At 59.0% G+C, this 230,686-nt stretch carries 206 protein-coding genes, 3 tRNA genes and 1 pseudogene (2 of these 210 cut by a window edge); 100 read left to right on the top strand and 110 right to left on the bottom strand.

Features of this window, described 5'->3' with window-relative positions; genetic code table 11:
• The 5 genes from BTN45_RS20110 to BTN45_RS20090 all read left to right on the top strand — a co-directional run.
• On the top strand, positions 1–734 hold the 3' portion of the coding sequence (locus BTN45_RS20110) for a glycosyltransferase family 2 protein (RefSeq protein ID WP_006698114.1). The gene continues 211 nt to the left of window position 1, outside the view; the window shows 734 of its 945 coding nt (coding positions 212–945); its start codon lies off the left edge, out of view; it ends in the stop codon at positions 732–734.
• The gene (locus tag BTN45_RS20105) at positions 734–1,729 is read left to right on the top strand and encodes a glycosyltransferase family 2 protein (protein ID WP_207590724.1); all 996 of its coding nucleotides are present in this window, start codon (positions 734–736) and stop codon (positions 1,727–1,729) included. Before BTN45_RS20110 ends, BTN45_RS20105 begins: the two co-directional genes overlap by 1 nt.
• 65 nt (positions 1,730–1,794) lie before the next feature.
• The gene (locus BTN45_RS20100; protein ID WP_004437677.1) at positions 1,795–2,700 is read left to right on the top strand and encodes a UTP--glucose-1-phosphate uridylyltransferase; all 906 of its coding nucleotides are present in this window, start codon (positions 1,795–1,797) and stop codon (positions 2,698–2,700) included.
• 108 nt (positions 2,701–2,808) lie between these two features.
• A complete protein-coding gene (locus BTN45_RS20095; RefSeq protein WP_004437674.1) occupies positions 2,809–5,157 on the top strand; it encodes a polysaccharide biosynthesis tyrosine autokinase in 2,349 nt (782 codons plus the stop codon).
• Positions 5,158–5,403: 246 nt separating this feature from the next.
• Positions 5,404–6,348: a glyoxylate/hydroxypyruvate reductase A gene (locus tag BTN45_RS20090; protein ID WP_207590723.1), complete on the top strand. Its 945-nt coding sequence runs from the start codon at positions 5,404–5,406 to the stop codon at positions 6,346–6,348.
• A gap of 17 nt (positions 6,349–6,365) precedes the next feature.
• Here the strand turns inward: BTN45_RS20090 and BTN45_RS20085 are convergent, their stop codons facing one another.
• The gene (locus BTN45_RS20085; protein WP_108081716.1) at positions 6,366–9,329 is read right to left on the bottom strand and encodes a PAS domain-containing protein; all 2,964 of its coding nucleotides are present in this window, start codon (positions 9,327–9,329) and stop codon (positions 6,366–6,368) included.
• 364 nt (positions 9,330–9,693) lie between these two features.
• Here BTN45_RS20085 and BTN45_RS20080 point away from each other — a divergent pair, with 364 nt between their 5' ends.
• The 3 genes from BTN45_RS20080 to BTN45_RS20070 all read left to right on the top strand — a co-directional run bounded on the left by BTN45_RS20080 (position 9,694) and on the right by BTN45_RS20070 (position 12,846).
• The gene (locus tag BTN45_RS20080) at positions 9,694–10,692 is read left to right on the top strand and encodes an ABC transporter substrate-binding protein (RefSeq protein WP_100911604.1); all 999 of its coding nucleotides are present in this window, start codon (positions 9,694–9,696) and stop codon (positions 10,690–10,692) included.
• Positions 10,693–10,904: 212 nt separating this feature from the next.
• Positions 10,905–11,792, top strand: a complete 888-nt coding sequence (locus BTN45_RS20075; protein WP_207590722.1) for a proline/glycine betaine ABC transporter permease — start codon at positions 10,905–10,907, stop codon at positions 11,790–11,792.
• On the top strand, positions 11,785–12,846 hold the full coding sequence (locus BTN45_RS20070; protein ID WP_004437660.1) for a glycine betaine/L-proline ABC transporter ATP-binding protein: 1,062 nt from the start codon (positions 11,785–11,787) through the stop codon (positions 12,844–12,846). Before BTN45_RS20075 ends, BTN45_RS20070 begins: the two co-directional genes overlap by 8 nt.
• Here BTN45_RS20070 and BTN45_RS20065 read toward each other — a convergent pair.
• The gene (locus tag BTN45_RS20065) at positions 12,838–14,067 is read right to left on the bottom strand and encodes a TIGR03862 family flavoprotein (protein ID WP_207590721.1); all 1,230 of its coding nucleotides are present in this window, start codon (positions 14,065–14,067) and stop codon (positions 12,838–12,840) included. The two genes, BTN45_RS20070 and BTN45_RS20065, sit on opposite strands and share 9 nt — an antisense overlap.
• A 68-nt stretch (positions 14,068–14,135) precedes the next feature.
• Between BTN45_RS20065 and BTN45_RS20060 the strand changes: the two genes are divergently transcribed.
• The 3 genes from BTN45_RS20060 (at position 14,136) to BTN45_RS20050 (ending at position 16,163) form a co-directional block, all read left to right on the top strand.
• On the top strand, positions 14,136–14,723 hold the full coding sequence (locus BTN45_RS20060; protein WP_207590720.1) for a YigZ family protein: 588 nt from the start codon (positions 14,136–14,138) through the stop codon (positions 14,721–14,723).
• A 137-nt stretch (positions 14,724–14,860) separates the two neighbouring features.
• Complete coding sequence (locus BTN45_RS20055; protein WP_207590718.1) at positions 14,861–15,529, top strand: pseudouridine synthase; 669 nt, start codon at positions 14,861–14,863, stop codon at positions 15,527–15,529.
• A 7-nt stretch (positions 15,530–15,536) separates the two neighbouring features.
• On the top strand, positions 15,537–16,163 hold the full coding sequence (locus BTN45_RS20050) for a class I SAM-dependent methyltransferase (RefSeq protein ID WP_207590716.1): 627 nt from the start codon (positions 15,537–15,539) through the stop codon (positions 16,161–16,163).
• On the opposite strand, the gene BTN45_RS20045 is transcribed toward BTN45_RS20050, so the two are convergent.
• Positions 16,164–16,349, bottom strand: coding sequence for a hypothetical protein (locus BTN45_RS20045; RefSeq protein WP_004437649.1), 186 nt, complete (start codon positions 16,347–16,349; stop codon positions 16,164–16,166).
• 184 nt (positions 16,350–16,533) lie between these two features.
• Between BTN45_RS20045 and BTN45_RS20040 the strand changes: the two genes are divergently transcribed.
• Together BTN45_RS20040 and BTN45_RS20035 are read left to right on the top strand one after the other, a co-directional pair.
• Entirely contained in the window at positions 16,534–17,763 is a 1,230-nt protein-coding gene (locus BTN45_RS20040; RefSeq protein WP_207590715.1) for a PQQ-dependent sugar dehydrogenase, read from the top strand.
• 86 nt (positions 17,764–17,849) lie between these two features.
• A complete protein-coding gene (locus tag BTN45_RS20035) occupies positions 17,850–18,866 on the top strand; it encodes a DNA topoisomerase IB (RefSeq protein ID WP_004437641.1) in 1,017 nt (338 codons plus the stop codon).
• A 4-nt stretch (positions 18,867–18,870) separates the two neighbouring features.
• On the opposite strand, the gene BTN45_RS20030 is transcribed toward BTN45_RS20035, so the two are convergent.
• Both BTN45_RS20030 and BTN45_RS20025 read right to left on the bottom strand, forming a co-directional pair.
• On the bottom strand, positions 18,871–19,593 hold the full coding sequence (locus tag BTN45_RS20030) for a response regulator transcription factor (protein WP_004437639.1): 723 nt from the start codon (positions 19,591–19,593) through the stop codon (positions 18,871–18,873).
• 1 nt (position 19,594) lies between these two features.
• Positions 19,595–20,830, bottom strand: coding sequence for a sensor histidine kinase (locus BTN45_RS20025; RefSeq protein ID WP_112765952.1), 1,236 nt, complete (start codon positions 20,828–20,830; stop codon positions 19,595–19,597).
• 303 nt (positions 20,831–21,133) lie between these two features.
• Between BTN45_RS20025 and BTN45_RS20020 the strand changes: the two genes are divergently transcribed.
• From BTN45_RS20020 to recX, 6 genes are all read left to right on the top strand, one after another.
• Positions 21,134–22,150: an ABC transporter substrate-binding protein gene (locus BTN45_RS20020; protein WP_004437634.1), complete on the top strand. Its 1,017-nt coding sequence runs from the start codon at positions 21,134–21,136 to the stop codon at positions 22,148–22,150.
• A gap of 89 nt (positions 22,151–22,239) precedes the next feature.
• Entirely contained in the window at positions 22,240–23,703 is a 1,464-nt protein-coding gene (locus BTN45_RS20015) for a sugar ABC transporter ATP-binding protein (RefSeq protein WP_207590713.1), read from the top strand.
• Entirely contained in the window at positions 23,700–24,641 is a 942-nt protein-coding gene (locus BTN45_RS20010) for an ABC transporter permease (protein ID WP_004437626.1), read from the top strand. The genes BTN45_RS20015 and BTN45_RS20010 overlap by 4 nt, the downstream gene beginning before the upstream one ends.
• Positions 24,638–25,585 carry an ABC transporter permease gene (locus BTN45_RS20005; RefSeq protein WP_004437622.1) on the top strand — a complete coding sequence of 316 codons (948 nt, stop codon included), beginning with the start codon at positions 24,638–24,640 and terminating at the stop codon, positions 25,583–25,585. The genes BTN45_RS20010 and BTN45_RS20005 overlap by 4 nt, the downstream gene beginning before the upstream one ends.
• A 32-nt stretch (positions 25,586–25,617) precedes the next feature.
• Positions 25,618–26,538 carry an SMP-30/gluconolactonase/LRE family protein gene (locus BTN45_RS20000; protein WP_207590710.1) on the top strand — a complete coding sequence of 307 codons (921 nt, stop codon included), beginning with the start codon at positions 25,618–25,620 and terminating at the stop codon, positions 26,536–26,538.
• A gap of 62 nt (positions 26,539–26,600) precedes the next feature.
• Positions 26,601–27,191, top strand: a complete 591-nt coding sequence (recX, locus tag BTN45_RS19995; RefSeq protein ID WP_135856801.1) for a recombination regulator RecX — start codon at positions 26,601–26,603, stop codon at positions 27,189–27,191.
• A gap of 2 nt (positions 27,192–27,193) precedes the next feature.
• Here the strand turns inward: recX and BTN45_RS19990 are convergent, their stop codons facing one another.
• From BTN45_RS19990 to BTN45_RS19965, 6 genes are all read right to left on the bottom strand, one after another.
• Complete coding sequence (locus tag BTN45_RS19990; protein WP_100911337.1) at positions 27,194–27,601, bottom strand: cytochrome c family protein; 408 nt, start codon at positions 27,599–27,601, stop codon at positions 27,194–27,196.
• A gap of 89 nt (positions 27,602–27,690) precedes the next feature.
• Complete coding sequence (locus BTN45_RS19985; RefSeq protein ID WP_004437608.1) at positions 27,691–28,218, bottom strand: DUF992 domain-containing protein; 528 nt, start codon at positions 28,216–28,218, stop codon at positions 27,691–27,693.
• A 248-nt stretch (positions 28,219–28,466) separates the two neighbouring features.
• Positions 28,467–29,276: an ATP-binding cassette domain-containing protein gene (locus tag BTN45_RS19980; protein ID WP_100911603.1), complete on the bottom strand. Its 810-nt coding sequence runs from the start codon at positions 29,274–29,276 to the stop codon at positions 28,467–28,469.
• A 34-nt stretch (positions 29,277–29,310) separates the two neighbouring features.
• The gene (gene fhuB, locus BTN45_RS19975; protein WP_207590709.1) at positions 29,311–31,275 is read right to left on the bottom strand and encodes a Fe(3+)-hydroxamate ABC transporter permease FhuB; all 1,965 of its coding nucleotides are present in this window, start codon (positions 31,273–31,275) and stop codon (positions 29,311–29,313) included.
• Positions 31,272–32,174 (bottom strand): iron-siderophore ABC transporter substrate-binding protein, encoded by a 903-nt coding sequence (locus BTN45_RS19970; protein ID WP_162696227.1) that lies wholly within the window; start codon positions 32,172–32,174, stop codon positions 31,272–31,274. Before BTN45_RS19970 ends, fhuB begins: the two co-directional genes overlap by 4 nt.
• A 28-nt stretch (positions 32,175–32,202) precedes the next feature.
• Positions 32,203–34,335, bottom strand: a complete 2,133-nt coding sequence (locus BTN45_RS19965) for a TonB-dependent siderophore receptor (protein WP_207590708.1) — start codon at positions 34,333–34,335, stop codon at positions 32,203–32,205.
• Between the two features lie 188 nt (positions 34,336–34,523).
• On the opposite strand from BTN45_RS19965, the gene BTN45_RS19960 reads away from it, so the two are divergent.
• From BTN45_RS19960 to BTN45_RS19940, 5 genes are all read left to right on the top strand, one after another.
• Positions 34,524–35,435, top strand: coding sequence for a LysR family transcriptional regulator (locus BTN45_RS19960; RefSeq protein WP_207590707.1), 912 nt, complete (start codon positions 34,524–34,526; stop codon positions 35,433–35,435).
• Positions 35,436–35,676: 241 nt separating this feature from the next.
• The gene (locus BTN45_RS19955; RefSeq protein WP_207590706.1) at positions 35,677–35,940 is read left to right on the top strand and encodes a hypothetical protein; all 264 of its coding nucleotides are present in this window, start codon (positions 35,677–35,679) and stop codon (positions 35,938–35,940) included.
• A gap of 186 nt (positions 35,941–36,126) precedes the next feature.
• A complete protein-coding gene (locus BTN45_RS19950; protein ID WP_207590705.1) occupies positions 36,127–37,794 on the top strand; it encodes a phosphoethanolamine--lipid A transferase in 1,668 nt (555 codons plus the stop codon).
• Positions 37,795–37,860: 66 nt separating this feature from the next.
• Positions 37,861–38,514 carry a response regulator transcription factor gene (locus BTN45_RS19945; RefSeq protein WP_004437591.1) on the top strand — a complete coding sequence of 218 codons (654 nt, stop codon included), beginning with the start codon at positions 37,861–37,863 and terminating at the stop codon, positions 38,512–38,514.
• 21 nt (positions 38,515–38,535) lie between these two features.
• Positions 38,536–39,873 (top strand): HAMP domain-containing sensor histidine kinase, encoded by a 1,338-nt coding sequence (locus tag BTN45_RS19940; RefSeq protein WP_022563406.1) that lies wholly within the window; start codon positions 38,536–38,538, stop codon positions 39,871–39,873.
• A 62-nt stretch (positions 39,874–39,935) separates the two neighbouring features.
• Here the strand turns inward: BTN45_RS19940 and BTN45_RS19935 are convergent, their stop codons facing one another.
• Entirely contained in the window at positions 39,936–41,240 is a 1,305-nt protein-coding gene (locus BTN45_RS19935; RefSeq protein WP_006698138.1) for an MFS transporter, read from the bottom strand.
• Positions 41,241–41,532: 292 nt separating this feature from the next.
• Between BTN45_RS19935 and BTN45_RS19930 the strand changes: the two genes are divergently transcribed.
• From BTN45_RS19930 to BTN45_RS19910, 5 genes are all read left to right on the top strand, one after another.
• Positions 41,533–42,642, top strand: coding sequence for an RHE_PE00001 family protein (locus BTN45_RS19930; protein WP_207590704.1), 1,110 nt, complete (start codon positions 41,533–41,535; stop codon positions 42,640–42,642).
• 248 nt (positions 42,643–42,890) lie between these two features.
• Positions 42,891–43,121 carry a helix-turn-helix transcriptional regulator gene (locus tag BTN45_RS19925; protein WP_004437583.1) on the top strand — a complete coding sequence of 77 codons (231 nt, stop codon included), beginning with the start codon at positions 42,891–42,893 and terminating at the stop codon, positions 43,119–43,121.
• Positions 43,122–43,352: 231 nt separating this feature from the next.
• A complete protein-coding gene (locus BTN45_RS19920; RefSeq protein ID WP_060942213.1) occupies positions 43,353–44,603 on the top strand; it encodes an adenylate/guanylate cyclase domain-containing protein in 1,251 nt (416 codons plus the stop codon).
• Between the two features lie 234 nt (positions 44,604–44,837).
• Complete coding sequence (gene iolG / locus BTN45_RS19915) at positions 44,838–45,830, top strand: inositol 2-dehydrogenase (RefSeq protein WP_207590701.1); 993 nt, start codon at positions 44,838–44,840, stop codon at positions 45,828–45,830.
• Between the two features lie 293 nt (positions 45,831–46,123).
• A complete protein-coding gene (locus BTN45_RS19910; protein WP_044459498.1) occupies positions 46,124–47,005 on the top strand; it encodes a DMT family transporter in 882 nt (293 codons plus the stop codon).
• A 23-nt stretch (positions 47,006–47,028) separates the two neighbouring features.
• On the opposite strand, the gene BTN45_RS19905 is transcribed toward BTN45_RS19910, so the two are convergent.
• Both BTN45_RS19905 and rocF read right to left on the bottom strand, forming a co-directional pair.
• The gene (locus tag BTN45_RS19905; RefSeq protein WP_207590699.1) at positions 47,029–48,084 is read right to left on the bottom strand and encodes an ornithine cyclodeaminase; all 1,056 of its coding nucleotides are present in this window, start codon (positions 48,082–48,084) and stop codon (positions 47,029–47,031) included.
• Positions 48,085–48,097: 13 nt separating this feature from the next.
• Positions 48,098–49,018 carry an arginase gene (gene rocF / locus BTN45_RS19900; RefSeq protein WP_072495012.1) on the bottom strand — a complete coding sequence of 307 codons (921 nt, stop codon included), beginning with the start codon at positions 49,016–49,018 and terminating at the stop codon, positions 48,098–48,100.
• Between the two features lie 130 nt (positions 49,019–49,148).
• Here rocF and BTN45_RS19895 point away from each other — a divergent pair, with 130 nt between their 5' ends.
• The 3 genes from BTN45_RS19895 (at position 49,149) to BTN45_RS19885 (ending at position 51,215) form a co-directional block, all read left to right on the top strand.
• Positions 49,149–49,586 carry an Lrp/AsnC family transcriptional regulator gene (locus tag BTN45_RS19895; RefSeq protein ID WP_137069749.1) on the top strand — a complete coding sequence of 146 codons (438 nt, stop codon included), beginning with the start codon at positions 49,149–49,151 and terminating at the stop codon, positions 49,584–49,586.
• A gap of 122 nt (positions 49,587–49,708) precedes the next feature.
• A tRNA-Gln gene (locus BTN45_RS19890) sits at positions 49,709–49,782 on the top strand.
• Between the two features lie 263 nt (positions 49,783–50,045).
• Complete coding sequence (locus BTN45_RS19885) at positions 50,046–51,215, top strand: SH3 domain-containing protein (protein ID WP_207590697.1); 1,170 nt, start codon at positions 50,046–50,048, stop codon at positions 51,213–51,215.
• Between the two features lie 215 nt (positions 51,216–51,430).
• Here the strand turns inward: BTN45_RS19885 and BTN45_RS19880 are convergent, their stop codons facing one another.
• Positions 51,431–51,925 (bottom strand): BRO family protein, encoded by a 495-nt coding sequence (locus BTN45_RS19880; protein WP_207590695.1) that lies wholly within the window; start codon positions 51,923–51,925, stop codon positions 51,431–51,433.
• A gap of 579 nt (positions 51,926–52,504) precedes the next feature.
• Here BTN45_RS19880 and BTN45_RS19875 point away from each other — a divergent pair.
• The 6 genes from BTN45_RS19875 to BTN45_RS19845 all read left to right on the top strand — a co-directional run bounded on the left by BTN45_RS19875 (position 52,505) and on the right by BTN45_RS19845 (position 56,995).
• A complete protein-coding gene (locus tag BTN45_RS19875; RefSeq protein ID WP_207590694.1) occupies positions 52,505–52,951 on the top strand; it encodes a hypothetical protein in 447 nt (148 codons plus the stop codon).
• Between the two features lie 264 nt (positions 52,952–53,215).
• The gene (locus tag BTN45_RS19870) at positions 53,216–53,680 is read left to right on the top strand and encodes a hypothetical protein (RefSeq protein WP_207590693.1); all 465 of its coding nucleotides are present in this window, start codon (positions 53,216–53,218) and stop codon (positions 53,678–53,680) included.
• A gap of 1,265 nt (positions 53,681–54,945) precedes the next feature.
• Entirely contained in the window at positions 54,946–55,527 is a 582-nt protein-coding gene (locus tag BTN45_RS19860) for a hypothetical protein (RefSeq protein WP_207590691.1), read from the top strand.
• 38 nt (positions 55,528–55,565) lie between these two features.
• Positions 55,566–55,865 carry a hypothetical protein gene (locus BTN45_RS19855; protein WP_207590690.1) on the top strand — a complete coding sequence of 100 codons (300 nt, stop codon included), beginning with the start codon at positions 55,566–55,568 and terminating at the stop codon, positions 55,863–55,865.
• Positions 55,866–55,887: 22 nt separating this feature from the next.
• Entirely contained in the window at positions 55,888–56,316 is a 429-nt protein-coding gene (locus BTN45_RS19850; RefSeq protein ID WP_207590689.1) for a hypothetical protein, read from the top strand.
• 331 nt (positions 56,317–56,647) lie between these two features.
• A complete protein-coding gene (locus BTN45_RS19845; RefSeq protein ID WP_207590687.1) occupies positions 56,648–56,995 on the top strand; it encodes a MarR family winged helix-turn-helix transcriptional regulator in 348 nt (115 codons plus the stop codon).
• Here the strand turns inward: BTN45_RS19845 and BTN45_RS19840 are convergent.
• Positions 56,992–57,267, bottom strand: coding sequence for a hypothetical protein (locus BTN45_RS19840; RefSeq protein ID WP_207590685.1), 276 nt, complete (start codon positions 57,265–57,267; stop codon positions 56,992–56,994). The genes BTN45_RS19845 and BTN45_RS19840 overlap by 4 nt on opposite strands.
• Before the next feature lie 265 nt (positions 57,268–57,532).
• Between BTN45_RS19840 and BTN45_RS19835 the strand changes: the two genes are divergently transcribed.
• A complete protein-coding gene (locus BTN45_RS19835; RefSeq protein WP_207590683.1) occupies positions 57,533–58,156 on the top strand; it encodes a recombinase family protein in 624 nt (207 codons plus the stop codon).
• A gap of 54 nt (positions 58,157–58,210) precedes the next feature.
• Here the strand turns inward: BTN45_RS19835 and BTN45_RS19830 are convergent, their stop codons facing one another.
• The 5 genes from BTN45_RS19830 to BTN45_RS19810 all read right to left on the bottom strand — a co-directional run bounded on the left by BTN45_RS19830 (position 58,211) and on the right by BTN45_RS19810 (position 63,573).
• Complete coding sequence (locus BTN45_RS19830) at positions 58,211–59,176, bottom strand: DUF4238 domain-containing protein (RefSeq protein ID WP_207590681.1); 966 nt, start codon at positions 59,174–59,176, stop codon at positions 58,211–58,213.
• 217 nt (positions 59,177–59,393) lie between these two features.
• Positions 59,394–60,533, bottom strand: a complete 1,140-nt coding sequence (locus tag BTN45_RS19825) for a hypothetical protein (RefSeq protein WP_207590679.1) — start codon at positions 60,531–60,533, stop codon at positions 59,394–59,396.
• Entirely contained in the window at positions 60,530–61,075 is a 546-nt protein-coding gene (locus BTN45_RS19820; RefSeq protein ID WP_207590677.1) for a DUF4365 domain-containing protein, read from the bottom strand. The genes BTN45_RS19825 and BTN45_RS19820 overlap by 4 nt, the downstream gene beginning before the upstream one ends.
• Positions 61,076–61,102: 27 nt before the next feature.
• The gene (locus BTN45_RS19815; RefSeq protein WP_348649834.1) at positions 61,103–62,521 is read right to left on the bottom strand and encodes a DUF6538 domain-containing protein; all 1,419 of its coding nucleotides are present in this window, start codon (positions 62,519–62,521) and stop codon (positions 61,103–61,105) included.
• 209 nt (positions 62,522–62,730) lie between these two features.
• The gene (locus tag BTN45_RS19810; RefSeq protein WP_044459501.1) at positions 62,731–63,573 is read right to left on the bottom strand and encodes a LysR family transcriptional regulator; all 843 of its coding nucleotides are present in this window, start codon (positions 63,571–63,573) and stop codon (positions 62,731–62,733) included.
• A gap of 90 nt (positions 63,574–63,663) precedes the next feature.
• Between BTN45_RS19810 and BTN45_RS19805 the strand changes: the two genes are divergently transcribed.
• Complete coding sequence (locus BTN45_RS19805) at positions 63,664–64,065, top strand: 4-oxalocrotonate tautomerase family protein (RefSeq protein ID WP_207590672.1); 402 nt, start codon at positions 63,664–63,666, stop codon at positions 64,063–64,065.
• Between the two features lie 44 nt (positions 64,066–64,109).
• Complete coding sequence (locus BTN45_RS19800; RefSeq protein WP_207590670.1) at positions 64,110–65,003, top strand: DMT family transporter; 894 nt, start codon at positions 64,110–64,112, stop codon at positions 65,001–65,003.
• A gap of 14 nt (positions 65,004–65,017) precedes the next feature.
• Here the strand turns inward: BTN45_RS19800 and BTN45_RS19795 are convergent, their stop codons facing one another.
• The 5 genes from BTN45_RS19795 to bioB are packed head-to-tail and all read right to left on the bottom strand — an operon-like array spanning position 65,018 to position 70,127.
• The gene (locus BTN45_RS19795; RefSeq protein WP_034500254.1) at positions 65,018–66,004 is read right to left on the bottom strand and encodes a beta-ketoacyl-ACP synthase III; all 987 of its coding nucleotides are present in this window, start codon (positions 66,002–66,004) and stop codon (positions 65,018–65,020) included.
• A 37-nt stretch (positions 66,005–66,041) separates the two neighbouring features.
• On the bottom strand, positions 66,042–67,334 hold the full coding sequence (locus BTN45_RS19790) for an adenosylmethionine--8-amino-7-oxononanoate transaminase (protein WP_113380694.1): 1,293 nt from the start codon (positions 67,332–67,334) through the stop codon (positions 66,042–66,044).
• The gene (gene bioD, locus BTN45_RS19785) at positions 67,331–67,969 is read right to left on the bottom strand and encodes a dethiobiotin synthase (protein WP_207590668.1); all 639 of its coding nucleotides are present in this window, start codon (positions 67,967–67,969) and stop codon (positions 67,331–67,333) included. The genes BTN45_RS19790 and bioD overlap by 4 nt, the downstream gene beginning before the upstream one ends.
• Positions 67,966–69,111 carry an 8-amino-7-oxononanoate synthase gene (locus BTN45_RS19780; protein WP_207590667.1) on the bottom strand — a complete coding sequence of 382 codons (1,146 nt, stop codon included), beginning with the start codon at positions 69,109–69,111 and terminating at the stop codon, positions 67,966–67,968. The genes bioD and BTN45_RS19780 overlap by 4 nt, the downstream gene beginning before the upstream one ends.
• Positions 69,108–70,127, bottom strand: a complete 1,020-nt coding sequence (gene bioB, locus BTN45_RS19775) for a biotin synthase BioB (protein ID WP_004437548.1) — start codon at positions 70,125–70,127, stop codon at positions 69,108–69,110. The genes BTN45_RS19780 and bioB overlap by 4 nt, the downstream gene beginning before the upstream one ends.
• 230 nt (positions 70,128–70,357) lie before the next feature.
• On the opposite strand from bioB, the gene BTN45_RS19770 reads away from it, so the two are divergent.
• The 7 genes from BTN45_RS19770 (at position 70,358) to BTN45_RS19740 (ending at position 75,477) form a co-directional block, all read left to right on the top strand.
• The gene (locus tag BTN45_RS19770; protein ID WP_035207483.1) at positions 70,358–70,804 is read left to right on the top strand and encodes an acetyltransferase; all 447 of its coding nucleotides are present in this window, start codon (positions 70,358–70,360) and stop codon (positions 70,802–70,804) included.
• A gap of 268 nt (positions 70,805–71,072) precedes the next feature.
• Entirely contained in the window at positions 71,073–71,501 is a 429-nt protein-coding gene (locus BTN45_RS19765; protein ID WP_207591683.1) for a hypothetical protein, read from the top strand.
• An 86-nt stretch (positions 71,502–71,587) separates the two neighbouring features.
• Positions 71,588–71,818 carry a hypothetical protein gene (locus BTN45_RS19760; RefSeq protein ID WP_004437539.1) on the top strand — a complete coding sequence of 77 codons (231 nt, stop codon included), beginning with the start codon at positions 71,588–71,590 and terminating at the stop codon, positions 71,816–71,818.
• Positions 71,815–73,293: a TolC family protein gene (locus tag BTN45_RS19755; protein WP_207590665.1), complete on the top strand. Its 1,479-nt coding sequence runs from the start codon at positions 71,815–71,817 to the stop codon at positions 73,291–73,293. Before BTN45_RS19760 ends, BTN45_RS19755 begins: the two co-directional genes overlap by 4 nt.
• A gap of 14 nt (positions 73,294–73,307) precedes the next feature.
• The gene (locus BTN45_RS19750; protein WP_112555318.1) at positions 73,308–74,657 is read left to right on the top strand and encodes a copper oxidase; all 1,350 of its coding nucleotides are present in this window, start codon (positions 73,308–73,310) and stop codon (positions 74,655–74,657) included.
• Between the two features lie 35 nt (positions 74,658–74,692).
• The gene (locus BTN45_RS19745; protein ID WP_207590664.1) at positions 74,693–75,169 is read left to right on the top strand and encodes a plastocyanin/azurin family copper-binding protein; all 477 of its coding nucleotides are present in this window, start codon (positions 74,693–74,695) and stop codon (positions 75,167–75,169) included.
• A gap of 23 nt (positions 75,170–75,192) precedes the next feature.
• Positions 75,193–75,477, top strand: coding sequence for a copper-binding protein (locus BTN45_RS19740; RefSeq protein ID WP_006698154.1), 285 nt, complete (start codon positions 75,193–75,195; stop codon positions 75,475–75,477).
• An 86-nt stretch (positions 75,478–75,563) separates the two neighbouring features.
• On the opposite strand, the gene BTN45_RS19735 is transcribed toward BTN45_RS19740, so the two are convergent.
• The gene (locus BTN45_RS19735; RefSeq protein WP_246751712.1) at positions 75,564–76,274 is read right to left on the bottom strand and encodes a phosphatase PAP2 family protein; all 711 of its coding nucleotides are present in this window, start codon (positions 76,272–76,274) and stop codon (positions 75,564–75,566) included.
• Positions 76,275–76,572: 298 nt separating this feature from the next.
• Between BTN45_RS19735 and BTN45_RS19730 the strand changes: the two genes are divergently transcribed.
• Positions 76,573–77,271, top strand: a complete 699-nt coding sequence (locus BTN45_RS19730) for a response regulator (RefSeq protein WP_004437520.1) — start codon at positions 76,573–76,575, stop codon at positions 77,269–77,271.
• Positions 77,268–78,425, top strand: a complete 1,158-nt coding sequence (locus BTN45_RS19725) for an ATP-binding protein (protein WP_153776535.1) — start codon at positions 77,268–77,270, stop codon at positions 78,423–78,425. Before BTN45_RS19730 ends, BTN45_RS19725 begins: the two co-directional genes overlap by 4 nt.
• A gap of 8 nt (positions 78,426–78,433) precedes the next feature.
• On the opposite strand, the gene BTN45_RS19720 is transcribed toward BTN45_RS19725, so the two are convergent.
• On the bottom strand, positions 78,434–79,954 hold the full coding sequence (locus BTN45_RS19720; protein WP_207590659.1) for an MFS transporter: 1,521 nt from the start codon (positions 79,952–79,954) through the stop codon (positions 78,434–78,436).
• A 128-nt stretch (positions 79,955–80,082) separates the two neighbouring features.
• Here BTN45_RS19720 and BTN45_RS19715 point away from each other — a divergent pair, with 128 nt between their 5' ends.
• Both BTN45_RS19715 and BTN45_RS19710 read left to right on the top strand, forming a co-directional pair.
• Positions 80,083–80,934, top strand: coding sequence for a LysR substrate-binding domain-containing protein (locus BTN45_RS19715; protein ID WP_207590657.1), 852 nt, complete (start codon positions 80,083–80,085; stop codon positions 80,932–80,934).
• A gap of 119 nt (positions 80,935–81,053) precedes the next feature.
• Positions 81,054–81,836, top strand: a complete 783-nt coding sequence (locus BTN45_RS19710; RefSeq protein ID WP_112765973.1) for a pyrroline-5-carboxylate reductase — start codon at positions 81,054–81,056, stop codon at positions 81,834–81,836.
• A gap of 48 nt (positions 81,837–81,884) precedes the next feature.
• Here BTN45_RS19710 and BTN45_RS19705 read toward each other — a convergent pair whose 3' ends face one another.
• The 6 genes from BTN45_RS19705 to BTN45_RS19680 form a co-directional block, all read right to left on the bottom strand.
• Positions 81,885–83,483, bottom strand: coding sequence for an MFS transporter (locus BTN45_RS19705; protein ID WP_006700134.1), 1,599 nt, complete (start codon positions 83,481–83,483; stop codon positions 81,885–81,887).
• Positions 83,480–83,920: a DoxX family protein gene (locus tag BTN45_RS19700; protein WP_006700135.1), complete on the bottom strand. Its 441-nt coding sequence runs from the start codon at positions 83,918–83,920 to the stop codon at positions 83,480–83,482. The genes BTN45_RS19705 and BTN45_RS19700 overlap by 4 nt, the downstream gene beginning before the upstream one ends.
• A 203-nt stretch (positions 83,921–84,123) precedes the next feature.
• Positions 84,124–86,106, bottom strand: a complete 1,983-nt coding sequence (locus BTN45_RS19695) for an amidohydrolase (RefSeq protein ID WP_004437500.1) — start codon at positions 86,104–86,106, stop codon at positions 84,124–84,126.
• Positions 86,106–86,396, bottom strand: coding sequence for a XapX domain-containing protein (locus tag BTN45_RS19690; RefSeq protein ID WP_108081747.1), 291 nt, complete (start codon positions 86,394–86,396; stop codon positions 86,106–86,108). The genes BTN45_RS19695 and BTN45_RS19690 overlap by 1 nt, the downstream gene beginning before the upstream one ends.
• A gap of 73 nt (positions 86,397–86,469) precedes the next feature.
• A complete protein-coding gene (locus tag BTN45_RS19685) occupies positions 86,470–87,159 on the bottom strand; it encodes a hydrolase (protein ID WP_207590656.1) in 690 nt (229 codons plus the stop codon).
• A 140-nt stretch (positions 87,160–87,299) separates the two neighbouring features.
• Positions 87,300–88,232 carry a ring-cleaving dioxygenase gene (locus tag BTN45_RS19680; RefSeq protein ID WP_006699975.1) on the bottom strand — a complete coding sequence of 311 codons (933 nt, stop codon included), beginning with the start codon at positions 88,230–88,232 and terminating at the stop codon, positions 87,300–87,302.
• Positions 88,233–88,351: 119 nt separating this feature from the next.
• Here BTN45_RS19680 and BTN45_RS19675 point away from each other — a divergent pair, with 119 nt between their 5' ends.
• The 3 genes from BTN45_RS19675 (at position 88,352) to BTN45_RS19665 (ending at position 90,537) form a co-directional block, all read left to right on the top strand.
• The gene (locus BTN45_RS19675; RefSeq protein WP_004437488.1) at positions 88,352–89,251 is read left to right on the top strand and encodes a LysR family transcriptional regulator; all 900 of its coding nucleotides are present in this window, start codon (positions 88,352–88,354) and stop codon (positions 89,249–89,251) included.
• A gap of 195 nt (positions 89,252–89,446) precedes the next feature.
• Complete coding sequence (locus BTN45_RS19670; RefSeq protein ID WP_060942217.1) at positions 89,447–90,070, top strand: TetR/AcrR family transcriptional regulator; 624 nt, start codon at positions 89,447–89,449, stop codon at positions 90,068–90,070.
• Between the two features lie 23 nt (positions 90,071–90,093).
• Positions 90,094–90,537, top strand: coding sequence for an SRPBCC family protein (locus BTN45_RS19665; RefSeq protein WP_022563373.1), 444 nt, complete (start codon positions 90,094–90,096; stop codon positions 90,535–90,537).
• Between the two features lie 218 nt (positions 90,538–90,755).
• Here the strand turns inward: BTN45_RS19665 and BTN45_RS19660 are convergent, their stop codons facing one another.
• Complete coding sequence (locus BTN45_RS19660; protein ID WP_004437479.1) at positions 90,756–91,223, bottom strand: Lrp/AsnC family transcriptional regulator; 468 nt, start codon at positions 91,221–91,223, stop codon at positions 90,756–90,758.
• A 120-nt stretch (positions 91,224–91,343) separates the two neighbouring features.
• On the opposite strand from BTN45_RS19660, the gene BTN45_RS19655 reads away from it, so the two are divergent.
• The 11 genes from BTN45_RS19655 to ehuA all read left to right on the top strand — a co-directional run bounded on the left by BTN45_RS19655 (position 91,344) and on the right by ehuA (position 103,267).
• The gene (locus BTN45_RS19655; protein ID WP_207590655.1) at positions 91,344–92,822 is read left to right on the top strand and encodes an NAD-dependent succinate-semialdehyde dehydrogenase; all 1,479 of its coding nucleotides are present in this window, start codon (positions 91,344–91,346) and stop codon (positions 92,820–92,822) included.
• A 13-nt stretch (positions 92,823–92,835) separates the two neighbouring features.
• The gene (locus BTN45_RS19650; protein ID WP_207590654.1) at positions 92,836–94,239 is read left to right on the top strand and encodes an aspartate aminotransferase family protein; all 1,404 of its coding nucleotides are present in this window, start codon (positions 92,836–92,838) and stop codon (positions 94,237–94,239) included.
• Positions 94,240–94,408: 169 nt separating this feature from the next.
• Positions 94,409–95,857 carry a PLP-dependent aminotransferase family protein gene (locus BTN45_RS19645; RefSeq protein ID WP_207590653.1) on the top strand — a complete coding sequence of 483 codons (1,449 nt, stop codon included), beginning with the start codon at positions 94,409–94,411 and terminating at the stop codon, positions 95,855–95,857.
• 68 nt (positions 95,858–95,925) lie between these two features.
• Positions 95,926–96,945 carry a hydroxyectoine utilization dehydratase EutB gene (eutB, locus tag BTN45_RS19640; RefSeq protein ID WP_207590652.1) on the top strand — a complete coding sequence of 340 codons (1,020 nt, stop codon included), beginning with the start codon at positions 95,926–95,928 and terminating at the stop codon, positions 96,943–96,945.
• Positions 96,942–97,955, top strand: coding sequence for an ectoine utilization protein EutC (gene eutC, locus BTN45_RS19635; protein WP_207590651.1), 1,014 nt, complete (start codon positions 96,942–96,944; stop codon positions 97,953–97,955). The genes eutB and eutC overlap by 4 nt, the downstream gene beginning before the upstream one ends.
• Positions 97,952–99,130 (top strand): ectoine hydrolase DoeA, encoded by a 1,179-nt coding sequence (gene doeA, locus BTN45_RS19630; RefSeq protein WP_113380679.1) that lies wholly within the window; start codon positions 97,952–97,954, stop codon positions 99,128–99,130. Before eutC ends, doeA begins: the two co-directional genes overlap by 4 nt.
• 4 nt (positions 99,131–99,134) lie before the next feature.
• Complete coding sequence (doeB, locus tag BTN45_RS19625; protein ID WP_044459527.1) at positions 99,135–100,148, top strand: N(2)-acetyl-L-2,4-diaminobutanoate deacetylase DoeB; 1,014 nt, start codon at positions 99,135–99,137, stop codon at positions 100,146–100,148.
• 60 nt (positions 100,149–100,208) lie between these two features.
• Positions 100,209–101,060, top strand: a complete 852-nt coding sequence (ehuB, locus tag BTN45_RS19620) for an ectoine/hydroxyectoine ABC transporter substrate-binding protein EhuB (RefSeq protein WP_004437452.1) — start codon at positions 100,209–100,211, stop codon at positions 101,058–101,060.
• A 60-nt stretch (positions 101,061–101,120) separates the two neighbouring features.
• Entirely contained in the window at positions 101,121–101,786 is a 666-nt protein-coding gene (gene ehuC, locus BTN45_RS19615; RefSeq protein ID WP_044459529.1) for an ectoine/hydroxyectoine ABC transporter permease subunit EhuC, read from the top strand.
• A 12-nt stretch (positions 101,787–101,798) separates the two neighbouring features.
• Complete coding sequence (ehuD, locus tag BTN45_RS19610; protein WP_004437448.1) at positions 101,799–102,491, top strand: ectoine/hydroxyectoine ABC transporter permease subunit EhuD; 693 nt, start codon at positions 101,799–101,801, stop codon at positions 102,489–102,491.
• Entirely contained in the window at positions 102,488–103,267 is a 780-nt protein-coding gene (gene ehuA, locus BTN45_RS19605) for an ectoine/hydroxyectoine ABC transporter ATP-binding protein EhuA (protein WP_207590650.1), read from the top strand. The genes ehuD and ehuA overlap by 4 nt, the downstream gene beginning before the upstream one ends.
• 185 nt (positions 103,268–103,452) lie before the next feature.
• Here ehuA and BTN45_RS19600 read toward each other — a convergent pair whose 3' ends face one another.
• Together BTN45_RS19600 and BTN45_RS19595 are read right to left on the bottom strand one after the other, a co-directional pair.
• A complete protein-coding gene (locus tag BTN45_RS19600) occupies positions 103,453–104,493 on the bottom strand; it encodes a LacI family DNA-binding transcriptional regulator (protein ID WP_207590646.1) in 1,041 nt (346 codons plus the stop codon).
• Positions 104,490–104,771 (bottom strand): hypothetical protein, encoded by a 282-nt coding sequence (locus tag BTN45_RS19595; RefSeq protein WP_142187065.1) that lies wholly within the window; start codon positions 104,769–104,771, stop codon positions 104,490–104,492. Before BTN45_RS19595 ends, BTN45_RS19600 begins: the two co-directional genes overlap by 4 nt.
• Between BTN45_RS19595 and BTN45_RS19590 the strand changes: the two genes are divergently transcribed.
• From BTN45_RS19590 to BTN45_RS19580, 3 genes are all read left to right on the top strand, one after another.
• Complete coding sequence (locus tag BTN45_RS19590; protein ID WP_112765987.1) at positions 104,758–105,660, top strand: sugar phosphate isomerase/epimerase; 903 nt, start codon at positions 104,758–104,760, stop codon at positions 105,658–105,660. The genes BTN45_RS19595 and BTN45_RS19590 overlap by 14 nt on opposite strands.
• 81 nt (positions 105,661–105,741) lie before the next feature.
• The gene (locus tag BTN45_RS19585; RefSeq protein WP_112766011.1) at positions 105,742–106,914 is read left to right on the top strand and encodes a Gfo/Idh/MocA family oxidoreductase; all 1,173 of its coding nucleotides are present in this window, start codon (positions 105,742–105,744) and stop codon (positions 106,912–106,914) included.
• Between the two features lie 182 nt (positions 106,915–107,096).
• Positions 107,097–108,026 carry a TIM barrel protein gene (locus BTN45_RS19580; protein WP_207590645.1) on the top strand — a complete coding sequence of 310 codons (930 nt, stop codon included), beginning with the start codon at positions 107,097–107,099 and terminating at the stop codon, positions 108,024–108,026.
• A gap of 179 nt (positions 108,027–108,205) precedes the next feature.
• Here BTN45_RS19580 and BTN45_RS19575 read toward each other — a convergent pair whose 3' ends face one another.
• The 9 genes from BTN45_RS19575 to BTN45_RS19535 all read right to left on the bottom strand — a co-directional run bounded on the left by BTN45_RS19575 (position 108,206) and on the right by BTN45_RS19535 (position 119,366).
• Positions 108,206–108,568, bottom strand: coding sequence for a hypothetical protein (locus BTN45_RS19575; protein ID WP_207591681.1), 363 nt, complete (start codon positions 108,566–108,568; stop codon positions 108,206–108,208).
• Between the two features lie 259 nt (positions 108,569–108,827).
• The gene (locus tag BTN45_RS19570; protein WP_112765990.1) at positions 108,828–110,252 is read right to left on the bottom strand and encodes an amidase; all 1,425 of its coding nucleotides are present in this window, start codon (positions 110,250–110,252) and stop codon (positions 108,828–108,830) included.
• 10 nt (positions 110,253–110,262) lie between these two features.
• Complete coding sequence (locus BTN45_RS19565) at positions 110,263–111,393, bottom strand: M20/M25/M40 family metallo-hydrolase (protein WP_112765991.1); 1,131 nt, start codon at positions 111,391–111,393, stop codon at positions 110,263–110,265.
• A gap of 80 nt (positions 111,394–111,473) precedes the next feature.
• Entirely contained in the window at positions 111,474–112,634 is a 1,161-nt protein-coding gene (locus tag BTN45_RS19560; protein WP_112765992.1) for a M20 aminoacylase family protein, read from the bottom strand.
• A gap of 32 nt (positions 112,635–112,666) precedes the next feature.
• Positions 112,667–114,169, bottom strand: a complete 1,503-nt coding sequence (locus tag BTN45_RS19555) for a M81 family metallopeptidase (RefSeq protein ID WP_207590644.1) — start codon at positions 114,167–114,169, stop codon at positions 112,667–112,669.
• Positions 114,170–114,187: 18 nt separating this feature from the next.
• Positions 114,188–115,858, bottom strand: coding sequence for an ABC transporter ATP-binding protein (locus tag BTN45_RS19550; RefSeq protein WP_207590643.1), 1,671 nt, complete (start codon positions 115,856–115,858; stop codon positions 114,188–114,190).
• Positions 115,855–116,712: an ABC transporter permease gene (locus BTN45_RS19545; protein ID WP_223215483.1), complete on the bottom strand. Its 858-nt coding sequence runs from the start codon at positions 116,710–116,712 to the stop codon at positions 115,855–115,857. The genes BTN45_RS19550 and BTN45_RS19545 overlap by 4 nt, the downstream gene beginning before the upstream one ends.
• A gap of 29 nt (positions 116,713–116,741) precedes the next feature.
• Positions 116,742–117,683, bottom strand: a complete 942-nt coding sequence (locus BTN45_RS19540; protein WP_004437414.1) for an ABC transporter permease — start codon at positions 117,681–117,683, stop codon at positions 116,742–116,744.
• 72 nt (positions 117,684–117,755) lie between these two features.
• Complete coding sequence (locus tag BTN45_RS19535) at positions 117,756–119,366, bottom strand: ABC transporter substrate-binding protein (RefSeq protein ID WP_004437412.1); 1,611 nt, start codon at positions 119,364–119,366, stop codon at positions 117,756–117,758.
• A 304-nt stretch (positions 119,367–119,670) separates the two neighbouring features.
• On the opposite strand from BTN45_RS19535, the gene BTN45_RS19530 reads away from it, so the two are divergent.
• Positions 119,671–121,341: a helix-turn-helix domain-containing protein gene (locus BTN45_RS19530; RefSeq protein WP_152625438.1), complete on the top strand. Its 1,671-nt coding sequence runs from the start codon at positions 119,671–119,673 to the stop codon at positions 121,339–121,341.
• Positions 121,342–121,609: 268 nt separating this feature from the next.
• Here the strand turns inward: BTN45_RS19530 and BTN45_RS19525 are convergent, their stop codons facing one another.
• From BTN45_RS19525 to BTN45_RS19510, 4 genes are all read right to left on the bottom strand, one after another.
• Positions 121,610–122,209 (bottom strand): hypothetical protein, encoded by a 600-nt coding sequence (locus BTN45_RS19525; protein ID WP_004437405.1) that lies wholly within the window; start codon positions 122,207–122,209, stop codon positions 121,610–121,612.
• Between the two features lie 125 nt (positions 122,210–122,334).
• Positions 122,335–122,541 (bottom strand): hypothetical protein, encoded by a 207-nt coding sequence (locus tag BTN45_RS19520; protein ID WP_207590641.1) that lies wholly within the window; start codon positions 122,539–122,541, stop codon positions 122,335–122,337.
• A 361-nt stretch (positions 122,542–122,902) separates the two neighbouring features.
• Complete coding sequence (locus BTN45_RS19515; RefSeq protein ID WP_207590640.1) at positions 122,903–123,661, bottom strand: MOSC N-terminal beta barrel domain-containing protein; 759 nt, start codon at positions 123,659–123,661, stop codon at positions 122,903–122,905.
• A gap of 19 nt (positions 123,662–123,680) precedes the next feature.
• Positions 123,681–125,366: an FAD/NAD(P)-binding protein gene (locus BTN45_RS19510; protein ID WP_207590639.1), complete on the bottom strand. Its 1,686-nt coding sequence runs from the start codon at positions 125,364–125,366 to the stop codon at positions 123,681–123,683.
• Between the two features lie 224 nt (positions 125,367–125,590).
• Here BTN45_RS19510 and BTN45_RS19505 point away from each other — a divergent pair, with 224 nt between their 5' ends.
• Positions 125,591–126,556, top strand: coding sequence for a magnesium and cobalt transport protein CorA (locus BTN45_RS19505; RefSeq protein ID WP_022563344.1), 966 nt, complete (start codon positions 125,591–125,593; stop codon positions 126,554–126,556).
• A 79-nt stretch (positions 126,557–126,635) separates the two neighbouring features.
• A pseudogene (locus tag BTN45_RS19500) lies at positions 126,636–126,986 on the top strand (DUF808 family protein); the annotation flags it as partial.
• Between the two features lie 60 nt (positions 126,987–127,046).
• Here the strand turns inward: BTN45_RS19500 and BTN45_RS19495 are convergent.
• The 7 genes from BTN45_RS19495 to BTN45_RS19465 all read right to left on the bottom strand — a co-directional run bounded on the left by BTN45_RS19495 (position 127,047) and on the right by BTN45_RS19465 (position 134,939).
• Positions 127,047–128,398 (bottom strand): IS3 family transposase gene (locus tag BTN45_RS19495; protein ID WP_111794956.1). Its coding sequence is split into 2 segments (ribosomal slippage): positions 127,047–128,062 and positions 128,062–128,398, totalling 1,353 coding nucleotides; the frame shifts between segments, so codons are not numbered across the junction.
• Between the two features lie 301 nt (positions 128,399–128,699).
• Positions 128,700–128,789: transfer RNA gene (locus BTN45_RS19490), tRNA-Ser, on the bottom strand.
• Positions 128,790–128,986: 197 nt separating this feature from the next.
• A complete protein-coding gene (locus tag BTN45_RS19485) occupies positions 128,987–129,868 on the bottom strand; it encodes a dihydrodipicolinate synthase family protein (RefSeq protein WP_207590637.1) in 882 nt (293 codons plus the stop codon).
• Positions 129,865–131,508, bottom strand: a complete 1,644-nt coding sequence (locus BTN45_RS19480) for an ABC transporter ATP-binding protein (RefSeq protein WP_207590636.1) — start codon at positions 131,506–131,508, stop codon at positions 129,865–129,867. The genes BTN45_RS19485 and BTN45_RS19480 overlap by 4 nt, the downstream gene beginning before the upstream one ends.
• Positions 131,501–132,424 carry an ABC transporter permease gene (locus BTN45_RS19475; RefSeq protein ID WP_207590635.1) on the bottom strand — a complete coding sequence of 308 codons (924 nt, stop codon included), beginning with the start codon at positions 132,422–132,424 and terminating at the stop codon, positions 131,501–131,503. The genes BTN45_RS19480 and BTN45_RS19475 overlap by 8 nt, the downstream gene beginning before the upstream one ends.
• A gap of 15 nt (positions 132,425–132,439) precedes the next feature.
• Positions 132,440–133,354 carry an ABC transporter permease gene (locus BTN45_RS19470; protein ID WP_044459550.1) on the bottom strand — a complete coding sequence of 305 codons (915 nt, stop codon included), beginning with the start codon at positions 133,352–133,354 and terminating at the stop codon, positions 132,440–132,442.
• Between the two features lie 76 nt (positions 133,355–133,430).
• Entirely contained in the window at positions 133,431–134,939 is a 1,509-nt protein-coding gene (locus BTN45_RS19465) for an ABC transporter substrate-binding protein (protein WP_207590634.1), read from the bottom strand.
• Positions 134,940–135,259: 320 nt separating this feature from the next.
• On the opposite strand from BTN45_RS19465, the gene BTN45_RS19460 reads away from it, so the two are divergent.
• From BTN45_RS19460 to BTN45_RS19450, 3 genes are read left to right on the top strand one after another with little or no spacing between them, the layout of a single operon-like run.
• Positions 135,260–136,456: an exo-alpha-sialidase gene (locus BTN45_RS19460; RefSeq protein WP_207590633.1), complete on the top strand. Its 1,197-nt coding sequence runs from the start codon at positions 135,260–135,262 to the stop codon at positions 136,454–136,456.
• Positions 136,453–137,409: a 4-hydroxythreonine-4-phosphate dehydrogenase PdxA gene (gene pdxA / locus BTN45_RS19455; RefSeq protein WP_207590632.1), complete on the top strand. Its 957-nt coding sequence runs from the start codon at positions 136,453–136,455 to the stop codon at positions 137,407–137,409. The genes BTN45_RS19460 and pdxA overlap by 4 nt, the downstream gene beginning before the upstream one ends.
• Entirely contained in the window at positions 137,406–138,533 is a 1,128-nt protein-coding gene (locus tag BTN45_RS19450; protein ID WP_207590631.1) for an iron-containing alcohol dehydrogenase, read from the top strand. Before pdxA ends, BTN45_RS19450 begins: the two co-directional genes overlap by 4 nt.
• A 56-nt stretch (positions 138,534–138,589) precedes the next feature.
• On the opposite strand, the gene BTN45_RS19445 is transcribed toward BTN45_RS19450, so the two are convergent.
• The 4 genes from BTN45_RS19445 to BTN45_RS19430 form a co-directional block, all read right to left on the bottom strand.
• The gene (locus tag BTN45_RS19445) at positions 138,590–139,297 is read right to left on the bottom strand and encodes a FadR/GntR family transcriptional regulator (RefSeq protein WP_004437348.1); all 708 of its coding nucleotides are present in this window, start codon (positions 139,295–139,297) and stop codon (positions 138,590–138,592) included.
• Between the two features lie 4 nt (positions 139,298–139,301).
• Positions 139,302–140,342, bottom strand: a complete 1,041-nt coding sequence (locus BTN45_RS19440; RefSeq protein WP_207590629.1) for a four-carbon acid sugar kinase family protein — start codon at positions 140,340–140,342, stop codon at positions 139,302–139,304.
• A gap of 185 nt (positions 140,343–140,527) precedes the next feature.
• On the bottom strand, positions 140,528–142,771 hold the full coding sequence (locus BTN45_RS19435) for a polysaccharide deacetylase family protein (RefSeq protein ID WP_207590627.1): 2,244 nt from the start codon (positions 142,769–142,771) through the stop codon (positions 140,528–140,530).
• Between the two features lie 156 nt (positions 142,772–142,927).
• Complete coding sequence (locus BTN45_RS19430; RefSeq protein WP_004437343.1) at positions 142,928–143,317, bottom strand: acyl-CoA thioesterase; 390 nt, start codon at positions 143,315–143,317, stop codon at positions 142,928–142,930.
• A 174-nt stretch (positions 143,318–143,491) separates the two neighbouring features.
• Between BTN45_RS19430 and BTN45_RS19425 the strand changes: the two genes are divergently transcribed.
• Positions 143,492–143,686 (top strand): hypothetical protein, encoded by a 195-nt coding sequence (locus tag BTN45_RS19425; protein ID WP_022563322.1) that lies wholly within the window; start codon positions 143,492–143,494, stop codon positions 143,684–143,686.
• Positions 143,687–143,725: 39 nt separating this feature from the next.
• Here the strand turns inward: BTN45_RS19425 and BTN45_RS19420 are convergent, their stop codons facing one another.
• Together BTN45_RS19420 and BTN45_RS19415 are read right to left on the bottom strand one after the other, a co-directional pair.
• Entirely contained in the window at positions 143,726–145,537 is a 1,812-nt protein-coding gene (locus BTN45_RS19420) for an ABC transporter ATP-binding protein/permease (RefSeq protein ID WP_207590621.1), read from the bottom strand.
• Positions 145,494–145,757: a hypothetical protein gene (locus BTN45_RS19415; protein WP_034500309.1), complete on the bottom strand. Its 264-nt coding sequence runs from the start codon at positions 145,755–145,757 to the stop codon at positions 145,494–145,496. Before BTN45_RS19415 ends, BTN45_RS19420 begins: the two co-directional genes overlap by 44 nt.
• Before the next feature lie 71 nt (positions 145,758–145,828).
• Here BTN45_RS19415 and BTN45_RS19410 point away from each other — a divergent pair, with 71 nt between their 5' ends.
• The 7 genes from BTN45_RS19410 (at position 145,829) to BTN45_RS19380 (ending at position 157,929) form a co-directional block, all read left to right on the top strand.
• Entirely contained in the window at positions 145,829–149,155 is a 3,327-nt protein-coding gene (locus BTN45_RS19410; protein WP_207590620.1) for a transglutaminase family protein, read from the top strand.
• A 1-nt stretch (position 149,156) separates the two neighbouring features.
• Positions 149,157–151,562, top strand: a complete 2,406-nt coding sequence (locus BTN45_RS19405) for a circularly permuted type 2 ATP-grasp protein (protein ID WP_207590619.1) — start codon at positions 149,157–149,159, stop codon at positions 151,560–151,562.
• Between the two features lie 4 nt (positions 151,563–151,566).
• A complete protein-coding gene (locus BTN45_RS19400) occupies positions 151,567–152,448 on the top strand; it encodes a transglutaminase family protein (protein WP_207590618.1) in 882 nt (293 codons plus the stop codon).
• Positions 152,449–152,614: 166 nt separating this feature from the next.
• A complete protein-coding gene (locus tag BTN45_RS19395; protein WP_207590617.1) occupies positions 152,615–153,853 on the top strand; it encodes a TadE/TadG family type IV pilus assembly protein in 1,239 nt (412 codons plus the stop codon).
• 124 nt (positions 153,854–153,977) lie between these two features.
• On the top strand, positions 153,978–155,600 hold the full coding sequence (locus tag BTN45_RS19390) for an ABC-F family ATP-binding cassette domain-containing protein (protein WP_022563316.1): 1,623 nt from the start codon (positions 153,978–153,980) through the stop codon (positions 155,598–155,600).
• Positions 155,601–155,660: 60 nt separating this feature from the next.
• Complete coding sequence (locus BTN45_RS19385) at positions 155,661–156,653, top strand: 2-hydroxyacid dehydrogenase (protein ID WP_207590615.1); 993 nt, start codon at positions 155,661–155,663, stop codon at positions 156,651–156,653.
• A gap of 127 nt (positions 156,654–156,780) precedes the next feature.
• Complete coding sequence (locus BTN45_RS19380) at positions 156,781–157,929, top strand: alpha-hydroxy acid oxidase (RefSeq protein ID WP_022563314.1); 1,149 nt, start codon at positions 156,781–156,783, stop codon at positions 157,927–157,929.
• 27 nt (positions 157,930–157,956) lie between these two features.
• Here BTN45_RS19380 and BTN45_RS19375 read toward each other — a convergent pair whose 3' ends face one another.
• Complete coding sequence (locus tag BTN45_RS19375; protein WP_207590613.1) at positions 157,957–158,301, bottom strand: hypothetical protein; 345 nt, start codon at positions 158,299–158,301, stop codon at positions 157,957–157,959.
• A gap of 176 nt (positions 158,302–158,477) precedes the next feature.
• Between BTN45_RS19375 and BTN45_RS19370 the strand changes: the two genes are divergently transcribed.
• Entirely contained in the window at positions 158,478–159,419 is a 942-nt protein-coding gene (locus tag BTN45_RS19370; RefSeq protein WP_207590611.1) for a bifunctional helix-turn-helix transcriptional regulator/GNAT family N-acetyltransferase, read from the top strand.
• 21 nt (positions 159,420–159,440) lie between these two features.
• On the opposite strand, the gene BTN45_RS19365 is transcribed toward BTN45_RS19370, so the two are convergent.
• From BTN45_RS19365 to BTN45_RS19320, 10 genes are all read right to left on the bottom strand, one after another.
• Entirely contained in the window at positions 159,441–160,943 is a 1,503-nt protein-coding gene (locus tag BTN45_RS19365) for an FGGY-family carbohydrate kinase (RefSeq protein ID WP_207590609.1), read from the bottom strand.
• On the bottom strand, positions 160,936–161,778 hold the full coding sequence (locus BTN45_RS19360; protein WP_207591680.1) for a class I fructose-bisphosphate aldolase: 843 nt from the start codon (positions 161,776–161,778) through the stop codon (positions 160,936–160,938). Before BTN45_RS19360 ends, BTN45_RS19365 begins: the two co-directional genes overlap by 8 nt.
• Positions 161,779–161,780: 2 nt before the next feature.
• A complete protein-coding gene (locus BTN45_RS19355; protein ID WP_207590607.1) occupies positions 161,781–163,505 on the bottom strand; it encodes a glycerol-3-phosphate dehydrogenase/oxidase in 1,725 nt (574 codons plus the stop codon).
• 115 nt (positions 163,506–163,620) lie between these two features.
• Positions 163,621–164,619 (bottom strand): aldo/keto reductase, encoded by a 999-nt coding sequence (locus BTN45_RS19350; RefSeq protein ID WP_207590606.1) that lies wholly within the window; start codon positions 164,617–164,619, stop codon positions 163,621–163,623.
• Positions 164,616–165,590 carry a sugar-binding transcriptional regulator gene (locus BTN45_RS19345; protein WP_004437314.1) on the bottom strand — a complete coding sequence of 325 codons (975 nt, stop codon included), beginning with the start codon at positions 165,588–165,590 and terminating at the stop codon, positions 164,616–164,618. Before BTN45_RS19345 ends, BTN45_RS19350 begins: the two co-directional genes overlap by 4 nt.
• 41 nt (positions 165,591–165,631) lie before the next feature.
• A complete protein-coding gene (locus tag BTN45_RS19340; RefSeq protein ID WP_004437313.1) occupies positions 165,632–166,633 on the bottom strand; it encodes an ABC transporter permease in 1,002 nt (333 codons plus the stop codon).
• 12 nt (positions 166,634–166,645) lie between these two features.
• Complete coding sequence (locus BTN45_RS19335; RefSeq protein ID WP_207590604.1) at positions 166,646–168,166, bottom strand: sugar ABC transporter ATP-binding protein; 1,521 nt, start codon at positions 168,164–168,166, stop codon at positions 166,646–166,648.
• Between the two features lie 70 nt (positions 168,167–168,236).
• Complete coding sequence (locus BTN45_RS19330) at positions 168,237–169,250, bottom strand: substrate-binding domain-containing protein (RefSeq protein ID WP_004437310.1); 1,014 nt, start codon at positions 169,248–169,250, stop codon at positions 168,237–168,239.
• Positions 169,251–169,535: 285 nt separating this feature from the next.
• A tRNA-Val gene (locus tag BTN45_RS19325) sits at positions 169,536–169,610 on the bottom strand.
• Between the two features lie 81 nt (positions 169,611–169,691).
• Positions 169,692–170,054, bottom strand: a complete 363-nt coding sequence (locus tag BTN45_RS19320; RefSeq protein ID WP_003497910.1) for a response regulator — start codon at positions 170,052–170,054, stop codon at positions 169,692–169,694.
• Positions 170,055–170,235: 181 nt separating this feature from the next.
• On the opposite strand from BTN45_RS19320, the gene BTN45_RS19315 reads away from it, so the two are divergent.
• Both BTN45_RS19315 and hisN read left to right on the top strand, forming a co-directional pair.
• A complete protein-coding gene (locus BTN45_RS19315) occupies positions 170,236–171,120 on the top strand; it encodes an N-formylglutamate amidohydrolase (RefSeq protein ID WP_022563305.1) in 885 nt (294 codons plus the stop codon).
• A gap of 314 nt (positions 171,121–171,434) precedes the next feature.
• Complete coding sequence (gene hisN, locus BTN45_RS19310; protein ID WP_207590603.1) at positions 171,435–172,211, top strand: histidinol-phosphatase; 777 nt, start codon at positions 171,435–171,437, stop codon at positions 172,209–172,211.
• Between the two features lie 21 nt (positions 172,212–172,232).
• On the opposite strand, the gene BTN45_RS19305 is transcribed toward hisN, so the two are convergent.
• Both BTN45_RS19305 and BTN45_RS19300 read right to left on the bottom strand, forming a co-directional pair.
• Positions 172,233–173,174, bottom strand: coding sequence for an alpha/beta hydrolase (locus tag BTN45_RS19305; RefSeq protein ID WP_207590601.1), 942 nt, complete (start codon positions 173,172–173,174; stop codon positions 172,233–172,235).
• Complete coding sequence (locus tag BTN45_RS19300; protein ID WP_162471999.1) at positions 173,171–173,320, bottom strand: hypothetical protein; 150 nt, start codon at positions 173,318–173,320, stop codon at positions 173,171–173,173. The genes BTN45_RS19305 and BTN45_RS19300 overlap by 4 nt, the downstream gene beginning before the upstream one ends.
• A 223-nt stretch (positions 173,321–173,543) precedes the next feature.
• Here BTN45_RS19300 and hspL point away from each other — a divergent pair, with 223 nt between their 5' ends.
• Positions 173,544–174,026, top strand: coding sequence for a heat shock protein HspL (hspL, locus tag BTN45_RS19295; protein ID WP_004437287.1), 483 nt, complete (start codon positions 173,544–173,546; stop codon positions 174,024–174,026).
• Positions 174,027–174,088: 62 nt separating this feature from the next.
• On the opposite strand, the gene BTN45_RS19290 is transcribed toward hspL, so the two are convergent.
• Positions 174,089–175,108 (bottom strand): bile acid:sodium symporter family protein, encoded by a 1,020-nt coding sequence (locus tag BTN45_RS19290; RefSeq protein WP_022563300.1) that lies wholly within the window; start codon positions 175,106–175,108, stop codon positions 174,089–174,091.
• Positions 175,109–175,206: 98 nt separating this feature from the next.
• Here BTN45_RS19290 and BTN45_RS19285 point away from each other — a divergent pair, with 98 nt between their 5' ends.
• Positions 175,207–176,067, top strand: a complete 861-nt coding sequence (locus BTN45_RS19285) for a LysR family transcriptional regulator (protein ID WP_044459571.1) — start codon at positions 175,207–175,209, stop codon at positions 176,065–176,067.
• Positions 176,068–176,073: 6 nt separating this feature from the next.
• On the opposite strand, the gene glpK is transcribed toward BTN45_RS19285, so the two are convergent.
• The 19 genes from glpK to BTN45_RS19190 all read right to left on the bottom strand — a co-directional run bounded on the left by glpK (position 176,074) and on the right by BTN45_RS19190 (position 199,556).
• The gene (gene glpK / locus BTN45_RS19280) at positions 176,074–177,573 is read right to left on the bottom strand and encodes a glycerol kinase GlpK (protein ID WP_207590600.1); all 1,500 of its coding nucleotides are present in this window, start codon (positions 177,571–177,573) and stop codon (positions 176,074–176,076) included.
• A gap of 69 nt (positions 177,574–177,642) precedes the next feature.
• Positions 177,643–179,364, bottom strand: a complete 1,722-nt coding sequence (locus tag BTN45_RS19275; protein WP_004437278.1) for an ABC transporter substrate-binding protein — start codon at positions 179,362–179,364, stop codon at positions 177,643–177,645.
• 75 nt (positions 179,365–179,439) lie between these two features.
• The gene (locus BTN45_RS19270; protein WP_004437276.1) at positions 179,440–179,733 is read right to left on the bottom strand and encodes a DUF2160 domain-containing protein; all 294 of its coding nucleotides are present in this window, start codon (positions 179,731–179,733) and stop codon (positions 179,440–179,442) included.
• Positions 179,734–179,735: 2 nt separating this feature from the next.
• Positions 179,736–180,659: a carbohydrate ABC transporter permease gene (locus BTN45_RS19265; protein WP_207590595.1), complete on the bottom strand. Its 924-nt coding sequence runs from the start codon at positions 180,657–180,659 to the stop codon at positions 179,736–179,738.
• A gap of 3 nt (positions 180,660–180,662) precedes the next feature.
• Positions 180,663–181,529 carry a sugar ABC transporter permease gene (locus BTN45_RS19260; protein ID WP_065117167.1) on the bottom strand — a complete coding sequence of 289 codons (867 nt, stop codon included), beginning with the start codon at positions 181,527–181,529 and terminating at the stop codon, positions 180,663–180,665.
• Positions 181,530–181,531: 2 nt separating this feature from the next.
• Complete coding sequence (locus tag BTN45_RS19255; protein WP_035207356.1) at positions 181,532–182,602, bottom strand: ABC transporter ATP-binding protein; 1,071 nt, start codon at positions 182,600–182,602, stop codon at positions 181,532–181,534.
• 12 nt (positions 182,603–182,614) lie between these two features.
• Positions 182,615–183,685 carry an ABC transporter ATP-binding protein gene (locus tag BTN45_RS19250; protein WP_006699929.1) on the bottom strand — a complete coding sequence of 357 codons (1,071 nt, stop codon included), beginning with the start codon at positions 183,683–183,685 and terminating at the stop codon, positions 182,615–182,617.
• A 36-nt stretch (positions 183,686–183,721) separates the two neighbouring features.
• Positions 183,722–185,245 carry a glycerol-3-phosphate dehydrogenase gene (locus BTN45_RS19245; RefSeq protein ID WP_207590594.1) on the bottom strand — a complete coding sequence of 508 codons (1,524 nt, stop codon included), beginning with the start codon at positions 185,243–185,245 and terminating at the stop codon, positions 183,722–183,724.
• 108 nt (positions 185,246–185,353) lie between these two features.
• Complete coding sequence (locus tag BTN45_RS19240) at positions 185,354–186,127, bottom strand: DeoR/GlpR family DNA-binding transcription regulator (RefSeq protein WP_006699927.1); 774 nt, start codon at positions 186,125–186,127, stop codon at positions 185,354–185,356.
• A 141-nt stretch (positions 186,128–186,268) separates the two neighbouring features.
• Complete coding sequence (cysG, locus tag BTN45_RS19235; protein WP_207590593.1) at positions 186,269–187,735, bottom strand: siroheme synthase CysG; 1,467 nt, start codon at positions 187,733–187,735, stop codon at positions 186,269–186,271.
• On the bottom strand, positions 187,707–190,355 hold the full coding sequence (locus BTN45_RS19230; protein WP_207590592.1) for a nitrate reductase: 2,649 nt from the start codon (positions 190,353–190,355) through the stop codon (positions 187,707–187,709). The genes cysG and BTN45_RS19230 overlap by 29 nt, the downstream gene beginning before the upstream one ends.
• Before the next feature lie 238 nt (positions 190,356–190,593).
• Complete coding sequence (gene nirD, locus BTN45_RS19225; protein ID WP_207590588.1) at positions 190,594–190,929, bottom strand: nitrite reductase small subunit NirD; 336 nt, start codon at positions 190,927–190,929, stop codon at positions 190,594–190,596.
• Positions 190,930–190,934: 5 nt separating this feature from the next.
• A complete protein-coding gene (gene nirB, locus BTN45_RS19220) occupies positions 190,935–193,382 on the bottom strand; it encodes a nitrite reductase large subunit NirB (RefSeq protein WP_022563290.1) in 2,448 nt (815 codons plus the stop codon).
• A gap of 5 nt (positions 193,383–193,387) precedes the next feature.
• Positions 193,388–194,185, bottom strand: a complete 798-nt coding sequence (locus BTN45_RS19215; protein ID WP_207590587.1) for an ABC transporter ATP-binding protein — start codon at positions 194,183–194,185, stop codon at positions 193,388–193,390.
• A gap of 13 nt (positions 194,186–194,198) precedes the next feature.
• The gene (ntrB, locus tag BTN45_RS19210) at positions 194,199–195,092 is read right to left on the bottom strand and encodes a nitrate ABC transporter permease (RefSeq protein ID WP_207590585.1); all 894 of its coding nucleotides are present in this window, start codon (positions 195,090–195,092) and stop codon (positions 194,199–194,201) included.
• A 113-nt stretch (positions 195,093–195,205) separates the two neighbouring features.
• Positions 195,206–196,498, bottom strand: a complete 1,293-nt coding sequence (locus BTN45_RS19205; RefSeq protein ID WP_207590583.1) for a CmpA/NrtA family ABC transporter substrate-binding protein — start codon at positions 196,496–196,498, stop codon at positions 195,206–195,208.
• Positions 196,499–196,874: 376 nt separating this feature from the next.
• Positions 196,875–198,170 (bottom strand): CmpA/NrtA family ABC transporter substrate-binding protein, encoded by a 1,296-nt coding sequence (locus BTN45_RS19200; protein ID WP_207590581.1) that lies wholly within the window; start codon positions 198,168–198,170, stop codon positions 196,875–196,877.
• A 33-nt stretch (positions 198,171–198,203) separates the two neighbouring features.
• On the bottom strand, positions 198,204–198,791 hold the full coding sequence (locus BTN45_RS19195) for an ANTAR domain-containing response regulator (protein WP_207590579.1): 588 nt from the start codon (positions 198,789–198,791) through the stop codon (positions 198,204–198,206).
• Positions 198,792–198,890: 99 nt separating this feature from the next.
• A complete protein-coding gene (locus tag BTN45_RS19190) occupies positions 198,891–199,556 on the bottom strand; it encodes a GntR family transcriptional regulator (protein WP_004437233.1) in 666 nt (221 codons plus the stop codon).
• 266 nt (positions 199,557–199,822) lie between these two features.
• On the opposite strand from BTN45_RS19190, the gene BTN45_RS19185 reads away from it, so the two are divergent.
• The 6 genes from BTN45_RS19185 (at position 199,823) to amyA (ending at position 207,619) form a co-directional block, all read left to right on the top strand.
• Positions 199,823–201,064: an NRAMP family divalent metal transporter gene (locus BTN45_RS19185; RefSeq protein WP_006699920.1), complete on the top strand. Its 1,242-nt coding sequence runs from the start codon at positions 199,823–199,825 to the stop codon at positions 201,062–201,064.
• 22 nt (positions 201,065–201,086) lie between these two features.
• Positions 201,087–201,854, top strand: coding sequence for a 5-oxoprolinase subunit PxpA (locus tag BTN45_RS19180; RefSeq protein ID WP_207590578.1), 768 nt, complete (start codon positions 201,087–201,089; stop codon positions 201,852–201,854).
• An 11-nt stretch (positions 201,855–201,865) separates the two neighbouring features.
• A complete protein-coding gene (locus tag BTN45_RS19175; protein WP_207590577.1) occupies positions 201,866–202,675 on the top strand; it encodes a putative hydro-lyase in 810 nt (269 codons plus the stop codon).
• 7 nt (positions 202,676–202,682) lie between these two features.
• Positions 202,683–204,293, top strand: coding sequence for a 5-oxoprolinase/urea amidolyase family protein (locus tag BTN45_RS19170; RefSeq protein WP_207591679.1), 1,611 nt, complete (start codon positions 202,683–202,685; stop codon positions 204,291–204,293).
• Entirely contained in the window at positions 204,290–206,020 is a 1,731-nt protein-coding gene (locus BTN45_RS19165; RefSeq protein ID WP_207590576.1) for a biotin carboxylase N-terminal domain-containing protein, read from the top strand. Before BTN45_RS19170 ends, BTN45_RS19165 begins: the two co-directional genes overlap by 4 nt.
• Positions 206,021–206,131: 111 nt before the next feature.
• Entirely contained in the window at positions 206,132–207,619 is a 1,488-nt protein-coding gene (amyA, locus tag BTN45_RS19160) for an alpha-amylase (RefSeq protein ID WP_060942235.1), read from the top strand.
• Between the two features lie 30 nt (positions 207,620–207,649).
• Here amyA and soxR read toward each other — a convergent pair whose 3' ends face one another.
• Positions 207,650–208,105, bottom strand: coding sequence for a redox-sensitive transcriptional activator SoxR (soxR, locus tag BTN45_RS19155; protein ID WP_003584914.1), 456 nt, complete (start codon positions 208,103–208,105; stop codon positions 207,650–207,652).
• 156 nt (positions 208,106–208,261) lie between these two features.
• On the bottom strand, positions 208,262–210,367 hold the full coding sequence (locus BTN45_RS19150) for a TonB-dependent siderophore receptor (RefSeq protein ID WP_207590575.1): 2,106 nt from the start codon (positions 210,365–210,367) through the stop codon (positions 208,262–208,264).
• Between the two features lie 148 nt (positions 210,368–210,515).
• On the opposite strand from BTN45_RS19150, the gene BTN45_RS19145 reads away from it, so the two are divergent.
• Positions 210,516–211,985 (top strand): glycosyl transferase family protein, encoded by a 1,470-nt coding sequence (locus BTN45_RS19145; RefSeq protein ID WP_207590574.1) that lies wholly within the window; start codon positions 210,516–210,518, stop codon positions 211,983–211,985.
• A 10-nt stretch (positions 211,986–211,995) separates the two neighbouring features.
• Here the strand turns inward: BTN45_RS19145 and BTN45_RS19140 are convergent, their stop codons facing one another.
• From BTN45_RS19140 to repA, 6 genes are all read right to left on the bottom strand, one after another.
• Entirely contained in the window at positions 211,996–213,195 is a 1,200-nt protein-coding gene (locus BTN45_RS19140) for a low temperature requirement protein A (protein WP_207590573.1), read from the bottom strand.
• A gap of 38 nt (positions 213,196–213,233) precedes the next feature.
• Positions 213,234–213,518 (bottom strand): hypothetical protein, encoded by a 285-nt coding sequence (locus BTN45_RS19135; protein ID WP_207590571.1) that lies wholly within the window; start codon positions 213,516–213,518, stop codon positions 213,234–213,236.
• 65 nt (positions 213,519–213,583) lie between these two features.
• On the bottom strand, positions 213,584–213,796 hold the full coding sequence (locus tag BTN45_RS19130; RefSeq protein WP_207590569.1) for a hypothetical protein: 213 nt from the start codon (positions 213,794–213,796) through the stop codon (positions 213,584–213,586).
• Between the two features lie 470 nt (positions 213,797–214,266).
• A complete protein-coding gene (gene repC, locus BTN45_RS19125) occupies positions 214,267–215,523 on the bottom strand; it encodes a plasmid replication protein RepC (RefSeq protein ID WP_207590568.1) in 1,257 nt (418 codons plus the stop codon).
• A gap of 185 nt (positions 215,524–215,708) precedes the next feature.
• Entirely contained in the window at positions 215,709–216,722 is a 1,014-nt protein-coding gene (repB, locus tag BTN45_RS19120) for a plasmid partitioning protein RepB (protein WP_207590567.1), read from the bottom strand.
• Positions 216,719–217,933 carry a plasmid partitioning protein RepA gene (repA, locus tag BTN45_RS19115; RefSeq protein ID WP_022563274.1) on the bottom strand — a complete coding sequence of 405 codons (1,215 nt, stop codon included), beginning with the start codon at positions 217,931–217,933 and terminating at the stop codon, positions 216,719–216,721. Before repA ends, repB begins: the two co-directional genes overlap by 4 nt.
• Before the next feature lie 430 nt (positions 217,934–218,363).
• Between repA and BTN45_RS19110 the strand changes: the two genes are divergently transcribed.
• From BTN45_RS19110 to BTN45_RS19095, 4 genes are all read left to right on the top strand, one after another.
• On the top strand, positions 218,364–219,749 hold the full coding sequence (locus tag BTN45_RS19110) for an FAD/NAD(P)-binding protein (RefSeq protein WP_207590566.1): 1,386 nt from the start codon (positions 218,364–218,366) through the stop codon (positions 219,747–219,749).
• A 323-nt stretch (positions 219,750–220,072) separates the two neighbouring features.
• Positions 220,073–220,468 (top strand): RidA family protein, encoded by a 396-nt coding sequence (locus BTN45_RS19105; RefSeq protein ID WP_207590565.1) that lies wholly within the window; start codon positions 220,073–220,075, stop codon positions 220,466–220,468.
• Between the two features lie 32 nt (positions 220,469–220,500).
• The gene (locus BTN45_RS19100; RefSeq protein WP_006698886.1) at positions 220,501–221,589 is read left to right on the top strand and encodes a D-TA family PLP-dependent enzyme; all 1,089 of its coding nucleotides are present in this window, start codon (positions 220,501–220,503) and stop codon (positions 221,587–221,589) included.
• A 70-nt stretch (positions 221,590–221,659) separates the two neighbouring features.
• Positions 221,660–223,138 carry a M81 family metallopeptidase gene (locus BTN45_RS19095; protein ID WP_207590564.1) on the top strand — a complete coding sequence of 493 codons (1,479 nt, stop codon included), beginning with the start codon at positions 221,660–221,662 and terminating at the stop codon, positions 223,136–223,138.
• A gap of 10 nt (positions 223,139–223,148) precedes the next feature.
• Here the strand turns inward: BTN45_RS19095 and BTN45_RS19090 are convergent, their stop codons facing one another.
• The 6 genes from BTN45_RS19090 to hutI form a co-directional block, all read right to left on the bottom strand.
• The gene (locus BTN45_RS19090; RefSeq protein ID WP_348649830.1) at positions 223,149–223,820 is read right to left on the bottom strand and encodes a HutD family protein; all 672 of its coding nucleotides are present in this window, start codon (positions 223,818–223,820) and stop codon (positions 223,149–223,151) included.
• The gene (locus BTN45_RS19085) at positions 223,759–224,769 is read right to left on the bottom strand and encodes an alpha/beta hydrolase (protein ID WP_207590562.1); all 1,011 of its coding nucleotides are present in this window, start codon (positions 224,767–224,769) and stop codon (positions 223,759–223,761) included. The genes BTN45_RS19090 and BTN45_RS19085 overlap by 62 nt, the downstream gene beginning before the upstream one ends.
• A gap of 194 nt (positions 224,770–224,963) precedes the next feature.
• Positions 224,964–226,637, bottom strand: a complete 1,674-nt coding sequence (gene hutU / locus BTN45_RS19080; RefSeq protein ID WP_003584890.1) for a urocanate hydratase — start codon at positions 226,635–226,637, stop codon at positions 224,964–224,966.
• Positions 226,638–226,648: 11 nt separating this feature from the next.
• Positions 226,649–227,452 carry an N-formylglutamate deformylase gene (hutG, locus tag BTN45_RS19075; RefSeq protein WP_207590561.1) on the bottom strand — a complete coding sequence of 268 codons (804 nt, stop codon included), beginning with the start codon at positions 227,450–227,452 and terminating at the stop codon, positions 226,649–226,651.
• Positions 227,453–227,524: 72 nt separating this feature from the next.
• The gene (gene hutH, locus BTN45_RS19070) at positions 227,525–229,069 is read right to left on the bottom strand and encodes a histidine ammonia-lyase (RefSeq protein ID WP_207590560.1); all 1,545 of its coding nucleotides are present in this window, start codon (positions 229,067–229,069) and stop codon (positions 227,525–227,527) included.
• Positions 229,066–230,325 (bottom strand): imidazolonepropionase, encoded by a 1,260-nt coding sequence (gene hutI / locus BTN45_RS19065; RefSeq protein ID WP_207590559.1) that lies wholly within the window; start codon positions 230,323–230,325, stop codon positions 229,066–229,068. The genes hutH and hutI overlap by 4 nt, the downstream gene beginning before the upstream one ends.
• A gap of 115 nt (positions 230,326–230,440) precedes the next feature.
• Between hutI and BTN45_RS19060 the strand changes: the two genes are divergently transcribed.
• Positions 230,441–230,686 carry the 5' end (the start) of a formimidoylglutamate deiminase gene (locus BTN45_RS19060; protein WP_207590557.1) on the top strand. 1,101 nt of this gene lie beyond the right edge of the window, so the window shows 246 of its 1,347 coding nt (coding positions 1–246); the start codon lies at positions 230,441–230,443; its stop codon lies off the right edge, out of view.

Genomic DNA, 230,686 nt, shown 5'->3' with positions numbered 1-230,686 from the left:
TCGAGATCACCTATGTGCATTGCCCGAAATCTAATATTTCGATTGCCCGCAATGCCTGCCTGTCGGAATGCAAGGCGGACTATCTCGCCTTTATCGATGACGACGAAACGGCGCCGCCACACTGGCTGGCCGCGCTTCTGGAAAAGGCAGACGAGACCGGTGCAGAAACAGTTCTCGGCCCCGTCACTGCGGTTTACCGGGACAACGCGCCGGGCTGGATGAAACGCGGAGATTTCCACTCGACCGTTCCGGTCTGGGTCAATGGCGAGATCATCACCGGTTATACATGCAACACGCTGCTCAGGATGGAAGCGCCATCGGTAAAGGGCCGGCGCTTCGCGCTGGCGCTTGGCCAGAGCGGCGGCGAAGACACACATTTCTTCTCGCATCTCCACGCCGCCGGCGGCCGTATCGTCTTTGCGGAAGACGCTGTCTTGTCGGAGCCGGTTCCGGAAAATCGGGCAAGCTTTCTATGGCTTGCCAAGCGCCGGTTCCGTTCCGGCCAGACCCATGGACGGGTGCTGGCTGAAAAGAAACCCGGTGCGCGCCGCGTCGTCCAGGTGGTGAAAGCTGGTTCGAAAGTGCTTTATTGCGCTCTTTTTGCCGCCTTGAGCGGTTTCAATGCCGTACGCCGCAACCGTTATGCGTTGCGAGGCGCGCTGCATATGGGTTCGATGAGCGGCGCCTTCGGTGTGCGCGAAATCCGGCAATATGGTGCCGTGGAGGCGACCTGATGGAAAACCTCACCTCTCCGCCAGACATCAGCTTCGTTATCGCCGCCTATAATGCCGCCGATACGATTGAGGCCGCGGTTCAAAGCGCGCTCGATCAGCAGGGCGTGACGCTGGAAGTAATCGTCGTCGACGACCGCTCCGCAGACGATACCATTCCCTTCGTTGAAGCGATCGCCGCAATCGATCCGCGCGTGCGGCTGCTTGCGCTCGAAGAAAACCGCGGTCCAGGCGGCGCCCGCAACGCCGGCATCGAGGCCGCGACGGGGCGCTGGATCGCCGTGCTCGACTCCGACGATGTCATCCGCCCGGAGCGCTCCGCCTGCATGATGTGCCGGGCGGAAGCCGCCAACGCTGACATCGCTGTCGATAATCTCGATGTCGTCTACACCGATGGCCGGCCGATGGAGACGATGTTTCCCGAAGAGTTTCTGGAGGAACGGCCTGTTCTCACGCTGGAGGACTTCATTTCCTCCAACATCCTGTTCCGCTCCACCTTTAACTTCGGCTACATGAAACCGATGTTCCGGCGCGATTTCCTTAATAACGAAGCACTGCGCTTCCGTGAGGATATCCGCATCGGCGAAGACTATATTCTTCTCGCCTCGGCGCTTGCCGCTGGCGGCCTCTGCGTCATCGAACCGAAGCCGGGTTACATCTACAATATCCGCGAAGGTTCGATTTCCCGTGTCCTCGAACTTCATCACGTCGAAGCGATGATGCGGGCGGACGAAGAATTCCTGAGCCACTACACCTTGCTGCCGGCCGCCATGGACGCGCAGCAGGCGAGAGCCCGCAGCCTGCGGCTGGCGCATAATTTTTTGACTTTGGTGGAAAACATCAAGCGCCGCTCGGTACTCGGCGCCTTGAAGACCACAATCCGAGATCCTGCCGTGCTGGGGCACCTGAGAATGCCGATTGCAGTGCGGCTGAGGAGGCTGCGGGACGCCGTGTTTGCGCCCGCGGCGAATACAGGGGTGAAAAGGCAGATTTCATAAAATTTGCGCGCGGACCATGTCCGCGGGGACTGGGGACAGATCAAACCTTGATGAAGGAGAACGCGATGGACCTGAAGAGAACTGTCAGAAAAGCCGTCATTCCGGTAGCCGGCAACGGCACGCGGTTTTTGCCCGCCACCAAGGCGATGCCAAAGGAAATGCTGACGATCGTTGACCGGCCGGTCGTTCAATATGCCGTGGATGAAGCCATGCAGGCCGGCATTGAGCACATTATTTTCGTCACGAGCCGCAACAAGACCGCCATCGAAGACTATTTCGACAGCGCACCTGAACTCATCAACACGCTGACCCGCTCCGGCAAGACCGTGCAGGTGCTGCAGCTGGAAAAGATGCTGCCGGTTGCCGGCACCGTCAGCTATACCCGCCAGCAGGTGCCGCTTGGCCTCGGCCATGCCGTCTGGTGTGCGCGTGAACTGGTGGGCAAGGAGCCTTTTGCGCTGCTGCTGCCTGACATGGTCTCCTATGGCGCGCGAGGCTGCATTGCCGGTCTGATGGAGCTTTACGATGAAGTCGGCGGCAATATTCTCGGTGTCGAGGAATGCCTGCCGGAAGAAGTTTCGTCCTATGGCGTCGTCGGCGTCGGCCAGAAGGTCAATCACGGCTTCGCCGTGACCGAAATGGTCGAAAAGCCGGAACCATCCAGGGCGCCTTCGAATTATTACCTGAATGGCCGTTATATTCTGCAGCCGGAAATCTTCGATATTCTCGCCAAGCAGGAGCGCGGCGCGGGCAACGAAATCCAGCTGACCGACGGCATGAAGCGGCTCGCCGAAAAGCAGGCCTTCCATGCGCAGAAATATAGCGGCCGCACCTTTGACTGTGGCAGCAAGCAGGGCTTCATCGCCGCCAACGTCGCCTTCTCGCTGCTGCGCGCCGACATGGAAGCGCAGGTTCTCGCTTCGGTGAAAGAACTGGTGGCAAACCACGAAAGCCGCGTGCAGGCGGCCTGACTTTCATCGCGCCGCCGGGGGAGGCGGCCGGCGCACCAATAACGGGAGGCGGGAAGGCGAGAGTTGCTCGGCTTCCCGCGTACCATTTTTAATTCACAAGGTAGGTCCATGCACCACAAGACCTTTAAATCCAATATCGGTTTTCCGGAATCCGGCAAGGATTCCGACACGTTCATCGACCTCGACCGCCTGTGGGCCGCCGTGGTGCGCCGTGCCAACGTCATTGCCGCCTCCGTCATTGCCGCCGTAGTTTTGGCCGGACTTTACCTGGTGCTTGCGACCCCTGTTTATACGGCGATGACGCAGGTGCTGCTCGATGAAAGCCTCTCCCGTTATGCGGAAGAGGAATCGCCTGTGCCCGCTGCCCAGATCGTCGACAACCGCATCGCCAGCGCCGTGGAAATCCTGAAATCCAAGGAAATGGCGCTGACCGTGGTGGACAAGGCCAAGCTTGACGAGAACGACACCATCGTCAATCCGCCGATGTCGCCGGTCGAGCTCGTCAAATCCTCCGTGCGCGGTATCCTCGATCTCGTCCTGCCGGGCGATCCGCCGGTCTCCGAAGCCGCAATCCGTGCCGGGCGCCGCGAAAAGGCTGCCGCCGTGCTGCAGCAGTCGCTGACTGTGGAGCGGGTCGGTCGCAGTTCCGTCATCGCAATCTCCACCCGTTCGACTGACCGCCAGCTGGCCGCACACATCGCCAAGACCTACGCGCAGGCCTATCTCACCGAGCAGCTGAACGCCAATTTCGACGCCAGCGAGCGGGCCTCTGTCTGGTTGCAGGAACGCCTGACCGACCTTAACCAGCGCGCCCAGGCGGCAGAGCTTGCGGTGCAGAAATTCAGGTCCGACAACAATATCGTGTCCTCGCGCGGCGAACTGATGTCGGAAGGCCAGCTTGCCGATCTCAATGGCCAGCTGATTGCGGCACAGGCGGATGCCGCGACGGCCTCCGCCCGTTACAATCAGTATAAATCCATCATCGACCGCGGCCCGGAAACGGCCGTCGACAACGCCGTCGTCTCGGCCCGTGATACCGACAATTCCGTTATTCAGGATCTGCGCAAGCGCTACATCACCATTTCCGACCGGCAACGGGGCATTGTGCAGCAGTTCGGAGCAGACCATCCGCAGGCAGCCGCGCTGGACGCCGAGAAGAAAGAAGTGGCGCAGCAGATCTTCCAGGAACTGCAGCAGCTGACCGGCAGCTTCAAGAACGAATACGACGTCGCAAATTCGCGCGTACAGTCGTTGCGCGACAGTATCGACAAGGTGGCTGGCCGTAATTCGGAAGCCAATATCACCATGGTGCAGCTGCGCGAGCTCGAGCAGCGGGCGACGGCCCTGCGCACCCTCTACCAGTCCTATCTCGGACGCTTCGAAGAGGCTTCGCAGAAGCAGTCGCTGCCGATCGCCAAAGCCCGCATCATCTCCGAGGCCGGTCTTCCCACATCGCCTTCCAGCCCGAAAAAGACCATGACAATGGCGCTTTCGGTCGTATTAGGCCTGATGCTGGGTGGGGGCATTGCGGCACTTCTCGAATTCCGCGACCGCTTCTTCCACACCGGCAACGATGTGCGTGATAACCTGCGCATGCGCTTTCTCGGCTACCTTCCCTTCATCGGCGAAAGGGGTGTGGAAAACGCCAAGACCGGAAACAGCGCCGCAACCCCCGGCGGCGAAAACGCCACGCTTGAGGACAGCGGACAGGTTTCGTTCCAGAAAATGCTGCGCCTCGCCGTTGACAGTCCGCGCTCCAGTTTTGCGGAAACGCTGCGCAACGTGAAACTGACGGCGGATGTCGTTATTCAGGAGCGCCAGTGCCGGGTCATCGGCGTCATTTCCTGCCTGCCGAATGAGGGCAAATCGGTCGTTGCGCTCAACCTCGCGGGCCTGATCGCCTCCACCGGCAAGCGCACGCTTGTGGTGGATGCCGACATCCGCAACCCGGGTCTCAGCCGCATGCTGACCACGCGCCAATCCGCCGGTCTGGTGGAGGTCGTGCTTGATGAGGTGCCATGGACGCAGGCGGTGAAAGTGGACACGCGCACCAAGATGGGCATTCTGCCGGTTTCGACCAGCAACCAGTTCGCCCATTCAAGCGAATTGCTCTCCTCTTCCGGCATGCGCAAGTTTATCGACTCGGCTCGCGAGGCCTGCGACTACATCATCGTTGACCTTGCACCCGTTGTGCCCGTCATCGACGCCAAGGCCTTTGCGCCGCAGGTGGACGGCTTCGTCTTCGTCACCGAATGGGGCAAGACACCGATCCAGATGGTGCAGAACCTGATGGCCAACGAACCGCAGATCGCCAACAAGACGCTCGGCATCGTGCTCAACAAGACCGACATGACGGAACTGCAGCGTTATGCTGGACCTGGCGGTTCGGAGCATTACCACGAGTCGTTCTCGGCCTATTACGGCGATGCAAAGCCGCCGGTGAAAGAAGATGCGTAGTGGCAGAGATTTAACAGGCCGGTTGCATCCACACTCCGTCACCCCGGCCCCCGAGCCGGGGTCCAGCCAGCCCAAGTCCTTGAGCTGAAAGAAGTCCTGGCGCCGCGCAGACGCGCGGCGGCTGGATACCGGATCTAGTCCGGCATGACGGAAGAATCACAAATTCCCCTATTCCACCCATGGCATTACCCGCCGAAATTGCGCATTGATGGCGTCACGCAAAAAATCGCAAGCAGGACCAATGCCATGTCTTCACCAATCGCCTTTGTTTCACGGATGAATGCAGAGACGGAGGCCGTTTGGAAACAGGCGTTGCGCGCCGCCATGCCGGAGGAGGAGATCCTCTCCTTTTCCGAATTGACGGACGAGCAGCGGCGGGCAGTGGAATTTGCCATTGTCGCCAATCCCGATCCGGCCGATATCGCCGCTCTTCCGGGCCTCTCATGGATCCACAGCCTGTGGGCGGGCGTGGAGCGGCTGGTGCTGGAACTGGGCAGCAAGGCTCCCCCCATCGTTCGGCTGAAGGACCCGGAACTTTCCCGCGTCATGGCCGAAGCGGTGCTGGCATGGACCTATTATCTGCAGCGTGACATGCCCGCCTATCGCGAAAATCAGCGAAAGGCGCTCTGGCAGGAACTGGATTACCGCCACCCCGGCGAGATGACCATCGGTCTCCTGGGGCTCGGAGCACTCGGCGCGGCCGCGGCGGAGCGCCTTATCCATGCCGGCTTCAACGTCGCAGGATGGAGCCGTTCGGCCAAAACAATCGAAGGCGTGGAAACGTTGACCGGCGATGCAGGGCTGCAGGCATTGCTGGAAAAAAGCGACATTCTCATCTGCCTTGTGCCGCTTACCGATGCGACGCGCGGTCTTCTCGATGCCCGCCGTCTCGCCGCAATGAAACAGGGCGCATCAGTCATCAATTTCGCCCGCGGCGCCGTCATCGTCGCCGATGCGTTGATCGTGGCGCTCGATTCCGGCAAGCTCTCGCATGCCGTCCTCGATGTCTTCGAACACGAGCCACTCCCTGCGGCTTCGCCATTTTGGCAGCACCCCAAAGTTACCGCCCTGCCGCATATTTCCGCGCCGACAAGCCAGGAGAGTTCGGCGCGGATCGTGGCTGGCAACGTCCGCACATGGCGGGAAACAGGCAAGCTGCCGGAAACCGTCGACATGGACCGCGGTTACTGAGCCGGCGCCAAGGCGGCCTATTCGGCCGCCGCCGGCCTCGCCGTATGGGCCTTTTCTACGGCGGCAATGATCTGCTGTTCATCGTAGGGCTTGGTGAGCAGGACTGCGCTTTCCGGCGCCCCCTCCGGCAGATGGCTGTCGCCCGTCGCAAAGACGATGGCAAGACCCGGCCTGCGGCGCAAGGCCTCCACCGCCAGTTCACCGCCCTTCATGTCCGGCAGGCCGATATCTGTAACGAGAACGTCGATCTGCTCCGACTCGATAACCTTCAGCGCCTGCGCCGCGTTGCCAGCCTCAACAACGGCAAAGCCGCTCTCCGAAAGCATCTCCATGGAATTCATCCGGATCAGCTCGTCATCCTCGACCAGAAGAACCCGGATTGACCGCTCCCGGTTGTCGACCGCCATGGCGGGTTCGGGGATTTTCGAAGAACCAGGCCGCGCCCTCGACAGCGAAACCTGCTTGCGGTTGGCTATGACGTGGCGGATGCGCCGCGCCAGCGCTTCACGCGTATAGGGTTTGGATAGCAGTTCCACACCTGCATCCAGCTTGCCGCCATGCACGATGGAGTTTTCGGTGTAACCCGAGGTGAAAAGAACGGCGAGATTGGGCAACCGCTCCTGTGCGCGACGCGCCATTTCCCGGCTTTTCAAGGGGCCTGGCATCACGACGTCGGTGAAGATGACATCGATCGGAATGCCGCTTTCCACCACCGTCAAACCCGCCTGTGCGTCGCGTGCGGTCAGCACCCTGTAACCGAGATCGCTCAGAGTTTCGACGACAGTACCGCGCACTTCTTCATCGTCCTCAACCACGAGGATCGTCTCCGTACCACCTTCGACAGGGCCGTTATGCACCACGACCTCCCTGTCCTCATCGGCTGCGGAACGCGGCAGATACATTTTCACCGTGGTGCCCTGCCCCACCTCGCTATAGATGTTCACATGCCCGCTGGACTGTTTGGCGAAACCATAGACCATGGAAAGGCCAAGGCCCGTGCCCTTGCCCTCGGGCTTGGTCGAGAAGAACGGTTCGAAGACCTTTTCGAGTATCTCCGGCGACATGCCCGAACCCGTATCGGTGACCGCGAGCATCACATATTGCCCGGCCGTGACCTCGGAATGTTTGCGGGCGTAATCGCGGTCGAGAACAGCATTGGCTACCTCGATGGTGAGCTTTCCGTGCCCTTCCATGGCATCGCGCGCGTTGATCGCGAGATTGAGAAGCGCGTTTTCCACCTGGTTGGGGTCGGCGTAGGTGTTCCAGAGGCCGCCTGACGTGATGACCTCCACCTCGATCGCCTCACCAAGCGAGCGGCGAAGCAGGTCATCCATGCCGGTTACGAAACGGGCAATATTGATGACCCGCGGCTCCAGCGCCTGACGGCGGCCGAAGGCCAGAAGCTGGCTCGCGAGCTTCGCACCACGTTGGACGCCCGCGAGCGCATTCTCCAGCCGGCGCTCCGCACGTTCATTGCCGATCACATCTTTCGCCAGCAATTGCAGATTGCCGGCGATCACCTGCAGTAGATTGTTGAAATCATGCGCCACGCCACCGGTCAGCTGACCGATCGATTCCATTTTCTGCGCCTGCTGAAGGGCCTTTTCGGTCTGACGGCGCTCCGCCATTTCAGCTTCGACCCGGGCTTCCAACCCCTCATTCAGTTGCCGGAGCTGCTCTTCCGCCCGGATGCGATGGCGAATTTCACGCTCAAGGTTGCTCGCATGTTCCTTGAGGGTATCTTCGGCACGGCGCTGCTCGGTGATATCGGTGTGAACGCCGACCCATTCGGCAATAGCACCTGACTTGTCGAAAATCGGCACGCCGCGGATCGCGAAAGTACGATAGACACCGTCATGTCTGCGCACGCGATGTTCCCAGATATAGGTCGATTTTTCCGCGACCGCCTTGTTCCAGCTATCGACTGAACCCTGCCTGTCTTCCGGATGAACGGCGTCCGCCCACCCGAAGCCCTGATATTCTTCGGGCGTCTGGCCCGTCAACGCCGCCCATGCCGGTTGCTCACCCAGCATCCTGCCTTCGGCACTGTTGGTCCACAGCACACCGTGCACGGCCTCCACCGCCGCGCGGAAACGGTTGTTGCTGATGAGGATTTCCTGCTCCGAGCGCTTCCGCTCCTCGATATCGATGATCAGGACATAGATGCCGTCGACGGAGCCGTCGGCAATGTAGCGCGGAACATACCGGATTTCAGCGGCGCGCTTGGTGCCATCCGGTCTGCTGATGACGGTATCCGAAACGATCTTCTCACCGGCAAGCGCCCGGTCGAGATAGGCCTTGCGCGCATCGAAAAATGCCTCGCCGACAATCTCGGGAACGCTGCGCCCGATGACGTCTTCACCACTTCGGCCGAACCATTCTAGATAACCGTCATTGGCAAATTTATAGATGTAATCGCGATCGACATATCCGACCAGAATGGGCAGGGCGTTGGTGAGCCGGCTCAATTCCTTGCGGCTCTGCTCCATAGCCTCAACGGCTTTCACCTTGTCGGTATTTTCGAGCACGGTGCACAATACGCCATCAACCGTGCCACCTTCATTATAGATAGGCGTGTAAAACAGGTCGAAGATCACCTCTTCCGGTATGCCATGTCGCATAAGCGTCATTGGCTGGTCGCGATATGCCAACACTTCACCGCGAAAACCGGCTTCGAGAATGCGGCTGTTCCAGTCCCAGATTTCCGGCCAGATGCCGGGCACCGTGCCGCCCAGCGCCTGCGGATGGTAATTACCGGCGATCTCCGCATAACCGTCATTGTAGATCATCACATGATCGCGGCCCCACATCAGCACCTGCGGAATAGGTGAATTGACGACGGAATTGGCTTTTTGCCTCAGATTTTGCGGCCAGTCGCAAATCGAACCAAGCGATGTCTTCGACCAGTCGAAGCGGCGCACAAGCTCACCCGTTTCACCGCCGCCGATGGGCCATACCGGGGCAGCACGAAGATTGGTCATTCAAAATCACCACAAAAATCGAGAAGAAATCTCCCGTAATACAGAACGGGATAAAAGTCCAAGAGAACAGAAACTTCGCCTGATTGTTCCCGGACTTTTCAAAAAAATGAAAAAGTTCCCTCGCTTGTGAAATATCGTTGATGCGCCGCTAAACAACTATATGTTTCAATATCTTAATTCCGAAATTTTCGCTAATATGGCCCTGCGATCGCGCCTTCGTCCGGCGAATGGCATCCTCAATACGCCAGAAATTGCCGCAAACGGGATGGCGACAAAAGATTTATTAAGCCTCAATAAGGGTGCTGGCGGTCGCGGTGCCGTCAGCGCCCGGGTCATCGCCACACCGCGACCAGAGGGAACAACAATGAAAATACTTTTGGGTGCCACAATTCTTTCCGCCGGCTTCGCCTTTTCAGGCAGCGCAGCCCATGCCGCCGACTGTGGAAACGTAACAATCGCCAGCATGAACTGGCAATCCGCTGAAGTTGCCGCCAACCTGGACAAATTCATTCTCGAAAAAGGCTATGGCTGCTCCGCCGAAATCGTTACCGGCGATACGGTGCCGACACTGACCTCCATGGCCGAAAAAGGCCAGCCGGATATCGCACCTGAGGCCTGGGTCAGCCTGCAGCCGGAAATCGTCAAGCAGGGTCTGGAAGGCGGCAAAGTGGTCGCGGCCGCAAAAATCCTTTCCGATGGCGCTGTTCAGGGCTGGTGGATTCCGAAATACGTCGCTGACGCCAACCCCGATCTCAAAACAATTCCTGATCTTTTCAAGCATCCCGAGCTCTTCCCATCGCCTGAAGACAAGTCCAAGGGTGCTGTGTTCAACGGCCCGCAGGGCTGGGGCGGCACAGTCGTCACCGCGCAGCTGTTCAAGGCGTTTGGCGGCGAGAAGGCCGGCTTCACCCTCGTGGACACCGGCTCTGCCGCAGGTCTCGACGGCTCCATCGCCAAGGCCTATGAAGCCAAGCAGCCCTGGGTCGGCTATTACTGGGCGCCCACCTCCCTGCTCGGCAAATACGAAATGGTGAAACTTGGATTCGGCACTGAGTACGACGCGGCCGAATGGAAACGCTGCACATCCGTTGCCGATTGCGCCGATCCGAAGCCGAACGCCTGGCCGATCGATGACGTACAGACGCTGGTCAGCAAATCCTTTGCCGATCGTGCCGGTCCGGCAATGGATTATCTCAACAAGCGTGCCTGGACCAACGCCACCGTCAACAAGCTGATCGCCTGGATGACGGATAATCAGGCCACCGGCGAAGACGGCGCCAAGCAGTTCCTGAAGGAAAACGAAGCCCTGTGGAAGGGCTGGGTCTCGCCCGAGGTCGCGGAAAAGGTCAAGGCCGCCCTTTAAAAAGCGCGTCCTGACATATCTGCCCGGCAACCGGCGTCTCCCGCGGCGACGCCGAACCGCATCGGCTACCCGGCTTTGGCTGATAACGATGCGCCGGTTCAACAGAGCGTTCCGCCCATGCGTCCAGTTGGCCGCGCGGCGCTCTGGCGATTTTACTCCCGGAGTGCGGAGGACATCGATCCCCGCCTCCGGTTCGTCATGGAGAACAGGATATGGAATGGCTTTTCAAATTTCCGACCATGAATGACGATGCTCTGCGCGCGCTGAAAAAAGTCGTCGACGAGGGGTTCCGGGCGTTCACCCGAACCTATGGCGGCGCAATCGAGGGGTTGTTCACCCCACTCCAGAGCTTCCTCATCTGGGCGGAAAGGCTTTTGATCGGCGCCCCCTGGCCGGTCGTTATTCTTATTGTCGGCGCTCTTGCCTGGTTCGGCAGCCGCAGCGCCACCATTGTTTCGCTCTGTTGCGGCATTCTCTTCGCCATCGGCTGGTTCGGCATGTGGGAAGACACGATGAAGACGGTTTCGATGATCTTCGTCTGCGCCGTGCTGTCCATCATCGTCGGCCTGCCCATCGGCATCGCCATGGCACGGTCCAACCGCCTGCAGAACGTGATCAACCCCGTTCTCGATGTGATGCAGACGATGCCGAGTTTCGTCTATCTTATTCCCGTCGTCATGCTGCTCGGCATCGGCCGTGTGCCAGGTGTCATCGCCGTCGTCATCTATGCCATTCCGCCGATGATCCGGCTCACCAATCTCGGCATCCGCATGGTCGATCGTGACGTTCTGGAGGCGGCCGATGCCTTCGGCTCCTCCAAACGCCAGAAACTTTTTAAAGTTCAGCTGCCGCTCGCGCTGCCCACCATCATGGCCGGCATCAACCAGACCATCATGATGGCGCTTGCCATGGTCGTCATCGCCTCCATGATCGGCGTGCAGGGCCTCGGCCAGCCGGTGCTGAAGGCCATCGCCAACCAATATTTCACGCTCGGCGTGTTCAACGGGCTTGCCATCGTCGGCATCGCCATCATTTTCGACCGCATCAGCCAGGCCTATGGCCTTCGCCTGCAAAAACACCGGGAAGTGGCGCATGGCTAGTCAATCGATCGAAATTCGCAGTCTTTACAAGATTTTCGGCTCCAAAGCGGGTGATCATGTCGAAGCCGTCAAAGCCGGCATGTCCAAATCGGAACTCAACGCCAAGCACGGCCATGTGCTCGGCCTGCGTGACATCAACATCACCATGCCGGGCGGGCAGATCACCGTTATCATGGGTCTTTCCGGCTCCGGCAAATCCACGCTGATCCGCCATGTCAACCGGCTGATCGACCCGACCGCCGGCGAAATCCTCTATGGCGGCACAGACGTGTGCAGCCTCAACGAAGCGGATCTTCTGGAATTCCGCCGCCACAAGACGGCGATGGTGTTCCAGAAATTCGGTCTCCTGCCCCACCGCAACGTGCTACAGAATGTCGTCTACGGCCTTGAGGTGCAGGGCGTCGACAAGCGCGAGCGCGAAGAAAGGGCAGAGGTCTGGATCAGGCGGGTCGGCCTGGAGGGCTTCTCCAACCATTACCCCAACCAGCTCTCCGGCGGTATGCAGCAACGTGTGGGTCTCGCCCGGGCGCTCACCAACAATGCCGAAATCCTGCTCATGGACGAGGCCTATTCTGCCCTCGATCCGCTCATCCGCGTCGACATGCAGACGGTGCTGCTGGAACTTCAAAAGGAGCTGAAGAAGACCGTGGTCTTCATCACCCACGATCTCGACGAAGCGCTGCGGCTGGGTGACAAGATCGCCATTCTGCGCGACGGCGAAATCATCCAGCAGGGAACGGCCGCCGAAATCGTCATGTCGCCGGCGGACAGTTATATCGAGGCCTTCGTGGAAGAGGTCAATCGCGGCCGCGTCATTCGCCTTGGCGCCGTGGTGCAGCCGGAATTTGCCGGCCAGTCCCGCCTTCAGCTCGATGCGGATATGACGGTTGAAGAGGGCCTGCGCGCGCTGGTCCGGGAAAATGTCAGCAGCGCCACGGTCGTCGGAGAAAACGGCAAGGCGCTTGGTGCAATCACCACCGATGCCATCATGCGCTGCCTCGTCCGAACCGCACATGGTGAGGAAGCAGGCATGGCTGAACGTTTGTCAGGCTGAGCCTTCGAGCCACGCGGCCATGCCCTTTGCGGCCGCCTTGCCGCTGGCGAAACAGGCGGTCAGGAGATAACCGCCGGTGGGCGCTTCCCAATCCAGCATTTCCCCGGCAGCAAATATGCCGGGGAGCTTTTCCAGCATGTAGTTTTCATCAAGGCCGCTCCACGCGATACCACCGGCGGACGAAATTGCCTCGGCAATCGGCCTCGTCCGCAAAAGCGGAATCTCTGCATGCTTTATTCTCGCGGCGACGAACTCGTCCGGCATGGCCGCTATATCGGGAAATATTTCCCGCAGAAGCCCGACCTTCACGGCCGATAAGCCTGCCGCCTTGCGCATGCGGTTTGCAAAGCTCTCTTTCCGTCCGAGTTTCGCCAGATCGCCGCTGAGGCGTTCCACCGTACGTCCCGGCGCAAGATCGATTGCGAGCGACGCTTTGCCGGCCTCGTCCAGCCGGTCGCGCAGCGCGGCGGAATGGGCGTAGATCACGCTGCCCTCAATACCATGCTTCGTGATGACGAATTCGCCCTGAAAGGCTCCGGCTGGCGAAATGGTGATGGTGGATTTCACCGCTTCCCCCGCAAAACGCGAGCGGAAGACATCGCTCCAGTCAACGTCGAAACCGCAATTGGCGGGGCGGAACGGGGAAAGCGCCACGCCTCTCTCCGCCAGCGCCGGAACCCATACGGCGTCCGAACCGAGACGCGGCCAGCTTGCGCCACCGAGCGCCAGAAGAACGGCATCGGCCTTGATGATGATCTCGCCCTCCGGTGTCGCGAAAACCAGGTGCTCGCCGGAAAAACCCGTCCAGCGATGCCGCGTCCTGATGGTGACACCCTGCGCCTCCAGCCGGGCGAGCCATGCCCGGAGCAACGGCGAAGCCTTCATGACGGTGGGAAACACCCGGCCCGAAGTGCCGGCGAAAGTTTCCTGCCCCAGCCCCTGCGCCCAGTCGCGCAGCATATCAGGCGTGAAATCATCGAGAGCGGCGCGCAGCCTCGGTTCCGCATCGCCGAACCGGTGGCGGAAACTGTCGTAGTCTTCGGCGTGGGTGATGTTGAGACCGGATTTTCCGGCCATCAGCAATTTGCGCGCCACTGTCGGCATCGCCTCGAACACCGTCACGGCATGGCCTGCAGCCGAGAGCATCTCTGCCGCCATCAGCCCCGCCGGTCCGCCGCCGATAATTGCGACCTGCCTCGCCTCGCCCAAAACCCTCTCCATTGCCATCTTCACCGTTGAAAGCCTTATAGCGATTTCCGCAGGCGAATATATGCGATATTGAAGCGCCCATGTTCACGCTCGACCGCCCCGTCACCTTTTCGCAGGATATCAAGAAAAGCCGCTTCATCGCCTTTGCCGCGCCGGTGACGGGTGAAGAGGATGCGAAAACATTCCTCGCGGCACATTCCGATCCCGATGCAAACCATAATTGCTGGGCATGGCGAGCGGGTCAGACCTATCGTTTTAGCGATGACGGCGAACCCTCGGGAACGGCCGGTAAACCGATCCTTCAGGCTATCGACGGTCAGTCACTCGACAATGTCGCGGTTCTCGTCATCCGCTGGTTTGGCGGCATTCTGCTCGGTAGCGGCGGGCTGATGCGCGCTTATGGCGGCACGGCGGCCGCCTGTCTTCGCCTCGGCGAGACGTCACCGGTCATCGCTTATGTCAGCGCCACGCTGAGTTGCCCTTTCTCAGACCTGGCACTGGTGAAATCACGCCTTTCCGCCACGCTGAACCTGCGGCTTGAGAGGGAGGACTTTACCGGCACCGGCGCGGATATGCTGCTCTCGGTTCCGGCCGTGGAAGCCGAACGACTGACCCGGCTGCTTAGCGACCTGACCAGCGGACGCGTCAATCTCCATATTCCCGACTAGAGTTTTCGCTTTTCTTCGAATCGCGGAAACCCTCTAACTCTTTATTTCGGCGCATTTCCGGTCGGAAAACCGGGGCCACCTTTCCTGGAAATGCTCTACCGCCTGTCCGAATGCGCAATTCGTGCTAAGGAAGCGACATGTCATCCGAGCTTTCCAACCTCATCTATAATCCGCCACTCGACCCTTGGCTCACCATCGTGCACCGCGATGACGATCTGCTGGTGCTTGATAAGCCGAGCGGGCTGTTATCGGTGCCGGGGCGCGATCCGGCGCTTTCCGACAGCCTCATGACGCGTGTGCAGAAGCAGTTCCCGAAAGCGCTGATGATCAACCGGCTGGACAAGGACACCTCGGGCATCGTGCTGATGTCGCTGAACCGCAAGGCGCACGCGGCAATTGCGTCGCAGTTTGAAAACCGCCAGACGCGCAAATCCTATGTCGCCATTGTCTGGGGAGAGGTTGCCGGAGAGGCCGGAGAAGTGGACCTGCCGCTCGCCATCGATCCCGACAACAAGCCCCGCCACCGGGTCGACCACGAAAATGGCAAGTCCGCGCAGAGCCTGTGGCAGGTGCTGCAACGACTGCCGCTTCCAGCGACGCGACTGGCGCTCACTCCCCTCACAGGGCGCACCCATCAATTGCGGGTGCATATGAAGGCGCTTGGCCATCCCATTCTCGGCGATGAATTTTATGCCGAAGGTGAGGCGCTCTCCGCCGCGCCCCGCCTGATGCTGCATGCGCAGGAAGTGGCATTCCGTCATCCGGACGGCCGGGATGTCATCTATACCGTGCCCTCTCCGTTCTGAGGTCGATATGAAGGAACAAGACGATAGTTTCGTGGTGGATTTTGTCGGCGGCGCGGTGGGGCACCGTTTTCGTTCCGGCGAGGGGCGCGGACAGGCACTGCCCAAGGCCGCAGGTTTCACCAAAGGCCGCACGCCAAAAATCGTCGATGCCACGGCTGGCCTCGGGCGGGACGCCTTCCTGCTCGCATCGCTCGGGGCTGACGTCACCCTCATCGAGCGCTCGCCGGAAATGCACGCACACCTCGCTGACGGCATTCGTCGTGCACTGGAAGCCGGCGGCGCTTATGCCGAGGCGGCAGCGCGCATGACGTTGCTCCACGGCGACTCCCGGCATTTGCTGAAAGAACTGTTACCGGAGGTGGTGATTGTCGACCCCATGCATCCGCCGCGCCACAACACGGCGTTGGTGAAAAAAGAGATGCGGGTGCTGAGAGAACTGGTCGGCGCCGACCCGGACCAGGTTGAGCTGATGGAGGCTGCGCTGGAGAATGCGACGAAGCGGGTGGTTCTGAAGTGGCCGCTCCGCGCCGACCCGATGCCGGGTGTTCGCAAGCCATCGCATCAGATACTGGGTAAGAACACCCGCTATGATGTCTTCATGATCTTCGGAAAATCCCACGACGAGGATGAATGATCAGCGGAAGTTCGGCTTTCGCTGCGCGTTCATCAGAAGCTCATGCCGCGAGGCGAACTCACCGAACAGCTTTCTGAGCCTGACTTCCTCAGCCTTGTCGAGCCGATAACGGCGGCAGAACTCCGCCACGTTGAGGATCGGCTTGGTTCTGTTCGCGTCTATGGTCTTGTTGTCGATGATCTGCATGGCGCCCTCCGTATAACAGAGGCCAAACGCAGCGCACGGCTCACGGTTCCCTATGAATTCGCATGGATGAGAAAAGAGCGTGACGCCTGCACACGCAATGATCAAGTTTTCTTGAAACTGTCGAAGGAAACGAAATCCTCCCCAAATGGTTTCCTGCGTGACCTAAACGACGGAAGGGAGACCCATGTTCCACAACAACCGATTTCTGAATTCGACGATCCTGTGCGCGATGCTTGCCGTTCCTTTGGCCGGCGCAGCCAACGCACAGACCGCCCCGGCTGCCGAAACGAAACGGCCCAATGCGCCGGATCAGAAACCGGCTTTTGAGGGCCAGACGCGCGCGCCGCAGGCTGCTGCCCAGCCGAGCATCGAAAAAACCGTCGTCGCCGATGGTCTGCCGCATCTGTGGTCCATGGAATTCCTGCCCGATGGTCGCATGATCGTCGCTGCCAAGGAGGGCGCCATGCATATCGTCTCTGACGGCAAGGCCGGGCCGGCGATAGAAGGCGTGCCGGAGGTGGCTTCCGATGGACAGGGCGGGCTTCTCGACATAGCGCTGGCGCCCGATTTCGAAACCTCCCGTAAAATCTTCTTCTCCTTTTCCGAGCCGCGTGAGGGCGGTAACGGCACCTCCGTCGCATCGGCCAAACTGACAGAAGACGGTGGAGCGGCGAAACTGGAAGACGTCTCGGTGATCTTCCGCCAGATGCCGACCTATGATGGCGACAAGCATTTCGGATCACGGCTGGTTTTCGGACCGGACAACGAACTTTACGTCACCGTCGGGGAGCGTTCGGATGCCACGCCGCGCGTGCAGGCGCAGGATCTGTCGAGCGGTCTCGGAAAAGTCTTCCGGATTGATGCCGATGGCAAGGCCTTCGAGGGAAATCCCTTCGCCGGACAGCAGAATGCTCTTCCGGAAATCTGGAGCTACGGCCACCGCAATCTTCAAGCCGCGGCTTTGGATGGTCAGGGCCGGCTCTGGACCGTCGAGCATGGGCCGAAGGGCGGCGACGAGCTGAACCTGCCGAAAGCCGGCCTTAACTATGGCTGGCCGGTGATTACCTACGGGGTGGAATATAGCGGCCGGGCGGTTGGCGAGGGTGCAACAGCCAAGGAAGGCATGGAACAGCCGGTTTATTATTGGGATCCCGTCATCGGCCCGTCCGGCATGGCCTTTTACGACGGTGACGGGATTCCCGAGTGGAAGGGAGCCTTCATCGTCGGCGGTCTGGTAAGTCAGGGCCTCGTCATTCTGCACATAGACGGCGACAGGGTTGCGACGGAAAGCCGATTGCCGCTGGAAGCGCGCATTCGTGATGTGAAAGTGGGTCCGGATGGCGCTGTTTATGCCGTGACTGAAGAACGCGGCGGCGGCAACTCGCAAATTTTACGGATCGCCAAGGCCACCTGAGAAAGCCATGACAGGAACAGCAGGCCGCCGGAACGAAGGCGGCCTGTTTTTCGTTTGCCGCAGCGTGAAACCTGCCGGGAAAAACAATGCCACAGCCGCCAACCCGCCTTCTTGCCAAAATCGGACTTGCCTATGTCAGTGATCAGGAACCGGGTATTTCCCGCGAGAAACGCGGGCGCGGTTTCTGTTATCGGCTGCCGGGCGGCGAACTCCTCTGCGATAGTGATGAGCTGAAGCGCATCAAATCGCTCGGTGTACCGCCCGCGTATAAGGATGTCTGGATCTGCATCGACCCGTCGGGGCATCTGCAGGCCACCGGGTTTGATGCCCGCGGCCGAAAGCAATATCGTTATCATCCCGACTGGCATACGCTCAGGGGAGAAACGAAGTTCTTCCAGCTCAAAAGCTTCGGAAGGGCGCTCCCTGCCATCCGCCGTCGCGCCATGGCCGACGTCGGTAAACAGGACCACGGGCAGGAAATGACGCTTGCAGCCCTCACCCTGTTGCTTGATGCCGCCTATTTGCGCGTCGGAAATCGCTCCTATCTTGAGAGTAACGGCACCTATGGCGCAACGACATTGCTCAAGCGGCACGTTTCCTTCGGTGAAACCATCGAATTGCGCTTCGCCGCCAAAGGCGGGCAGAAGGTGAAACGGCAATTACGCCACCCCCGCCTCCAGAAAATTCTTGAAGAGATCGCCGATCTGCCCGGCAAGGAACTCTTCGTCTGGCAGGATAGTGAAAACAGGGTTCACTCCGTCGATTCCAGCGATCTCAACGCATATCTCTCACGCATCGGCGGCCAGGGCATTTCCGCCAAGACCTTCCGCACCTGGGGCGGAACGCTCGCGGCCTTCTGCAACGCCATGGAGCATGTGGCAGCCGGTGAAAAACCGAGCATAAAGGGCATGTGCCAGGCTGCGGCGACCGAGCTTTCCAATACGCCTGCCATCTGCCGCAAGAGCTATGTGCACCCCGCTGTTCTCGATATCGCCACGGAGGAAAAGGCCCAGAAAAAGCTCAGCCGCATCTTGAAGGTCGGGGCAAAACCCGTCTCCGGCCTCAGGGCGGATGAACGACGTCTGCTGGCCTTTTTACCCTGACAGGTCAGCGGCCTCCCACCCATTCCGCCAGTTCGCGTTCGGCCTTTTCCAGCGCGCTGTAATTCAAAAGCTTGCGCAGGAATGCGACGGTAACGGCGCGGGTTCTAAGATTATACCGGCCTTCCGCCTCGTCATCGCCGGCCGCCTGATGCACGTTCAGCTTCTCGTAGAGACTTTGCAGACGGTTCTGCACGCTGCGAAGCGACAGGTTCCGCCGGCGCGCAATCGCCTTATCGGTAAGTCCAAGCGCGACATCGACAAGAATTTCATATTCGGAATCGGTAAAGCCATGCGCCTTGCCGAGGCTCTTCTCCTGCAGGCCGCGCACTTCCCGGTCGATCACACATTGCGCCTCGATGAAGATGCTGCGAAGGGCCAGCCGCAGGCGATCATCGGAGGCGGATTTCAGCACATAGCCATAGGCGGCACCCTCAGGCACGATGCGGGAAACGCCACGTACATAGGCCTCGTCGGAATAATTGGACCAGAACAGGATGCGGGTATCCGGCCTTTCCTTCCAGATGGTGCGGGCCGCCTCGATGCCGTTGCGCTCGTTCATCTGCAAGTCCATGACGATATGGGCGGCGCGATTTTCCCGCGCCAGCTTTTCGCCGGTTCTGCCGTTTGCCGCCTCCAGCACCTTGTCGCATTCCGGCAGGGCGGCTCTTACCGCCTCGTTCAGATAGGCCCGGTGCAGGGCATCATCCTCAACGATGAGCACGTCCATGTCACATCTCCTCCCGAAAATTGAAAGCGCCCGCAGGCAGGGTGACGGTGATGCAGGTACCCGCCCCATCACGGTTGCCGCCTCTGTCGAACCGGGCAGAGATCAGCCGCGCCCGCGTCTTCATGTTGCCCATGCCTAGACCGCCGGGGGCACCACTGTCACCGCCGCCATTGCCGTCATCGCTCACGGTCACCCGCAACCCGCCGTCGATTGCGGCCAGTCTCACGGCAATCGTTTCGGGCTGGGCATGGCGAATGGCATTGTTCACGGCCTCCTGCACGATGCGGAAGAGCGATATGGCCACCGTCTTGTCCAGCCTTTCAACCAGCCCCTCCGTCTCGTCCCTCACTGACCAGTCGATAGCGCATCCGCTGTCGCGCACGGAGCGGTCCACATAGGTCTCGATGGCTTCAACGACGCCGAACAATTGCAGGATCGAGGGTTTCGCCTCCTCGATAATCTCGCGTAGATCCTGCATGCAATGCTGCAGGCTGCGCACCACCGGCTCCAGCATCTCGCCGGAAATATCGGGAGTGTGGCTCATTCGCTCGATACGCCGCGCAAGCCGCGTCAGGTCGGCCAGAGTCTGGTCATGCAGGTCCATGCCGATGCGCTGCCGCTCGGCCTCCAGCGCTTCCGTCAATTGCAGCGCGCCGAGGCGCAGGCCTTCTTCGCGGGCATTGGCGCGCGCCTCCTCGATGGCCGAGCGCTTGGCCTGTTCAGCGGCACGAATGGCGTAGAAATAGGGCGCCAGCAAATCCGCAACGGCGCGCGCATTGGTGACATCTTCCATCGCATAGGCGTTCGACTGGTGCGAGGAGCAACTGAGCGCACCGATGATGTCGCCATGCACCTTCATGGGGACATGCAGGCGGCTGTGCAGGCCAAGTTCGATGATGGGGCTGGAAAATGACCCTTCGAAATGAAAGCGCGGATCGGAGCAGGCGTCGCCGCTTAAAAGATATTCGACCGAGCCTGACAACAGCGACCGGATCGGGCTTCCGGTGAGAAGTGCGGGCGGCTGTCGGCTCCAGGCGCTGACCAGACCGCTCTCATAGGCAATGTGATACTTGTCATCCAGCTGCTTGATGCAGACATCCATGTGATCATGCGGGATGATATGGCTGATCTCGGTTGCGACCGCCTGAATGATGGCATTAAACTCCAGCTGCCCGGCGAGCAGCCTCGAAATGCCCATATAGTGATGAAAAAGAGCGCTTTTCGGCGTATCCAGCATGTGCGGACGCCCTCCCAAGCGTCTGCCTCCAATCCCTGCGGCGAAGATTTAACCCATCGGGTCCGCATTCTTCATTCTGCGCCCGGCAGTGGCCTTTCGTCCTGCGGGTTCCCGCAAGCTTTATGCGGAAACCCGCAGGAAGATTGCCGCGATCCGCCTATACAAGCCAAATCTTCTTGGTCATTCTCGCTTCTACTGGGGAAAGGAGCTCCAGTGCAAAGGAATTCCGCCTGCCGCCGAGGAGATTTGCGGCGTGCGAGAATTCCGGGCTCGAAAAGGGCAAGCCACGAGGGAGGAAATCAAATGGCTTTCAGGAAGATGCTTCTGGCATCGGCCGCTGTCGCATGTGCAGCGCTGCCGATCACCGCTCATGCCGATACGTCGGCAAAAAAGATTGCGCTTTCAAACAATTACGCAGGCAATTCCTGGCGTCAGGCGATGCTGACCAGCTGGGACAAGATTACCAAGCAGGCGGTTGCCGACAAGCAGGTGGCCGCAGCTGACGCCTTCACGACAGCCGAAAACCAGGCGACCGAACAGGCGGCGCAGATCCAGAACCTGATCCTGCAGGGTTACGACGCCATCGTCATCAACGCCGCTTCGCCGACTGCACTAAACGGCGCGGTTAAGGAAGCCTGCGATGCCGGCATCACCGTCGTATCCTTCGACGGCATCGTCACCGAGCCTTGCGCATGGCGCATTGCGGTCGACTTCAAGGCCATGGGCGCAAGCCAGATCGACTACCTTGCCAAAGCCATGCCGAAGGGCGGCAACCTGCTCGAAATTCGCGGCCTGGCCGGTGTTTCCGTGGATGACGAAATCCATGCTGGTATTGTCGACGCCGTCGCCAAGAACCCGCAGTTCAAGATCGTTGGTTCGGTCAATGGCGACTGGGCACAGGATGTCGCCCAGCGCGCCGTTGCCGGCATTTTGCCAAGCCTTCCCGAGATCGCGGCCGTCGTAACGCAGGGTGGTGACGGTTACGGTGCGGCCCAGGCTTTTGCCGCCGCCAAGCGCCCGACGCCGACCATCGTCATGGGCAACCGCGAAGACGAGCTGCAATGGTGGAAACAGCAGAAGGATGCGAGCGGCTATGAGACCATGTCCGTCTCCATCGCACCCGGTGTTTCGACGCTGGCTTTCTGGGTGGCGCAGCAAATTCTCGACGGCAAGGATGTGAAGAAGGACCTGACGGTGCCCTTCCTGCGCATCGACCAGGCCAATCTCGAGGACAACCTCAAGAACACCCAGAAGGGTGGCGTGGCGAATGTGGAATATTCGCTTGAGGATGCCCAGAAGGTGATTTCCGCGGCGAAGTAACCCGCGGTTCCTACCTGATCCTGCGGCGCTTTCGAAGGAAGCGCCGCAGTGATCCCACATTCAATTTCAGATCACTGGCGTAATTGCTCATGAATGACATCATCGAGGCGGAAGAAGTCGTCGCCGCGCGCGGCGTGAAGGTCGTGTTCGGCGCGGTCAGGGCGCTGGATGGGGCCGATCTCGTCATCCGCGCCGGGGAATGCCTCGGGCTCGTTGGCCACAACGGCGCAGGCAAATCCACCATCGTCAATGTCATCAATGGCGGGCTCACACCGCATGAAGGCTCCATTTCCTATCGTGGGAACCAGAACCGCCACGGCATAGCCGCTGCGCGTGCGAGCGGCGTGCGCTGCGTCTTTCAGGAACTCTCGCTCTGCCCCAACCTGACAATCAGCGAAAACGTCCGCATCATGCATGCCGCCATGAACGGGCGGAACTGGCGCGGGCGCGCTCTTTCCATGATCCGCCAGACGCTCGACGAGATTTTTCCCGACCACGGCATCGATTGCGAACTGACGATTGCCGAGCTTTCGATTGCAGAGAGGCAGATGGTGGAAATCGCCATCAATTTCTGCCGCACGCCTGAAGCCCCGAGGCTGGTCATTCTCGACGAGCCGACATCCTCGTTAGACGCGGGCTTGGCCGAACAATTGATGGATTATGTCCGGCGTTTTGTGCGCAACGGCGGTTCGGTGCTGCTGATCTCGCATATTCTCGGTGAAATTCTTTCAACCGCCACCCGCATCGTTGTCATGAAGGATGGCCGCGTGGTGGCCAACCGGGCGGCGGGCGATTTTACGACACGAACACTGGTGGAAGCCATGGGCAGCGTCGTCAAGCAACAGGACCGTCAGAAAAGCGAAAAGCGCAAGGCGGGCGAAAAGGTGCTTTCGATGCCGGCGCGGCGCGGCGAAGGCCTCGCCTTCGAGGCCTTTCGTGGCGAGATCATCGGCCTTGCCGGCCTCGGCGGCCATGGCCAGACCGAAGCGCTTCTCGACCTCTATCTTGCCCGCAACAGCAGCTGGCTGCCGACGCGCAAGACCGATATCGCTTTCGTCGCGGGCGACCGCAGCCTCAACGGCACCTTCCCGCTGTGGAGCATCCTGAAGAACCTCTCCATCGCGTCGCTGCGGGATATTTCATCCGCGGGCATTGTGGACAGGAGCAAGGAGAGCGAACTGGGCGCGCAGTGGAAAAAGCGTATCGAAATTCGCACGCCCGACATGGGCAACAAGATCCTGTCTCTCTCCGGCGGCAACCAGCAGAAAGTGCTTTTTGCCCGTGCGCTCGCCACCACCGCCGGCACCGTTTTGATGGACGATCCGATGCGCGGCGTCGATATCGGCACCAAACAGGAGGTCTACGATATCTTGAGAACTGAAGCCTCTCACGGCCGCACCTTCATCTGGTACTCGACCGAGATGGATGAAATCCGTCTCTGTGACCGGGTTTATGTCTTCCGCGACGGCGCCATTCAGGCCGAACTGGTGGGCGAGGACATCACTGAACAGAATGTACTGGCCGCTTCCTTTGCCGGAGAAGACCACGCATGAAACTTTCGGCAAACGCGCTCCGCCTCATCATTCCCGCCGCCTCGCTCGCCTTCCTGCTCGCCGCGGTCTTCTACATGCAGCCGCGTGCCATGAGCTACACCGGCTTGAACCTGCTGTTCAATCTGGCAGTGCCGATTGCACTCGCCACCATTGCGCAGATGCTGATCATGTCGGTCAACGATCTCGACCTGTCGATGGGCACCTTCGTCAGTTTCTGCGCCTGCGTCACCGCGACCTTCCTGCAAACGACGCCATTGCTCGGTATTGCGATCTTTGCCGGGGCGATCGCGGTTTATGCACTGCTCGGCGCCATCATCCATATCCGCGCCCTGCCCTCCATCGTCGTCACACTCGGCATGAGTTTCGTCTGGGGCGGCCTCGCCGTGCTCATTCTCCCCTCGCCCGGCGGCCAGGCGCCTGCCTTCATCCGCACGCTGATGACGGCGAAACCGCCTTTCGTGCCGATCGCGATCGTCGCCAGTATCCTGATTGCGGTCATCGCCCACTACATCGTCATGCGCTCCTCGTTCGGCGTGTTGATGCGCGGCGTCGGCGGAAATTTCCGTTCTGTCGAGCGTTCCGGCTGGTCAGTCATCGGCATCCGCGCCGCTACCTTTGCGCTGGCCGGTTTCTTCGCGGTGCTCTCCGGTATCGCCCTCGTGGGCCTGACGACATCGGCCGACGCCAATATCGCGCTGCGCTACACGCTGCTGTCGATTGCCGGCGTCATCCTCGGCGGCGGCGAATTCGTCGGCGGAAGAGTATCGCCCATCGGTGCCGTCATCGGCGCGCTGACGCTGACGCTTGCAGGCTCCTTCCTCTCCTTCATGCGCATCTCGCCGGACTGGCAGATTGGCGCGCAAGGTGCAATCCTCATCATTGTGCTGGCATTGCGCATCCTGCTCAACCGTCTCGAAAAGCGGGAGAAAAACCAATGAACGGGCTCTCTTCCCTCACCAGAAAACCGTGGATCTGGTCCTTTGCCGCAACCATTGCGGTTTGGATCATCACCGTGCTCTTCACTGGCGGCGCAAGCTCATTCGGCCTGTCGCACGCAGCACTCACCTTCGCGGCCTTTTCTGTCATCGTCGGCATCGGCCAGATGTTCGTCATCACGCTCGGGCCCGGAAATATCGACCTCTGCGTTCCCGCGACGATGACGCTGTCGGGGACGCTTGCCTTGAAGTTCATGGATGTATCGGACAGCCTCATTCTGCCGGGATTGCTGATCGCCATCCTCATCGGTATCGCCATCGGCATCGGCAATTATGCCCTGATCAAGCTCCTGCGCATCCCGCCGATCATCGCGACGCTCTCCATGAGCTTCATCGTGCAGTCCATCGCCATCTGGTCGAACCGCGGCCTGCGCATCAAGCCGCCGGAAACATTGGCCACATTCGCCACATCGAGTTTTCTCGGCATTCCCAATGTCGCCCTGGTCGCCCTGCTGCTTTCCGTCATTGCATGGCTGCTGCTGGACCGCTCCTTCTACGGACGCTGGATTGCCGCCATCGGCCAGAGCACCTTCGCTGCCCGCATGACCGGCATTCCCGTGGATGGCGCACGCTTCGTCACCTATGTGCTCTGCGCGGTGCTGGCGGCAATTGCCGGTTATCTGCTCGCCAGCTTCTCCGGCGGTGCGGCGCTCAACATGGGCTCCGAATATCTGCTGATGTCCATCGCCGTCGTTGTCATTGGCGGCACGGCGGTGGCGGGAGGGGATTCCAACGTGCCCGGCATATGGGGCGCATCGCTCTTCATGTTCCTGGTGGTCTCGATGCTGAATACCTATGGTTTCGGCGCGGGCATCCGCCTCATCCTCACCGGTCTCATCATCATCTCCGTCATTCTTCTGGCGAGCGGCCCGAAGGCCACGCGCTGACCCCGAACGACAAGCCAAAGCGGACCACGCTCATGACCACAGACCAGACTTCACCTTACGAAATTCACGACGACCGTTTCCGCCATCTGATCGTCGGCAATGCCGAGCTGGAAGAGCTTTATTCGGGCTGCCGCTGGGCAGAGGGACCCGTGTGGTTCGCCGACCTGAACTGCCTACTTTTCAGCGATATTCCCAATGAGCGCATGCTTCGCTGGGTGCCGGATGGCGGAATCTCGGTTTATCGCCAGCCCTCCAACTTCACCAACGGCAACACCCGCGACCGGCAGGGACGTCTTGTATCCTGCGAACATGGGGGCCGCCGCGTCACCCGCACCGAGGTCGACGGCTCGATCACCGTCCTTGCCGATAGCTACGACGGCAAGCGGCTGAACTCGCCCAATGACGTGGTGGTGAAATCAGATGGCAGCGTCTGGTTCACCGACCCGACCTACGGCATTCTGTCCGATTACGAGGGCTACAAGGCCGAGCCGGAGCAGAAGACCCGCAATGTCTACCGGCTCGATCCCGCTACCGGAAAGATCGACATCGCCATCGACGACTTCGTGCAGCCGAACGGCCTCGCATTTTCGCCTGACGAAACGAAGCTCTACATTGCCGACAGTTCCTACAGCCACGATGTCACCCGACCCCGCCATATCCGCGTCTTCGACGTCGTGGATGGCGTAAAACTCGCCAACGGCCGGGAATTCTGCAATATCGACAATGGCCTGCCAGATGGCTTTCGCCTCGACACGGCCGGCAATCTGTGGACGAGCGCCGGTGACGGCGTGCACTGCTTTGCGCCTGACGGTACACTCATCGGCAAGATCAAGGTGCCGCAGACAGTGGCGAACCTCACCTTCGGCGGGCCGAAAAAGAACCGCCTGTTCATCACCGCGACAAAATCGCTCTATTCGGTCTATGTCGCCGCAACCGGTGCACAGACACCCTGAAATCCGAAAACGCTGGTCTGGCAGGAAGTGGCAAGATCGCTTCAGAGCGCTATAATTGGCCCATGAGTGACGATTCCAACCTCTTCCTGACTGACAATATGGAGTTCGACGGCAAAGCCCCGGCCGTTGAACCCACCAGCCGCATGCTCTCCTGGGCACGCAATTCCGCTCTATACCGGCTAGAACAGCGCATGATGACGGAAAAGCAGCTGCGCGACGCCATCATGCGCAAGGCACGGGAAAAATTCGAGGATATCGGCGCCGCGCAGATAAAGGCGCTTGGCGATTTCGCGGTGCGTTTCGCTTATGAGATCAAGGCGCTTGACGATACAGCCTTTGCGGAAATCACCGTGCGAAGCGGGCAGCGCAGCGGCAAATCGAAACGGGGGCTGGCGCAAAAGCTTCAGCTTAAGGGGATAGACCGGGAGACCGCAGCCGTCGCCCTCCAGGAAACCAACGATCTGGTCGCAGCCATCAATTTTGCGCGAAAACGCGCTTTTGGCCCTTACCGTCGGGTCGAGCTTGATGAGAAGCGCAAAGCAAAGGAGTTTTCGGCATTTGCCCGCAATGGTTTTGGTTTCGAAATCGGGTCGAAGGTTATGTCGATGACGACGGAAGAAGCGGAAGATATTTTGTCGGAAGCACCGCTCTGACGTTATTGCGGCAGCGGACGGGTTTTCAGATAAGCAATGAGATCGGCGATATCACTCTCGCTCCAGAGGCCGAAAAAGCGCATTGCATTTCCCGGGAGCGCCTTCTTCGGACTGGACAGAAATTTCTGCAACTCCTCCTCCGACCAAACCCTGCCTGCCGCTCCAGCATCCTTCAGAGCCTGTGAATAGTGGCTGTAGTCAGCGATAGATGCGATGGGTCTTCCGACCACGCCCATCAGATGTGGCCCCATGCGGGTGCGCGGCGCGTCGATGCTGTGGCAGGTGGAGCAGCGGCTGAAAACCTTCTCGCCATGCGCAGCATCGCCTTCGGAGAAAGCGCTGGACGCCGGGAGGAGGATGAACGCGACCGCGGCCGCGACTTTTTTGATCGGGGACATCATACCCCTCATAATACAACGCCCTCTGCGTCTGACAACGAAGAGGGCGTGTTTTGTCATGCGACCTAATGCCCGGCTCTAGCCTCCGGGCATCAGCCGGATCAGTTCATGGCCGTCAGCGTCACCGAGGTGCCGGTGGCGGCGAGATTGAGGCCAACCTGGCCGGTCACGCTCACTGTCTGCAGCTGGATCGAGCCGGAAGTACCGCCGACGAGAACGTTCGTGCCAACGCCGAGACCGACGGTGACTTCAGCCGTTGCGCCCTGATAGAGGCCGCCGAGCGAACCGCGGTGGTAACCGGCGGTCGGGGCGAAAACGGCCCAGACCAGACGGCCCTGCGTGGTGAAACCAAGGTCAACGCCCATCTTGCGGATAGCGCCGCTATAGTGGTCGGTACGACGTGCGCCGATCGTGGACTGGAAGGTGCAATCCAGTTCCTTGGCCGAGCCGAGAACGTAACCGACGCCGCCGCCGATATCGCAGGTGAGGTAACCGATCTTGACGCCGTTGCGATCATCCTGCTCCTGCGGAGCCGGCTCGTATCGTGCAAGGTCGGCAGCGAGGGCGGATGCGGTTCCGCCAAGGCCCATCGTCAATGCGGCAAAAGTTACGGCAACAGCCTTTTTCATCTGATTATCTCCTGTTTTATTCCTACCCGCAGCAGCCCTTCTTGCCCTCTCCGGATATTGAATTCCGCACTGTTAACGTTTGTTCCCTGAAATCGATCCAAAACAACTTAATTGGAGGCGATGAAAGCCGAACGGTTAACAATGTCTGATGGCGGTAGGATGCCATTAAGACATTGTTAGGGCGGGAAATGCGTGCGGAATCACCATCAACAGCAAGCGTTGGCGGGCGTGGTTCTGCAGCAACAACATCAGAGCGGCAGGGCCACGGGAAGGCCGGTGGCGGCGTGGGTCATCACGTCCATTCGCACGCCATAGATGCGCTCCAGCGTCTCCGACGTCATGATCTCTTCCGGCGTTCCCCGGGCAATCAACCGGCCGGAATGCAGCGCGACGATCTCGTCGCAGAAGCGTGCCGCCATGTTGACGTCGTGCAGCACGACGATGACGCCAAGGCCTTTTTCACGCGACAGTCTCTGCACCAGCGAAAGCACCTCGATCTGGTGCGCTAGGTCAAGTGCGGAGATGGGTTCATCGAGAAGCAGGCTTTCGGCATTCTGGGCCACCAGCATGGCAAGCCAGACGCGCTGACGCTCGCCACCCGAAAGCGTATCCACCAGCCGGTCGCGGAAGGCAACGGTATCGGTAAGCTCGATCGCCTCGTCCACTTTTTCCTGATCCGCCTTCGTAAACTGGCCCAGCGCGCCGTGCCAGGGATAACGGCCAAGTGCAACCAGTTCCTTGGCCAGCATGCCGGAAGCGGCCGGCGTGTATTGCGGCAGATAGGCGAGCTTTCGCGCAAATTCCCGATTGCCCCAGGCGGCAAGCGCCTTCCCTTCGAAGGACACCCCGCCCGCCGTCGGCTCCTGTATCCGTGCGAGAATCTTCAGCAGCGTGGATTTTCCCGAACCGTTATGGCCGATCAGGCCGATGGTCTTGCCGGTCGCAAAACTGGCCGTCAGCGGCTGCAGCAATGTCCTGCCCGGCACTTCCATGGTGACGCCATCCAGAGAAAAAAGCGGCATATCATCGTAACCGGCCGCGGGCACTGCCTGACCCATGCTTCTCATCTCCATACATCTTTCAAAAAATTCATCATCGCCTGCCTGAAAGCCAGATCAGATAGGGCGCGCCGGCAAGCGCCGCAAAAAGTCCGAGCGGCAGTTCATAGGGAAAGGTCACCGTCCGCGCGCCAAGATCGGAAAGCGCCATCAGCACCGCGCCGAACAGGAAGGAGGCGAAGAGATGGTCACGTGGCGTTGTGAAACCGGAGCGCAGCGCAATATGGGGCGCCATCAACCCGACGAAACTCAAGGGACCAACCAGCAGCGAGGCGGCACCGGTGACAATGCCGGCCACGGCGATGACGGCGGTTCGCGCAGCGCCGAGCGGCAGGCCGAGGGAGAGCGGCACATCCCGCCCAAGCGGCAGGATCGTCAGCCAGCGCGTGACCGATAACGCTCCCGCCAGAAGCACGATGGAAAGAACGGCGAGAAAGATCGCCGAAGCCGGCGTTGCCGTCGAACCCGAGCCGCTGAGCCAGGCGAGGATCTGCCATGCCCGCTGGTCGCCAATGGCAAGCAGCGCCGAAAGCACCGCCGAGCAGAGCGAACTGACGGCAATGCCCGCGAGCAGTATCTTTTCCGGCGGGAGGTGTCTGCGCACGGCGAAGAAGAGCACAAGGATCATGACGACCGCCGAGCCGATGCCGGCGCCGCAAAACAGTTCCAGCAGGCCTGCTGCCGGAAAAATGGTGATGGCGACGGCAAAACCGAGGCCCGCACCGCCGCTGACGCCGATCACCTCCGGGCTCGCCATCGGATTGCCTGTCAGTCGCTGCAAAAGAGCACCCGCCATCGCGAGAAGACCGCCAGCGGCCATGGCGGCCAGCAGCCGGGGCCAGCGGAACGGCAACAGGCTTTGCAGATCGTCCGCCTTCAGCATTTCCCAGCCATCCGGTCCCTTGCCAACGGCGAGTGCGGCAGACACCAGCACCGCCATGATGGCCAGTGCAGGCAGCAGGGACGTAAGCCGGCGTCTTGTCGCAAGCTCGACGCCTTCACCGCGCTGCACGTCTGTCGGCCGGATTTTCGGCAGGAGCCACAGAAGCAGCGGACCGCCGATCAGGGCCGTCACCGCTCCCGTTGGAAAAACTTCCGCCGTCGTGCTTGCCAGAAGCTGGACCAGACTATCGCAGAACCATAGAAGCAGACCGCCGAGCAGCGGCGAAACGAACAGAACGGAAGACGAGCGCCGCACGCCCAGCGCCCGGGTGAGTGCCGGTGCGGCAAGACCGATAAAGCTGACGAGACCGACCGCAGAAGCAACGAAGGCGGCCAGCATGACCGCGACGGCCGCAACCGCGAGCCTGATCGAAAACAGCGATACGCCGAGCGATCGAGCACCGGAATCGCCGAGACCGAGAACCGTCAAAGGCCTTATCAGCAGGCCGGTCAGAACGAGCCCTGCCAGAAGCTGGCAGGTGAGAGACAGGGCGTTCGACCAGTCCTGCTGGCTGAGCGAGCCGCCGTTCCAGACCACCAGAGACATCAGATATTCGCCCTGCGCGAGCGTCAGCGCCGCGGAAACGGAAGCGGCGGTGATGCCGACCAGCAATCCTGACACCACCATGGTCACCGGCTCGAAGGAGCGCCGCCAGCCAAGCAGGAAGACAATACCCGCGGCCGCAGCGGCCCCGGCAAGCGCCACCAGGGCGCGGTTGCCGTCCAGAACAGACGGAAAAAACAGGGTGGCGATGACGATGGCCAGTTGCGCGCCGGCCGAGATGCCGAGCGTCGAAGGATCGGCAATCGGATTGCGCAGCAATTGCTGGAAAAGCGCCCCGGACAGACCGAGCATCGCGCCCGCCAGAACGGAAACCGCCACGCGGGGCATCAGGCTGAAGGCGAAAATCACCTGATCCATCGACAGGCTGGCAGCATCGAACGGTGGACTGGGCCATGCGCTGAACGGCAGCCGGAGCAGCCCTGCATGCAAGGAGAGCCCGCAGGCGAGAGCGAACAGCAGCCCCAGGACAATCTGGAGAGGGCGCGCCGTCACAGGGCTTCCCCCCGCACCGAAAGCGCTTCGGTCAGAAGCCGCGCAAAACGCATGCCGGCGGTGATGCCGCCATAGGGGGCGACATTGGCAAGCGTCACAACGCGGTTTTCCCGCACGGCAGGCAGTGCCCGCCAGATTGCGCTGTTGCGCAACGTTTCCCGTGCCTCGACCGGAATATCGGAGACGACGACGATGCGGGCATCCGGCGAGGCCGCGAGGTTTTCAATCGGGACCGGAGCCGCGAAAGTGAATTGCGAACGATCCACCCAGGCATTGGCGAGCCCCAGCCGGCCAAGAACATCCCCGAACATGCTGTCCGCACCGAAAGCGCGAAAATGCCGCGCGTCGCCGATATTGATCACATAGGTCGGCCGCGCCGCAAATCCGGCGAGGCGGGTCCGCATGGCGTGCAGCGCCGCTTCCGTTTCACCCAGAACCCTGCGCGCCTCTTCGGCCCGCCCGAGCTTTTCACCAAGCGCCGTGACTGCCGCCAGCGCCTTTGCGAAAGGCGGCTCGCCCTTTACGTAAAAGGGCAACGAGAAGACCGGCGCGATAGCTTCAAGCCTGCCGGTGTAGCGGGTGTAGAAGGGCGAGATCAGAATGAGATCGGGTCGGGTCAGTTGCAGGAGCTCGAAATTCGGAGCGCCGCGCAGGCCGAGATCGGCGACGGTTTCCGGGATTTCGGGCTCCACCGCACCCGCCCGGAACTGGATAAGCTCGGTCGCCGCCACCGGCATGACGCCAAGGGCCACGGCTGTTTCGAGCATCGCCCAGTCAATGGCGGCAATGCGCGGGGTCGACTGTGCCCGCGTCGCGCCAGCAAAGGCCGCAGCAGCGAGCAGGGCCAAAAACTCCCGCCGTCCCCAAACGGGAGACATCCATCGATCCTTGCGCGTCATGCCCCTGCTGTTTCACTTAGATGTGGCGTTACCAACGATAGGTCAGCTTGCCCATGACCGTTCTTCCGTCACCGTAATAGCATCCGAAAGTGGAGCAACTAGAAATATATTCTTTATCAGTCAAGTTTTGCACCATAAGCGAGGCGCGGTAGCCGTTCTTCTCGTAATGCACGCCGAGATCGAGCAGGGCGAGCCCCTTCATCTCAAAGGTATTGGCGGCATCGCCATAACGTTTTCCAACGTAACGAACACCGCCGCCGATGCCGAAACCTTCGAGCGCGGTATCTTCCGGGAAGGTGTAATCGAGCCAGAGGCTGGCGGCGTGCCGGGGGGTGCTATCAAGCTCGTTCCCATTATTCACACGGCCGGAGACCTCGCTGTCCATGTAGGTATAGGCCGCGCGCAGGTCGAGCCCGTCGACAAGGCTTGCAACGCCTTCAAGCTCTAGGCCTTTCACGTGCGCCTCATCCATCTGCTGCGTCACGCCACCCACCGTCGTTGTGACGTTCTTCTGTTTCAGATCGTAGATCGCCGCCGAAAAGAAACCGTCGAAACTTTCCGGCTGGTATTTGACACCCGCTTCCCATTGTTCGCCGGTGGTCGGTTTCGGCGCATCGCCGACAGCCGGCTGCGGCACCGGCTCGAAAGAGGTCGCGTAGCTGACATAGGGCGCGATTCCGCCATCGAACAGATAGCTGACGCCGACACGACCGGTCAGCTTGTGGTCATCCTTGTCGAGCGTGCGATAGGTGGTGCCATTGAAGGTCGTGCCGCTGGTGCTTGCCCAGTCCTGCCGCAGTCCGGCAGTGATGCGCCAGTTCTCGATCGCCATCTCGTCCTGCGCATAAAGGCCAATCTGGGAAATATCGGTCTTCACATCGGCATAAAGCGTGCGCGAGGTAAGGCTGATCGGCCCGCCATAAACAGGATTGACGGGATTGAGCGGCGTTGCGGCCCAGAACTCGGTTTTGACGTTATTGTCGAAATAGCGGTAATCCAGCCCGACAAGCAGGGTATGATCGATCGGCCCCGTGGAAAAATCCGCCTGGAGGCTGTTGTCGATGTTGAAGGTGTTCAGCAGCTCGTCCTGGAACGTCGCATTGCGACGGATGAGATTGCCTATCATGCCACCGCTGGTCGAAGACATGCCGAGCGCGCGGTAGGACCAGTCGAAATTGGAATAACGCGCATTCTGACGGAAGGTGAAGGTCTCATCGAAGCGGTGTTCGAATTCATAACCGATATTGGTGAACTTGCGGTTTGATGTATCGAAGGACGGATCACCGACATAAAAGCTGCGGTCCAGCATATTGCCGGGTCTGAAATAGGTCAGCGCCGGCGGCAGGCCGGAGGGCGAACTCGGATTGTCGTGCTGATAGGAGGCAAGAACAGTCAGCTTCGTATCCTCGTCCGGCTGCCATGTGAGAGCCGGCGCGATGAAATAACGGTCGTTCTGCAAATTGTCCGTCTGGGCATGGGCATTGCGCGCAAGGCCGGTCAGGCGATAGGCGAAACTGTCGCTATCCGCCCCCGGGCCGCCAATATCGAACATCGACTGATAATAATCGAAGCTGCCGATCTGCGCACCGACTTCACCGAACCGTTCGAAGGTCGGCCGTTTGCTGCTGAGATTGATAAGGCCGCCGGGATTGCCCTGCCCGTAGAGAACGGAAGCGGGCCCGCGAATGACCTCCACGCGCTCCAGACCGTAGACCTCAAAAGAAGGCGCACCGGCCGTCCGCATCAACCGCAGACCATTGAGGAACTGCAGCTGATTCCCCTGAAAGCCGCGAATGCGCGGCGCATCGAAACGCGGATCGGCGCCGAACGGCTGCGCAACCACCCCCGGGACGTAATTCAGCGCCTCGCCGAGATTGCGGACATCCTGCGCATCCATCTGATCTCTGGTGATGACGGATACCGATTGCGGCGTCTCGATCAGGGATCGCCCTGTCTTGGTGGCGCTGGCGCTGGTTTTTGCCACATAACCCTTCACGGGCGCCTTGGGGTCCTGATTTTTCGCGCCGTCAACGGTGATGGTCTGCAGCACCGTGGTTCCGGCGTCCTGAGCAAGGGCGGAAGCCGGGGCCAGGAACGCCACATAAGCAATGGCGGCGCAGCCACCAGCCAGAATGGAAATGTGTTTGATTTTTCCCTGCACGCCAAAATCCCTCGTCACCCGCACCAGCCATAGGCGGTCATTTACTGGAGAATTAAAGTCATCTTATTACGCAAGGTGTGGATTTCGATCCAATAAGTGAAACTGGATTTTTTCATAATTTTTGATTATGAAATCTCTCTCCATAATAGTTTGGAATTATTCAAAACCTGCCAAAAAAGGCGCTGACAATGGGCAGAAAACCGGCGAACCGGGCTGACGCGTTCGAGCTGCGGCATCTGCGCTATTTCACCACGCTGGTAGACGAGCGCAACTTCGAGCGCGCCGCTACCCGCCTCGGCATTGCCCAGCCGGGTTTGAGCCAGCAGATCATGGCGCTTGAACAGATCGTCGGCATGCCGTTGCTTGATCGCACAAGGCGGTCGGTGAAGCTCACCATGCCCGGCCAGCTTCTTTACGAGGATGCCCGGAAAATCCTTTCGAATGCCGAGGCGACGCTTGCAACGCTGAAGCGTGTCGGCCGCGGCGAAACCGGGCGCATCTCCATCGGTTATGTCGCCTCCGCCGCCTATTCCGGGTTGATGATACAGTCGATCGCCAGTTTCCGCGCCTCCCATCCCGATGTGGAGCTGCAATTGATCGAGATGGAAATGCGGCTACAACTGGCCAGGATTGCCGACGGCAATCTGGATTTCGCCTTTATCCGCCCGCCCGCCCCTGTTCCGGAAGGTGTGACAACCCACGTGGTGTTGCGGGAGCCCTTGATGGCAGCGCTGCCGGAAAACCATCCTTTGGCTTTTGCCCCGCAGGTCGATCTGAAAAATCTTTCCGGTGAAACCTTCATCACGCCGAGGCAGCCGCCGGATGTCGGCTTTCATTACAACACCATCGAGGCCTGCAACGAAGCCGGGTTCCAGCCGGCAATCAGCCCGGAAGGCAGGGACTACACGACCATTGTCAGCATGGTGGCCATTGGCCTTGGCATTGCGCTGGTGCCGCGCTCGCTTGATTGCCTGCGGTTGCCCGGCGTGCGCTACGTACCGCTTGCGGCAAGCGCCACGACGTCGGACCTCGCCATCGCCCACCGGAAAACCGAAGCCTCCCCCGCCGTCAGGGCCTTCATTCTCCACGCCCGCAATTGAGCCGCGTGGAAGGAAATATCCGTGTCGCACCTTATTCGCCGGGGACGAAAAATCCGCCGCCCTCCGTCGCGCGGCATTGATCGAGCGACGACGGTGCGCCGCAATGCCCGGAATTGCCGGGCAGATGGCTGCCTGCCGGACGTCGTTCCGGTGACCGGGGTAAAAATCTCCTTCCCCGCATCTCCCCGCCGCCCCGGCCCACTGCATAATCGCGACAGATTTCGATTTATGGGAGACAGCAATGGCTGAGATTTACGACCACTACGCCGCCGGCCTCGAATCACCGGCTTCCCACGCTTTTGACGTCGTTCCGGACGATGCAAAGCCGCTTCCTTCCGCCACACGCGCGATCTATGTGGGCAATGGCGGACATCTTTGCCTGACTGTGATTTCCGGGGCAACCGTGACCTTCCAGAACCTGCCCGCCGGCAGCCTGCTGCCGGTCCGCGCAACGCGGATATTTTCGACGCGCACCACCGCAACCGGCATTGTCGGGCTCAACTGATGCCCTTTCCGCGGCAACAGCGTCACACACACTATGGAGGCAATGCCATGCAACATGACACTTTCATGACAAGCTTTCAGGTTGATGTCAGCAAAATCCTGCATGCGCCATTGACCGGCCCATGCGGCAAACCGGAAAGGGGCGTTTGCGCTCGCTTGTCATTGCCGCCGGCCTATCGAAAATTTGGTGGATCTGGCAGTGGCTCTTTTTACCGCGAAAGCGACGGGAACAACAACTTATCGTCCGGAAATCGGCAGCGTGGCGCTGAGCCTGCTAACGGCGGCTTATCTTCTGTTTTTCACGAACCGGACATTCTGGTCGAAGGTTCATACCTATCTTTCCGCCTATCCGGTCGCCATCGTCGCGCTCTATGTTGCCATGATCGCCTTTTTCGGCGCGCTCATCACGATTTTCTCCGCCAAATATCTCCTCAGGCCGTTTCTGATCGTCCTGATCTTCGCGGCGGCGGCGGCGTCCTGGTTCATGGATCGCTACGGTATCGTCATCGACAGCGACATGATCCGCAACGCCATGGAGACGACGCAGGCGGAAGCGGGCAATCTGATCACGCCCGGCTTTCTCTGGCATATGGCGATTTACGGGCTGGTGCCGTCTCTCTTCGTCGTCGCCGTCCGCATCCGGCACCGGCCGATCCTCGACAAGCTTCTGTGGAACACGATCAGCATCCTGGTCTGCCTTGCCATAACCGGCATCATCAGCTTCGCCAACTCCAAGACCTTCACCACCGCCATTCGCCAGCACAAGGATATCGTCAAGAGCGTCAATCCGTTGTCACCGATCATGTCGACGGTGCATTATTTCACGCAGGCCGGCAAGGAAGTCGATATTCAAGTCAGCCCAATCGGCAAGGACGCCAAAGTCCTGCCCGCATTGGGTAACGTGCATAAGCCACGCATTACCGTCATCGTTGCGGGCGAAACTGCCCGCGCGGCGAATTTTTCGCTGAATGGCTACGGGCGGGAAACCAATCCGGAGCTCAAGAAGCGCGATGTGGTCTATTTCCCCAGCACAACGAGCTGTGGCACCGCGACGGCGATTTCCATTCCCTGCATGTTCTCGCAATTCACACGCTCGCAATATAGCCACAAGAAGGCGCTTGCGAATGAAAATGTCATGGATGTCCTCGTCCATGCAGGGGTCAGCGCGACCTGGCTGGACAATAATACCGGCAGCAAGGACGTCGCCGACCGTATCCCCTATTTCGACCTGCCTTCCACCAATGACAGCCGCTTCTGCACCGGCGGGGAATGCCGCGACGACATCTTTTTCGACAAGCTCGATGCCTGGCTCGATAACGTCAAGAAGGATAGTGTCATCGTGCTGCACCAGATGGGCAGCCATGGTCCGACCTACTACCTGCGTTACACCGACGAGTTCCGCAAGTTCACGCCGGACTGCCGCACCGCCGAGCTTGGCAATTGCAGCGACGCCGAAATCGTCAACTCCTACGACAACACGCTTCTTTATACCGACCACTTCCTCTCGACCGTGATCGACAAGCTGAAGGCGCGTTCCGACAAGCTGGCAACAGGCATGATCTACGCCTCGGACCACGGCGAGTCACTTGGGGAAAACGGCGTCTACCTGCATGGCGCGCCCTATCTCCTCGCGCCCGACCAGCAGACCCATGTGCCGTTTCTCGTGTGGTTCGATGACGATTTTGCCAAATCCATGGGACTGGACAAGGCCTGCCTTGCGAAAAGCGCGGCAGAGGGCGGGCGCTCGCACGACAATTATTTCCACAGCATCCTTGGAATGATGAACGTCTCCACCTCGGTCTACGATCCCTCGCTCGATGTCTTCAGCGGCTGTACCCAACGCCGGACGAGCTGAACAGACAGTGCTTGACGCTTATCCGGAGAACAAGATACGCAAGACGACGCGATAGAGGGAGCTGTCTTGCGGGTTCTGCTTGTTGAAGACGATCATGTGCTGGGGGAGGCGCTGCGGGACCATGTGGCCGCGGCGGGTCACGCTGTCGACTGGTTCAAGACGCTGGGCGACGCCATGGCGGCGACGCTGACGATGGGTTACGGCCTGATCCTGCTCGACATGCGACTGCCTGACGGCGAGGGCATCACCCTTCTGCAAAGCCTGCGCAAGCGCGACGACGCCACGCCGGTCATCATTCTGACGGCGCATGACCAGGTCTCCGACCGGATTGCCGGGCTCAATGCCGGCGCGGACGATTATCTGGTCAAGCCTTTCGATCTCAACGAACTTTCAGCACGCATGCTGGCGGTCTCGCGTCGTTACGAGGGGCGTTCCGCCCCCGTCATCCGCCTGCCCGGCATCGAGATCAACCAGGTAGCGCGCAACATCACGGTCGATGGCACGGCGCAGACGCTCAGCGCCCGCGAATGGGCCGTGCTGGAGAAACTGGTCGAGCATCCCGGCGCAGTCGTCTCGAAAGCGCAGCTGCACGATACCCTGTACGAATTCGGCGCGGAAATAGAGAGCAACACGGTCGAAGTCTATATCAGCCGGCTGCGCAAGAAAATCGGCCATGACCGCGTCGAGACGGTGCGTGGCGTTGGCTACACGATCAAATAGACGAACCCCAGGCAGATACAGATGGCCAGACCGACCAGCATGACCCGCAAACTCGTGATGGCGCTGACCAGCGTTGTCGCCATATCATGGCTTCTCGCCTGCGGTTTGGGCGTCATGGTGATGCAGGACGAGTTCGCTGAGATTTTCGATGCCGGTCTCGAGGAAACCGCGGAAAGACTGCTGCCGCTTCTGCTCGACGACCTGCGTGAGAACAATACCGCCCCGGCCTCGCAGAAACTCAACCAGTCGGCGGAGGGAGCGGAATATCTGACCTATCAGGTTCGCGACCGAGAAGGCCAGGTTGTGCTGCATTCACATGACAGTTCGACGGAGCCTTTCGAAGTCTCTCTCGACCCCGGTTTTTCAGAAACATCGTCGCAGCGCATCTTCACGGTCGCCTCACCCGACGGCAACTATTTCCTGCAGGTCGCCGATGCATTCGCAAATCGCCGCGAAGCGATCGTGGAGGCAGGCACCGCGCTGGTGTTGCCCGTGCTCATTCTCATTCCTGCCAGCATTTTTGCGGTCATCCTCGTCGTGCGGCGAACGCTTCAGCCGGTGCAAACCTTACGCGACGAAATCGGCAAGAAGGACGGCGGCAATCTCGCGCCGCTTGCAACTCAACCCTTCCCGCCGGAACTGCACCCCATTGCGCGATCGGTCAACCTGCTGCTTGGGCGGCTGCGCTCGACAATCGAGGCGGAGCGGGAATTCACCGCCAATAGCGCCCATGAATTGCGAACCCCGATTGCCGGTGCGCTGGCGCAGGCGCAGCGGCTGCACGCCGATATCCCCCCGGAGCTTGCGCCACGCGTTGAAAACATCGAAAAATCCCTGCAGCACCTCGCCCACCTCGCCGAGAAACTGCTTCAGATGTCCCGGGCTGAAGCCAGGATCGGGCTCACGGATAAGACAAGCGATCTCATCCCCGTGCTCGAACTCGTTATCGACGATATGAGCAGGACGGCGATAGGGGCGTCTCGCATCCGCTTCACCAATCGCTGTGAAGGCGCCCTGTCCGGCAGGATCGGTCCGGATGCCTTCGGTATCATCATCCGCAACCTTCTCGAAAATGCGTTGATTCACAGCCCGCCGAAAAGCCCCGTGCAGGTGATTGCGGAAACAGATGGCGCGATCCGCGTCGTAAATGCCGGGCCGACCGTCGATCCGGTGTTGTTGCCCAAGCTGACGACACGTTTCACCAGAGGCCATTCTACGGCTGACGGCACCGGGCTCGGTCTGGCTATCGTCAAAAGCCTGGTGGAACAGACCGGCGGAAAACTGGTGCTTTCCTCTCCCGCAGAAGGTCAGCAGGACGGTTTTGAAGCCCGCGTGATCATTCCCAGCGAAGCCGCCTGAACGCAAAAAAGAAAAAGCCCCGCCGGGAGGACGGGGCTTTGCTGGTTTTTGGTGTAAGCCGATCAGTCTTCGTGGATATGGCTGTGGTCGCGCGTGTCGCGCATCTTCACGTAAACCACCAGCGACAACGCGATCATGATCGTCACATACCAGAAGAACCAGTTCTCGTGGCCGATCTGCTTGAACTTCAAGGCTACGAATTCCGCCGTTCCGCCGAATATGGTGTTTGCCAGCGCATAAGGTAACGCCACGCCGAGCGCGCGAATATGGGCCGGGAACATTTCCGCCTTCACCACCGCATTGATCGAGGTATAGCCGGTGACGATCAGCAGGCCGATCAGCACGAGGCCGAAAGCCATGATCGGATCGGTTGTGGTCGAAAGCGTGCTGAAAATGACATAGGTGAACAGCGTTCCCAGGATGCCGAAGCCCACCATCAGCGGTTTACGGCCGATCTTGTCCGACAGCGCACCGGCAAGCGGCTGACACAGCATGAAGACAAAAAGCGCCGCCGTGGTAATTTCCGTGGCGCTTTCCTTGCTGAAGCCCGAGGTGTTGACGAGGAACTTCTGCAGATAGGTGGTGTAGGCGTAAAAGGCGAGCGTGCCGCCTGATGTGAGCGCCATGACCATCAGCGCTTCCCTTGGATAGTGCTTGAACAGCGCCCATCCGCTGGACTTCGGTTTGTCGGCAGCGCCGGTCTTGGCATTTTCGAAGGACTGCGTCTCGACAAGGCCGCGGCGGATATAAAACACCGCAATCGCCAGAAGGCCGCCAATGAAGAAGGGAATGCGCCAGCCCCAGGAGCCGAGCTGTTCCGGCGTCAGGACCCGCTGCAGCACCAGAAGCACCGCCAGCGCCAGAAGCTGGCCGGAAATCAGCGTCACATACTGGAAGCTGGAGAAAAAACCACGGCGGTTCTTGCCGGCCATTTCGCTGAGGTAAGTCGCGCTTGCGCCATATTCGCCGCCGACGCTGATGCCCTGCAGCAGCCTTGCAAATACCAGAATGGCGGGGGCGGCAATGCCAATCGTTTCGTGGCCGGGCGTAATCGCGATCAGCAGCGAACCGAGACACATCAAGGTGACGGACAGGGTCAGACCCGCCTTGCGGCCCTTGCGGTCTGCATAGGTGCCCATGAACCAGGCCCCGATGGGCCGCATCAGAAATCCGACGGCAAAAACGGCAGCGGCACTCAAGAGTTCGGCCGTCTGATTGCCCGAGGGGAAGAACACCGGCGCGAAATAAAGGGTGAAAGCCGAATAGACATACCAGTCGTACCATTCGACGAGATTACCCGCCGATCCGCCGATAATGGATTTCAAACGGGTTTTCTGGTCCGGCGCGGCGGCGGGACCATTTGCCATAATATTCACGGGTTGACTCCAATTCATCTTCGTCTGGAGATGGAAGGGCGAACGGAAGGTGTGATAATTTGTCGCTCCTGTCGAGGGTATATACCCGCCATGCTGCGATGCGCAAGTTTATACCGCGTTGCAATATTGCCGAAAAAGCAGCCGTGGCGTCTGAAAGACTTCCTCCTCCCCGGCATTTTCGCCACCCGTTTTTATCACGATTGCTGGGCAGAAACCATCAAAGGAAAACTGGACGACCTTGAAGCGCCTTGTAAGCCGCGCTTGCTCAAACTAAAATATATCAATGATTTACGACATATCCGACATCCAGCTCGAAAAGCTCCTCATCGCCGCCGCCCGCGCGGGCGAAGCGCTGGCGCGGCTGGACGAGCGGATAAGCAGATCGCCGATGAAACAGGGCTTCATCGAAAGGCAGGATTTCACCGACGTCATCTCCTCCATGTGGGTGGACGGCGAACTCGTGCACATGGAAGACCTCGTGTTGCATGACGCCCATATGGATGTGCGTGCGCCAAGCCATGAAATGACGGCGGCACACCGAATCCTCCGCTCGCGGCGGCTGATCTTTGCCAATGCGGCCGGCTGGGCTTTCACTGCACCGGGTCTTTCCCGGCTGCGCGGCAGGGCGTCGCCCGCCGCCGAAGAGATGCTGCCCGCACGGCAGACCGTCGATCAGCCTGCGGGTGAGGAGGCACATGAGGCTGAGACATCGCTGGACGGCGCTTTTTCCGAACTCGACGCCCTTCTGGCGCGAAGCGCAGCCACGCTCGATGCGATCACCACGGGAAACGCGCTTCCGTCGATGCACAGGGAGGAAAGCCATGCGCTCATCAACGAGCCTGACTGGGACGAAGACGAACGGCTGAAAGAATGGTGGGACGTGCAGTCGCGGACGGAGGAACTGCCGGCAATTCTGCGCACCGCCATCCTGCTTGATTCCTGGAACATGATAGAGGTGCTCCAGCGCAGCCCCTGGCTTGGGCGGCTTCTGGCCTCGGCTTTTCTGCGCGATGGCGCCGTCACGCCCGATCACCTGCCGGCCCTGAGCGCCGGTCTTCGTGCCATCCCAAGGGAGCGGCGGCACGCCAGAAACCAGACACAGCGCATCCTCGCGCTTCTCGACAGTTTTTATGAGGCGGCGCTGGCAAGCATGAAGGAACACGACCGGCTGAGCCACGCGCGGGAGCGGATGATGCGCAAGTTGGTCGGCCGCCGTTCCTCATCGCGATTGCCCGAACTCGTCGAGCTGGTCGTCTCCCGCCCCGTGGTCTCGGCAGCCATGATCGTGAAGGAACTCGGCACCACGCCACAGGGCGCAATCGGCCTCGCCAACCAGCTGGAATTGCGGGAGGTCACCGGTCGCGGCCGTTTCCGCGCCTGGGGCATGCTGTAGCAGCCCTTTGCAGACGATCCGGAAAGTAAAAAGGATCGTTTCCCAGCCGCTTTCGCATGGAAACGTGCCTCATCAATTCGGCGATCACGAATCTTAACAAAATTTAACTATTGCGTAGGTCAACGAAGCGGCTATGTTCCTCGCTGCGTTGCAACACCGATTTCTTCTCCGGCAACGCGGTCGCATTCGGCCCGGCAACTTTTCTCTGCCGCCCGCATTTAAGTGTCCATCATCAGGGAGATGCAATAATGACAATTTCAGTTTCACAACCCGATTCCGATCACGAAACCGATGCTCCTTTCGCCAAAAAGGTCCTGGCAGCGCGTAATCTTGCCGGCTATACGATCGAGCAGCTTGCCGTGACCTGTGGCCTCACCACGAGCGAAATACGTGCCCTGGAAGACGGCACGGACAGCGATCCCCTGCGCATCCGGCGTGTTGCCGCCGCGCTGCATATTCCGGTCGAAACCGTTATCTGATCTTTCATATCGATCACGAAAAATCTCAGCGCCGCCGGGAAGATGTTCCCGGGAACATCGAGGCGGCGCGCGCAGCCCGGAGGCTGCCGATTCTTTCGGAACATTTTCCGCATCCGCTCCCTTAACATTTTCGTTATCCGGCACCACATGCAATTCGCGAGCGGGGACGTTCAGCGACATTCGACATGTATCCCGCCCGCCGAGAGCAGCAACAACCTCCGGAATCCTGCCATGACATTTACGCTCGACACCGAAGAACGGGTTTCTTCAGCATTGGCTGAATTGTGGCCGGCGGAGAAAACCGAGACTCTCGACTGGCTGGTCACCGGCACCAAGGACGAACGCTTCATCGACGAAATCTTCGTGGAGCTTTGCAACCGCTTGCGGGCAAGCGGAATTTCGGTGGCGCGCGGCGTTCTGGCTTTCCGTATCCGCCATCCGCAATGGCTGGGCGCGCGGATTTTATGGAAAGCCGGCATGTCCGAAGCCGAGATCGTCACTTATGGCTACGGCTCGGAAAACACCCCCGAATATCTCAACAGCCCGATCAGGGACATTCACCAGGGCGCCAGCGAAATCCGTCATCGCCTGAACGTCGACGCCATCGACGAAGCAGGTTACACGATCTATGAGGAGCTGCGGTCGGAAGGGCTGACGGATTATTGCGCCTGGCCTATTGAGCACACGTTCGGCAAACGCCACGTCGCATCGTTTTCCAGCGATCGCCCCGGCGGCTTTTCCGACGAAGAGATCGTCGCGCTGAAAAACCTCCTGCCCGCGCTCGCGCTGGTGAGCGAGATACGCCTGAAGAACAGGATGACACGCACCCTTCTGGAAACCTATGTGGGACCACATGCGGGCGAAAAGATCCTCAACGGCGCCACGACACGCGGCAGCGGCATGACGGTGGGAGCAGCAATCCTGATCTGCGACCTGCGCAATTTCACCCATATTTCCGATCTATGGCCGCGTGACGATGTGATCGAGCTTCTGAACGGTTATTTCGACGCCATGTGTGATCCGATCGAGGAATTTGGCGGGGAAATCCTGAAATTCATGGGCGACGGGCTGCTGGCGATCTTCCCGCTCAGCAACCCGGATGCTTGCGGAAACCTCCTGAAGGCCATTGCCAGGGCGCAACGGAGCCTGATCGCACTTAACGAGATCAACCGGCAAAAAGGCCATGACCCCTTGGGTTATGGCATCGGCGTTCACGTCGGCGATGTCATGTACGGCAATATCGGCTCGAAAACCCGGCTCGATTTCACCGTCATCGGACCCGCCGTCAACATCGCATCGCGGCTTGAGACGCTGACCAAGGAAACAGGGCGCAACGTTCTCTTCTCCGAAGAATTCGTGCGCATGGCTGGCAACGGGACCGGGTTCGAAAGTCTGGGCCCTTGGCTGTTGCGCGGCCTCGAAACCCCGGTCGAAGTTTACGCTCTTCCGCAAAATCCCGCATCGGCGCCCGTCGCCGCCTGATGGGTTGCGCCTGCTGCCCGGCTTGTAACGGCGCATTTTAAGCCGAACGGCATCTCCCCGACACCCTCCGTAGCCGTGATTTCGGCTGCCCTGCGTGACGCGTCAAATCGCTTGACACGCCATGCCTGTCGATCTAGCAAAATGGAACATATATTCTATATCGAAACATTGTTTGCATTCATATTCTGCCTCTCCGGGAGTGACGGGCGGACGTGTGAAGGAACCGGAGGAAAAATGGTTACGAAATTGGCCCTGCTTGGCGCCGGGCGGATCGGCAAGGTCCATGCAAAGGCGATCACCACCGACAGCCGCGCGCAGCTGGTGGCTGTCGTGGACGCCATGGCCGGCGCTGCGGAAGCAATCGCGCGGGAGGCCCACTGCAAGGTCAGCACGATCGGGGAGGTTCTGGCCGACGAAACCATCGACGCGGTCATCATCTGCACGCCGACCAACACCCATGCGGATCTGATCGAGCGTTTCGCCCGCGCCGGCAAGGCGATCTTCTGCGAAAAGCCCGTTGATCTCGATGTTGCCCGCGCGGAAGCCTGCGCCAAGGTGGTGGAAGAGACCGGTGCGAAGGTCATGCTCGGTTTCAACAGGCGTTTCGACCCGCATTTTCAGGCTGTTCACAAGGCGATCGACGACGGCCGCATCGGCAAGGTCGAAATGGTGACAATCACCAGTCGCGATCCCGGCCCGCCCCCGGCCGAATATATCAAGGTTTCCGGCGGCATTTTCCGCGACATGACCATTCATGATTTCGACATGGCCCGTTTCCTGCTCGGTGAGGAAGTGGAAAGTGTGTTCGCCACCGGCTCCGTTCTGGTCAATCCGGAGATCGGCGCACTCGGTGATTTCGACAGCGCCAGCATCATTCTGACGACGAAAAGAGGCAGGCAGGCGATTATTTCAAACTCTCGCCGCGCGACCTATGGTTACGACCAGCGCATCGAGGTACACGGTTCGCTCGGTTCGGCAGCGGCAGAAAACCAGCGCCCGGTTTCCATCGAAATCGCCAATGCGGATGGTTACACCCGGCCACCGCTGCATGATTTCTTCATGACGCGTTACACGGCAGCCTATGCTGCGGAAATCACTGCTTTCATTGACAGCATTGAAAATAACACCGCGCCCTCTCCTTCCATCAAGGACGGTTTGATCGCGCTGAAGCTCGCCGATGCGGCGCTGAAATCCGCAACGTCGAAAACGGTCGTGACGATCGCCTGAGGTAGCGGCCGTAGCGCCGCGCGTCTTGCCGAACTCTCTGTCCGCCGCGCAATTGTCGACGGCGGACAGCCGTGCCTTTCCCAAGGCCTCGCCAGCGGGCATATCGGGCACATCGTCCAGATCCCACATTGATCCGCGGCGCTCAAATCCACAACAGGCTGCTTCCGGGCTTGCATGGCTGCTATTCGGAAAATAAGGTTGTCTGACAAGGTGCGGCCATAACATATGGCCATATCCATCTCATTCACGCCGAATCCTTTTTTTGCCGGCAAACTCCGGACAGCGGTTTTTCCATGCCATCAGCCAAGACCGGTTTTCTTTATGCGCTTGTCGCCTTCACGATCTTTGCGGCGCAGGATGGCATATCGAAACATCTGGGCAGCGCCTACCCACCGGTCTTCGTCGCCATGTTGCGCTATTGGGCCTTTGCCGTTTTCGTTCTGCTGATGGCGGCAAAGTCTTCAGGCGGCATTCGCGGTGCCGCCATCGCCAATCGCCCCTGGCTGCAGATCAGCCGTGGTGTCCTCCTTGCCGTACAGATCGTCTTTTCGATTTTCTCCTTCGCAATCGTCGGCCTTGCCCACAGCCATTCCATCATCGCTTCCGCCCCGCTCATCGTCGCGGCGCTTTCCGTACCGCTGCTGGGAGAAAAAGTGGGCTGGCGGCGTTGGTGCGCTATTTTTGTCGGTTTCATCGGCGTTCTCGTTATTCTCAAACCCGATGGCGAAGGTTTCGACAAGAGCCTGCTGATCACCTTCGTCGCCGCATTCATGCTGGCGCTTTATGGTGTGCTGACGCGGCTCGGCAGCCGGAGCGATACGGCCATGACAAGCTTCTTTTATACCGGCGTGGCGGGCGCGGCCGCCCTGACGCTGGTTGGCCCGTTTTATTGGGTCAGTCTGGCGCCCCATGACTGGGGATGGATGCTGGCCCTGTGCATTACCGGCATGAGCGGCCATTACTGCCTGATTAAAGCCTTCGAACTGTCGGACGCGGCTTCCGTGCAGCCTTTTTCCTATTACCAGCTCGTGCTCGTCTCCATCATCGGCGTCACCATCTATGGCGAGGTCGTGACTTCCAATATGGTGATCGGCGCGGCCATCGTCATAGCAGCAGGTCTTTTCACCATCTGGCGGGAACACATGACCGCAAGGAAGGGTCGCCGGCAAGGCTGATATGCTTGCCGGCCGGAGCCGGCCTAGACGAGAGCCGCCTCGCAGCGCAGCAGCATCCCGAAAAGATCCCGCGGCTCATCCGGGTCCGCCAGCAGGTCCAACTCCGTATAGAGCCCGGTGGACGGCAGTTTTGAGCGTACATAACGCAGCGCCGAAAAATCCTCAGTCGCGAAACCCACGCTGTCGAACAATGTGATCTGCCTGTCGTTTGCCCGGCCTTGCTGTTCACCCGTTATGACCCGCCACAGCTCGGTAACGGGGTAATCCGGCGGCAATTGCTGAATTTCGCCCTCAATACGCGTCTGCGGCGGATATTCGACAAAAATGTCGGATCGCAACAGAATATCCCGGTGCAATTCCGTCTTGCCGGGACAATCCCCGCCAACAGCGTTGATGTGGATGCCGGGGCCGACCATGTTGTCAGTCAGGATCGTCGCATATTGCTTGTCGGCAGTGACCGTCGTGACGATATCCGCGCCTTCCACCACTTCTTCCGCGCTGTCGCAGATCTTGATGGCAAAGCCCTGCCCGGCGAGATTGCGGGCGCATTTCTCGCTGGCGGAGCGGTCGATGTCAAACAGCCGCAACGTATCGATGCCGAGAATGGCCTTGAACGCCCGCGCCTGGAATTCGCTCTGTGCGCCATTGCCGATAATGGCCATGGAACGGGCGTTTTGGCGGGCGAGATATTTCGCCGCGACGGCGGAGGTGGCGGCAGTGCGCAGCGCGGTCAGGATCGTCATTTCGGTCAGAAGCAGCGGATAACCATTGCCCACATCGGAAAGCACGCCGAAGGCCGTCACGGTCTGGCGGCCCTCCTTCATGTTCTTCGGGTGGCCGTTGACATATTTGAAGCCGTAAAGCGTGCCGTCGCTGGTCGGCATCAGCTCGATGACACCCTCCATCGAATGGGAGGCGATGCGCGGGGTCTTGTCGAAGCTTTGCCAGCGACGGAAATCCTCCTCCACCACATCGGCGAGCTCACGCAGGAACGTGTCGATGCCCACCTTGAGCACCAGCTTCATCATGTGATCGACGCTGACGAAAGGCACGATATTGAGGTTTGGTATCACGGTCATCACATCACCCCTTTCAGCCGGCCCGCGTCGGGCGGTCCATGACCCGCTTGCCCATCAGGCTGGTGGCAAGATCCACCATCAGCGTCGCGGTCCTGCCGCGCTCATCGAGAAACGGATTGAGTTCCACGAGATCGAGGCTGCAGACCAGCCCGCTGTCATGCAGCATCTCCATGACAAGATGGGCTTCGCGGAATGTCGCGCCGCCCGGAACCGTGGTGCCGACAGCCGGCGCGATGGACGGCTCCAGAAAATCGACATCGAGGCTGACATGCAAAAGCCCGTTTGCCGCCTGAACCCGCGCCAGGAATTCACGCAGCAGCACGGCAACGCCATGCTCGTCAATCGAACGCATGTCGTGAACGGTGATGCCGCTTTTTTCCAGAGCGGCCCTCTCGGCAGGGTCGACGCTGCGGATGCCGATCATGCCGATATTCTCTTCGGGAACAGCATGGGAAAGCGGCGGGAAATAACCGGAAAAACCGTCACGCCCGCTGAAATAGGCGACCGGCGTGCCATGCAAATTGCCGCTGCGTGTGGTTTCAAGGGTATGATAATCTGTATGAGCATCGAGCCAGAGGACGAAGAATGGCCGACCCGTCTCAGCCACGCGGCGCGCCATGCCGGCAACCGTCCCCGCCGAAATCGCATGGTCGCCGCCGAGGAAGATCGGCACGGCGTCCGCGCTTTCGCGATAGGCCGCTTCCGTCAGCGCCTCTGTCCAGGCCACTGTTTCGGAAAGATGGTGTACGGCAGGATTCGGATGGCAAAATTCCCGAAGCGGCGCGGGCATCACATTGCCCGTATCCACCACCCGATGCCCCAGCTCTTCGAGGGCATGGGCAAGCCCCGCGACGCGATAGGCGCTCGGCCCCATTTCGCATCCCAATTGCCCGGCCCCGATCTGCAACGGCGCACCAACAAGCCTGATATCCATTCCCGTCCTCATTTTCCCTACCGATAACTCCACTAGACCACGGAGACATGGCAGAACGAACATCAAAGATTGGCAATATTATCGAAATAAGCTACCGTTTTGGTAAAATCATTTTATCGAAATGGCAGGTATGGACAAACTCGACGAACGCCTCATCACCCTTCTGCGGCATAATGGCCGGCGCAGCATCTCCGACCTGGCCGTGGAGACTGAAACCTCGCGCGCGACGGTTCGCTCGCGCATCGAAAGAATGGAAAATGACGGTACGATCATCGGTTATACCGTTATCCTGCGCGCCGACGCCGTGGAGGCCGCAATCCGCGGCATCATGATGATCGAGATTGAAGGCTATGTGACGGACCGCGTTATCCGCACGCTCGGCGGCTTTCCGGAAATCTCCGAAATCCACACCACCAACGGCCGCTGGGATCTGATCGTGGAACTGAATGCAGCAACACTTAGCGATTTCGACGCCGTGCTCCGCCGCATCCGCCTCGTGCCCGGGATTACCGGCAGCGAGACCAGCCTGCTGCTCTCCACCCCGCGCTCCACCCGCGCAAGGCTTTGACACAGAGACGAAAGGCAAAAGCAGGATAAAACGCATTTTTCGATTTTTTCGACTTGCGCCCCGGAATAAATCATCTATATGACGACCCACCAAAGCGAACGCGACAACGCGTTTCAGGCTTTTGGGGAATAGTTCAATGGTAGAACAGCGGACTCTGACTCCGTCGATCTTGGTTCGAATCCAGGTTCCCCAGCCAACCTTTTTTCAGCCAGAAAAAACAGTGATTTAGGCATAGCCGCGTACCTCGGGATGTACCACGTTATGTACCTCAGCGTTTAGGTCTCCACTTAACGCCGAATCGCCATGCTCACACTCTTCACCATCTGCTTTTGAAATGGCCGGTAGAGGTGAATTTTCTCGAACCTAGCGATATCCAAACTCATGAATTTGGGTTTCGCCACTAGCTCAACAGGCAAGGTTGAATATACTGAGCGGGGTATCTTGAGGGTAGTGCAGCACATGAAGACGGCGCCTTGTTTCGCGGCAACTTTTGCGTTCGTTTGTTTCTTGCTGAGCAACCCCGCCTCAGCTCTCACATTTTCTGTCGAGCCCGTGGACGCTGGAAAATCTATCATCCTTGTATCGGGGGTGTTCGAGCCTTCTGAGAATTTCGGCCAATTTTTGCAACTAGCTAAAAGTGTTGGCGACAAAGCAGCGATAGTCAGCTTCAATTCTCCCGGAGGAAACCCGTCTAAAGCGATAGAACTCGGCCGCCTCATCCGAACCCTTGGCCTGCCCACATTTCAATCGCGGGGCCTTGAGTGCGCGTCCGCGTGCGCTCTAGCATTCATGGGCGGCGTAGTAAGGGCGGCAGAAACTGGGTCGATAGGTGTACATAAGTCATCGTTCTCCGACGCTGCCGCCATTTCGGTCGATGACGCAGTGTCATACATTCAGCATCAAACAGCCGAGACCATAAGCTATTTGTCTGAGATGGGAGTCGATCCAGCTCTGCTGCAATTGTCTCTCCGGTACGAAAAAGACGATATGCGCTATCTCTCGAAGAGTGAAATGGCTCAGTATCGCGTCACGAACTTAGATTTGGGCAGCGGAGCGCCTTCTGACCAAAAGTTGGCGGCTGTCGATAAAGGCGACACGCGAGAAAGCAAGGCGCTGCCAAGCTTAAGGATTGCAGACGACGATGCACGTTTTCAAATCCCCTTGGCGAGAAGCGGCCTTCTACGCGTTCCTAAAGGCAAAGAGTTCTTGAGGTCAGGAGAGGATCAATCCTCGGAAAAGCTTTTAGGTTTGCAGAACCGGGACCGCGTAGAGATTTTGTCGGTTGGTGAGCGTTGGTACAGGGTAAGGGCGAAAGGCAAGGAGGGATATCTGCACCACAACTGGGTGAAGGTGGATCAATTTTTGGCCCAGCCCTTTGAGAACCGATACATCCAAATCAAGAGCTTCGACAACTACGCAGAGGCCGCTGCCTTTGTCGCTGCATCTCGCCTCCCTCTAACGGCTTATCTCGCCACGAATAAGTGGTACGCAGTTGCCCTTCAAAAGACCTTACCGCCAGAGAAGGCTTCGGAACTCCTCAAGCAGTTGAAAGAGCAGCAGGCCGTTCCAAATGACGCATTCATGACGGTCGGGAACACGTATGTTAAGAGCGTGTGCTGCGCAGACTAAGTCAACCTCGACAAACAGTGCAGTCGCCGCTTTACCGTCAAGGAAAAGGCCACGGTATCGCTCTACCGTGACCCTTTATCTAACCCTCTAGCAAAGGGGCCTCACAGCCTACGGCGTGGGTTTGTCGAAGATAGATGCTTGCGCTCTATTGTACAAGATGCTCGTTGTGAGCACTGTCATGGACTAGGCTGGAAACTCCATCGATCTAAAACGGATTAGCCCATCGTGCGACGGGCAAAGCCGTCACGGGCCATCTCGAAGTCAGGAGGGGCCTTTCGTTCATCGAACCCAGCCTTCTGTGCGACCGTGACCAGGGTGAACCATACTCCCGAAATTTCGGGACTAAGCTCGGCAGCTTCCTTCTCGGCACGTTGGCGTTCCACCATCCTCTGAAGGATGGCCGGTAGGACCTCACGAGTGACCCAGTGCTTCATTTCCTGAGCATACGGAAGAGTTGAGCCGAAGATCAGGTCGTAGAGGCCAGCCTCAGTCACGAACGTCATTCCCCTGTTGGGGAAACCCTGATCTCTAACCTCGCGTTTCGCTAGGTTTCGAACCTGTGATGGACCAACGTGCCGACGAATTGCATCGGTGGGGTTAGCGTAGCGGAGAGCTGCGCAGGCATCGGAAGCTGCGAAGAGAGCGAGACCATCGATCTCGACTACGCGGATGTTTGACGAGAGATAGTTAAAGGTGGTGAGGCTGTTCATCTTTTTAGACCTGCTAAGCGCCCTCTCAGGGTGCGCGTTCTTGATTTGCTTAGGCGGCGGGCGCTGTCTCAAACAATGGGTTCTCATCATCATGGGGGCAGAAAACGTATCCACACGTCACGCTGATTTTCTGAGTCCTTTCAACCACCTACAGTCAACCTACTTACATGTGAGTTAAATTACTGAAAAATAATGATTTTATTCTATTGACGGCATAATTTCCTTGGAGTCTAAGCGTCATCGTTCTGGCCGGAACAGCGCAAATCAACTCCACTTTCGAGACACCATCACATGAAAATCAAGCTTCCTCTAATCGGCCTTTCCATCGAAATCGTCTGCCGCCTTCCCGGTGCTTTCTACATCTTCACTCCGGACCACGAATTCGCTTGGGGCCGGGAAGATTGGTACGAGTGGCCGTCTGGGAAGTGGAGGCACTGGGTAATCGAGCGTCGGGCGCGGCCTGTTCAAGCGGTAGCGCCAATTGAGAGCGCAACGCCTCCCGCCGCTGTGTGACCACCAACAGCCCCGTTAGCGACCATGCGCGGGGCCTTCTTTCTGCCGTTCATGGGAACATGCACCATGTCTGAAATCCCCCTTCACATCATCGCGGGAGAGCCGCGTATTCTTGACCTCGATCTGGCCTTCGTTCTTGGGATGCGCCGCCCTATCAATATTCGAACCGGCACCGTAAAGTTGCTCGGCAACGTTCTTGCGAATTGCGGCCTTATGCATCGGCACGGCGATGTGTATTATTTCAACGAAGGTCAGGCCCGGGCTATCTGCCATTTCTCGACAGGTCGTAGAGCTGCGATGGCGGACCGGCTGATGGTCGTCACCTTTCGCAAGTATCACCAAGAGACACAGCCTCAGATCGCCGTTGTCGAAGCCCTTAAGCGTGGCCTCGCGCCATTTGATGGACGCATTGTAGCAGGCAGAGAAGCGCTCATCGTTGACGCCTTAAGGTTGAAACTCAGGCAGACGGTTCGGCCGCGCAAGTACCTTTCGAGGCGTAGACGGCAGCGATAAGGCAACTTGGTAAAAGCATTAGATCTAGCTTATATTTGAGAAAAGGTACTCAGAAGCCGTTTTGCACGGAGATAATTTTATTCACTTAGGCCCCTAAGTAAAACTTCAAAGCTGCGCCAGTGCCCTTTTATCCGGCAATTAAGCCCTGTCGATTACCACACCCTAATGTATAAATCGGCGCCGTTCGGATAGACAGCGGCGCTCCCGAGACTCCACCCAAAACTCACCACGAAAGCACGCGCCAAAGTTGCGCGGAGGATTAGCATGTCCAACATAAACTCCGTACTGACCACATACACCGTTGCCCAGAAGGCTGCCCTGTTTGACGAGCTGGTAGCTGGCGGGTGGATTGACCTCGCGGGAGTACACGGGCCAAGCTTCGTTGAGGTTCTAGAGGATGTGGTCACAGCAGTCGCCGCGGAAACAGGATATACGGAAGCGCTGTGGGTAAACCCTGTTACTGGGAAGAAGGCCACGACAATACACCTAGCCTTCATCGCTCTGGCGTTCTGGCACACACGTTTTCACCTTGTCCGCGAAGCCGCAAAGACACTGCCTTCGTACCATGAGCGGACAGACCTCAAAGCGGTCCTCAACGTGTTCGCCCGTCGCTGGCCGTCGCCCTGCATCGACCTCGGCGATGTTGAGGCTTTGGTCCTCTCCACGTCACCCGTAAAGGGCCGCGCGGCTCTAGATAAGTTCAAGGCGTTCCACGGCATCACTCGCTGAGGTAGACACCTGTTTTTTCTCATGCGGTAACGGCCATATATACACGTCCTCACGTTGGCCGGTACTAGCGCCCCGCAAACCATGAAACCGAGAATTTGCGACTTCCCGCCGAGCGGAAGCCGTCAACAGAAAGCCCGCCCAGATGAACGAGACCACCACCCCGACATTCTTCACCTACACAATAGCCAATGCTACCATCCGGTGCGCACTCATTGACGGTCAACGCTGGTTTCCTGTTGCCGATGTCTGTAAGGCGCTTGGCATCCACGACAAGAGGCGCGGATATACGAGGTATGTTCGTCCCGTGAAGCCCCCGCACAAAGCGGTGATCAGGTTTCCACAGCCGAAATGGGGGCGGCCTAGCTTGTCTGTAGTTTCTGAAGCCGGCTTGCACCATTTGCTTTGTCTTCGAGACGGTGAGGCCGCAGCTCCAATCAGGCAGGCGCTTCTACAGGCGTGAACCTCGTTTGCGAGGTTGTGTATAACGGCAATACGCAATCCCAGATTTACACCCGGACTACCACCTCCTTTAGGATAGACCCGAACGGCGGAAGACCAATGAAAGGAAGTAGAGGGTGGATTGATGAAATCAGGATGACCCTACATTTCCTTCATGATGGATGATGCTGGAATGACACCCTCAACCCACCCCCCAAAAAACCTCAGAGACCTTTCTATATATCCTTCAGGTCTCCTTTAATATCCGCGCACAGTCTCTTTAGACACTCAACATCTGAGAGTGCGTTGACCGGCTAATAGCTCGTCTATGTCTCGTGGTCGTGGTGGACCCTAGGCCCTCTTGTCGCCTCGTTGCTGACGGGAGGGCCTTTCTGTTTCTACCGCCCACAAAACCCAGTCTCCACCACACAATGAGAAATATTTATGCACGATAACGACCTTGACCAAGGCGGCAGCGAAGCTACGCCAACTCCCCCCGCGAATGGTCCACACCGCATCAACATCCGGCCCTGCAAACGTGGAATGCGGGGGCAATTTTATACCGTCTCTTATGACGGTGCCACGATTATTCCGGCGACCTTGAACCCGACAGGGGCGGCCTGCCGTCATCTGGCTTCCCTCGGTCTGAATGGCCCGCTTGAGGTTTGGGGTGGTGAGCGGCCATATCCTCGCCTGCTCATTCGCGACCTTGTGAAAGCGGCGGCTATTACAGTTGCCGAAGGAGAAGCGCACGGTCCTCGGTTTGTCCGCTACCGCGAGTGGTGCGGGATTTCTCGGGAGGCCGCGTAGTGTGCGACCCGCTATCGATGATCGGCTTCACTATTGGCGCAGCTTCGCAGGTCGTCAGTTACCAAGGGCAAGCCGCAGCCGCCGAGCAACAGAACCAGCTCTACCGCGACAACGCGGCTAGGGCGAACCAGAATGCCCGTGATCAGATGTTCCAAACGCAACAGCGCATGTTGCAGGAACAGGAGGCAGCAGCCGCCGAGAAAATCGACAACACCCGCGAGGCGAGGGCAGCTAAAGCAACAGCGTCAGCAGCAGCCGGTGAGGCGGGCGTAACCGGCCTGTCGGTCGATGCCCTCCTGAGGGAGTTTGACGGCCGAGCCGCTGAGGCCAACGACCGCATCGACCAAAACACCGAATGGAGCATGACGCAGCTCAACAACGAAATGAAGGGCATCCGCGCCAACACTGAGGACCGCATCAACTCGGTTCAACGAGCCGCTAAGCCGTCCTTCTGGGATGCTGGCTTGAGGATCGCGGGGGCGGGGCTGGATTGGCGAAATACGGCAGCGGAATCGCAGCGCAATAACCGTGTCCTTCCACGTCTCCCAGAGTCATCCTTCAGCAAATTTCTGAGCCGTCCGCTTTGGCGGGTCGGTTGATCACCTCGCGTAACACCATCACAACCAAGAGACAAAAAATGACCTATCCCCGCATTAAAACTCTCACGATTGATTCACATGATGAAAATCCGCCGATGAGATGGCGAATGATCGAACTTGAGGGAAGAGCGCATTATCTGGCTCTGGATGTCTGCCCCTTCTACGGTCTTGAAGCAGACGCTGACGGAGACTTCCGCACCGCACTTGCCGCTGAAGAAATCCCTTTCATTGAAAGCCGCGTTGACAATGTAGGCGAGATCATCGGCCCCGTGGCGCTGATTACCCAGGCCGATCACGAGCGGCTGGCAGCTTCGGCTGTGAAGCGTTTGGCGGCCTAACAATCAATCGACAGGAAAGCTAATGACCTCTTTCGGAGACGCCTTCAAAGCTGCCCGCGCTGCCGGGAAGACGACATTCAAATGGCAGGGAAAGTCCTACCACACGAAAACCAAGGAAGAGATGGAGAAGACCAAGAAGACTTACTCCGCGCCGACACCCGCGCCTCGACCGTCAAGTGAGACCACTTCCACCGCAGAGCTACCAGCCTCAAAGTCCACATCAGCGGCTAAAGCTACGATGTTCCGGCAGGCTGCCGAGTCTTCTTCCAGCTCGCGCATTCCCTCATTGGCGATCTCCGCCCAGCGGGAAGCTGCGAAGGAAGCTCAGACAACCAGCGATAGCCCGGAAAAGAAGCGGTCGCAGGGCTATTCGACCGCTATCGGCCAGCGACAGGCGAAGCCCTATGAGTGGCCTAAGCCAATGCGTTCGCGTGCGTGGGCCAATAAATAGCGGCTTTCTGTTTCGGTGGTTGCGCTCTGGCGGCGTTCTCGGTTTTCGGGTGCTCTTATCCATCCCGACCGAGAACACCGCTCAAAGGGCCTCGCCGCTTCGGAATGCAATCTACTTCCTTCCCGCTGTCGTGTCTCATCGAGTTGTCCAGCATGGCAGCGTGGAGAGGAGGAATGTTTGGTGAAAAAATCTGAGACCCCAAATCAGATATAAGGCACCCGGCATTCCCCCCTCGGCCCCCGGGCTTCAACAAACAGATAAGGCGACTCTTGACCGCGCCGCAGATGGTTGCATTCTAGCCGGAAATTCAACTGAGGGGACTAAGTGCCAGATGGAAATGGCCGATAAAGCAGACGCCTTCAACGTTTTCCAATTGATTGAGACGTTCCGGGAAATACATCCAGAAATGCCCATGCAGATGGCGGGGGTCTTCCTGCTCATTGCAATGAAGCCGGGAATTTCGCAGGCCGAATTATTGCGCTTCATGGATATCAGCCAGTCTGGCATGTCTCGCAATATAGTGGCGCTGACAGCCATCAACCGACACGGCGCTCCCGGTCTTGATTTGGTTGAGCAACTGCCAGCATCACATGATGCCCGCATAACGGTCCTTCAGTTGACCGTGAAGGGGCGCACCTTCCTTGAACGCCTCCTGAGTGTTTGGCGTAGAGGCGACTAGCCGAAGCTGAAGGTGAACTTGCGGCTGCCGATTGATCCCGAACCAGTGCCTCGCGTCCCGGTCGAGACGAAGCTGAATGAACCACTCTGGCCGTTACTGCATGTGAACGTCCCCTCACCATTGCGATGTGTGACGTAGACAAATGTACCCGAGCATTTCAGTCCTTTGTTACTGGTAAGGTCGAGCGTCCCACCGCCATCAACATAGCCGGTTGCCTTGCCTGTAAACGTTTCGTCCCCGCTTTCCGTCTGGCCTTTCAATGGCAGCGTCATTCCGCACCCCGACAAGATCAACGCGCCCAATATCAGCGCATATAGCCGCTTCATTTCGATACCCCCATAAGATGATTTACACCGCAACCTAATCTCATGATTGAGTTGGGTGCTATGATTTAGATTGATTGTCCACTAGCAATCTCTGGTGTCATTTAAGTACACCTCACGGGAACCAAACTTTCAATGGTTCGATAAATTCCTTTGACAACTCAAAACGAACCGATAATAAGAGAACCACTTAAAACGAACTTAGGTGGTTTTCATGCATATCCGCGCATACCTTCGAGCCAGCACCAAGGATCAAAACGCCAGCCGCGCAAAGGACGATTTGCTTCGCTTCGTAGAAGAGCGCGGGCTTAAAATCGCAGCGACCTATCTTGAGAATGAAAGTGGGGCATCGCTTAAGCGCCCCGAGCTTTTCCGGCTGTTGGGTGATTGTCATCCCGGTGACGTATTGCTGGTGGAACAGGTTGACCGCTTGAGCCGCTTGAACGCCGAGGACTGGGATAGGCTAAAGACTGAGATACGAACTCGCCGTGTTAGGGTCGTGGCGCTCGATCTGCCTACCTCGTGGATGCTCGCTGATGGAGACAAAGATGACATTCAAAGCCGTATGCTAGATGCCATAAACGGAATGATGCTCGACATGCTCGCGGCTATTGCCCGTAAAGACTACGAAGACCGTAGACGGCGACAGGCTCAGGGCATCGCTAAGGCGAAAGAAGACGGTCTCTATAGGGGAAGACCCGAAGACACTGAACGCAATGCTGCGATTCGGAAGATGCTGGCTAGCGGCATGAGCTGGAACAGTATTGTGGCCGCTACGGGTTGTTCGCGGTCCACACTGTCTCGGCTTGCAAAAAAATCTTCGCCATCTTCCTTGTAATCTCATCGTCTCTTTGTAATGGCATGTATTATGTTTTTTCGCCCTATCCCCTAATCACCTCACGGAGGCGGTTAGTTGCTCTTGAGTTTCTGGCTCCACGGAAACCCGGGAAAATGCTTCAAGAAACGTAGGATGCCTCTCCCGAAGCAATGCAATCATTCGTTTGACCAATTGCGGAGATCTAGATTGTCCCATTCGGTTCTGAACGAACCGCAATTGCTCGTCATCCGAACCAAACACGTATCTGTGAGCCTGTTCTACAGCAGCTCTATTTGCTAACGCGACCAATTCGTTCGTTTTCATCTGCCGAAGTCTCCTGACGAAAGATACATCAGATGCAGCCACGAACAGGGAACGGGGGCCTACAGGTAGCACTACGTGGCTGTCTACGTGACCGAGAACGCTCGTATAGGTAACTGGTCGGTCAGAAGTAAGCAGATGTCGGTTGCCCTCAAGAGTAAGAATTTCCCACGACATTGCCTCTATCCCACTGAGCAGCTTCTCATGAGATATCATGCGCTTAAGATGGCGAAGCGCACGATTCGGCGACGCTGCCTCAAACGAGGCACTAAGCTCTTCAAACCGATCGTTTTCCTCGTGGTTTCTAGAGGCATCATAGAACGGTCGGAGCAAAGGGGAAATCGAGCGCGCCAATTCTACGACCATCTCCTTACTCAAGCGAACGTCTTCGGGCATTCGGCACATCAAGGAAACGACGAATTTCGCCCAAGCTGTTCTCTGGGATTGTGAAACCTCGCCCCTGCTCAGCATAACCCAAAGCGCGTCAGCAGCTTGGCTGTCGACTGGGGAAAAAAAATCTCTTTCCATCTCATTAGCGAGGTTATCGGGCAGCCCTTCAGCAGCGTACAACCGAGTGATGTACCCGGTAGCCTCGGGATGCTTGCGTCTTGCCTTCACCAGATTGCCATAGGGCTTGCTGTACTCAGTCAACAACCCATTGGAATCGTTTACCCATTGCTTCAGATAAAAAACGGGCAAAAAATGATGTTTCAGAGGCACTTGCATTCTGGCAAGGTAGCAAGGGCTAGAGAAGATGCATAGTGCCAATAGGCTAGGACAACTATTCTTTCTCGTCGAGAGAAACTAATGCTCTCAATAATTATGCTGCTCTAATTCATGAGTCCTCGCGCCCCCTAACCTGACCATCCGAGGCTGCGCACGTTCGCACCATTGAATGGCAAAGGAGGCTTCGCGAATGAAGATGACAGTGTCGAAATCAAAGGCTGCTAACGGCCGAGAGAAGTTCGAAACTTTTTGCATCAGTAAGTGTACGAGGCTGCCTACCTTGCCTCAGAACGCCAGTAACCCGCACATACATCCCCGCTGACATATGAGCTTTATCAGCTTTAACATAGTCCTCAGCATCCAGAACAGTGCGCGCGCGCACGATCTCTCCTTCTGGAAGCAGAAGTGCAAGAACTATCGGCCCCGATCTTCTCCCATCGACGCCCATTTCCCCCTCAAGCCGCTCTACTGTACCAATAAACGAGTCGGCTTCGTCTTTCTCTTGAGCTTTAAGCTCCCTCCGAACATCTTCGACTCGCGAGAAATAATCACGCTGGAATCGTAGTTTCGGTAGATTATGTGTCTTTGGCGCGCCGCGCAGCGATGACCATTCAAATCCGATATCCAGAGAGTTATCGACCTGCTCATCATGCATTCCCAACAGGGCGTCACACAGATTTGATGAAATTAGTGGAGCGTCCGAGCCTTTGAGGTCATCTACTAGGCTTTCGAGCGTGTCACCTTCGATAGCAGTCAACAGTTCCCCGAGAGCTTTTTGCAGAGAAAATGTTACCTTTCTTACGAATGGTGCATCATCGGCATCGAACTCAATCTTAGTTTGCGCGTCCATGGCGTTAACTGGACAGGAGACACTGAGAATGAAACTACCTTCCTCCGTCTGATTAAACCGGGACTTCTCCACAAACTGATTAGCTTCATTGAGGTTTAATCGTGGGTGGTTAGTGCGAGGTATGACAACCGTACACGCTGACGACTTGAGCAGTTTCTCTGTGCTGGCAACGAGTGTTGAAGCAAACGACAGGGGGAGCGACCGGTCATTACCATCGAAGAATATTCGGAAGCGCAGAACGTCGTCACGCATAGTTGCGAGTTGAGACCAAAGAGCCTGCCATTTGGTTGACGTTATATCAGCGAATTTCTCAAGAACTCGACTTAGCGTCTCGTCATAATCCGAAGTAATATCCATCGGAAAAACAAGCTGACGTTCTGGAAACTGAGCACTGGACATCGCATAGAAGCGATGTGCTAATGCTTCCTTGTTAAGTGACCAACCTTTAGCTTTCAGGAAGTCGCGAAGGTCCATTGGCGTCACGACAGGTTTTTCGCTCACGGCACGTTTCCCTTGTAGGTCGGCACGTCAAATCTCGACAGCGAACTCATTAGTTTAGTCAATCCGGCTGGATCAAACTTCTGGAATTGCGGCAAATACACCGTCTGAGAGGTTGCGTTAGATGAAGCAGCCGCACCACGCAGACTTACCCAGTACGCGCAATTTTTTAGTGTCAACGCATCATCCGAGTGAACGAGCCAATCCTCGGAGCTGGCGGGCAAGAAAAGCACCACCAAGATTCGCGGAGTCGCAACGTCAGGTAACCTGAGGTCATTATATCGCGAAATTCCGGCAAAACTATAGGAAAGGCAATTCGTGGCTATCGAAGGCGGCTTAACCGTGGCCTTTAGTTGAACCTTTAAATCGACCTCTTGGAGCACACCACCTTCGAACGGTCCCCAAGCTGTTATCTTCGCGTCGACACCTGCACCATCGTCATGTCTGCCTGCAACCTCGCACCCCATGCCCGCGCTCGCCGCCACGGCATGAACATACGCATAACTCAGTTCTGACTCGACGTTCTGAGAGGTAAGTGGACGCATCGATATTCCTGAATTCAAGCTAAAACGCTAATCGCAAACGTTAAAGGATTTGCTAACTTCGTCCATACTTGCTTCGACGCTCAAGGGCAATTTAACGGCCTCAACGCAGGACTTGAGTTGGCCGATAGTAAGGCCGCCCAAATATACCTTCGCTGCAATGCTTTGGGGCTTCTGACCCACCACCATTTGAACGGCGATCTCCGGTTGACCTGCCTGAAAGGCCTTGGTGATGAACCAGCGACGGAACGAATGGAAATTCACGAGACTACGGCGTTTCCCTTCGACGGCCTCGTGCACGCCGACTTTCTTTCGATAGTAATTAAATGCCTTGACGGCGGGCATGGACCGTTCCTGAATCGTGTCGTCATCGACAGGGGGGCAGTCAGGGAATAGGTCGTGGTCAGCTTCCTTCCCCTCCGTTAGGCGCTCCATCGTTGCCTTCAGAGCGCTATGAATAGGAACTAGGCGGGAGTGATCTTCACGCTTCTGAGCCTTAAAGCGCATATTACCATCACCGGTGATGTCCTTCCGCTTTAAGCTGACGATTGCGTCGATACGCGCACCTGTCAGCGCAGCGATTAGCATGAGGTCTTTGATATATGGTTGGTTAGGTTTGCCGGTTAGGAGCGCTTTTATTTCCTCGTCTGTGAAGGGGCGCTCTTTCTCACCTTCCTTTGGCCTTTCCTTGGGAAGGGACTGACCCGCCCATGGTGATTTGGCTTCATCTACGAAGCCGCGAGCTTCCAGCCACTTCCAGTACTTCGACAGACAGGACAGATATTTGTTGATCGTCCGATTGGTCAGCGGGCGGTCAGTATCAGCGGCAAGATCACTGATGAACTTTCCAGCACGCTTACGGGTAATGGCCTCGATCACGAACGGGACGCTGTTTTCAGCACACCAAGTCTTCAAAAGAGAGATTGCTCGTTCACTGTCCGACTTTGTTCTTGGCTTCCATAGAACCTGAGAATGGAAGGTCTCCAGCGGTTCGCTCACTGGGGTCTCCTTGCCAAGCGCCACCTTCAGGAAGCTAGCTGCCTTGCTCGCCTTATGAGGGTCAAAGACAGGTGTGTCCGTCTCCTCGTCGACGGCGACCTCAGAACCGCGAATGTGTTCAGCGACCTGATAGATGCCCTCCCGCTCCAGCTCGTATTCTTCGGTCCCCTCCTCGTGCGCTTCGAGAATCGCCCGCAAATCGAGCGCCTTGCTCACCAAATCTTGACGAGATGAACCCGTCACATTGGCCCCCACAACGGCAGCAGCAGAAACTTTCCCTGACCGTGCGGCTTCGATCATGGCGAGAAACTCGGCCACCACGGCGTGCTTCCGCCTGCCTGCCTCAGCCTCACTATGAGTGTCTAGTGACCGTTTTAATCTTGTTTTGCCAATGGCCTTTACGAGGTCGCGGGGTACCGGGACAGAAACCCGCCATCCGCCATTGTTCATGCGTTCTAGGTAGTTGGGAAGCTTTACACGCGGCACTGAATGTACCTCAAATTGACCTGCTGAATGTACCGCATCCATATGAAATCAAATTAGTTTTTTCAATATCAAATAGTTGGTTGCGTACCCTCTTAGGGTCCAGGTTCCCCAGCCAACACCTTAACTCCCTTTACATCCTCGATTTTGGTCTCGTAGCAGATATCATTCCGACGCTACTCGCCCGCGGCCGATATCGCGGCGGCGAGCGCCCTGATGGCTGAGGCATGGGCCGGTGTACGCGCGCGGGAAAGAAGCACGATGTCAGAGATTGGCAACGGTGGCAGGCCTAGCTCGGGGCCGCGATCCGGCAAGCCTCGCGCGCTGATCTCGCCGAGGGCTGCGATGCCTGCACCGGCAAGCACTCCTTCCAGAAGCGCAGAACAGCTTCCAGCGGTGAATGCATCGCGCCAGGCGACGCCAGCCTTTCCGAGCTCGGCTATCGCAATATCCCGGACACCACACCCCGCCCCAAGAGAGACAAGCGGAACGGCGCTGTTGGTGCGCGGTCGCCAGTCCGGGGCCACACGCCATCCCAGCCTGTCGGTGCGTAGCACTTCGCCATCGGACCCGCCGCCATTGCGACGGATGATGGCGGCATCGGCCAGTCCGGAAGCGAAGTTTTCCTTCACCTGCCGGGAAAAACCCAAGGTCACATCAATCACAGCATTGGCCGGCAGCGATGCGCGCATTGCTCTTATCGCTGCCGAAAGGCGGGTCCCGATCGCGTGATCGCTGGCCGCCAGTGCAAAGTGCAACGGTGGCTCGTCACTGAAGTTCAGCGCATCCTCATGTTTGGCCAGCAGCTCGCGGGCCTTCGGCAGAAACACCTGCCCATCCTCCGTCAGCCGAAGGTGGCGTGGCGAGCGGTCGATCAACCGTCTGCCGAGACGCTGCTCCAGCATCTTCAGCTTCTGGCTGACGACGGGCTGCACGGTTCCCGCAGCCTCGGCCGCCCTAGTCAGGCTGCCCAGTTCAACGGCGAGAATGAAGAGGCGGACGCTTTCAAGGTCAATCATATAAAATCGCTATGAATAGAATAGTATTCATTATCTTATCATTATGATGAAATTTACGCAAGGTGGTTTTCGGCAACAAGGAGAAACACCATGCCCATGATCAAAACCCGCTACACCAAACCTCAAGACGCTGACGATCCGAAGCTGGAAATCGCCGCTCTCCTGTCCCGGTTGACTGCGGACATCCTGCACAAAGACCCGGCGGTTACCGCCGTTCTCGTCGAAAGTGCCGATCCCGCCGACTGGATCGTCGCCGGATCGAGCGTCGCCGAACAGAAGGTCGGCACATTTTATGTCGAGGTTTCGATTACCGATCACACAAACAGCAAGGACGAGACGACCGAATGGGTACGCCGTGTTTATGAAGAGATGAACAGGCTGCTTGGCCCCGTGCACGAAGCAAGCTATGTGCTGGTTCACGCCGTGGATGGCGACACCTATGGTTATGGCGGGCAAACGCAGAACCTGCGGTGGGCGCGCAAGCACGCATGATGGGGGCGGGTTAATAAGAAAAGCCCGCGGAGCAGTGGAACGAGATGGTACTCTATGAACTGGCCGCCGTGGGCGCTGCAACTTGCTGGGCGATAACGGGGCTGCTTGCCGCCCGCCCGGCGGGGCATCTTGGTGCGCTTGCCTTCAACAGGACAAGGCAGCTTTTTGTCGCCTCGGTGCTCGGTCTTTACGTCATCGCATCAGGAACCTGGCGGGACCTGCAACCGGATGCGCTGTGGGCGCTGTTGCTTTCCGGCTTCATCGGCATCTTCGTTGGCGACACGCTGCTTTTCACCTGCCTCAACCGGCTGGGGCCACGCCGCTCGGGAATCCTGTTTGCGCTCAACGCTCCCATCTCCGCCGTGCTTGGCTGGGCTGTCCTCGGGGAACAGCTTTCCGTGACAGCCATAGGCGGTATAGGACTCACCCTTGCGGGCGTTCTGCTGGCCATCCTTTTCGGCAAGCGCAAGTCGCAGCTGCACGCATGGGAAAGCGTGAAGGGACCGCTCTGGCTCGGCGTCCTCGTCGGCCTTCTCGCAGCTCTCAGCCAAGCCGTTGGCTCGCTGATCGCGAGGCCTGTGATGGCAGCAGGTATCGATCCCATCGCCGCATCCATGCTGCGGGTGGGCGTCGCCGCAATCTGCCTTACGATGTTGACAATGCTCCCCATCAAGGCCGTAAAACCCAAGGGGCCATTGACGGGCAGCATTTTCCTCCAGACGGCGCTGACCGGCACGATCGCGCTCGGCTTCGGCATGACGCTGCTGCTGTTTGCGCTTTCTGGCGGAAAGGTCGGCATTGTCTCCACACTTTCGGCCACCACGCCGGTCATCATCCTGCCATTGCTCTGGCTTAGAACCGGGGAGCGGCCCGCATCTGGTGCGTGGGTGGGAGCCGCTCTTGTCGTTATCGGCATGGCGCTCGTGTTCTGGCGCTGAAGGCCGCCGCGGGGTTAGATGCGATAAACAACCGCTCCGCCCGTCATGCCCGCGCCGGCTGCCGTCAGAAGCAGATTTTCGCCGCTCGCGAAAGGTCGCCCGCTGTTGGTCATGGACAGCGAAAGCGGGATGGTGGCGGCGGACGAATTGCCGAAGCTTTCTATGGTGCGAACCGTCTTTCCCCGCTCGATACCAAGATTGCCACAGACGGCATCAAACATGCGGGCATTGGCCTGATGCGGTACGAAACGGCCGATATCGGCTGCGGTCAGTTCCGCCTCTTCCAGCACGCGCTGTGAGGTCTCGCTCATCAGCGCCACGGCGCGGGAGAAAACCTCCCGGCCATCGCGCATCGTCATCAGGGCATCTTCGGCGGACATATCAGCGCAAAAGGGCCGGCTGCTGCCGCCTGCCGCAATCTGGATGAGATCGTAACCGCTTCCATCGGCAACGAGATCGGCCGACAACAGCCCGCGTTTCGCCTCAGGGCAAGGGGTGAGCACCACAGCGCCGGCGGCATCGGCAAACAGGACGGCGCTCGCCCTTTCCGCCGGATTGATGCGACGGCTGAGAATATTGGCCGCGACAACAAGGACGGCGCGGCCATGGGTACGGACAAAACCATCCGCGAGGGTGAGCGCATAAAGAAAACCGGAACAGGCGCCAGCAAGATCGATCGCACCGGAGCGCGTCAAACCGAGCCTGCGTGCCAGCAGCGGCGCGGAAGGCGGCAGAAGATGGTCCGGCGTGGAGGTCGCAAGCAGCGTAAGCGCAATGTTATCGGGATCGATCTTGGCATCCGCCAGCGCCATCCGGCCCGCCTTTTCCGCAAGGCCACTCAGCGTGTCGTCCTTCTCTGCCCAATAACGGGAGCGAATGCCAGTGCGCCGTTCGATCCAGCCGGCCTCCAACCCGAGGTTGGCCTCTATTTCGGCATTGCCGACGCAACGGGCAGGAACGGCATGGCCGAAACCAGCCATACGGGAAGAGCGTGTCTGCATTGTCATGACTTTCGCAACGGTCCTGGCATCTCCATTTCTAGCTCCCGGCGGCGCGCGAATTTACCGGTGCAGCCTGAGTAACGATCCCGGCAACCTCACCGATGACGTCAAAGGCGCGTGTCAGGTCGTCAGGCGTCGAACAATACGGCGGCATCAGGTAAAGTACGTTGCCGAGCGGGCGGATGAGGAAACCGCGCTCGCGGAACAACTGGCGCATGCGTGGCCCCGCTGCGGAAAGATACCCCCCAGCAGGCACCACGAGATCAAGCGCGGCGATGGTGCCTGCCTGCCGGATATTGGCGAAACGGCCATCATCTGCAAATCGCCTGATATTATCGCCCAGCGCCTGTTGCACCTGCCCGATACGCTGGAGAACCGGTTCATCCCGCCAGACCTGGAGATTGGCGACGGCAGCGGCGCAGGCGATCGGATTGGCCGTATAGGAGCTCGAATGGAAAAAGGTTTTGCGACGGTCGGTCGAAAAATGCGCATCGAAAATCTTTGCGCTGCACAGCGTTGCCGCCAGCGGCAGGGAACCGCCTGTGAGCCCCTTGGAGGTGCAGAGAATATCCGGCGAAATTGCCGCCTGCTCACAGGCAAACAGGGTTCCGGTCCTGCCCCAGCCGGTCATCACCTCATCGGCGATGACGAGGCAGCCGTGGCGTTCGGCTATCTGTTTCAGCCCGGCAAGAACATGGGCGCCATAGATCTTCATGCCGCCGGCCCCCAGCACCAATGGCTCGATCAGCAGGGCGGCAATGCGGCCCGAGCGGCAATAGACCTCGAACATATCCAGTGTGCGCTGCTCGCTGCCCGCCTCCGGGAAGGCCAGACGGTCGACGCCGAAAAGCAGCGGCTCATAGGCGGCATTGAACACACCGCGCTCGCCTGTCGACATGGTGCCGATCGTATCGCCATGATAGCCATGCTCCATCACCACGATACGGTCGCGCTTTTCACCGCGATTGTGGAAATAACCGAGCGCCATTTTCAGCGCCACCTCCACCGCCGTCGAGCCGCTGTCAGAATAAAACACATGGCTTAGTCCGGCAGGTGCAAGCTCGATCAACCCCCGGGCGAGCGTCTCAGCGGGCTCATGGGAAAATTCGGCAAAAATAACCTGGTCCAATGTCTCGGTGGCGGCGCGGATGGCCGCCATGATCGCCGGATGCCGGTGCCCGTGGGTGGTGACCCACCAGGATGAAATGGCGTCGAACAGGCGATTGCCATCCTCATCCACCAGAAACGCCCCTTGCGCCGAGACCACACGCTTCATCGGCGGTTCCAGCCCATGCTGGGTGAAGGGATGCCAGACCGGGGAACGGCTCATGCCGGCACCTCCAGAAAATCAGCGAGATTGAAGTGTTGGGCGAAGGCCTGATGCAGCGCGTCGCTGGTCAGATTCGGCAGGCGTGGCAACCGGCCGAGCGGGCGCACCGCGCCGATATTCGAAATAACGCGCTGGTTTTCCCTGTCTTCATCACCGATGAAAACCACGCCCTGCACCGAAATGGCGCGTCGCCGCAGCGCCTCGAGCGACAGCAGCGTGTGGTTGATGGTGCCGAGCGCGGTTCCGGCGCACAGAATGAGCGGAATTTGCCAGCGGGCGAAGATATCGGCGAAGAGCACGCTCTCCGTCAGCGGCACCAGAAGCCCGCCTGCGCCTTCGATGACAAGCGGTCCATCCAGTCGCGGCGGCTGTAAAAATGTGGGATCGATCGTGACATTGTCGAGACGCGCGGAAAGATGCGGCGAGGCCGGCGTCTTCAGACGATAGGCTTCCGGCAGGATGTGCGTGTGCGGCACGCCGGCAAGCCTTGCCACCGTCTCGCTGTCGGTTTCTTCCTCAAGCCCTGACTGCACGGGCTTCCAGTAATGAGCCTTGAGGGCATGGGTGAGCGCTGCGGCAAAAACCGTCTTGCCGATGCCGGTATCCGTGCCAGAGATGACAAAACGGGGGCTCATGCTGCGTGCTCCCGCAACGAGAGGGCAAGCAACCCGATCATAGCGGCAATCTGGCTTTCCTCCACATTGAGCGTGATGGCGATGCGCAGCCGCGCCGTGCCTTCCGGCACCGTCGGCGGCCGGATCGCCCGCACATCGAAACCCCCTTGCCGCAGCCGCCCGGCAATCTTCAGCGAGCGTGCATTGTCGCCGATCATCACCGGAAGGATCTGTGAACCGCTTGGCGTCACGCCGAGTTGGCGCTGCAACTCCTCGCCGGTAAAACTGACCAGTTCTGCCAGTCGCGACCGCCGCCAGGGTTCGTCCGCGACGACGCGCAGGGCTTCCCGCACCGCCGCCGCCATCAGCGGCGAAGGCGCGGTGGAATAGATGAACCCGCGGGCGCGGTTGACGAGATAATCGGCAAGAACCGCAGGCAGGTTCAAAAGCGCGCCGGAGGCCCCGAACGCCTTGCCGCAGGTGTGAAGCGCCACCACATTGCCACGGCCTTCCAGTGCCGCAGCAAGTCCACGCCCACCGGGGCCGAAGACGCCGGTGGCATGGGCTTCATCGATAACCAGAAAACCACCATGCCGTTCGGCAAGATCGGCAAGCGCCGCGAGCGGCGCGCAATCGCCATCCATGGAATAAAGGCTTTCGACAGCGATCCATGGTCGCCCCTTACCGCCCGCCTGCCGCCAGCGGATTATTTCCCGCTCGAATGCCTCGACCTCATTATGCGGCACAGCCACCGCCTTGGCCTTTCCCGCCGCAATGCCATCATGCACGCTGGCATGGATCAGGGCATCATGTAGGACAAGATCGTCCCGCAGCGGCAGGGTGGAAAAAAGCGCGACATTGGAAGCAAAACCGCTGCTGAAATAGATCGCTTTTTCGGCCCCGAAGAACGCCGCCGCTTCCGCTTCCAACGCCTCGTGTTCGGGGTGATTGCCACGCAGCAATCGCGAGCCACCGGCGCCCACCGGCACGCCTCTTGCCATGGCATCAACGATTGCCGCCTTCAGGCGCGGCGCTTCGGCAAGGCCGAGATAATCGTTCGAAGTGAAATCGACCCCCTCGCGCGGTGCAAGCGCACGAAGCCGCGATTTGCGGCTGAGGCCGGCAAGCTTCGCCTCATAGGGGGAGAGCGCCGCAAGGTTCACCGGCAGCCTCCTGCTTCCACAGGCGGCAATTCCATTGGCTTGAGGCCGAGTCGGCGGAAGAGCGCCGTATCGTGATCTTCCCCCGGGTTATCCGCCGTCAGCAGCGTTTCGCCGATGAAGATGGAATTGGCGCCGGCCAGGAAACAGAGCGCCTGCGTCTCATCGCTCATCTCGGTACGCCCGGCAGAAAGCCTTACATGCGAACGCGGCATCAGGATGCGGGCAAGCGCGATGGTGCGGACGAATTCGATCGGATCGACAGGATCGGCATTGGCCAGTTTCGAGCCGGGGATCGGGATCAGCATGTTGATCGGAACGCTTTCCGGCGGAGCCGGAAGGTTGGCGAGCGTCACCAGCATCGAAATCCGGTCTTCGACCGTCTCCCCCATGCCGAGAATGCCGCCGGCACAGACTTTGATGCCGGCATCGCGGACATTGGCGAGCGTCGCCAGCCGGTCCTCGAAGGTGCGGGTCGTAGTGATCTCGGAATAAAACCGCTCTGACGTATCAACGTTATGATTGTAATAGTCCAGCCCGGCATCGGCCAGCCGCTCGGATTGTTCCGGCGTCAGCATGCCGAGCGTCATGCAGGTTTCCATGCCGAGCGCTTTCACGCCTTCGACCATGGCGACCACAGCCTCCATGTCGCGCTCCTTGGGATTACGCCAGGCCGCGCCCATGCAATAACGCGTCGCCCCACCCTCTTTTGCCTTGCGCGCCTCCGCCAGTACCCGCTCGACTTCCATGAGTTTGGAAGCCTTCAGACCGGTCGGATTTCGGGCGGACTGACTGCAGTAACTGCAATCTTCGGGGCAGCCGCCCGTTTTGATCGAAAGAAGCCGGCTCATCTGGATTGCATTGGCATCGAAATGACGCCGGTGCACCTGCTGCGCTCGAAACAAAAGATCGTTAAACGGTAAATTATAGATAATTTTTGCCTCTTCAACGGCGGAATTCGTTTCATCGTCGCTAAAAGTAGCCGGTTTTTTGTCAGTCCGCAGTGCCATCTGATCCATACGTCACTCCCAATCCTTAAATAAATAGATAGAACTTGTTTTTATCTATTTTTTTACGATGGCATTTTGCAAGCACTTTTTTCTTGAGAGTTTTTTCGACGCGAAATGCAGACAGGACCGAGCGGGACAAACAGGCCGCATTTCGAGGGTGGCAATTCCCCACATATTTGCGCACGAAAAGATCGAGCAGGCCCATGGCGCGAAACCGTCCGAATTGCTAAACCTCGAGAATGATATCACTTCGCACCTCCACCAATGGCGACGCGGCGCGCATCCTCGACATATGGAGCAGGGCCGTTGACGCGACCCATGGCTTTCTACTTCCGCAGGATCGCGTTGCGATCGGCGAGGAAGTCACGGCATTTTTGCCGCAGGCGCCGTTGACGCTTGCCGTCGACGAAACAGACCGCGCCCTGGGTTTCATGTTTCTGCATGAAGGCCATATGGAGGCGCTGTTCATCGATCCGGACCATCACGGCAAAGGCATAGGCAAGGCCCTGGTGGAAAGTGCGCTTGCGCTTCACCCGGCACTGACAACCGACGTTAACGAGCAAAACGGCGAAGCACTGGGCTTTTATCGCCGGCTGGGCTTCAAGCCGACGGGACGCTCCGATCTCGACGGACAGGGGCGGCCCTATCCGCTCATCCATCTTCGATTTCGCCCGACGGAAGAATAGACCGCCGACGGCGCGGGGGATGACAGTGCCATGCACACCATCATCCATTTCTGAGCCCGCATTTTCTGCGACGGAGCCGCTTTGCGCTGCCTCCTCCCGAATTCATCGCCGAGGCCGATATTACCCGCATCGCCGGCGAAAGGGCCGCATCGGGCTGTGGTCTTTCGCATGAAATCGGATGGGCGATCAGCTTCACATCAAGGTTTTCATCAATGGTTATGAACCATATCCATTGACAAATCACGGGACAGCGGCTTTTCTAACGGCCATGCGTGAAACGTTGCGAGCAGCGAAATTGCTGGCCCTTATGTTTAGACTAGTGATGATCCTATCACTGGCCGGCTACAGCGTTTCCACCGTGAATGCCGCAATGCATGGTCCCGACGCCGGAGGAACGCAGCACGCTCAATCCGCCACGATGGATCACGGCAAGATGATGGATCATGGCGGCTCGGCGATGATGTCCGACACTCATGGTCGCCACGGCGTCCAGGACCTGCAGGGAATGTCCGACGAGGACGGTGGTGTCAAAAAAACCGCGAAGCCACAATGCTGCGGCGATTTCTGTCTCGGCATGGCGGTTCTGATCGATCACGGCACAGTCGGCACGCCCGTCGTCAGCGGCATCCGCTCCTTCCTCGATGACAGCAAGGCGCTGGGGCAGACCCCGCTTCTTCACCGCCCCCCGAACATCTGAACAGGCAAAGCCCGCCTTGGGCAATGACCGTGCGTGAGCGGCTGTAGCGCCGCTACGCCGTTACATCTCCTGTTCGGAAACGACCCATGAACCCAATTTATATTGTGGTTGCGGCGCCCCTGCTTCTGGGCGGCTGCACAGCCACATCGATGATGAATGACGCCGCCTCCTATGACGACGCGGCAAACCCGACGCTTGCCGTCGCCCCCCTCCGCTACCAAAGCCCGGTCTCGGCTTACACGGCCCGCATGCCGGTCGATCCCAAACCCTGGCGTGACCAGAACGATGCGCAGGCTCCAAAAGGAGACGCATCATGACACCACGTGCATTCAAATTCGGCGCAAAACTGGCAGCCGTTCTATCCATGCCGCTTTTTCTCAGTGGCTGTGTCTCGGCCGCACAATATGCGGCGTCGGATGCTGGGTTCATCAATGTTTCGGCAAAGACATCGGAAGCGACCGGAAAACAGGCCATCTGGGTGCAGAACCGGGTCGAAGCGCAGGCAACACAAGCCCGCGTCAAAACGCTGATGGCGGCCAGCAAGGTCCTTGATGCCGAAACCGCCGTACAGGTTGCGCTGCTGAACAACAAGGGCCTGCAGGCGGCCTATGCCGATCTGGGGGAAGCCGCTGCCACCGCCTGGCAATCGACCATGCTGGTCAATCCGCGGGTCGGCATCGGGCTGACGGGGATCGGCACCCCCGGCCTCAGGGCCTATAAGTCAATCGAGGGCGTGGTCGTCACCAATATCCTGGCACTCGCCACCCTCAAGCAGAACGTGGCGATTGCCGATACCAACTTCCGCAAGGCGCAGCTTGCCGCCGCGCTGAAAACGCTGCAACTCGCGGCAGATACGCGCCGGGCATGGATCAACGCCGTTGCCGCCCTCGAAAATGTCGGCCAACTGGCGCAGGCGCAGACCGCGGCGGACGCCGCCTCTGAACTCGCCAAGAAGCTTGGCGAGGCGGGTTCGCTCAATAAGGAAGGCCAGGCCCGCGAACAGGTGTTTTATGCCGAGTTGACAGGCCAGATCGCCAAGGCGCGGCTTGAAGCCCGCCTTGCCAAGGAAGAACTGACGCGGCTGATGGGTCTATGGGGAGCGGATATTGAATACGCCATTCCCAACCGCCTGCCGCAGCTTCCAAAAACACTCGCCAAGCGTGACATGATCGAGGCGGAGGCGCTGCAACGCCGCGTCGATCTGCAGATGGCAAAACTCGATCTTGAGGCGACCGCGCGCTCCTTCAAGCTCACGGAAGCCACCCGCTACGTCACCGATCTCGAGTTGCGCTCCGGTTTCGAGACCGAGCGCGAGCTGGAAGACGGCGAAAAGCACAAACAGACGACCGGCAACGCGGAACTGGAATTCGTCATTCCGATCTTCGATTCCGGCCAGGCGCGCATGCGGGAATCCGAGCTCGCTTATATGCGTGCAGCCAATCTGCTGGCGGAAAAGGCGGTCAATATCCGCTCGGAGGCCCGCTCGGCCTATCAGGCCTATCGCTCGAATTACGATATCGCCCGGCATTACCGCAACAGCGTGGTGCCCCTGCGCACCAAGATCGAGGAAGAGTCGCTGCTGACCTATAACGGCATGCTCACCAACACGTTCGAGCTGCTGGCCGACAGCCGCGAGAAGGTCAATTCAAACCTGCTGGCCATCAATGCCAAACGCGACTTCTGGCTCGCCGAAGCCGGCCTCGCCCCTGCCATTTATGGCGGCGGCGCAGGCGCGTCTGGCGGAGAGACCGAGGTTGCCGCCGCTTCCGGCGGCGGTGGTGGCGGACATTGAGAAAGGGAAAGACCATGTTCAATAGAAGACAACTTCTGGGCGTCAGCGCCGCTATGGTCTCCTCGGCGGCCTGGGCGAAAACCTCCAACAGCAGCCTGCCGGAAGCGGCAGTGATGGAAACGGCGGCAACGCAGGCGCCGGTAAAGCCCACCGCCGGTCCCGATTATAATCCCGTCGTCACCTTGAATGGCTGGACCCTGCCCTTCCGGATGAACAATGGCGTCAAGGAATTCCACCTTGTCGCCGAGCCGGTGGAACGCGAAATGGCCGAGGGCATGACTGCCCGTCTATGGGGTTACAACGGCCAGTCACCGGGCCCCACCATCGAGGCCGTGGAAGGCGACCGGGTGCGCATTTTTGTTACCAACAAGCTGCCGGAACATACGACGATCCACTGGCACGGCATGATCCTGCCATCGGGCATGGACGGGGTGGGTGGACTGTCGCAGCCGCATATCCCCGTCGGCAAGACCTTCGTCTACGAGTTCGACCTCTTGAAGTCGGGCACCTTCATGTACCACCCGCATTCGGACGAGATGGTGCAGATGGCGATGGGCATGATGGGTTTCTTCGTTGTCCATCCGAAGGACCCCACCTTCATGCCGGTGGACCGCGATTTTGTGTTCCTGCTCAACGCCTTCGACATCAATCCCGGCACCTCCGTCCCCAAAATCATGACGATGACGGATTTCAATCTTTGGGCATGGAACAGCCGGGTGTTTCCGGGCATCGATCCGCTGGTGGTTTCCAGGGACGACCGGGTGCGCGTGCGCGTCGGTAACCTGACCATGACCAACCATCCGATCCACATGCACGGTTACGATTTCGAGGTGACCTGCACGGATGGCGGCTGGGTGCGGCCGGAGGCGCGCTGGCCGGAGGTCAGCATCGATATTCCCGTCGGCGCCATGCGGGCTTATGAATTCGACGCCAAATATGTCGGCGACTGGGCGATCCATTGCCACAAGTCACACCATACGATGAACGCCATGGGACATGACGTCCCCACCTTCATCGGCGTCGACAAAAAAAGCGTCACCGAAAAGATCCGCAAGGTCCGGCCGGAATATATGCCGATGGGCACCGCCGGCATGGCCGACATGGGCGCGATGGAAATGGAAATCCCCGAAAATACCGTTCCGATGATGACGGGGTGGGGCCCGCACGGCCCGATCGAAATGGGCGGAATGTTCTCTGTCGTAAAGGTTCGCGAAGGCATTTCCGCGGGCGATTACGCAGACCCCGGCTGGTACGAAAATCCGCCCGGCACGCAGGCCTGGGAATGGACCGGCGAATTGCCGGACAGCCAAAAAAACACCGACCCCAAAACGCAGATCACGCCGCATCCGATGAAACACGGCTGAAGACGACCCACCCTTACAAACCAAGGAACAATGACATGACCAGACTGAAAATTGCACTGCTTCTCACCACTCTTGCCACGCCAGCGCTCGCATCCGGCACCCACGGCGGCGGCCATGAAGCGATGGCGGTGGGCGAACCGGGCGACAAGGCAAAAGTAACCCAGACCATTCAGGTGACGATGAAAGAGACACCCGATGGCAAGATGCTGTTCACGCCCGCCAAATTCGAATTCAAGAAGGGCAAGACGGTTCGCTTCGCTGTCAAGAATACCGGCGAGCTGGACCATGAATTCATCATGGACGAGCAGAAAGCCAATCTGGAGCACAAGGCTGCAATGGCCAAGGCGCCGGAGATGGAACACGACAACCCGAACGCTATCACCCTCGCGCCGGGAGAAAGCGGCGAAATCATCTGGAAATTCACCAATGACGGCATGTTCGAATTCGCCTGCCTGAAACCCGGACATTACGAGGCCGGCATGCGCGGCGATCTCAAAGTATCCGCCAAGTAACCCACAACCGAAGGAATCTCACCATGAAGACCGTCATTAAGATCACCGTCGCAGCCGCACTTCTACTCACCGCTCCATTCAGCGCATTTGCAGAGGAATTCACCAAGGGAACAGTCAAGAAAGTCGATGCTGCCGCCAAGAAGGTCACGATCATCCATGAAGAACTGAAGAACCTCGACATGCCAGCCATGACCATGGTGTTCCGCGTCAAGGACGATGCGATGCTCGCCAAGCTCAAGGAAGGCGCCAATATCGAGTTCATCGCCGAACGCGCCGACGGCAAGCTTGTCGTCGCAAAGGTGAAATAAGGCTGCCATCATCTGCGCAGAAGAAACGGAAGGGGCAGCGGTTTCCGCTGCCCTTTTGATATTAGCGGTCGGATGCCCGACGGGCGTTATTGTTCGGCAAACGGTCTTGTTTCGGCGGAGCGCCGCGCACCATCGCTCTTGCGCGAAAAAGTCGCGTCGATCGCACGCCGATTGTTGATGAACGGCCGATGGAGCAGAAGAAATACCGCAAACATCAAAGGCCATGCAATCAGGACATCCGAGAGGAAATGAGCTCCCATCGCCACCCTGTTCAGGGAGAAAATCACGATGAACGGCGTCAATATTGCGGTGCCGATCAGGCGAAATTTCTCTGGCAGGAGAATGATGAAGGCCAGAAGGGCGATTGCGGAAGCGCTTTCACCGGAAGGAAAAGAGCAGTTTCGGGTGCAGCTGCCACCGAGGGAAAGAACCGGTGTAAAAACCAGCTCTCCCCCGAACTCTGCGAGATGCCGCGGCCTTGCCCTGCCGAACAGGTTTTTCAGGGCATGCACCGCAGCGCCCGGTCCCAGAGCAAAAAAGACGATAATAAGCAGCAGTCTGTGTGGTGGAAAAAGCCGTGGCAAGCCGCGCGAGAAGGGCATTACGACAAGCATGCACACAAGTCCGGACAGCAAGACCCAGGGAAGCCTGCGGTTCAGATCGCGGACGGAAATCAGGAACTCGTCCTCGCCGAGTGTGAAACCTTCCGCCCAGAATTGCCAGCTTACTCCAAGATCGATATCCGGCCTGATCGTAAAGACAATCATCATCGCAAGGGCGACCAGAAGAGCCAGCACAAAGGGACTGCAGGAGGCACGCGCAAATGCCTGACGAACGACAGAAATAAAGTTGACACGAAATTTCGACCGTTGGGTCAAACGCCGCTTTTTGGGGTGGGTTTTATGGGTGAGAGACTGGTGCATGGCCAGTTCTCTTCCGCAGAAATGTCAAGGCTCTGCGGAGAAAGACACAAGAGTGTATGGAAAGGAGTGCCGGTGGGATTCATTCAGGCACAGCGGCTCTTGCCCGATGTTCCGCATCCGCTTAGCGTCCCGGCGCTGCCACGGCCGACACCAGTAAATTTGCGGATTGAGTATGGACAAAGGACTAATTCTAATCGTCGAAGACGACCCCGATATTATTCAGATCCTGGACGCCTATCTCGTTCGCGAAGGATACAGAACCGTCAGAGCCAGCGACGGAGAAACGGCGCTGACCCATTTCTCCATGTTGAGACCTGATCTGGTTCTCCTCGACATTCGCCTGCCGAAATTCGACGGCATCGAGGTTTTGAACCGCATCCGGCGGGAACGGGAGACGCCTGTCATCATGGTCACATCTCTCGCCGAGGACATGGACAAGCTGACGGGCCTTCGCCTCGGTGCTGACGACTACATCGTCAAACCTTTCAATCCGCATGAATTGATCGCGCGGGTGAATGCCGTGCTGAAACGCACGCGGCAACCGGGCTCTGGCGGAGTTTTACGCTTCGGGCCCATTGAGGTAGACACCGAAGCCTATGTCGCAGCCGTCTGCAACGACGGTCAGCGGGCCGTTCTGCCGCTCACGCTGAGCGAGTTCAGGATCCTCGCCCATATGGCGCGTCGTCCCACGCACGCCTTTCAGCGTGCCGATATTCTTGACGCCTGCCTGCCGGAAAGCGATGCGCTGGCGCGCACTATCGACACACACATCGCCAATCTGCGCAAAAAACTGACGGACCATGGCGCCTGCGGTTATCTCGTCTCGGTGCGCAGCATCGGTTATCGGCTGGCAGGGGAGCAAAAACCATGAAGCCTTGGCGGCTCCGCCTGCGGACGATGACGGCGATCACGATCACTACAATGCTCATCTTTGCGGTTGCGTTGGTCTATTTCGGCGTTTCCTGGTATGCGGACAATATTCAGGAGCGCATGATCGCCCAGCTATCGCCGGATGCCTCCAAGGCCTTCTCGGATATAGACCGGGGTGTGATGCCGGACCAGCGTCAGCTTGAGGCCCTTGTCAGGGTTTTGCCGGGCCTTGAGGACGAGGCCGATAACGAGCTTATCAAATCCGTGTTCATTTTCGGATTGCTCGGTGTCTTTCTCTGCAGCTTGCTTGGTTACTTCATCTCTCGGCGCATTGCGGCACCTCTCGGCGAACTTGCCGATGCAGCGCGGCGCATGGCGACCGGCAACTTCAGCGGAGGAGCAGAGATCAGGGGGAGCCACATCGCAGAGGTCGCATTTCTCGTCGACAGTTTCGAGAGCTTGATCCGGGAACTTCAGATGATGGAGCACCGGTTGAAGTTCAACACGATGGCGGTAGCCCATGAACTGCGCACCCCGCTCACGATCCTGCAGGGCCGTTTGCACGGCATTGCCGATGATCTCTTTCCCCTCGACAAGGAAGCCATTCGCCACCTCATCGTCCATGTGGAGGGGCTGGCACGTCTCGTGGATGATTTGCGCACGCTTTCTCTGGCCGAAACCAACAGCCTCGTCAAAGATACCGAGCCACTTGATCTTGCCGCCGAATGCGCGGCCGTGGCGGAGGCGGCACGGCCGCTCATGAACGAAGCAGGCATTGATCTCGATATGTCGCTGGAGGCAGCATCAGTTTGCGGCGACCGTCAACGCCTTCGGCAGCTGCTGCTGATCCTGATGGACAATGTGCGCCGCTACGCGGCGAGCGGCGGATTTATGCGTTGCTCGACCGGGCTTCAGGACGGGCGCGCCTTCGTCTCGATCGAGGATAAGGGGCCGGGCTTCCCCGCCGGCGTCGAGGCGCACGGCATCGAACTCTTCTGGCGCATGGAACCGTCACGCGCGCGTAAGACCGGCGGGACAGGTCTCGGCCTGTCCATTGCCCGCGCAATCGCACAGGCGCATGACAGCGATCTGCAGATAAAGGCGCGCCCAGACGGCGGAACGATCGTGACCGTCGTTTTCCGGGAGGCATCCTGAACTCCACCCTAGTCATGGGCGGGCTTTCGCGCCGGCCCGAAGATCATGAAGCTGATGGCGGCGAGTAGCCATACACTGATGCCAGCATAGAGCATGACCAGGCCGAACCCATCCGCAAGCGCCCGGTGGACAAGCTCTTCCGGAACCCCCTGCGCCGAGGCGCCAGCAGTTCCCGCGGCGATCTTTTCCGCCAGCGACTGCACATGAGAAACATCCGCCCCGATTGGCAGGTTCGCCCGAAGCGAAGCCCCCACGCCCTCGACCAGAATAAAGCCCATGATCGGAATGTTGATGGCAAGCGAGATCATGCGTGCGCTCATGTCGACGCCCGAAGCCATGCCCGAACGGGCGGGCGAAACCGCGCCCGTGGTCGTGTTGGTAACGGGGGTATTGGTAAGTCCGAGCCCTATTCCCGCGAGGATGCAGCCGGGCAGCATTGTAACCCAGTTCGCCTCTTCGATACCGCTTCCCAGCTTCATCAGCATGAAGCCGAGGCCGATAGTGAACAGTCCTGCCGGAATGACGAGGCGGGGTTGGTAGCGCAGCGACAGGCGTTCCGCCAGAGGCGGGACCACCAAGGCTGGGAGCGTATAGGCAAGCAGGCCGAGCCCGGCGGTGACGCTGTCATAACCGAGGCCAGCCTGAAACCAGATCGGCAGATAGATCATGAACGGCCAGAAGCTGATATTCATCGCCGCTGAACCGATGATCGCCCCGGAAAAAGGCCGGATGCGGAACACTGAGAAGTCGAACATCGGTCTTGAACTAAGCTTTTCGGCAATCAGGAAGGCGATGAAGCTCGCAGCCGAGACGCCAAGGATCAGAAGCGCCGCCGGGCTCGCAAAACCAAGCTCGGGTCCCTGTGTGATGAAAAAGGCAAGGCAAAAAACGGACAGCGAAAGCGTGGCCATGCCGGCGATATCCAGACGTGCCGCCTCCGGGTCACGCGATTCTCTCACACCGCCCGAAGCAAGCAGCCACGTCACGATGGCGAGCGCTACGTGAACGAGGAAAACCCATTCCCAGCTCCACAGCGCAACAATGGCACCACCGATGATCGGGCCGAAACCGAGCCCAACGCCCGAGATGATGCCCCACCAGCCGAAGGCCATGCCGCGCTCCCGCGCCGTACGGAACTGGTGCGACAGAATGGCGATCTGGCACACCAGCATCGCCCCGCCGCTCAAGCCCTGAAAGAAGCGCGCGCCGATCAGCACCGGAACATTCTGCGTCATTCCGCAGGCAAGGGAAGACAGGGCAAAGGCAGCAATACTGGCAATAAAGACACGTTTACGGCCGAAGCGGTCGGCCAGCGCACCGGTTGCCATCAGCACCATGGTCACGCCGATGGTATAGGCATTCATGATCCACTGGAGTTGCCGGAAATCCGCGTGCAGTACCTCTTCCAGTGTCGGCAGGATCGCAGGAACGCTGGAGATTTCCAGTCCGAACATAAGAGCGGAGAGACAAACGGCAGCGAGCGCCATGGCGCTTCTGCTGCCCGTTTGTTCGGTAATAACAAGGGTCATTCTTCAGCCTTTCTTGGCTCGGCTCGCAACTGTGAAACCGATCTACGCGGCGACAGGCTAGACAAAGCTTGACCATAACTGAATTGGATGATTGGCTATTTCAGAGACAACAAATTGGAATAGTCGACATGAGCACGCTGGATGTGGAGGCCGTCGAAGCCTTCGTTACCATCGCCGATATGCAGAGCTTCACCCGCGCGGCCGAAGCGCTCGGCACCACCCAGGGCGCGATCAGCGTCAAGCTCAAGCGATTGGAAGACAGGCTAGGCCAGCGGCTGCTCGAACGCACACCGCGTTCGGTACGGCTATCCGCGCAGGGTGCAGTGTTTTTGGCGCCCGCCCGCGAATTTCTCGCCGCACACGATCGCGCATTGGCAGGCCTTTCCTCACCGCGCCGTCGTTTTGGCCTCGGCATTGCCGCCCACGTGGCAGGACCGGAGGTGCCAACCCTTCTGGCCCGCCTCAACGACCATGATCCGGGCCTGACGATTGAAGTGCGGATGGACCATTCGCGCTCCCTGCTCGACGCGTTCGACCGTGGGGAAATCGACGCAGCCATCATCAGACGCGAGGACGACCGGCGCGACGGCGAGGTTCTCGGACCGGAGCATTTCGGCTGGTATGCAGCCCCGCAATTCGAACATCGTCAGGGTGAACCGTTGCGGCTTGCGGCACTGTCTCCCGCCTGTGGCGTGCGTGATATAGCCACCCGCGCCCTGGACGGAGCTGGCATAGCCTGGACGGAGGTCTTCCTCGGCGGCACATCGTCCATGGTAACCGCGGCCGTTTCGGCGGGACTTGCGATTTCCGCCTTCTCCTCCCGTCTTGCCCCACCCGGCACCGTGGAGGTGAGCCAGCGTTTTGGGCTGCCTTCCCTGCCTTCCACCGAAATCATCATGTTCTCGACCCTGACGGACAGCAGATCGCGTGAGGCGTTGCGAACGCTCGCTGCCGCTTTTCGCGAGCATCGGCCGCCCTAAGTGCCGTGGCGTCACAGATAGCCCGACCGCCTGTCGACATTTACCAGTGGAAAATCTAGCATCGCGCCAAACTGGAAGGACCGACCATCTCTCGATCCAGCCGCCACAGTGGAGTATTCATGTCCCTGCCCCAAAAAATCGGTTTTATCGGAACAGGCGCCATCACCGACGCGATGGTACGCGGCCTGCTTGCCAGACCCGCCGCCGTACCACATGTCATGGTGTCCCAGCGCAGCGCGGATGTTTCGGCTGAACTGGCTGCCGATTTTTCGCAGGTGATCGTCTCAAGCGACAATCAGGCGATCGTCGATGGCTGCGATACCGTCATGCTGGCAATCCGTCCCCAGATTGCCGAGGAGGTCATCCGGCCGCTACGGTTCAGGGACGAACAGAAAGTCATCAGCGTCGTGGCTGCGACCAGCCGGGAAGCCCTTCTCGACTGGATCGATGCGGATGTACATCTCACCCAGGCGATCCCGCTGCCCTTCGTCGCCCGCCGCAAAGGCGTCACCGCCATTTATCCCGCCGATAGGGATACGGCAGCAATCTTCAACGTGCTCGGCAATGCGGTGGAATGCGAGACCAAGGCGGAATACGACCTTCTGGCCGCCGGAAGCGCTCTGATGGCTACTTATTTCGGTATCATGCAAACGGCAACGGAATGGTTGGCCGAAAACGGACTGCCGGAAGAAAAGGCGCGTGCCTATCTTGCGCCCCTCTTTGGCGGCCTCTCCGAGGTGGCGGTGTTGGCCGGAAGCAAGGCGGATTTTAACGATATCAGCCGTGAATTCGCCACCAAAGGCGGCCTCAACGAACAGGTGCTCAAAGACTTCGATGGCAAAGGCGGTTCAAAGGCCTTGAAAGATGCATTGAGCCGCGTGCTCGAGCGGATTGCGCGATAGCAGCCGGTGCAACGGTAGGAACAAAAGGGGCCTTTCGGCCCCTTCTGTTTATGCCTTGCCCGGACGGTTGATCGTCAGGAAGTGGCGCACGACAGGCTTTTCCAGCCCGGAATGATAAGCCAGCACCTTGCCCTGCAAATCTGCATCGGCATTGGAAACCCGCTTGTGCTGGCGAAGATGTTCCGCCCAGGATTCCACCATGAACCATTCGACGATCTTCTGCGGATCAGCGGAGTCTTCCGTGACACCCCAGCCATAGGCGCCATCGCGGCGACGTTCCTGGGAAAGCTCGTCGAGTGCATGCAGGAAAGCGGAGCGGTGATGCTTTTCGACATTATATTCGATCAGGATCAGAACCGGGCCGCGATCATGGGCCACCGGCTCGGCAACGAGCGGTTCCGGCCAATGGTTGGATGGCACCATATCCGCATCACCCGCAGGCAGTTTCAGGCGGTGCATGACAAGGCCCGCAACCAGCAGTCCCGCAGCACCGATCAGCAATGCACCCGGCACACCTGTGGCTTCACCAACAGCACCCCAGCCAAGGCTGCCGGCCGTCATCGCGCCGTTGAAGACGGTGAGATAGACAGCAAGGCCACGGCCACGCACCCAGTTTGGCAGAACTGCCTGGGCGGCCCCGTTCAGCGTCGTCAGAGCGGTGATCCATGCGCCCCCGAGGAACAGCAGGACGATGATGGCAAGCCACTTCGGCGGTGCGAGTGAAAGCGCGGCCATGACGAGTGCGGTAATGACGGCAGCACCGAGAAGCAGGGCATCTGCATCGAAACGTTCGCGCAGCTTCGGCATGACCAGCGCGCCGCCGATGGCGCCAGCGCCGACAGCACCGAGCAGAATACCGTAGAAGCTGGCGTCTCCGCCGAGCAATTGCCGGGCAACCAGGGGCAGCAGCGCCCAGACGGCGCTGGCGAAAGCGAAGAAGATCGCGGCCCGCAGCAGCACGACATGAAGCGGCTTGCTGGCACGGGTGTAACGAAGGCCCGCCCGGAAAGCGCCGAGGAAACCTTCGGCCAGCGCATCGTCAGCGTTCTTTACCCGCGGCCACCACAAAAGGGCGGCGATGACGACGAAGTAACTGGCGACATCGGCGCCATAGGTAAATGCCGCGCCGAAGGCCGCAAGCAGGATGCCGCCAGCAGCCGGACCGATGGAACGGGCGATATTGATGCCGAGCGAGTTCAGAGCCACGGCGCTCTTGATATCCTCGCGCTTCACCAGCTCCGGCACGATGGCCTGCCAGGTCGGTCCCATCAGCGCCGCACCGATACCGCCGAGGAAGGTGAGACCGATCAGGGCGCTGACGGACAAAAGGCCGGTGTGCGCAAGAACCATGAGGGTGACGCTGACAGAGGCCAGCAACAGCTGAACTGCGATCAGGAACTTGCGTCGGTCGAGAATATCGGTCAGCACGCCGGCCGGGATCGCCAGAAGAAAGATCGGCAGGGTTCCAGCGGCCTGCACCATGGCGACAGCCGCCGGAGAGGCCGAAAGATCGGTCATCAACCATGAACTCGCGACATCACGCATGAAGCTGCCGGTATTGCCCAGCACCGTCGCGGCCCAGAGGACGGCGAAGACCGGTTGTGCAAGCGGAGCAAAACTGCTTGCGGAGGATTTTGCGGCGCTCATTTGCCCGTTCCTTTCGTGAGATCGATTGCAGCGACGACGACAAATGCGCCAGCGAGACCTAGATGTTCAAAGAAGGCATTGGTGGCCATCATGCGGTCCATGCCCGGCGCCATTTCCCAGAAGCGGAGAGCGATGAAGGTGGCGACAAGAGTGAAGCCCGCCAGTGCCAGAGCTCCGGCCCAGCGCAGGAAGCCCGACACGACCAGAGCGGAGGCGGTGAGTTCGAACAGGATGACGACCACGGCGAATGCGACCGCCGGCTGAAGGCCAAAATGGTTCATCTCGGCAATCGCCCCGGGAAAGTCGAAAATCTTCGTCAGCGGTCCCTGAATATAGGCCGAGCAAAGCGCCAGAAGCGCAAGGGTTTTTGTGGCGGGTGCGGCAACGATATCCGCAAGGAAGCCCCGAAGGCGAAGGGTTGAAGACGGCTCAGTCATAATGTGCTCCTACTGGCCGTTCGGTTCGAGCGGCGCTGGCGTTCATCTGATGGAGCGATATTGGCGCAAGGGATTACCGCCAACAATTGCATCAATAGTTTCGATATAATTGCGTAATTTGTAATATTCTTTTATCGGCTGTTGGTCGTATCCCACGGGCGGCACATGCGCCGCCCGTGGGTGGCTTCTTTTGCCTATGAGGCTTATACCGCCCAGCAGGAGCAGCCCAAGGCACCGAAGAAGCCTTTGAGATCGGCAATCGGCAGCTTCGATGTCCAGGCACCGGCATGGTCGTGACCATGCACACCGCAATCGCTGGCACAGCCGCAGGTGGAGATGGCCGTGCGGCGCAGCGAGCGGGCGCCGGCGCCATCCGGTTCACCCCAGGCGGCGTAGCCGCCGAACTTGCGCACTGGCGACCAGTCTGGCATGGCCGGCGGAATATTGCTCTCGTCCAGTGCCTTGAAGTCACCGGCGCCATAGACGACCTTGCCACCCACCATCGTCAGTTCCGAGGTAAGGAAGGAGATTTCATCCTCCGCACAGGAGAAGAAGTCCTTGTCCGGCACCACGAGATCGGCGAACTGGCCTTTCTCGATGCGGCCCTTCTTGCCTTCTTCATTCGAGAACCAGGTGACTTTTTCCGTCCACATGCGCAGCGCCGTTTCGCGGTCGAGGCAATTGGCGCGCGGGTAAAGCTGCATGCCGCCAACGGTCTTGCCGGTCACCATCCAGAAGAGCGACACCCACGGATTGTAGGAGGCGACGCGCGTTGCATCCGTTCCGGCCGAAACGTTCACACCCTTATCGAGCATGCGCCGGATCGGTGGTGTGGCTTCGGCCACGCCCTGGCCATAACGCTCGACGAAATATTCGCCCTGATAGGCCATGCGGTGCTGGGTGGCGATGCCACCGCCAAGCGCGGCGATACGGTCGATGGAGCGGTCAGAAATGGTTTCAGCATGGTCGAAGAACCAGTTAAGCCCTTCGAGCGGGATATCACGATTGACCTTTTCGAAGACATCCAGCGCCCGCGAAATGGTCTCGTCATAGGTGGCATGCAGACGCCAGGGCCAGCGGTTTTCCGCGAGAATCCGGACAACATCTTCAAGTTCGCCTTCCATCTCCGGCGGCATATCGGGCCGCGGCTGACGGAAATCCTCGAAATCGGCCGCGGAAAAGACCAGCATTTCACCCGCACCATTGTGCCGGAAATAATCGTTGCCCTGCTTGTATTTGACCGATTGCGTCCAGTTGAGGAAGTCTTCCTTTTCCTGTTTCGGCTTCTGCGTGAAGAGGTTGTAGGCCAGCCGAACGGTCATCTGGTTCTCATCCGACAGCTTCTGGATCACCTCGTAATCATCCGGATAATTCTGGAAGCCGCCGCCGGCATCGATGACGCCGGTCACACCCAGCCGGTTCAGTTCGCGCATGAAATGGCGGGTGGAATTGACCTGATAGTCGAGCGGCAGTTTCGGCCCCTTGGCAAGCGTCGAATAGAGAATGCCGGCATTTGGCTTGGCGAGCAGCAGGCCGGTGGGATTGCCGTTGGCATCACGGGTGATTTCGCCACCGGGCGGGTTCGGCGTGTCCTTGGTATAACCGACGGCACGCAGCGCCGCGCCGTTCAGCAGCGCCCTGTCGTAAAGATGCAGAAGGAAGACCGGCGTATCAGGCGCGACCGCATTGATCTCCTCGATGGTCGGCAGGCGCTTTTCGACGAATTGGTGCTCGGTGAAACCGCCGACGACGCGCACCCATTGCGGGGCTGGCGTTATCGCGACCTGGCGTTTCAGCATGTCCATGGCATCGGCAAGCGAGCGCACGCCGTCCCAGCGCAGTTCCATATTGAAGTTCAGGCCCCCACGCACGACGTGGGTGTGGTTGTCGATCAGGCCCGGCAGAACCCGCTTGCCCCTCAGGTCGATGATCTTCGTTTCCGGCCCGGCAAGGGCCATGACCTCGGTATCGCTTCCCACCTCGAGAAACAGACCATCCTTGATGGCGACTGCCGTTGCATTCGGATTGCCACGATCAAGTGTCGTGACGCGGCCATTGTGAAGGATGGTATCTGGATGCATGGACGAAGCTCCGCTCTTGATGGGATCAGCGGCCTTAGCCGGTGAAAACAGATTCGGAAAGGCGAGACTGGATGCCGCGCCGAGGAAAGTGCGTCGTGTTGGCATCAGCTTCTCTCCCTCTCGATGGGTGCGGTGCCCTTGGCGATATCTACCGTTTCGACACCACCCTTGGGCATATGACCGAACATGTGCGGCTTGATCTGGTTGAACCACGAAACGGCGGCCGGTTCCCTGTCGATAATCGTTCTTGCGAAAGGGATGATCTGTTCTCCGACCAGGATGCCCAGCAGACCGACCAATGCAATGACGGGCGGCGCGGGCGAACGCACATTGAGCAGGCTGTAAACGATGCCGACGAGCAGGCCGGCGCCAAGCGACAGAAGATAGACTTTCATGGAAACCTCCTTTGGGTGGATAAAGCCGCGCCGGCCGGGATATTGATCCCGCCGGCGCGTCAGGGTTGAAAGCTTATTTCGCGGGGTTGGGGCCGATGCGCTTGCCGTGCTTGACGCGCTCAGCACCGCCATGAACATGCGTGACCGCATAATCGATGCCCATGCCGTAAGCGCCTGAATGTTCCTTCACCAGCGAGGTGACGGCGTCATAGGTTTCCTTGCGCGCCCAGTCGCGCTGCCATTCCAGCAGCACCTGCTGCCACGTGACGGGGATGACGCCCGCCTGCACCATGCGGTCCATGGCATATTTATGCGCATCGACAGAGGTGCCGCCAGATGCATCCGCCACCATGTAGATTTCGTAATCGGCGACATCATGCAACGCGGAAAGAGCGAAGGTGGTGTTGCACACTTCCGTCCAGAGGCCGGAAACAACGATCTTCTTGCGACCGTTGGCGGCATTCTTCGCCAGGGCATCGCGGACATTCTGGTCATCCCAGGAATTCATCGAGGTACGCTCGAGAATGTCGTTTTCCGGGAATACTGCCAGCAGTTCCGGGAAGGTGTTGCCGGAGAAGCTTTCCGTTTCAACCGTGGTGATTGTCGTCGGAATGTTGAAGATCTTTGCAGCCTTGGCGAGGCCGACGACATTGTTCTTCAGGCTCTGGCGATCGATCGACTGCACACCGAAAGCCATCTGCGGCTGCTGGTCGATGAAGATGATCTGGCTGTTGGCGGGAGTAAGGACTTCAAGCTTCGACATGGTGGTTCTCCGTTCAGGTGGTGATTGCCGATCGACGGCGGTGAAATTGACAAGGCTTCGCCGGTCAGCTGCCCGGCAGGGGCAGCCGCCTTGAAAGCGTGGATATGATTTCTTCAGTGGATGCGGATCAACGACCCGCTTTATGCCGCAAGGGGAGCGAGGTTCGCCTCGATCTGATTGCGGAAAGGCTCATAACGGCTTGGCAGCTTGAGCGCTTCGCCCAGATGCGCGGTATCCTCGTCGCGATCGAAACCGGGTTCGTTGGTGGCGATTTCGAACAGGATGCCGCCCGGCGTGCGGAAATAGATCGCCCAAAAGTAATCGCGGTCGATGACAGGGGTGACCTGATAGCCGGTGTCCATCAGCGCCTTGCGCACGTCCAGCTGCTTTTGACGGTTTTCAACCGCGAAAGCGATGTGATGAACCGAACCGGCTCCCGGACGGGCAAAGGGCGTCTTTGGCAGTGTGGCGAGATCAATCGTATCGGCGCCGTTGCCGCCGGGAATGACGAAGCGGGTTACATCGCCTTCTGCATCGGCGCGCTCATATCCCATGAAGCGAAGCAGTTCCTCGGTCGCCGCCGTATCATTCAGATTGAAGCGCGCGCCGGTAAAGCCGCGTATGGCGTTGTCTTCGGAGATGCCCTCGGCAAGCCATGGAGCGCGGGCATCGTTATCCGTTTCGATCAGCGCGAGTCCATCGCCATCCGGACCGGTAAAACGCAGGCGCTGTGCACCGAAGACCGTATCGGCCTGAAGGCCGGCGGCACCTTTCGTAATGAGACGATCTTTCCAGAAGCCGAGCGAACCCTTGGGGACGGAAAACTGTGTCTCGCCCACTTCGCCGACGCCCGGACGGCCGGCCATCATGTTGGCGAAGGGAAAATACGTCATGACGGTGCCCGGGGTTCCCTTTTCGTCACCGTAATAAAGGTGATAGACGCTTGGCTCGTCGAAGTTAACGGTTTTCTTGACCCGGCGCAGGCCGAGCGTATCGGTGAAGAAGCTGTTGTTCTGCCGCGCATCCGACGCCATCGAGGTAACGTGGTGCAGGCCCTTGATATCCTTGATCATCGTCGGCGCCTTTCGCTGTTGGTATGCCCGTTTCGATGGAGAAAGATGTAACCCGCTTGATTGCATCGCGGAATTGCAATATTTTTCTTGAATGAATTGCGATTTTTGAAATAATAGAGATGAACGATCACAAAGCTCTCAAAACCTTCCTGATGGCGGCCGAAAAGCGCAACTTCGCGCAGGTGGCCCGTGAACTCGGCATGACGGCAGCGGCCGTCACCCGTGCGATTGCAGCACTTGAAGATGATCTCGGCGTGCAATTATTCGTCCGGACCACCCGTCAGGTATCGCTCACGACGGACGGGGCCGTCTTCGCCGCACAGATTCAGCCGGCGGTCGAGGCTTTGGAGAACGCCCGGCGCGATGTTCGCAACGCCCACAAGGCCGACGAGGGACGCCTGAGGATCAGCGCGCCGACATGGCTCGGCAAAACGGTGCTGCCGCCGATCCTGTCGGGCTTCCGTGAACTCTATCCGAAAATGTGCTTCGAGATTTCGTTATCGGATGGCCTGGTCAATATCGTGGATGATGACTACGATCTGGCGATCCGTATCTCGTCCGCCCCATCGGACAAATTCACCATATGGCGCAAGATCAGGGCTGTACCGCGCATATTGGTGGCGGCTCCGGGCAGCCGGTTCGCGCAGATGAAACACCCCGCTGAACTGACGCCTGACGATTGCCTTGCCTACAGCGGCGAGAGCCGTCGGGAGAATTGGGTTCTGTCAGATGGCGGGTCAAGTATCACGATAACGGCAGGTCGTGCCTTCAGCGCCAATAGCGGCGAGGTTCTGGCCGATATGGCTGCGGATGGCGCAGGGGTCGCCTTGCTGCCGGGCTTCAACATCGCACAGCATATCCACAGCGGCCGCCTCGTCCATGTCCTGCCCGGCTGGTCGCCGCCGGAACTCTGGCTGACGCTCTATTATCCGCCCTATCAGGCCCTGCCGCCCCGCATCGCAACTTTCTCGAAATTTTTCGAAGAGCAGTTACCAGCCTACATGGTGGCGCTGGAGTAGAACTGCCCGGATCTGCGCATTTTAATGACGGCGCGGGAGCGGCGCGCTCCCTCGCGTGATCGAGCGCGCGCCTTCCGTTATGCGCCATCCTGCCCAACAATATTGGACCGGGAAGTCACCGGACAACACACCAGTAAAATTCCGCTTGATTAAATACCGACTAGTCTGTATTTAATCAAGCAAGGGAGATTTGATGTGGCAAGGAAACAGAACCCATTGACCAGGCCGGGCCTGCTGGAGGCGGCATTTACCGTCATCCGGACGAAAGGTTACGCCGCGACGACAGTTGACGATGTCTGCGCCAAGGCCGAGCTGTCCAAAGGTGCATTCTTTCACCATTTCTCCAGCAAGGAGGAAATGGCGGTCGCGGCTGCCCAGCACTGGTCGGAGGTAACCGGTGCCGTGTTCGAAACCGCGTCCTATCATGATGCCGCTGATCCACTGGAGCGACTGCTGAACTATGTCGCCTTCCGCAAGCAGTTGATACAGGGCGACTTGCCGGATTTTACCTGCTTTGTCGGCACCATGGCGCAGGAGGTTTACGAGACCAGCGAGGCGATCCGGCAAGCGTGCTGGACCAGCATTTCAGGCCACGCCGAAACACTTGTCAGCGATATCGAAGCAGCCCTGGATCAATACAAGATAACAGAGACATTTACGGCGGAAAGTCTTGCCCTGCACATTCAAGCGGTCATCCAGGGCGCCTTCATTCTGGCAAAAGCGAGCGGGAATCCGCAGCAAGCCGTCGAAAGCCTCGACCATCTTCACCGCTATATCCGGCTGCTGTTCAGCCCGACAATGATCGACCACGTTGAATGACAACGCATCAACAGGAGGAAACCATGCCAAGCGTCATTCGTCTACATCGCGTCTTCGCAACGAAACCCGAAAAGCTCTATCGCGCTTTCATCGAACCGGATGCGATTTCAAGCTGGCTCCCGCCATTCGGGTTCACCTGTACCGTTCATGAACTGAATGCGAAGGTCGGCGGCAATCACCGGATGTCTTTCCGAAATTTCACGACGGGCGACAGTCATTCCTTTGGCGGGACCTATGTTGAACTCGTGCCCGGAGAGCGCCTTGTCTACACGGACCGCTTCGACGATCCCAACCTGCCTGGCGAAATGAAAGTCACGGTGAACATGAAGGCAGTGGCATCCGGCACCGAAGTGAATATCGAACAGGAGGGCGTGCCGGATATCATTCCGGCTGATGCATGTTATCTCGGCTGGCAGGAGTCACTGCGCAAGCTTGCCAAACTCGTAGAACCCGAAATCACGCAATAGCGCGCGACAATGTTCCAAATTGCGAGCGCATGATCTGCCTGCGCAGGGCTTACATGAACTCCCAGCTCCCGGAGGCTCCGGATCTGTCATCGCACGGATATCCGGGCCTCCTTCCTTTCCCCGCTGCTTGGGCAGGGTCTTGCAGCCCGTCCAGAACTAGAACGACCGTACAAAAGGCGGAAGTCCCGACACAGACATGTTAGCAGGCCTCTGGCCGGTCAGTCTTCGATAGGAAAGGCGAATCCGGCCTTCACGCGGTCCATGACGACCATTGTCTTGAACCCTTTAATGTCGTGGTTTTCATAAAAGAAGCGGCGGGTGAAGGCCTCGTAGTCCTCCATGTCCTTTGCCGTGATTACCAGAATGAAATCGGCATCGCCGGTGACATAATAGCCGATCATGACTTCGCGCGTCGCACGGATCGCCGACTTGAAGCGATCGACGATGTCCGCACGCTCCCGTTCCAACGACACGAGGACGATCATGGTGATGCCCCGTCCCACGGCTTTGGGCGAGATGATCGCCACATCCGCCTCGATCACTCCCTCCTCCCGTAATCGCTTGAGCCGCCTCTGGCAGGCCGTCGGCGAGAGATTGACGATCCGCGCCAGCTCCTCCGACGTCAGGCGGTTGTTCTTTTGCACGGCGTCAAGCAGCGCCCTGTCGGCTCGATCAATATTGGTCATGCAGAATTCCTGCGTATTCGGGTAAAATCAGCATTATTTCTGCGCCAAGCAGGAAATAAATGCCGGAGATCGATCATGCAGCGACGCTAAGCTTCACGCAAATGAAAATGGAGCATATTCATGAAAGGTATTGCCAGCGCCGCGTTGAAGAACCTTCGCCGGCCCGATCTGATCGAGCATCGCGCCTTTTTGGGCGGGATATGGGTGGAGCGCAGCGAGAGGCTGAGCGTTATCGACCCAGCAGGCGGCGGCCATCTCGTGGATGTGACCGCCTGCTCTCTCGATGATGTCGATTCCGCCATAGAGGCCGCCAGCGCAGCCTTCCTTCACTGGCGCGAGACGCTGCCGGTAGAACGCGGCGACATCCTGCGGAGCTGGGGCAGACTGATGCGCGACAATGCGCGCGATCTCGCCATTATCATCAGCGCCGAGCAGGGCAAGCCGCTGGAAGAATCGCTGGGGGAAATTTCCTACGCGGCCAATTTTCTCGACTGGTTCGCGAGCGAAGGCGAGCGATCCTATGGCGAGACAATACCGAGCCACCTGAAAGGTGGCAATCTCTCCGTACGGATGCAGCCGATCGGCGTAACGGCAGCGATCACGCCATGGAACTTCCCGTCAGCCATGATAGCCCGCAAGGCCGGAGCGGCCCTTGCCGCCGGTTGCACCATGATCGTCAAGCCGGCACCCGAAACTCCGCTCTCGGCGCTGGCTCTGGCAAAACTTGCGGAGGAGGCAGGCATGCCGGCCGGCGTATTGCAGGTGCTGCCCGGTGAAGCCGCGCCTCTGGCGCGTCGTCTTCTGGAGCATACCGATGTGCGGGCGTTCTCCTTCACTGGCTCGACGGAGGTCGGGCGGCTGCTCCTTACCCAGTCGGCGGCAACCGTCAAGAAAGCGTCGCTGGAGCTGGGTGGTCATGCACCCTTCATCGTATTTGGGGATTCTGATCTTTCTCAAGCGGTGGCGGGGTGCATCAGCGCCAAATTCGCTACATCTGGCCAGGACTGCCTGGCGGCAAATCGCATCTATGTTCAGCGAGCGCTCTATGACCGCTTCATCGATCGGTTTGCCGACGCAACTTCCAGACTGACCGTTGGCCACGGCCTTGAACCGGGCATCGACATTGGGCCGATGACACGGCCATCAGTCGCCGAAAAGTGCCGTCAGCAGATCGCACAGGCGCTCTCCGCTGGCGCGCGCCTCGTCTGCGGCGGGCAGGACAGTCCGCTCGGCGGCAATTTCGTAACGCCAACCGTGCTGGCTGATGTGACTGACGACATGCTGATCGCACGTGAGGAAACCTTCGGGCCTGTGGCCGCCATCCTTCCCTTCGATGATGAGAGTGAGGTCGTCCGCCGCGCCAATGCAACCGAGATGGGGCTTGCGGCCTATGTCTACACCAACGATCTGGGCCGGGCGATGCGCCTGACCGACCAGCTGGAATACGGCATGGTTGCCGTCAATACGCCGAAATTCACCGGTGCGCCAATTCCCTTCGGCGGCTGGAAACAATCCGGCCTCGGTCGCGAAGGCTCGCGCCACGGCCTGATGGAATATCTCGAACCCAAATATGTCTGCTTCGGCAATCTGGCTGCCTGAAAGGAACCCGCCTATGACCATCGACATCAAAAATATCGCGGAAATGGATCGAAATGCGGTTCTGCACCCCTTCACGCAGCTGAAAGACTTCGCCAGCGGCAAGCTCGGGGAACCGACCATCGTTGAAACCGGCAAGGGCATCCGCATTCAGGACGCGCACGGCAAGCAGTTGATCGATGGCTTTGCCGGTCTTTATTGCGTCAATGTCGGTTACGGTCGCACCGAGGTGGCGGAAGCCATTTCCCGTCAGGCCTATCGGCTCGCCTATTATCATTCCTACGCCGCCCACACGACCGACGAACTGGCGATCCTGTCCGACCGGCTGGTGAAGATGGCGCCCGGCAAGATGAGCAAGGTGTTTTATGGCATGTCCGGCTCGGACGCCAACGAGACCCAGGCCAAGCTCGTCTGGTATTACAACAATCTGCGCGGCAAGCCGGAGAAGAAGAAGATCATTTCCCGCGAGCGGGGATATCACGGCTGCAGCGTCGTTTCCGGTTCCATGACCGGCATGAGCTTTTATCACGACCACATGGACCTGCCGCGCGCTGGCGTGCTGCACACCGGCGTCCCCCACCATTATTGGGGCGCTGAAGCCGGTGAAACAGAACTGGAATTCTCAAAACGGCGCGCTGACGAACTGGAAGGGCTCATTCTGCGCGAAGGCCCCGACACAATCGGCGCCTTTATTGCCGAACCGGTGCTTGGCACGGGGGGCATCACGCCGCCGCCGGAAGGCTACTGGCCGGCGATACAGGATGTTCTCAGAAAATACGATGTCCTGTTGATTGCCGATGAGGTGATTACCGGCTTCGGGCGTACAGGCTCCATGTTCGGCTCGCAACATTACGGCATCGAGCCGGATCTGATCACCGTCGCCAAGGGTCTGACATCAGCCTATTTCCCGCTCTCCGGCGCGATCGTAGGAGAGAAAGTCTACAAGGTGATGGAGGAGGGCGCTGATCGCGTCGGCGCCTTCTCGCACGGCTACACCTATTCCGGACATCCCATCGGTGCGGCTGCGGCAAACGCCGTGCTTGATATCGTGGAAAAGGAAGACCTGCCGGGCAATGCACGGGCCGTCGGCAACTATTTTCAGGAGCAGTTGAAGGCAAGGTTCGCACAGCTTCCAATCGTCGGCGAGGTGCGTGGCGTGGGCCTGATGGGCGCCATCGAATTCGTGGCGGACCGGGAAAAGAAGACACGTTTTGCACCGGGTCTTGCGGTTGGTGCGCGAGTTTCGAAGGCGGCACGCAATGGCGGCCTTATTGCGCGGGCCATGCCGCATGGCGATATTCTGGGCTTTGCACCGCCGCTCGTCACGACGAAGGCGGAGGTGGACGAGATCATCGCCATCGCCGAAGCCGCCGTCCGCAGCGTCATGGATGATCTGGTCCAGGCTGGCGAAAAAATCTGATCACCAGCCAGGCGTTTACCGGACCAGTAACTGCACGTCCGGACAGCAGGGAGATGACGATTGCGCCTGTTTTGGATGCAATTGTCATCTACGCTGCATAAGGCTTCATCTTTTCGCCGAACCGTGCATAATGTCATGAAATCATCTTCGTCTAAAACGAGACAATTTCATGCGCCGTCAAGCCAATCCGCTCAGCCTCGATCCGGTTCCCGCAACGAGACCGGTGGCATGGCGGCCAGTTCTCGCCAAGCAGAAGGGCGAAACGAAACATTCGGCACTGACCGAACGCATCATCGCCGATATCGACGCCGGCGTTCTGAAGCCGATGGACCGCATGCCGACCCACCGCGATCTGGCCCGCGAACTCGGACTGTCTGTCCAGACCGTCAGCCTGTCCTACAAGGAGGCTGAACGGCTGGGTTATCTCAGTGGCGAGATCGGCCGTGGCACCTTCGTGAAGACACGGGTGACGGACCGGGCGGGCCGCATGATGCTCGACCACAGCCCGACTGAGGTCCTCGATCTCTCCATTATTCGCGGCGTCTATCTCGACGAGCATGAAAACGCCTCACGCGCCATCCTTCGTGAATTGGCCGATGGTGACAATTCGGGTTTCATGCGCCCCTGCCGGCCGGTGGCCGGCCTCGACAGCCACCGGGAAACCGCCCGAACCTGGCTCACCATGATGGGCGTGACCGCCGGTGCGGAACGTATCCTCGTCACTAACGGCGCAGCCCACGGCATTTTCCTTGCCCTGAGCTGCATCATTCGATCGAACGACGTGGTTCTCTGCGAGAACCTCACGGACCACGGCATTATCGGCCTGTCGAACATCCTCGGTTTCAGCCTCAAGGGCCTGCCGACCGATGAAGAGGGCGTTTTACCGGACGCGCTGGAGGCCGCGTGTGCATCAGGCGGCGTCAGGGCGCTGGTGCTTATTCCCACCCTCAACAATCCCACGGGGCATGTATCGGGCGCGGAGCGCAGACGGGAGATTGCGACAATTGCCGAACGCTACGGCGTCTTTGTCATCGAAGACGAAGTTTATCGCCCGATCATCGAGGATGATCTGCCATCCATCACTGAAATGCTGCCTGATCTCGGCTTTTTCGTCACCAGCTTCACGAAAGCGGTCCTGACGGGGCTGCGCGTCGGCTATCTTGTCGTGCCGCCGGCCTACTCCATCCGCGCCGCGTCCATCCTGCGGGTGTCGAGCTGGAGCGGAACCTATCTCACCGCAGAAATAGCGACGCGCTGGGTCGAAAACGGCACTGCCTTGCGGCTGCTGGATGTGCAGCGCGCCGAAGCGCGGGCGCGGCAGAAAATTGCAGTGGATATCCTAGGCCAGCATATCGCCTCGACCCATCCCCTTTCCTTCTGCGCCTGGCTGAAGGTTCCGCCGCGCTGGACGGAGGACGGCCTTGTACGCGCGCTGACGAACCAGAATGTCGCGGTTACTCCATCAGAGCCATTCATTGCCGGTCCCGGCCATGGCGGCGGCATCCGCATTTGCCTTGGCGGTCGCCTCAACCATGCGAGCCTTATCAAGGCTTTGACCACGGTGCGACAGACCTTCGAGCAACTGCCGCCGGTCTACGATATCGGTTCGATCGGCTGAGGCTGCCACCCGAAAATCATTGAATCATTACAATATAATAATTGACATGATTTTACTTCGCTCACAACATGACAATCATGAAGAGCGAAAACCTGTCCATATCGACGTACAAGAACCCGCTGCCGGTCTCACTGGAAGCGATAGAGCAGGCTGCGGCGCGGCTTGAGGGAAGGGTTGAGCGAACACCGTTGGTTCGCTCGGACAATCTTTCGAAACGCGTTGGTTATCCCGTTCATCTGAAGCTTGAAACCCTTCAGCCTATCGGCGCCTTCAAGCTGCGAGGCGCTATGAACGCCATTCTCTCTCTCGGCGATGAGAAGCGCCAGCGGGGCCTCGTCACCGCCTCCACCGGCAATCATGGCCGGGCGGTGGCCTATGCGGCAGAGAAACTGGGTATTCGCGCCACGATCTGCATGTCGTCGCTGGTGCCGGCAAACAAGGTGGAAGCGATCCGGGCGCTGGGCGCGGAGATACGGATCGTGGGCAGGTCGCAGGATGACGCGCAGGAGGAAGTGGAGCGGCTGACCAAAAGCGGCGGGCTCACCGCTATCCCGCCGTTCGATCATGCCGACGTCGTGGCTGGCCAGGGCACGATTGGCCTCGAAGTCATTGAAGACATGCCAGACCTAGAGACAATTCTCATTCCTCTCTCGGGCGGAGGTCTCGCGGGCGGCATCGCCGTCGCGGTTAAGGCGCTGAAGCCAGAGGCGCGGGTCATCGGCATTTCCATGGAGCGGGGTGCGGCCATGCATGCGTCGGTCAAAGCGGGCCGGCCCGTCTCGGTCCGTGAGGAAGAGACGCTGGCGGATTCGCTTGGCGGCGGGATCGGACTGGCGAACCGTGTGACCTTTGCGCTTTGCCAGGCATTACTTGATGACATCGTGCTGGTTTCCGAAGACGAGATCGCAGCAGGCATCCGCCATGCGGCCCACGAGGAAGGCCTGACAGTGGAAGGCGCAGGCGCCGTTGGCTTCGCTGCCGTGCTGGCGGGCAAGGTCACCATCAGCGGCCCGACCGCGATCATCGTATCGGGCGGAAACATCGATCCGGCGCTCCACAAGACCATCATCGACGGGGGAGCCGCATGAGCAGCATCACCATCCTGACCGAAAAAGAACTGCGCGCCGTCGTTAAGCTCGACCTTTCCGCGGTCGACTGCGTGGAGCAGGCCTTTGCCGCCCTTGCCACCAAAGCTGTCGCCATGCCGCCGATCCTCCGGCTCGATATTCCCGAATTTCGCGGCGAAGTGGATGTTAAGACTGCCTATGTGCCGGGTTTCGACGGCTTTGCCATCAAGGTCAGCCCCGGCTTCTTCGACAATCCGAAGCTTGGCCTGCCGAGCCTCAACGGTCTCATGATCCTCTTCAGCGCGAGGACCGGGCTGGTGGAGGCCCTGCTTCTCGACAACGGTTATCTTACCGATGTGCGCACCGCTGCGGCCGGTGCAGTTGCGGCGCGGCACATGGCACGAAAGGACGCGTCCGTCGCAACGATTTTCGGGGCGGGCATGCAGGCGCGTCTGCAGCTCGAGGCTTTGACGCTGGTGCGGTCGATTAAAACTGCGCGGATCTGGGCACGAAACCATGACAAGGCTGAAAAGCTCGCTAGCGATTTTGCCAGGGAGCACGGCATCGAAGTGTCCGCCGTGGCGGATCCACAGGCAGCGGTGCGAAACGCTGACATCATCGTCACCACGACACCGGCCGAAAAGCCAATCCTGCGCGCCGACTGGCTGGAACAAGGCCAGCATCTGACCGCGATGGGATCGGACGCCGAACACAAGAACGAGATCGATCCGGCCGTATTCGCCAGAGTGCGCTATGTCGCGGACAGGCTTACGCAGACCCGCATTCTCGGCGAATTGCATCACGCGATTGCCGCGGGTTACGTCGAGCGGGATCAGCCATTCGCCGAGCTTGGAGAGGTGATTGCCGGCAAGTCACAGGGCCGCCTCTCGAACGAAGACATCACCTTTGCCGATCTGACCGGCACCGGCGTGCAGGACACAGCCATCGCCAATCTCGCCTTTGCCCGAGCAAAAGAAGCGGGCAGCGGCCAAATCATCGAAAACAGCGTAAAAATGGGAGACGCAGCGTGAGTGTAACGCTGAACTTTACGCGCGAGGAATATGCCGCGCGCCTGGCTAAAACCCGGAAAGCCATGGAAAGTGCCGGTATCGACCTGCTTGTCGTCACCGACCCGTCCAACATGCATTGGCTGACGGGTTATGACGGCTGGTCCTTCTACGTCCACCAATGTGTGCTCGTGCCGCCTGATGGTGAGCCGATCTGGTACGGTCGCAAACAGGATGCGAATGGCGCCAAGCGCACGGCATACCTCGCCCACGACAACATCATCGGCTATCCCGATCACTATGTTCAATCGACCGAGCGGCACCCGATGGACCTGTTGTCGCAGATCATCGAGGAACGGGGCTGGTCAGGCCTGACGGTCGGTGTCGAAATGGACAATTATTACTTCTCGGCAGCAGCTTTCGCATCACTGAACAAACATCTGCCAAACGCACGTTTCAAGGATGCCGCCGGCCTCGTGAACTGGCAGCGCGCTGTCAAAAGCCCGACCGAACTCGACTATATGCGCAAGGCGGGCAAGATCGTCGAACTGATGCACAAGCGTATCGTCGACGTCGTTGAACCGGGCATGCGCAAGTGCGATCTCGTGGCAGAGATATACGATGCCGGCATTCGGGGCACCGCAGAATTCGGCGGCGATTACCCCGCCATCGTGCCGCTCCTTCCTTCCGGTGCCGACGCTTCCGCCCCGCACCTGACATGGGACGACAAGCCGATGCGCTCAGACGAAGGTACCTTCTTCGAAATCGCCGGCGCGTACCGTCGTTATCATTGCCCGCTGTCACGCACGGTCTTTCTCGGCAAACCGACACAGGCATTCCTTGACGCAGAGAAAGCAACGCTCGAGGGCATGGAGGCCGGTCTTTCCGCAGCCAAGCCCGGCAATACCTGCGAAGACATCGCCAATGCCTTTTTTGCCGTGCTGAAAAAATACGGGATCATCAAGGACAACCGCACCGGCTATCCGATCGGACTTTCTTATCCGCCTGATTGGGGCGAGCGCACCATGAGCCTTCGCCCCGGCGACCGCACGGAGCTGAAACCCGGCATGACGTTCCATTTCATGACCGGCCTGTGGCTGGAAGACATGGGGCTCGAAATCACCGAGAGCATCGCGATTACCGACACCGGTGTTGAATGCCTTTCCAATGTACCGCGGCAACTCTTCGTGAAGGGCTGAGACGATGTTGAAGACCGCGCTTCGCCCCTCCCCGATCACGCCCTCCGTCGATTTTGACGCCAGGGGCGTGCAACACGGTCATCTGCGGTTGCCCTACAGCCGCGATGACAGTGCCTGGGGCTCGGTGATGATCCCGATCTGCGTTATCGCCAATGGTGAGGGGCCGACCGCCCTTTTGACCGGCGCCAATCACGGCGATGAGTATGAGGGGCCGGCGGCGCTTTTCGAACTCGCCCAGACGCTCGAGCCGGCCGAAGTGAAAGGCCGCATCATCATTGTCCCAGCGCTCAACTACCCGGCCTTTCGCGCAGGTACACGCACCTCACCCATCGACCGGGGAAACCTCAACCGCAGCTTTCCCGGTCGCCCTGATGGTACCGTGACGGAGAAGATTGCCGACTACGTCACCCGTCATCTGATACCGCTCGCGGATATCGTTCTCGATTTTCATTCCGGCGGCAGGACGCTTGATTTCCTGCCCTATGCAGCGGCGCACGAATTGCCCGACAAAACTCAGGAAAGCCGTTGCTTTGATGCCGTGGCCGCTTTTGCTGCCCCCTATTCGATGAAGATGCTGGAAATCGACGCCGTCGGCATGCTGGACACGACCGTCGAGGAAATGGGCAAGGTCTTTGTCACCACCGAACTCGGCGGCGCCGGCACGGCGAGCGCGAAATCGATCGATATCGCCCGCAGGGGCACCATCAATCTGCTGCGACATGCAGGCATACTGGCCGGTTCGCCCGTTGCCGCGCCAAGCCGTTGGCTGGATATGCCCTCCAGCGACTGCTTCACCTTTGCCGAAGACGACGGTCTCGTCGCCTTTGTCCGCGATCTGGGAGACGCGGTCACGGTTGGTGAGACAATCGCACGGGTTTATCCCATCGGGAAAACCGGCCTCGCACCGGTCGATTACCGCGCCTCCATGTCAGGGCTGCTTGCCGCGCGCCACGTACCCGGCCTCATCAAGGCTGGAGACTGCCTTTCCGTCATCGCCACGGTCACGGAGAATACCTAGCCACTAGAACACCGTGAGATCCGAAAACGGACCACGCAACCCAACCAGAGGAGTTAGAACATGAAGATCACCAAATTCGCCGGCCTTTCCGCCCTCGCCCTTACCATCGGCGTGACGTCAGCCAGCGCGCTCACCGTCGAAGAAGTCAAAAGCCAGGGCTACATTCGCGCCGCCACGGCTAATGAAGTGCCCTATTCCTACATGCAGCCGGATGGCACCTCCGCTGGCATCGGCCCGGATGTGGCCAATGCGGTTCTGAAGTCGATGGGCATCGAAGAGGTCAACTGGACGGTGACGCCCTTTGGCACGCTGATCCCCGGCCTCAAGGCCCGTCGCTTCGATTTTGCGGCCGCAGAACAGAATATCTCGCCCGAGCGCTGCAAACAGGTGGCCTTCACCGAGCCGAACTCATCCTATGGCGAAGGCCTGCTGGTGAAGAAAGGTAATCCGAAAAAGCTGACCACCTACGCCGATATCGCCAAGGACCCTTCGTTGAAGGTGGCCGTCGTGTCGGGCGCGAACAATGTCGACTTCCTGCGCGCCGTTGGCGTGAAGGAAGAACAGATCGTCTTCATCCCAGCCAATGCCGATGCCATCCCAACCGTGCAGAGCCGCGCCGACGCCTATGCGGCCACGGAGTTGACGGTTTCGGAACTCGCCAAGGGTCAGGCGAACGTCGAGCAGGTAAAGCCTTTCACCGATCCGGTCGTGAAGGATGCGCCGGTGCGCAACTACGGCGGTTTCGCTTTCCGCCCGGAAGACAAGGAGCTGCGTGACGCCTTCAACGCCGCGCTCGTCGAATTCCGCAAGACGGACGACTACAAGAAAATCCTCGCCAAATACGGTCTCTCCGAACAGAGTATCGCGGCAGCGGCCGAAAAGAAGGTCGCCGATCTCTGCGCCGGCAAATAATGCCAGCCGGCGCCCGGGCATAACCGGGCGCCGTTCCTCGGGAATTCGGGAAATCTCCAGATGGACATGACTGCCTATCTGCCGATGTTGTGGCAAGGCGCCGTCGTCACGATGACAATTACGCTCGCAGCGCTTGTTGTCGGTACGGTACTCGCTTTTTTCTTCGGCATTCTGCGCGTCGAGGGCGGACCGATCCTGTCGGCAATCGCGCTCTGTTATACGGAAGTGTTTCGCGGCACCTCGCTGCTGGTGCAGCTATTCTGGTTCTATTATGCGCTGCCGCTGGTCGGGTTGAGCTTCGATCCGATCACGACGGGGGTGCTGGTGCTTGCCGCCCATGCTGGCGGCTACGGCGCGGAAATCGTTCGCGGCGCGCTGTCCTCCGTCTCGGTGCAACAGCTGGAAGCCGCACGCGCGCTGAACTTCACACGCATGCAGACGCTTTTTCGCATTTCCTTGCCACAGGCGATCGTCGAAATGATGCCGGCTTTCGGGAATCTGGCCATCGAGACGCTGAAGCTTTCCTCGCTTGTCTCGTTGATCTCGATTGCCGATCTCACCTTCGCTGCGCAGTCGATCCGCAACCTGACGCTGGACAGCGCCAGCATCTATTCGGTCACGCTGCTTTGTTATTTCGCGATGTCGCTGATCCTGATGGTCGTCATCCGGGTGATCGAACGCTTCGTGCGGCGCGGCAATGTCTTCCCGCGCACGCGCCATTCGTAAGGATGTCTTCTCATGATGTATGGTTACGAATGGGACACGACCACCTGGCTTACCTACACGACCTCCATCCTGCCCATCATCCTGATCGGTCTGACCGTGACGCTGAAGGCAGCCGCCGCCGGTTTTGCCATCGCACTGGTTCTGGGACTTGTCTTTGCGCTGCTGCGCCGCAGCCAGGTAAAGATGATTTCCTGGCCGACTGCGCTGGTGGTCGAATTCCTGCGCGATACGCCGCTTCTGGTGCAGCTGTTCTTTCTTTATTATGTGCTTCCGGATTTCGGCATCGTCTTGCCCGCTTTTCTGACCGGCGCGCTGGCGCTCGGCCTACAATATGCGGCCTATACTTCCGAGGTCTATCGCGGCGGCATAGAGGCGATACACCATGGCCAATGGGAAGCGGCGACCGCGCTTAACCTGACGCGCATGCAAACCTATCGCGATATCATCATTCCCCAGGCCATTCCGCGCATCGTTCCAGCCATGGGCAACTATCTCGTTGCCATGATCAAGGAAACGCCGGTGCTATCGGTCGTCACGGTTCTTGAGATGATGGGGCTTGCCAACATGATCGGCGAACGCACCTTCGAATATCTGGTGCCGCTGACGCTTGTCGGCCTGATCTTCCTCCTTCTGACCATAATCTGCTCGGCAGGCCTCAGCCGCCTGCAAAGGGCGCTCCCAAAAGCAGGAATACCCTTGCGATGACCAACACCACCAATCAGCCACTGATCGAATTTTCGGATGTCACGAAACGCTTCGGCATTCTGACGGTGCTCGACCAGTTCAATTTCAGCGTGGCGAAGGGTGAAAAAGTCACCCTCATCGGCCCTTCCGGCTCCGGCAAGTCGACGGTCCTGCGCATTCTCATGACACTCGAACCCTTCCAGGAGGGAAAACTGACGCTGGCTGACATGTCCTATCATGAGCCGGGAGGCAAGGGCCCCTTCATGGCCTCGGAAAAACACCTGCGCCAGATCCGCAACCACGTCGGCATGGTTTTCCAGAGCTTCAATCTCTTTCCGCATATGACCGTGCTGCGCAACATCGTGGAGGCGCCGGTGCGTGTTCTGGGTATCGCCCGTGGAGAGGCTGAGGCGCGTGCGATCGAACTATTGAAAATGGTGGGGCTTGCGGACAAGAAAGATCATTATCCGGTTCAGCTTTCCGGCGGACAACAGCAGCGTGTCGCCATCGCCCGCTCGCTCGCCATGCGCCCGCGTGTATTGCTTTTCGATGAGCCGACCTCGGCGCTGGACCCGCAGCTGGTGGGCGAAGTGCTCTCCGTCATCCGCGATCTCGCGCATGAGCACGATCTGACGATGCTGCTTGTCACCCACGAAATGCGCTTTGCCCGTGAGGTATCGGACAGGGTCTGCTTCTTCGACAAGGGGCGCATCTACGAACAGGGAAAGCCGGAGGAAATTTTTGGAGAGCCGAAAGAAGAGCGGACCCGCGAGTTTCTCTCTTCGGTTCTGCGGTAAGCATGGTTGCCCATAAAAAGCCGACTACGAAAAGCGTCCGCGTTCTCGCACCGTGCCACCGACCGCTGCCATTCTTCACCACGTATCGTAACAGGCGCGCGCACCACCAGCCTTGGTGTGGATTGGCTTTTCCCAATCGGTAATTTCACGCAGTTAGAGAATTTTGAATTCCCGTTACCCTGCGATCATGTCCAGATGCTTTCGGGCGTCAGGATTTCAAAAGGCACGATCCGCTGTTCAACGGAAGACGAATCCGCGTTCTCGATGCGTCGCAACATCACGTCGATCAATTGTTGCGGCATCCTGTCGAGGGGCAGTGGCAGCGAAGCGGTAATCAGCCCCTCATTCAAGCCCTTGCGCGTTTCCGGGCCGATATCGTTGCAGACGATCTTTATGCCGCGCTGTTTCTCCGCAGGCAGCTCCCTGAGCGCCCGCAAGACGCCCGATATGCCGCCGCCATTGACATATACCCCCCTGAGCCCTGGTTCGGCAGCAATGATGTCCCGAATGACGGCATAGGCATTTTCCGGCTCTTCATGGGTCAGCAGTGTTTCCGCTACCTGCAGTTCCGGCGTGTTCTCGCGCATGTAGGAGCGAAAACTGGCATCTGAAACATCCTGGCACTGATAACGGTTGCTGCCGATCAGGGGCACGACCACCCCCTCGCCTTTCACGGTCTGACTGAGGAACCAGGCGGCCGTCCGGCCGCGTTTCCAGCTGTCGGTTCCGACAAAACCCGCCCGGCTCGCCGCTGACAGATCGGACACATAGGTCACCACGGGAACACCTTTGCTCCGCAACTCATCAATGGCCTGGCTCACCAGCGGGTGATCGGCAGTCACAACCGCAATTGCGTTGCAGCACTGCCCCATCTTCAGGAGATTGGCGGAAACGGCCTCCGGTGAAAGATCGTCCTCAAAAACCACGTCCGGCTCGATGACGCTTTCCAGCCTCTGATGTGCGGCAGCGACGATCCCTTCTCCCCAAAGGCGGTAAAGCGGCCGGTGGGATTGCTGCAGCAGGAAGCCCAGCCTGTAATGTGGCAAGGCCTCGCGCCTTCGGTCCTTGATGGTGCCCAGACCATAAAACCCGATCTCCTGCGCCGCCTTGAGAATTTGGTTGATCGTATCCTGACGTACGGCGCTCGAACCGTGCAGCAGCCGGTTGACAGTGGAGATGCTGACGCCCGCGGCTCTCGCAAGATCGGCAATGGTGGGTCGATTCATGGCGCCCTCAATCGTATCATTGATGAATGACATGAAATGATACGAAATGCAACGCCAAATGAAATATAAATTCCATTTCCGCGAAAATGAAAGATATAAATCGGCCTGTCATTCAGGCCCATCGGGAGGAAGGGCGGGGAGGAAGCAATGGCATTTTTCAGGAAATCTTTCGCGATACGAACCGCGTCGCTTGTGATGGCGTCCATTGCCTTTGCGGCCATCCCCCCTCGCCATCCAGTCGAGACATAAGAAGGATCAAGATCGATGAAAATCGCCATCGACCCCCACATGCACCGTTTCACCAACCTCGATGAGCTGCCCGCCAAAGTTAAGGAGCTCGGTTACGACTGGATCGAACTCAGCCCGCGCGCCGATTTCCTCGAATGGTTCAAGGCGCCGCGCGTGTTTCCCGAACGTATCAGGTCCTTCAAGAAGGCTTTGAAAGAGGCCGATGTCGGCATCGCCGCGCTGCTGCCAATGTATCGCTGGGCCTCCAATGATGAAACCGAGCGGCAGGCAGCGGTCAAACACTGGAAACGCGCTATCGAGATCGCAATCGAACTTGAGGTCGACACGATGAACTCGGAGTTCGGCCGTGGACCGCATCCCGACAAGGGCTCATGTTATTGCTGCCATACGGGTTCGATGATCGAGGCCTGCGAGGATGCATGGTGGCGCTCGATGGAAGAGCTGGTACCGATCTTCGAGCGCGAGAACATCAGCCTGCATGTCGAGCCGCATCCGGAAGACTGGTGCGAAACGCTGCAGCCGGCGCTTGATATCATCCGCACGGTCAACTCCAGGAACGTCAAATTCCTCTATTGCGCGCCACACACCTTCTATTTCGGCGACGACACCAAGGCGATGCTTCGGGAAGCCAAGGACGTGCTGGCCCATGTGCATGTGGGCGACACCTTCAACCACAGGGCAAGTTCTGGGCTCCGCTACATTCTCAACCCGCCCGGTACACAGGCAAGGGTGCACCAGCACCTGAATATCGGTCAGGGCGAAGTGCCATGGGACGACTTCTTCGGCACGCTCGCTGAAATCGGTTTCGACGGCATCATGACCTCCTGCGTCTTCGCCTGGGAAGACAGGGCGGATGAATCGAGCCGGTTCATGCGCACCAAGATGCAGGACTATATCGACCTCTATTTCAAGAAATAACGCGAAAAACCGGTGCCGGTGCCCAGGCAGAACCTGCTTCTGGCTACGCCATTCGAAACATCCGACGGAAAGACGATCGACATGATCAATGGAGAAAGACTGATTTCGCGACCGCTGCGCTGGGCCATGGTGGGCGGCGGCCGGACGGGACAGGTAGGATACAAGCACCGCACCGGCGCTCTGCGCGATGGCAATTACCAGCTCGTCGCCGGCGCCTTCGACCTGGATGCCGAAATGGGCCGCGATTTCGGCGTCAATCTCGGCGTGGCGGCGGAACGCTGCTACCCGGATTACAGGGCTCTGATAGCTGGCGAAACCGCGCGCAAAGACGGTATCGACGTCGTCTCCATCGCCACCCCCAACTTTACCCATTACGAGATCACCAAGGCCTGCCTTGAAGCCGGGCTGCACGTCATCTGCGAAAAACCGTTATTCTTCACCGTTGCAGAATGTGACGAGGTGGCGCGGCTGGCCGAACAGAAGGGACTGATCGTCGGCGTCACCTATGGCTATACCGGCCATCCGCTGGTGCACCAGATGGCGGCCATGGTCAAAAAGGGGATGCTGGGCGATATCCGCATCGTCGATCTGCAATATACCCACGGCTTCAATGCCGGCGACGATGTGGGCGCAGGCGAGGCCGTCAAATGGCGCACCAATCCCCGTACCGCTGGCCCGACCTTCGTGCTCGGCGATATCGGTACGCATCTCTATTATCTCTCGGAAATCGTGCTGCCGCACATGAAGGTGGAACGACTGCTTTGCGACCGGAAGGCCTTCATCCCGACGCGGGCGCCGCTGGAGGACCATGCGACGGTTCTCATGCATTATGATAATGGCGCACGCGGGCGTCTGTGGGTTTCTTCCGTCAATGCCGGCAATATGGGGTCGCAGCGTTACCGCTTCATCGGTTCCAGGGCGTCGCTTGAATGGTCCGATTCGCGTCCCGATCAGCTGATCTATCAGGTTCAGGGCGAGCCGGAGCGTATCCTGCATCACGGCATGCCGTATCTGGAAGAGGAGAGCCTTGCTATCGATCGTATGGGCGCGCTGCACACCGAAGGTCTCGGTGATAGCTGGTCGAACATTTACCTCTGGATCGCCCAGGCAATCGATGCGGCCAATCGCGGTGACAGGGCCTTTCTCAAGACCCATCACTATCCCGGCATCACAGCCGGCACAGAAGGCGTTCGCTGGCTGGAAAACTGCGTTCGTTCGGCCGATGCCGGTGCCACCTGGGTCGATTTCGCATAATGGATTTACGGGCATTCCGGATCAATCCTCCTCCGGCTGGGTCAGCCTTCAAGTGAGGATTTCATCATATTCACCAAGCGGACAGCCGGCCCTCCATCGTTGCCCTGCAAGCCGCCATCAACCGATGAGACGTTGCACCCGGCTAGAGAACAGGCCGATGCCGCTGCCGCCATGAGGATCAAATGACCAACCCGATCACCATCACCACCGCTCCCTGCTGCTGGGGCGTCGACGACGTCAAGAACCCGCATCTTCCCCATTGGGAAAGGGTGCTGGACGAAGCGAAAGCAGCCGGTTTCGGCGGTCTGGAACTCGGCCCCTACGGTTATCTGCCGCTCGACCTCAGGCGCGTTTCGCAGGCGCTGGATGAACGAGGCCTCAAGATCGTCGCCGGCACCATCTTCGACGATCTGGTCTCACCCGGAAATCGCGACAATCTGCTACGCCAAACTGAGGAGATCTGCGCGCTGATAACGCGCCTGCCAAAGCCGGAAACCCATGCGGGCCAACGTTTTTCCGCCCCCTATCTGACGGTGATGGACTGGGGCCATGACGAGCGTGATTATGCCGCCGGACATTCTGACCGCGCGCCACGTCTCGATAAAACCGCCTGGCGGGGCATGGTCGAGAACATCCGGGCCATCGCAACGCTCGCCCGGGACAAATATGGCGTGCGCGCCACCTTACATCCCCATGCCGGCGGCTACATCGAGTTTGCCGATGAGTTGCAGCAGATCGTTGAGGACATTCCCGCAGATCTTGCGGGTCTCTGCCTCGATACCGGCCATATGGCCTATTCCGGCATGGACCCCGTCGCCACGTTGCGCCGCTATTGGGATCGCGTCGACTACATTCATTTCAAGGATATCGACGCCGCGGTCTTTCAGGAAGTGATGGCGGAGCGCATCCGCTTCTTCGAGGCCTGCGCCAAGGGCGTGATGTGTCCGATCGGCCGCGGCTCGATTGACTATCCAGCCATCCGCAGCCTCCTGACCGAACTTGGTTATGGCGGCTATATCACCATCGAACAGGAACGCGATCCGCGTAATACTGGCAGCATTCTCGATGATCTGGCAGCCAGCAGGGAATTTCTTGCAAAAAGCGGCTTCTGAACCCGAAGGGCGCGGCCAGCGGCCGCGTCTCCCGTTTCCATACAATGGCTGCCTCAATCTTCAATGATCGTTCGATCATATGCGAGAGCTTTTGAAGCGAGAGACTATTCCCGCAACGTCCAATATCGCGACGCCATGAAAGGCCGGGGCTACCTGAACGACAGAGCCGGCTCTGCGAACTAAACCTCGACAGGCTCGCGGACATCATCCAGCAGAAAGTGCACGATCACATAAGGCGTGGTGTATTTTTGACCGCTATCCGACACGCTTTCGACACTGCCGCCATCGGAGGGATGCCACTTCTGGTAACGGGGATTATTGGCGATCAGCGTAATGGCCTTGCCCGCAAACCTGCCGTTCAACCGATAGCGAGCCTCGGCAAGCGGCCAAATTTTCTCGAAGTCCTGCTGGCTGATACGAACTTTCAAGGCTTTCCTGGAAATGGTTTTTCCCGGCGATCCATCCTCATGTGCCACCGGTGGAATATGCAATTCGACCTCTTCCGCATCGTCCAGCAGAAAGGCAAATTCATCTGGCCACATCCGTCTCACGTATCGCTCCTCCCAAAGCTTTGCGCCCCACAGCACTCCCATGATAGCGCCTCAGCCGCTACAGGCAATGGCAGAGATTTGTTGTTGCGAACAGACGGAAGCCCGGGATGCAACAGAAACCATACTCATGGCTCTGCAATTGAACGCAGGACCCGGTCCAACGAGACGATATTACTTGCTACAAGCCGCATAAGCTATCCGTCTCAGACCGGCTCGCGCTTCAAAGAAAGCCCCGGAGCGCCAAAGGGGTTTACATGACCGCATCACCCGTCTGGATGTCAGCTGACTGCTCATACGCCAGTGCAAATTCAAGGGTTGCCCGGTCACTGCGTGGTGGTCCCACCAGCTGTATACCAGTCGGCAACCCGTTAACCCCGAATCCCGCGGGAACGGCCGCCACGGGAAGTCCAGCCAGCGTGGGACCGATCACGACCTCCATCCAGCGATGATAGGTGTCCATGGCTTTTCCGTCGATTTCGGTCGGCCACGAGAGATCGATATCGAAAGGGAATACCTGTGCACTCGGCATCAAAATAAAATCGTACCGTTCAAACAATCTGCAGAGATACTGGTACCAGGCTGTCCGGACGACGGACGCATTAAAGATATCGGCGGCACTGCACGAAAGCGCGATGTCGAATTCAAACATCTGTTGCCGATTGAGAAGCGACCGTGTTTCCGGCTGGTCATAAAAGGCGCGCAGGCCGTGGGTCACGCTGAAGCTACGCAATGTCATCCACGCTTCCCAGAGTTTCGGCAGTTCGAAATCCGGCACGAGTTCATCGATATCGCAGCCCATGTTCGCCAGGACGGCGAGAGCCTTGCAATCAACATCCAGAACCCCGGGCTCAAAGGGAAGATATCCACCGAAATCACCAAACCAGGCGACTTTCATTCCCTGTGTCGTTGCAGGACCTCGGATTGCGAGACTTTCGTCCGCCAGGGATAGCGGGTCGCGCCGGTCATAACCTGCCTGCGTTGCGAGAAGCAAAGCGGCGTCCTCCACCGTCTTGCCCATGGGGCCTGAAGTGGCAAGCTGGCCAAGGAAAAGCTCGTTCCCTTTTGTGCCTGGGACCCTCCCAAAACTCGGCCGGAAGCCGACAACGTTGTTGAAGGCGGCAGGATTGCGCAGTGAGCCCATCATATCAGAGCCATCTGCGACCGGCAGCATCCGGCAGGCGAGCGCCGCCGCCGCGCCACCGGAAGAACCGCCGGCGCTTCTGGTCCTGTCATAGGGGTTTCGGGTTGGACCATGGACAGGGTTGGTCGTATGGGACCCAAGGCCAAATTCGGGCGTGTTGGTCTTGCCAATGAAAATCGCGCCGGCGGCGCGAACACGTTCCACATGGAGACTGTCGGCGGTGGAAACAAAATTGTCAAAGAGCGGCGACCCCCAGGAGCACGGCAGGCCCCGAACTTCGGAGAGATCTTTTACCGCCTGGGGGAACCCGTGCATCCATCCGCGCGAGCGACCCCCCTCAAGTTCCCGGTCACAGGCGCGCGCCTCCTCCAGCAACTCTGTGCTTGGTCGACGAAAGACGATCGCATTCACGGCCGGATTGAGACTGTCGATGCGATCGAGATAGGCTTCCATCACCGAGAGGCAGGAAACCTGCCGCAGGTGGATTGCCCTGGAAAGCGCGGCTGCGGAGAGCCGGGTGATGTCGCCTGTCATTACTCTGTCCTCAATCCAGCGTCGCCAGAAGACCGGCCATCAGCCTGCCGCGATCAATCAGGCTGTCAATTTCGATGTGCTCTTCGAGGGTGTGATAACCTGCGCCACGCAGCCCCAAGCCACAGAGCGTGGCAATGCCGAGCGCGCCCGTAAAATTGCCGTCGGAACCGCCGCCTGAACTGCCGTGGGGAAGGCAAACCCCAAGACTGTCGGCAAGCAAACGAGCCTTTTCGTAAAGCGCCATGGTTTCCGGACGGTCCGGTGGCCAGACGGGTCTGGTGACGCCGCAGGTGACCGAGAACTCCACCTCGTTTTCCACCCCTGACAAATTGAGCATTCGGGCGACACCGGACGCGAGATCGTCATCGGTTTTCGCCATGGACAGCGCCTCGGCCGTGCACAGCGAAGAGACACAATTGACCCATTGCCCGCCATGCATGACGCCAACGGAAAAAGTGCAGTCGTCGTCGCTCATTTCATCTATCTCAATTACCCTGCGGGCCATTTCGCGAATTGCAGACCGGCCGGATTTCGGCGATACGCCGGCATGCCAGGGTGTGCCACGGGCCACCAGGTTGTAGCGGGCGATGGCATAGCGACCGGTGACCACCCCGTTCTCTTCCCGAGCTGGTTCGGGAACCAACACGTATTTGTTGCGCCGGGCCTCGGCCTCGATCAGGTCCCGCGTCGATGGTGTGCCGATCTCTTCGTCGGGGGTCAGCAAGACGGTGACCGGCAGGCGGGTGCCGATACCCGTGTTCAGAAGCTGCCTCATTGCCTCGAAGACCAGAAAGTTGCCACCCTTCATGTCGAGTATGCCCGGGCCGTAGGCACGTGTATCCTCGATACGAAACGGGAGTTCTTTCAGCGTGCCAACCGGATGAACCGTATCGAGATGACCGGAGACGAGAATTCCGGGCGTGTCGCGGGTGTCGCCAAAACGTGCACGAAGGCTGCCGCCAAGTCCCCTACGGCCGGGGATTCGTTCTATTGTGGCACCGATTGTTGCGAAATCGGTGGCAGCAAGATCCATCATGCGATCCACGGCTGCAGCATCGAATGTCGGGCTTTCGCATTCTATCCAGGGCCTCAGACGCTTCAGCATGGCGTCTATATCAAGGGGAAGTTTGGTGAAATCCATAATTGGGGCTCGTTTCATCGTGACGGGACGCCCGCGCTCAAGGGAGGGGGCAATCCCGATCTTGTGGCAGGGCATGGGCGTCAGGCGGCCAAACGTTTTTCGACGACACGCGCCAGAAGGCTCGCACCAACCGGCAGAATATTGTCATCCAGAACAAAGCCCGGATTGTGCAGCTGTACCGATCCGGCATGGCCAACGGTGCAGTAGACGCCGGGCACCTTGTAGAGCATATCGGCAAAGTCCTCGCTGCCCATGACAGGCTCGTCCTTCGTATAGACAAGGTCTGCACCCACGATGTCGCGGGCGGCATCAGCGAAGCCCTCTACAAGTTCTTCCGTATTGATGAGGACGTCGAAAACATTGCGAATGTCTGTTACAATTTCGACTTCGAAAGACGCGGCAAGGCCGGCTGCGATGGTGCGCATACGCTCACGGATCTGTTCGTTCACCTCGCGATCGAGATAACGCACGGTGCCGGAGACTGTCGCCTCTTCCGGAACGACATTATAGGCGGAGCCGGCATGAATCTGCGTGACCGACACCACGGCTGACCGAAGTGGAGAAATGTTGCGCGACACGATCGATTGCAGAGCCGAGACCAGGTGAGTTGCGACAATGACGGGATCCTTCGACCCTTCGGGACGCGCACCGTGGCTGCCGCGTCCCTTGATGTGAAAATCGAAGAAATCAGCGCCGGCCATTGCGGTGCCCGGCTTGATGCCGATCTTGTTCGGCTCCTCGTTCGGCATATTGTGCAACCCGTAGAGCTCGTCACAGGGGAAACGTTCAAACAGGCCGTCTGCAAGCATGGCGCGAGCCCCTCCGCAGCCTTCCTCGCCGGGCTGAAAGATGAATACGGCCGTGCCGGCGAAATTGCGGGTTTCGGCGAGGTATCGCGCGGCACCAAGTAACATGGTCGTGTGACCGTCATGGCCGCAGCCGTGGAAGCGGTTCGCGATTTTCGACGAGTAAGGCAGGTTGGTACGCTCCTCCATCGGCAGCGCGTCCATGTCGGCGCGCAGGCCGATGGTACGCCCGCTCCCCTTAGCCCCTTTCAAAACGCCGACAACGCCGGTCTTGCCGATGCCGCGATGCACCTCGATGCCGTAGCTCGCCAGCTTGTCGGCAACGATGGCGGAAGTTCGTATCTCCTCAAAACCGATTTCCGGATGAGCGTGAATGTCACGGCGAAGGGCAGTCATTTCATCGTGCCAGGCGGCAATTTTCTCGATAACGGGCATTGCTGTATCCTTGAAATCAAAAAAGTGACGGATCAGGAGAGAGCGACAGAGAGAGGGGAGAGGCGGACGCCCGGGCGAAGCCTCCTCCATGGAAGGGCAGCCGGGTCAACGGCCATTGGACCGGGTGCGGCACAAACGAGAATTGTCTCGGCAAACGGTTCGAAATCTGCGCGGAAGTGCACCGAGCTCTTGTTGACGAGAATGCTCGACGTTTTCGGCTCGATGCCGAGATAACGGAACAGGCCGCGGTCGGCCATCTGCACCTTGTGAGAGGCTACGGCTACGCGAACGCCACCGATCCTGAGGCACGCTGAAGGTCCAAGCCGCATCAGGGTGTCGCCGTAGTAGGGACCGGTGACGCGTGTCAACCCGTCGGACAATGCTTCGACGATGAACTCGGCCTCAAGCGGCTCGTCACCGGGAATGCCGGATTTTCCACCGAGCGCGATGCGGATCGTTGCGCCGACGCCTGCTGCCTGTGCTGCCAGCGCAGCCTCAGGGTCATAGAGCAGGCCAAGTGCTGCGTTCTGTGCACCGTTGTCGATGAGAGCCCGCAGCATTCCGGTCGTATCGGAATCGCCACCGGCCCCGGGATTGTCCTGAGTATCCGCAAGCACGACAGGCTTTGCGGCGTTTGCGGCAAGACGTATTGCCTCCTTTACGCCCTCATCAGCGCTGTAGACGCGCCCGGCAAAGGCGGGCTCGCTGCCGTCGATCAGGGCCTTCAGCTCGTCGGCGGCAAGATCAGCTGCTTCCTGCGTCGTTCCATAGGAGAGAACAGTCGCACCGCAATCGTTGAAATCGGCAGCCGGGAAGCCGGGAAAGAAGGAGAGCGAGACAATTGTTTTCTCTTCCTCCAGTCCTGCGAGGCGGGCGTAGATGGATTGCGCCGGCTCCATCTCAGTACATTGCCACGATATGGGGATCAGATAGTCGATCTGACGATAGGACTTCGCAAAACGCTCACCATCCATCAGGCGGTCAAGCAAACCCGCGGCACGTTTGCCAGTCAGGGCCATGTCCACATGCGGATAGGTGCGGTAGCCGATCATGACATCGGCGTCGTCGACCGACCGCCTGGTTATGTTGCCGTGCAGGTCGAGACTGACAGCGACGGGGATGTCGTGGCCGACTGCGCTTTTGATGCGTGCGAGAAGTTCGCCCTCGCCATCGTCCAAATGTTCACAGACCATGGCTCCATGAAGATCGAGGTAGATTCCGTCGACGGGCAGCGCTGCCACGATGCCGGCAACGATCTCACCGGCAATGCGCTCGAAAGCATCCTCGGTAACTTGAGCAGAAGGAACGGCGCTTGCCCGCAGTATAGGAACAACTTCCCAGTTTGCTTGCCGGGCGTAATCGAGCGCGCCCTCGATACCGGTATTGGCGCCCCGGACGAGAGCGATCATCTCCTCGCCGCGGCAGAGCGGCAGATGGCCCGATCCCTTCAGAAAGGCGTCATAAGTGGCTTTGGTGGGAGCAAATGTATTGGTCTCATGAATGAAACCGGCAAAGGCGACACGCCGGGACGTCATCGGTCATTCTCCTGGAAATTATGCAGCTTCGGGGGCAAGCGGCCGGAAATTGGCGAAATCCCAATGCCGCCCCGGGGCGGCATCGATAAGCTGGCGGGTGTATGCATGAACCGGACTGGTGAGCACTTCGTAGCCGCTGGCATATTCCACAATGCGACCTTTCTGCATAACGATCACGTCGTCACATATCTGGGCGGCAACGCGAAGATCATGCGTGATGAACAGGATGGAAATACCGAGCTTTTCCTGCAAGTCCGCAAGAAGGTCGAGTACCTGTGCCTGAACCGATACGTCGAGTGCCGACACTGCCTCGTCGGCCACGAGAACCTTCGGGTTCATGGCAACGGCACGGGCGATCGCGATGCGCTGGCGCTGGCCGCCTGAGAACTGGTGAGGATAGCGGCCCACTGCATCCGGGGGCAGGCCGACGATTGCGAGAAGTTCGCGCGCTCGCTTCAGGGCGTCCCGCCTCGGCGTACCGTAATTTACTGGCCCTTCAATGATGCTTTCCCCCACCGTGATACGCGGGTTGAGCGAGCGATAGGGATCCTGAAACACCATCTGGATATGCTGGCGATATGGCTGCAGGGTCCGGCGGGAGAAATCGGCGATTTCCTGTCCGGAAATGCGGATCGAGCCGGAGGTGGGATCGATCAGCCGCATAATACAGCGAGCGACGGTCGACTTGCCAGAGCCGCTTTCACCGACGATACCGAGAGTACGACCCTTCTTCAGTGTGAAGGACACATCCGTCGCGGCTTTTGTTCCGGCCGCGGTTTTTCCGAAAAAGCCTTTTTTGCCATACACCTTCTCAAGCTCCGAGGCCGAGAGCACGACCTCGTCCGAGAGCGCGGGGCGCGGCTCGCGCGGTTGAAGGCTTGGCACGGAAGAAAGAAGCGTGCGGGTATAGTCCATTTCCGGCGCGCTTAAAATCCTGTCGACCGGACCACTCTCGACGAGATTGCCACGGTTCATCACGTAGACGGCGTCTGCAATCTCGGCCACTACGCCCATGTCGTGGGTTATAAAGAGAACGGCGGTACCCTGCTTTTCCTGAAGTTCATTGATGAGCTTGAGAATCTGCTTCTGGGTCGTCACATCAAGGGCTGTGGTCGGTTCGTCGGCGATCAGCAGTCTGGGTTTGAGGATCAAGGCCATGGCGATCATGATACGCTGGCGCTGTCCACCCGAGAGCTGATGGGGATAGGCTGCGAATATCCGCTCGACATCGGGCAGATGCACTTCCCGCATCATCTCAAGAACGGCGATCTTCTGCTCTCTTGCTGAAAGCGTCGTGTGCTCCTGAAGCACCTCGCAAATCTGCCTGCCAACCGTCAGCACCGGGTTGAGTGCTGTCATCGGCTCCTGGAAAATCATGGCAATATTTTTCGAGCGCAGTGCCCGCATGCGACCGGCGTCGGCCTTGAGGAGGTCTTCACCTTCAAAGAGGATTGTACCCCCTGCAGGTTCAAGAGAATTTCGCGGCAGGAGCCCCATCGTAGCGAGCGAGGTCACCGATTTGCCAGAACCGCTCTCGCCCACAAGGCACACAGTTTCTCCGGCTCGGATGGTGATCGAAATGCCGTTGAGGACCGGCACGCTGTCATCGTCTCCGGTCAGGCGGATGACGAGATTCTCGACGCGCAATACCTCGGACGCGGTGGCGGGATCGAATGCAACAGCCGTCATTTCGCGGCCTCCCTTTTCTTCATGCGCGGATCGAGCAGATCGCGCGCCGTATCACCGAGAAGGTTGATGGAGAGAATGCAGAGCGAGAGCACCAGACCTGGCCAGAAGATCAGTTGCGGATTGATCTGGAAATAGGCGCGTCCCTCGGCCATGATATTTCCCCATGTCGGTATTTCCGTGGATACACCAGCCCCGAGGAAAGACAGGATCGCTTCTGTAAGGATCGCCGAGGCGCAGACATAGGTGGCCTGCACGATGAGCGGCGCCAGGGTATTCGGCATCAGATGCCGCCAGAGGATTTTCGGAAGGCCCGAACCGGCAGCGATCGCGGCCTCGACGTAGGGCTCTTCGCGTGCAGTCAGCACCACCGAGCGAACAAGACGCACCACACGAGGAATTTCCGGGACAGTAATGGCGAACATGACGGTCCAGATATTTGCCCCGGTGAGCGAAACCACGGCGATAGCGAGCAGCAGGCTTGGAATTGCCATCAGTGCGTCCATGATCCGCATGACCACGGCGTCGAGGAACCGAAAGAAGCCCGAGACCAGGCCAATCCCCAGTCCGACAGCCACCGAGATGACAGTCGCTCCGATACCAATAAAAAGGGAGATGCGAGCCCCGTAGAGCACACGCGACAGCAGGTCCCGTCCGTAGGCATCGGAACCGAGCGGGTAGATATCGCTGGCGGGCTTGAGGCGGGCAGAGGGCGTCATGGCCACGGGATCATGCGGAGCAAGCCATGGCGCGAGAACAGCCATGAGAATGATCAGGATAAGAATTGCAAGCGCGATGGCAGGGACGAGGACAGCTTGTCCGCGTTTTTTTCTGCCGGCGAAAACGGGCAGCCGCATGGCGGCACCAAAAAGCGTGGAATTGGCCATCAGTACCGTATCCTCGGGTCGAAGAAGGAGTAGGAGAGGTCGATGAGGAGATTGACCATCACATAGATACCGCTTGTCAGCAGGATCATGCCCTGAATGACAGGGTAATCGCGGGCAAGAATGGCATCGACCGTGAGCCTTCCAATGCCGGGTATGTTGAATACGCTCTCCGTTACCACGACGCCGGAAATAAGCAGCGCAAAGCCGGTGCCGATAATGGTGAGCACAGGAACCGCGGCATTGCGCAGCGCGTGGCGGAACAGGACGGTATTTTCCTTCAGCCCTTTTGCGCGGGCGGTTCGCACATAATCCTCGCCCAGCACTTCGAGCACGGAGGCGCGTGTCATGCGGGCGATCAGCGCGATATAAATGGAAGCAAGTGTGAGGGCCGGCAAAATGGCGCGTTCCGCGAAAGGACCGACGCCCTTGGTGATGCTCCGGAAGCCCTGCACCGGAAACCATTTGAGGTCGATGGCGAAGACCTGGATGAGGATATAGCCGATCACGAAAACCGGCACGGAGAAGCCGACGACCGACACCGTCATGACGGCATAGTCGATCCACGTGCCGTGGCGCCACGCAGCGATGACCCCAAGTGGAACGGCAATCAGCACCGACAGGACGATCGTGACGAGCGCAAGGCTCACGGTCGGTTCGATGTGCTTGCCGATCATCGCAGTGACTGGCGTATTGGAAATCAGCGACACGCCAAGGTCGCCCTGGAGAAGCAACCAGAACCACGAGACGAACTGCACGACGATTGGTTTGTCGAGGCCGAGGGCAGCGCGGATTTTCTCAAGCTGCTCTGGCGTGGCCATGTCGCCGGCGATGATGGCGGCCGGATCGCCGGGCGTTATGCGCAGCAGGAGAAAAACGAAGACGGCTACCGTGATCATTACCGGAACGGAGGCCAGAATTCGGCGGAACGTATAGGCGAGCATAAGCATCCTCACGTCGGTTGGGCAGGCAGGGCAGCGGCATCCACAGGATGCCGCCATGTTCTTCCACGAGGCTCAGTCTTCTGTTTTCTCGATGTTCCAGAACACGGGAACCGGCGATTCCAGGAAGCCGGAAAGCTGGTTGCGCCACACGGAGGGGTTCTTGTACTGGCCAAGCGGAACGTAGCTGACCTCGTCCATGGCATGGGCCTGAAGCTCGGCGGCCGCAGCCTTCTGCTCTTCAGCTGTCGCCGCGGCGATGTATTTGGCGCGCAACGCTTCCAGCTTCTCGTCTGTCTGCCAGCCAAAAAATCCCTTGGCGCCGCGACCGTTCAACATCGGATTGTTAAGCGGCGTCATGATTTCCGGCACAATCCAGTTGGTGAAGAACATGTTCCAGCCACCCTCAGCCACCGGCTTCTGCGAGGCGCGGCGAGTGACGAGCGTCTGCCAGTCCATGGGCTGAAGTTCTACGTTGAAGCCCGCACTCCTCAGCGCAGCCGCCGCCACGACGGGCTGGGCCTTGACGGTCACGACGTCGGTTGGCTGAAGGATGACAACGGGAGTTCCGTCGTAACCGGCCTCCTTGAGGAGTGCCTTTGCGCTTTCCATATCGCCCGCGCCGGTCAGGCTTTCCGAACCGGCCAGTGCTTCAAGCGGCGTACCGCAGCCGAAGACGGAGCCGCAGATGGTGTAGTAGTCCGGATTGCCGATCAGCGCGTCGAGAACATCCTTCTGGTTCATCGCTTTGAGAGCAGCCTGGCGGATCTTCTTGTTATCGAATGGCGGGTAGAGGAAATTCATGCGGCCCATGGTCTGCGAGCCAAGCGTGTTTAGCGTCTTGACGGTCAGTTCGTCATTGCTCTCGACAAGTGGTAGAAGATCAACCGGCGGAGCTTCGATATAGTCGATCTCCCCGGACTGGATAGCGTTGATTGCGGTCTGGGCATCGGGCATGCTCAACCATTCCACACGGTCGACCTTGACCACCTTTCCGCCGGCCAGCCAGCTCGCAGGCTCGTTGCGCGGTACGTAATCGGTGAATTTTTCATAGACCGCCTTGACGCCCGGCTGGTACTCGGCCGTGACGAACCTGAAGGGGCCGGAACCGACAAATTCGGTAATGGCGGTATCGGCCGGGGTTGCGGCAATACGTTTCGGCATCATGAACGGCACGACCGAAGACGGCTTGGCCAGAACGTCGGGCAAGAAGCCGAAGGGTTCCTTCAGCTTGAAAACAAAGGTCCTGTCGTCCGTAGCCGTCAGGCTTTCTGTCTTGTCGAAGAGGATCTGACCGGAAGTATCCCGCTTGCCCCAGCGCTGAAGCGAGGCAATGCAGTCTTCTGCTGTCACAGGTGTGCCGTCGTGCCATTTCAGACCGTCGCGCAGCGTGAATGTATAGGTCAGCTTGTCATCCGAAACAGTGTAGTCAGCCATCTGGGGCTGCGGTTTGAAATCGGCATCAAGCGCCAGCAGCGTGTCATAGATCATGTAGCCGTGATTGCGTACGATATGAGCGGTCGTGATGATCGGATCGAGAATACGCAGGCCAGAATGCGGTACGGCCATCATTGTTGTGGCCGAGGCATCCGTTCCAAAGCCCGCAACACAGGCTGAAAGGGCGATGATCGCCGCAACGAGCCGGCTTCTTGCCCGGCTTGCTTTTCTGGTCAACTGAGCGTGCATGATTTCGCTGTTCCCTTTTTTGTTTGGCAGGTAGCGACCGAAACGCGCGGGCATTGGCCCGCACGCAAGCGCACGGCACCCTTCCGATCCGGACCGTTTTCGATAATGTCGCTGCGATCCCTCAAAGTTTGCGCAGCGAAGAGCACTTGTACCGCCGCAAAGGTGCGGCGAAACATACGACTGCAATACCTTGCGCAACTGCGGCTGTGAGACCGCAACGCGAGAGGCTTGCAAGGTTCAGCTTACTGTCACATGGCGAGCATGTGGGCATAGCTGACTATGACGTCATTCCGATTGGCATAGAGTGCAAGGCGTTCCCCTTAGGATTATTTTACCGCGATGCGATTGCTATTCTCGACTATCGATTATAGGTTCGTTGAAAGCCTTGTCAACGATCTTGCTGCGTCGCAAAATGAATTTTACCAAACCCTCAGAAGGATCCGATCACCGGGCCCGCATTGCCGCGCTGGAAAAGGCATTTGCCGTGCTTGAGATGTTCGGGCCGGAAACGCCTGAACTGAGAATTGCCGATGTTGCGAGGCGAGGAGGGATGAACCGGTCCAGCGCCCAGCGTCTGGTCCATACACTTGTCAAATCTCATTGGCTTGAACGCGACGCACTGAGCGGTGTCCTTTCTCTCGGGCACCGGGCGTGTTATCCCGCACATGTCTATCTTTACAGCAACGAGTTGATCGATCTCGTGATGCCGCTGGTCGTCGAACTGAATGCACGCACCGGCCTCAGCACCGACCTCTGGCTCCTCGACGGCAAGACCGCTGTTACGCTGGCCCGGGTCCCGTCACCCGCCGCATCCCTGGCACTTGCCCCGGTTGGCAGCCGCGTCGCACTTGCCGAGACCGCGCCAGGCCGGGCGCTGTTGTCTCTTATGGATGCGACAACACTCGATACATTTCTGGCAACATGGACAGGCGACGCGGGTTTGCTGCGCGAGCGGATAGCCTCTGAGCGCAGCATGGGATTTTCCTTTGACGGTACTGTCGAAGGCGGATCCCGCCAAGTCATTGCGACCGCTTTTCGCGATGCAGCCGGCCAGCCCCTTGCTGCGATTTCGCTTTCCGGTCCTGTAGACACAGAGGCAGCAGGCACGGTGACCGGGCAACTTTGCGAAACCGTCTCACGCATGGGGGAGTTGATGGTGACACGGGCGGTACGCCCGGCCAACCTCGAGCCAAATCCACGCACGCTGTGGCCGCTGGTCGACGACGAGAATGATCCGCTCGCGGTGACCGCAGTTTCCAAAAGCCTGCATTTATTGCAGTTTTTCCACCCACAAACGCCGCTGCTCACCCTGACGCAACTTTCACAGCAGACCGGTTTTCCGGTGCCGACTGTCCAGCGCATTACAGATACGCTGGCGGGACTGGGCTATCTGAAGAAAGACCAGCCCAAACGCGCTTTCCATGTCTCGGAGCGGGCGCTTGATCTTCTTTATCGTTTCCAGATGGGAAACGCGTTGCTCCGGTCGGTATGGCCTCGGCTTATAAGGCTGCGGGAAGAATGCGGGCTGCGTTGTTCCTTCTGCATCCTGGATGGCACGGAAATCATCCACCTGCTGCATGTTCAAAGCCGACCACAACCGGCTTTCAGAACCGCCTATCCGGGCAGGCGACTTCCGGCCGTTTCATCTTCCGGTGGTCGGGCGATCCTGTCGTGGCTGCCACCTGGAGAGATTGACAGAATTCTTTCGGAAAGCCCCGTCCAGCCCGGTACTCCCTTTACCGTTACGAACAAGGACCAAATCCGCACAGAGATTCTGGAGGCAAGCGTTCGAGGCGTGGCTTTCACGGATCGCCAGTCGATCCGCGACGAGGTAAATGTTGCCGCTGCGGTACCAGGGCCAGAGGGTCGTCCGGCGGGAGCCATCGTCGTATCCGCTCCTGTGCACAGCTGGTCTGTCGAGCGGCTTGAGCGCGAAGTCGTGCCCCTGCTGGTGTCCCACGCCCGTGGCGGATAAGACCTGCCTCACCCGATGTTCTGATCCGCATGGGCCTCCCGGGAAGGGGGGCGTCGGGATCAATTACGGTCCTGACGGACTGCGTGTGAACATGCAGGCGCTGGTTTCACAGCTTGAGCAGTGACATCGAGCCGAAGCCATAATGATGAGCACCGATAATCGGCGAACCAGTTTTCGACCGACCGTCCATTGCTCCCGACTGCAACTGTCAGCATGAACGTTTCCAGACTCCCTCGGGCTAAGCTCTATTATGGAACTACCCGCGCTTTCATCCCACATGAGATGAGACGCGAGCTTTCCGATATTTCGGCGGAAGTTCTGCGGTTGGCAGATCGTCGACCTTGAACTGCTTGCCGGTCGACCAGGGAAGCATGTTGAGCGCCACACCAAGCCCCGCGATGATCGCAGCAACTACGGGCCTGGTTCCGAATTTGTTCAACCCGGAAAATTTGAAGCCGGAAACAAGAGCACCAAGCGGTTTAACGATCAAGAACGGTATCAACAAGAATGGCATGGAGACGAGAAAGAGCACCGTCGGGATCGCTGCCTCGAGCATAGGGTCGCCACCGTGTCGGAGGCGAATCCGCGGGTTACGGGCGATTGCAAATGGAATAAGTTCTTCCATGAAGCGAACGTAGCCCGCTGATTGATCGGTACGTGCCTCTCCCTGCCAATGCAGCGAGGATATCTCCCTCGACGCGAAGAGCATCCGCAAACGGGCGCTGTAGACGGGAAAACCGGTGGAGCCGACCCCACTCGTTACGTGAACGTGTATGAACCGAATAGAGGTCCACGGGATGAGACGGACGGATCCTGCTTGCGTCACCAAAAGGCCTTTGGCGTCGATGACGTAAGCGGTTGTGATCATTGTGGATCCCACGCGAGGCATCACGACTTGCGCGGTAAAGCTGTACGAAGGAGGGTCGTCCGTCTGCAATCGAGGGCTCTCGTGCGTTCAAAATCAGAAAGCCGGGCTAACCCGGCTTTCATTACTCATCGGGACGGCCAGTAGCTGGTGGCGACGTGATACCATTGCTGTAGGTAGACCCAAGCGGTGTCGAGCGCTGCACCCACCACGAACACTACAACGAACAGTGCGACCGCAACAAAAATCGCTGGCACCTCAGGATTGCGATCACGCGCAAACTCGTCCGCCAATTTCTGCTCGTGGTACATGTGAAGCAAGCTTTTTCCGTTCATCTTACCGTTCCTGGTCGTCTCGATCGCGCTTGTCTTCGCGCTCCTGCCTCAGTTCATCAAGGCGGTTCAACTGCCTTGCCGGAGGCTCCGCCTGCGAGACTTCGCCTTCTCGAACCGCTGCCTTTTCTTCTACTACAGGACGCGCGTTCGGAGAAGTCTCAACCCCGACAGTCTTGTCATCAAGCTCCGGAACAACCTCGGCTTACCATCTGCGCCGGGCGACCAGTTCAAGACGCCATCGATGGCGGAATGACCAAAAGCCAATGTCGCGCTACTGAAGAGAAGAAATGGCGTAAAATACCGCATAATTTATAGGGTTTTCGGCCTGCTTTTAATCCCTGGAAATCGACCCTTGGAATGACTAGTCGGAAATCAACTCTGCGCGCTGGCCGGATTCGATATTTCCTATTTTGACAGGTTCGCAGTAAACTCCGAATGCGCGACCTGCTTTTCTCAATACCGTTCTGAGAATCTCCGGCTGTTCCGGCAGATCAGGCTGTGCGGCAAGGATCATTCCGCATCGTTTTGTGAGGTCTGTCACCTCGACCTCCGCCAGCCCGAAACTGATGACCTTACCGATCCATTGAAACTCAGCAAAACCTGTCACATTACTGGTTTCGAGTAGAATATTTGGCCGAAAGCGCAAACGGTCAACCGTACTGTCCAATGACATTTGTTGAAGCTCAGCCAGTGACGAAGTGGTGACCAAGTGAAGTGCCGATCTCGAGTATCGGTTCTCAACAGTGGGAAGAGAAGGGGCAAGCGGGTCAGCATCGATGTAACTTCCGATACCGACGTCGAACCCGAAATACTTCGAAAGTTCCAGTCGCAATTGAGGATCTTCAATATGGAAATTACACCCAGTTGGAAAGGTGATCCGCACACCGCCATCATCAATGGCGCTGCGGAGGAAAAGTGCCGGCCGCCATCGAACGTCTTTTTCCGGCGCTGCGGCGATGCCGGATGCACTGTCGAACAGCGCAAAACGCCTGTCGCCGACGATGCCCCCTGGCTCTATTTCGGCGCATTTGCATCGTTCTCCACCAAGCGAGCTTACCGGGAAACGCCAGATCTCAGCGACTTTCCCAATAACGTGTTTTGAGCGAAAAGTGACCGTCATATCTATTCTGTCCGCTATGTCAGGCTGTGAGCAGCAAGTCGGCTGTCGTCGCCCGAATATCGTCGAGGATAGCCTCCGCGGCCGCCTGCCCTAACTCAGCGGCGCTGGTGATACCCTGTACAAAGGGGTTCTTATGCAACAGGAATGGTATTGCCACGCAATAAAGCCGGTTGGATAACAAGCCGGTATCGCGTGGACGATAGCATTCGTCGACCTCGATACCGCCTGTCCTCTTGAAGTTGAGGCCTGTCGTATCGGCTATAAATCCAGTCGAAGCCACGCGCGTGACAGCCGGTTTGACGGCTGCCTGCTTCACGAGCGAAGGAAACGGGAGGTCCCGTGCCGATAACGCCGTTTGGCCGGTCGCATCGATGAAACTCTCGAAGACTTCTTCCGAGCCGGCCGTGGTCACTCTGGCGCCCCGCGCAAGGCCACACGTGTCTATTGCGTAATCTTCTCCCAGCGCGATAATTTCCAACCTGCCAGCGTTTCGAAGCGCAAGCAAACGCTTGATCGAAAGGTGGGGTACGGTCGCATATTCATCGATGAATATACTTTTAAACGATCGGTTGAACCGCGCTAGGTCACGCGTGTCCAGGTGCGGGATTGCTCTGGCGATGATTTCATGTGTGATGAGTATGGCGTAGCGCCAAGGCACAGTGAACCGCAGCTCTGCGTTGCGTTCGACTTCGGCTAGGTTTGCTGCTGCCCAGACAAACGGATCCACTCCCGACCGGCGAGAGTAATATGCGTCAGCAAAGGTGTCTGCCGTCAGGCAATTTAGCCCTATTTCGGCTGCGTAGTCAGGATCGGCGGTCGCGATTTCCCGCTTGAAGAGCTCGAAAACCCTGTCGAGCAAACCGGCAGAGCCAATCTCGATTTCTCCATTGACAGCTTCCTGCGTGCAAACACTCGGTGTCCGGTAGGGAAGCGGGCAATAGAAATCCGCCTCCGGTAACAGTCCCTTGCGGGACATCATCACGGCTGTGAAGTTTTCGTGCCCGGTGGATGCGTGAAACCTCATTGCTCCCGTGTCGTCATAAACAAACGAGCCGCAGGATACCGCGACGGTCAAAAGCGCGTCGATACTGCTGAGTGACGTCCCAAGTATCCCAAGCCTTCCATAGCAGGAACTTTTGAGCGCGGAAGCGGGCCACGGAGACGCAAAGTAGCCTGGCTGCACTTCGGTCTTCTCAGGCCAATTATGGCCCGTTGCCATCACGACGTGGTCATAGATCGCGTCGAACTTTCCGTCAGGGCTTTCGACGCAAATTCGGATATGGTCGACGTCGAGCGATATATCACTGACGCGGTGCCCGGGGCGGATATCGATCTGGTGACCTTTCTCGACTCCATAATCCACAAGCGCACTGAACTGCTCTTGAAAATAATCACCGAGAACCAACCTCGGGTAAAACGCACGCTCGCTGATGGCATCGCGCACAATGGCAAAACGGTTAAGGTAATCGTCTTCCTGGCGAGATAGCCATTCCACCAGTGACAGCGGCAACGGCGGTATCTCGATGCTCGGAATGTTGGAAAGCATGACAGGATCATTTGAGCCGGGAAGATAGGGCGTTCCCTTCCCTGCCAACATTTCCGCTTCGAAAACAGTAATACTCATTGGGGAAGGAGAATGAATAAGTCGCTGAAGGGAAAAGATTCCGGTAGGCCCCGAACCGATAATGCAAATGCGACTGTTCATGCAAACCATCTCCAACGCCACCCTTTGCAGCGCCGGTTTATAACGGTGTGCAGCGCGGACTGTTCCAGTGACGGCAAACTTACATTCGATGGACGCGCCGTGACGCTGCGATTCTGCCAATGACGCTGGTGTGCAGATTCGCTACGGATAGGATATCGCCCGTTCCATCTTGTCACTATGATATCAGAATACCAAATCATGACGGTTAACTCACTGCGGTTTTCATGACAGTTATAGCTTCCTACATCTACCGCCTTGGCAAGCGTGCCGAAGAACTCCCCTTGACTGGCCGACCGTTCCCCGAGAGGGACGGCGAGTTTGCCTGGATCGGTATCACCGACCCGACCGTCGAGGAAATGGCGAGCCTGAAGTCGATGTTTGACCTGCATCCGCTTGCCGTCGAAGACGCACTGAACGGGAGGCAGGTGCCGAAAGTTGAGGTGTACGGCAATCAGCTCTTCGTCATCATCAAGACCGCTCATCTTGAGGGCGACAAGATTGCCTATGGCGAAACCTGTATTTTCGTCGGACGGCACCATGTGATTTCGGTCCGGCATGGTTCGGCACGCTCCCACAAGGAATTGAGGGAGCATCTCGAACAGTCTCCGCAACTCCTCGAACATGGCCCGGACTATGTCCTGCACGGTATCATCGATTTCGTCGTCGACGGCTATCTGCCGATGGTCGAGACGCTGGAGGACAAGGTGCTTGAGATGGAAAAGCACATGCTGATTGCATTTCTCGAACGGGAGCAGATCAGACGGCTTTTCCGCATGCGACGGCAGGTGATCCGCTTTCAGCGCATTCTGGGCCCGATGGAGGAGGTCGCTGGCAAGCTCGCCAATCTGGAGCTGCCCTGTATTGACGAGAACGCCAAAGCCTATTTTCGGGACGTGCTTGACCATGTACGGCGCGTCGAATTCATGATGTCAGGCTTGCGGGAAGTTATCACTTCCGTGTTCGAGGCCTCCAACCTTCTCGAACAGCAACGCCAGGGTATGATCACCCGCCAGCTTGCAGCCTGGGCCGCGATCCTGGCTGTCCCGACGGCGATCGCCGGCATTTATGGAATGAACTTCGAGCACATGCCGGAACTGAAATCGGAATACGGCTATTATGTCGTGATCGCCGTAATCATCACCCTTTGCGCGATACTTTATTACCGGTTCAAGAAGACAGGATGGCTGTGATATATCGAGCAACCTTTACTCTCCATTCTGTGCAACGGCCCCAAATCACGGACAACGCTGAACCTGTTCAGGAGTTAAATTGGCTACCGGATTGATCGCATTGTTTGACGACGTGGCAGCGATAGCTAAGGCTGCCTCCGCGTCCCTCGACGACGTCGCAACCCAGACTGCCAAAGCCAGTGTGAAGGCGGCAGGTGTCGTGATCGACGACACCGCCGTCACGCCGGCCTACGTCGTCGGTCTGGCTCCCGCGCGTGAACTGCCGATCATTGGCAAAATTGCGCTTGGATCGCTTAAAAACAAGCTGATCTTCCTCCTGCCCATCGCTCTCGTCCTCGGATATTTCGCTCCCTGGCTCACCACACCGCTCCTGATGATCGGTGGCATATACTTGAGCTACGAAGGCGCGGAGAAGCTGTCCGTCGTCGAATGATTTGAGACTTTTTGGGCTTTGGAAGAATGGAGTTTCGGGCTCGGTTAGCTGGTTAATTTAAGCCGCTTTGGCCTGGTGGTTCAAGCGGCGCTGTCTGATGGTTTCTCGTTTGATCCTTTCACGTTCGAGCAGGATTGTTTGGCCGCGTCCGAAGTAGACGTCGGCGGGCGTGAGATTGTCGAGGCTCTCGTGGTATCGGCGATGGTTGTAATGCTCGACGAAAGCCGCGATCTCAGCTTCGAGGTCTTCCCGGAAGAAGTAGTTTTCCAATAGGATGCGGTTCTTCAGCGTCTGATGCCAGCGTTCGATCTTGCCCTGTGTTTGCGGATGGCCGGGAGCGCCATGGACCTGGTCAATCTTGTATTTCTCAAGCCATTCACCGAGATCGGAAGCGACGTAACACGGACCGTTGTCGGACAGCAGGCGCGGCCTATGTTCGACCTTGACCTTGTCGCAGCCTGAGGCGGCCAGTGCCAGGTCGAGCGTGTCGGTGACATCATCGACTTTCATGCTGGTGCACAGCTTCCACGCAATGATGTAGCGGGAATAATCGTCGAGGATGGTCGACAGGTAAAACCAGCCCCAGCCGATGACCTTCAGGTAGGTGAAGTCGGTTTGCCACATCTCGTTCGGCCGCGTGGTCTTGTCCTTGAACTCGTTGTTGGCCTTGATGACGATATAGGCTGGCGAGGTGACCAGGTCATGGGCCTTGAGTAGGCGGTAGACCGAAGCCTCTGAGACGAAATAGCTTTCCATGTCGGTGAACTTCACCGCCAGCTCGCGTGGCGACAGATCGGCATGATCGAGCGCGAGTGTGATGATGCGATCCCTGATATCGTCGGGGATACGGTTCCACACCCGTGACGGCGCGGATGTCCGGTCTTCCAACCCCTCAACACCGTGGGTCTGGAAGCGATCATACCAGCGATAGAAGGTTGGTCTTGGAATGCCGAGCTTGTCGAGGGTTTGCCTGGCTGGCAGATGAGACCCCTCGACAAGCCGGATGATCTCGAGCTTTTCGGTGGCGGGATATCTCATTCTTCGTCGCCCCCATCCGCGATCATGCTTTTTTTAAGCAGGCGGTTTTCCAGGGTGAGGTCGGCCAGCGCCTCTTTCAGGTCGCGGCTTTCACGGCGCAGCGCCTTGACCTCGTCACTGGTGGCCGAACGGGCGGTGTCACCAGCAAGCCGCTTCTTGCCAGCTTCGAGGAATTCCTTCGACCAGCTATAATACAGGCTCTCGGCGATCCCTTCGCGGCGGCAGATCGCGGCAATACTGTCTTCACCGCGCAGACCTTCCAGCACAATGCGAATTTTCTCCTCCGACGAATGCAGCTTGCGCGTCGCGCGGCGAATATCCTTGATCGTCTTCTCGGCCGACGATGTCTGCGGCCCGGTTTTCTGTCTCATCTTCGCTTCCTTTGAATGAGCTACGATGAGCCGAAAATCCTCTCTTCTCAATTAAACCAGTTCTGTCTCATAGGCGTTGATGGCGGACACGCCACTGCACTCTTTGGTCAACCAAGAGCGCAAAGCGAACTTTTTCGGGGCCTAGGCACGAAGACTTTACCCACGGTGCGACGTTCGCGACACTTATCTAACAGCCAAGCCAACGATGATGATCCTCACACAACAATTATGTGGGTCATTTTGTGGGGCGAAGGCGCAAATTAATTACAACACATTGATAAATTACGCTTTTTTGCATCAATGGCGGAGAGGGTGGGATTCGAACCCACGATACCCTTGCAGGTATGCCGCATTTCGAGTGCGGTGCATTCGACCACTCTGCCACCTCTCCGCATGCGCGAACGCTTGCGTTGCGCGCTCCTCTTAAACATCAATGGCCGGGCTGACAAGCGGAATTTCGCGTTTGTGTCACAAATTATTCGTCTTGAACGAGCTCACGGAATGGGGTTGGAGTTTGATTGTTTTTGCCGATATTTACTGATGACACGCTTCGGATTTTGCCAGGCGCGTGTGATTGATCGATCGGGTCTACAGGCGCTGATAGCGCCGGAGGATGTCAATGATCCGGTCATCCTGATCAGGATCCGGCAGGAGCGCCGGCTGTCGGCTGGCGCCGACGGAAGGGTCCTGGAGATAAAGCGAACGTTTCACCATGGCCGGCGCGAAACCGAGCGCATAGAGATCGGTGCGGAATGCCGCATAAATGGCCTGCTGGCGTTCGGCTTCGGCGATGTCGCCGGCGTTGAAAGCATCGAGAATGCCGGCGAGGACGTCCGGAAGTGCGTTGCCGAGACCGGAAATGCAGCCTGCCGCACCGTTCTGCAGCGACCACAGAACAAGATTGTCCGGGCCGGAATAGACCTCGAAGCCGGGCACATCCTTCGCCACCCGAAGATAGGCTTCGAGCGTCTGCTGTGCACCGCCGGAATCCTTGATGCCGGCGATATTGCCGTGAGTGGCGAGTTTGCGGGCGGTTTCCGGTTCTATATGGTTCTGGGTGCGGGCGGGAATGTCATAGAGATAGACCGGCGTGTCGACAGCGTCGGCCACCGTCGAGAAATGGCGGATCAGGCCATCCTGCGTACAGGCGATGAAGAAGGGCGTGATGACGGCGATGCCGTCGACACCGATACGGTCGAAGGATCTCGCGAGCTGCAGGGTTTCGAAGGTGGCCGGCATGCCAGCATTCACGATGACCCTGGCGCGGCCGGCCACCTCATCCACCACCTCCTCCGTCAGCCGGATCTTTTCATCATGCGTCAGCGCGGTAAAATCGCCGTTGGTACCGGCGCACATGATGTTGTTGCCGGCGGCCACCTGGCGGCGCACCTGCGCACGCGTCGCCTCATAATTGATGGTTTCGTCTTCATTAAAACAGGTGACGAGCGCAACGAAGGCTTGTTTGCTCATGAAAGAACTCCGCTTGAATTTCCCGTGGCCTGGACAGGCGACGCAGCATTATGCCCGGCCTCCCTGCCAGGGTCGGGGTCGAGACTGGCTGAAAGAAGCGCGCGCGTGTAAGCCTCGCCCGGCGCTTCGAAAATCTGGCGGACGGTGCCGAATTCCACCACCTCCCCGCGCTGCATGACCATGACGTGATCGGCAAAATCCCGCACCACCGGCAGGTCGTGAGCGATGAAGATGAAAGAGAGGCCCATTTCGCGGCGCAGCTTGTCCAGCAGCGCAATGACCTGCGCCTGAACCGAAACGTCGAGTGCAGAAACCGCTTCGTCGCAGATGATCAGCTTCGGCTCCAGCGCCAGCGCCCGGGCAATGGCGATGCGCTGCCGCTGGCCGCCGGAAAACTGATGCGGATACCGGCGCATATGATCCGGTGAAAGACCGACCTGCTGCAGCAATTCGCCAACCCGTTCACGCCATTTCGCCCTCGGCACTATGTCCGGATGGATGACCCAGGCTTCGGAAATCAGCTGGAACACCGTCATGCGGGGATTGAGCGACTGGGTAGGGTCCTGAAAAACCATCTGCAGATCGCGCCGAAGCGCATAAAGCTCCGCTGGCGACAGCCTGAACAGGTCACGCCCCTTCCAGACGGCGCTGCCGGCATCCGGCTCATCGAGCCGCAGCAGGATGCGGGCGAGCGTCGACTTGCCGGAACCGCTTTCGCCGACGACGGCGATGGTTTCTCCGGCCATCAGGTCGAAAGAGACACCTTTCAACGCCTCGAAGGCGCCGTAACGCTTGCGCACATTGCGTACGCTGAGCAATGGCTCACCCGTTGCTTTCGGCTCATGCATCTCGCCCCGGCCGGGGGCGGCGTTGATCAGCTTGCGGGTGTAGGGGTGCTGCGGATTGCTGTAAACCTCGCGAACGGTCCCGGCCTCTACCAGAACGCCCTTCTCCATCACCACGACCCGGTCGGCAATTTCGGCCACTACGCCGAGATCATGGGTAATGATGAGCACCGCCATGCCCGTTTCCCGCTGCAGTTCCCTGAGCAGCGAAAGAACTTCCGCCTGCACCGTCACGTCGAGCGCGGTGGTGGGTTCGTCGGCGATCAGAAGATCGGGGCGCAACGCCAGCGCCATGGCGATCATCACGCGCTGGCGCTGGCCGCCGGAAAATTCATGCGGATATTTCGTCAGCGCCCTGTCAGGATCGGGAATGCCCACACGCGCCATAAGCCGCCTCGCTTCCGCTTCTGCCGCGGCCTTGCTCATGCCATGGGTGGTCATTGCCTCGCGGATCTGCCAGCCAACAGTATAAACCGGGTTGAGATGGCTGAGCGGATCCTGAAAGATCATGGCGATGCGCCGGCCGTTGATCTCGCGGCGCGCCTCGGTCGGCATGGTCAGCAGGTCCTTGCCGTCGAGCAATATTTCTCCACCGCCGATGCGGCCGGGCGGCATGTCGATGAGGTTCATGATGGCCGACGAGGATACCGACTTGCCGGAACCGCTTTCGCCAAGGATCGCCAGCGTCTCACCTCGGTCGATATGGTAGGAGACATCCTTCACCGCATGCACGACACCGCTCACGGTGTGGAATTCCACGGAAAGATTGCGCACCTCGAGAAGATGATCAGCCATTTTTACGGCCCTTCATTTCCAGTCGCCAGCGCTGCACCGGGTCGAGCGCGATGCGCAGCCAGTTGGACAGCAGGTTGAGCGACAGGGTGGTGAGAATGATGGCGAGCCCCGGCCAGAAGGACAGCCACCAGGCATTGGTGAGATATTGCCGCCCCTGCGAAATCATCAGGCCCCAGGTGATTTCCGGAGGCTGAATGCCGATGCCGAGGAAGGACAGCGCGCTTTCCGCGAGCATGACATAAGCGAAATCAAGCGTTGCCAAGGTCGTCAGCGTCGGCAGCACCACGGGCAGGATGTGGCGGAAGAGGACGCGTTTTCCCGAAGCGCCCATGACCCTTGCCGCCTGCACGAACATCCGTTCGCGCACCTCCAGCACCTCCGCCCGGGTGGTGCGGATATAAACGGGAATCCGTGTGATGGCGAGTACCAGCATCAGGTTGAGGATGGAGGAGCCCAGCAGATAAAGCACGATGACCGCAATCAGCAGCGATGGAAAGGACATGATCACATCCGCAAGCCGCATGATGATCTGGCCGGTGCGGCTGGAGGAAAAACCGGCGATGAGGCCGAGTACAGTTCCGGTGACGGCGGAGAGAAAAACCGCGCCGGCGGCGATCATCATCGTGTTTTGTGTGGCGGCGACGATGCGCGCGAGAAGCGGGCGGCCGAGTGCATCCGCCCCCAGCCAGAAATACCACTCGCGCTGCCAGTCGAACGGTGCCAGGTTGCGCCCGCGCAGGTTCTGTTTTGTCGCGAGATCGCCGAGCCAGGCCGGGCCGACAAAAGCGAGAATGACGACAATGATGAGAAAGATGGCCGCGCAGAGCGCAAACTTGTCCGCCCACAACATGCGCAGCATGCGGGTCGCGAAAGACGGTTCATCGATGATCTCAGTATCGGCGTTCATAAGGCTCATGGCTGGACGACCTCCTCAGTGCCGGATGCGCGGATCGAGCAGGGCATAGGCGATATCGATCAGAAGGTTCATCAGGAAGATGGCCAACGCCGTGACGAGGATGGCGGCCAGCACCACATTGAAATCCCGCTGAAGGATGGAATCGATCATCAGCTTGCCGACGCCGGGGAAACCAAAGATGGTTTCAACCACGACGGCGCCGTTGAGAAGGCTCGCCGCCTGATCGCCGATAACGGTGATCACGGGCAACATGGCGTTGCGCAAGGCGTGGATGAAGATGATCGGACCCGATTTCACACCCTTGGCGCGCGCCGTTTTGACATAGGCCGAGGACAGAGCGCCGATCATCGCGCCGCGCACCACCTGCACGATAATGCCGAAGGGGCGCACAAACAGAACCGCGATAGGTAATATCCAGTGCAGCACGGACCCTGTGCCCGACGTGGGAAGCCAGGCCAGGTTGACGGAAAAAACCACGATCGCGACGATCGCCAGCCAGAAATCCGGCACGGATGCCCCGATGAGTGAGATACTCGAAGCGACGCGGTCAAAAAAGCCGCCGGAACGGAACGCCGCGAGCGAGCCGATAATGATGGCCGCCGTGGTGACCAGCGACATGGTGATAACGGCAAGCCAAAGCGTCCAGACGAAAGCCTCCAGCACCACATCAAGCGCCGGGCGCGCCTTTCGGAGGGATTCACCCAGATCACCCGTCATCACATCGCCGGCATAGCGCAGAAACTGCACCATCAGCGGGTCGTTCAAACCGTGCAAGGCGCGAAACTGCTGCTTCAATTCCTCGGACGCTTCCACCGGCAGAAACAGCGCCGCAGGGTCCCCCGTCAGACGGGACAGGAAGAAAACCATCACGATGAGGCCGATCAGGGAGATCAGGCTCGCAAAGGAACGTTTTCGGATGAAGCTCAGCATTGTTGCCTCCGGTTTTTCAATGCGGCGGCGAAGCTTCCGCCGCGCCGCCGCTTCTTCATTGACAGGACACGGGACCTTATTTGATGCCGATTTCCGAAAGCTGCAGCATCGAGTTGGTGGCAATGGTCGGCTTGAAGTCCAACCGCTCGGAGACACGGGAGAAACCGACCATGTGGAACAGCAACACATCCGCTACCACGTCATCATGCAGATAAGCGATGAGTTCGGACCAGAGCTTGGCGCGCTCGTCACCCACGGCTGCGGAGGCGCGTTCGATCAGATCATCCACCTTCTTGTCAGAAAAGCCGGACTGGGTACCCTTTGTGGCATATTTGAAGAACATCGTGAAGGACGGGTCGCCCTTGGAATTGTCATGCATGGCGGCGACGATCTGCGGTCCACGGCCTTCCTTGAATGGCTTCGAATAATAGCTTTCGTGCTCGGCCACTTCCACGAATTTCAGGTCGATCTTGAAGCCGACTTCCTGCAATTGCTGCTGGATCGCTTCCATGATCTCGGTAACGTTCGGGAAATTCGCCGTGCGCGCGATGATGGTGATCGGTGTATCCACTTTTACGCCGGCGGCCTTTGCCTCTTCGAGCAGCTTTTTTGCACCCTCAGGGTCATAGGGGAAGACCTTGACGTCGGGATTCCAGCCGAGCGTGGTCGGCGGAACCAGCGCCGTCGCCAGGACCGCTCCTTCGGGAACCAGCGTGCCGAGAAATGCCTGCCTGTCGATGGCAAGGTTAAGCGCGCGGCGCACCCTGACATCGTTCAGCGGCGCGATATTATGGTCGAGGCGCATATAGACCGTTTCACTGTCGAGATAGGAAAAATCGGTCTTCGGATTTGTCGCGTCTAGCTGTGAAATGGAGGGGGAGAGATCGACCTCGCCAGTCTGCACCATGGCGGCCCGCACCGAGGGATCGGCGCGAAAGAGATAGGTCGCTTCCGTGACCTGCGGCTTCTTGCCCCAATAATCATCACGCGACGTCAGTACGATCTGCTGGCCGGGAGTCCAGTTGGTCAGCTTGTAGGGCCCGGTGCCGACAGGCTCGCGGATGAATTCCATCTTGGTTTCTTCGGGAACGATGGTCACGAGCGACATCAGCAGCGGCAGGATCGGCTGGGCCGGATCCGTCTTGAAATCGATCGTATGGTCGTCGACAACCGTCGGCGTCACCGTCATGCCGCCGAAATAGCGACGGGACTCGCAGGCGTTCTTGTCGCTCATGATGCGCTCGAAGCTGTGCTTCACATCCTTGGCGTCAAAATCCGTACCGTCGGAAAATTTCACGCCCTGACGCAGGTGGAAGCGCCAGCTGCCATCCGAGTTCTGCTCCCATTTTTCAGCAAGGCGCGGCTGAACGCCGTTCTTGCCGCGCACATCAAGCTCGGTCAGGGTCTCACTGACATTTTCCATAATGATACGGCCAATGTTGGAGCGCGTGGCCATGCAGGGCTCAAGCAGGTCCGCTTCTTCCGCCAGCACGATCTTGATCGGCCCCGAAGCTGCAAACGCCGGCGAGCCGGCGGCGCTGAGGGAACCCAAAACAAGGGCGCCCGCAATCAATGACTTCTTCATTCCGTTCTCCTCCCAGATCAGAAATTCAGCAACATGGCGGTGGACCGCAAGAGGCAGTTGAAGGCCCCGTCTCCCGCATCGGGGAGCATGGCGTGCGGATGATCGTCTCCTCCACCCGTCATCAAAGCATCGACGCTATCGCATTTTTTGTCAATTTATTTTTCCTTACCGATTTCAGATCAGTCTCGGTTTATAATTTTTATTGTTGTAAATCAACATATTAGATATAAAACTCCGAATGAATATCACGATATTTTTTACATAATAAACTTGACAACTTTTCGAATATGCCATTTTCATCTGCCCAAGAGGAGATCAAGATGACCCCTGATGACATCGCTCAGGCCATGACCGGAGATATCCACGTCACGTCAGAAAAACGGCGTGAAGCCTTTCTGCCATCGCCCATGATCCAGAACCATGCGAGCTTCCTGCATCTTCTGGACGATGGCGCGCTGCTCTGCGCATGGTTCGGGGGAACGCTCGAGGGAAAGTCGGATATTTCCATCTTCGCATCCGTGCTGACGCCCGGAGCCGGACGCTGGGGAGCGCCGCAGCGCCTCAGTAATGATACGGCCCACTCCGAACAGAATCCTGTTTTTTTCACTTCGCCGGATGGCGCGCTCTGGCTGTTTCACACCGCCCAGCCCTCCGGCAATCAAGATGAGTGCCGCATCCGCATGGCGAAAATCCATCGTAATCGGTCGGAACCGGAGAAGCTCATTTCAGAGGACGGACGATTTCTCGATCTTCCCAAGGGCTGTTTCATCCGCGCGCCGCTGCGCATCCGCGATGATGGAGCGTGGCTGTTGCCGATCTTCCGTTGCGTTCAGCGACCCGGACAGAAATGGAACGGCAGCCACGATACGGCAGCGCTCGGCATTTCCACGGACGATGGCGAGACATGGACATTGCAGGAATTGCCGGACTCGATCGGCTGCGTGCATATGAGCCCGGTGGCGGGAACGGACGGGCAACACTCCGCTTTTTTCCGCCGCCGCCAGGCCGATTTTGTCTACCGCACCGAAAGCAAGGATGGCGGTCGCTCATGGTCAAGGCCGCATCCGACCGATGTGCCGAACAACAATTCTTCCATCGCCGTGACAAGGCTCGGTAGCGGCCGGCTGGCGATGATTTGCAATCCCGTCAACGCCGCCCAGTCGAGCGACCGCCGCGCCTCGCTTTATGACGAACTCGGAGAGGACGATGGCAGGCCGGATGCTGATCCAAGCGGCGGATGCGTGCCCGTCTGGGGGGTGCCGCGCGCACCCGTCACAATCTGCCTTTCCGATGACGACGGGCGCAGCTTTCCGACCCGTATCCTGATCGAGAACGGGCCGGGCACATGTCTGTCGAACGATTCGACGGATGGCCGAAACCTGGAAATGTCCTATCCATGGCTTCTGGAGACACCTGACGGCGCGCTGCACGCAAGCTACACCTATCATCGTCGCGCCATCAAATATGTGCGGCTGGAGCCCGGCTGGGCCGAAACTGCGGACGGGAGAAAAAGATGAGCAATATTATCGGCATCACGATGGGCGATCCTTGCGGGGTTGGTCCCGAGATCACTGTCCGGGCATTTGCTGAAATGTCCGCTCCCGACCAGGCCGCAACGCGGATTTACGGAAACCTCGCCACGCTGGAGGCAGCACGGCAGGCTCTCGGTCTCGGTATCGATCTTGCCCCCCACGTGGCAGACTTGCCCGTTGAGGGTGCACCTTTGCCCTGGGGCACGCTTTCACCGGTGGCCGGCGACGCCGCATTCCGCTTCATCGAAACGGCTGTGCGGGACGCCGAGGCCGGGCGGATCGGCTGCATCGTCACCGCGCCGATCAATAAGGAAGCGTTGAACCTTGCGGGTCATCATTATGACGGCCACACCGGCATGCTGCGCAGCCTGACAGGTGCCTCGGCCGCTTATATGCTGCTCGCGTCCGAGCGGCTGAAGGTCATTCATGTTTCGACCCACGTCTCGCTGCAGGAGGCCATACGCCGGGCGACGACGGAGCGGGTGCTGGCCACCATTCGTGCCGGCAACGCCCACTTGAAGCGCATCGGCTACGAACGACCCCGCATCGCGGTGGCGGGCATCAATCCGCATTGCGGCGAAAACGGTCTTTTCGGCACCGAGGACGACGATCAGATCGCGCCGGCGGTTGCGGCCGCACGCGCCGAAGGCATCGAGGTACAGGGGCCTGTTTCCGCCGATACCGTATTCCATCGCGCCTATTCAGGCGCTTTCGATCTTGTCGTCGCGCAATATCATGACCAGGGGCATATCCCCATCAAACTCGTCGCCTTTGACACCGCCGTCAATGTCTCCGTCGATCTGCCGATAGACCGTACCTCCGTCGATCACGGCACCGCCTTCGACATAGCCGGCAAGGGCATCGCCAATCACGCCAACATGAATGCGGCCATCGCCTATGCGCGCAAGCTCGTGGCAGGCAAGGGTGGAAAGGGATGAGCACCATGTCGACGGCTCCCATCCTTATCCACCAGCCGCGCAGGCTCGCGGTTGGCGCAGGCACCGTCACGCAGGTTGGTGACTGGGCCGGCAAAACCGCCTCAACACTGGTAATCGCAACGCCGCTGACGGCAAAATTCGCCGAACGTCTGCAACTGCAAGGGCCCTTTGCCGTCTTCGACGCCATTCCGGGTGAGCCGGATACGGCGACACTGGACGCCGCTCTCAACGCGGCGCGCACTGCCAGGCCCGATCTCATCATCGGCCTCGGCGGCGGTTCGGTGATGGATGTGGCAAAGCTTGTCGCCGCATTGTGGAATTCAGATCAGACGCTCGAGGACGTCGCCGGACCTAACAAGGTCGCCCGTCGCGATACGCGCCTCGTGCAGATAGCCACCACGGCCGGCACCGGCTCGGAAGCAGGCATCCGCTCACTGATCACCGATCCCCTCAGGGGCACCAAGATCGCCGTCGAAAGCCCATATCTGATCGCGGATTTCGCTATTCTCGATCCGGAACTCACCTACTCCGTACCATCGGCCGTAACTGCGGCAACAGGCATCGACGCCATGGCCCATTGCGTCGAAGCCTTTACCAACCGCAAGGCCCATCCAATGATTGACGGCTTTGCCCGCATGGGCTTCACGCTGGTCGGGAAATATCTCGCCCGCGCCGTTCGCGACGGTTCGGATACGGAAGCGCGGGAAGGCATGATGCTCGCCTCCTATTATGGCGGCATTTGCCTCGGCCCGGTCAACACGGCGGCCGGCCACGCCATCGCCTATCCGCTCGGCACGCGTCTCAGCCTGCCGCACGGGCTGGCCAACGCCATCGTCTTTCCACATGTGCTGGCCTTCAATCAGCCTGCGGTTTCCGCGAAGACGGCGGAAGTGGCTGGAGCGTTGGGGCTTCGTGACAATCTCTCGCCCGGTGATCTGCGCAAGGCAGCAACGGATTTCTGCGCGGCGCTCGGCATCGAAATGTCGCTTGCCAAACACGGAGCAGCCGAGGCCGATCTGACCCGCTATGCCGAGGATGCCCATGCCATCCGCAGGTTGATGGACAACAACCCCGTCGACATGACCCTGCAGGACGTGCTGGGAATTTACCGTCACGCCTACTGAAGCAGAACCGATGCGCGGTCACGCGCATCGGTTCTCGGGCCGTTTACTTGAGTCGCCTAATCTCCGTGCGACGACTCGAAAAGCCGGTCGCGCGATCCTGTCAGGTGCTGCAGCATCAATTGGCGGGCTGAATCGGCATCTCCATCCGCGATCGCCTTTGCGATGGCCTCGTGCTCGGCAAAAACGCGGGTCAGGCCTGAGGCCTCGCGCTTTACGGACATGCCGTGGAATTTCATCCCGACCGCGATATGATCCTTGAGAGCCTCCATCGCGGTGGAGAAATAGCTGTTCCGCGCCGCCCGCGCGATGGCAAGGTGGAACTGATAGTCGGCATCCTCGCGGTGGGACTGGCGGTTGGTCGCATCCCGCATCAGCTCAAGCGCCTTCCTGATGGCCGCAAGTCTCTCGGCGTCATGCCGTAATGCCGCGGCAGCGGCCGCCGCGGGCTCGAGCGTCAGCCTGAATTCGTAGCAATTCAGAAGGTCCGCAACGTTTTCCAGCTGTCCGAAGCCAAGCGGTTCACGCAAACCGAAGGCCCGGACATAGCTGCCGGAACCTCTGCGGGAGTAAATGAAACCCTGCTCGCGTAATCGCCGTAGTGCCTCGCGAACGACCGGCCGGGACACTTCGAATTCCATGGCGAGTTCATGTTCGGTCGGCAATCTTTCATCCGGCTTGTAAGCGCCGGATTTTATCGCCCGGTGCATCCTTTCGAAAATAATGTCCGGAAGTGCCTTGCGCGCCGTTTCTTTCATCAGCCCCATCTGGTCAGCTCTCTCCAGCATCTGTCGCGCCAAGCATCATTTTCGCGATACGTTTCAATGTGTCAGCTTGCCCAAAACCGCCCGATTTCGCAATGATGCATTGGTTTCCCGCCCAGCCGACACCGAGGCCCGGCAGGCACTCGCCGGCAAGACGCAGCCGCAAAATGCCCATCGCGCGCAGCACCGCCTCGGCCGTTGCCCCACCCGACAGAAGCAGCCTGCCCGCGCCGGCCGTGAAGTGCGGAACGACCCCTTCCGCCAGCCGGTCTGAAACTTCAAGCGAAGAAAGATACTCATTCCCCTGGGTTGCCTGAATGAGGGAAAGGTCGACGGCTTCGTCCGCGTCCCGAGGAACGGCACCGTTGGGCGCTTCAATGATCGACACCAGATCCGCGCTCTTGAGGACGTCAATCTGCTCCAATGTAATCGGATCGCGGGAACCGATGACAAAGATCCCCTTGCCAGGTGGAACGGTTGCAACATCGGGCAGGACGCGTGCCGACATCACCGCCGCCAGAGTCTCTGCAAGACCACGCGCGCCAATGAAAAGATCAACCCCTTCAGCCTGCGCGGCAGAAAGGGCCTGCCTGATATCCTCAGTCGTTCGCGCATCGGGTATCGAACAACGCAGGGCATGTCTTCCCAGTTTTTCATCAATCGCGATGGCGGTTTCAACCCCAAAGCCCGAGACGGCGCCGCCGCTGACGATACGTCCGAAATCCGGAATCGCCGGCACGACAAGAGCGCGCCGGAAAGAAATTGCATCCATTTCAGCCGCAATATGTCCCTTCAGGCGGGAATCGATCTTTTTGAACAGGATCGTGTCGGCTGGAACCAGTGCCAGTAGTTCCTGTGTGCGACGTCGGGCCTCGTCCGCCTTCCCATCGCGGCATCCAAGATTGACGCTGAGAACGGCAGGGGCAGCGGCCAGCGCCGCATGCACGCCTTCCAGCCCCGTTGCCACCTCTGTCACCATTCCGCGCCCGGCAAAGGGGGCGGCCGCGTCGAGCGCGCCGGTCAGATCATCGGCAAAAATCAACAGCACGGCATCGCCTTCGAAAAGTTGTAAGGTTTTACATCGATAAATTTATTTATATTCAATAGATAAAGAGATGTGAATAACAAAATTGATCGCACGAACCTTTCAAGTCGTCGGAGAGAAATGGAAAGCAAGATCAGCCATGCCCACCGGTAGCGGGGTGCCAGCAAGGATGACGAACCCTCGCGTCGCTAAACGAAGCGGAAAGGCAGACCGGAGATAAGGGCTTTGACGAAGCGCTTTTTCTGAAAGCGGCCGTTCAGTGAAACACGCGGCAAGAGTGCGGGCTTTTCGAGACTGCCGAGGCCGAGAACCCCCGCCTGTGTGGTGACTGCCGCGGAAAACCCTGCGTCCGATACCGCCTTCGCCTCGCGCTCGCCCACCGCCTTCGTCCAACCATAGGGATAAGAAAAGGAGCGCGGTGTATGGCCCGCATATTCCTCTACCCGGCGCTTCGATTCCGCAATCTCGTGAGCCAGGCGCTCAGCGTCGATCTTGCGCATATTCACATGGGTCATGGTATGGGCGCCGAGATGCACCAGAGGATCCTCCGACAGCGCCCTGAGTTCTGCCGCATCCATGATAAGCTCGTCCACGATGTCAACCGGATCGATTCCACACTGTCGAGCGGCGCGATCGATCCTCTCCACCGCTTCATCTTCGGCGGCACTTTGGACAAAATTTTCCAGCCGCGCGAATGCATCCGCTTTTTGCAGGGGCGTTCCGCATGTCACGTGCTCCGGCCCTGCCCCGAAATCGAAATCGAACGACGCCGCCTTCTGCGTCAAGGCGGCGGCGGTCTCCCACCACAGGCCGCGTTTACGCTCGACAAAACCGGGCGTGATGAAGATCGTGTAGGGAACGCCATATTTGCGAAAGATCGGCGCGGCGTAGTCTGCGTTGTTGCGATAGCCATCATCAAGCGTGAAGGCACAAAACGACCGGTCTTCTCCGCTGCCGGCAAGCAGTGCCGGAAGATCATGCAGGTGCACGGGAACGAGACCCGATTCGAGCGCCGCCTGTATGGCCTCTTCGAGGAACTCCGGCGTGACGGACAATTGTACATTGGGCGCGAAAGCCGAAACAGCGCCGCCCGGACGCACGTGGTGAAGCGTGAAGATGACACCTCGCCCGGCAAGCGAAGGGAATGCCGAGCGGACAGCCGGAAGGGAACTCACCTCCAGCCCGGCCCTTATGACGGTGTATTTCACAAGGCGTTTTACCGGCTGCAGAAAAAGTCCCGCCGGTTGTCGCGACGACAGGCCGGGTAATATCCGCTTTTTCAACACCCTGAAGGCTGTGAGCGGCAGGTCGATCAGGCCCGGCAGCGGGTCATTCAGCGCAAATGCAGCCCAACTGCGGACTTTGGCGAGGGACGCAAGATAGTCGGCAGCCCGCACCTCCCCTCTCCGCCCCAGGGTAAATGCGGCAACAAGATCACGGACAAGATAGGACCACGACGTGCCGTTGCGGGCCTTGACCGGCTCGCCGGTCGGCTCTTCGTTGGCGGCACGCCATAACAATGCGCCAAGATCAATGCCGGCAGCAGAACAGAGGCCGAACCACGACCAAGGACGCGGATTCACATCGAGAAGTTTCAGCGTCCCGTCCCGGTCATCGAACTTGAATTCCACCTCGACCAGTCCGCTATGACCGGCGGACCTCAATATTGTCCGGGCGGCATCGATCGCCGACGGGTTGTCGACAATCTCGACCCGAGTGCTGGTGTAACCGAAATCGACCGGATACTGACGGATGCGCCGGGCGGTGAATTCCGCCACTGGTTCTCCGTTCAGCCACAGGGCAGCATAGGAGAACTGGTTTCGTCCGCCACCTGGAATGAGTTCCTGCACCACCACATTGCCGGCGCCGATCTCTTCGCTGGCCTCGGCAAAGGCGGCTTTCAGGGCCTGCCGATCTTCGGCGCGGACGACCTTGGCGCGGGCAATCGCAGTATCGCCGCCGCCCATATTTGGCTTGAGAATGACGGGAAACAGCACGTCAAGCGCATCGATATCAGCGGCTGATGCCAGCGCATAGGTCCTGGGAATGCTGACGCCGAGTTCCGCCGCACGCCTGTATAGCAGCGGTTTTTCACACAGCCATTGCAGCGCCGCCCAGTCTGGCAGAACGATCTTGTAGAGAGCCGAAAGTTCATCGTGTTGCTGCGAAACGAGCTGAACCTCACCATCGCCGGATGGGACCAGCAGCCAACCCTTGAGATGATGCCTGTCGGCCATCTGCCGCAGGAAAGACATTGCCCCTGCGTCGTGCGGACCGGCCCAGCGTATTGTCTCCCGCACGAAACGCGACCAGCTAGGCAGGGGTGAGTCATGGGTAAGGTAATAAACAGGCACATTCAGGGCCCCGAGGCTGCGCGCGAGGGCGAGCGTGCCATGAGCGCCGCCGACAATAACAACACCTGGAATGGTCAAAGCCTGATCCCCGTCCTACTCCATATCTTGATCGCAAAAATTGATAAATAAATTCGATATTTCCGAAATATGGGGGTCGCGGAAAGGCCAAGGCGCTTGCGCTGCCGGTCTCTCCACGATGCGTTCCGGACAGCATCCGGAAGGAAAATCAACGCCTCATACGTCTTTCCGAACCGGGCGCGGCTCACCGTTCTCATCGACGGCGACCATGATGAAGACGGCCTCTGTCACCTTTTCACGCGAATCCCGATAGTGCCGGCGCGTCCAGGCTTCGATCTTGAGCGTGACGGAGGTGCGGCCAATCTTTTCGATGCGGGTATAGACGCACAATGTATCACCGATCTTGACCGGCTTCTTGAAGACGATCTCGTTGACTGCGACCGTGACGGTTCGGCCGCCGGCCACATCATTGGCGCGGACGAAGGCGGCAAGGTCCATCTGCGACATGACCCAGCCGCCGAAAATATCGCCGGCCGGATTGGCATCGGCAGGCATGGCAAGCGTTCTGAGCGTCAGTTCCATATCGGCGGGCGGCTGCTGATCCATCTGTCAAATTCCTTTCACAAACCTCCCGCTGCCGGACTTAAACAACCGCACCCCGTCCGCCAATAGCCGATTTGTCGCGGCAGCCCTTCCAAAACCGCAAGGAATCACAGGGGCATCGTAAGCTTCGGTTAACCATGATGGGGCACGATTCCAAAAAAGCGCGGGGGCGTACAAATGGCCTATGACTGGAGTGGAAACAACACGATACAGCAGCGTTACGATCGTATAGTTCTGGCGGTCGCTAGCGTTGTCGCCATCAGCCTGGCAACAGGTACACTGGCTTTCCGCTCACAGGTGGAGCCGAACCACACCATAAGTATCGCCAAACAACAGCGGCTCAACTCTGAAAAATGGCATTTGCGGCTCTGATACGCCTCGATCGGCACACCCGGCAGCACGACCATTGAGCTATTGCGGGGCGCCACCATCGCGCCTGTCGGTCCCGTCCTTCTGGGAGACGTGGTCTAGATGGGCGACCGCCGGAGAAAGAATCGACAGAAAAGTCTCGGACCGGCCGATATAAACAATCGCCGCGCCCTCGATCCCGTTCAAAACCCCGGCCAGCGTGTCCTGCGTCTGTTTTTCCAAGCCTTCCAGCAGATCGTCAATGACGATGAATTTCGGTTTCAGCAACAGCGCATTGGCAACCCGGATGCTGGCCTGTTCGTCCGAATCCAGTTTTTTGTCCCAACGGATGTTTTCATCAAGACGAGAGGCCATCTCGCCGAGACCCGCTGCGGCGAGCGCCGAAACATAATCCTCATCCGCAAAGCGCTGGGGTGCACGCGGATAAGCCATGATTTCGCGCAGCGTTCCTGCCGGTAGATAACCGTGCTGAGCAATGAAAAGCGTGTCGGTTTGATCCGGCATCTCTATCCTGCCTTGGCCCCAGGGCCACAGCCCCGCCATAGCTGCGAACAAAAGCCGCCGGTTCACACCCTGCTCACCATTGATCATCAGCCGTTCGCCCGGCCCGACCTCGACATCCGCCTCATGCAGCATGAACCCGCGTTCAATGTCCTGCCCGCCCGCATCGCGGCAGATCGTAACCGACTGAAGACGGATTCTGTCATTCTCTGCGCTGCGTTGCAGATCGATCGTCAGGCCGTGCTGTTCCACGCTGTCCATCTGGATCAAAGCGTTCCGGAAAACGGAGACACGCTGCAACGTCGCCTTCCAGCTGGCGATCGGCCCGAAATTGTCGATATACCAGCGTAGCGCCGTATTCACCTGATTGAAGGCGCCGACCGCCATCATCAGCCCGCCGAAAGTGAGATTGCCGGAAAAATAGACCGGAGCCGCGATCAGGATCGGCGCCACCACCGCCAGCCAGCCATATCCCGCCGAGACCCAGGTCAGATGTGTCAGCGCCATGGCGAGTCCCCGGATGACACCGAGGACGGCATCGATATCGACGCCAATCCGCCGCCTCTCATTTTTTTCGCCACGCGCAAGGGCAATGGCGGCAAGATTTTCGCTGGCCCGCATTAACGAAAAGCGAAGCTCAGCCTCTTTGGAATAACGCTCCGCGTTTAGCCCCACCAGCCGATAACCGACGAGGTTGCTGAGCAGGGAAGCGGAACCGGCATAAAGGATTGCCGCCCAGACCATATAGCCGGGGATAGCATAGGTATCGCCGCTGATGGTAATGGCAAAGCCCGCCGAGAGCGACCAGAGAACGCCGATAAAGCTGACAAGCAGGATCGTCGCGTTCACGAGACCGATCGAAAGCGCCGTACTGCTTTCGGCGAGGTTGCGGACATCGTCATGGAGCCGCTGGTCCGGATTGATGGCTATCGTACCGAAACTGGCGAGGCGGGCGGCTCGACCCGGCTTCAGCCACTGGTCCACCATATCCTTGGCAAGACCCTCGCGCATGTTAAGCGCCGTCATCTGGTTGAGCCAGGTCTGAATGACGTTGAGGAGCAGCAACAGCCCGGCGATGACCGCGAAAACCTCGAGCTGATGAAGGAAGGCGTCGAGATCGCGCCGTTCCAGCGCGTTATAAAACGGCGCATTCCATTCATTGAGCCTGATCTGCCCGTAGGCCGTCAGCAATATCACCGTGAGAAGGGCCATCGACAGCAAGATCAGACGGTTGCGCACCGGCGATGTCCAGAAGGCGCGCCCCATCACGCGCAGCTGAGCCGGAAAATCGAGATCGAAGCCCGAAAGGTTAGCCGCGCCCTTGCGCTGATCGTCGCTTACCGATGTTGCCATTCATCCATTCCGAAACGTCAGTGGGCAAAGAAAGCCGGTCGCGATTCTGCGCCTTTCGATGCCAAGCAATAACACGCCGTTCGACCATGTCCACAATGCCGGCGAAATCTCCGCGGCGACAACCTGAAAGCCCGCGCAATTCTTCGTGCAGGCAAATGAAGCGGCTTCGACCAACAATGCGATTGCCCCAGGAAATGATCCTTGCTTTCTTTTCCTGCATTGCACAAAATCCGAGTAATTTCAGAGGGGCGGACAAACCGCATAAGCCGGAAAACCGGGCAAGGCAGATTAATGGCGATCAAAGCGAGCATCTATCATCTGACGCATTATAAATACGACAATCCGGTTCGCCTTGGACCACAGATCATCAGACTGAAGCCCGCCTCACATTCCAGAACCAGCGTCATCAGCCACTCTCTCAAGGTTTCACCCTCCAATCACTTCGTGAACCTTCAGCAGGATCCCTACGGTAATTACCTTGCCCGCTTCGTTTTTCCGGAACCGGTGAGTGAATTCAAGATCGAGGTCGATCTTGTCGCCGATATGACGGTTTATAATCCGTTCGATTTCTTTGTGGAGGAAGAGGCGACAAAGTGGCCCTTCGACTATCCGCAGGAACTGCGCGACGATCTCTCCATCTACATGAAGCCGGAACCGACCGGCCCTCTGCTCGCCGCCTTCATGGCCACTGTCGACCGCACTCCAGGTCAGCAGACGGTGGACATGGTCGTCGGCCTCAACGCCCGCCTGCAGCAGGAGATCGGTTACGTCATCCGCATGGAACCCGGCGTCCAGACACCTGAGGAGACGCTTGCTTCCGGCAAGGGGTCCTGCCGCGATACCAGCTGGCTGCTCGTGCAGGTCCTGAGGCATCTTGGCCTCGCTGCCCGTTTCGTGTCGGGATATCTCATCCAGTTGACACCGGACCTCAAGGCGCTGGACGGCCCATCCGGCACCGAAGTGGACTTCACCGATCTGCACGCATGGGCCGAGGTTTATATGCCGGGTGCGGGCTGGATCGGCCTCGACCCCACTTCCGGTCTGTTGACCGGCGAGAGCCATATTCCCTTGGCGGCAACACCGCATTACCGCAACGCCGCGCCTATTTCCGGCGGCTATTACGGCCATGCCAACACGGAATTCGCCTTCGACATGCAGGTCCGGCGGGTTGCCGAGACGCCGCGCATCACCAAGCCTTTTTCGGACGAAAGCTGGGACGAACTCAATGCGCTCGGCCAGGAGGTCGATGAGGTTCTGAATACCCATGATGTCAGGTTGACCATGGGCGGCGAACCGACCTTCGTTTCCATCGACGATTTCGAATCCGATGAGTGGAACACCGGTGCGGTGGGGCCGACAAAGCGCGAAAAGGCCGACCTGCTGATCCGCCGCCTGCGCGAGCGTTTCGCACCGGGTGGGTTTTTGCATTACGGCCAGGGAAAATGGTATCCGGGCGAAAGCCTGCCGCGCTGGACGTTCTCGCTTTATTGGCGCAAGGATGGCCTGCCAATCTGGCAGAACCCGGCGCTTATCGCCGAGGAGGGCGCGAATACCGGCGCAAAGGCGGAAGACGCGCAGAAACTGCTGGGCGGCATCGCCTCCCATCTCGGCATCGAACGGGAGCTGGTGCTGCCGGCCTATGAGGATCCGGCGGAATGGATCATCAAGGAAGGAAGCCTTCCCGACAATGTTGACCCGTCAAATTCCAAGCTGAAGGACCCGGAGGAGCGAAACCGCATAGCCCGCGTCTTCGAGCGGGGACTCACGACACCGACCGGCTATATTCTTCCCGTTCAGGCGTGGAATGCGCGCGCCGCCGGCAAGCGCTGGATCAGCGAAAAATGGAAGACGCGGCGCGGTAAAATATTCCTCGTTCCGGGTGACAGCCCGGTGGGTTACCGCCTGCCACTCGGCACCCTGCCCTATGTGCCGCCATCCGCCTATCCCTATATTCACGAGGCAGACCCCTCGATCCCTCGCGGTCCGCTTCCCGACGTCTTCACGCCATCGGGCCGGGCCATGCCCGAAGCTTCTTTCCATGCCAGCGAGGCCGCGGGGCAGGAACGCGTAGAGCAGACTCTCGGCGAAATCGGCGGCGCGGTGCGCACCGCCATGTCGGTGGAACCGCGTGACGGCAGGCTCTGCGTCTTCATGCCGCCAGTGGAACGCATCGAGGACTATCTCGAGCTGATTGCAGCAGCGGAGGCGGCAGCCGCCGAGCTTGGATTGCCAGTCCACATAGAGGGTTATGCGCCGCCGCATGATGAGCGTATCAATGTAATCCGCGTCGCGCCCGACCCCGGTGTAATAGAGGTCAACATCCACCCCGCTTCAAGCTGGAAGGACTGTGTCGACATTACCACCGCAGTCTACGAAGAGGCGCGCCAGTCACGTCTCGGTGCCGACAAATTCATGATCGATGGCCGTCATACCGGCACCGGCGGCGGCAACCATGTGGTGGTGGGCGGCGCCAATCCCAATGACAGCCCATTCCTGCGCCGACCCGATCTTCTGAAAAGTCTCGTGCTGCACTGGCAGCGGCACCCCTCGCTTTCCTATCTCTTCTCAGGGCTCTTCATCGGCCCGACGAGCCAGGCGCCACGTATCGACGAAGCCCGCCACGACAGTCTGTACGAACTGGAGATCGCGCTCGCGCAGGTGCCGCTGCCCGGTGAAGGCGTTCCGCCCTTGCCATGGCTGGTTGACCGCCTGTTCCGCAATCTTCTGACGGATGTAACGGGCAATACCCACCGCGCCGAAATCTGCATCGACAAGCTGTTTTCGCCTGATGGACCGACTGGCCGCCTCGGGCTGGTGGAATTTCGCGGTTTCGAAATGCCGCCGAATGCGCGCATGTCGCTTGCCCAGCAGTTGCTGGTGCGTGCTCTCATTGCGCGTTTCTGGAAAAACCCGGCCGTCGGCAAATTCGTGCGCTGGGGCACGGCACTCGCCGATCGTTTCATGCTACCGCATTATATCTGGGCGGATTTCCTGGATGTGCTTGCAGACCTCAGGGAAAACGGTTTCGACCTGAAGCCCGAATGGTTCACCGCCCAGCAGGAGTTCCGTTTCCCCTTCTTCGGGGAGGTGGAATATGAAGGATCAAAGCTGGAATTGCGCCAGGCGCTGGAACCCTGGCATGTGATGGGCGAACAGGGCGCCATCGGCGGCACCGTGCGTTATGTCGACAGCTCCATCGAGCGCCTGCAGGTGCGGCTCGAAACATCCAATCCCGCCCGCTACGCGGTGGCCTGCAACGGCCGCGCCGTTCCGCTGACTCCGACGGAAAACCGCAGCGTCGCGGTTGCCGGCGTCCGCTTCAAGGCATGGCAGCCCGCTTCCGGCCTACATCCCTTGCTGCCCGTCAATTCACCCTTGACCTTTGACATTTATGATACATGGTCGAGGCGATCGATCGGCGGATGCATCTATCATGTTGCTCATCCGGGCGGGCGCAATTACGAGACATTTCCCGTCAACGGCAATGAGGCGGAGGCACGCCGCCTCGCCCGTTTCGAACCATGGGGGCATACGGCAGGGCAATATCCGCTTCGGGCGGAAACCGTGTCGCCAGAATTTCCGCTGACGCTCGATCTGCGCCGGCCTTACGGAGTATAAATTGTCCAAAGCCCCGGCAACGGAACGCAAGACGGAAGCGAGCGCGCGACCAAGCGGGCTTGAATATTCCCCTTTGCCTGGCGTTGCCGACGAAATGCTCGATAATAACGGCACGGTGAGACCGGTCTGGAAGACCCTGCTCGAGGCCCTCTCGCGCATGTCTGAGCGGGAGCTGCATGAGCGTTTTGCCCGCACTGACCGCTATCTGCGCGATGCCGGCGTGTTCTACCGCGATTACGGCAAGGGCAGCAGCGAAAGAAACTGGCCGATCTCCCATATTCCGGTGCTGATCGACGACCGGGAATGGACGGTTCTTGCCGAGGGGTTGAAGCAGCGCGCCAATCTTTTGGAAGCCATGGTCGCCGATTTTTACGGCGAAAACCGACTGGTGAAGGAAGGTTATGTGCCGCCGGCGCTGATTGCCTCCAATCCCGAATATCTGCGCCCCATGGTCGGCGTAAAGCCGGCAAGCGGTCATTACCTGCATTTCTGTTCCTTCGAGATCGGGCGTGGGCCAGATGGCAACTGGTGGGTGCTGGCCGACAGGACACAGGCGCCCTCCGGTGCGGGTTTCGCGCTCGAAAACCGGGTAGCGACCACGCGTGCGCTCTCCGACATCTATGCCGAAACCCATGTTCACCGTCTGGCCTCGTTTTTTGGTGCTTTCCGCGACACGCTGCAGGCGCAAAGAAAACACCCTGACGACCGGATCGCCGTGTTAACACCCGGCCCGGCCAACGAGACCTATTTCGAACACGCCTATATCGCCCGTTATCTTGGCTTCATGCTGCTGGAGGGCGAAGACCTGACCGTTGTCAATTGCCGCGTCATGGTCAGAACGGTTGCCGGGTTGAAGCCGATCGGCGTCCTCTGGCGGCGTCTCGACGCATCCTATTCCGATCCGCTGGAGCTCAACCAGCAATCCCATATCGGCACGCCGGGCATGGTACAGGCATTGCGCAATGAAGCGCTCACCATCGTCAACGCGCTCGGCAGCGGAATTCTGGAAACGCGGGCGCTGCTTGCCTTCATGCCGCGCATCTGCCGCCACATTCTCGGCGAAGAACTGAAATTGCCGTCCATCGCCACCTGGTGGTGCGGACAGGAGGCTGAACGCCGTCACGTCGCCGGCAATATCGAAGGCATGGTCATTGGCCCGGCCTATTCCCGGCTTCCGTTCTTCGACGATAACGGCCAGTCCGTGCTCGGCTCTTCCCTGAGAGAAACTGCAAAGGAATCGATCAGCGACTGGCTTGCCTCCGATGGCCACAGGCTGGTGGGCCAGGAAGTGGTGAAGCTTTCAACCACCCCGGCCTATATCGACAACAAGCTCGTGCCGCGCCCGATGAGCCTTCGTGTATTTGCCGCCCGTACCCAGGATGGCTGGCAGATCATGCCGGGTGGCTTTGCCCGGATCGGCAGCGGTGACGACGTGTCCGCCATCGCCATGCAATCGGGCGGAAGCGCGGCTGATGTCTGGATCGTCAGCGACAGACCGGTGGAGCGCACCACGCTTCTGCCGGCGGAAGAGAGCTTCACCCGCAACATGCCGGGCAGCCTGCCAAGCCGCGCGGCCGACAATCTCTTCTGGCTGGGTCGTTACATCGAGCGCTCTGAAGGCGCCTTGCGCATCCTTCGCGCCTGGCATGGGCGTTATGCCGAATCCGCTGATCCGCGCCAGCCGCTGCTCGCGCATGTCACGCGGTATCTCGAAGCGCTTGATGTGGAGATGAACGATGCCGTGCCGGAAAGCCTGCTTACCAACATCAACAGCGCGCTTTATTCCGCCAGCAACATTCGTGACCGCTTTTCACCGGACGGATGGCTGGCGCTGAACGATCTTGCCAAGACAGCCCGCCGTTTCCACGCGAAAGTGGCTCCCGGCGACGACGCGACCCATGCCATGACGGTCCTCTTGCGCAAGCTTGCGGGCTTTGCCGGCCTGGTGCACGAAAACATGTATCGCTTTACCGGCTGGCGTTTCCTGTCGATCGGTCGTTATCTCGAACGTGGACTGCATATGACGCGTCTTCTCGGCCATATGACCGGCCCGGACGCGCCAGATGGATCCTATGACATGCTGCTTGAAATCGGCGACAGCGTCATGACCCATCGCCGGCGGTATAACGTCAATACGGCAGGTCTGACCGTGACCGATCTTCTGGCACTCGACCCGCTCAATCCCCGCTCGATCCTGTTTCAGCTGAACGAGATCCGCACCGAGGTGGAGCAGCTTCCAAACGCCTTCGTCAATGGCCAGATGTCGCCCTTCTACCGCGAGGCGATGCGTCTGCATTCCGGGTTGGCGGTCATGACGCCGGAAAACATGAATGGCGCGATCTACCGCCAGCTCGAAACCGACATGGAGCATCTTTCCGATGTTCTGGCCCGGACCTATCTCGGATAATCCTATGCTCTATGATCTTTCCCTGCATATGGGTTACACCTACGACACGCCGGCACATGGCGCACGCCACATCATCCGCGTCCTGCCGCTCTCCATCCCGGGTCGACAGCGGCTCGTCGCCGGCTCCATCGACGTTTCGCCGACGCCGGAAGAACGGGCCGTCTTCGAGGATTTCTTTCATCTCTCGGCAACATCGGTGCATCTGCGCGCACCGCATGAAAAGCTCGATATTCGCATGCAGGCGCGGGTGATGGTGGAAGCCCCGGCATTGACGGCGGATTTCTCGCCCGAGCTTTCCCGCCTGCCGCAGGACCTCGCCGGTGTGTGGTCGCTCGATTTCCAGTCACCGCACCACTTTATCGGCGCTAGTCCAAGGATTGGAATGGACACGGCGATATCCGCCTATGCCCGGGAAGTGCTGAAGCCCGAAATGACCATTCGCGAAATTGCGCTCTCTCTGTGCAAACGGATCCATAAGGACTTCACCTATGACGGCGAGGCGACGACCGTTGATACGACACCCGCGGAAGCCTTCAAACTAAAGCGCGGCGTGTGCCAGGATTTTTCGCATATCATGATCATGGCCTTGCGCAGCCTCGGCATTCCCGCCGGTTATGTCAGCGGTTTCCTGCGTACCATTCCTCCGCCCGGCAAGGAACGGCTTGAAGGCGCCGATGCAATGCACGCCTGGGTGCGCATCTGGTGCGGCGAGGCTGCCGGTTATCTGGAGCTCGATCCCACCAACGACATCGTGGCGGGGAGCGACCATATCGTCGTCGGTTATGGCAGGGATTATTCCGATGTCGCCCCCGTTATCGGGGTATTGAAGAGCTACGGCAATCAGCAGATAAAACAGGCGGTCGACGTGATCCCCATCCAGCAATGACACAACGTGTATTATTCCAGACCTTCGCGACGACAATTCTTGAAAATACTTTGAAAGCTGCGTCAATTTGACCACTGCGTAAAATTGAACCGATCACCTTAGCGGATTTTACATCGTTTGCGGGTTTCCTGCGCTCAGTCGAATATTCTAATCGGTGAGCCCCCCTATGACCGCCTCCGCACCTGACAAATTGAAGCGCCGTTTCCTGACCGATAAGAGCGGCAATTTCGGCATCATGACGGCAATCCTGCTGCCTGTCTTGCTCGGTTTTGCCGGTGCCGGCATGGAGTTGGCGAATGTGATGCAGGTCAAAGCGGACATGCAGAACACTGCGGATTCAGCCGCCCTTGCGGCGGCAACCGAGGCGCGGCTGAAAAAGGGCGATCTGACGGATGAGCAGATCAAGGAAATCGCCAAGAGCTTCATTGCCGCGCAGATGGAAAAAAGCCTGACCGAAGAAGAAAAGAAGAAACTGGAGGAGAATTCTCCAACCAGCATTACGACGACGGAAAATGCCCGAGGCAAGACCTACACGATCGAAACCACGATCAACCACAAGGTTCAGCTCAATCCGCTCCTCGGGTTCATTGGCGCAAAAACACTCGATCTTTCGGTAACCGGCACCGCAAAGAGCACCGTCAACAAGGGTGCTCCGATCTCCATGTATCTGGCGCTTGATCGTTCCGGCTCGATGTCGTTCAAGACGGATACCGTCAATGCCGCAAAAAAGTCGTGCCCGAATTATACCGCCAGCAACTGGGGCAAGAGCGAAGCGCAGGTTACGTCCAGCCCCTGCTATGTCAACAAGGCCACGTCGCTCAAAACCGCGGTCGGATTTCTCGTCGCCACATTGAACAAGGCCGACCCGACTTACACTGCCAACGGCAGTTCGCAACTGGTGCGGACAGGTGCCTCGGTCTATACGCACGAGACCTATGCCGCCCAGCCCCTCAGCTGGGGCACGAGCAGTGTTGTCAGCTATGTGGACAAACAGATTCCGGAATTTCCCACCGGCGGCACGGATGCCCGCAGCAGCCTGAACGCCGCCTATAACGCACTCAAGAAAGCCAATCCCGACGAGGCGAAGGCACATAAAACGCTGGGGAACGAATCCTTCGAGCGCTATATTGTTCTGATGACCGATGGCGAAATGACGGGAAACAGCGCCTCGTGGAATTCCAGCATCGACCAGTCGGTGCGCACCACCTGCGAGACTGCCAAGAAAGATGGAATAAAGATTTTCAGCGTCGCCTTCATGGCGCCAGACAAGGGCAAGGCGCTGCTGCAATATTGCGCATCGAGCGCTGACAATTATTACGCCCCTGAAAACATGGAGCAGATCGTAACAGCCTTTGGCGAAATCGCCCGCAAGGCTGCAGGCAGCATAGCCACGCTCACCAACTGATCCGCTTCCGGCGCCGCCGCGCCGGAGCGCCTTCTCCGCCGCATGGCTGACAGAACATGTGCGGCAGGTGACAGCGGCGGCGGCCCGTGGCATAGGAGGGCCGCTCCCATTCACAGGCCCTGTCATGATCCGTATCGAAAACATCAGCAAGTCGAACAGTCACCGCATTCTCTATATCGAGGCCTCCGCCGCGCTCAATCGCGGTGAGAAGATCGGCCTTGTCGGTCCGAACGGTGCCGGCAAGACCACGCTTTTCCGGATGATCACCGGCGAGGAGCAGCCGGACGAGGGTCAGGTCGTCGTCGAAAAGGGCATGACGGTCGGCTATTTCGATCAGGATGTCGGTGAAATGTCCGGCCGCTCTGCCGTGGCCGAGGTTATGGAGGGTGCAGGCCCGGTCAGCGAGGTCGCGGCGGAGCTTCGGGAACTGGAAGCCGCCATGTCCGATCCCGACCGGATGGACGAGATGGACGCCATCATCGAACGTTACGGCGAAGTGCAGGCGCGGTACGAAGAGCTTGATGGTTACGCGCTGGAAGGCCGTGCGCGTGAGGTGCTGGACGGGTTGAGCTTCAGCCAGGAGATGATGGACGGCGATGTTTCCAAGCTTTCCGGCGGCTGGAAGATGCGCGTCGCGCTTGCCCGCATCCTTTTGATGCGGCCGGACGTGATGCTGCTCGACGAACCCTCCAACCATCTCGATCTTGAAAGCCTGATCTGGCTTGAGGATTTCCTGAAGAATTATGACGGCGCGCTGCTGATGACCTCGCACGACCGGGAATTCATGAACCGCATCGTGACCAAGATCATCGAAATCGACGGCGGCAGTCTCACCACCTATTCCGGCGACTACGGCTTTTACGAACAGCAGCGCGCGCAGAATGAAAAGCAGCAGCAGGCACAGTTTGAACGCCAGCAGGCCATGCTCGCCAAGGAAATCAAGTTCATCGAACGTTTCAAGGCGCGCGCCTCGCATGCCGCGCAGGTGCAGAGCCGCGTGAAGAAACTCGACAAGATTGATCGCGTCGAGCCGCCACGCCGGCGCCAGACTGTTGCTTTCGAATTCGCGCCGGCGCCCCGCTCGGGTGAGGATGTCGTGGCGCTGAAGAAGGTGAACAAGGCCTATGGCAGCCGCACCATTTATGGCGATCTCGACTTCATGGTGCGGCGCAAGGAACGCTGGTGCATCATGGGCGTCAATGGTGCAGGAAAATCAACGCTGTTGAAGCTCGTGACCGGCACGGCGGAACCGGATTCCGGCAAGGTTACCCTCGGCGCCAGCGTCAAGCTCGGTTACTTCGCCCAGCACGCCATGGATGTTCTTGACGGTGACAGCACCATCCTGGAATGGCTGGAAGAGCGCTTTCCAAAGGCGGGGCAGGCGCCGTTGCGCGCCCTTGCAGGCTGTTTCGGTTTTTCCGGCGACGACGTGGAAAAACGTTGCCGCGTTCTTTCCGGCGGGGAAAAGGCCCGTCTCGTCATGGCTGCCATGCTGTTCGATCCGCCGAATTTCCTCGTGCTGGACGAGCCGACCAACCATCTCGATCTCGACACCAAGGAAATGCTGATCAAGGCCCTCTCGGATTATGAAGGCACGATGCTGTTCGTTTCGCATGACCGTCATTTCCTGGCCGCCCTTTCGAACCGGGTTCTGGAACTGACGCCCGATGGCATCCATCAATATGGTGGTGGGTACACCGAATATGTCGAAAGCACCGGACAGGAAGCCCCGGGCCTTCACAGCTGAGCCATCTGCCGAACGCACCGCCCTGTGACGGCAGCTTTCTTTTGGAGACTGGAGAAGCAGATGCGGATCGTGGTTTACAGCGCCAAGCCCTATGACCGGCAGTTCCTTGACGTTGCCGCCCACCCTGGCATGAAGATGCAATATTGCGAAGCGCGCCTGTCTGCCGAAACGGTAGCGTTGGCGGAGGGAGCGATGGCGATCTGTGCCTTCGTTAATGACGACCTGTCCGGACCGGTGCTCGAGAAACTTGCGGCAATGGGTGTGCGACTTGTCGCCCTGCGATGCGCCGGGTTCAATCAGGTGGACCTTCAGGCCGCCGAAAAGCTCGGCCTCACCATTGCGCGCGTGCCGGCCTATTCGCCCTATGCGGTGGCGGAACACACCATGGCGCTCATCCTGTCGCTCAACCGCAAGATTCACCGCGCCTATAATCGCGTTCGCGAGGGAAATTTCGCACTCGACGGGCTGCTTGGCTTCGATCTCCACGGGAAGACGGTTGGTGTTGTAGGCACGGGAAAGATCGGAGCGATCTTCACGCATATCGCGGCCGGCTTCGGCTGCCGTCTGCTCGGCCACGATATCCGGCAGAATCCGGATTGCGTGGCGCTGGGCATGACCTATGTCACGCAGGAGGAGCTGTTCCGCGCGTCGGACGTACTCACACTGATGTGCCCGCTGACACCGGAGACCCGCCATCTCATTCGTAGCGAAACGCTGCCGCTGCTGAAAAAGGGCGTAATGCTCATCAATACCAGCCGCGGCGCCATCATCGACACGCAGGCCGCGATTGCCGGATTGAAAGACGGCACCATCGGTTCCCTCGGCATTGACGTCTACGAGGAGGAAGCCGATCTCTTTTTCGAGGATCTGTCCAATGATGTGTTGCGCGATGACGTTTTCGCGCGGTTGTTGACCTTTCCCAATGTTCTGGTGACCGGTCACCAGGGTTTCTTCACACAGGAAGCACTCACAAACATTGCGGACACGACAATCGCCAACATTACGAGCTTTCTTGATACCGGCAAGGCGCTGCATGCCGTCTCGAGAGCCTAGGTCGCCGGGATCGCTAACCACCTGAGAACTGCAAAATTCGCCCCGGACGCAATTGCCCGCCCCTGAGACCCGGTATAGGTTCACTCGATCTTTTTCGAGCTTTCAAACCTGACCGGTCGGGCAACAGATGCAACTCAAAGACTGCTATAATTTCCACGATTTTCGCCGCATGGCCAAACAGCGTCTTCCCGGACCGATCTTCAACTACATCGACGGCGCTGCCGATGACGAGGTGACGTATCGACGAAACACGGCCGCCTTCGAAAAATGCGATCTGGTTCCGGACGTGCTGCGCGGCGTTGCCGATGTGGATATGTCGGTCACCGTCATGGGGCAGAAGCTGTCAATGCCGGTCTATTGTTCCCCAACGGCACTTCAGCGCCTCTTTCACCATCAGGGAGAACGGGCGGTTGCTGCGGCGGCCGGCAAATTCGGCACGATGTTCGGCGTGTCCTCTCTCGGCACCACAAGTCTGGAGGAAGCGCGCCGCATCAGCGGCGGGCCGCAGGTCTATCAGTTTTATTTCCACAAGGACCGTGGCCTCAACCGCGATATGATGGCACGCGCAAAAAGCGCCGGTGTGGAAACCATGATGCTGACGGTGGACAGCATCACCGGCGGAAACCGCGAGCGCGACAAGCGCACGGGATTTGCCATTCCCTTCAAGCTCAATCTTTCCGGCATTGCGCAATTTGCCATGAAGCCGGCATGGGGCATCAATTATCTGACCCATGAGCGCTTCAGCCTGCCGCAACTCGACGATCACATCAAGATGGACGGTGGAGCGCTCTCCATCAGCCGCTATTTCACCGAAATGCTCGATCCTTCCATGAATTGGGAGGACGTGGAGCAGATGGTGCGCGAATGGGGCGGACCTTTTTGCCTGAAAGGCATCATGTCGGTGGACGACGCACGGCGTGCCGTCGAGATCGGCTGCAGCGGCATCGTGCTCTCCAATCATGGCGGCCGCCAGCTTGATGGTTCCCGCAGCGCTTTCGACCAGCTGGCCGAGATCGTCGATGCGGTCGGTGACCGGATTGACGTGATGATGGATGGCGGCATTCAGCGTGGCACCCATGTACTAAAAGCCCTGTCTCTGGGGGCAAAAGCCGTGGGGCTTGGCCGCTATTATCTTTTCCCGCTTGCCGCTGCAGGCCAGGCCGGGGTCGAGAGGGCCTTGGAAACAATGCGTATCGAAATCGAGCGCGGCATGAAGCTGATGGGCTGCACAACTGTCGAGCAGTTGACCCGCCGCAACCTCCGGTTCCGGGACTAGGGAAGCGTTCCACGATCTCAGGGCAGGTCAAAGCCTGCCACTGCCACCGCAGACCATTTCAGCCGCGTTTCGTTGATGTTCCTGAAGCGCCAGACCGATGTTCCAAGTGAGCGCCAGGGATACCAGCACGCCAATGCCACCGGAAATCAGCGAACGATGGCGCCTGGCGCCAGACAAAAACAGCCAGCCGATGACGGCATAGGCCAAAAACGCCGGCACAGCAGCGACAAGAACCGATAGGGGGCCGTCGCAATCGATAGCCTCGATACCGACGGCGCGATATTCATTTGGCGTTCCCACAAGCCCGAGGGCGGCGACGGGGAACATCGCAACCAAAACGGCATAACGGAAAAAGCGGGGCGTATCGGGCATATCTGCTCCCTGACCGGATTATTGACCTCCCTGGTGCGGCAGAGAGGCGCTTTATCGGTGCATGGAAGGAGGATCGCCAATATTTGCCAAGAAAGCCAGTCCTTATGCCGAGATGGCCTTGGCAGACCGTTCCGCATGTGTATATAGTTGCATCATGCAACCATATTGGATTAACCATGCCTGAACAGCCCTTTCCCATACACGATATCCGCTCCATCTCGCGGCGGCTTGTTCGCGAACTCGGCTTTATGGGAGGAGATTTTGCCGGCACTGATCTGCCGCCCTCCGCCGTGCACGCGCTGATCGAGATCGAGGCGTGCCCCGGCATCACAGCTCGGGATCTGGCGAAGTTGCTCAGGCTGGAGAAATCGAGCGTCAGCCGAATGCTTCGCAAACTCGTCCTTTCAGGAGACCTCCTGGAGGAGACGGATATCGACGATAGCCGAATCAAACGGCTCCGCCTGACCAAACCCGGGCACAATAGGGTGGGAACCATTCACGCCTTCGCAAATCGGCAGGTATCGAGTGCCTTAACACGGATCGGCCCGGCGCAAGCTCTCACGGTTCTGGAAGGGCTACGCCTTTATGCCGATGCGCTGGGAGACAGGGGCGATGTCACGGCTCCGGCCGTCGAGGTCATCGAAGGCTACAGGCCAGGGCTCATCGCTCGCATCACGCAGATGCATGCGCTTTATTACGCCCGGACATCCGGCTTCGGCCAGCGTTTCGAATCCGTTGTAGCAGAGGGCCTCGCGGCTTTTTGCAACCGGCTGGACAGCCCGAAGAACGCGATCTGGGTTGCAATGCGCAGCCAGCAAATCATCGGCTCCATCGCGATCGACGGCGAAGATCTCGGAGCGGATATTGCGCATCTGCGCTGGTTTATTGTCGACGACGGTGTGCGCGGCAGCGGTGTCGGACGCAGACTGCTCGAAACAGCACTGGCCTTTGTCGACAAAAATGGCTTCGCCGCAACCCATCTCTGGACATTCAACGGTCTCTCGACCGCACGCCACCTTTACGAGACCCATGGTTTTACATGCGTCGAGGAATATCCGGGCAGCCAATGGGGAAGCGAGGTCTTGGAGCAACGCTTTGTCCGGCGACGGCCCGGTTGATCGTCTGGACGTGGTGCACTCTCAGGTTCGCGCCAGCCGCAAGGCGCTCCAGAAGCCACGCAACTGCGCGGTCAACTCCGCATAGAGACCATAACGCCGCGCATAATGCGAGACTTGCGCAGCATCCGGCTGGTAGGCATTCGCAACCCGTGTCATCGCCGAAACCGCCTCCTCATAATCGGGATAAAGTCCAATCGCCACGGCCGCGCCAATGGCAGCACCGAGCGCACCTGTCTCGCGGGCCTCCGCGACACGCAGCGGAATTTCCAGGACATCAGCCATGATCTGCGGCCAATGCTGGCTGCGGGAACCGCCGCCGGACATCACGGCGCTTTCCACCGGCAAGCCCGCTTCGCGCAAGACGCCGATGTGGCGTCGATGCTCAAAACACACCCCCTCGAACAGGGCGCGCAACATGTGGCCTTCACCATGCCATCCCGCAAGGCCGTAAAAGCCGCCGCGAAATTCCGCACCCAGCCGTGAGCCGAAAATGAACGGATGGAAGAACGGATCGTCGACGCGCGGGGTAACGGAGCCGACCAATTCGTTGCAGCGCTCGAAGGCGTGGGCGCCGTGGTCACCGCGAACACGATGCACGTACCATTCGAGATTGGCGGCGGAGGTGGCGCTGGATTCGATATTGACATAGCGGTTGCGGCCAAAGGTCGTAACCATGAAGACATCGGGACTGATGACCGGCCTGTCTGCGAAAACCTGGTTGATGCTCCAGGTGCCGGCGATGATCGAAGCTTCCCCGGCATTGATGACGCCCGACCCCATGGCGCTGGAGACCACATCGAAGAAACCGCCGATGACGGGTGTGCCTTCGGATAGCCCCGTCATAGCCGCAGCCTCGCCCGTTACCTGGCCGACGATGTCGGCCGATTCCACGCGATGGGGGAAAAACGCGGACGCGTCCTCGATATCGTAAAGAGACAGAAGCTCGCGGTCGAGCCGCGCTTCCGGCAAAGCCAAAAGTCCCGCGCCGCTGAGATCGGAAATATCATTGGCAAGGCAGCCCGTCAGGCGGAAATTGACGAAATCCTTGCAGAACAACACCGTGCCGGTCCGGGCGTAAAGATCGGGTGCATGTCGCTTCACCCAGGCCAAAAGGCTCGGGGTTTGCGCAGGCCATGGCCGCTGCAGGCAGCGGGCCTGCAATTGCGCTCCGCTTTTCCCGTCAAGCTCGGCCGCCACATCGGCGGCGCGGCTGTCGAGCGACTGGATGCCGATCAGGGGCTGTTGTTTCTTGTCTAGAAGATAAAGACCATTGCCATGGCCGGCGCAGCCTACCGCGAGGATGCTGCGAGGATCGACAGCCGCTTTTACCAGAAGCTGACGGATCGCCTCGCAGCCGTTGCGCCACAATTCCTTGAGATCGCGCTCGACATAGCCGGGCTGCGGGAATGTCGACTGTCCGTCGATCGCGTGTTGCGCAACCTGTCGGCCCGCCGTGTCGAACAGCACGGCCTTGATGACCGTGTTGCCGACATCCAGACCCAATATGTGATTTTTGTCAGCCACGATTATAGATATCCCATGCTTCCTCACCACCCGCACCCTGATGGATGATGGCCATCAACGCCGCAACAACGGCCTTGGGATTGTCGTGCTGGTAAATATTGCGCCCGTAAACCATGCCGTTTGCACCTTCGGCCACCAGAGCCGCCGATTTCGCCAATACATTGCGCAAGTCCTCACGCCCCCCGCCCCGCACCAGCACCGGGCACCGCGCCGCCTCGATCACCCTGTGAAAGTCCTGCGGGTTACTGGTCGGATCGGCCTTGATGATATCGGCTCCCATTTCCGAGGCAAGACGAACCAGCGTAACGATCTTTTCGGCATCGCCATCCACCTGATAACCGCCGCGCACATCATTCGGCAGCATGACCAAAGGTTCGATCATCAGCGGCATGCCGAAACGATGGCAATCGGCGCGCACGCGGCTGATGTTTTCAACACATTGACGAAAGAGCTCGGGTTCGTCCGGCAGCATGAACAGGTTCACGACGACGCAGGCGGCATCCATTTCCAGCGCGCCGATGATCGGGTCATGATAATTCTGAAGCTGCGACCACATGGTCCTGTGGCGTGTTGAGTTATAGGGGTTGCCCATGTCGATGCGCATGACGAGCGCCGGCTTGTCGCGCTCCGGTCGCTGCTGCAGCAGGTCTGCCTGGCCGTAGGCCATCTGGATGGCGTCGGGGCGAGCGTCTACCAGCCGGTCCACGGTCTGCGACATGTCCTCCAGCCCGACGAGGAAGCTCGGCTCGTTACAAACCCCGTGATCGATGGCCACATCCAGACAGCCGCCATTGCGGAACAGCCTGTTCATGCGCGCCTTCTTCGAAATCCGCATCATCATGCATTCTCCTTGCATCTGTGTTGAAGCATTGCCGGCGTGACCCCGTAAAAGGTCTCCAGCTCGTGAATGAGCCGCTGACGTTCCGCTGACGCCTGATTTGGTAGCCAGCCCAACTCGCGCGCTGCAACGGCGAGCATCGCGTCGATCAGATCGGCATCGATGACGCCGGTGATGGCGAGCGTCGTGCGACGCAGGACGAGATCGGTCAGGTGCCGCACCTGTTCGCAACGGATAAGCCAGACCACTTCCGCTGCCGTGATCGGCGATTTTTCTGAAAGCTGCACGTCATCCGAACGATCCCGGCAAAAACCCATCAGCTCAAACGCGCGGGAGCCGTAAGCCAGGGCCAGATGCTCCGCCCGGTCTTCGGCAATAGAAAACTCCTCCGACAACAAGGCAGGCAGGCCGCCTGCACCGGCCGGAAAATTCCTGCCGCCGCCGATTGCGCGGTCCATGGTGCCGGTCAGCCGCTTTCGTCCAAGAAAGGCCAGAACCTCGTCGGTCACCTGTTCGCCAAAAGCTCTGAAAGTGGTCCACTTGCCGCCGATCATGCAGAGCTGCGGCGGATCACCCGCAACGCGGTGGATGAAATGGCTGCGGGATATTTTCCCGGTGAAGGCGGCATCGCTTCGCGGCAATGGGCGTATACCGCTGAAACTGAAGACGATGTCGGAGCGATCGATGGCAATCTGCGGAAAGACCTGCCGGATCGCGTCCAGAATGTAGTCCCGTTCCTCGGGCTCGCAGCGCACCCGCTCGGGCCGATCCACCTTGATATCGGTCGATCCCGCAAGAACCCGGTCGAGATAAGGGAAGAGGATGCAGACCCGGTTGTCCGTGTTTTCAAAGAAAATCATGTGGCCGTTCAGCGCCTTGAGAAGTTCCTCATTGGCAAGGATCAGATGCGATCCCTTGGTGCCTGAAACGGTGGGTTTTGCCCTGTCCGACGCCGGGCCATCGGCCAATACGCCGATCGTCTCGTCGATCCAGGCTCCCGTTGCATTGATGATGATCCGGGGCCCTATCGGCAGGATTTCGTCCGCTTCCTCCGTCCGCAGACCATATTCATCGCCCACACGGACGAGTTCGGCATAGTTCAGTGCAACGCTTTGCGGCGCATCCGACTGGCTGTCGATCAGAAGCTCCAGAGAAAGCCGTTCGGGCTGGCTTATCCAAGCATCGTAATAGGTGGCGGAATATCTGATCTCCGGTGTCAGATCCGGCCAATGCTGCAAAGTATCGGCCGCGCCGCGAAAGACGTGACGGGGCAGCAGGCGGTTTTTGCGAGTGACGAAATCATAGAGCATCAGACCCGCCTTGATGGCGAGAGCACCCCGGCTTGCGGGTTTCCCACCGGAGCCGGCAAAGGTTGCTGCCGCATTGAACAGGCCGCTGAAAGTCGAAAAAATCGGGATCGTGGTCGGCAGCGGCCGAACCATATGCGGTGCGAGCCTCAGAAGTGCATCGCGCTCCCGCAGGGATTCGGCCACCAGGCCGAATTCGCCGTTTTCTAGATAACGCAGGCCGCCATGGATCATCCGCGAGGGAGCAGCGCTGCAGCCCGAGGAAAAATCGCTGCGCTCGACCAGAAGAACTCTCAGCCCCTGCAGGGCAAGATCACGATAGGCGGCGATGCCATTGATACCGCCGCCGATGACCACGGCGTCGAAATCACCGTCTTGCCGGATGCGATGGAGAGCGTCCTCGCGAAAACTGGGCATAGGAATACCGTTCGCTGGCGATGACCAGCGTCCCAATGTTGTTGAACGTTAAGCGACGTGAGAAAGGGAACGAAATTATGCGATGTGCGCCTGAAACCCCGTTCCAGCTACATAATCAGGTATCGAGACCCACGAGATGCTCCGCGATACCAGTGCTGATGAGCGCCAACTCACTCTCCGTGAGGCGAAGACGCGCGGCGGCGGCGTTTTCAACCGCCTGAGCCGGATCGCGTGCGCCACACAGCGAGAATGTTATACCCGGCTGGGCAATCGTCCAGGCAATCACCACCTGTGCCACTGAGGCGGAATGGGCGGCCGCCACCGGTTTCAGCACGCCGATCAAACGCGCGATCTTTTCACGGTTGGCCTGGCTGAAGCGCGGATTGCCGTGGCGCTGGTCATCTTCCGCAAAAACCCGCTCCGGCCCGACCTTGCCCGAGAGGAGACCGAGCGCCAGCGACGAATAGCTGAGAACCGAGACGGCATTCCCCCGGCAAACGGGTAGGAGCGTCGTCTCGATATCGCGCTTTACCATGGAATATTCTTCCTGAATGGCATCCAGCGCCCCGGTGGCGATATAGGCTTCCAGATCGGCCTGCGAGACGTTGCTTGCCCCGATCGAACGGATCTTCCCCTCTTCCTTCAGCCGCACCAAAGCCCCGACTGTCTCGGCAATCGGCGTCGTGGCATCCTGCCAATGGGTGACGTAGTGGTCGATATAATCTGTCCCAAGCCGTTTCAGGCTCTCTTCGACCTCGTACCGGATGGATGCGGCGCCGAGATAACGATGAACCGGCTTGCCATCCTGATGGAAGAAATAAGCGCCCTCATTCACATGCCACACAAGCCCGCATTTGCTGACCAGCACCACCTTGTCGCGTCTGCCGGCAATTGCCTTGCCAACGATGGTTTCGGCAAGCCCCATGCCATAGGCTGGCGCAGTATCGATGAGGGAAATCCCCGCATCGATGGAGGCCTGGATGGCTGCTATGGACTGCCGTTCGTCGGTGCCGCCCCACATCCAGCCACCGATGGCCCAGGTTCCAAGCCCCACGGCAGATGCGTTGATACCGCTTTTGCCTATCGTCCGGGTCAATATTGCGTTGTCCGTCACGAGGTCTCCCCTCCTTCATGATCCAATAAGTAGCCGGCTATCGCTTCATCCACGACCAGCGAGGTCAGATAGTGGCCGGCAAGCGTGGCCGCCACCGGGCCGGCCTTGATGGCGCCTGCTGCGACACCGATGATGTTTGGGCACCGGGCAAGCTGCCCGGGGTCCAGCGCCACGACGCGCGAGTTGAGATCGATCCGGGCAAGCTGCCCGTCCGCCATGGTGAGGTGGGCGAGAAACTCGCCGGCAATGCCGGCATCCACCAGCGCCTGTCCGCCACGGGCGGCATCCGGCAGAAGATCGTAATAGCCAGAGCCTGGCGCCTCCACCGAACCAATGCCGACCAGCGCCACCTGCGCCTGACGCGCAAGATCGAAAACCTCACGGATCGACGCAACATTCATGAGGAGATCGCGCTGTTCCTCGTCTTCGGCGAATAACGGTGCGTGCAGCAGCGAGGCGCTGCCGCCAAGCTTTTCCGCCAGTTGCGTGGCGAGATGATTGACATCGGTGTAATGCTTGCCCTGCACCCCGCCGGTGAGCGGCACTACCCGCACATCGAAACGGCGCTCCGCCTGCAGATTGTCGACAACCGCACTCACCGCCTTGCCGCCCGTAATCGCGATCACATCGCCGTCGCGGATCGTTTCCAGCAAATGGTTTGCGGCCACCCGCCCGACCATTTGCAAGGCTGTTTCCGGATTATCCGATACCGTTGGCGTAACGACGGATTGTCTAAGGCCAAACCGGCGGGTGATCTCGTTTTCAAGGTCCACAAGCCGCTGATAAGGACTGGAGATGCTGATCTTCACCATGCCCGCCTTGCGGCCGGCCGCAATCATGCGGTTCACCTTGGTGTGGGAAAGGTTGAGCCGCTCGGCGATTTCGGACTGTTTCACCCCTTCGATGAAATGCAGCACCAAGACGGAATACATCTGCCTCTGTTGATCGAAATCGTCCTTGATATCCAGCATGATCGTCTTTCTCCAGTTACCTTCGGGCGAGCGAACGGCGCTCAACGGCGGCGCCTGACCAGATAGTGGTCGAACAGTACCGCAGCCAGCAAGATGCTGCCCCTGATGATGTCCTGCCAGTAGACAGACACATTGAGCAAGGCAAGCGAACTGGAAACCACGGAGAGAAGGATGGCTCCCAGGATCGCGCCAAGAATCGTACCCGAACCGCCCGAAAGGCTGGCGCCGCCGATGACCGCGGCCGCAATGACGTTGAGTTCCATGCCGATGCCGAAGCTTGGCTGGGCAGAACCGAAGCGCGCCATGTAGATAACACCTGCAACACCGCAAAGCATCGAACAAAGCGTTGTGGTGGCGAAGACCACGCGGCCGACACGGATGCCGGAATAGGCCGCGGCCTTGGGATTGCTGCCGGTGTAAAAAACCTTGCGGAAGGCAGTCGTGCGCCGCAGCAGCAGATCGAAAGAAACGACCACCACCATAAATATGATCAGCACCAGCGGTATGCCGCCAATCACACCCTGACCGATGAACTTGAATTCCGGCGGCAGGGAGTAGAGCCCGAGCGGCCGCCCGCCGGTCGCCAGCAGGCAAACACCGCGCGCAATGACCATGACGCCCAGCGACACGATGAAATGATGCAGACCGATGACCGTGGTCAGAAATCCCATGACCATGCCGACCAATGTCGTCAGGCAGATTGCCAACCCCGCCGCCACCCAGGGGTCGACGCCGTTGAGGAAAAGCCAGCCGGCTGCCACCATCGCGAGCGCCGTAACGGATCCCACCGAAAGATCGATGCCACCAGAGATCAGAAGAATCGTCATGCCCACCACGACGATGCTTTCGATAGCGAAGACCATGGCCATGGCCCGCAGATTGTCCACGGTCAGGAAGTACGGCGAGATGAAGGACATCACGGCAAAAAGCGCGAGAATGATTACGATCAGCCCGGTTTCCCGCGCCTTGAGCGCCGGCTCCCACCACGCTGTCCGGCGAACCGCCGTCCCGGCAAGGCTTGAAGGTGTTTCCGATGTTGCCATTTTCCCGCTCCCTCAGGCTTCCGCCGCATTCTGCATAATAGTGATCGACGCGAGCTGCATGATCTTCTCCTCCGTCATGTCGTCCCCCTCGACCTCGCCGGTGATGCGCCCCTCGCGCACGACAAGCACACGATCGCTGACGCCGATGAGTTCCGGCAGTTCGGAGGAGATGACGACCACGCCAACCCCCTCACGCGCCAGTTCCCGGATCTGGCGGTGGATTTCCGCCTTGGCACCCACATCCACCCCCCGTGTCGGCTCATCCAGAAAGATGACCTTCGGTTCCACCGACAGCATCTTCGCCAGCGCCACCTTCTGCTGGTTGCCGCCGCTCAGGGTCGAGACGGAATCACCGACGCTGTTCGCCCGCAGTTTCAGCCGGCGCCCCAGCTCATCTGCGCGCTTCATCTCTTTGCGCCGTTCGATGAAACCCATGCCATTCGATATCCTTCCTATGTCGAGCGCGGAGACATTGGCGGCGATGGACATGTTCAGGAACAGCCCGTCCCCCTTGCGGTCCTCGGAAAGATAAACGATCCCTTCCCGGATGCTGTCACGATAGTCTTTCAGGCCAAGCCGTCGGCCACGTAACATAACCTCGCCTGTCGGCTTGCCCTCCAGCCGGCAGACCGCCCGCGCGATCTCGCTTCTTCCCGCACCGATCAGTCCAGCCAACCCCAGGATTTCACCCCGACGCAGATCGAAACCGACATCGAAAACGCGCTTTCCTTCATTCAGACCCCGAACAGAGAGAATGACGTCGTCAGACTTCTCATCATCCGAGAGCTTCGGCGGGTAGAGCTTGTCGAGTACCCGTCCCACCATGCTGTTAACGACTTCCTCAGGGGAGATATCAGCAATATTCTCCGTCCTGATATGGCAACCGTCGCGCATGACGGTGATGCGGTCGCAATGTTCGAAAATCTCCGCCATGCGATGCGAAATATAGATGATGGCAATGCCGCGCTCGGCCAGCCGGTGCATGATCCGGAAAAGTGTCTGGGCTTCGGTCTCTGTCAGCGCTGCCGTTGGCTCATCGAGGATCAGGATGCGGCAATCCAGCGTCAACGCCTTGGCAATCTCAACGATCTGCTGCTGCGAAATTGAGAGGCCGCCCGCGCGGCTTGCGGGATCGATATCGCCGATCTCCCGCAGCACCGCTGCCGCCCGCTTTTCCAGGTCGCGGTAATTCATGAACCAGGAACGGCTTCGACCGGTCTCTGACATAAACATGTTTTCGGCAACCGAAATATCAGGGCAAAGAGCGATCTCCTGATGCACGAAACCGATGCCGAGCCGGTTCGCCACATTAGGCGAGGATATCTTGACCGGCTTGCCATCCAGCAGGATCTCCCCTCCATCGGGCTGCAGAATGCCGTCAATGATATGCATCAGCGTCGACTTTCCGGCACCGTTTTCCCCGGCCAGCGCGTGGATTTCGCCGCGCCGCAGGTCAAGTGCAGCACTCCGCAACGCCTTCACGGGCCCGAATGCCTTATGAATATTCGTCATGCTGAGGATGGCCTCACCCATAACGCCCTCCCGAACCGGCTTTCCCACATGGCCGGCGAGGCGTAAACCTCGCCGGGTCCAGATCGACGCCTCAGCGCCCCTTCATATATTCGTTGAGATCGAAGGAGGCGGCATTGGCCTTGGTGATGACTGCAAAACCATTGTCCATCGAAGGCACCTGCATCGGGTTGAAGCCGGAGACCTTGTAGTCGTTGAACGGGTCGATCAGGTCCGAATGAGCACCGAGAAACGTGTTCATGAAACCCATGAAGCCCTGAACCCCCTGATTGGGATTGATGGCCATATAGATATTACCCTGCTTGATGTGTTCCAGCGTTGCCGGCGTGATATCCGCATGCAGGATCAGGACCTTCTTTTTTGCCTCGAGAACGGCGGTCGTCGCACCTTCAGCCGAACCGGCCTCAGGGATCCACAATGCACCGAGATTGGGATTGGCCTGCAGTAGTGCGGCGGTTGCCTGATAAGCGACGTTTGCATCCTGGTTGGTCGCTTGCCGGCCAACGAGCTTCATCTGCGGATAAGTCCGCCCCATATAGTCTATGAGGGCGGTAACGCGCAGATCATGGTTGCTTTGGCCCGGATTTTCCAGAACGGCATATTCGCCTTTTTCGCCAAGCTTCTTGACGATTTCGTCAGCCGCAAACTTCGCCTCTGCGACATTGTCCGAGGTAATATAGGCGGTGCGCTTCGACTTCGGAGAATCGGCGGCGAAGGTGGTGACGGATACACCTGAGGCGATCGCCTTGTTGATCGGCTCGATGAAAGGATCGGCCTGCATCGGGTGCAGGAGAACGCCTTTAGGCTTCTTCACCAGCTCCTGCTCGAAGGACGCGATCTGCTTTGTGATGTCATATTCCGGCGTGCCGGTGAAAACAGCTTCGCAGCCGAGCGCCTTGGCGGCCTGCTTGAACCCTTCAAATACCGGCACCCAATAGGGATGGCTGGAAACCATGACATTCATCACATAGGTTTCGCCGGGTTCACAGGCAAACTTGCCTGCGGCGGCGGCCGGCGAACCGGCGCCAGCCGCAAGCGCCACGGCCAATACACCCGCAGCGACGGTCGATTTCAGAAAAGCCAACATATTCCCCTCCCAAGGATAATGACTTGTCGCGCAATAAATTTTAGTCTCTGTAATTTATTGCATGCTGATGGGATAGCTGGAAAAATCGGATACGTCAACGGCATTGAATTTTATTTTTCAATGCGAAATTTATTGCAAACATACCCCGCCACCGCAGTGACTTGAAGCTCGTGCGCAGGCGAAAGCCAGCAGCGACAGAAATCGCTTCCGAGGAAAAAGGGCTGGGCTGAAGGAGAAACGAAAAAAGGGTTTCCGACTGCTCAGAAACCCCTTTATGAATTCGGATGGTGGGCGTGACAGGGATTGAACCTGTGACCCCTACGATGTCAACGTAGTGCTCTCCCGCTGAGCTACACGCCCTCCGTGGCGGCGGATAGACCACAAAACCGGTTCATGCGTCAACTGCTTTTTTTCGGTTTTGTGAAGGTTTTTTGAGAGGCCTTACGCCACAAGGAGTTTGTTGACCTCATCCACCAGATCGCGCAGATGGAACGGCTTGGAAAGCACCTTGGCGTCCTTCGGAGCCTTCGAATCGGCATTCAGCGCAACCGCTGCAAAGCCGGTGATGAACATGACTTTCAGGTCCGGGTCGAGTTCGGTCGCGCGTCGTGCAAGCTCGATACCGTCCATTTCGGGCATGACGATATCGGTGAGCAGAAGGGAAAAGGGCTCCTCGCGCAGCCGGTCGTAAGCGCTTGCGCCATTGTCGAAGGAAGAAACCTTGTAACCGGCTTTTTCCAGCGCCTTGACGAGGAAGCGCCGCATATCGTTATCGTCTTCAGCGAGAAGAATTTTCTGATTCATGGTTAAGTGACCGTAACTGCTTAATGTTTGGAATACCCTAGCCCGATTATAGGATTTTCACGGTAAATATCCTGTGAACACGTGAATCGGTATAGCGCTACTTGGGCGACAGTATGGACTTGCCGCACCGTAACTGGCAACATGAACCTCCTGATAGTTTGCGACATGGTAAATGGCCTGAATGGACTGGGTAACAGGTGAATATGAGCTGTTCGAAGTAACGGAACCTGCCGTTCAAACCCTGCCATTCGTCTATAATTCCCCCCATAGCGGCCGCTGCTATCCCATCTCCTTCCTAGAATCGGCGCGGCTCGATTCGCATGACATACGTCGCTCCGAGGACCACTTCGTCGACGAGCTTTTCGGCGCCGCCCCAGAGATTGGCGCGCCGCTGTTGAAAGCGAATTTTCCGCGCGCCTATCTCGACGTCAATCGAGAGCCCTACGAGCTCGATCCCCGCATGTTCGAGGGCACCTTGCCGCCCTACGCCAATATCGGCTCCATGCGGGTTGCAGGCGGCCTTGGCACCGTGCCGCGTATCGTTGCGGAAAACATGGATATTTATGCCCATCGCCTGCCGGTGGATGAAGCCCTCTCCCGTATCGAGACCATATACAAACCCTACCACGCCTGTCTGCGTCGCCTGCTGTCCCGCACGCACGCACATTTTGGCATGGCGGTGCTGATCGATTGCCATTCGATGCCCGGTAATATCCGGGTCACCGGGTCAAACCTCAGACCTGATATTATTATCGGCGACCGCTACGGCACCAGCGCCTCCCAGGAAGTCTCGCGTGCGGCCCTGCATTTCCTCGAAGAACTTGGCTTCGTCGCCGTCTGCAACAAGCCCTATGCCGGCGGCTTCATTACCGAACATTACGGCCGTCCCATACGCTCGCTTCACGCGCTGCAGATAGAGGTCAACCGGTCGCTTTATGTCGATGAAAAAACGCTTTTGAAGAAAGGCGATTTCCCCGCCATTCAGGCTTCGCTGGAAATATTCATGCGCCAGCTCGGCGCTTTCGTGTCGGAATATGCGATCGAAACTTCGCTCGCCGCCGAATAGCACAGCCAAGCTTCTCAATTAAATCCTTCGCCCCCTTGCCTGGCTGTGCGCCGGGCAAAAAAAACCGCGCCTTGGCGCGGTCAAGTCTAGGGAGGAAACACCCAAGGAGGGTATTTACAGTCAAAGACTGTAGCATCACGCTACGCAGTAATTGCACAATTGTCAATCATTTTATTTTTTGCATGTTTTTTGTGCTTTTGCCGAAAATATGGAAACCGCGGCTTCGTCGCCATACGAGTGGACGGCGGAGGTGATTCCGGTCTATGCATTTCGCCACACAATTGAGGCCATCAATTCACGCAATGAGGTTTCGCATGCTGCCCGACCGGAATTTCTTCTTCGAACTTGCTGATGCGGCCAGCGCCGAAACGCTTCCCCGCTTTCGCACGGGCGTTGCCGTTACCAACAAGCAGGATGGCGGCTATGATCCGGTGACGGAAGGCGATCAAGCGGCCGAAAGCGCCATTCGTGCGCTCATCGAGGCTCGTTTTCCCCAGCACGGCATCCTCGGGGAAGAACATGGCAATGTCGGTCTCGACCGCGAGCATGTCTGGGTCATCGACCCCATCGACGGCACACGCGCCTTCATTTCCGGCGTTCCCGTATGGGGAACTCTGATCGGCTTCCAGTCTGCCGGCCGCGCCACGATGGGCATGATGGACCAGCCCTTCACCAGGGAGCGTTACTTTGCCGACGGCACCTCCGCCTGGTATTTCGGACCCGAGGGCGAACGAACCATCCGCACGCGTGACTGCGCTTCGCTATCGGACGCAATACTTTTTACCACAACACCCCATATTTTCACCGCCGAGGAAAAGCCCTTCTACGAAAAGGTGCAGGATCAGGTTCGCCTTTTCCGCTACGGCGTGGATTGTTACGCCTATTGCCTGCTGGCTGCGGGTCATGTCGATCTCGTCATTGAATCCGGCCTGAAGCCCTACGATGTGGGCGCACTTATTCCGGTCATCGAGCAGGCCGGCGGCATCATCACCACATGGGATGGCGGCCGTCCTGAAAATGGCGGCCGCATTCTGGCCGCCGGCTCCAGATCCGTACACGAACAGGCGCTTGCCATTCTCGCCAGACTATAGACCTGCCCTTCAAGGCGGCCATCACTCCGGCGCGAAAAACGCGTCGATGGCAGCCAGTGCCTGCTTGCGGAAAACATCCCGCTCATGCAGCAGTTCATGACGCGCGCCGGTGATGGGAAGAAGCTGCGCTGCCCGGAAATTGCGCGACAGCTCTTCCTGCGCCTTATAGGGCGTTATCGTATCCAGCATGGGCGCCAGAATGAGGGTAGGAATGGTTATGTTCGTCAGATGATCCTGACGGGTCACGCGGCCCATGGTCTTCAACGCCTCATAGACCCAGCGGGCCGTTGGCGCGCCAATGAACAGTTCCGGAAACTGCCTGTGCAGCGAGAGATTCCTTGCGAAACGTTTTGCGTCCGAGGTTAGCGGATTGCCGTCAAAATCCCGTTCGCGCTGGTCCCTGCCAAGCTGAACTTTTCCCAGGCCGGCAAGGCTCAAAGCCGTGGCGACCAGCCGGATAACGGATGACGGGACGGATTGCTGACTGTCGAGTTCTATGAAGGGCGAACAAAGCGCCAGCCGATCAATCCTGTTCGCGAGCCCGGGCGATGCGGCAAGCGCGGCAAGCGCGCCGGTAGAATGTGCAATCATGAAGAACGGTAGCCTCGTATCCGGAAGCACCACCTGTTCCAGAAAAAGGCTGATGTCGTGCTGATAATCGGAAAAGCGCCGCACGTGCCCGGCACCCGGCCTTTTCAGCAGCCGTTCGGAACCGCCCTGCCCGCGCGTATCGAACGTCGCGACCCAGAAGCCCATGGCCGTCAGATCGGCCACTGTTTCAAAATATTTTTCGATACATTCGTTTCTGCCATGCAGCAGAACCACCGTTCCGCGGGCAACATGACGATGGGTCCGAAAGATCGCATAGCGGAGCTGTTTGCCGCCATGGCCAGAAAAATATCCAACCACATGGCTGTCGGGAACCGGATTGTCTTCACTGGCGCGCAATGTGGCTTCGATCATCGGTCTTTTTCCGGCTTTTCAACTCTTTTCGGATAGGTCGGCGGCGCGGGAAGGTCAAAGAAAAAATTGCCGGAACCGTCGGTTAAAGCAGTCGCGGTTCCGGCGAGTAAGACAGAAGAAGAAGGGACGTTATTGCTTCTGTCCACGGAGAATGTCTCCGATGACGGGAGTTTTATGGCTCTCAAACTGAACGATGCCGGAACCGGATGTTCAGACATGGTTCATGTTGCATCCACCCCTTGACGCCGCGCGACGCCATTCCCATCTCCTTCATGCGGTCGCCAAAGCGGGGCCGCGCCAAATGTCCGACCGTCGCCAGAATGGGATGGCGGACTTAACCGCAAACAGTCGCTTCTTAAGGAGGACACCATGCGTCACGTTGATTTTTCCCCTCTCTATCGTTCCACCGTGGGCTTCGACCGTCTTTTTTCGATGCTTGACGGCCTCGGCCAGCCTGAGCAGGCCCAGTCCTATCCGCCCTACAATATCGAGCGGACCGGTGAGAATACCTATCGCATCACCATGGCGGTTGCCGGTTTCGATGAAAATGAACTCAGCATCGAATCCCGCGCCAATGCGCTGACCGTGAAAGCCGAGAAAGCCACGGATGAGAAGACGACGGAAGGCGAATTTCTGTATCGCGGCATCGCCACGCGCGCCTTCGAACGCCGCTTCCAGCTTGCCGACCACGTAGAAGTGCAGACCGCTTCCCTGAAGAATGGCCTGCTTCACATCGATCTTGTTCGCAATATTCCGGAAGCCATGAAGCCGCGCCGCATTGCGATCTCTTCCGACAGCGCCGATGCGCCGAAGACCATCGAAGCCCAGGTTACCCCGGCTCAGGTCAACTAAGTATTCCACATGCAAGACAGACGGCCCCCTTGAGGGGCCGTTTTTGTTGGCGGGAGCGCGTTTTATCGAGCGGAGGCGGCGGCGCCTTCTGCCGCAGCCGCTTCGGCTATCGCTGCCTTTTCATGGGCCTTGCGGGCATAACGCTGGGCAAGGACAGCGCAGACCATCAACTGGATCTGATGAAAGAGCATGATCGGTAAAACGATGGCACCGATGCTCTGGCCGGCGAAGATCGCGCCGGCCATGGGCACGCCGCTGGCGAGGCTCTTTTTCGAGCCGCAGAAGGTGATGGTGATCTCATCGGCCTTGTCGAAACCCAATAGCCGGCTGCCGAACATCGTCACACATAGGACAAGCGCCAGCAGCAGGATATTGATGACGATGACCACACCGATATCCCGGAGCGAAAACGTGTGCCATATGCCCTCGATGACCGCATCGGAAAAGGCTAGATAAACGACCATAAGAATGGAGCCGCGATCGACCGGAGAAAGCAATTTCTTGCGCGCCCTGATCCAGTCACCAATCCAGGGCTGCAGGACCTGACCGACGATGAAAGGCAGAAGCAGCTGCAGGAAGATTTGCAGGAAAGCATCCAGCGAAAATCCGCCGCCATGGCCGCCGACCGTGAACAGCAGGCCAACCAGCAACGGCGTCAGGAACATGCCGAAAATATTCGAAGCCGAGGCTGAACAAATCGCCGCCGGCACGTTTCCGCCCGCCATTGACGTGAAGGCGATGGATGACTGCACGGTGGATGGCAGCACACAGAGAAACAGCACGCCCATATAGAGCGGTGCCGGCAGGATGCTTTCGGGAATGAAGCCTATCGCCACACCGAGAAGCGGGAAAAGGCCGAAGGTGACGAGCAGGATCGCCAGATGCAGACGCCAGTGCAGGATGCCCGCAATCACCACATCCCGCGAAAGCCGCGCGCCGTGCAGGAAGAACAGCAGAGCGATCGCGAGTTTTGTCGCAAGCCCGAAATATTCTGCCGGCTCGCCGCTGATCGGCAGGATGGAAGCCAGAATTACGGTGGCCACCAGCATCATGGTGAAACGGTCGGGCAGGAAGCGGGTCATGGGAGGTCTTTCCGGCAGCGGTTTTGCTTGAAACGCGCGCCACTATCGCTCATCATGATTTCGGATGCAAAGATTAACAGTTATCATGATTTGAGATAATGCTGAACCTTCAACATCTTGCCAGCTTCGTCATGCTCCAGCAAACCGGCAGTTTTACCCTTGCTGCCGAACGGCTCGGCATTGGCCAATCCACTGTCAGCCAGCATATTCAGAGGCTTGAAGCCTCCCTTGGCCGCCGGTTGATCGCACGCAACACCCATCAGGTAAAACTGACCGGCGAGGGTGAGGCATTACTTGGTTACGCTCGCAACATGCTTGAAATCGATAGCAAGGTCTCTTCGCTCTTCAGCGAAAGCCGCCTGCGCGGTCGGCTGCGGCTTGGTGTGTCGGAAGATTTTGTCGCCAGTCGCCTTACGACCATTCTGGAGGAATTCATTCGGCTTTACCCGCTGGTTGACCTTGAACTAACGGTCTCGCTGAGCGGTGTGCTTTACCAGATGCAGGATAACGGTGAACTTGACGTGGTGTTGGCCAAGCGTCGTCTCGGCGACAAGCTTGGTCATTTCCTTTATCGCGAACCGCTCGTCTGGCTGGCGCGCGATCCTGAGCGGATGCTGAACCAGCCGGATGCGCTCCCGCTGATTGCCTTTCCGCCACCGAGCATCACCCGGAAGGCGGCGCAGGAGGCACTGGACCGGGCCGGTCTCGCCTGGCGGATCGTCTGCACCTGCGGCAGTCTCAGTGGACTAACCGCCGCAGCAAGGGCGGGCATGGGCATTCTGGTGCAGCCGCGCAGCATGGCGCCGGCTGGTCTGAAGGAGATTGCCGCAGGCGTGCTGCCGCTGCTGGAAGACGTTGAATTCGTGCTTCAACCGAGCAAGGGCGCGGAGGCGGAGCTGGTGCGCGCCCTTTCCGATCTCGTTTCCAGCAAGAGCATCGCACCCGGCAGTTTCGTGTAACCGGCCTTAATTGTCCCGTTTCGAGAGGCAACGGCCGACGCTGTCGCGCCAGCCTGCGATGGCGTTCTTCCGCTCGCTCTCTTCCATCTCGGGGCTGAAGCGGCGGTCGCGCCGCCAATGGTCGGCAAAGGCCTTGCGGTCCGGCCAGATGCCGGCACGTGAGGCCGCAAGCCAGGCGGCACCAAGGATTGTCGTCTCGAGAAACACCGGTCTATCGACGGGCGCGGCGAGAATATCCGCCAGCCGCTGCATCGTCCAATCGGAGGCGACCATGCCGCCGTCGACCCTCAGCACCGTCTTGCCATTGTCACCCGCCCAGTCCTTGCGCATCGCATCCAGCAGATCGAACGTCTGATAGGCAACGCTTTCGAGCGCCGCGCGGGCAAATTCCGCCGGGCCCGTCCCGCGTGTGAGGCCGAAGATCGCACCCCGCGCTTCGGCATCCCAATAAGGCGCGCCAAGACCGGTAAAGGCAGGCACGAGATAAACGCGCTGCTTCGGATCGGCCTTTTCGGCAAGCGCGCTGACTTCTGATGCAACCGAGATGAAACCAAGCTCGTCACGCAGCCACTGCACCGCCGCCCCGGCGATGAAGATAGAGCCTTCCAGCGCATAGGTCGTCACGCCGTCGAGGCGATAAGCAATCGTCGTCAGCAGCCGGTTTGTGGAGGCAACCCGGTCTGTGCCCGTATTGAGAAGCGCGAAGCAGCCGGTGCCGTAGGTCGATTTCATCATGCCCGGCTCGAAGCAGGCATTGCCGATCACCGCCGCCTGCTGGTCGCCCGCAACGCCGAGGATCGGAGTTTCCGCGCCCAGAAGCGACTTGTCCGTTACGCCGAAATCGGCGGCGCAATCCAGAACCTCCGGCAGCATCGCGCGGGGGATGTCGAGGATGGACAGGAGTTCATCATCCCAGACATTGTCTTCGATATTGTAGATCAGCGTTCGCGAGGCGTTGGTGGCGTCGGTCACGTGCCGGCGGCCGCCGGTGAGACGGTAGATCAGGAAACTGTCGACGGTACCGAAGCAGATTTCTCCCTTGCCCGCCCTTTCGCGAAGACCGCTGACGCTGTCCAAGAGCCATTTCAGCTTCGTGCCGGAAAAATATGGATCGAGCAGCAGTCCGGTCTTTTTAGAGAAGAGCGGTTCCAGCCCCCTTCTTTTCAAATCCTCGCAGACCGGGGCGGCACGGCGATCCTGCCAGACCACGGCGCGGTGCACCGCTTCGCCGGTGTTGCGGTCCCACAGCACCGTAGTTTCCCGCTGATTGGTGATGCCTATCGCCTCTATATCGGTTGCGGCGATGCCGGCATCGGCAAGTGCAAGTCGGATGGTTTCAAGCACACTTTTCCAGATGTCTTCGGCATCGTGCTCGACCCAGCCGGAGGCAGGAAAATGCTGCGGAAATTCTCGCTGCCCGACACCGATGACCCGCATGTCGCGATCAAAGACCATCGACCTCGTCGATGTCGTGCCCTGATCGATCGCCAGAATATAACCGCCCATTATGTCACTCCCTTTCAAACGCAATGACGGGGCGGCAGAGCCGCCCCGATTTAAGATTTTATGCAGACATCACTTCTGCCAGCTTTTCACCAGTTCGTCGTAATTGACGGTGACCGGCTTTTCCTTTTCGTTGGCGATCTTTAGCTGCGGCGCGAGATTGCCCTTCGAAACGGCGTCCTTGTTCCAGTATTCGATATCATGCTCTTCCGCCAGCTTCGGGCCGATATCGCCCTGCACGCCAGCACGTTCCAGGCGGCTCATGACCTTTTCCTGTTCAGCGCAGAGCGAGTCCATGGCAGCCTGTGCGGTCTTGGCACCCGACGACGCATCGCCGATTGCCTGCCACCAGAGCTGCGCCAGCTTTGGATAATCAGGAACGTTGGTGCCAGTCGGCGACCACTGAACGCGGGCCGGCGAGCGATAGAACTCGACAAGACCACCGAGCTTGGAGGCCCGGTCCGTGAAGCTCTTGTGATGTATGGTACTGTCACGAATGAAGGTGAGACCGACATGGCTCTTCTTCACATCCACGGTCTTTGAGGTCACGAACTGCGCATAGAGCCATGCGGCCTTGGCGCGGTCGTCTGGCGTGGATTTCATCAACGTCCAGGAACCCACATCCTGATAACCGAGCTTCATGCCGTCCTTCCAGTAGACGCCGTGCGGCGAGGGTGCGACGCGCCATTTCGGCGAACCGTCCTCGTTCACCACAGGCAGGCCGGGCTTGGCCATGTCGGCAGTAAAGGCCGTGTACCAGAAGATCTGCTGGGCGATGTTGCCCTGTGCCGGCACCGGTCCTGACTCGGAGAAGGTCATGCCCTGCGCTTCCGGCGGCGCATATTTCTTCAGCCATTCGAGATATTTCTCGATGGAATAGACCGAAGCGGGACCATTGGTATCACCACCGCGGGCCACGCAGGAGCCGACCGGCTGCGACTTGTCATTGACCTTGATGCCCCATTCATCGACCGGCAGGCCGTTTGGCAGACCCTTGTCGCCATTGCCGGCCATGGAGAGCCATGCATCGGTGAAGCGCCAGCCGAGCGAGGGGTCCTTCTTGCCGTAGTCCATATGGCCGAAGACCTTCTTGCCGCCGACGTCGCGGCCGGTGAAGAATTCGGCGATGTCCTCATAGGCCGACCAGTTGACGGGAACGCCGAGGTCGTAGCCGTACTTGGCCTTGAAGTCCGCTTTGTTCTTGTCGTCGTTGAACCAGTCGTAACGGAACCAGTAGAGGTTCGCGAACTGCTGGTCGGGAAGCTGGTAGAGCTTCTTGTCCGGTGCCGTCGTGAACGCGCTGCCGATGAAGTCCTTGAGGTCGAGACCGGGATTGGTGACATCCTTGCCTTCATTGGCCATGAAGTCCGTCAGGTTGCGCACCTGCTGGTAACGCCAATGGGTGCCGATGAGGTCGCTGTCGTTGACCCAGCCATCGTAAAGGTTCTGGCCGGTCTGCATCTGGGTCTGGATCTTTTCGACAACGTCACCTTCCTGGATAAGGTCGTGCGTCACCTTGATGCCGGTAATGGCGGTAAATGCAGGCGCCAGAACCTTTGATTCATATTCATGCGTCGTCAGGGATTCGGATACGACCTTGATCTCCATGCCCGCGAAAGGCTTCGCGGCATCAATGAACCATTGCACTTCCTTTTCCTGCTCTGCACGGGAAAGCGCCGACATGTCGCCGATTTCCTTGTCCAGAAACTGCTTTGCTTCCTCCATTCCGGCAAAAGCCGAACCTGTCATTGCCAGCAGCATGGCTGCCGTCGTCGTCATCAGATGCCGTCGCATATCAGTCCTCCCAAGGGTTGCGATTGCATGAAGTCTGCGAGATGCGGTTTTCCTCCGCCGCATCTTTTTCCTGCTCTAGACAAAACGGAAAACGCCAACGGCGTAGACCACGGATAGAGCGAGAGCCCACCACAGGTTCGGGCCGACCAGCCCGAGCCATGCGAGATGAATGAAGGCGCTGCCAAGCAGCGAGATGAACAGCCTGTCACCACGCGTCGTTTCGAAGCGCAACAGGCCGAAGCGGGGATTGCCGCCGGGCGAGAGACGTTCCCAGAACCACATGCCGACCAGCAAAACCGCGATGGTGCCGAAAAAGGCCGCCGTCTGCCACGTCCACGCCATCCAGGTAAAATCGGGCATCTTCGTCATGGTCAAACCCTTCCCAGCGCAAAGCCTTTGGCGATGTAATTGCGCACGAACCAGATCACCAGAGCGCCGGGTATCACAGTCAGCACGCCGGCAGCGGCAAGCAGGCCCCAGTCCATGCCGGCGGCAGAAACGGTGCGCGTCATCGTCGCGGCGATCGGTTTTGCGTCCGTGGTGGTCAGCGTGCGGGCGATCAGAAGCTCGACCCACGAGAACATGAAGCTGAAGAAGCACGCGACGCCGATGCCGGAAGCGATGAGCGGCATGAAGATCTTCACGAAGAATTTCGGGAAGGAATAGCCGTCAATATAAGCGGTCTCGTCGATTTCCTTCGGCACGCCGGACATGAAGCCTTCGAGAATCCACACCGCCAGCGGCACGTTGAACAGGCAATGCGCCAGCGCGACCGCAATATGCGTGTCGATCAGCCCGAAAGCGGAATAAAGCTGGAAGAAGGGCAATGCAAAGACGGCGGGGGGCGCCATGCGGTTGGTCAAAAGCCAGAAGAACAGGTGCTTGTCACCGAGAAAACGGTAACGCGAAAAGGCATAGGCCGCTGGCAGCGCGACAGCCACCGAGATCACCATGTTCATGACGACATAAATGATCGAATTGATATAGCCAGAATACCAGGATGAATCGGTGAAGATCGTCCGGTAGTTCTGCAGCGTCGGTTGATGCGGATAGAGCGTCATGGAAGAGACGATTTCCGCATTCGTCTTGAAGCTCATATTGATAAGCCAGTAGATCGGCACGAGCAGAAGCAGGATGTAGATCGTCGGCACCAGCCAGGAAAACCGGGATGGCCCGTGATGGCGGCGTGGGCGCGCCGTTGCGGCAAAGCTGGGTCTTGTCGACGTGGCAACGCCCGATGAGCCGGAGACCAAGCCGTTACGTTCCACGCCGGTCGTGACATTGGAGGCGCTCATGGCTCAGGTCTCCGCGTCGTGGCTGGTCATCACGGTGTAGAACACCCACGACAACAGCAGGATGATGAGGAAGTAGATCAGCGACATGGCCGCTGCCGGTCCGAGGTCAAACTGGCCAAGTGCCATCTTCACGAGATCGATGGACAGGAAGGTTGTGGAATTGCCCGGGCCGCCGCCGGTGACGACGAAGGGTTCGGTGTAGATCATGAAACTGTCCATGAAGCGCAGCAGGAAGGCGATCAGCAGCACCCGTTTCATCTTGGGCAGCTGGATGAACCGGAACACTGCGAAACGCGACGCGCCATCGATCCTTGCTGCCTGATAATAGGCATCCGGAATGGAAACGAGGCTGGCATAACACAGAAGTACGACAAGGCTCGTCCAGTGCCACACATCCATGATGACGACGGTGATCCAGGCATCGACGGGATCGTTGACATAGTTGTAATCGAGCCCCAGTTGATTGGCGTAATAACCGAGCAGCCCGATATCGCTGCGCCCGAAGACCTGCCAGATGGTACCGACCACATTCCACGGCACAAGCAGCGGCAGTGCCATGGTGACGAGGCAAACAGGCACGCCGATCCCGGATTTCGGCATTTTGAGCGCGATGAAGATGCCGAGCGGAATTTCAATCGCGAGGATGATGCCGGAGAACAGGAGGTTGCGCCCCAGTGCATCCCAGAACCGGTCTGAGGCCAGAATTTCCTCGAACCATTGCGTTCCCGCCCAGAAGAACTGGTTGTTGCCGAAGGTGTCCTGCACCGAATAATTCACGACGGTCATCAGCGGAATGACGGCGGAGAAGGCGACCAGCACCAGCACCGGCAGCACCATGAACCATGCCTTGTTGTTCCAGCTTTTTTCCATGGTCAGGCCCCCATCTTTACACGCCAGGAATCGGCGAAAACACCGATGGCGGCCGGGTCGAAGCGCACCCCCGCTTCCGCCGGGATTTCCTCGTCTTCGGCCACGACAATTGCCAGTTTCTGGCCGGCGAACCGGGCGCGCACGATCTTCTGCCGGCCGATGTCCTCGACCTTATCGACAGTGATGGGCATGCCGCCGCGCTCCAGCCGGACGAATTCCGGGCGGATGCCGATTTCGATGCGCTGCCCCGATGCGATCGTCGGCGCACCTGCCAGCGGCACACCAAGGCCGCCGACTACAGCCGTCGTCCCCTCGATATTGGCGGGCAGAACATTCATGCCCGGCGAGCCGATAAAATAACCGACAAATGTATGCCCCGGCCGCTCGAAAAGCTCAGCCGGCGTGCCGATCTGGACAATCTGGCCGTCGTACATCACCACCACCTTGTCGGCGAAGGTCAGCGCTTCGGTCTGGTCATGGGTGACGTAGACCATGGTAAAACCGGACTGGCGATGCAGGCGCTTCAGCTGCGAGCGCAGCACCCATTTCATATGCGGATCGATGACCGTCAGCGGCTCATCAAAGAGAATGGCGTTGACGTCGGAGCGTACGAGGCCGCGCGCCAGCGAGATCTTCTGCTTCTGGTCCGCCGTCAACCCGCGGGCCCTGCGTTTGGCCATACCGGAAAGGTCGGTCATCTCAAGGATTTCCCGCACGCGGCGGTCGACCTCGGCCTCCGGCACATGCCGGTTGCGCAGCGGAAAAGCAAGATTGTCGTAAACTGTCATCGTGTCGTAAACGACCGGGAACTGGAACACCTGGGCGATATTGCGATCTTCAGTCGCAAAATCCGTGACGTCTGTTCCGTCGAACGCGATACGGCCGTCGGAGGGGCGCAGCAGGCCAGAAATGATGTTGAGCAGCGTGGTCTTACCACAACCGGAGGGACCGAGAAGTGCATAGGCCCCGCCATCCTCCCATTCGTGATGAACCTCCTTCAGGGCATAATCGCCGGCAGCCTGCGCCTTGGCGTTATAGGCGTGGCGGATATGATCGAGCGTGATACGTGCCATGACCGATCCCCCTTACGCCGCTTCGCCGATGGCGCGGCCATTTGCGTCGAATGCCATCAGGTGGCTTGTATCGAGAAACAGCTCGATATCCCTGTCCGGTTCGATGTCGTGGATGCCATGCGCCAGCATGACCCAGCGTCGGCCCGAAAATTCCACATGCACGAAGCTTTCCGACCCGGCGATTTCAGAGATCAGCGTCCGCGCCCGTATGGATTGCCGTGCTTCACCCTTCGCCTGCGGGAAAAGATGATGCGGCTGGAAAGCGATGGTCAAAGGTCCATCCGGCACGGTGGCAAGGTGCGCCGGCACCGCGACAACGGCGCGATCAGCACGGGTAAAGGCTCCACCCGTCTTGATGACCTCGATGGTGTTGAGCGGCGGGTCGGCGAAAATTTCCGCCGTCACAATATCCACCGGGCGCCGGTAAACCTCGATGGTGCGACTGAACTGGGTTACCCTGCCCTCGTTGAGTGTTGCCGTATTGCCGCCCAACAGCAGCGCCTCTGACGGCTCTGTGGTGGCATAAACGAAGATCGCGCCCGACTCCGCGAAAATGCGCGGCAGCTCCTCGCGCAATTCTTCGCGCAGCTTGTAATCGAGATTGGCCAATGGCTCATCGAGCAGCACCAGAGTGGCGTTCTTGACGATGGCGCGGGCAAGTGCCGTGCGCTGCTGCTGGCCGCCGGAAAGATTGAGCGGCGTACGGTCGAGATAGGGCGTCAGCCTCAGAAGCTCCGCGGCTTTTCTCACTTCCCGGTCGATGGTTGCCTGATCCTTGCCCGCAACCCGCATCGGCGAGGCAATGTTTTCGTAAACGCTGAGCGCCGGATAGTTGATGAACTGTTGGTACACCATGGCGACATTGCGCTTCTGGACCGGCCAGCCGGTCACATCCTCGCCGTTGACCAGGATCGAGCCGCTGCTTGGCTTGTCCAGCCCCGCCATAAGCCGCATGAGCGACGTCTTGCCCGAAAGCGTCGGTCCAAGCAGAACGTTCAGGCTTCCGCGCTGCAACGTCAGATCCGTGGGATGAATATGATAGTCACCGCCCACCATCTTCGAGACATTTCGCAATTCAAGCATGGTGATCCAAAGCCTCCTCCGCTTTTGTCCGGATCGTCAGATTGCCTTCAATCGTCCACCTGCAATGTCATCGATGTAGTCCTCCAACCCGCGCACCTCGTCGGGGGTCAAAAAAAGCCCCTGCTTGGTACGGCGCCACAGAATATCCTCCGCCGTCAGCGCCCATTCCCGCGCCATCAGCCAGCGAACTTCGGCTTCGTAGAGCGTGCCGCCGAAATGCCGCCCAAGCGCCGACGCGTCTGTCGCATTGCCTATCATCGCCGCCACATCGGTGCCGTAGCAGCGTACAAGCCGCTCCGCATGACGCTTTTCCATGAAGGGATAACGCGATAGCAGCGCAGAAACCTCCGCAGCATAAGCTTCTACATTGAAATTTCCGCCCGGCAGATGAGAACCCGCTGTCCATGGGGCTCCCTTTGTTCCCAGCGCATCGCCGATCTTTTCAAGAGCATGTTCGGCAAGTCGCCGATAAGTGGTGAGCTTGCCGCCGAAAATATTGAGAAGTGGTGCCTCGCCGTCGGTCCCCTCGGTCTTCAAGACATAATCACGCGTCGCCTCCTGCGCTTTTGACGCACCGTCATCAAAAAGCGGCCGCACCCCGGAATAGGTCCAGACAATATCGGCCGGCTTCACCGGTTCGGCAAAATATTCACTCGCCGCGCTGCAGAGATAGCTGATTTCCTCGTCGCTGATCTTAACAGCCCGGGGGTCACCGGTATAGTCGCGATCCGTCGTGCCGATCAGTGTGAAATCCTGTTCGTAAGGGATGGCGAAAATGATGCGGCCATCCGGATTCTGAAAGAAGTAGGCGCGCGGATCGGAGAACTTCTTGCGCACGATGATATGGCTGCCCTGGACGAGGCGAACATTGTGAACGTTGTTTTTGCCGAAGGTCGCCGACAGAACCCTGTCGACCCATGGACCGGCGGCATTCACCAACATCCGCGCCCGGTGGACCTGCGTTTCTCCGGCGGCATTTCTCGTCTCGACCCGCCAGAACGCGCCGTCGCGCCGCGCGGAAACCACCTGCGTCCGATTGAGGATCAACGCGCCACGGTCAGCGGCATCACGGGCGTTCAGCACGACCAGGCGGGCGTCATCGACCCATCCGTCGGAATATTCGAAAGCCCGGGCGAAAATCGGTTTCAAAGGCTTTCCGGCCGGATCACGGCGCAGATCGAGCGAGCGGGTGGCGGGCAGAAGCTTGCGGCCGCCAAGATGATCGTAAAGGAAGAGCCCGAGACGCACGAGCCAGGCCGGCCGCACACCGCCCTTCTGGAAGGGCAGCACGAAACGCATGGGCCAGATGATATGAGGCGCCATGGCCCACAGAACCTCGCGTTCCATCAGTGCTTCGCGCACCAGACGAAACTCGTAATGTTCGAGATAACGCAGGCCGCCATGAACGAGCTTGGTTGCAGCAGACGACGTACCGGAGGCGAAATCGTTCATTTCCGCAAGTGCGACGGAATAGCCCCTGCCGACGGCGTCGCGCGCAATGCCGCAGCCATTGATACCGCCGCCGATCACGAAAATATCGTGAATTGCCTCGTCAGACATGCACCCTCCCGCGCTTTCATCGACGCTCTCCTCATCGATATATTGAAAGCACGACCATCTAATTCGAAGACAAAACGAATGTCAAACGAAATTCCGACAGCCCGTGGATCAGGTGCCGCGGGCCTCCGTCTCGATCAGCCGGACATCGTGATCGGCGCAGATGCCGCGGATGGAATCAATCGGACAATGATCGGTGATGAAGGTATGAACCTGCGAAAGATGGCCGATGCGGACAGGGGCCGTCCGTTCGAATTTGAGCGAATCCGATACCAGAATCACATGGCGCGCGTTGGAGATGATTGCCTGCGCAACCTTGACCTCGCGGAAATCGAAATCCAGCAGGGCGCCGTCCTCATCGATGGCGGACACGCCGATGACGGCGAAATCCACTTTGAACTGGCGAATGAAATCCACGGCCGCTTCGCCGACAATGCCGCCATCGGAGCCGCGCACGACACCACCGGCAATCACCACCTCAATACCCGGGAAAACACGTAACCTGTTGGCAACATTTATATTATTCGTGATTACCATCAGTTCGTGATGATCCGCCAGCGCTTCGCCCACCGCCTCCGTGGTCGTGCCGATGTTGATGAAAAGCGACGAATTGTTGGGAATGAGAGCGGCGGCAGCGGCTCCGATCGCCTGTTTCTCCACGGAAGCAATCGCCCGCCGAGCCTCGTATTTGACATTTTCATTGCCGCTTGGAAAAAGCGCGCCGCCGTGGATGCGGGTCAGAACACGGGTATCGCAGAGGTCGTTCAGGTCCTTGCGGATCGTCTGAGGGGTGACGGAAAACCGCGATGCCAGCTCGTCGACCAGCACTCGCCCGTTCGCTTTCGCCAGCGCGACGATTTCATCCTGACGCGGTGTGAGCAACATTCGCCCGCCCTCCTCTTTCAATTTTTTCGTTTTATTGAAGAGCGAACGAAAAACCAATGTCAAGGGACGGTTTAGGCCGACCATGGGTGGCCGCGTCGACGTCGTGTGTCAAAAATTTGCGCCGGGGCGGCGCGTGGTCCGTCAGCGAGCTATCAGAACGGGCGGAAGGATCTCCTTTGCGTCCATCACGGACAGCGCCGGGGAAGCGGCGCGGAACACATCGCCAATGCCGATCAGAACGGGCTCGTTGACCCCCAGCCACTCGATTGCCGCAGACAGTTGCGTGAGTGTGCCGCACCAGCGCTGCTCATTCGCCCGGGTGACGGAAACCACGACGGCAACGGGCGTCGAGGCGTCCATGCCGTGGGCGAGCAAGGAGGACCGGATTGCCGCCACGGTTCGCCCGCCCATGTAAAAAACCGTGGTTACGGCGGGGTCGGCAAGCGATGTCCAGTCAATATTCTCCGGCAGCTTTCCCTGACGGGAATGGCCGGTGATGAAGCGCACCGACTGGGCGTGGTCGCGATGGGTCAGGGAAATGCCGAGGCGGGAGGCCATGGCGCTTGCCGCGGTGATGCCGGGCACGACATCGACGGGAATGTTTTCAGCCGCCAGCGCGGCGATCTCCTCACCGGCGCGCCCGAAAATCATCGGATCGCCGGATTTCAGGCGCACCACCCTTTTTCCCGCCTTTGCAAGCCGGATCATCATGTCGTTGATATCTTCCTGCCTGCAGCTTTCGCGGCCGCCGCGCTTGCCAACCAGCATGCGCTTGGCCTCCCGCCGCGCCAGCTCCAGCACCTCGGCTGAGACAAGATCGTCAAACAGGATGACATCTGCCGCCTGCAGGGCGCGGACCGCTTTCAGCGTCAGGAGTTCGGCGTCTCCAGGGCCGGCGCCCACAAGCGTCACCCGCCCCCCAACCTCGCAAGCCTGCATTCCGGTAGCCGTCAGCAACCGTTCTTCGCTGTCGTCGTCCAGCCTTTCGGTAAAGGCCCGATCGACGAATTTCTCCCAGAACAGCCGCCGGGACGGACCTGGCGTCAGCCGCAGGTTGACCCGCTCACGGATGGTCTGGGCAAGCGCGCCCCAATCCCTGAGCGAGGGCGGCAGCAATGTCTCAATGCGCCGACGGATGGCCTGAGCCAGAATAGGTGCTGCGCCATCGGTGGAAATCGAGACGACCACTGGCGAGCGATTGACGATGGAGCCGAACTGGAACTGGCAGAATTCCGGCTTATCGATGACGTTGACGGGAACACCCGCCGCCCGCGCAGCGGCATGAAAGGCTGCCGCCTCCGTATCCGTTTCGCAATCCGCCAGCGCCAGTTCCGCATCGGCGAATATGCCACTATGCCAGCGCATGGCATGGAAATGCAGGCGTGTGCCTCTGGCAACGAGCCCTGCAAATGTCTCGGACAGGTCACCCCTCTCACAAAAGACATGCAATTCCGCGCCGCAGGCCAGCAACAGCTCCGCCTTCCAGGCGGCCCCATCCGATCCGCCCGCCAGCACCACGCGCTTGCCCTCAAGCCCCCAGAAAACCGGCAGCTTGGCGAGTTTCTCCATGCGGGCCGGTTCATTCCGCTGCGGTTTTAAGGCATCCATTGATGACCTCCTTGATTTCGGCGCGGCACGAGCCGCAATTGGTGCCGGCATTCAACACCTTGCCGATGGCTTCGACGCTATGGCAGCCATCCCGGACTGCGGCCGTGATCTGGTTGACGCCGACATTGAAGCAAGAGCAGACCGTGGCCCCCGGATCGGGACGGCCGGCTCCGGGGCGACCGGCGATCAGCGCAAACCGCATTCGCAGATCCTCATGGCGCTCGGTCAGTTGCGAGATCACCCAGTTGCGGGCAACAGCCACCGGCCGCCTTGCGATGAACAGCGCCGCCAGCAGTATATCGCCATCGAAAAAGGCAAGGCGGAGATCGCCAGTCTGCCGGTCGCTGTAACCCAGCGGCTCGATCCCGGCGTCGATGCCGAAGACCTGTCGTGCCCAGAGCGTCCAGTCCTGCGGCTCTTCCGCAAAGGCAAGCTCCATGCGATAGCCGCCATCCGCCTTTGCAATCGCCCAATAGGCGCAGTCCGGCGCATCGGGCCGGGTGCGGGAAATGGCGAAACCGTAAGCCTTCGCTTCGAAACGTCTTGCCCTCACGCCCGTGTTTTTCGAGGCGGGCTGGCCGGAATAAGGGTCCGTGACCGGGGCCACAACCATATCGATCCGCGCCAGCGAGGCGAACTGGTCGTTCCAGTGCATCGGCGCGAACACCGACCCGCGCGCCTGCCTTTCGCTGATCAACGCCCGCAGCAGAACCTTACCATGTGGACTTTCCAGCTCTACCAGATCGGCGCTTTCGATGCCCAGCGCCTGTGCATCGCGCGGGTGAAGCTCGGCGAATGGCTCGGCGATATGGGCGGTAAGGCGTGCGCTTTTGCCGGTGCGGGTCATGGTATGCCACTGGTCGCGAATGCGCCCGGTATTCAGCGTCAGCGGATAGTCCGCCGACGTTCTGTCCACCTCCGGCAAGGCTGTGACGATGAACCGCGCCTTGCCATCGGCGTGATAAAACCGGCAATCTGCGAAGAAACGCGCCGTGCCGGCGTCACCTGCCTGCGGTCTTGGCCATTGGAAGGGCGCCATCCCGTCATAGACTTTCGGGTCGACGCCACTGATGTCGAAATCGCGACTGCCCAGATTTTCGAAGCCAGACAGAGCCGCATGTTCGGAGAAAATCTCCGACGCGTGCCGGAAGGCAAAGGCTGCGCCGAAACCCATGCGCCGGCCCACTTCCGCCATCTGCCACCAGTCCGCTTTCGCTTCACCGGGTGCATCGAGAAAACCGCGCTGGCGGGAAATGCGCCGCTCGGAATTGGTGACCGTGCCGTCTTTTTCCCCCCAGCCAAGCGATGGCAGAAGCACATGGGCATGGCGCGCCGTATCGGTCTTGTCCATGACATCGGACACCACGACGAATGGACAGGCCTTGATGGCCGCTTCGACAGCACCGGCGTCAGGCATGGACACCACTGGATTGGTTGCCATGATCCACAGCGCCTTGATGCGGCCATCGGCCACGGCCCGAAACATATCAACGGCTTTGAGGCCGGGTTTTTCCGCAATGGCAGGCGAGGCCCAGAAGCGCTGCACGCGATCACGATCCCCGGCACTTTCGATGGCCATATGGGCGGCCAGCATGTTGGCCAGCCCGCCGACCTCGCGCCCGCCCATGGCGTTCGGCTGACCGGTCAGCGAAAACGGTCCCATGCCGGGCCTGCCGATGCGACCGGTCGCAAGGTGGCAATTGATGATAGCGTTGACTTTGTCGGTGCCGCTTTGCGATTGGTTGACGCCCTGGCTGTAACAGGTGACGGTTTTTTCGGTGCGTTCGAACAATTCGTAAAAGGAAATCAGTTCGGCAATCGTCAGCCCGGTGGCCTCAGCGATATCAGGCAGGCTATATTCGGTTGCTGCCTGCATCGCGGCATCAAAACCGACCGTGTGATCTTCCACAAAGGCGTGATCGACTGCAGGACTACCGGAAAGATGCGCCAGCAGGCCGGTAAACAAGGCCACGTCTCCATCCGGGCGGATGGCGAGGTGCATATCGGCAATATCGGCGCTCATCGTGCGACGCGGATCGATGACAACGACTTTCATTTCCGGCCGTGCCGCCTTTGCCGCCGCTAGCCTCTGGTAGAGAACGGGATGGCACCAGGCGAGATTGGAACCGGTGAGGATCACCAGATCGGCAAGCTCCATATCCTCATAGGTGCCCGGCACCGTATCGGCACCGAAAGCGCGGCGATGGCCGGCGACCGAGGACGACATGCAGAGCCTTGAGTTGGTATCGATATTGGCCGAACCGATGAAACCCTTCATCAGCTTGTTGGCGAGGTAATAATCCTCGGTCAGCAATTGGCCGGAGACGTAAAAGGCAACCGAATCCGGGCCACGTTCGGCAATGGTGTCGGAGAAGCGGGAAGCGACGAGATCAAGCGCTTCGTCCCATGTCGCCCGTTTGCCATTGATCTCAGGGTGAAGAATGCGTCCTTCAAGGTCGATGGTTTCGGCGAGGGCCGAGCCCTTGGAGCACAGCCGGCCGAAATTGGCGGGGTGGTCCTGATCGCCTCTGATGGAAACGATGCCATCGTCGTTGACGGTGGCGATGACGCCGCAGCCGACGCCGCAATAGGGACAGGTGGTTTTGGTTTCAACGGGCATGGGTTTGCCCTCTCAGCGTGTGGCGGTTCCGCCGCCTCAACGTGTAGCGCTTACCCCCCTCTGCCCTGCCGGGCATCTCCCCCTCAAGGGGGGAGATCAATCGCGGCACAAACTTCCATTCACAACTGGCGTCGTCGCCGGTGGAGAGGGAACGAGGAGCCCTCCGCTTGTCGATCTTCCCCCTTGAGGGGGAGATGCCCGGCAGGGCAAAGGGGGGTAAAGCCACCGCCATCGCAATTCACTCCGCCGCAATCATCAGGGTTTCGAGCGCTATCGAAAGCCTTCCATCCAGATTACGCACCGGAATGGTCCTCACCTCGCCCTCATCCGCCCCCAAGGCCTTGCCGGTTTCCAGCGAAATGACCCAATTATGCAAGGGACACGTCACCGAAGCGCCATGCACGATGCCCTGGCTCAGCGGCCCGCCCCTGTGCGGGCAATGATCCTCGATGGCGAAGACATGATTTTCCGCTGTGCGGAACACGGCGATCTTGCCCACCGGCGTTTTTACGCACCGTGCGCCGCGCAGTGGGATGTCGGAGATGTCACCAATATCGACCCAGTTGCCTTCCATCGTTCTCACTCCGCTGCCTCGCTGAAACCGATTGCCGCCATGGGCCTGAATTCGTGCTTGTCGTGGCCGGACACACGCTCGGACCAGGGATCGACCTGCGCGAATTTCTGGCTGAAGACGAAGCGTTCGAAATAGGCCCGACGCTTCTCCGCATCATTCATGATCTGGCGACGAACCTCGTCGTAGCCGATGCGCTTGGCCCATTTGTAGATGCGCTCAAGGTAGCGCGCCTGCTCGCGGTACATCTGGGTGAGCGCCACGATATGCTCCAGCGCTTCATCCTCGGTTCTGACAAGACCCAGAACTTCCGTGCCCTTGATATCGAGGCCGGCGGCACCGGCGAAATGGATTTCGAACCCGGAATCGACGCAGATGACGCCGATATCCTTGCAGGTGGCCTCGGCGCAGTTGCGCGGACAGCCGGAAACGGCAAGCTTCAGCTTGGCGGGTGTCCACGAGCCCCACATGAATTTTTCAATGCGGATGCCAAGCCCGGTGGAATCCTGCGTGCCGAAGCGGCACCATTGCTGGCCGACACAGGTCTTCACGGTGCGCAAGCCCTTGGCATAGGCCTGGCCGGAAATGAACCCGGCCTTGCCGAGATCGGCCCAGACCGCGGGCAAATCCTCCTTCTCGATGCCGAGAAGGTCGATGCGCTGGCCGCCCGTCACCTTAACCATCGGGATTTCGAACTTGTCGACCACATCGGCAATCGCCCGAAGTTCGGAAGAGGATGTCACACCGCCCCACATGCGCGGCACGACGGAATAGGTCCCATCCTTCTGGATATTGGCGTGAACACGCTCATTGATGTAACGCGACTGGTAATCATCGGCATACTCATCCGGCCAGTCGCAGACGAGGTAATAATTGAGCGCCGGCCGGCATTTCGCACAGCCGCAGGAGGTTTTCCACTCAAGCTCCTGCATCACGGCTGGAATGGTCTTAAGACCCTTGGCCTTGATGAGACGGCGTACATCGTCGTGGCCGAGATCGGTGCATTTGCACATGGGCTGCACGGCAGCGGGGTTATAACTGTCGCCGAGCGTCAGCGTCATCAGCTGTTCGACAAGACCGGTGCAATTGCCGCAGGAGGCGGAAGCCTTGGTGTGGGCGCGCACATCATCCAGAGACGTCAATCCCTTGGAGGTAATGGACGAGGTGATCTTACCCTTGCAAACGCCGTTGCAGCCGCAGATTTCCGCATCATCCGGCAAGGCTGCAACGGCCGCCATAGGGTCCAGCGGCGACCCTCCCTGATAGGCCTGGCCGAAAATCAGGGTTTCGCGCATGGCGGAAATATCGGTGGACTTCTTCATCAGATCGAAGAACCACGACCCATCCGCCGTCTCGCCGTAAAGCACCGCACCGATGATGCGGTTTTCCTTGAGGATGAGGCGCTTATAGACGCCGGCCGTGGCATCACGCAGCACGATTTCCTCGCGGTCGTCGCCTTCTGCGAAATCGCCGGCGGAAAACAGGTTGATGCCGGTGACCTTGAGCTTCGTGTTAGTGACGGAGCCGTGATATTCGGCCGAACCGCCGCAAAGGCGGTCGGCTAACACCCGGGCCGATTCATAAAGCGGGGCAACCAGCCCGTAGCACATGCCGCGATGTTCCGCGCATTCGCCGAGCGCATAGATCGAGGCGTCCGACGTCATCATGCCATCGTCAACGACGATACCGCGATTGACGGCAAGACCGGCTTCCCTGGCAAGACCGGAAGCGGGACGGATACCGACCGCCATCACCACCATGTCGCCTTTGATGATCCTGCCGTCTTCCAGCTCTATGCCCTCGACCTTCTCCTTGCCAAGAATGCATTTGGTATTGGCCTTGGTGATGATGTCGATGCCGCGCTCGGTGAGCGCCTTCTCCAGAAGATAGGCCGCTGCCGGATCAAGCTGACGCTCCATGATCGTCGGCATCAGGTGGATGACGGTGACGTCCATTCCCTGACGCTTGAGACCATAGGCGGCTTCCAGCCCGAGAAGCCCGGCGCCGATGACAATGGCGCGGCCCTTTCCTTCTGCGATCTCCAGCATCTTCGTCACATCATCGAGATCGCGATAGGCGAGTACGCCGGGCAATTGATGGCCGGGGACGGGAATGATGAAGGGCAGAGAACCGGTGGCGATCACCAGCTTGTCATAGGAAGCCGTAATACCGTTTTCGCTGGTGACGGTCTTTTTGTCCCGATCGATACCGGTGACCTTCGCACCCTTGTGCAGCGTCACATTATTGGCCGCATACCAGTCGTCATTGTGGATGACGATGTCCTCGTAGCTCTTTTCGCCTGAAAGCACCGGCGAGAGCATGATGCGATCGTAATTAACACGCGGCTCGGCGTTGAAAATGGTGACATCGTAGAGGCCGGGCGCGGTTTCGAACAGGTTTTCCAGCATGCGCCCCGGCGCCATGCCATTACCGATGATGACGAGTTTCTGCGTCATGGTCGTTACTCCGCGGCTTCGACGAAGCGGTGACGTTCGTAAAGGAACTTCAGCACAGCCTCGCGGCATTTGAGGTAGGTCTTGTCGGATGCAAGCTCGATGCGGTGGCGCGGACGTGCCAGCGGCACCTCAAGCACTTCGCCGATATGGGCGGCGGGACCGTTGGTCATCATCACGATACGGTCGGACAAGAGCACCGCCTCGTCCACATCATGGGTGATCATGACCATGGTGTTGCCGAGCCGGGCGTGGATTTCCATCACCGCATCCTGAAGATGAGCGCGGGTCAGCGCATCCAGCGCCCCGAAAGGCTCGTCCAGCAGCAGGATTTTCGGCTCCATGGCGAGCGCCCGGGCAATGCCGACACGCTGTTTCATGCCGCCGGAAATTTCCGAAGGCTTTTTGTCTTTCGCGTGCCCCATCTGAACGAGATCGAGATTGCGCATGACCCAGTCATGCCGCTCGGGGCGGGTCTTGGTGTTGCGAAAGACCTTCTCGACAGCGAGATTGACGTTTTCATAAACCGAAAGCCACGGCAGCAGGCTGTGGTTCTGAAACACGACGGCGCGTTCAGGTCCGGGTTCGTTGACCTCCCGGTTTTCGAGGAGCACGGCACCGGCGGAGACTTTCGTCAACCCGGCGATGAGGTTCAGCATGGTGGATTTGCCGCAACCGGAGTGGCCGATGACCGAGACGAATTCACCCTTTTCGATAGTGAGGTTGATGCCTTTCAGCACATCGGCGCGCGAGCCGCCCTTGTCGAAATATTTGTCGATGTGATCGAGCTTGAGATATGCGTTCATAGTTATCGCCCTTTCAGTTGGCCGCAGCGCCGCGGGTGATGACCTTGCCGAGCGCCGCCACCAGCTTGTCGAGCATGAAGCCGACGACGCCGATGTAGGCGAGTGCCACGATGATGTCGGGCAGGCGCGAGGAATTCCAAGCGTCCCAGATGAAGAAGCCGATGCCGACGCCGCCGGTCAGCATTTCCGCCGCCACGATGGCGAGCCATGACAGGCCGATGCCGATGCGCAGGCCGGTGAAGATGTAGGGTGCTGCTGATGGCAGCATGATCTTGAAGAAGAATTCGAGCTGGTTCAGCCGCAGCACCTGCGCCACGTTGCGGTAATCCTGCGGAATGTTGCGCACGCCGACTGCGGTATTGATGATGACCGGCCAGATGGAGGTGATGAAGATCACGAAAATGGCCGACGGATTGCTGTCCTGAAAGGCGGCCAGTGAAAGCGGCAGCCAGGCGAGCGGCGGCACGGTGCGCAGCACCTGAAAGATCGGATCGAGCCCGCGCATCGCCCAGACCGACTGGCCGATGACAGCCCCGAGAATGATGCCGGCGATGGCGGCAAGGCCGAAACCGTAGGCCACCCGCTCCAGCGAGACCAGCACGCGCAGGCCGAGACCTATATCCTGCGAGCCGTTATGGAAGAACGGCGATACGATGAGATCGTAGCTCTCCTCGAAAACCTGGCTCGGCGGCGGCAGGGAGGCGCCAGGGGCGGAACAGAGCAGCTGCCAGACAGCAAGCAGAATGGCGAGAACGGCAAACGGCGGGATGATGTTGCGGGCCGCTACCACAGCCCATTTGCGCAGATCAATCCGCGGCGACTGTTTCGGCGCAAGCGCCACGACATTTGCCTTCTTCGCTGCCTGCTGCTGCGGCTCTTCGTTGAATTTTCGGGCCAATGCGGACATGGGCATTTCCTCTTGATGTCGGTTACGGTCTGGGCTCGCCCCTCACCCGGTCTTCAGCCTCACCGGTTGGGAAGCACGGCCGGCGGATGAAGGGCGACGTCCGGTTCTCCTCCTCAGGAGGCCGCCTTGATGGACAGGCTTTCGAGATAGGCCGACGGGTTTTCCGAGTCGAAGACCTTGCCGTCGAAGAAGGTTTCCTTGCCGCGTGAGGTGGAAGCGGGCAGATCGGTTACGCCGAGATCCTTGGCGGCCGCGCGCCAGATATCCTCTCGGTTCACCTTCGCAACCAGCGCCTTCACATCGGTGTCGGGCGCGAATTTGCCCCAGCGGATGTTTTCCGCGATGAACCAGCTGTCGTGGCTGCGGAAGGGATAGGAGGCATGGTCCTGCCAGAACTTCATCTGCAGACCGGTGTTTTCGAGCACGCGGCCGTTGCCGTAATTGATATTGCCCTTCAGACGGCCAAGCACATCCTTTGGCGGCACGTTGAACCACTGGCGTTTGCCGAGGATGGTGGACATTTCTTCCTTGTTCGCCATCTCGTCGCACCATTGCTGCGCTTCCATGACCGCCATCAGCAGCGCCCTGGTGGCGTTGGGGTTCTTTTCCACCCAGTCGGCGCGCATGCCGAGCGCCTTTTCCGGATGGCCCTTCCAGAGTTCGCCTGTCGTACAGGCAGTAAAGCCGATGCCCTGATTGACCAGCTGCTCGTTCCAGGGCTCGCCCACACAGAAGACGTCCATGTTGCCAACCTTCATGTTGGCGACCATCTGCGGCGGCGGAACGACGATGGTGGAAACGTCCTTGTCGGGATCGATACCGCCGGCGGCAAGCCAATAGCGGATCCAGAGATCATGCGTGCCGCCCGGGAACGTCATCGCGGCCTTGATTTCCTTGCCTTCCGCCTTCTTTTTCTCGAACGCCGCCTTCAGTTTGGAGGCATCGAGTTGAACGCCGGTATCTGCATATTCCCTGGCGACGGAGATGCCCTGGCTGTCGAGGTTCAGGCGGGCGAGGATTGTCATCGGCACTGGCACATTGTTCTGGGTTACCTTGCCCGTATGCATCAGATACGGCATCGGTGTCAGAATATGCGCGCCGTCAATACCGTTCGAGGCGCCGCCGAGCACCAGATTGTCGCGCGTTGCGCCCCATGACGCCTGCTTCAGAACCTCGACGTCAGGCATGCCATGCTTGGCGAAGAGGCCCTTTTCCGCGGCGATAACGAGCGGTGCGGCGTCGGTGAGTGCGATGAAGCCGAGTTTTGCGCCTTTGACCTCAGGCTCGGCGGTGGCTGCGAAAGCCCCGGAGGGAAACGCGCCGCGTACCGCACTGACAAGGGCTGCGGTGGCCGTGGTCTTCAAAATCGCGCGGCGGCTGACAGCGCCGGAGAATATCTTTTTCATTCGCATGTTCCCCTTATTGGGCCACCCGTGGGTGACGTTTTCGCTTGCGAAAAAACCGGAAAATAAAAAAACGCCGCTCGGTGTTTGCGTCTGCGGACGGGAGAAGTCCGGACTGCAAAACCTTGCGACGTCTGTGTCTTTGAAAGCGCCTATGCCGCGCCCTGCTCGCTCCGATCGCCGTTGACCGGTGCGAAAAACAAAAAGCAAAAGGCGTGCCAGTTTATCAAAATTAGATTATGACCCTGAAAAGAAAGGCGTATCTCAGGAGATGAGCCATACGATTAAATTTTAATCAGGGATCTTCTTGACTTGCATTTGGGCAAATCGAGAAATCCCGCGCTTGAATTTTACGCAGCTTGACCAGCTTGGGGACCGTTTATGCCTCACCGGAAGCGTGAGAAACAGCCGTAGATGTACGTACTGAAAATTTCTTCACATAGCCTTCTATGTCGGCGGGATCGAATATAAGGCCATCTACGAAACGATCACCTTCTTCCTGCCCTTCGACACGGATATCGGCATCATCAGGTGCATTGGCGTCGCCCAGCACCGCCCGGTAAATATCCGGCCGGTAGGAAGACAAGGCGGTCGCCACGCCTTTGCGAGAAAATTCCGCCTGCCCCCAGCGGATCATCTGGCTGTAAATCCACAAAGCCTGACTTTGCCGGGGATAATTCGCATGGCCGCCATGAAAGGTGAAATATTTGTCGATCACGCGCCTATTCCCGCGGCTATCAATGCTGAATTCACCGGCAAGCACACGACGGATAATCGCCTCAGGCGCTCCGATGTAACGCGGATCGGCAAGGGCCCGGCTTAGTTCATCGTGATTTTCTGCAAGGTCGCACCAGCGCGCGGCCGCATCAAGCGCCGTCAGCAGCCGTCCGACCGCTTCTTGTTGGTTTGCCGCCCATTCGGGCCGCATGCCGATGACCTTTTCGGGTGCGGAAGGCCACAAATCCTGCTTGGCGGCAACGATCCGGCCGACACCGCGTTCGGCGGCGACGATATTCCACGGCGCTCCAACGCAGAAACCGTCAATCGCTCCCGCAGCGAGCGCATCCGATGTCAACGGCGGCGGCACGACCACAAGCTTGACATCGTTGTCGGGGTGAATGCCGCCAGCGGCAAGCCAGTAGCGAAATTCGTAATTATGCGAGGAAAACGGGTAGGTCATGCCAAGCGTCGGTGGCGGCTCGCCGCGGGCACGCATATCATCAAGCACACGCTTCAGCGCCTCAGCATTTTCGAGCGCTCCCGCCGTTTCGGAAAGTCCGGTCACGGCCTTCATGCGGTCAAACAGGCGGGTCGAAAGCGTGATCGCATTGCCGCCGCGTCCGAGTGAAAAAGGCGTAATCGTCGGCGACGGGTTAGAACCGAGCCCGAGCATGGAGGCGACTGGCATTGGCGATAGCATATGGGCAATGTCGAATTGCCGGAACGCCAGCCGGTCACGCACATTTGCCCAGGAAACGTCTTTCACGAGATCGAGCGCAATGCCCTCGCGTTCTGCAAAGCCGAATTCGGCCGCTGCGATAAGAACCGATGCGTCAACAAGGGGTATAAAGCCAGCACGCAGGATTTTCTGCCGGTCACTGCCGACCCTTGCCGGTGCGCCCGGGGCTCTCGTCGCTCCGCTGTCTGGTCCTGCCGTTTGTTCCGGTGCCGCCATGTTATTCACTCCACGCTGTCCGGCTGGTCTTCGTCACATCAACAGACCGGCCGCGGTGACCACGCTTTGCGCGATCTCGGATATCTTCTTTTTCTCGTTCATTGCCGTTTGCCGCAGAAGTGCAAAGGCCTCTTCTTCGGAAAGGCCGCGCATCTTCATCAATATGCCTTTGGCGCGTTCGATGCCCTTGCGCTCCTCAAGCGCCGATTTCGCATCGGCCAGTTCCCGCTGCAGGCGGCTGAAAGCATTGAAGCGGCTGACCGCCATATCGAGAATCGGTTTCACACGCTCTTTCTTCAACCCGTCCACCACATAGGCGGAGACACCGGCCTCGACGGCTGCCTCGATGGAGGCGGTGTCGGAACGATCGACAAACATGGCGATAGGCCGGCCAACCGTGCGGGTGAGCTGAAACAGATGCTCCATCATGTCACGATTTGGATTTTCAAGATCGATGAAAATGACATCAGGCTGCAGCGTCTCGATGGTGCGCGCCACCCCGTTCACCTCGTGGATGACGGTAACGCGCTGATAGCCCGCCTCGCGCAGGCCCTCCTCTATGATGGAAGCGCGGATCGCGTTTTCGTCGATAACGAGAATTGTCAGGTCGCGAAGCGTCATGCCAGCATTGATGACGCAGCGCATCAAACTTGGCAATCGCCCTGATCGGCAAAAGTGAAACAGTACGGCACGAGACTTTCGCCGCCGCCGCCCGCTATGTCAGGAGGCGTGTTCCACGGCACGTTCGAGCGCTTTCAGGACCGTACGCTCTGAAAGATTGAGATAGGTGTCCATCTCGTCGCCCGCTTCCTGCGCCTTGCCTTCCTCCATCAGTGACAGAATCTTGCTGTTCATGTCGACAAATGGAGAATGAAGCTGTTCGGGATCTTTCAAGAGACCGAAACACAGCCTGAGTTCAGCGGCGATACGCTCGTAAAAATCGCTGATCCGGGCACTGTCGAGGAGATCAACAACAGCGGCATGAAATTTCATGTTGGCGCTGCCCACGCCCAGCCAATCAGCAGCCTCACGCTTCACCTTCGCATCCTCAACCGCCGCCCGCATCGTTTTGATCGCGGGGTGCTTGTGCCAGGCCTGCCGCAGCGCGCCGCATTCCACCATGCGCCGCACCCGGTAGATATCGATGACCGAGGACATGGTGGGAACTGCGACGAACACACCGCGATTGGCCTCATGACGCAGAAGCCCATCCTTGGTCAAAAGCCGGAATGCCTCGCGCAGCGAATTGCGGGAGACATCGAAACGTTCACTGAAGGCTGCCTCTGACAGGCGCTGACCCGGCGCCAGCTCACCTGATATCAGCAGGGTACGAATACCCTTGGCCAATCGATCCGCAAGCGGCAGACCCTCTATCGTTTCCGTCATGGCGCTCCTTTCCTAAGAGCAATGCAGCATCGGGAATTCCGTGACAGGCATGTTCGGACACGGCATGTTCTGCCCATAGCACAAAGCATTAGCAAAGCACGAAAAAAACATGCTGAATTCATGCGCATAACGTCCAACAAATAGACAAAATAAGAGAACGATTATTATTTATTGTTGAACAATATTGACAATTTCGCGGAACAGGACAAACTCGCTCTCATAAAGCATCCGCGAGGGGCGGATTGCAAATGGAGCGGAGAAAATCCATGGAGCAGAATAAGCTCACCCCGACTGCCGATCTAAAAATTTCAAAACGCGCATCGCTTCTGGGAGCGATCTTCCTGATGGCCACATCCGCCATCGGTCCGGGATTCATTACCCAAACGGCGACATTCACCACGCAGCTGGGCGCCGCCTTTGCCTTCGGCATCCTCGCCTCCATTCTCATCGACTTCGTCGTTCAGCTCAACATCTGGCGTATCGTCACGCTGACGCGCATGCGCGCATCCGATATCGCGAACGCTGCCATTCCCGGTTCCGGTTATCTTCTGGCCATCCTCGTCATTGTTGGCGGTCTTTTCTTCAACATCGGCAATATTGGCGGCACCGGCCTTGGTCTCAACGCCATTTTCGGACTTGATCCGAAAATCGGTGGCGCCATCAGCGCTGTCTTCTCCATCGCCATCTTCGTTTCCAAGCGGGCGGGCCTTGCGGTCGACCGGTTCATCATTTTCGCCGGCATCCTGATGATCGTGCTCACGCTCTATGTGGCCTTCGTTTCCGCACCACCAGTGGGCGACGCTTTCCGCCAGACCTTTCTGCCGGACACGATCAATTTTGCGACCATCACCACCATCGTCGGCGGCACTGTTGGCGGGTATATCACCTATTCCGGCGCGCATCGGCTGTTGGATCGCGGCATGGTTGGCATCGAAAACCTGCCGGCCGTCAACCGCGCCGCGCTGACCGGCATCGCCGTCACCGGCGTCATGCGTTATGTGCTGTTCCTCGCCATTCTCGGCGTCGTCGCCAGCGGCGTCGTCATCGACACCTCCAGCCAGGCCGCCAACCCGGCTGCGCAGGCCTTTCGTTCGGCCGCAGGCGATCTCGGCTTCCGCCTCTTCGGCGTCATCTTCTGGGCAGCGGCTATTACCAGCGTCATCGGCGCAGCCTATACCTCCGTTTCATTCCTGCCCGTTTTCAAGCAGGACATGACCGAACGTGCCCGCAACATGGCGACGGTCGTTTTCATCGCGGTCTCGCTCGTCTGCTACCTGCTGATCACGACGCCGCCCGCCGCCATGCTGGTCTTTGTCGGCGGCCTGAACGGCCTCATTCTGCCCATCGGCCTCAGCATCTTCCTGTTTGCCGCATGGAAACGTGAAGACCTGATGGGTGGCCACCGCTACTCGCGTGTTCTGCTGGTACTCGGCGTTCTGACTTGCGCATTGACATGGTACATGGGCTACAAGTCAGCCGGCACCATCTTCGGCCTGCTCGGCCTGTAAGCAAAAACCAAGGGAGGCAAACATGGCCGCTATCGATCTCAACAGCGATCTTGGCGAAAGTTACGGCGCGTGGCGTATGGGTGATGACGAGGCGATGCTCGCCATCGTTTCCAGCGCCAACATCGCCTGCGGATTTCACGCAGGCGACCCGGCCGGCATCTACCGCACCGTCAAGGCCGCTGCCGAAAAGGGCGTGGTCGTTGGCGCCCATGTCTCCTATCCTGACCGCGTCGGCTTCGGCCGCCGCGATCTGGACGCCACCTCGGAAGAACTGATTGCCGATGTCATCTACCAGATAGGCGCGCTGAAGGGTGTTGCCGCCGCTGCGGGCACCACGGTGCGTTACGTGAAGCCGCATGGCGCACTTTACAACCGCATCGCCAATGATGCGAAACAGGGGCAGGCCGTGATCGACGGCATCAAGGCCATAGATTCTTCACTGGTGTTGATGGGCCTTGCGAACGCGCCCATCCTCGATCTCGCCCGCAAGTCCGGTCTTGCCGTCGTTGCCGAAGCTTTTGCCGACCGCGCCTATACGCCTCAGGGCCAGCTCGTTTCCCGCCGGGAAGCCGGTGCCGTATTACATGACGCGGCAAAAATTGCCGACCGCATGGTGCAGCTTGCGCGCGAAGGCACGCTGGAGGCGATCGATGGCAGTATTATAAAAATCGAGGCGCAATCCATCTGTGTACATGGCGACAGCCCCGGTGCGGTCGCCATCGCCCAGGAAATCCGCCGGCGCTTCGAGGCTGCTGGCATCGACATCCGCTCTTTTGCATCCAATCGCTGAAAGGATAGCCGATGACGATACCCACATCCTATCTCAATCACACGGACGCGGACGCCGCCCGCAAGGCCCGCGCCACCTATCGCGCTGGTCTTGTCGCCCCTACCTCCGGCATCGCGCCCGGCTTCACGCAGGCGAACATGATCGTGCTGCCGCGCGACTGGGCTTTCGATTTCCTGCTTTATGCGCAACGCAATCCCAAGCCCTGCCCGGTACTCGACGTCTCCGATCCCGGATCGCCGACCACTCTTCTGGCGCCTGGCGCCGATCTCAGGACTGATCTGCCGCTTTATCGCATCTGGCGTGACGGCAAGCTTGTTGAGGAAACCGCTGATGCCACCGCCGCATGGGCTGAGCGCGACGATCTCGTCGCCTTCCTCATTGGCTGCAGCTTCACCTTCGAAACACCGATGGTGGAGGCGGGTATCGAAATCCGCCATATGACGGACAAGAGCAATGTGCCCATGTATCTCACCAACCGCCCCTGCCGTCCGGCCGGTCGGCTGAAGGGCAATATGGTCGTTTCCATGCGGCCGATCCCGGCGTCGCGCGTCGCTGATGCGGCAACCATTTCGGGACGTTTTCCAGCGGTGCATGGTTCGCCCGTGCATGTGGGTGCGCCCGAGGAGATCGGCATTACCGATCTCGCAAAGCCCGATTTCGGCGACGCGGTGCGGATCGAACCCGGCGAGGTTCCGGTCTTCTGGGCCTGCGGCGTCACCCCACAGGCCGCCGTGATGGCATCCGGTGTTCCCTTTGCCATTACCCATGCGCCGGGACACATGTTCATCACCGACATTCCCGACACCGCCTATCACGCGTGAGGATATGATGCGTTTTCTTCCCGTCAGCCTCACCACCATTCTTGTCGAACTCGCCGATCTCGATGAAACGCTGGCGCTTTTCGCCTCGCTGCAGAACGATCCCATCGAAGGTATAGAAGAGACGGTGCCGGCTGCCCGCACGCTGATGATCCGGTTCCGGCCCGAGAAGATCGGCTCCGAAGCGCTGGCTGTGCGGCTTGCGAGCCGCGATCTCTCGGCAAAGATCGCGCCGTCGGACAATCTTGTCGAAATCCCCGTCCGTTATAATGGCGAAGACCTTGCAGATGTTGCCGAACTAACCGGCCTGAGCATCGAAGAGGTTATCCGCCGGCACACCGAAAGCGAATTCACCGTTGCCTTCTGCGGCTTCGCTCCCGGTTTTGGTTATCTGATCGGAGGCGATCCCGCGCTGCATGTCCCGCGCCGGCAAAGCCCGCGCACCCGTATTCCGGCCGGCTCCGTAGCATTGGCCGGTGCTTTCAGCGGCGTCTACCCGCAAAACAGCCCCGGCGGCTGGCAGATCATCGGCACCACGCCGGTGAAGATGTGGGACATCGACCGTGAGCCCGGCGCGCTTTTCCAGCCGGGTTACCGGGTCCGTTTCTTCGACATGGACAAGGCCGGCAGATCGGTCGACATTCCGGCCCCGACACAGCGCGAAAAAGGGCAAACAAAGGACGGCCCGCATTTCGAGGTGCTCGCCGCTCCGATGCCGGCAATCTTCCAGGATCTCGGCCGTTTTGGCCAGACCGGACAGGGCGTATCGGCCTCCGGCGCGCTGGATCGCGGCGCGTTCAACGCCGCAAACCGTATCGTCGGCAATCCGGTCAATACGCCGTGCCTCGAACTGACGCTCGGCGGTTTTTCTTTCAGGAGCACGAGCCGAGCAGTCATTGGCACAGCCGGCGCCCCCTGCCCCATCACCATAACGGCGGCAGATCGCAGTTTCGTGGCAAAGGCGCATTCACCGGTTTCCCTTGAGGCCGGTGATGTGGTCACTTTCGGCCAGCCATCGAAAGGTATGCGTTGTTATCTCGCGGTGCGCGGTGGCTTCGATGTCGAGCCGGTGCTCGGCAGTTTCGCGACGGATACACTTGCCGTTGTCGGCCCGGAGCCGGTCGGTGCAGGCGCCATCCTGCCGCTCAAGGGTGAGACGTCCGGCCTTTCCAGCGTATCGATCGACGAGGTTCCGGCTTTCGAGCCGCCGGCAACGGGTGAGGTCGTGACACTGGATGTCGTTCTCGGGCCCCGAACGGACTGGTTCACGCAGAGTGGTATCGAGACGCTGACTGGCCAGCTCTGGCAGGTCACCCCACAATCGAACCGGGTCGGCATTCGCCTCTCAGGCGACGTGCCGGTGGAACGCAAGGACAGCGCCGAGTTGCCGAGCGAAGGCACGGCAACGGGCGCGATCCAGATTCCCCATAGCGGCCAGCCGGTTCTTTTCCTTGCCGATCACCCGCTAACCGGTGGTTATCCCGTCATCGGCGCAGTAGCGGAATATCATCTCGATCTTGCCGGGCAGGTCCCGGTCAACGCCAAAATCAAATTCCGCCCGATCGGCCCCTTTGCCGAAATCGCGGCCAAAAACATAGAATTCCGAGGAGAAAAGCGATGAAAAAAGTGCTGATTGCCAATCGCGGCGAGATCGCGGTGCGCATCATCCGCGCCTGTCGCGATTACGGCCTGAAATCGGTCGCCGTTTATGCCGATCCCGATCAGGACGCGCTTTTCGTCCGGCTGGCGGATGAAGCCTATGCGCTGGAAGGCGTGCGGCCCGCCGAGACGTATCTCGATATCAACAAGCTGATCTCGATTGCTAAACGCGCCAGCGCAGATGCCGTCCATCCGGGTTACGGCTTCCTTTCTGAACGCGCGGAATTCGCAAAGGCCGTCATCGATGCCGGCTTGATCTGGATTGGGCCGGATCCTCATGTCATCGAGGCGCTGGGCGACAAGGTCGAAGCACGGCGCATCGCCACCGGCGTCGGCGCACCGCTGGTGGCCGGCAGCGACGGTCCGGTTTCTTCTGCCACAGAAGTCATCGCTTTTGCCGAACAACACGGCCTGCCCGTCGCCATCAAAGCCGCCCATGGCGGGGGCGGCCGAGGTCTGAAGGTTGCATGGAAAATGGAGGAGATCGCCGACCTCTACGAATCCGCCGTGCGCGAAGCAACCGCCGCCTTCGGTCGTGGCGAATGCTTTCTCGAGCGCTTCCTTGACCGGCCGCGCCATATAGAAGCGCAGGTTCTGGCCGATAAACACGGCAATGTGCTTGTTCTCGGCACCCGCGACTGCTCGCTGCAACGCCGGAACCAGAAACTGATCGAAGAGGCTCCAGCCCCCTTCCTGTCCGATGAGCAGCGCCAGAAAATCCATGACGCCGCCAAGGCGATCTGCGCCGCAGCCGGTTATTCCGGCGCCGGCACCGTCGAATTCCTGCTCGGCGTTGACGGCACCATTTCTTTCCTCGAGGTCAATACGCGCCTGCAGGTGGAACATCCTGTCACCGAGGAAACCACCGGCATCGATCTCGTCATCGAACAGTTCCGTATTGCCGAAGGTCAGAAGCTGCGTGTCCTCGAAACGCCCGAACCGCGCGGGCACTCCATGGAGTTCCGCATCAATGCCGAAGACCCTGGCCGCGGCTTCCTGCCGACGCCCGGCTCGATCTCGGTTTTCGACGCGCCGTCCGGTCCCGGCATTCGCATGGATAGCGGTGTCGTCAGCGGCTCCGTCGTGCCTGGTGTCTTCGACTCGCTGATGGCGAAGCTCATCGTGACAGGTGTCGACCGAGATCAGGTCCTGCGCCGTGCCCGCCGCGCGCTGAAGGAATTCCGCATCGAGGGTATCGCGACCGTTCTTCCGTTCCATCGCGCCGCGATCGAGACGGACGACTTCATCGGCACGGATGGGTTCAAGGTTCACACCCGCTGGATCGAAACCGATTTTGCCGCCATGCCCGACGCCATGGAGCGCCCGGCACCGGCCGACGATCCTTCCATGACACGAACCTATCTCGAGATTGACGGAAAGCGTGTTTCGGTCGGCCTGCCCAGCATTCTCCTTTCCAGCCTCGGCAGCGTCAACGGCGGCCAGGCGTCCGTTTCCGGCACTGCGGTCGACAAGAACGAGGGTGAAATCACTGCTCCCGTTTCCGGCACCTTGCAGTCCTTCAAGGTAAAAGATGGCGACACGGTCTCGGAAGGTGATCTCCTGGCAATCATGGAAGCAATGAAGATGGAGACGCAGATTGTCGCCACCAGGGCCGGCAGGGTCCGCCTGATCGGCAAGGAAGGCGACTATCTTCAGGCCGGCGATAGGGTGCTCGAAATAGCCGGCTAATATTGAAGCGCCGCAACGACCTCATAATCGCAGATCGCGCATCCCCGGTGGCGGAACCCTTTCGTCACCGGGCCGTTTATGGCGCGACCTGCTAACCATCGTGAGGGACATATGGCCGGACGCACCTTGCTTCAATTCTTCCATTGGTATTATCCGGACGGAGGGAAATTATGGAGCGAGGTGGCCGAGAAGGCCGAAAGCCTTGCCAAAATGGGCATTACCGACGTCTGGCTGCCGCCCGCCTACAAGGGCGCCGCCGGCGGTTATTCGGTTGGATATGACACCTACGATCTCTTCGACCTCGGCGAATTTGACCAGAAGGGCACCGTCGCCACCAAATACGGTGATCGTGGTGCCCTAGAGCATGCGGGCAAGACGCTGAAAGAGAATGGCATCCGTGTCATTCACGACGTCGTTCTCAATCACAAGATGGGTGCCGACGAGAAGGAAAAGGTACGGGTTCGCCGCGTCAATCCCGACGATCGCACGGATATCGACGACGAGGATTTTTCCGCACTCGCTTACACACGTTTCACCTTTCCCGGCCGAGGCGGCGCGCATTCCAAATTCATCTGGGACCAGAAATGTTTCAGCGGCGTCGATCACATCGAAGAGCCGACCGAAGACGGCATTTTCCGGCTCGTCAACGAGTATGGCGACGGTGAGTGGAACGAGGAAGTCGACCAGGAGAACGGCAATTTCGACTATCTGATGGGCGCGGATGTCGAGTTTCGCAATCGGGCCGTCTATGAAGAGCTCAAATATTGGGGCCGCTGGCTTTCCGAGCAGGTCCAGGTGGACGGCTTCCGTCTGGATGCTGCGAAACATATTCCGGCATGGTTCTTCCGCGACTGGGTCGGCCATATGCGCGAGACTATTGACCCCGATCTTTTCGTCGTAGCGGAATATTGGCACCCCGATCTTGAGGCCTTGAAGAGCTATCTCGAACTCGTCGACAAGCAGCTGATGCTTTTCGATGTCGCCCTTCACCACAGCTTCCACGACGCGTCGAAACAGGGGGGTGATTTTGACATGCGCAGCATTTTCGATGGTGCGCTTGTTTCCGCCGTTCCCGATCACGCCGTCACGCTCGTCGATAACCACGACACCCAGCCATTGCAATCGCTGGAGGCTCCGGTGGAGCCCTGGTTCAAGCCCCTCGCCTATGCGATCATATTGCTGCGTGAAAACGGCGTGCCTTGCGTTTTTTATCCCGATCTGTTCGGCACGAGCTATACCGACACGGGTAATGACGGCAATGAGTACAAAATCGATATGCCGGCCATCGAATGCCTGCCGAAGCTCATAGAGGCGCGCAGCCGTTTCGCCAATGGCGTACAGACGGACATTTTCGATGACCCGAACTGCATCGCCTTCATTCGCCATGGCACCGCCGATGCGCCGGGCTGTGTCGTGGTGATGTCGAATGGCGAACCGGCGGAAAAGCATGTCGATCTCGGTCCGGATCATGCAAGGGCGGTCTGGCGCGACTTCCTCGGGCACCGTCAAGAGGAGATCACCCTCGATGAGAGCGGCAAGGGCGTCTTCCTCACCAATGGCGGCAGTGTCAGCGTTTGGGTGCCAGCCGAATCCGGGTGAGCAACAAGGCTAACGGTCCGAAAATTATGCTCACTCTGCCGAAACGAGGCGGCGGGGACCTGCGCCGTTATCGGCGAGAACATCGTTCGGATTGCGCAACGGACAATCATCCAGCGAAAGGCACCCGCAACCGATACAGCCGGTAAGCTGGTCGCGCAGCATGATCAGGTTGTTGATGCGGAGCTGGAGCATTTCCCGCCAGGATTGGGAGAACCTGCGCCAGTCGGCTGTTGTCGCCACCCGATCCTGCGGCAGGTCGGCCATCGCGTCCCTGATGATGCTCAGCTGTATACCCGCCCGCTGTGCAATGCGGATGATGGCGATGCGCCTCAGAACCGCGCGATGATAACGGCGTTGATTGCCGGCGGTGCGCCAGCCCTCGATCAATCCCTTCGCCTCGTAAAAATGGATGGTGGAGACGGCGATGCCGCTGCGGCGGGCAACCTCTCCCACCGTCAGGCTGTGTTTGAGTATGGTATTTTCCATTCTGGCTCCTGCTTCCGGACCGATTTCCGCTCGGAAACGCGGAAACACAACGAAGAGCAGCCGGTATAATTCCTCAACCATAGTTGAGGTCAATAGACCAACGGTCAAAAAAAGAGGCGCCCGATGGCGCCTCCGAATTTCGCGGCTATGACTGGATCAGAACTTCGCTGTCATGCTGATCCAGAAACGACGGCCTTCCATGACGGTGTTGAAATCGTCGGTGCCGACATCCTTGTCGAAGACGTTGTAGACGGCGGCATTGAGATCGACATTTTCGGCGACCGCATATTTCGCGCCGATATCAAGCGTGGTGTAGGCGTCATATTTTCGACCGGCCTTGCCGTTGATCGTCACCGGCGTGCCGTTCGTGCCGATGCGCGGGCCGGCATTGATTTCCGATCCGTGGTAATTCAGCGAGGCCCAGGCTTCAAGACCATCGATCGGTGTCACCCAGTCGCCGCGCAGATTGGCCATATGCTCCGGTGTCCGCGCCAATGGAAAACCTTGGTAATCACCGGTCTTCTGTTCGGAATGCGTATAGGTATAGTTGCCGCGCAGCGTCAGTTCCGGCGTCGCGTACCAGGTCGCCGTCAATTCCACACCCTGAATGACCGCATCGTCGATATTGTAATTATACCAGAGGCGGTAGTTGCGGTCTTCGCTCCAGCGGACAGGCGTTCCATCGGGATTGAGCACCAGCGCGTTGGAAATCTTGTCCTTGAAATCGGTGTAGAAATAGGTGGCCCCCAGAGCGACGTCACCATTCTCCCAAAGTGCCGCCACTTCGTAACTCGTGCTTTTTTCCGCTTCGAGGTTGGGATCGCCGATGATCACACCGCAGGTGCCGCTCGGACCATAGGTGCAACCGCCCCCACCTGTCGTATAGGCATAACCCGGCGCGATCTGACGGATTTCCGGTGCGCGGAAACCGGTGGAAACGCCGCCCTTGATGGTCAGCTCTTCCGTGGCGCTCCAGACGCCATAAAGACGCGGGCTGAAATGATTGCCGTATTTTTCATGGTTATCGAGGCGAAGCCCGCCCGTCAGCGCGAAATTGTCGACGATGCGCCACTCATCCTCAAGGAATAGAGCCCATTGCGTGGCCGAAAACGTCTCGTCCCGGCCGGTACGGCGGCCCGGGTTCTGGTCCGTCAGCCGTGCCTCGAAATATTGGCCGCCCGTGACCAGTGTGTGGTTGCCGAAGAGCTCGAAAGGCGTGGTGAACTTGCCATCGAGCACGGTATTGCGCACCTCCGGCGAGCGTGCATTTTCAGTCACGCGGCCGGTTCGGATGTTTCTGGTGAAATTGGTGCGTTCCGCCCATTCCTGCTGCAACGAGAATTCGGATGTGGTCGGTCCCCAGCGGCCGGTGTGCGAGAGTGACCAGTGGTCACGCGTGTTGATGTTGTAGGTGCCGTCGCTATTGGCCGCGAGCGATTCGCCAGGCTCGGCGCTCCGGCGTAGCCTTGTCTTGCCACCCTCGAGATAGATGTCGTGATCTTCGTTCGGCGTAAACGTCAGGCGGCCGTTGAAATCATATTCCCTGGCGCCGGTGGTCCCGCTCAAAATGCGGTCTTCGCCGCGCGTGAAGCCCCTGCCCCAGAGCTGCAGACCAAGCTGATCCTTGAGGATCGGACCGTTCGCATACCAGGAGACCTGGCCGCTGTTGCCGAATTTCGAATGTTGTTGAACCGTGCCCTCGGTGGTGACGGAGCCCGACCAGACGTCGCCGACCTTGCGGGTGATGATGTTGATCACGCCGCCCATGGCATCCGAGCCATAAAGCGAGGACATGGGACCGCGCACCACTTCGATACGTTCGATCGCCGAAACCGGCGGCACGAAGCTCTGTTCGAAGCCGGAGTTGCCATTCGTGCGGGCATCGCGCGTGCTCTGCCGCTTGCCGTCAACGAGGATCAACGTATAGGCGCCCGGCAAGCCGCGGATGAAAACATCCTTTTCGTTGGCGATCCCGGTGACGGACACGCCCTGCACTTCGCGCAGGGCGTCAGTCAGGTCGCGATACGCGCCCTTTTCCAGATCCTCCCGTCTGACGACGGTGATGCTGGCCGGAGCGTCTTTTACATTCTGCTCGAAACCGGACGCGGTGACGACGATCTGCTCAAGAACAGTGGTATTTTCGGATGCCTGCTGCGCAAAAGCGGGCAGAGCAATATTTAACGCGGTTCCCGCCATTGCTGCCGAAAAAGTAGTCTTTATTGTCATCGAAGCCTTTTTGCAGCCCCGGTACTTCAATTCCATGTTATGCCCCCGCATTTAACTTGAGAATTTCACCCCACTTATTTACGAGGGGGGTGCGGGTGCAACAGGTTTGTTTTCGAACAGTTCTAAATTCTAGAAATTGCAAAAAGGGCTCCCTCTTAAGATGAGTGGAGTAAAAATTCGCCAGATGACAACCAGCAAGAGAAAAGACGGACCGGCTTCCACGGCAAAACCCGACAGGCTTGGGCAGCTGAAACTGCTTGTCGCTTTTGATGCGTTGTTGCGGGAAGGTAGTGTCAGCCGCGCCGCGGCGGGCATGGGACTTCCAACATCATCGATGAGCCGGATCTTGCAGCAGCTACGGGAAAAATACGGGGACCAGCTCTTTCTCCGCACCGGCCAAGGCCTGCGCCCCACCCCCTTTGCCGAAGCCATGCGCCTGCGCATCCGCTCCCTGGCGGCAGAGGCCGAAAATCTGATCGATTATTCGCAGGAAGAACCCGACGCGCCGGCCACCATCAATAAGAACGGCTGGGAGCAGCCGGCATTGATGAAAGCACCGCCACTTTCCCTTCGCCCCAGCATTCTTCTTGAAGGTCAGCCGACGCCGGAAAACATTGCCGAGCGTCTCGCCCGCATCGGCCACAATTCTGCCCCACAGGAACGGCTCGCCAAGTATATTGCAACGTCTGCGATGGGAATAGGCAACAGCCGTCCGCTCAGCCAATCGGAGGCGACGGATGCACTGTCGATCATTCTGGAAGGGGATGCCGATCCGATACAGATCGGGGCACTGCTCGCCACCATGCATTATCGCGGCGTGACGGCGGCCGAACTGGCCGGCTTCATCCAGGCCACGTGGCGACATGTCGGGCGAGACCGGCACCGGCCTGTCACCGTCGATCTCGACTGGCCGGCTTATATGTCCCCCAAACACCGCGATGCGCCATGGTTCGTGCATTCCGCCCGCCTCGTTTCCATGGCGGGGTACAGGGTGCTGTTGCACGGCCATGTTGGTCAGGGCGAAAATGGCGGCAAGCTTGAACGCGCCGCACAAGCCTGCGGTATTCCCCTTTGCCGTTCGCTTTCGCAGGCGGCCGAGGCCACGTCATCCGAACGGATCGCCTATCTCCCCCTGGGCGGCCTGTCTCTGCAATTCCAGAGCCTGCTCAGTCTCCATGGCATTCTGGAAATGCGCCTGCCGGTGCACACTGTCGTCCACCTTCTCAATCCACTGCGCGCAAGGAGCACCATTATAGGGCTCGCCCGTCCGGCCTATCAGGAGCTGCATCGCGATACCGCCCGCCTGCTCGCCGTGGAGAATCTCGCCATACTCGGTAACACGCGGGATTTCGCACAGTTCACGCCATTCCGCAGCACACGGATTTTCGGTCTTTCAAGCGGAAGGGACGTGGACGTCCTGGTCCCCGCCCGCGAAGCACCGCCTGCCGAAATGCCGACCATGTTCACCACCTTCGAATATTGGCGTGCTGTCTGGACGGGAGCCGCGAAAGACGAAAGGGCGGAAACCATCATCATATCCACCGCCGCCGCCGCGTTGATGCTCGTCAATGACATGGGGCTTTCCTTTGACGAAGCTTACGCGAAAAGCCTCAAGCTCTGGAACGAGAGGACGCGCAATCTAGTCAGCGTCTGAGCATTCGAGATCACGCCGTGGCGACTGACTTTTTCAGAGCCAGATATTCCCACAGAGCAACAAGCAGCAGAATACCCGTGCTGGCCAGCTGCAGGATGAATAGCGGAATGCCCGGCACCGGCAACAACAGGCAGAGCGCTGCCACGCCCGCAAAATGCGAGACGGGGCGCTGATAGGTCGCGGCGATCTTGACACCGATATTGCCTGCCAGAAAGAGGACGGGACCACCGACGATTGCGATGGCCTCCCTTATCGTTGCGGCCTCCTGAGCATGGGACAGGCTGAAATCCTCTCCCACCGCCGTCAGAATGATGCCCGCGACGATTGGCAAATGTCCGTAGTTGAAGAGATTATGGGCGATCTTCGCCTTTTCGTCGGCGTGTTCGGCTTTTCTGGAGGCTTCCGCCTGTCCGTGATGGAAGTAAATCCACCACATCGCGACGGTGCTTATGAAGGCGGAGCAGAAAACGACAAATGTCAGCCCGGAGTTCATATATTCGGTTGCCGTCCGGCCGGTGGTCAGAATTGTTTCCCCCAGACAGATGATGACAAACAGGGCGCAACGTTCCGCCAGATGCTCTCCGGAAAGATGCAGACTGTCGTCGTCGCGAGAACGCAAGCCGGGGACAACATAGCGGCAGGCCGGACCGGCATACTCGATTGCGAGCGCCATGCCCCACAGGAGAATGCGTTCCCCCAGATCGCAAAACCCGCCTGCCAGCCAGAACAGGCTCGAGATGGCCAGCCAGATCGTCACCCTCACGAACACCAGAAACGACTGCCGGTCTTCATCCCTGAAGGCATAGAGAGCAAACAGGCTTCGACCGATCTGCATGACGCTGTAAATCAGCGCGAAGACCAGGCCCTGTTCGGCAAAGGCTTCCGGCAAGGCGATGGCCAGCAGTACACCGCCAAACATCAGCACGAAGAGCAAAATCCTGACCGGTTCTTTCTCAGTATTCAGCAGATTGGTGATCCAGGTGGTGTGTATCCACAGCCACCACAGGGACAATATCAGGATGCCGGCTTCCAGCACCGCCGTTGGCCCAAAGTCCTTCGCCAGAGAATGGGATAACTGAATAAGAGCGAAAACGAAAACCAGATCAAAGAACAGCTCAGGAAATGTCGCCTTTCCCGTCTCCTGGCCGTCATGCCGGATCCAGCTTTCTGCACTCGGCGCCCGTCGGGAAATCTGGGTTCTTGTTCTCATTCTGCTTCCGTTTGCGGAGCATAGATCATCGCAATCCCTCACTGTCGCAAGACGTGGGTTTCAGCCCCGGTATTGTTATGATCTGACCCGCGGTCGGGGAATTCCAGCCCACGCGCGCTGTCGGGAAGGAACTGCGGTCCCACCAGCCGCACCGTTTTCCCGGAGACATCAGTAATATAACTGGGGGCGGAAGGCGCCGATGAAACCGCTGCGTTACCGGCTTTTTTATCTTCCAGCCGGCTGATTTCGAGGGACTGGGAAAATACCGGCACGACCATTACGCAGACGAGGCCGGCGGCGAGAAAGAGGGGCTTGGGTAACATCGAAATTCCCTGACGCTTTTATCTGCGCCAATAACAGCCATCACCTGCATTTGTTCCGCGCAGCTTCAGGTATCGCCGTCGAGGTAAGTGCGGTATTGCACGTAGTCACCGCTCGATTGCCCATCGACAACTTCAGGCGGCCGCCCCTCGCCCCCCGCGAGATAGCCGGTGTCTTCGAGGACCGATTTCACGAGCTCTGCAATCGCAATATGTCGGGGCAGAGCTTTATCCGCCATGTAAAGAGCGACGGCCAGTTCTATATCATCCGGAAATGTCATGAGCGTGGCGTTCCGTTAAACCATGGACTGGAACGCGCAGTGCCAGCGAAAGTTCAATTCGGCGGCGCCAAGGTAGCGCGGATTGGCGACATATCGCGGAATTTTTTCGAGGGAGGAACTTCTGCCCGAACTGCACAGGCTGATGTTCACCGTACGATTTTCATCCCGGCCCCGTCGCCATCTAACTGACGCTGGAATGCGGTGAGACGGCTACTTGGCATTCAAAATGCTCCAGACTCAAGCAATTGAAACCAATCATGGAAACGCGCAAACGAAAGCTAAATTGGACTTAACTTTCGTTACTTTGCATTAACCATGGGAAGCCCCGATCGGGCACAAAGTGTTTCTAGCAGCGTCGTTCCAACGAATCTTGGTTTTTGCGGGAACAGCAAGAATCTAACCGCATAGCCGGTTTTTCGCAAGCTGCCGCCGCTCCGCTCATCATGCCGTCATGATCTCGTTCCCGCCTCCTACTTGTCTGTCCGGCCACGCAGTTGCGCCATGAGCATGGCCTGGAGATCGAAACTGCCTTCCTGGGCCTTGCGTGTGAGATTGCGCAGATATCCGCCAAGCGAACTGATTTGATCAGCCTTCTGCAAAAGGCAAGCGAGGATGGCCGCTGTTCCCTGCCGTCCGAAGGTGGCTAAAGCATCCTGATAGGCCGACTGGCTGATGCTGAACATGGTTCTGATGACGGAAGTCGCAACCTCCATATCTCTCCAGCCAGTCACCGCACCTCCGGGTGCATAGAGGGAAATATCCGGGCACGCTTTCAAAACCAAAACAATATCAGGAACAAAAAATTGCTTATGAAAATCGTTCCTGTGTGTTGGCTTTGGAGGTGTCACGCTAGTGACCGCGGCATCTTCGGATGTGGACGCGACTGTTGCAGCAGTTCGAACCGGCGCGGCATTCTCCAATTCCTGCGGTTCAGATATGGATTCGGATTTTGAATTCTTTATGAGGCGCTCATTTTGGCAGTCATTGCCGCTCAAATTTTCCGATTTTTCAAGATTTTCCAGATAGTTGGTCACTTCTGCGCGCAGTGAAGCCAGAAAACCGGCGATTTCCTTGAGTTCTGCTGTCTTCGAATTGCGCCCGAGAGCCCGCGCGATGTCGTTGTAACGGGCCTGAAACCCGTCAAATATCTCGATCTTGCCGCTGGCAGCAATCATTTCGCAGAGTTTCTGGATGTCCCGCCGGCAGAGGCTGATCGTCTCGCGAAGCCGTTGAAGATCGAGCCGTTCGCGAATGATGCGTTCGGCCAGTTCCTCTATTTCCGTTTTACGAGCAAGAAGCGGTGCGAGTGAGAATCCGTAGGCTTCGCTGATCTCGCCACCCCTGTGCTTCCGTGCGTAACGTTTCCCATTCGGGCTGTCCTTGCGGATGATGAGGCCGGCTTCGACAAGAGCCGAAAGATGCCGACGCAATGTCTGTTCCGCCATGCCATGAGCCCTGAGCGACAACTGCGTATTGGATGGAAACACCACCAATCCCGCTTCGCTGGAAAGCTCATTTTTGGGATAAAAGCTCAGGAGCGCGTTCAGAACGGCAAGCGAGCGATCGGTTACACCGAGCAGCGGTCTTGCTTCACAGACGGACCGATAGAGTTTCCATTTGTCGACTGCTTCGCATTTTCTGTTTTTCTGCGCGGCAAACTGGGTTGCGAGCACGCCAAACGACATCGCTCGCCGCCCAAAGGGCGTCGTTACACATGTGCTGTCCATGTCTTTCACCTTTCACAAGGCAAAAGAAAATCGCTCACCGAAAAATTCGATGCCAAGACTCTTGACTATGATTCGCGGAAATGAGATTCTTCGGGTGCTTAAATCAAAGAAAGGCTTCCGCGCGGCAACGTTCGGGGGCTTTTTTCTTTTGTGATGCGTCTCCTGTTAGTCGTTCGAGTTAGAAATCACTGCTTGGACCGGTACTCGGCAAACAGCGTCTGAAGATGTTCCAGAACGAATTCGGCAAATTCCGGTGCTTCGTTCTTGTCGATCGATATATCCAGCTTCCGGTCGCTCTCGACCACTTTCGCCAGGCGACGGCCTGTGTCCGAGGACCATACGCCGGTTTTCTTGGCCTGTGCCTTTGGCTTCAAAAAGTCCAGAAGCGCCTTGAAGCGTTCTTCGGAAGGAAGCGAGGCAACCGCCGGTTCGCTGACATATGCGCGGGCCGCCTCCTTGACCTGTGAGGAGGAAAGCTGGTCGGCAAGATCCATCCAGTTGCGGCGGCCGACAGTGGGCGCGGGGCCTATGAGATCGACCAGATCCTCTGGAATGCGTCCAACGACCGAAAGCATGTTGGACAGATCGCCTTTATGAAGCGACATTGCCGCCATGATCGTGTCGCGAGGGAACCGCATCTGCAGTTTCTGCGCAAAGCGCGCTTTCTCGATATAGGTCAGATCGCGGCGTTCGTTATTTTCCTGGCCCTGGGCCACCACCAGTTGCTCGTCGCTGAGATCCCGCACAACGGCCTTGACCGGAATGCCAAGACTTGAAACGGCGCGAAGGCGGCGATGACCGAAGGCGACCTGATAACGGCCCGGGAAATCGGGATGCGGGCGCACGAGAATCGGCACCTGCTGCCCCTGCTCACGAATTGCCTCCACCAGACCGGCATCGGTCTCTTCGGAAGCGGGCATACGATCCGGTATGAAGGAGGGATCGATATCCGCGGGGTCGAGAGAGACAATCGTCAGTCCTTCGGCCAGCTGCTTTTCAATGGCTTCAGCCCGTTTGGCGCGCTCCGAGACTTCATTCAGCGATTGACCGATCATACCGACGGGGGAGTTCAAAACATCCGTCACCAGCTCAGGGGAGCCGAGGATAGGCCTGATACGGGGTCGCGAACGCTCCGGCGTGGTATCGTTGTTGTCGGTACCCGGTGTGCCAAGATTTGCGAAGATTTGTTTTCTGCTCATGCTGCCCTACCCCACGCTTTTTTAATCAGTCCTTCGATTTCAGCGTTCACATTGTTCATGGCTTCCAGCGCGCGATCATAGGTCGACCGGGTGAATTGCGTCCTCTCCACTTCGAAGAGCGTCTGGTTGGTCAACCCGGCGTCCGAGACCGCCGTGCTTTTCAGCATCGGATGATTGAGGACGTTTTCACCAAAGATCGATCGCAGGAAGGCGACCATCTGGTTCTGCGGCCCGTCGCTCGGTTCGAAGCGGGTGATCAGGTAACGCATCCAGTTATAATCCGACCGAGCACCGGCCCGGCCAATTTCCGCCAGAAGGTCGCCGGTCATGGCGAGGAACTGGTTCATCGACATCACGTCAAGCATCTGCGGATGGACGGTGACGAGCACCGATGTCGCCGCTGTCAGAGCCGAAAGCGTCAGATAACCGAGTTGCGGTGGGCAATCGATGACGACAACGTCGTAGAAATTTTGCGCTTGGGCGATCGCCTGGCCGATACGGGCGAAAAACAGCGTATCACCCGGTGCACGGCGCATCAGTGCACGCGGAGTATCGTGTTCGAACTCCATAAGTTCCAGATTGCCGGGAACAATGTGGAGATCGGGAATATAGGTGCCGCGGACAATCTCGGCGATCGGGCGGCGTTCATCGTCATAACGGATCGCGCCATAAAGCGTCTCGTTCGGCCCGACATCAATCTCGGGCTGGTGACCAAAAAGCGCGGAAAGGCTGGCCTGGGGGTCGAGATCGATGGCAAGAACCCGATAGCCACGTAGTGCCAGATATTGCGCCAGATGGGCAGAGGTGGTTGTCTTTCCCGAACCGCCCTTGAAATTCATGACGGCGATGACCTGTAACTCTTCACCCTCCCGACGGTGGGGCAGGTAGCGGCGTGTGCCGCGCGCGCCCTGGTCCAGAAAACCCCTGATATCGCGCATGTCTTCTACGGAATAGGAGCGACGCCCGGATACCTGCGCGGCATCAAGCTCAGGCAACTCGGAAGCGATCTGGCGCAGATAGGCTTCGCCAATGCCGATGAGCTTTGCGGTCTCCGCCGGAGAGAAATGCCGCATGCTCTTTTCGGTATGGGGGGAAAATGTATTTGCGTTATGCGCCTGCAACTGGGCTGACAACGCAGCCGAATGCTGTTGTATAAGACTCGTCAGGTCAGGTGCTCCTGCGGCACGTCTTAAATCGGCACTCTGTGTCATCGGTCTTCTTTCGCTCGAAATTGCAGTAGCGGTTTTTTTCGAAAAAGGCGGTTTTTTCCGCAACTGAGATATAAGCGCCGATTCTCTTTTTGGCGCAATAGGCTTTTTTCTCATGTACAGAGACGCCGCTAAAGCATTGTGGAAGAATCACTTTTCCCTTCTTGGCGTTTTCTGGTTTGCCGCGGCTAACTTGGCCTCGTTTTTCCCTCGCTCCCTCGCTCCCTCGCTCCCTCGCTCCCTCGGCTTGAGTTATGACAGCAGGTGGGCCGGAAGTTTGCCGCGGCTAACTTTCGCTATCTCGCTAGGGCGGGGCAGTTGGGAAATTCAAGGGTAGACATTCGCAGCTGGTTAATCTCTACTGCATGACTAGAGTATGGGACGCCTCGCGCCGGTTGCCGGGCAATTCCATTGTCGTTGGTTGGAGGATTGAATGTCCTATGACGTCGCTCTAGTCGGTTCGGGTTTCTCGGCCATTTGTACAGCAGCCCATCTCCTGTCATCACTGCCAGCGGAGGCGTCGATTGCCATCGTTGGTGACGAGTCGGATTTTGGCCGCGGAACCGCCTATCGCACGGAACTACCCTATCATCGGCTGAATGTGCCCGCGGGGCGTATGAGCGTCTTCCCGGACCGCCCAGACGATTTTGTCGAATGGTTGGCGCAGAACGGGCTGGGAAACGATCCCCTTCTATTCGCGTCGAGGGGCGATTATGGGCTCTATTTGCGGGACCGGCTCGCCAGTCTTCTCAGAAGCCGGGAACAGCGGGCGCGTGTGGATTTTATTCGGGCGAAGGCATCCGCTTGCCGGCCCGAATCACAAGGCGGCTTTACCTTCACCCTGGAAAACGGCGAGACATTGCAGGCACGCAATGTCGTTCTGTGTCTCGGCGTTGGTGCTGCAAGTTTGCCGGTGCAAACTGTCGCAAAACGTGAAGAGGGCGTGCAGCGCGTGGTGAGCCACTGCTGGCAGCCGGGATGGTTGTCCCGGGTGAAGAGCGGGGATCGTATCTGTATCCTTGGTTCCGGCCTCACGATGATCGATCAGGTGTTGACGCTGCGCGGAAAAGGTCACCGGGGCCCGATCCATGTCCTGTCCCGCCGCGGGCTCATTCCGCATCCGCATGTTAGTCCGCCTGTGCCGCCGAGCGCTCCGCGTCTGCCTGAAAGTTCTACTGAGATAAGCGAGCTATTACGATCTCTCCGTCAACAGGTGACCAACGGGGCGCCATGGCGCTCGGTTATGGACGGTTTACGGCCAAAAACACAATCGCTATGGCAGAGCCTCAGCTCACAGCAACGCGCAAGGTTTTTGCGGCATGCGCTGCCTTGGTGGAATATCCATAGACATCGCATCGCGCCTGAGGTGCATGACGCCTTTGACAGGCTGTTGTCAGACGGCGTTCTCACTATCCACGCGGGTTATCTCCAGGCGATCGATGAACAGGAGGAGAGCATCTCCATTCGTTATCGCGTTCGGCATACACAGATGATTAAGGAACTGCAGGTCGATTGGGTCATCAATTGCACCGGCATGGAACGCGCGGGTATCGGCCACTCTCGCCTTCTGGAAAGCATGCGATCTGACGGGGTGCTTCGGCTCGATTCCTTTGGCCTTGGTGTCGAGGTCGACGGCGATTCCCGGCTGCTTCGCACGGATGGCCAGGTATGGCCAAGTCTCTTCGCCGTCGGCGCGCTGACGGCAGGCCGGTTCTGGGAAATTACCGCCGTTCCGGATATACGGATCCAGGCTCGTGATATAGCGCATTTCATCACTGACAGAGTGATTGGTAAGCGCCTCATATCCGCGCAAGGCTGATGCCTGTTGCGGACCCAACAATGGTGCCGGACTCTCCGGCCTCCTCATTTATACTGCGTAGTTTGCCGCGGCAAACTCGTCGGTTGAGTCACGGTCACCGCGTGGATGACGCTCTTTGGCCTGGATGCAATAGGTCATATTCGACGCGTGGCGAAAAATCGCCGGCCGTTAAGTAAGTATCCGCAACATTCAAAAAATGTCGCGAAAAGCGAACGAATCTCATCATTTGCTAAATAATTTACATGGGTTATGGAGTATCGTCGTTAAACCGGCTATAAATGCAAGAAAAATTGAACATCATGAAAATAATTTGCGAGGCTTGAATGGTGAAAAATAAGTCGGTGCGGTTCGAGACCGCGGATAGCCAGGCTGGTGGGCAGCGTCGGCCCTTCGCCAAGGCCGTCCGGGCCGGTGATTTCGTCTATGTGTCCGGACAGGTGCCCACCATTGATGGCGAAGTGGTGACTGGCGGTATCGTCGCCCAGACCGAACAGGTGGTGGCCAATCTCAAGGATGTCCTGGCGCTGGCTGATTGTACGCTTGCCGATGTGGTGAAGGTGAATGTATGGCTGGATGACGCCAGGGATTTCTCCAGTTTTAACGCCGTGTTCCAGAAACATTTCATCGATCATCCGCCTGCACGCTCAACCGTACAATCCCCGCTGATGGTTGACGCCAAGGTGGAAATGGACGTTATCGCTTATAAGCCTTTGGCTTAAGTATCTGATTTATTTCGCTTAGAGAGCATATGATGACCTATCCATGGCCTGACGAGGGCGCAAAGCTTGATGCCATTTCGACGCCAATGCCCGTGATCGACGAAGACCGGCTTGCCGCAAATATAAAGAAAGCGCAGGCCTATCTCGACAGTCATGGCAAGGCCTTCCGGCCGCATATCAAGACACACAAGATACCGGCCATCGCCCGACAGCAGCTTCAGGCCGGCGCCATAGGCATCAATTGCCAGAAAGTCAGCGAAGCGGAGGTTTTCGCAGACGCCGGTTTTGACGATATCCTGATTACCTACAATATTCTTGGTGCCGCGAAACTGTCACGGTTGAAAGCGCTGAATTCCCGTATAGCTCAGCTGAGCGTCGTTGCTGATAGCGACGTGACGGTTGCCGGCCTCGCTGCCACATTTGGTGAGGGGCGGCCGCTCGGCGTGCTCGTTGAATGTGATACCGGCGGAAAGCGTTGCGGTGTGCAGACACCGGAGGCGGCAGCGGCACTTGCTGAGAAAATCGTCGCCGCGCCGGGACTTATATTCAAGGGTATCTTGACCTATCCGGCACCGGGCGGAGCTGAAAAGGTGGAAAGCTTCCTGCGCGACACCATGGCGCTGCTTGCGGCAAAAGGCGTGGACTGCCCGGTTCGTTCCAGCGGCGGCTCGCCGGACTTCTATGCAGCGCATCTCGTCCCCTCTGCAACCGAACACCGGGCAGGCACCTATGTCTATAATGACCGGGCGATGTTGCGTGCCGGCCATTGCACGGCCGATGATCTGGCAATGCATGTTCTCGCTACCGTTGTCTCGCGGCCTGCAGCGGACCGCGCCGTGCTTGATTGCGGCTCCAAGGCTTTGACCTCCGATCTCCTCGGCTTCAACGATTATGGGCTGATCGAAGGCCATGAAGGCGCAAAAATCATCTCGCTCTCTGAAGAACACGCGGTTGTCGATCTTTCCGGCTGCGCGTCCGGCGGTCCCCGGATCGGCGATGTCGTCAGGGTCGTACCGAACCATACATGCGTCGTCAGCAACCTTTTCGACAGGATGGTGTTCCATCGAAACGGCGTTGTTACCCGCGTCGAAGAGGTCGCTGCACGCGGCACGGTCTGGTAATGTTATCCGGCTAATTAACTTGAGGAAACGAGCTCAGCCCGCAGGCAGCTCCGGCAACGAGACCCCATAAATGCGCATATTCACGGCGTCGCTCGCCACCGAAACCAACACGTTTTCACCTGTTCCCACGGATATGGATGCCTTTCGTGCGGCTTTTTATGCCGGGCCGGGTGAACATCCGGACACGCCGACGCTATGCTCCTCGCCGGTCCCTATTCTGCGGCGCCGCGGCAAGGCGGAAGGGTTCACGGTCATCGAGGGCACGTCCTGCTGGGCGGAGCCTGCCGGCCTCATCCAGCGCCAGACGTATGAAACACTGCGAGACACCATTCTTTCGGAGCTCCGGGCAGCCCTGCCGGTCGATGCTGTGGTTCTTGGCCTGCATGGCGCCATGGTGGCGCAGGGCTATGACGATCCTGAAGGGGATTTCCTGTCGCGGATGCGGGCAATGGTGGGCCCGGACGTCTTGATTGCGGCGGAGTTCGATCCCCATAGCCATCTCACGGCATTAAGGGTTGAAAGCCTGGATATCATGGCGACGTTCCTGGAATTTCCCCATACCGATTTTGAGGAACGCGGCGAACATGTCGTCGAAATGGCGTTGCGTACTCTGCGCGGCGAAATCAGGCCCGTCATCTCGACTTTCGATTGCCGAATGATCACCATTTATCCGACCAGCCGTGAGCCGATGCGTTCGTATGTGGACCGGTTGAAGGCGATGGAGGGCAAAGACGGTATTCTCTCCATCTCCGTTATTCATGGATTCATGGCGGGTGATGTACCGGACATGGGCACACGCATCGTCGTTGTTACGGATGACGACAGGACCAAAGGGGACGCGCTGGCCGAGAAGCTGGGCCGTGAACTTTATGCCATGCGCAGGCTGACCGCCATGCCGATGCTGGATACGGAAGCCGGTCTCGACCAGGCCGTTGCCATTCGCAGCGAAAATTCGCAAAGGCCGGTGGTGATCTCGGATATATGGGATAATCCCGGCGGCGGTGTTGCGGGTGATGCGACCCACATTCTGCGCCGCATGGTAGAGCGCGGCATGGACAGGATCGGCGTCGCGACGATCTGGGATCCCATCGCAGTGTCTTTTTGCCATGCAGCGGGGGAGGGCGCAGAGCTCGATCTTCGCATCGGTGGAAAATCCAGTCCGCAGGGCGGCGATCCGCTGGATTTCCGAGTAAAGGTCATGCGCACCGTCGAGACGGGCTGGCAGAGTTTCCGTAATAGTCGCGTTACGCTCGGCCGCGCCGCCGTTGTCCGGCCGCTCGGCACCGAAATCGACATCATTCTCATCACCAGTCGAACGCAAACTTATGAGCCGGATATCTTTTCCAATCTCGGAATCGATTTCGCGAAAAAAGACCTGTTGCTCGTCAAGTCGACCAACCATTTTCACGCGGGTTTTGCGCCGATCGCTTCAGAGATCGTCTATATCGCGGCCCCGACCTCCTATCCCACCGACCCGGCAAAAACACCTTACCGCAAGGCAGGCCTTGGCCTATGGCCACGGGTTGCCGACCCGCTCGGTCTCGATTGAGGGAAGCAGCTTAGACCTGATCAAACGTCACGACGAAGAAACGACCATCCTCTTCCATGCCCTTCACTGCAAATCCGGCGCCGCGCTCCAGCAAGAGGCTGTCGCGTCGCTGTAAATGCACCGTTTGGCCGGCCGATGAGACGCTGACGGGATCAACGGCAAAAATTATTGTCGCCGTTGAGCCTGTCGACTGGACAGTGAGTGTGGTGCGGTGTCTTTCGACGCGATGCGAATATTGCTCGCGACGGGACATGACATTGAGATCGACGATGGGACCGTCTGCCAAAACGGCGTCCACCGGAACATCCGCGGCGAAGGGCAGGGGATCGCTTGCCATCGTCAACGCCACCGGCTCGCGTGCGTCGATGCTGAGGCTCATGCCTTTCCCTTCGAGGATGCAGAGGGTGCGATCAACTCCGGGAAATATGGAAAATGGCCCGTCTTGCGCAACGTTGGCCATGCTGATGCGCCAGTCGAAATCCGCCATCGAGGCTTTTGCGGGATGAACGATGATCTCCGTCGTTACACCGCCGCCGTTTTTCCAGGGCATTGATGTATAGGCGGTGTTTTCTAGGTGTCTCATCTTCTGCATTCCCTGGTCGTTTGTCTGGACGATGGCACTATTTATCGCGGTCGCCAGCGATACGTTGTTCAAGCTTTTTTTGCGCGGCGCGTAGATCAACACTTTTTCCGGCGAGTTTTTCGATTGCCGCGACCACAAGATCACGCGCAACGTAGTCCGACTTGTGTCCGAGATTCCTCACAACGATCAAGCTCGACCCATCAATAGCGCGTGCAAGCTGGCGGGAATGAATTTCCGGTGAAACAACATTGTCGGTGTCGCCGGTTATAATGACGGTCGGCGCCTTGATTTTGGAGTAGTTCGGTGAGGCGCTCCGCGCCCATGTGTTCAGCGCGGCGACTTCCTGCGCGTTATGGCGAAAAGCCTGCGGTCTCAAAGCCCCCCATGCGCGCGTTGCCTCCACATAGCCAGGAGGACGATGATTGGGGGCGAAAACCCCGCGCGTCGCCCGGTCGAGCGCAAGGAAACCCACGGGCGGTGTGACGAAGATTGAAAAAAGCGGGCCTGTCACCCGGGCGCTTGCCGCCGTGTAGTACCAGGCGATGCCTCCAGGCCAGGGGTAAACCGCCGGAGAAAGAAACACCAGGCCCGACACCATTTCCGGGTGGCGAAGCGCGAATGCCGCGGTAATGGCTCCGCCAAAGGAGTGGCCGACGATGATGGCCTTGCGGATGCCGCGCTTTTTCATCAGTTGAGCCACGGCGTCCGCCTGTCCGTCGGGCAGGATATTATCTTTGCCGCCGATGTCGGAACTGCCATGACCCGGCCTGTCGACGAACAGAAGTTTTGCGCGGCCGCGGAATTTGTCCGCAAAGGACAACAGCGGGTCGTAGAGACTTGCGCTCGCGCCATGCAGGAAGACGATCGGTGGCAGCTCCGCCTGCTCTTGCGGCTCCAGCAACAGGCTGTTGAGCTTATATCCGCCAACATCGATTCTTACCGGCACAGGCTCTTGGGCCTGGGAGGATGCAGGAACGGTCAAAGAAAAAGCCGGAAAAATTGCACCAACCAAAAAGCTGAAGGCAAGTGAAATACGCCGTGGTGCCATGCTGTCGTCCGCACTCCATTAAAAGCTTGCCGCGCCGTTATAGACGCTAAAAATGATCGGCTATGACCGACCAACAGCTAACAACGAGAAAATCGAACCGGAAGTTTCAGTCAAAGGAGCGTTGGGTAATGCCCTTAGGCTTTGCCGACGCAAGGTCGGAGTGCCGCGCGGCGATGGACCGCGCGGCACGCTCATCAATTGCCGAGAATACCGGGGAGACGCAGTCCCTGCTCCTTGGCGCATTCCACGGCAATCTCGTAACCTGCATCGGCATGGCGCATGACGCCCGTTGCCGGGTCGTTCCACAGAACACGCTCGATCCGACGCGCGGCGTCGTCGGTGCCATCGCAGCAGATGACCATGCCGGAATGCTGGGAAAAGCCCATACCAACACCGCCGCCGTGATGCAGCGATACCCAGGTTGCACCGGATGCAGTGTTAAGCAGTGCGTTAAGCAGCGGCCAGTCCGATACGGCATCGGAACCGTCCTTCATGGATTCGGTCTCGCGGTTGGGCGAGGCGACGGAGCCAGAATCGAGATGGTCGCGGCCGATCACGATAGGCGCCTTCAGTTCACCGTTCCTGACCATTTCATTAAAGGCAAGCCCGAGACGATGGCGGTCGCCGAGCCCCACCCAGCAAATGCGGGCAGGCAGGCCCTGAAACGCGATGCGTTCGCGCGCCATATCCAGCCAGTTGTGCAGATGTTTGTTGTCGGGCAGTAGTTCCTTCACCTTGGCGTCGGTCTTGTAGATGTCCTCCGGGTCACCGGAAAGTGCCGCCCAGCGGAACGGCCCGATGCCTCGGCAAAACAGCGGGCGAATATAGGCCGGCACGAAGCCGGGGAAAGCGAAGGCGTTTTCCAGCCCTTCGTCCTTCGCGACCTGGCGGATATTATTGCCGTAATCGAGCGTCGGAACGCCGGCGTTCCAGAAATCGACCATGGCCTGGACGTGAACTTTCATGGAGGCGCGAGCGGCAGCGGCAACGGCCTGTGGATCACTCTCCTGTTTGGCGCGCCATTCGGCCACGCTCCAGCCGGCAGGCAGATAACCATGGATCGGATCGTGCGCCGAGGTCTGGTCGGTCACGATATCGGGCCGGATGCCGCGACGGAAAAGTTCGGGGAATATCTCCGCCGCGTTGCCGATCAGGCCGACGGACTTGGCCTCGCCGGCCTTGGTCCATTGATCGATCAGCGCCAGCGCCTCATCGAGTGTATGCGCCTTCGCATCAACATAACGGGTGCGCAGACGGAAATCGACGCGGGTTTCATCGCATTCGACGGCAAGGCAGCAGGCGCCGGCCATGACGGCGGCGAGCGGCTGCGCGCCGCCCATACCACCGAGACCGCCGGTCAGGATCCATTTGCCCCTGAGATTGCCGCCATAATGCTGGCGGCCAGCCTCCACGAAGGTTTCGTACGTTCCCTGCACGATGCCCTGGGTGCCGATGTAAATCCAGGAACCCGCGGTCATCTGGCCGTACATGGCCAGGCCCTTCTTATCCAGCTCGTTGAAATGATCCCAGGTGGCCCAATGCGGCACCAGATTCGAATTGGCGATCAGCACGCGCGGCGCATCCTTGTGGGTGCGGAAGACGCCGACCGGCTTGCCGGACTGCACGATCAGGGTCTCGTCCTCGTTCAAATCCTTCAGCGTCGCGACGATGCGGTCGAAATCGTCCCATGTGCGGGCGGCGCGGCCGATGCCGCCATAAACCACCAGCTCATGCGGTCGCTCGGCGACATCAGGGTCGAGATTGTTCATCAGCATGCGCAGCGGCGCTTCCGTCATCCAGCTTTTGGCATTGAGCTCGGTGCCCTGCGGTGCGCGAACGTCGCGAATATTATGGCGCGGATTGTTCATAAGATTTCCCCTTATCGTTTCGTGTCGAGCGCAAATTCTTCCATGCGCGTGAGAATCGTCTTGAGATGCTGGCGAAGGCGTTCGGCTTTGCCCGCGTCATAGGCAAAAGGCGGCACCTCGTTTTGCAGATGCGTGGATTGTGCCAGCTCCATCTGGATTGCGTGCACACCTTTCTGCGGCCTGCCATAATGGCGCGTCGTCCAGCCACCCTTGAAGCGGCCGTTCAGAACGCTGTCGTAACCTTGCGCGGCGGCGGTGGCCTCAACGGCGATGTGTTCGATGGCGGGATCACAGGTTCTGCCCATATCCGTGCCGATGTTGAAATCCGGCAGCTTGCCTTCAAAGAGGAAGGGGATGTGCGAACGGATCGAATGGCAATCATAGAGAATGGCGATCCCATGGATGCCCTTGATCCGCTCGATCTCGGCCGCAAGAGCTGCATGATAGGGCGCGTGGAAGGTTTCCAGACGGTCCGCAATGTCATCCGGCGTGGGTTCCTGCCCTTCATTCCAGATAGGCTTGCCGTCGAAATCGGTGTCCGGAACCAGCCCGGTCGTGTTCTGGCCCGGATAAAGGCTCACCCCGGCCGGGTCGCGGTTGGCGTCGATGACATAACGATGGAACGTCGCCCTCACGGTTGTCGCGTTTTCCAGAAGCCCGGCATAAAGCTCATGGATGTGCCAGTCCGTATCGGCCAGAATTTTGCCGTTGTCGTTGAGGCGGCTCCAAATCTCCGCCGGAACATCCGTGCCGGTGTGAGGCAGACCGAGTATGATCGGCGAAGTGCCTTGGTGAAGGGCAAAGGGAGTCTTCATCGATTGCCTCTCTTTTCCGTGGGTTTAGCCCCTGCAAGAACAGAGTTGGCGAAGGTTAAAACGTGCCTCATCTCAAGCCTCCAGCTTCGGCAGGATGCCGTCCGAAATCGTGGCGACCAACGCACCGGAGGCGATCAACTCCGCCGCCGCCTTGAGATCCGGCGCCATATAACGGTCTTCCTCCAGCGAAGGGATTGCGGCCCGTAGCACGGCAATGGCCTTTTGCAGTTCCGGGCTGGTTTTCAGCGGCCCGCGCAGTTCCACGCCCTGAACGGCTGAAAGCGCCTCGATCCCGAGGATGGCGAATAGATTGTCGGTCATCGGCAAAAGTCGCCGCGCTCCGTGGCAGGCCATGGAGACATGGTCTTCCTGGTTGGCCGAGGTTGGCGTCGAATCCACCGAGGCTGGATGTGCCATCTGCTTGTTCTCGCTCATCAGCGCTGCGGACGTGACTTCGGCGATCATGAGCCCGGAATTCAGCCCCGGCTTCTTGGAAAGGAAAGCGGGCAGGCCATAAGAAAGCGCCGGATCGACCAGTAGCGCGACACGGCGTTGGGCGATGGCCCCGATCTCGCAAATCGCGAGCGCCGTCTGGTCGGCGGCGAAGGCCACCGGTTCGGCATGGAAATTGCCGCCGGACACGACGGAATTGTCAGAAAGCACCAGAGGATTGTCGGTTACCGCATTGGCTTCGATTTCCAGTGTGCGGGCCACCTGCCGCAGGAGGTCAAGGCAGGCGCCATCCACCTGGGGCTGGCAGCGGATGCAATAGGGATCCTGCACCCGCTCATCGCCTTCAATGTGGCTGATGCGGATTTCGGAGCCGTCGAGCAGCCTGCGAAGCGCAGATCCCGCGTCGATCTGCCCCTTGTGGCCCCGCAGGCTGTGAATATCCGGGTGAAATGGAGCGGAAGACCCCATGGCGGCGTCCGTGGAAAGTGCGCCGGTAATCAGCGCAGCCTGTGCGGCGCGATGGGCGCGAAAAAGCCCGGCAAGCGCCAGTGCGGTGGAGGTTTGCGTGCCATTGATCAGGGCAAGCCCTTCCTTGGCGGCGAGAACCACCGGCGTCAGCCCGGCTTTCGCCAGCGCCTGGCCGGCGGGCAGCAGAGCGCCCTGATAAAAAGCCTCACCCTCGCCCATCATCACCGCCGCCATATGGGCAAGCGGCGCGAGATCGCCGGAAGCGCCCACGGAACCCTTTTCGGGAATGACGGGAATAACGCCCTGTTCCAGCATGGCCTCGATCAGCCGCACCAGTTCCAGCCGCACGCCGGAAGCGCCGCGGCCAAGCGAAATCAGCTTCAGCGCCATGATCAGCCGAACCACATTTTCAGGAAGCGGCGCGCCTACCCCGCAGCAATGCGACAGGATGAGATTGCGCTGCAGCGTTGCCACGTCGGCTGCATCGATCTTGATGGAGGCAAGTTTTCCGAAACCGGTATTGATGCCATAGACGGGGGCATTACCCGCGGCAATCTCGGCAATGCGGGCAGCCGCCTTTTCGATGCCGGCGTCGAACGAGCGGTCCAGCTTCGCGGAGCCGTTGTTCCAGTAGATGCCGGCCAGGTCGGCCAGGGCCACGTTGCCGGGGTGAAGCGTAATGGTCGTCATGGTCATGGAGAAACCTTCTGTCCCTTGAATATGCGGGCATGGAGCGGGTTGAAACCGATGCGATAGACAAGCTCGGCCGGGCGTTCGATATCCCAGATTGCAAGATCAGCGGATTTCCCGGCCTCCAGCGTGCCGGTTTCCGCAAGCAGGCCAAGCGCCTTGGCGGCATTGCGCGTTGTCGCTGCCAGGCATTCCTCCACGGTCATACGGAAAAGCGTTGCACCCATGTTCATGGTCAAAAGCAGGGAAGTGAGCGGTGAGGTGCCTGGATTGCAATCGGTGGCGAGGGCGATTGTCGCGCCTGCATCGCGCAATGCCTGCATCGGCGGAGCCTGTTTTTCACGAAGCGCATAAAAGGCGCCGGGCAAGAGTACGGCCACGGTTCCCGCCTTGGCCAGTGCCCTGGCGCCTGATTCATCCAGATATTCCAGATGATCGGCGGAAAGCCCGCCGCAGGAGGCGGCAAGCGCTGCGCCACCCAGGTTGGAGAGCTGCTCGGCATGCAGCTTGACAGGCAGACCAAGCTGCCGCGCCTTTTCAAAAACGCGTGCTATTTCTTCGACGGAGAATGCGATGCCTTCGCAGAAGCCGTCCACCGCATCGACCAGCCCTTCGGCCTGTGCCTTTTCCAGCCCGGGCAAAACGACATCGGTGATATAGTCACCGTTCCTACCCTTATATTCAGCGGGTGTTGCATGGGCGGCCAGATAGCTGGTGACGATCCGCACCGGCCGCAGCGTCTCCAGCCTGCGGGCAACACGCAGCATTTTCAGTTCGGTATCTATATCGAGGCCGTAACCGGATTTGATTTCGATCGTCGAGACGCCCTCGGAAAGAAGCGTATCGAGACGGGGGAGCGCTTGCGCTATCAAGACATCCTCCGAAACCGCGCGTGTGTCGCGCACGGAGGACACGATGCCGCCACCCGCCTTGGCGATCTCTTCATAAGTCGCGCCATTCAACCGCATTTCGAATTCCATGGCGCGGTTGCCGCCAAAGACCAGATGGGTGTGGCAATCTATCAGAGCGGGAGTGATCCAGCGCCCGTCGCAATCGGTGATTTGCTCGGCGGCGGCGAGATCGGCGGGCAGATCGCTCTCCGGGCCAGCAAATGCGATGCGACCGCTGCTGACGGCGATCACGCCTTTTTCGATTGCGCCGATGCCTTCCCTCAATGGATCGAAGGTGGCCAGCCGGGCATTACGCCACAAGACCGTTGCGTTTCCCATCGCCGCTCCCTTTGCAGATTTGTTCCCGGGCATTGCTTTTCGCCTTTCCTTTATGGCGTAAATGTATATACATAATAACCGGCTTGGCAAGCCGCATTTTCTGTTCGAAATGGCCTTGCCCGATGTCGTAACAAGAGGAGAGGGTGGTATGACGGCAATTCACGCGGGTGCGGCACTTCTCGGCGGTGGGTGGGCGCAGGATGTCCGTATCGTCTGTGATGGCGGGGTTGTTTCATCGGTCGAAACCGGTGTTTCTCCCGAGCGGCAGGATGAACGCCATGCCGTCATCGTTTCGGCCATGCCCAATCTTCACAGCCACGCCTTCCAGAGGGCCATGGCTGGACTTGCCGAAATCCGCGGGCCTGCCGACGACAGTTTCTGGAGCTGGCGCACG

This window comes from Rhizobium sp. ZX09, assembly GCF_017357485.1.
Classification (GTDB): Bacteria; Pseudomonadota; Alphaproteobacteria; order Rhizobiales; family Rhizobiaceae; genus Agrobacterium; species Agrobacterium pusense.
The sequence above is the reverse complement of the archived record's forward strand: the minus strand, read 5'-3'. Positions and strand labels throughout refer to the sequence as shown.

What these genes read in the sequence shown, in the direction of transcription:
- BTN45_RS19820 (WP_207590677.1), bottom strand. Translation starts at nt 61,075, where the DNA reads ATGCGTCCACTTACCTCTCAGAACGTCGAGTCAGAACTGAGTTATGCG.
- BTN45_RS19180 (WP_207590578.1), top strand. Translation starts at nt 201,087, where the DNA reads ATGGCCGCTATCGATCTCAACAGCGATCTTGGCGAAAGTTACGGCGCG.
- BTN45_RS19650 (WP_207590654.1), top strand. Translation starts at nt 92,836, where the DNA reads ATGACCATCGACATCAAAAATATCGCGGAAATGGATCGAAATGCGGTT.
- BTN45_RS19375 (WP_207590613.1), bottom strand. Translation starts at nt 158,301, where the DNA reads ATGCCCGATACGCCCCGCTTTTTCCGTTATGCCGTTTTGGTTGCGATG.
- BTN45_RS19215 (WP_207590587.1), bottom strand. Translation starts at nt 194,185, where the DNA reads ATGAACGCATATCTCAAGCTCGATCACATCGACAAATATTTCGACAAG.
- BTN45_RS19230 (WP_207590592.1), bottom strand. Translation starts at nt 190,355, where the DNA reads ATGCCCGTTGAAACCAAAACCACCTGTCCCTATTGCGGCGTCGGCTGC.
- BTN45_RS20085 (WP_108081716.1), bottom strand. Translation starts at nt 9,329, where the DNA reads ATGACCAATCTTCGTGCTGCCCCGGTATGGCCCATCGGCGGCGGTGAA.
- BTN45_RS19135 (WP_207590571.1), bottom strand. Translation starts at nt 213,518, where the DNA reads ATGTTACCCAAGCCCCTCTTTCTCGCCGCCGGCCTCGTCTGCGTAATG.
- BTN45_RS19930 (WP_207590704.1), top strand. Translation starts at nt 41,533, where the DNA reads ATGATTTACGACATATCCGACATCCAGCTCGAAAAGCTCCTCATCGCC.
- BTN45_RS19840 (WP_207590685.1), bottom strand. Translation starts at nt 57,267, where the DNA reads ATGACGCTGCCATTGAAAGGCCAGACGGAAAGCGGGGACGAAACGTTT.
- BTN45_RS20090 (WP_207590723.1), top strand. Translation starts at nt 5,404, where the DNA reads ATGTCTTCACCAATCGCCTTTGTTTCACGGATGAATGCAGAGACGGAG.
- BTN45_RS20075 (WP_207590722.1), top strand. Translation starts at nt 10,905, where the DNA reads ATGGAATGGCTTTTCAAATTTCCGACCATGAATGACGATGCTCTGCGC.
- BTN45_RS20025 (WP_112765952.1), bottom strand. Translation starts at nt 20,830, where the DNA reads ATGCTGGATACGCCGAAAAGCGCTCTTTTTCATCACTATATGGGCATT.
- eutC (WP_207590651.1), top strand. Translation starts at nt 96,942, where the DNA reads ATGAGCAGCATCACCATCCTGACCGAAAAAGAACTGCGCGCCGTCGTT.
- BTN45_RS19760 (WP_004437539.1), top strand. Translation starts at nt 71,588, where the DNA reads ATGAACCCAATTTATATTGTGGTTGCGGCGCCCCTGCTTCTGGGCGGC.
- BTN45_RS19535 (WP_004437412.1), bottom strand. Translation starts at nt 119,366, where the DNA reads ATGCACGCTCAGTTGACCAGAAAAGCAAGCCGGGCAAGAAGCCGGCTC.
- BTN45_RS19480 (WP_207590636.1), bottom strand. Translation starts at nt 131,508, where the DNA reads ATGGCTGATCATCTTCTCGAGGTGCGCAATCTTTCCGTGGAATTCCAC.
- BTN45_RS19385 (WP_207590615.1), top strand. Translation starts at nt 155,661, where the DNA reads ATGCGGATCGTGGTTTACAGCGCCAAGCCCTATGACCGGCAGTTCCTT.
- BTN45_RS19575 (WP_207591681.1), bottom strand. Translation starts at nt 108,568, where the DNA reads ATGTGGCCAGATGAATTTGCCTTTCTGCTGGACGATGCGGAAGAGGTC.
- nirD (WP_207590588.1), bottom strand. Translation starts at nt 190,929, where the DNA reads ATGGAAGGCAACTGGGTCGATATTGGTGACATCTCCGACATCCCACTG.
- BTN45_RS19955 (WP_207590706.1), top strand. Translation starts at nt 35,677, where the DNA reads ATGGCTGAGATTTACGACCACTACGCCGCCGGCCTCGAATCACCGGCT.
- BTN45_RS19755 (WP_207590665.1), top strand. Translation starts at nt 71,815, where the DNA reads ATGACACCACGTGCATTCAAATTCGGCGCAAAACTGGCAGCCGTTCTA.
- BTN45_RS20050 (WP_207590716.1), top strand. Translation starts at nt 15,537, where the DNA reads ATGAAGGAACAAGACGATAGTTTCGTGGTGGATTTTGTCGGCGGCGCG.
- hutH (WP_207590560.1), bottom strand. Translation starts at nt 229,069, where the DNA reads ATGACCATGACGACCATTACGCTTCACCCCGGCAACGTGGCCCTGGCC.
- BTN45_RS19835 (WP_207590683.1), top strand. Translation starts at nt 57,533, where the DNA reads ATGCATATCCGCGCATACCTTCGAGCCAGCACCAAGGATCAAAACGCC.
- BTN45_RS20060 (WP_207590720.1), top strand. Translation starts at nt 14,136, where the DNA reads ATGTTCACGCTCGACCGCCCCGTCACCTTTTCGCAGGATATCAAGAAA.
- ehuC (WP_044459529.1), top strand. Translation starts at nt 101,121, where the DNA reads ATGGACATGACTGCCTATCTGCCGATGTTGTGGCAAGGCGCCGTCGTC.
- BTN45_RS19595 (WP_142187065.1), bottom strand. Translation starts at nt 104,771, where the DNA reads ATGGCGATTTTCATCGATCTTGATCCTTCTTATGTCTCGACTGGATGG.
- hisN (WP_207590603.1), top strand. Translation starts at nt 171,435, where the DNA reads ATGCTGCCCGACCGGAATTTCTTCTTCGAACTTGCTGATGCGGCCAGC.
- BTN45_RS19860 (WP_207590691.1), top strand. Translation starts at nt 54,946, where the DNA reads ATGATCGGCTTCACTATTGGCGCAGCTTCGCAGGTCGTCAGTTACCAA.
- BTN45_RS19355 (WP_207590607.1), bottom strand. Translation starts at nt 163,505, where the DNA reads ATGCCCAGTTTTCGCGAGGACGCTCTCCATCGCATCCGGCAAGACGGT.
- BTN45_RS19110 (WP_207590566.1), top strand. Translation starts at nt 218,364, where the DNA reads ATGTCCTATGACGTCGCTCTAGTCGGTTCGGGTTTCTCGGCCATTTGT.
- BTN45_RS19475 (WP_207590635.1), bottom strand. Translation starts at nt 132,424, where the DNA reads ATGAGCCTTATGAACGCCGATACTGAGATCATCGATGAACCGTCTTTC.
- BTN45_RS19700 (WP_006700135.1), bottom strand. Translation starts at nt 83,920, where the DNA reads ATGACTGAGCCGTCTTCAACCCTTCGCCTTCGGGGCTTCCTTGCGGAT.
- BTN45_RS19205 (WP_207590583.1), bottom strand. Translation starts at nt 196,498, where the DNA reads ATGAAAAAGATATTCTCCGGCGCTGTCAGCCGCCGCGCGATTTTGAAG.
- BTN45_RS19665 (WP_022563373.1), top strand. Translation starts at nt 90,094, where the DNA reads ATGCCAAGCGTCATTCGTCTACATCGCGTCTTCGCAACGAAACCCGAA.
- BTN45_RS19240 (WP_006699927.1), bottom strand. Translation starts at nt 186,127, where the DNA reads ATGTTGCTCACACCGCGTCAGGATGAAATCGTCGCGCTGGCGAAAGCG.
- BTN45_RS19185 (WP_006699920.1), top strand. Translation starts at nt 199,823, where the DNA reads ATGGAGCAGAATAAGCTCACCCCGACTGCCGATCTAAAAATTTCAAAA.
- BTN45_RS19540 (WP_004437414.1), bottom strand. Translation starts at nt 117,683, where the DNA reads ATGCTCGCCTATACGTTCCGCCGAATTCTGGCCTCCGTTCCGGTAATG.
- BTN45_RS19920 (WP_060942213.1), top strand. Translation starts at nt 43,353, where the DNA reads ATGACATTTACGCTCGACACCGAAGAACGGGTTTCTTCAGCATTGGCT.
- BTN45_RS19285 (WP_044459571.1), top strand. Translation starts at nt 175,207, where the DNA reads ATGCTGAACCTTCAACATCTTGCCAGCTTCGTCATGCTCCAGCAAACC.
- cysG (WP_207590593.1), bottom strand. Translation starts at nt 187,735, where the DNA reads ATGGATGCCTTAAAACCGCAGCGGAATGAACCGGCCCGCATGGAGAAA.
- BTN45_RS19270 (WP_004437276.1), bottom strand. Translation starts at nt 179,733, where the DNA reads ATGACGAAGATGCCCGATTTTACCTGGATGGCGTGGACGTGGCAGACG.
- BTN45_RS20010 (WP_004437626.1), top strand. Translation starts at nt 23,700, where the DNA reads ATGAAACTTTCGGCAAACGCGCTCCGCCTCATCATTCCCGCCGCCTCG.
- BTN45_RS19660 (WP_004437479.1), bottom strand. Translation starts at nt 91,223, where the DNA reads ATGACCAATATTGATCGAGCCGACAGGGCGCTGCTTGACGCCGTGCAA.
- doeB (WP_044459527.1), top strand. Translation starts at nt 99,135, where the DNA reads ATGTTGAAGACCGCGCTTCGCCCCTCCCCGATCACGCCCTCCGTCGAT.
- BTN45_RS19170 (WP_207591679.1), top strand. Translation starts at nt 202,683, where the DNA reads ATGCGTTTTCTTCCCGTCAGCCTCACCACCATTCTTGTCGAACTCGCC.
- BTN45_RS19905 (WP_207590699.1), bottom strand. Translation starts at nt 48,084, where the DNA reads ATGACCGTGATACCAAACCTCAATATCGTGCCTTTCGTCAGCGTCGAT.
- BTN45_RS19165 (WP_207590576.1), top strand. Translation starts at nt 204,290, where the DNA reads ATGAAAAAAGTGCTGATTGCCAATCGCGGCGAGATCGCGGTGCGCATC.
- BTN45_RS19345 (WP_004437314.1), bottom strand. Translation starts at nt 165,590, where the DNA reads ATGCTGGATATCAAGGACGATTTCGATCAACAGAGGCAGATGTATTCC.
- BTN45_RS19320 (WP_003497910.1), bottom strand. Translation starts at nt 170,054, where the DNA reads ATGAATCAGAAAATTCTTCTCGCTGAAGACGATAACGATATGCGGCGC.
- hspL (WP_004437287.1), top strand. Translation starts at nt 173,544, where the DNA reads ATGCGTCACGTTGATTTTTCCCCTCTCTATCGTTCCACCGTGGGCTTC.
- BTN45_RS19600 (WP_207590646.1), bottom strand. Translation starts at nt 104,493, where the DNA reads ATGAATCGACCCACCATTGCCGATCTTGCGAGAGCCGCGGGCGTCAGC.
- BTN45_RS20100 (WP_004437677.1), top strand. Translation starts at nt 1,795, where the DNA reads ATGGACCTGAAGAGAACTGTCAGAAAAGCCGTCATTCCGGTAGCCGGC.
- BTN45_RS19430 (WP_004437343.1), bottom strand. Translation starts at nt 143,317, where the DNA reads ATGGATCAGCAGCCGCCCGCCGATATGGAACTGACGCTCAGAACGCTT.
- BTN45_RS19100 (WP_006698886.1), top strand. Translation starts at nt 220,501, where the DNA reads ATGACCTATCCATGGCCTGACGAGGGCGCAAAGCTTGATGCCATTTCG.
- BTN45_RS19790 (WP_113380694.1), bottom strand. Translation starts at nt 67,334, where the DNA reads ATGAGCCGTTCCCCGGTCTGGCATCCCTTCACCCAGCATGGGCTGGAA.
- BTN45_RS19340 (WP_004437313.1), bottom strand. Translation starts at nt 166,633, where the DNA reads ATGGCAACATCGGAAACACCTTCAAGCCTTGCCGGGACGGCGGTTCGC.
- BTN45_RS19855 (WP_207590690.1), top strand. Translation starts at nt 55,566, where the DNA reads ATGACCTATCCCCGCATTAAAACTCTCACGATTGATTCACATGATGAA.
- BTN45_RS19515 (WP_207590640.1), bottom strand. Translation starts at nt 123,661, where the DNA reads ATGACGGTCACTTTTCGCTCAAAACACGTTATTGGGAAAGTCGCTGAG.
- BTN45_RS19710 (WP_112765973.1), top strand. Translation starts at nt 81,054, where the DNA reads ATGTCCCTGCCCCAAAAAATCGGTTTTATCGGAACAGGCGCCATCACC.
- BTN45_RS19715 (WP_207590657.1), top strand. Translation starts at nt 80,083, where the DNA reads ATGAGCACGCTGGATGTGGAGGCCGTCGAAGCCTTCGTTACCATCGCC.
- BTN45_RS20070 (WP_004437660.1), top strand. Translation starts at nt 11,785, where the DNA reads ATGGCTAGTCAATCGATCGAAATTCGCAGTCTTTACAAGATTTTCGGC.
- BTN45_RS19685 (WP_207590656.1), bottom strand. Translation starts at nt 87,159, where the DNA reads ATGTCGAAGCTTGAAGTCCTTACTCCCGCCAACAGCCAGATCATCTTC.
- BTN45_RS19505 (WP_022563344.1), top strand. Translation starts at nt 125,591, where the DNA reads ATGACAGTTATAGCTTCCTACATCTACCGCCTTGGCAAGCGTGCCGAA.
- hutU (WP_003584890.1), bottom strand. Translation starts at nt 226,637, where the DNA reads ATGAACAATCCGCGCCATAATATTCGCGACGTTCGCGCACCGCAGGGC.
- BTN45_RS19990 (WP_100911337.1), bottom strand. Translation starts at nt 27,601, where the DNA reads ATGAGGGGTATGATGTCCCCGATCAAAAAAGTCGCGGCCGCGGTCGCG.
- BTN45_RS19675 (WP_004437488.1), top strand. Translation starts at nt 88,352, where the DNA reads ATGAACGATCACAAAGCTCTCAAAACCTTCCTGATGGCGGCCGAAAAG.
- BTN45_RS19400 (WP_207590618.1), top strand. Translation starts at nt 151,567, where the DNA reads ATGCTCTATGATCTTTCCCTGCATATGGGTTACACCTACGACACGCCG.
- BTN45_RS19555 (WP_207590644.1), bottom strand. Translation starts at nt 114,169, where the DNA reads ATGACGTCCCGGCGTGTCGCCTTTGCCGGTTTCATTCATGAGACCAAT.
- BTN45_RS20055 (WP_207590718.1), top strand. Translation starts at nt 14,861, where the DNA reads ATGTCATCCGAGCTTTCCAACCTCATCTATAATCCGCCACTCGACCCT.
- BTN45_RS19925 (WP_004437583.1), top strand. Translation starts at nt 42,891, where the DNA reads ATGACAATTTCAGTTTCACAACCCGATTCCGATCACGAAACCGATGCT.
- BTN45_RS19870 (WP_207590693.1), top strand. Translation starts at nt 53,216, where the DNA reads ATGTCCAACATAAACTCCGTACTGACCACATACACCGTTGCCCAGAAG.
- BTN45_RS19570 (WP_112765990.1), bottom strand. Translation starts at nt 110,252, where the DNA reads ATGACAGGCGACATCACCCGGCTCTCCGCAGCCGCGCTTTCCAGGGCA.
- BTN45_RS20000 (WP_207590710.1), top strand. Translation starts at nt 25,618, where the DNA reads ATGACCACAGACCAGACTTCACCTTACGAAATTCACGACGACCGTTTC.
- BTN45_RS19545 (WP_223215483.1), bottom strand. Translation starts at nt 116,712, where the DNA reads ATGCGGCTGCCCGTTTTCGCCGGCAGAAAAAAACGCGGACAAGCTGTC.
- BTN45_RS19245 (WP_207590594.1), bottom strand. Translation starts at nt 185,245, where the DNA reads ATGTCTGACGAGGCAATTCACGATATTTTCGTGATCGGCGGCGGTATC.
- BTN45_RS19815 (WP_348649834.1), bottom strand. Translation starts at nt 62,521, where the DNA reads ATGAACAATGGCGGATGGCGGGTTTCTGTCCCGGTACCCCGCGACCTC.
- BTN45_RS19130 (WP_207590569.1), bottom strand. Translation starts at nt 213,796, where the DNA reads ATGACATTTCCGGATGATATAGAACTGGCCGTCGCTCTTTACATGGCG.
- BTN45_RS19725 (WP_153776535.1), top strand. Translation starts at nt 77,268, where the DNA reads ATGAAGCCTTGGCGGCTCCGCCTGCGGACGATGACGGCGATCACGATC.
- BTN45_RS19335 (WP_207590604.1), bottom strand. Translation starts at nt 168,166, where the DNA reads ATGGGTGAGGCCATCCTCAGCATGACGAATATTCATAAGGCATTCGGG.
- BTN45_RS19550 (WP_207590643.1), bottom strand. Translation starts at nt 115,858, where the DNA reads ATGACGGCTGTTGCATTCGATCCCGCCACCGCGTCCGAGGTATTGCGC.
- BTN45_RS19740 (WP_006698154.1), top strand. Translation starts at nt 75,193, where the DNA reads ATGAAGACCGTCATTAAGATCACCGTCGCAGCCGCACTTCTACTCACC.
- bioD (WP_207590668.1), bottom strand. Translation starts at nt 67,969, where the DNA reads ATGAGCCCCCGTTTTGTCATCTCTGGCACGGATACCGGCATCGGCAAG.
- BTN45_RS19420 (WP_207590621.1), bottom strand. Translation starts at nt 145,537, where the DNA reads ATGGCAACATCGGTAAGCGACGATCAGCGCAAGGGCGCGGCTAACCTT.
- BTN45_RS19145 (WP_207590574.1), top strand. Translation starts at nt 210,516, where the DNA reads ATGACAACCAGCAAGAGAAAAGACGGACCGGCTTCCACGGCAAAACCC.
- BTN45_RS20015 (WP_207590713.1), top strand. Translation starts at nt 22,240, where the DNA reads ATGAATGACATCATCGAGGCGGAAGAAGTCGTCGCCGCGCGCGGCGTG.
- BTN45_RS19195 (WP_207590579.1), bottom strand. Translation starts at nt 198,791, where the DNA reads ATGACGCTTCGCGACCTGACAATTCTCGTTATCGACGAAAACGCGATC.
- BTN45_RS19425 (WP_022563322.1), top strand. Translation starts at nt 143,492, where the DNA reads ATGGCCTATGACTGGAGTGGAAACAACACGATACAGCAGCGTTACGAT.
- BTN45_RS19770 (WP_035207483.1), top strand. Translation starts at nt 70,358, where the DNA reads ATGATATCACTTCGCACCTCCACCAATGGCGACGCGGCGCGCATCCTC.
- pdxA (WP_207590632.1), top strand. Translation starts at nt 136,453, where the DNA reads ATGAGCAATATTATCGGCATCACGATGGGCGATCCTTGCGGGGTTGGT.
- BTN45_RS19935 (WP_006698138.1), bottom strand. Translation starts at nt 41,240, where the DNA reads ATGGCAAATGGTCCCGCCGCCGCGCCGGACCAGAAAACCCGTTTGAAA.
- BTN45_RS19885 (WP_207590697.1), top strand. Translation starts at nt 50,046, where the DNA reads ATGAAGACGGCGCCTTGTTTCGCGGCAACTTTTGCGTTCGTTTGTTTC.
- BTN45_RS19150 (WP_207590575.1), bottom strand. Translation starts at nt 210,367, where the DNA reads ATGGAATTGAAGTACCGGGGCTGCAAAAAGGCTTCGATGACAATAAAG.
- BTN45_RS19645 (WP_207590653.1), top strand. Translation starts at nt 94,409, where the DNA reads ATGCGCCGTCAAGCCAATCCGCTCAGCCTCGATCCGGTTCCCGCAACG.
- BTN45_RS20105 (WP_207590724.1), top strand. Translation starts at nt 734, where the DNA reads ATGGAAAACCTCACCTCTCCGCCAGACATCAGCTTCGTTATCGCCGCC.
- BTN45_RS19720 (WP_207590659.1), bottom strand. Translation starts at nt 79,954, where the DNA reads ATGACCCTTGTTATTACCGAACAAACGGGCAGCAGAAGCGCCATGGCG.
- bioB (WP_004437548.1), bottom strand. Translation starts at nt 70,127, where the DNA reads ATGGATCAGATGGCACTGCGGACTGACAAAAAACCGGCTACTTTTAGC.
- rocF (WP_072495012.1), bottom strand. Translation starts at nt 49,018, where the DNA reads ATGGATATCAGGCTTGTTGGTGCGCCGTTGCAGATCGGGGCCGGGCAA.
- BTN45_RS20030 (WP_004437639.1), bottom strand. Translation starts at nt 19,593, where the DNA reads ATGGACGTGCTCATCGTTGAGGATGATGCCCTGCACCGGGCCTATCTG.
- BTN45_RS19085 (WP_207590562.1), bottom strand. Translation starts at nt 224,769, where the DNA reads ATGGCACCACGGCGTATTTCACTTGCCTTCAGCTTTTTGGTTGGTGCA.
- BTN45_RS19190 (WP_004437233.1), bottom strand. Translation starts at nt 199,556, where the DNA reads ATGACGGAAACGATAGAGGGTCTGCCGCTTGCGGATCGATTGGCCAAG.
- BTN45_RS19880 (WP_207590695.1), bottom strand. Translation starts at nt 51,925, where the DNA reads ATGAACAGCCTCACCACCTTTAACTATCTCTCGTCAAACATCCGCGTA.
- BTN45_RS19590 (WP_112765987.1), top strand. Translation starts at nt 104,758, where the DNA reads ATGAAAATCGCCATCGACCCCCACATGCACCGTTTCACCAACCTCGAT.
- BTN45_RS19265 (WP_207590595.1), bottom strand. Translation starts at nt 180,659, where the DNA reads ATGAGCGCCTCCAATGTCACGACCGGCGTGGAACGTAACGGCTTGGTC.
- BTN45_RS19565 (WP_112765991.1), bottom strand. Translation starts at nt 111,393, where the DNA reads ATGGATTTCACCAAACTTCCCCTTGATATAGACGCCATGCTGAAGCGT.
- BTN45_RS20080 (WP_100911604.1), top strand. Translation starts at nt 9,694, where the DNA reads ATGAAAATACTTTTGGGTGCCACAATTCTTTCCGCCGGCTTCGCCTTT.
- BTN45_RS19450 (WP_207590631.1), top strand. Translation starts at nt 137,406, where the DNA reads ATGAGCACCATGTCGACGGCTCCCATCCTTATCCACCAGCCGCGCAGG.
- BTN45_RS19805 (WP_207590672.1), top strand. Translation starts at nt 63,664, where the DNA reads ATGCCCATGATCAAAACCCGCTACACCAAACCTCAAGACGCTGACGAT.
- BTN45_RS19445 (WP_004437348.1), bottom strand. Translation starts at nt 139,297, where the DNA reads ATGGGGCTGATGAAAGAAACGGCGCGCAAGGCACTTCCGGACATTATT.
- BTN45_RS19680 (WP_006699975.1), bottom strand. Translation starts at nt 88,232, where the DNA reads ATGATCAAGGATATCAAGGGCCTGCACCACGTTACCTCGATGGCGTCG.
- BTN45_RS19695 (WP_004437500.1), bottom strand. Translation starts at nt 86,106, where the DNA reads ATGCCAACACGACGCACTTTCCTCGGCGCGGCATCCAGTCTCGCCTTT.
- BTN45_RS20005 (WP_004437622.1), top strand. Translation starts at nt 24,638, where the DNA reads ATGAACGGGCTCTCTTCCCTCACCAGAAAACCGTGGATCTGGTCCTTT.
- BTN45_RS19525 (WP_004437405.1), bottom strand. Translation starts at nt 122,209, where the DNA reads ATGATCACAACCGCTTACGTCATCGACGCCAAAGGCCTTTTGGTGACG.
- repB (WP_207590567.1), bottom strand. Translation starts at nt 216,722, where the DNA reads ATGAGCAGAAAACAAATCTTCGCAAATCTTGGCACACCGGGTACCGAC.
- BTN45_RS19520 (WP_207590641.1), bottom strand. Translation starts at nt 122,541, where the DNA reads ATGAACGGAAAAAGCTTGCTTCACATGTACCACGAGCAGAAATTGGCG.
- hutG (WP_207590561.1), bottom strand. Translation starts at nt 227,452, where the DNA reads ATGAAGACTCCCTTTGCCCTTCACCAAGGCACTTCGCCGATCATACTC.
- BTN45_RS19800 (WP_207590670.1), top strand. Translation starts at nt 64,110, where the DNA reads ATGGTACTCTATGAACTGGCCGCCGTGGGCGCTGCAACTTGCTGGGCG.
- nirB (WP_022563290.1), bottom strand. Translation starts at nt 193,382, where the DNA reads ATGACGCAGAAACTCGTCATCATCGGTAATGGCATGGCGCCGGGGCGC.
- BTN45_RS19585 (WP_112766011.1), top strand. Translation starts at nt 105,742, where the DNA reads ATGATCAATGGAGAAAGACTGATTTCGCGACCGCTGCGCTGGGCCATG.
- BTN45_RS19415 (WP_034500309.1), bottom strand. Translation starts at nt 145,757, where the DNA reads ATGCAGGAAAAGAAAGCAAGGATCATTTCCTGGGGCAATCGCATTGTT.
- recX (WP_135856801.1), top strand. Translation starts at nt 26,601, where the DNA reads ATGAGTGACGATTCCAACCTCTTCCTGACTGACAATATGGAGTTCGAC.
- BTN45_RS19510 (WP_207590639.1), bottom strand. Translation starts at nt 125,366, where the DNA reads ATGAACAGTCGCATTTGCATTATCGGTTCGGGGCCTACCGGAATCTTT.
- BTN45_RS19315 (WP_022563305.1), top strand. Translation starts at nt 170,236, where the DNA reads ATGGACTGGGTAACAGGTGAATATGAGCTGTTCGAAGTAACGGAACCT.
- BTN45_RS19910 (WP_044459498.1), top strand. Translation starts at nt 46,124, where the DNA reads ATGCCATCAGCCAAGACCGGTTTTCTTTATGCGCTTGTCGCCTTCACG.
- BTN45_RS19290 (WP_022563300.1), bottom strand. Translation starts at nt 175,108, where the DNA reads ATGACCCGCTTCCTGCCCGACCGTTTCACCATGATGCTGGTGGCCACC.
- BTN45_RS19460 (WP_207590633.1), top strand. Translation starts at nt 135,260, where the DNA reads ATGACCCCTGATGACATCGCTCAGGCCATGACCGGAGATATCCACGTC.
- BTN45_RS19485 (WP_207590637.1), bottom strand. Translation starts at nt 129,868, where the DNA reads ATGAGCAAACAAGCCTTCGTTGCGCTCGTCACCTGTTTTAATGAAGAC.
- BTN45_RS19690 (WP_108081747.1), bottom strand. Translation starts at nt 86,396, where the DNA reads ATGAAAGTCTATCTTCTGTCGCTTGGCGCCGGCCTGCTCGTCGGCATC.
- BTN45_RS19260 (WP_065117167.1), bottom strand. Translation starts at nt 181,529, where the DNA reads ATGGAAAAAAGCTGGAACAACAAGGCATGGTTCATGGTGCTGCCGGTG.
- BTN45_RS19560 (WP_112765992.1), bottom strand. Translation starts at nt 112,634, where the DNA reads ATGCCCGTTATCGAGAAAATTGCCGCCTGGCACGATGAAATGACTGCC.
- BTN45_RS19970 (WP_162696227.1), bottom strand. Translation starts at nt 32,174, where the DNA reads ATGACGCGCAAGGATCGATGGATGTCTCCCGTTTGGGGACGGCGGGAG.
- BTN45_RS19745 (WP_207590664.1), top strand. Translation starts at nt 74,693, where the DNA reads ATGACCAGACTGAAAATTGCACTGCTTCTCACCACTCTTGCCACGCCA.
- BTN45_RS19275 (WP_004437278.1), bottom strand. Translation starts at nt 179,364, where the DNA reads ATGCGACGGCATCTGATGACGACGACGGCAGCCATGCTGCTGGCAATG.
- ehuB (WP_004437452.1), top strand. Translation starts at nt 100,209, where the DNA reads ATGAAGATCACCAAATTCGCCGGCCTTTCCGCCCTCGCCCTTACCATC.
- BTN45_RS19330 (WP_004437310.1), bottom strand. Translation starts at nt 169,250, where the DNA reads ATGTTGGCTTTTCTGAAATCGACCGTCGCTGCGGGTGTATTGGCCGTG.
- BTN45_RS20065 (WP_207590721.1), bottom strand. Translation starts at nt 14,067, where the DNA reads ATGGAGAGGGTTTTGGGCGAGGCGAGGCAGGTCGCAATTATCGGCGGC.
- repA (WP_022563274.1), bottom strand. Translation starts at nt 217,933, where the DNA reads ATGACACAGAGTGCCGATTTAAGACGTGCCGCAGGAGCACCTGACCTG.
- BTN45_RS19845 (WP_207590687.1), top strand. Translation starts at nt 56,648, where the DNA reads ATGGAAATGGCCGATAAAGCAGACGCCTTCAACGTTTTCCAATTGATT.
- BTN45_RS19985 (WP_004437608.1), bottom strand. Translation starts at nt 28,218, where the DNA reads ATGAAAAAGGCTGTTGCCGTAACTTTTGCCGCATTGACGATGGGCCTT.
- soxR (WP_003584914.1), bottom strand. Translation starts at nt 208,105, where the DNA reads ATGGAAAATACCATACTCAAACACAGCCTGACGGTGGGAGAGGTTGCC.
- BTN45_RS19255 (WP_035207356.1), bottom strand. Translation starts at nt 182,602, where the DNA reads ATGGCACGTATCACGCTCGATCATATCCGCCACGCCTATAACGCCAAG.
- BTN45_RS20020 (WP_004437634.1), top strand. Translation starts at nt 21,134, where the DNA reads ATGGCTTTCAGGAAGATGCTTCTGGCATCGGCCGCTGTCGCATGTGCA.
- BTN45_RS19850 (WP_207590689.1), top strand. Translation starts at nt 55,888, where the DNA reads ATGACCTCTTTCGGAGACGCCTTCAAAGCTGCCCGCGCTGCCGGGAAG.
- BTN45_RS19370 (WP_207590611.1), top strand. Translation starts at nt 158,478, where the DNA reads ATGCCTGAACAGCCCTTTCCCATACACGATATCCGCTCCATCTCGCGG.
- BTN45_RS19305 (WP_207590601.1), bottom strand. Translation starts at nt 173,174, where the DNA reads ATGATCGAAGCCACATTGCGCGCCAGTGAAGACAATCCGGTTCCCGAC.
- BTN45_RS19095 (WP_207590564.1), top strand. Translation starts at nt 221,660, where the DNA reads ATGCGCATATTCACGGCGTCGCTCGCCACCGAAACCAACACGTTTTCA.
- amyA (WP_060942235.1), top strand. Translation starts at nt 206,132, where the DNA reads ATGGCCGGACGCACCTTGCTTCAATTCTTCCATTGGTATTATCCGGAC.
- BTN45_RS19940 (WP_022563406.1), top strand. Translation starts at nt 38,536, where the DNA reads ATGGCCAGACCGACCAGCATGACCCGCAAACTCGTGATGGCGCTGACC.
- iolG (WP_207590701.1), top strand. Translation starts at nt 44,838, where the DNA reads ATGGTTACGAAATTGGCCCTGCTTGGCGCCGGGCGGATCGGCAAGGTC.
- BTN45_RS19875 (WP_207590694.1), top strand. Translation starts at nt 52,505, where the DNA reads ATGTCTGAAATCCCCCTTCACATCATCGCGGGAGAGCCGCGTATTCTT.
- BTN45_RS19810 (WP_044459501.1), bottom strand. Translation starts at nt 63,573, where the DNA reads ATGATTGACCTTGAAAGCGTCCGCCTCTTCATTCTCGCCGTTGAACTG.
- BTN45_RS19580 (WP_207590645.1), top strand. Translation starts at nt 107,097, where the DNA reads ATGACCAACCCGATCACCATCACCACCGCTCCCTGCTGCTGGGGCGTC.
- ntrB (WP_207590585.1), bottom strand. Translation starts at nt 195,092, where the DNA reads ATGTCCGCATTGGCCCGAAAATTCAACGAAGAGCCGCAGCAGCAGGCA.
- BTN45_RS19360 (WP_207591680.1), bottom strand. Translation starts at nt 161,778, where the DNA reads ATGCGGATTTCGAAGAAGGCGCGCATGAACAGGCTGTTCCGCAATGGC.
- ehuA (WP_207590650.1), top strand. Translation starts at nt 102,488, where the DNA reads ATGACCAACACCACCAATCAGCCACTGATCGAATTTTCGGATGTCACG.
- BTN45_RS19980 (WP_100911603.1), bottom strand. Translation starts at nt 29,276, where the DNA reads ATGGGTCAGGCAGTGCCCGCGGCCGGTTACGATGATATGCCGCTTTTT.
- BTN45_RS20045 (WP_004437649.1), bottom strand. Translation starts at nt 16,349, where the DNA reads ATGCAGATCATCGACAACAAGACCATAGACGCGAACAGAACCAAGCCG.
- BTN45_RS19795 (WP_034500254.1), bottom strand. Translation starts at nt 66,004, where the DNA reads ATGCAGACACGCTCTTCCCGTATGGCTGGTTTCGGCCATGCCGTTCCT.
- hutI (WP_207590559.1), bottom strand. Translation starts at nt 230,325, where the DNA reads ATGCCCGGGAACAAATCTGCAAAGGGAGCGGCGATGGGAAACGCAACG.
- eutB (WP_207590652.1), top strand. Translation starts at nt 95,926, where the DNA reads ATGACAATCATGAAGAGCGAAAACCTGTCCATATCGACGTACAAGAAC.
- BTN45_RS19390 (WP_022563316.1), top strand. Translation starts at nt 153,978, where the DNA reads ATGATCCGTATCGAAAACATCAGCAAGTCGAACAGTCACCGCATTCTC.
- BTN45_RS19705 (WP_006700134.1), bottom strand. Translation starts at nt 83,483, where the DNA reads ATGAGCGCCGCAAAATCCTCCGCAAGCAGTTTTGCTCCGCTTGCACAA.
- BTN45_RS19960 (WP_207590707.1), top strand. Translation starts at nt 34,524, where the DNA reads ATGGGCAGAAAACCGGCGAACCGGGCTGACGCGTTCGAGCTGCGGCAT.
- BTN45_RS19380 (WP_022563314.1), top strand. Translation starts at nt 156,781, where the DNA reads ATGCAACTCAAAGACTGCTATAATTTCCACGATTTTCGCCGCATGGCC.
- BTN45_RS19410 (WP_207590620.1), top strand. Translation starts at nt 145,829, where the DNA reads ATGGCGATCAAAGCGAGCATCTATCATCTGACGCATTATAAATACGAC.
- BTN45_RS19470 (WP_044459550.1), bottom strand. Translation starts at nt 133,354, where the DNA reads ATGCTGAGCTTCATCCGAAAACGTTCCTTTGCGAGCCTGATCTCCCTG.
- BTN45_RS19250 (WP_006699929.1), bottom strand. Translation starts at nt 183,685, where the DNA reads ATGCTTGAATTGCGAAATGTCTCGAAGATGGTGGGCGGTGACTATCAT.
- BTN45_RS19655 (WP_207590655.1), top strand. Translation starts at nt 91,344, where the DNA reads ATGAAAGGTATTGCCAGCGCCGCGTTGAAGAACCTTCGCCGGCCCGAT.
- BTN45_RS19465 (WP_207590634.1), bottom strand. Translation starts at nt 134,939, where the DNA reads ATGAAGAAGTCATTGATTGCGGGCGCCCTTGTTTTGGGTTCCCTCAGC.
- BTN45_RS19140 (WP_207590573.1), bottom strand. Translation starts at nt 213,195, where the DNA reads ATGAGAACAAGAACCCAGATTTCCCGACGGGCGCCGAGTGCAGAAAGC.
- BTN45_RS19105 (WP_207590565.1), top strand. Translation starts at nt 220,073, where the DNA reads ATGGTGAAAAATAAGTCGGTGCGGTTCGAGACCGCGGATAGCCAGGCT.
- BTN45_RS19175 (WP_207590577.1), top strand. Translation starts at nt 201,866, where the DNA reads ATGACGATACCCACATCCTATCTCAATCACACGGACGCGGACGCCGCC.
- BTN45_RS19200 (WP_207590581.1), bottom strand. Translation starts at nt 198,170, where the DNA reads ATGGCGGCACCGGAACAAACGGCAGGACCAGACAGCGGAGCGACGAGA.
- BTN45_RS19395 (WP_207590617.1), top strand. Translation starts at nt 152,615, where the DNA reads ATGACCGCCTCCGCACCTGACAAATTGAAGCGCCGTTTCCTGACCGAT.
- glpK (WP_207590600.1), bottom strand. Translation starts at nt 177,573, where the DNA reads ATGGGCGGTTATATTCTGGCGATCGATCAGGGCACGACATCGACGAGG.
- BTN45_RS19895 (WP_137069749.1), top strand. Translation starts at nt 49,149, where the DNA reads ATGGACAAACTCGACGAACGCCTCATCACCCTTCTGCGGCATAATGGC.
- ehuD (WP_004437448.1), top strand. Translation starts at nt 101,799, where the DNA reads ATGATGTATGGTTACGAATGGGACACGACCACCTGGCTTACCTACACG.
- repC (WP_207590568.1), bottom strand. Translation starts at nt 215,523, where the DNA reads ATGGACAGCACATGTGTAACGACGCCCTTTGGGCGGCGAGCGATGTCG.
- BTN45_RS20095 (WP_004437674.1), top strand. Translation starts at nt 2,809, where the DNA reads ATGCACCACAAGACCTTTAAATCCAATATCGGTTTTCCGGAATCCGGC.
- BTN45_RS20035 (WP_004437641.1), top strand. Translation starts at nt 17,850, where the DNA reads ATGCCACAGCCGCCAACCCGCCTTCTTGCCAAAATCGGACTTGCCTAT.
- BTN45_RS20040 (WP_207590715.1), top strand. Translation starts at nt 16,534, where the DNA reads ATGTTCCACAACAACCGATTTCTGAATTCGACGATCCTGTGCGCGATG.
- BTN45_RS19730 (WP_004437520.1), top strand. Translation starts at nt 76,573, where the DNA reads ATGGACAAAGGACTAATTCTAATCGTCGAAGACGACCCCGATATTATT.
- BTN45_RS19750 (WP_112555318.1), top strand. Translation starts at nt 73,308, where the DNA reads ATGTTCAATAGAAGACAACTTCTGGGCGTCAGCGCCGCTATGGTCTCC.
- BTN45_RS19765 (WP_207591683.1), top strand. Translation starts at nt 71,073, where the DNA reads ATGCGTGAAACGTTGCGAGCAGCGAAATTGCTGGCCCTTATGTTTAGA.